Source organism: Sphingomonas sp. TREG-RG-20F-R18-01 (assembly GCF_022662475.1).
GTDB lineage: Bacteria > Pseudomonadota > Alphaproteobacteria > Sphingomonadales > Sphingomonadaceae > Sphingomonas.
On record NZ_JAKNQQ010000006.1, the window covers coordinates 1 to 227,533 of the forward strand.

Annotated in this window: 210 protein-coding genes, 5 tRNA genes and 1 other annotated feature (1 of these 216 cut by a window edge); of the genes, 88 read left to right on the forward strand and 127 right to left on the reverse strand. The window is 66.0% G+C overall.

Features of this window, described 5'->3' with window-relative positions:
* Nucleotides 1–30 precede the first annotated feature (30 nt).
* The 8 genes from L8K25_RS15705 to L8K25_RS15740 all read right to left on the reverse strand — a co-directional run bounded on the left by L8K25_RS15705 (nt 31) and on the right by L8K25_RS15740 (nt 7,685).
* The gene (locus tag L8K25_RS15705) at nt 31–669 is read right to left on the reverse strand and encodes a phosphoribosylanthranilate isomerase (protein WP_242139931.1); all 639 of its coding nucleotides are present in this window, start codon (nt 667–669) and stop codon (nt 31–33) included.
* Between the two features lie 93 nt (nt 670–762).
* Complete coding sequence (gene pyrF, locus L8K25_RS15710; RefSeq protein ID WP_242139932.1) at nt 763–1,437, reverse strand: orotidine-5'-phosphate decarboxylase; 675 nt, start codon at nt 1,435–1,437, stop codon at nt 763–765.
* The gene (locus L8K25_RS15715) at nt 1,434–1,784 is read right to left on the reverse strand and encodes a hypothetical protein (protein ID WP_242139933.1); all 351 of its coding nucleotides are present in this window, start codon (nt 1,782–1,784) and stop codon (nt 1,434–1,436) included. The genes pyrF and L8K25_RS15715 overlap by 4 nt, the downstream gene beginning before the upstream one ends.
* A gap of 39 nt (nt 1,785–1,823) precedes the next feature.
* Nucleotides 1,824–4,127 carry a patatin-like protein gene (locus L8K25_RS15720; protein WP_242139934.1) on the reverse strand — a complete coding sequence of 768 codons (2,304 nt, stop codon included), beginning with the start codon at nt 4,125–4,127 and terminating at the stop codon, nt 1,824–1,826.
* Nucleotides 4,124–4,813, reverse strand: coding sequence for an endonuclease/exonuclease/phosphatase family protein (locus L8K25_RS15725; RefSeq protein WP_242139935.1), 690 nt, complete (start codon nt 4,811–4,813; stop codon nt 4,124–4,126). Before L8K25_RS15725 ends, L8K25_RS15720 begins: the two co-directional genes overlap by 4 nt.
* 557 nt (nt 4,814–5,370) lie before the next feature.
* Nucleotides 5,371–5,446, reverse strand: a tRNA-Thr gene (locus L8K25_RS15730).
* 34 nt (nt 5,447–5,480) lie between these two features.
* The gene (locus L8K25_RS15735) at nt 5,481–6,341 is read right to left on the reverse strand and encodes a hypothetical protein (RefSeq protein WP_242139936.1); all 861 of its coding nucleotides are present in this window, start codon (nt 6,339–6,341) and stop codon (nt 5,481–5,483) included.
* Between the two features lie 30 nt (nt 6,342–6,371).
* Complete coding sequence (locus L8K25_RS15740) at nt 6,372–7,685, reverse strand: replication-associated recombination protein A (RefSeq protein WP_242139937.1); 1,314 nt, start codon at nt 7,683–7,685, stop codon at nt 6,372–6,374.
* Nucleotides 7,686–7,860: 175 nt separating this feature from the next.
* Between L8K25_RS15740 and L8K25_RS15745 the strand changes: the two genes are divergently transcribed.
* Together L8K25_RS15745 and L8K25_RS15750 are read left to right on the forward strand one after the other, a co-directional pair.
* The gene (locus L8K25_RS15745; RefSeq protein ID WP_242140174.1) at nt 7,861–8,385 is read left to right on the forward strand and encodes a PadR family transcriptional regulator; all 525 of its coding nucleotides are present in this window, start codon (nt 7,861–7,863) and stop codon (nt 8,383–8,385) included.
* A complete protein-coding gene (locus tag L8K25_RS15750; protein WP_242139938.1) occupies nt 8,385–8,699 on the forward strand; it encodes a DUF2218 domain-containing protein in 315 nt (104 codons plus the stop codon). Before L8K25_RS15745 ends, L8K25_RS15750 begins: the two co-directional genes overlap by 1 nt.
* Before the next feature lie 75 nt (nt 8,700–8,774).
* On the opposite strand, the gene L8K25_RS15755 is transcribed toward L8K25_RS15750, so the two are convergent.
* The 11 genes from L8K25_RS15755 to L8K25_RS15805 form a co-directional block, all read right to left on the reverse strand.
* Nucleotides 8,775–9,602 (reverse strand): CoA ester lyase, encoded by an 828-nt coding sequence (locus tag L8K25_RS15755; RefSeq protein WP_242139939.1) that lies wholly within the window; start codon nt 9,600–9,602, stop codon nt 8,775–8,777.
* Nucleotides 9,603–9,615: 13 nt separating this feature from the next.
* Nucleotides 9,616–10,359 (reverse strand): GntR family transcriptional regulator, encoded by a 744-nt coding sequence (locus tag L8K25_RS15760; RefSeq protein WP_242139940.1) that lies wholly within the window; start codon nt 10,357–10,359, stop codon nt 9,616–9,618.
* Between the two features lie 90 nt (nt 10,360–10,449).
* Nucleotides 10,450–11,670 (reverse strand): CoA transferase, encoded by a 1,221-nt coding sequence (locus tag L8K25_RS15765; protein WP_242139941.1) that lies wholly within the window; start codon nt 11,668–11,670, stop codon nt 10,450–10,452.
* Complete coding sequence (locus L8K25_RS15770; RefSeq protein WP_242139942.1) at nt 11,667–12,845, reverse strand: acyl-CoA dehydrogenase family protein; 1,179 nt, start codon at nt 12,843–12,845, stop codon at nt 11,667–11,669. The genes L8K25_RS15765 and L8K25_RS15770 overlap by 4 nt, the downstream gene beginning before the upstream one ends.
* A 19-nt stretch (nt 12,846–12,864) precedes the next feature.
* Entirely contained in the window at nt 12,865–14,241 is a 1,377-nt protein-coding gene (locus tag L8K25_RS15775) for an MmgE/PrpD family protein (RefSeq protein WP_242139943.1), read from the reverse strand.
* Nucleotides 14,238–15,614 carry an MFS transporter gene (locus L8K25_RS15780; RefSeq protein ID WP_242139944.1) on the reverse strand — a complete coding sequence of 459 codons (1,377 nt, stop codon included), beginning with the start codon at nt 15,612–15,614 and terminating at the stop codon, nt 14,238–14,240. The genes L8K25_RS15775 and L8K25_RS15780 overlap by 4 nt, the downstream gene beginning before the upstream one ends.
* A 101-nt stretch (nt 15,615–15,715) precedes the next feature.
* Complete coding sequence (locus tag L8K25_RS15785; protein ID WP_242139945.1) at nt 15,716–16,225, reverse strand: MaoC family dehydratase; 510 nt, start codon at nt 16,223–16,225, stop codon at nt 15,716–15,718.
* Nucleotides 16,226–16,303: 78 nt separating this feature from the next.
* Nucleotides 16,304–17,827, reverse strand: coding sequence for a porin (locus L8K25_RS15790; protein WP_242139946.1), 1,524 nt, complete (start codon nt 17,825–17,827; stop codon nt 16,304–16,306).
* A gap of 143 nt (nt 17,828–17,970) precedes the next feature.
* The gene (locus L8K25_RS15795; protein ID WP_242139947.1) at nt 17,971–18,885 is read right to left on the reverse strand and encodes an acyl-CoA thioesterase II; all 915 of its coding nucleotides are present in this window, start codon (nt 18,883–18,885) and stop codon (nt 17,971–17,973) included.
* Between the two features lie 47 nt (nt 18,886–18,932).
* Entirely contained in the window at nt 18,933–20,069 is a 1,137-nt protein-coding gene (locus L8K25_RS15800) for an FUSC family protein (RefSeq protein ID WP_242139948.1), read from the reverse strand.
* Between the two features lie 59 nt (nt 20,070–20,128).
* Nucleotides 20,129–20,202: transfer RNA gene (locus tag L8K25_RS15805), tRNA-Gly, on the reverse strand.
* Between the two features lie 488 nt (nt 20,203–20,690).
* On the opposite strand from L8K25_RS15805, the gene L8K25_RS15810 reads away from it, so the two are divergent.
* Nucleotides 20,691–21,341, forward strand: coding sequence for a hypothetical protein (locus L8K25_RS15810; RefSeq protein ID WP_242139949.1), 651 nt, complete (start codon nt 20,691–20,693; stop codon nt 21,339–21,341).
* Here L8K25_RS15810 and L8K25_RS15815 read toward each other — a convergent pair.
* From L8K25_RS15815 to L8K25_RS15830, 4 genes are all read right to left on the reverse strand, one after another.
* On the reverse strand, nt 21,312–21,512 hold the full coding sequence (locus L8K25_RS15815) for a hypothetical protein (RefSeq protein WP_242139950.1): 201 nt from the start codon (nt 21,510–21,512) through the stop codon (nt 21,312–21,314). The genes L8K25_RS15810 and L8K25_RS15815 overlap by 30 nt on opposite strands.
* Nucleotides 21,513–21,525: 13 nt before the next feature.
* Nucleotides 21,526–24,579: a glycosyl hydrolase family 28-related protein gene (locus L8K25_RS15820; protein ID WP_242139951.1), complete on the reverse strand. Its 3,054-nt coding sequence runs from the start codon at nt 24,577–24,579 to the stop codon at nt 21,526–21,528.
* Nucleotides 24,580–24,664: 85 nt separating this feature from the next.
* Nucleotides 24,665–27,694, reverse strand: coding sequence for a TonB-dependent receptor (locus L8K25_RS15825; protein ID WP_242139952.1), 3,030 nt, complete (start codon nt 27,692–27,694; stop codon nt 24,665–24,667).
* 49 nt (nt 27,695–27,743) lie between these two features.
* Complete coding sequence (locus L8K25_RS15830) at nt 27,744–30,785, reverse strand: glycosyl hydrolase family 28-related protein (RefSeq protein ID WP_242140175.1); 3,042 nt, start codon at nt 30,783–30,785, stop codon at nt 27,744–27,746.
* Nucleotides 30,786–31,038: 253 nt separating this feature from the next.
* Here L8K25_RS15830 and L8K25_RS15835 point away from each other — a divergent pair, with 253 nt between their 5' ends.
* Nucleotides 31,039–31,581, forward strand: a complete 543-nt coding sequence (locus L8K25_RS15835; protein ID WP_242140176.1) for a gluconokinase — start codon at nt 31,039–31,041, stop codon at nt 31,579–31,581.
* A 25-nt stretch (nt 31,582–31,606) separates the two neighbouring features.
* Here the strand turns inward: L8K25_RS15835 and L8K25_RS15840 are convergent, their stop codons facing one another.
* Entirely contained in the window at nt 31,607–32,284 is a 678-nt protein-coding gene (locus tag L8K25_RS15840; protein ID WP_242139953.1) for an FCD domain-containing protein, read from the reverse strand.
* 298 nt (nt 32,285–32,582) lie between these two features.
* Between L8K25_RS15840 and L8K25_RS15845 the strand changes: the two genes are divergently transcribed.
* The 4 genes from L8K25_RS15845 (at nt 32,583) to L8K25_RS15860 (ending at nt 37,786) form a co-directional block, all read left to right on the forward strand.
* Nucleotides 32,583–32,861 (forward strand): LuxR C-terminal-related transcriptional regulator, encoded by a 279-nt coding sequence (locus tag L8K25_RS15845; protein ID WP_242140177.1) that lies wholly within the window; start codon nt 32,583–32,585, stop codon nt 32,859–32,861.
* A gap of 49 nt (nt 32,862–32,910) precedes the next feature.
* Complete coding sequence (locus L8K25_RS15850) at nt 32,911–34,005, forward strand: Gfo/Idh/MocA family oxidoreductase (RefSeq protein ID WP_242139954.1); 1,095 nt, start codon at nt 32,911–32,913, stop codon at nt 34,003–34,005.
* A gap of 39 nt (nt 34,006–34,044) precedes the next feature.
* Entirely contained in the window at nt 34,045–35,292 is a 1,248-nt protein-coding gene (locus tag L8K25_RS15855) for a CoA transferase (protein WP_242139955.1), read from the forward strand.
* Nucleotides 35,293–35,392: 100 nt separating this feature from the next.
* On the forward strand, nt 35,393–37,786 hold the full coding sequence (locus tag L8K25_RS15860; protein ID WP_242139956.1) for a TonB-dependent receptor: 2,394 nt from the start codon (nt 35,393–35,395) through the stop codon (nt 37,784–37,786).
* A gap of 187 nt (nt 37,787–37,973) precedes the next feature.
* On the opposite strand, the gene L8K25_RS15865 is transcribed toward L8K25_RS15860, so the two are convergent.
* From L8K25_RS15865 to L8K25_RS15880, 4 genes are all read right to left on the reverse strand, one after another.
* The gene (locus tag L8K25_RS15865; protein WP_242139957.1) at nt 37,974–39,665 is read right to left on the reverse strand and encodes a helicase HerA-like domain-containing protein; all 1,692 of its coding nucleotides are present in this window, start codon (nt 39,663–39,665) and stop codon (nt 37,974–37,976) included.
* A 239-nt stretch (nt 39,666–39,904) separates the two neighbouring features.
* A complete protein-coding gene (locus L8K25_RS15870) occupies nt 39,905–41,440 on the reverse strand; it encodes a Do family serine endopeptidase (RefSeq protein ID WP_242139958.1) in 1,536 nt (511 codons plus the stop codon).
* A gap of 110 nt (nt 41,441–41,550) precedes the next feature.
* Entirely contained in the window at nt 41,551–42,366 is an 816-nt protein-coding gene (locus L8K25_RS15875) for a protease modulator HflC (protein ID WP_242140178.1), read from the reverse strand.
* Nucleotides 42,367–42,404: 38 nt separating this feature from the next.
* Complete coding sequence (locus L8K25_RS15880; protein ID WP_242139959.1) at nt 42,405–43,562, reverse strand: protease modulator HflK; 1,158 nt, start codon at nt 43,560–43,562, stop codon at nt 42,405–42,407.
* A gap of 98 nt (nt 43,563–43,660) precedes the next feature.
* On the opposite strand from L8K25_RS15880, the gene L8K25_RS15885 reads away from it, so the two are divergent.
* Genes L8K25_RS15885 through L8K25_RS15895 form a run of 3 tightly spaced genes read left to right on the forward strand, consistent with a single transcriptional unit; the run spans nt 43,661 to nt 45,603 of the window.
* Nucleotides 43,661–44,596 carry an Mrp/NBP35 family ATP-binding protein gene (locus L8K25_RS15885; RefSeq protein WP_242139960.1) on the forward strand — a complete coding sequence of 312 codons (936 nt, stop codon included), beginning with the start codon at nt 43,661–43,663 and terminating at the stop codon, nt 44,594–44,596.
* A complete protein-coding gene (locus L8K25_RS15890; protein ID WP_242140179.1) occupies nt 44,593–45,021 on the forward strand; it encodes a CoA-binding protein in 429 nt (142 codons plus the stop codon). The genes L8K25_RS15885 and L8K25_RS15890 overlap by 4 nt, the downstream gene beginning before the upstream one ends.
* Before the next feature lie 33 nt (nt 45,022–45,054).
* Nucleotides 45,055–45,603: a hypothetical protein gene (locus L8K25_RS15895; protein ID WP_242139961.1), complete on the forward strand. Its 549-nt coding sequence runs from the start codon at nt 45,055–45,057 to the stop codon at nt 45,601–45,603.
* A 115-nt stretch (nt 45,604–45,718) separates the two neighbouring features.
* On the opposite strand, the gene L8K25_RS15900 is transcribed toward L8K25_RS15895, so the two are convergent.
* The 3 genes from L8K25_RS15900 to L8K25_RS15910 all read right to left on the reverse strand — a co-directional run bounded on the left by L8K25_RS15900 (nt 45,719) and on the right by L8K25_RS15910 (nt 48,659).
* Nucleotides 45,719–47,005 (reverse strand): homoserine dehydrogenase, encoded by a 1,287-nt coding sequence (locus tag L8K25_RS15900; RefSeq protein WP_242139962.1) that lies wholly within the window; start codon nt 47,003–47,005, stop codon nt 45,719–45,721.
* 140 nt (nt 47,006–47,145) lie between these two features.
* Nucleotides 47,146–48,099 (reverse strand): 2-oxoglutarate and iron-dependent oxygenase domain-containing protein, encoded by a 954-nt coding sequence (locus tag L8K25_RS15905; RefSeq protein WP_242139963.1) that lies wholly within the window; start codon nt 48,097–48,099, stop codon nt 47,146–47,148.
* Nucleotides 48,100–48,239: 140 nt separating this feature from the next.
* A complete protein-coding gene (locus L8K25_RS15910; RefSeq protein ID WP_242139964.1) occupies nt 48,240–48,659 on the reverse strand; it encodes a DUF3597 domain-containing protein in 420 nt (139 codons plus the stop codon).
* 135 nt (nt 48,660–48,794) lie between these two features.
* On the opposite strand from L8K25_RS15910, the gene L8K25_RS15915 reads away from it, so the two are divergent.
* The 3 genes from L8K25_RS15915 (at nt 48,795) to L8K25_RS15925 (ending at nt 51,335) form a co-directional block, all read left to right on the forward strand.
* Entirely contained in the window at nt 48,795–50,027 is a 1,233-nt protein-coding gene (locus tag L8K25_RS15915) for a multidrug effflux MFS transporter (protein ID WP_242139965.1), read from the forward strand.
* A gap of 96 nt (nt 50,028–50,123) precedes the next feature.
* Nucleotides 50,124–50,477 (forward strand): DNA primase, encoded by a 354-nt coding sequence (locus tag L8K25_RS15920; protein WP_242139966.1) that lies wholly within the window; start codon nt 50,124–50,126, stop codon nt 50,475–50,477.
* Nucleotides 50,478–50,618: 141 nt separating this feature from the next.
* Nucleotides 50,619–51,335, forward strand: a complete 717-nt coding sequence (locus L8K25_RS15925) for a hypothetical protein (protein ID WP_242139967.1) — start codon at nt 50,619–50,621, stop codon at nt 51,333–51,335.
* Nucleotides 51,336–51,356: 21 nt separating this feature from the next.
* Here the strand turns inward: L8K25_RS15925 and L8K25_RS15930 are convergent, their stop codons facing one another.
* The gene (locus L8K25_RS15930) at nt 51,357–51,563 is read right to left on the reverse strand and encodes a hypothetical protein (RefSeq protein ID WP_242139968.1); all 207 of its coding nucleotides are present in this window, start codon (nt 51,561–51,563) and stop codon (nt 51,357–51,359) included.
* Nucleotides 51,564–51,621: 58 nt separating this feature from the next.
* A complete protein-coding gene (locus L8K25_RS15935) occupies nt 51,622–51,798 on the reverse strand; it encodes a hypothetical protein (RefSeq protein WP_242139969.1) in 177 nt (58 codons plus the stop codon).
* Nucleotides 51,799–51,868: 70 nt separating this feature from the next.
* Here L8K25_RS15935 and L8K25_RS15940 point away from each other — a divergent pair, with 70 nt between their 5' ends.
* Nucleotides 51,869–52,576, forward strand: a complete 708-nt coding sequence (locus L8K25_RS15940; RefSeq protein WP_242139970.1) for a Crp/Fnr family transcriptional regulator — start codon at nt 51,869–51,871, stop codon at nt 52,574–52,576.
* 21 nt (nt 52,577–52,597) lie between these two features.
* Here L8K25_RS15940 and L8K25_RS15945 read toward each other — a convergent pair whose 3' ends face one another.
* A complete protein-coding gene (locus L8K25_RS15945) occupies nt 52,598–53,269 on the reverse strand; it encodes an alpha/beta hydrolase (RefSeq protein WP_242139971.1) in 672 nt (223 codons plus the stop codon).
* Between the two features lie 293 nt (nt 53,270–53,562).
* Between L8K25_RS15945 and L8K25_RS15950 the strand changes: the two genes are divergently transcribed.
* From L8K25_RS15950 to proC, 5 genes are all read left to right on the forward strand, one after another.
* On the forward strand, nt 53,563–54,321 hold the full coding sequence (locus tag L8K25_RS15950; protein WP_242139972.1) for a TlyA family RNA methyltransferase: 759 nt from the start codon (nt 53,563–53,565) through the stop codon (nt 54,319–54,321).
* A gap of 64 nt (nt 54,322–54,385) precedes the next feature.
* On the forward strand, nt 54,386–54,967 hold the full coding sequence (locus L8K25_RS15955; protein WP_242139973.1) for a TspO/MBR family protein: 582 nt from the start codon (nt 54,386–54,388) through the stop codon (nt 54,965–54,967).
* A gap of 20 nt (nt 54,968–54,987) precedes the next feature.
* Entirely contained in the window at nt 54,988–55,290 is a 303-nt protein-coding gene (locus L8K25_RS15960; RefSeq protein WP_242139974.1) for an accessory factor UbiK family protein, read from the forward strand.
* A gap of 108 nt (nt 55,291–55,398) precedes the next feature.
* Nucleotides 55,399–55,899 (forward strand): YbjN domain-containing protein, encoded by a 501-nt coding sequence (locus L8K25_RS15965; RefSeq protein WP_242140180.1) that lies wholly within the window; start codon nt 55,399–55,401, stop codon nt 55,897–55,899.
* A gap of 34 nt (nt 55,900–55,933) precedes the next feature.
* On the forward strand, nt 55,934–56,713 hold the full coding sequence (gene proC, locus L8K25_RS15970) for a pyrroline-5-carboxylate reductase (protein WP_277923686.1): 780 nt from the start codon (nt 55,934–55,936) through the stop codon (nt 56,711–56,713).
* A gap of 73 nt (nt 56,714–56,786) precedes the next feature.
* On the opposite strand, the gene L8K25_RS15975 is transcribed toward proC, so the two are convergent.
* Nucleotides 56,787–57,275, reverse strand: coding sequence for a MarR family transcriptional regulator (locus L8K25_RS15975; protein ID WP_242139976.1), 489 nt, complete (start codon nt 57,273–57,275; stop codon nt 56,787–56,789).
* Between the two features lie 72 nt (nt 57,276–57,347).
* Here L8K25_RS15975 and L8K25_RS15980 point away from each other — a divergent pair, with 72 nt between their 5' ends.
* Complete coding sequence (locus L8K25_RS15980) at nt 57,348–58,499, forward strand: branched-chain amino acid aminotransferase (protein WP_242139977.1); 1,152 nt, start codon at nt 57,348–57,350, stop codon at nt 58,497–58,499.
* A 64-nt stretch (nt 58,500–58,563) separates the two neighbouring features.
* Nucleotides 58,564–58,638 (forward strand) — tRNA-Gln (locus L8K25_RS15985).
* Between the two features lie 56 nt (nt 58,639–58,694).
* Here L8K25_RS15985 and L8K25_RS15990 read toward each other — a convergent pair.
* The 3 genes from L8K25_RS15990 to L8K25_RS16000 are packed head-to-tail and all read right to left on the reverse strand — an operon-like array spanning nt 58,695 to nt 61,961.
* Nucleotides 58,695–60,188: a tryptophan halogenase family protein gene (locus L8K25_RS15990; RefSeq protein ID WP_242139978.1), complete on the reverse strand. Its 1,494-nt coding sequence runs from the start codon at nt 60,186–60,188 to the stop codon at nt 58,695–58,697.
* Nucleotides 60,185–61,240: a cupin-like domain-containing protein gene (locus L8K25_RS15995; RefSeq protein WP_242139979.1), complete on the reverse strand. Its 1,056-nt coding sequence runs from the start codon at nt 61,238–61,240 to the stop codon at nt 60,185–60,187. Before L8K25_RS15995 ends, L8K25_RS15990 begins: the two co-directional genes overlap by 4 nt.
* Nucleotides 61,227–61,961: a SapC family protein gene (locus L8K25_RS16000; protein WP_242139980.1), complete on the reverse strand. Its 735-nt coding sequence runs from the start codon at nt 61,959–61,961 to the stop codon at nt 61,227–61,229. The genes L8K25_RS15995 and L8K25_RS16000 overlap by 14 nt, the downstream gene beginning before the upstream one ends.
* Nucleotides 61,962–62,219: 258 nt before the next feature.
* Here L8K25_RS16000 and L8K25_RS16005 point away from each other — a divergent pair, with 258 nt between their 5' ends.
* Entirely contained in the window at nt 62,220–63,419 is a 1,200-nt protein-coding gene (locus L8K25_RS16005) for an MFS transporter (RefSeq protein WP_242139981.1), read from the forward strand.
* Nucleotides 63,420–63,458: 39 nt separating this feature from the next.
* On the opposite strand, the gene L8K25_RS16010 is transcribed toward L8K25_RS16005, so the two are convergent.
* From L8K25_RS16010 to otsB, 4 genes are read right to left on the reverse strand one after another with little or no spacing between them, the layout of a single operon-like run.
* Nucleotides 63,459–64,772 (reverse strand): cation:proton antiporter, encoded by a 1,314-nt coding sequence (locus L8K25_RS16010; RefSeq protein ID WP_242139982.1) that lies wholly within the window; start codon nt 64,770–64,772, stop codon nt 63,459–63,461.
* 49 nt (nt 64,773–64,821) lie between these two features.
* Nucleotides 64,822–66,219, reverse strand: a complete 1,398-nt coding sequence (gene otsA, locus L8K25_RS16015; protein WP_242139983.1) for an alpha,alpha-trehalose-phosphate synthase (UDP-forming) — start codon at nt 66,217–66,219, stop codon at nt 64,822–64,824.
* The gene (locus L8K25_RS16020; protein ID WP_242139984.1) at nt 66,216–67,997 is read right to left on the reverse strand and encodes a glycoside hydrolase family 15 protein; all 1,782 of its coding nucleotides are present in this window, start codon (nt 67,995–67,997) and stop codon (nt 66,216–66,218) included. Before L8K25_RS16020 ends, otsA begins: the two co-directional genes overlap by 4 nt.
* Entirely contained in the window at nt 67,994–68,746 is a 753-nt protein-coding gene (gene otsB, locus L8K25_RS16025) for a trehalose-phosphatase (protein WP_242139985.1), read from the reverse strand. The genes L8K25_RS16020 and otsB overlap by 4 nt, the downstream gene beginning before the upstream one ends.
* A 345-nt stretch (nt 68,747–69,091) precedes the next feature.
* Between otsB and L8K25_RS16030 the strand changes: the two genes are divergently transcribed.
* Nucleotides 69,092–69,979: a hypothetical protein gene (locus L8K25_RS16030; protein ID WP_242139986.1), complete on the forward strand. Its 888-nt coding sequence runs from the start codon at nt 69,092–69,094 to the stop codon at nt 69,977–69,979.
* Between the two features lie 175 nt (nt 69,980–70,154).
* On the opposite strand, the gene L8K25_RS16035 is transcribed toward L8K25_RS16030, so the two are convergent.
* Both L8K25_RS16035 and L8K25_RS16040 read right to left on the reverse strand, forming a co-directional pair.
* Complete coding sequence (locus L8K25_RS16035; protein WP_242139987.1) at nt 70,155–71,333, reverse strand: zinc-dependent alcohol dehydrogenase; 1,179 nt, start codon at nt 71,331–71,333, stop codon at nt 70,155–70,157.
* 179 nt (nt 71,334–71,512) lie between these two features.
* Complete coding sequence (locus L8K25_RS16040; protein WP_242140181.1) at nt 71,513–72,712, reverse strand: multidrug effflux MFS transporter; 1,200 nt, start codon at nt 72,710–72,712, stop codon at nt 71,513–71,515.
* 837 nt (nt 72,713–73,549) lie between these two features.
* Between L8K25_RS16040 and L8K25_RS16045 the strand changes: the two genes are divergently transcribed.
* Entirely contained in the window at nt 73,550–74,962 is a 1,413-nt protein-coding gene (locus L8K25_RS16045) for an amino acid permease (protein WP_242139988.1), read from the forward strand.
* A 27-nt stretch (nt 74,963–74,989) separates the two neighbouring features.
* Nucleotides 74,990–75,940 carry a cation diffusion facilitator family transporter gene (locus L8K25_RS16050; protein WP_242139989.1) on the forward strand — a complete coding sequence of 317 codons (951 nt, stop codon included), beginning with the start codon at nt 74,990–74,992 and terminating at the stop codon, nt 75,938–75,940.
* Nucleotides 75,941–75,994: 54 nt separating this feature from the next.
* Here the strand turns inward: L8K25_RS16050 and L8K25_RS16055 are convergent, their stop codons facing one another.
* The 3 genes from L8K25_RS16055 to L8K25_RS16065 all read right to left on the reverse strand — a co-directional run bounded on the left by L8K25_RS16055 (nt 75,995) and on the right by L8K25_RS16065 (nt 78,728).
* A complete protein-coding gene (locus L8K25_RS16055; RefSeq protein WP_242139990.1) occupies nt 75,995–76,645 on the reverse strand; it encodes a DUF4893 domain-containing protein in 651 nt (216 codons plus the stop codon).
* A gap of 108 nt (nt 76,646–76,753) precedes the next feature.
* Entirely contained in the window at nt 76,754–77,539 is a 786-nt protein-coding gene (locus L8K25_RS16060; protein ID WP_242139991.1) for a 3-hydroxybutyrate dehydrogenase, read from the reverse strand.
* A 28-nt stretch (nt 77,540–77,567) separates the two neighbouring features.
* Entirely contained in the window at nt 77,568–78,728 is a 1,161-nt protein-coding gene (locus tag L8K25_RS16065) for a patatin-like phospholipase family protein (RefSeq protein ID WP_242139992.1), read from the reverse strand.
* A gap of 162 nt (nt 78,729–78,890) precedes the next feature.
* Between L8K25_RS16065 and L8K25_RS16070 the strand changes: the two genes are divergently transcribed.
* Nucleotides 78,891–79,817: a neutral zinc metallopeptidase gene (locus tag L8K25_RS16070; protein WP_242139993.1), complete on the forward strand. Its 927-nt coding sequence runs from the start codon at nt 78,891–78,893 to the stop codon at nt 79,815–79,817.
* A 149-nt stretch (nt 79,818–79,966) separates the two neighbouring features.
* Here the strand turns inward: L8K25_RS16070 and L8K25_RS16075 are convergent, their stop codons facing one another.
* Both L8K25_RS16075 and L8K25_RS16080 read right to left on the reverse strand, forming a co-directional pair.
* Nucleotides 79,967–80,956, reverse strand: coding sequence for an NADP-dependent oxidoreductase (locus L8K25_RS16075; protein ID WP_242139994.1), 990 nt, complete (start codon nt 80,954–80,956; stop codon nt 79,967–79,969).
* Nucleotides 80,957–81,093: 137 nt separating this feature from the next.
* On the reverse strand, nt 81,094–82,203 hold the full coding sequence (locus L8K25_RS16080; protein WP_242139995.1) for a DUF2171 domain-containing protein: 1,110 nt from the start codon (nt 82,201–82,203) through the stop codon (nt 81,094–81,096).
* A 245-nt stretch (nt 82,204–82,448) separates the two neighbouring features.
* Between L8K25_RS16080 and L8K25_RS16085 the strand changes: the two genes are divergently transcribed.
* The 3 genes from L8K25_RS16085 (at nt 82,449) to L8K25_RS16095 (ending at nt 84,204) form a co-directional block, all read left to right on the forward strand.
* Nucleotides 82,449–82,524: transfer RNA gene (locus L8K25_RS16085), tRNA-Ala, on the forward strand.
* 79 nt (nt 82,525–82,603) lie between these two features.
* Nucleotides 82,604–83,452 (forward strand): oxygenase MpaB family protein, encoded by an 849-nt coding sequence (locus tag L8K25_RS16090; RefSeq protein WP_242140182.1) that lies wholly within the window; start codon nt 82,604–82,606, stop codon nt 83,450–83,452.
* Complete coding sequence (locus L8K25_RS16095; RefSeq protein WP_242139996.1) at nt 83,449–84,204, forward strand: NUDIX domain-containing protein; 756 nt, start codon at nt 83,449–83,451, stop codon at nt 84,202–84,204. The genes L8K25_RS16090 and L8K25_RS16095 overlap by 4 nt, the downstream gene beginning before the upstream one ends.
* Nucleotides 84,205–84,208: 4 nt before the next feature.
* On the opposite strand, the gene L8K25_RS16100 is transcribed toward L8K25_RS16095, so the two are convergent.
* The 4 genes from L8K25_RS16100 to L8K25_RS16115 all read right to left on the reverse strand — a co-directional run bounded on the left by L8K25_RS16100 (nt 84,209) and on the right by L8K25_RS16115 (nt 86,932).
* Entirely contained in the window at nt 84,209–84,760 is a 552-nt protein-coding gene (locus L8K25_RS16100) for a hypothetical protein (RefSeq protein WP_242139997.1), read from the reverse strand.
* A 204-nt stretch (nt 84,761–84,964) separates the two neighbouring features.
* Complete coding sequence (locus tag L8K25_RS16105; RefSeq protein WP_242139998.1) at nt 84,965–85,276, reverse strand: hypothetical protein; 312 nt, start codon at nt 85,274–85,276, stop codon at nt 84,965–84,967.
* Between the two features lie 56 nt (nt 85,277–85,332).
* Complete coding sequence (locus tag L8K25_RS16110; RefSeq protein WP_242139999.1) at nt 85,333–86,112, reverse strand: transglutaminase family protein; 780 nt, start codon at nt 86,110–86,112, stop codon at nt 85,333–85,335.
* A gap of 85 nt (nt 86,113–86,197) precedes the next feature.
* Nucleotides 86,198–86,932 carry a Bax inhibitor-1/YccA family protein gene (locus tag L8K25_RS16115; protein WP_242140000.1) on the reverse strand — a complete coding sequence of 245 codons (735 nt, stop codon included), beginning with the start codon at nt 86,930–86,932 and terminating at the stop codon, nt 86,198–86,200.
* 388 nt (nt 86,933–87,320) lie between these two features.
* Between L8K25_RS16115 and L8K25_RS16120 the strand changes: the two genes are divergently transcribed.
* From L8K25_RS16120 to L8K25_RS16130, 3 genes are all read left to right on the forward strand, one after another.
* A complete protein-coding gene (locus tag L8K25_RS16120) occupies nt 87,321–87,482 on the forward strand; it encodes a hypothetical protein (RefSeq protein WP_242140001.1) in 162 nt (53 codons plus the stop codon).
* 179 nt (nt 87,483–87,661) lie between these two features.
* Nucleotides 87,662–89,236 (forward strand): MFS transporter, encoded by a 1,575-nt coding sequence (locus L8K25_RS16125; protein WP_242140002.1) that lies wholly within the window; start codon nt 87,662–87,664, stop codon nt 89,234–89,236.
* Between the two features lie 132 nt (nt 89,237–89,368).
* Nucleotides 89,369–89,740 carry a PilZ domain-containing protein gene (locus tag L8K25_RS16130; RefSeq protein WP_242140003.1) on the forward strand — a complete coding sequence of 124 codons (372 nt, stop codon included), beginning with the start codon at nt 89,369–89,371 and terminating at the stop codon, nt 89,738–89,740.
* A gap of 10 nt (nt 89,741–89,750) precedes the next feature.
* Here the strand turns inward: L8K25_RS16130 and L8K25_RS16135 are convergent, their stop codons facing one another.
* The 3 genes from L8K25_RS16135 to L8K25_RS16145 all read right to left on the reverse strand — a co-directional run bounded on the left by L8K25_RS16135 (nt 89,751) and on the right by L8K25_RS16145 (nt 92,453).
* Complete coding sequence (locus tag L8K25_RS16135) at nt 89,751–90,287, reverse strand: superoxide dismutase family protein (RefSeq protein WP_242140004.1); 537 nt, start codon at nt 90,285–90,287, stop codon at nt 89,751–89,753.
* A 143-nt stretch (nt 90,288–90,430) separates the two neighbouring features.
* Nucleotides 90,431–91,441, reverse strand: coding sequence for a ferritin-like domain-containing protein (locus L8K25_RS16140; RefSeq protein WP_242140005.1), 1,011 nt, complete (start codon nt 91,439–91,441; stop codon nt 90,431–90,433).
* 40 nt (nt 91,442–91,481) lie between these two features.
* Nucleotides 91,482–92,453: a ferritin-like domain-containing protein gene (locus L8K25_RS16145; protein ID WP_242140006.1), complete on the reverse strand. Its 972-nt coding sequence runs from the start codon at nt 92,451–92,453 to the stop codon at nt 91,482–91,484.
* A gap of 421 nt (nt 92,454–92,874) precedes the next feature.
* Here L8K25_RS16145 and acnA point away from each other — a divergent pair, with 421 nt between their 5' ends.
* Together acnA and L8K25_RS16155 are read left to right on the forward strand one after the other, a co-directional pair.
* The gene (gene acnA / locus L8K25_RS16150; RefSeq protein WP_242140007.1) at nt 92,875–95,547 is read left to right on the forward strand and encodes an aconitate hydratase AcnA; all 2,673 of its coding nucleotides are present in this window, start codon (nt 92,875–92,877) and stop codon (nt 95,545–95,547) included.
* Nucleotides 95,548–95,980: 433 nt separating this feature from the next.
* A complete protein-coding gene (locus L8K25_RS16155; protein ID WP_242140008.1) occupies nt 95,981–97,369 on the forward strand; it encodes a short-chain fatty acyl-CoA regulator family protein in 1,389 nt (462 codons plus the stop codon).
* Between the two features lie 167 nt (nt 97,370–97,536).
* Here L8K25_RS16155 and L8K25_RS16160 read toward each other — a convergent pair whose 3' ends face one another.
* Complete coding sequence (locus tag L8K25_RS16160) at nt 97,537–98,442, reverse strand: SDR family oxidoreductase (protein ID WP_242140009.1); 906 nt, start codon at nt 98,440–98,442, stop codon at nt 97,537–97,539.
* Nucleotides 98,443–98,538: 96 nt separating this feature from the next.
* Between L8K25_RS16160 and L8K25_RS16165 the strand changes: the two genes are divergently transcribed.
* The 3 genes from L8K25_RS16165 to L8K25_RS16175 all read left to right on the forward strand — a co-directional run bounded on the left by L8K25_RS16165 (nt 98,539) and on the right by L8K25_RS16175 (nt 102,288).
* Nucleotides 98,539–99,384: a helix-turn-helix transcriptional regulator gene (locus tag L8K25_RS16165; protein ID WP_242140010.1), complete on the forward strand. Its 846-nt coding sequence runs from the start codon at nt 98,539–98,541 to the stop codon at nt 99,382–99,384.
* Between the two features lie 320 nt (nt 99,385–99,704).
* Nucleotides 99,705–101,300: an isocitrate lyase gene (locus tag L8K25_RS16170; protein ID WP_242140011.1), complete on the forward strand. Its 1,596-nt coding sequence runs from the start codon at nt 99,705–99,707 to the stop codon at nt 101,298–101,300.
* A 169-nt stretch (nt 101,301–101,469) separates the two neighbouring features.
* Entirely contained in the window at nt 101,470–102,288 is an 819-nt protein-coding gene (locus tag L8K25_RS16175; RefSeq protein ID WP_242140012.1) for an EF-hand domain-containing protein, read from the forward strand.
* A 6-nt stretch (nt 102,289–102,294) separates the two neighbouring features.
* On the opposite strand, the gene L8K25_RS16180 is transcribed toward L8K25_RS16175, so the two are convergent.
* From L8K25_RS16180 to L8K25_RS16190, 3 genes are read right to left on the reverse strand one after another with little or no spacing between them, the layout of a single operon-like run.
* Nucleotides 102,295–103,245, reverse strand: a complete 951-nt coding sequence (locus L8K25_RS16180) for an aldo/keto reductase (protein WP_242140013.1) — start codon at nt 103,243–103,245, stop codon at nt 102,295–102,297.
* Nucleotides 103,242–103,451, reverse strand: a complete 210-nt coding sequence (locus L8K25_RS16185) for a hypothetical protein (protein ID WP_242140014.1) — start codon at nt 103,449–103,451, stop codon at nt 103,242–103,244. The genes L8K25_RS16180 and L8K25_RS16185 overlap by 4 nt, the downstream gene beginning before the upstream one ends.
* Nucleotides 103,451–103,819, reverse strand: a complete 369-nt coding sequence (locus L8K25_RS16190) for a hypothetical protein (protein ID WP_242140015.1) — start codon at nt 103,817–103,819, stop codon at nt 103,451–103,453. Before L8K25_RS16190 ends, L8K25_RS16185 begins: the two co-directional genes overlap by 1 nt.
* A gap of 172 nt (nt 103,820–103,991) precedes the next feature.
* On the opposite strand from L8K25_RS16190, the gene L8K25_RS16195 reads away from it, so the two are divergent.
* The 5 genes from L8K25_RS16195 (at nt 103,992) to L8K25_RS16215 (ending at nt 111,042) form a co-directional block, all read left to right on the forward strand.
* Nucleotides 103,992–104,960, forward strand: a complete 969-nt coding sequence (locus L8K25_RS16195) for a metalloregulator ArsR/SmtB family transcription factor (protein ID WP_242140016.1) — start codon at nt 103,992–103,994, stop codon at nt 104,958–104,960.
* Nucleotides 104,957–105,895, forward strand: coding sequence for a methylenetetrahydrofolate reductase [NAD(P)H] (gene metF, locus L8K25_RS16200; protein ID WP_242140017.1), 939 nt, complete (start codon nt 104,957–104,959; stop codon nt 105,893–105,895). The genes L8K25_RS16195 and metF overlap by 4 nt, the downstream gene beginning before the upstream one ends.
* 134 nt (nt 105,896–106,029) lie before the next feature.
* On the forward strand, nt 106,030–107,076 hold the full coding sequence (locus L8K25_RS16205; RefSeq protein ID WP_242140018.1) for a homocysteine S-methyltransferase family protein: 1,047 nt from the start codon (nt 106,030–106,032) through the stop codon (nt 107,074–107,076).
* A 142-nt stretch (nt 107,077–107,218) separates the two neighbouring features.
* Entirely contained in the window at nt 107,219–109,936 is a 2,718-nt protein-coding gene (metH, locus tag L8K25_RS16210; protein WP_242140019.1) for a methionine synthase, read from the forward strand.
* Nucleotides 109,937–110,097: 161 nt separating this feature from the next.
* Nucleotides 110,098–111,042 (forward strand): right-handed parallel beta-helix repeat-containing protein, encoded by a 945-nt coding sequence (locus L8K25_RS16215; RefSeq protein WP_242140020.1) that lies wholly within the window; start codon nt 110,098–110,100, stop codon nt 111,040–111,042.
* A 43-nt stretch (nt 111,043–111,085) separates the two neighbouring features.
* On the opposite strand, the gene L8K25_RS16220 is transcribed toward L8K25_RS16215, so the two are convergent.
* The gene (locus tag L8K25_RS16220) at nt 111,086–112,711 is read right to left on the reverse strand and encodes an alkaline phosphatase family protein (protein ID WP_242140183.1); all 1,626 of its coding nucleotides are present in this window, start codon (nt 112,709–112,711) and stop codon (nt 111,086–111,088) included.
* A 97-nt stretch (nt 112,712–112,808) separates the two neighbouring features.
* Between L8K25_RS16220 and L8K25_RS16225 the strand changes: the two genes are divergently transcribed.
* From L8K25_RS16225 to L8K25_RS16245, 5 genes are all read left to right on the forward strand, one after another.
* Nucleotides 112,809–114,884: a thioredoxin family protein gene (locus L8K25_RS16225; RefSeq protein ID WP_242140021.1), complete on the forward strand. Its 2,076-nt coding sequence runs from the start codon at nt 112,809–112,811 to the stop codon at nt 114,882–114,884.
* On the forward strand, nt 114,881–115,732 hold the full coding sequence (gene bla / locus L8K25_RS16230; protein WP_242140022.1) for a subclass B3 metallo-beta-lactamase: 852 nt from the start codon (nt 114,881–114,883) through the stop codon (nt 115,730–115,732). Before L8K25_RS16225 ends, bla begins: the two co-directional genes overlap by 4 nt.
* A gap of 81 nt (nt 115,733–115,813) precedes the next feature.
* Nucleotides 115,814–117,316 (forward strand): circularly permuted type 2 ATP-grasp protein, encoded by a 1,503-nt coding sequence (locus tag L8K25_RS16235; RefSeq protein WP_242140184.1) that lies wholly within the window; start codon nt 115,814–115,816, stop codon nt 117,314–117,316.
* Nucleotides 117,316–118,251, forward strand: coding sequence for an alpha-E domain-containing protein (locus tag L8K25_RS16240; RefSeq protein WP_242140023.1), 936 nt, complete (start codon nt 117,316–117,318; stop codon nt 118,249–118,251). Before L8K25_RS16235 ends, L8K25_RS16240 begins: the two co-directional genes overlap by 1 nt.
* Nucleotides 118,251–119,060 carry a transglutaminase family protein gene (locus L8K25_RS16245; protein ID WP_242140024.1) on the forward strand — a complete coding sequence of 270 codons (810 nt, stop codon included), beginning with the start codon at nt 118,251–118,253 and terminating at the stop codon, nt 119,058–119,060. Before L8K25_RS16240 ends, L8K25_RS16245 begins: the two co-directional genes overlap by 1 nt.
* Nucleotides 119,061–119,103: 43 nt before the next feature.
* Here L8K25_RS16245 and L8K25_RS16250 read toward each other — a convergent pair whose 3' ends face one another.
* Nucleotides 119,104–119,907, reverse strand: a complete 804-nt coding sequence (locus L8K25_RS16250) for an arginyltransferase (RefSeq protein ID WP_242140025.1) — start codon at nt 119,905–119,907, stop codon at nt 119,104–119,106.
* A 176-nt stretch (nt 119,908–120,083) separates the two neighbouring features.
* On the reverse strand, nt 120,084–121,331 hold the full coding sequence (locus L8K25_RS16255) for a threonine ammonia-lyase (RefSeq protein WP_242140185.1): 1,248 nt from the start codon (nt 121,329–121,331) through the stop codon (nt 120,084–120,086).
* 150 nt (nt 121,332–121,481) lie between these two features.
* Between L8K25_RS16255 and L8K25_RS16260 the strand changes: the two genes are divergently transcribed.
* Nucleotides 121,482–123,158 carry an amidohydrolase gene (locus L8K25_RS16260; RefSeq protein ID WP_242140026.1) on the forward strand — a complete coding sequence of 559 codons (1,677 nt, stop codon included), beginning with the start codon at nt 121,482–121,484 and terminating at the stop codon, nt 123,156–123,158.
* Between the two features lie 131 nt (nt 123,159–123,289).
* Here L8K25_RS16260 and L8K25_RS16265 read toward each other — a convergent pair whose 3' ends face one another.
* From L8K25_RS16265 to L8K25_RS16280, 4 genes are all read right to left on the reverse strand, one after another.
* Nucleotides 123,290–123,964, reverse strand: coding sequence for a hypothetical protein (locus tag L8K25_RS16265; RefSeq protein ID WP_242140027.1), 675 nt, complete (start codon nt 123,962–123,964; stop codon nt 123,290–123,292).
* On the reverse strand, nt 123,964–126,135 hold the full coding sequence (locus tag L8K25_RS16270) for an alkaline phosphatase family protein (RefSeq protein WP_242140028.1): 2,172 nt from the start codon (nt 126,133–126,135) through the stop codon (nt 123,964–123,966). The genes L8K25_RS16265 and L8K25_RS16270 overlap by 1 nt, the downstream gene beginning before the upstream one ends.
* A 241-nt stretch (nt 126,136–126,376) precedes the next feature.
* Nucleotides 126,377–127,081, reverse strand: a complete 705-nt coding sequence (locus L8K25_RS16275; RefSeq protein ID WP_010163146.1) for a response regulator transcription factor — start codon at nt 127,079–127,081, stop codon at nt 126,377–126,379.
* Between the two features lie 157 nt (nt 127,082–127,238).
* Nucleotides 127,239–128,141 (reverse strand): LysR family transcriptional regulator, encoded by a 903-nt coding sequence (locus L8K25_RS16280; protein ID WP_242140029.1) that lies wholly within the window; start codon nt 128,139–128,141, stop codon nt 127,239–127,241.
* Between the two features lie 135 nt (nt 128,142–128,276).
* On the opposite strand from L8K25_RS16280, the gene L8K25_RS16285 reads away from it, so the two are divergent.
* Nucleotides 128,277–128,975 carry a pirin family protein gene (locus L8K25_RS16285; RefSeq protein WP_242140030.1) on the forward strand — a complete coding sequence of 233 codons (699 nt, stop codon included), beginning with the start codon at nt 128,277–128,279 and terminating at the stop codon, nt 128,973–128,975.
* Nucleotides 128,976–129,013: 38 nt separating this feature from the next.
* The gene (gene wrbA, locus L8K25_RS16290) at nt 129,014–129,616 is read left to right on the forward strand and encodes an NAD(P)H:quinone oxidoreductase (RefSeq protein ID WP_242140031.1); all 603 of its coding nucleotides are present in this window, start codon (nt 129,014–129,016) and stop codon (nt 129,614–129,616) included.
* Nucleotides 129,617–129,677: 61 nt separating this feature from the next.
* Here wrbA and moaC read toward each other — a convergent pair whose 3' ends face one another.
* Genes moaC through L8K25_RS16310 form a run of 4 tightly spaced genes read right to left on the reverse strand, consistent with a single transcriptional unit; the run spans nt 129,678 to nt 132,506 of the window.
* A complete protein-coding gene (gene moaC / locus L8K25_RS16295; RefSeq protein WP_242140032.1) occupies nt 129,678–130,151 on the reverse strand; it encodes a cyclic pyranopterin monophosphate synthase MoaC in 474 nt (157 codons plus the stop codon).
* Nucleotides 130,148–130,933: an indole-3-glycerol phosphate synthase TrpC gene (trpC, locus tag L8K25_RS16300; RefSeq protein WP_242140033.1), complete on the reverse strand. Its 786-nt coding sequence runs from the start codon at nt 130,931–130,933 to the stop codon at nt 130,148–130,150. The genes moaC and trpC overlap by 4 nt, the downstream gene beginning before the upstream one ends.
* The gene (gene trpD / locus L8K25_RS16305) at nt 130,930–131,925 is read right to left on the reverse strand and encodes an anthranilate phosphoribosyltransferase (protein WP_242140034.1); all 996 of its coding nucleotides are present in this window, start codon (nt 131,923–131,925) and stop codon (nt 130,930–130,932) included. Before trpD ends, trpC begins: the two co-directional genes overlap by 4 nt.
* Nucleotides 131,922–132,506 (reverse strand): aminodeoxychorismate/anthranilate synthase component II, encoded by a 585-nt coding sequence (locus L8K25_RS16310; protein WP_242140035.1) that lies wholly within the window; start codon nt 132,504–132,506, stop codon nt 131,922–131,924. Before L8K25_RS16310 ends, trpD begins: the two co-directional genes overlap by 4 nt.
* A gap of 124 nt (nt 132,507–132,630) precedes the next feature.
* Between L8K25_RS16310 and L8K25_RS16315 the strand changes: the two genes are divergently transcribed.
* Complete coding sequence (locus tag L8K25_RS16315) at nt 132,631–133,065, forward strand: hypothetical protein (protein WP_242140186.1); 435 nt, start codon at nt 132,631–132,633, stop codon at nt 133,063–133,065.
* A 60-nt stretch (nt 133,066–133,125) separates the two neighbouring features.
* On the opposite strand, the gene trpE is transcribed toward L8K25_RS16315, so the two are convergent.
* Together trpE and L8K25_RS16325 are read right to left on the reverse strand one after the other, a co-directional pair.
* A complete protein-coding gene (gene trpE, locus L8K25_RS16320) occupies nt 133,126–134,697 on the reverse strand; it encodes an anthranilate synthase component I (RefSeq protein ID WP_242140036.1) in 1,572 nt (523 codons plus the stop codon).
* Nucleotides 134,633–136,582 (reverse strand): peptidylprolyl isomerase, encoded by a 1,950-nt coding sequence (locus L8K25_RS16325; protein ID WP_242140037.1) that lies wholly within the window; start codon nt 136,580–136,582, stop codon nt 134,633–134,635. Before L8K25_RS16325 ends, trpE begins: the two co-directional genes overlap by 65 nt.
* 136 nt (nt 136,583–136,718) lie before the next feature.
* Here L8K25_RS16325 and tpiA point away from each other — a divergent pair, with 136 nt between their 5' ends.
* Both tpiA and L8K25_RS16335 read left to right on the forward strand, forming a co-directional pair.
* The gene (gene tpiA / locus L8K25_RS16330) at nt 136,719–137,456 is read left to right on the forward strand and encodes a triose-phosphate isomerase (RefSeq protein ID WP_242140038.1); all 738 of its coding nucleotides are present in this window, start codon (nt 136,719–136,721) and stop codon (nt 137,454–137,456) included.
* A gap of 15 nt (nt 137,457–137,471) precedes the next feature.
* Nucleotides 137,472–138,113 (forward strand): GNAT family N-acetyltransferase, encoded by a 642-nt coding sequence (locus L8K25_RS16335; protein ID WP_242140039.1) that lies wholly within the window; start codon nt 137,472–137,474, stop codon nt 138,111–138,113.
* A gap of 9 nt (nt 138,114–138,122) precedes the next feature.
* Here the strand turns inward: L8K25_RS16335 and L8K25_RS16340 are convergent, their stop codons facing one another.
* The 4 genes from L8K25_RS16340 to rimO are packed head-to-tail and all read right to left on the reverse strand — an operon-like array spanning nt 138,123 to nt 142,705.
* Nucleotides 138,123–138,515 (reverse strand): hypothetical protein, encoded by a 393-nt coding sequence (locus tag L8K25_RS16340; RefSeq protein ID WP_242140040.1) that lies wholly within the window; start codon nt 138,513–138,515, stop codon nt 138,123–138,125.
* A complete protein-coding gene (locus L8K25_RS16345) occupies nt 138,512–139,900 on the reverse strand; it encodes a leucyl aminopeptidase family protein (RefSeq protein ID WP_242140041.1) in 1,389 nt (462 codons plus the stop codon). Before L8K25_RS16345 ends, L8K25_RS16340 begins: the two co-directional genes overlap by 4 nt.
* Complete coding sequence (locus L8K25_RS16350) at nt 139,897–141,402, reverse strand: serine hydrolase domain-containing protein (protein WP_242140042.1); 1,506 nt, start codon at nt 141,400–141,402, stop codon at nt 139,897–139,899. Before L8K25_RS16350 ends, L8K25_RS16345 begins: the two co-directional genes overlap by 4 nt.
* Nucleotides 141,374–142,705: a 30S ribosomal protein S12 methylthiotransferase RimO gene (rimO, locus tag L8K25_RS16355; protein ID WP_242140043.1), complete on the reverse strand. Its 1,332-nt coding sequence runs from the start codon at nt 142,703–142,705 to the stop codon at nt 141,374–141,376. The genes L8K25_RS16350 and rimO overlap by 29 nt, the downstream gene beginning before the upstream one ends.
* 97 nt (nt 142,706–142,802) lie before the next feature.
* Between rimO and L8K25_RS16360 the strand changes: the two genes are divergently transcribed.
* The 4 genes from L8K25_RS16360 (at nt 142,803) to L8K25_RS16375 (ending at nt 145,342) form a co-directional block, all read left to right on the forward strand.
* The gene (locus L8K25_RS16360) at nt 142,803–143,099 is read left to right on the forward strand and encodes a GIY-YIG nuclease family protein (RefSeq protein WP_242140187.1); all 297 of its coding nucleotides are present in this window, start codon (nt 142,803–142,805) and stop codon (nt 143,097–143,099) included.
* Nucleotides 143,100–143,146: 47 nt separating this feature from the next.
* A complete protein-coding gene (locus L8K25_RS16365) occupies nt 143,147–143,671 on the forward strand; it encodes a DOMON-like domain-containing protein (RefSeq protein ID WP_242140044.1) in 525 nt (174 codons plus the stop codon).
* Between the two features lie 145 nt (nt 143,672–143,816).
* On the forward strand, nt 143,817–145,013 hold the full coding sequence (locus L8K25_RS16370; RefSeq protein WP_242140045.1) for a DUF1343 domain-containing protein: 1,197 nt from the start codon (nt 143,817–143,819) through the stop codon (nt 145,011–145,013).
* A gap of 170 nt (nt 145,014–145,183) precedes the next feature.
* Nucleotides 145,184–145,342 carry a hypothetical protein gene (locus tag L8K25_RS16375; RefSeq protein ID WP_242140046.1) on the forward strand — a complete coding sequence of 53 codons (159 nt, stop codon included), beginning with the start codon at nt 145,184–145,186 and terminating at the stop codon, nt 145,340–145,342.
* Between the two features lie 33 nt (nt 145,343–145,375).
* Here the strand turns inward: L8K25_RS16375 and L8K25_RS16380 are convergent, their stop codons facing one another.
* The 11 genes from L8K25_RS16380 to L8K25_RS16430 all read right to left on the reverse strand — a co-directional run bounded on the left by L8K25_RS16380 (nt 145,376) and on the right by L8K25_RS16430 (nt 157,589).
* Nucleotides 145,376–146,554 (reverse strand): VWA domain-containing protein, encoded by a 1,179-nt coding sequence (locus tag L8K25_RS16380; RefSeq protein ID WP_242140047.1) that lies wholly within the window; start codon nt 146,552–146,554, stop codon nt 145,376–145,378.
* An 8-nt stretch (nt 146,555–146,562) separates the two neighbouring features.
* Nucleotides 146,563–147,948 carry a hypothetical protein gene (locus tag L8K25_RS16385; protein WP_242140048.1) on the reverse strand — a complete coding sequence of 462 codons (1,386 nt, stop codon included), beginning with the start codon at nt 147,946–147,948 and terminating at the stop codon, nt 146,563–146,565.
* A gap of 59 nt (nt 147,949–148,007) precedes the next feature.
* Complete coding sequence (locus L8K25_RS16390) at nt 148,008–148,559, reverse strand: CHAP domain-containing protein (protein ID WP_242140188.1); 552 nt, start codon at nt 148,557–148,559, stop codon at nt 148,008–148,010.
* A 121-nt stretch (nt 148,560–148,680) separates the two neighbouring features.
* Nucleotides 148,681–149,535 carry a MoxR family ATPase gene (locus tag L8K25_RS16395; RefSeq protein WP_242140049.1) on the reverse strand — a complete coding sequence of 285 codons (855 nt, stop codon included), beginning with the start codon at nt 149,533–149,535 and terminating at the stop codon, nt 148,681–148,683.
* A gap of 69 nt (nt 149,536–149,604) precedes the next feature.
* Nucleotides 149,605–150,270 carry a hypothetical protein gene (locus L8K25_RS16400; RefSeq protein ID WP_242140050.1) on the reverse strand — a complete coding sequence of 222 codons (666 nt, stop codon included), beginning with the start codon at nt 150,268–150,270 and terminating at the stop codon, nt 149,605–149,607.
* Nucleotides 150,271–150,542: 272 nt separating this feature from the next.
* Complete coding sequence (locus L8K25_RS16405; protein ID WP_242140051.1) at nt 150,543–151,445, reverse strand: PAS domain-containing protein; 903 nt, start codon at nt 151,443–151,445, stop codon at nt 150,543–150,545.
* Between the two features lie 269 nt (nt 151,446–151,714).
* The gene (locus L8K25_RS16410; RefSeq protein ID WP_242140052.1) at nt 151,715–152,725 is read right to left on the reverse strand and encodes a glycosyltransferase; all 1,011 of its coding nucleotides are present in this window, start codon (nt 152,723–152,725) and stop codon (nt 151,715–151,717) included.
* Nucleotides 152,715–154,742, reverse strand: a complete 2,028-nt coding sequence (gene rpoD / locus L8K25_RS16415; protein WP_242140053.1) for an RNA polymerase sigma factor RpoD — start codon at nt 154,740–154,742, stop codon at nt 152,715–152,717. The genes L8K25_RS16410 and rpoD overlap by 11 nt, the downstream gene beginning before the upstream one ends.
* Nucleotides 154,742–156,625 carry a DNA primase gene (dnaG, locus tag L8K25_RS16420; protein ID WP_242140054.1) on the reverse strand — a complete coding sequence of 628 codons (1,884 nt, stop codon included), beginning with the start codon at nt 156,623–156,625 and terminating at the stop codon, nt 154,742–154,744. Before dnaG ends, rpoD begins: the two co-directional genes overlap by 1 nt.
* Nucleotides 156,622–157,065, reverse strand: coding sequence for a DUF559 domain-containing protein (locus L8K25_RS16425; protein WP_242140055.1), 444 nt, complete (start codon nt 157,063–157,065; stop codon nt 156,622–156,624). Before L8K25_RS16425 ends, dnaG begins: the two co-directional genes overlap by 4 nt.
* Before the next feature lie 56 nt (nt 157,066–157,121).
* Nucleotides 157,122–157,589, reverse strand: a complete 468-nt coding sequence (locus L8K25_RS16430) for a GatB/YqeY domain-containing protein (RefSeq protein WP_242140056.1) — start codon at nt 157,587–157,589, stop codon at nt 157,122–157,124.
* Between the two features lie 118 nt (nt 157,590–157,707).
* Here L8K25_RS16430 and carA point away from each other — a divergent pair, with 118 nt between their 5' ends.
* The 4 genes from carA (at nt 157,708) to greA (ending at nt 163,283) form a co-directional block, all read left to right on the forward strand.
* Nucleotides 157,708–158,991, forward strand: a complete 1,284-nt coding sequence (carA, locus tag L8K25_RS16435) for a glutamine-hydrolyzing carbamoyl-phosphate synthase small subunit (RefSeq protein WP_242140189.1) — start codon at nt 157,708–157,710, stop codon at nt 158,989–158,991.
* Nucleotides 158,991–159,389: a ribonuclease E inhibitor RraB gene (locus tag L8K25_RS16440; protein WP_242140190.1), complete on the forward strand. Its 399-nt coding sequence runs from the start codon at nt 158,991–158,993 to the stop codon at nt 159,387–159,389. Before carA ends, L8K25_RS16440 begins: the two co-directional genes overlap by 1 nt.
* A complete protein-coding gene (carB, locus tag L8K25_RS16445) occupies nt 159,389–162,721 on the forward strand; it encodes a carbamoyl-phosphate synthase large subunit (protein ID WP_242140057.1) in 3,333 nt (1,110 codons plus the stop codon). The genes L8K25_RS16440 and carB overlap by 1 nt, the downstream gene beginning before the upstream one ends.
* A gap of 85 nt (nt 162,722–162,806) precedes the next feature.
* Nucleotides 162,807–163,283, forward strand: a complete 477-nt coding sequence (gene greA / locus L8K25_RS16450) for a transcription elongation factor GreA (RefSeq protein ID WP_010163958.1) — start codon at nt 162,807–162,809, stop codon at nt 163,281–163,283.
* Nucleotides 163,284–163,405: 122 nt separating this feature from the next.
* Here greA and L8K25_RS16455 read toward each other — a convergent pair whose 3' ends face one another.
* The 5 genes from L8K25_RS16455 to L8K25_RS16475 form a co-directional block, all read right to left on the reverse strand.
* Complete coding sequence (locus tag L8K25_RS16455) at nt 163,406–163,639, reverse strand: DUF4170 domain-containing protein (protein ID WP_242140058.1); 234 nt, start codon at nt 163,637–163,639, stop codon at nt 163,406–163,408.
* 79 nt (nt 163,640–163,718) lie between these two features.
* A complete protein-coding gene (locus L8K25_RS16460; RefSeq protein ID WP_242140059.1) occupies nt 163,719–164,318 on the reverse strand; it encodes a hypothetical protein in 600 nt (199 codons plus the stop codon).
* 28 nt (nt 164,319–164,346) lie between these two features.
* Entirely contained in the window at nt 164,347–164,643 is a 297-nt protein-coding gene (locus L8K25_RS16465) for a DUF3618 domain-containing protein (RefSeq protein WP_242140060.1), read from the reverse strand.
* Nucleotides 164,640–165,008 carry a phage holin family protein gene (locus L8K25_RS16470; protein WP_242140061.1) on the reverse strand — a complete coding sequence of 123 codons (369 nt, stop codon included), beginning with the start codon at nt 165,006–165,008 and terminating at the stop codon, nt 164,640–164,642. The genes L8K25_RS16465 and L8K25_RS16470 overlap by 4 nt, the downstream gene beginning before the upstream one ends.
* Nucleotides 165,009–165,030: 22 nt before the next feature.
* Nucleotides 165,031–165,543 (reverse strand): hypothetical protein, encoded by a 513-nt coding sequence (locus L8K25_RS16475; RefSeq protein WP_242140062.1) that lies wholly within the window; start codon nt 165,541–165,543, stop codon nt 165,031–165,033.
* Nucleotides 165,544–165,689: 146 nt separating this feature from the next.
* On the opposite strand from L8K25_RS16475, the gene eno reads away from it, so the two are divergent.
* Complete coding sequence (gene eno / locus L8K25_RS16480) at nt 165,690–166,967, forward strand: phosphopyruvate hydratase (RefSeq protein WP_242140063.1); 1,278 nt, start codon at nt 165,690–165,692, stop codon at nt 166,965–166,967.
* 81 nt (nt 166,968–167,048) lie between these two features.
* Nucleotides 167,049–167,336: a septum formation initiator family protein gene (locus L8K25_RS16485; protein ID WP_242140191.1), complete on the forward strand. Its 288-nt coding sequence runs from the start codon at nt 167,049–167,051 to the stop codon at nt 167,334–167,336.
* Nucleotides 167,337–167,683: 347 nt separating this feature from the next.
* Here L8K25_RS16485 and L8K25_RS16490 read toward each other — a convergent pair whose 3' ends face one another.
* Nucleotides 167,684–168,505 (reverse strand): alpha/beta hydrolase, encoded by an 822-nt coding sequence (locus tag L8K25_RS16490; protein WP_242140064.1) that lies wholly within the window; start codon nt 168,503–168,505, stop codon nt 167,684–167,686.
* Between the two features lie 150 nt (nt 168,506–168,655).
* Here L8K25_RS16490 and L8K25_RS16495 point away from each other — a divergent pair, with 150 nt between their 5' ends.
* Complete coding sequence (locus L8K25_RS16495) at nt 168,656–170,392, forward strand: DUF885 domain-containing protein (protein ID WP_242140065.1); 1,737 nt, start codon at nt 168,656–168,658, stop codon at nt 170,390–170,392.
* Nucleotides 170,393–170,456: 64 nt separating this feature from the next.
* On the opposite strand, the gene L8K25_RS16500 is transcribed toward L8K25_RS16495, so the two are convergent.
* The 3 genes from L8K25_RS16500 to L8K25_RS16510 all read right to left on the reverse strand — a co-directional run bounded on the left by L8K25_RS16500 (nt 170,457) and on the right by L8K25_RS16510 (nt 173,314).
* Nucleotides 170,457–171,080 (reverse strand): PEPxxWA-CTERM sorting domain-containing protein, encoded by a 624-nt coding sequence (locus tag L8K25_RS16500; RefSeq protein WP_242140066.1) that lies wholly within the window; start codon nt 171,078–171,080, stop codon nt 170,457–170,459.
* A 292-nt stretch (nt 171,081–171,372) separates the two neighbouring features.
* Nucleotides 171,373–172,767 carry an MFS transporter gene (locus L8K25_RS16505; protein WP_242140067.1) on the reverse strand — a complete coding sequence of 465 codons (1,395 nt, stop codon included), beginning with the start codon at nt 172,765–172,767 and terminating at the stop codon, nt 171,373–171,375.
* Between the two features lie 55 nt (nt 172,768–172,822).
* Nucleotides 172,823–173,314 carry a pyridoxamine 5'-phosphate oxidase family protein gene (locus tag L8K25_RS16510; RefSeq protein ID WP_242140068.1) on the reverse strand — a complete coding sequence of 164 codons (492 nt, stop codon included), beginning with the start codon at nt 173,312–173,314 and terminating at the stop codon, nt 172,823–172,825.
* 200 nt (nt 173,315–173,514) lie between these two features.
* Between L8K25_RS16510 and L8K25_RS16515 the strand changes: the two genes are divergently transcribed.
* Nucleotides 173,515–173,826: a hypothetical protein gene (locus L8K25_RS16515; protein ID WP_242140069.1), complete on the forward strand. Its 312-nt coding sequence runs from the start codon at nt 173,515–173,517 to the stop codon at nt 173,824–173,826.
* On the opposite strand, the gene L8K25_RS16520 is transcribed toward L8K25_RS16515, so the two are convergent.
* The 5 genes from L8K25_RS16520 to L8K25_RS16540 form a co-directional block, all read right to left on the reverse strand.
* Entirely contained in the window at nt 173,823–174,722 is a 900-nt protein-coding gene (locus L8K25_RS16520) for a phosphatase PAP2 family protein (RefSeq protein ID WP_242140070.1), read from the reverse strand. The two genes, L8K25_RS16515 and L8K25_RS16520, sit on opposite strands and share 4 nt — an antisense overlap.
* 254 nt (nt 174,723–174,976) lie before the next feature.
* Nucleotides 174,977–175,243 carry a hypothetical protein gene (locus L8K25_RS16525; protein ID WP_242140071.1) on the reverse strand — a complete coding sequence of 89 codons (267 nt, stop codon included), beginning with the start codon at nt 175,241–175,243 and terminating at the stop codon, nt 174,977–174,979.
* 127 nt (nt 175,244–175,370) lie between these two features.
* The gene (locus L8K25_RS16530; protein WP_242140072.1) at nt 175,371–175,721 is read right to left on the reverse strand and encodes a DUF3147 family protein; all 351 of its coding nucleotides are present in this window, start codon (nt 175,719–175,721) and stop codon (nt 175,371–175,373) included.
* Nucleotides 175,722–175,830: 109 nt separating this feature from the next.
* The gene (locus L8K25_RS16535; RefSeq protein WP_242140073.1) at nt 175,831–178,158 is read right to left on the reverse strand and encodes a UvrD-helicase domain-containing protein; all 2,328 of its coding nucleotides are present in this window, start codon (nt 178,156–178,158) and stop codon (nt 175,831–175,833) included.
* A gap of 60 nt (nt 178,159–178,218) precedes the next feature.
* Nucleotides 178,219–179,478 (reverse strand): glycosyltransferase, encoded by a 1,260-nt coding sequence (locus L8K25_RS16540; protein ID WP_242140074.1) that lies wholly within the window; start codon nt 179,476–179,478, stop codon nt 178,219–178,221.
* Nucleotides 179,479–179,754: 276 nt separating this feature from the next.
* Between L8K25_RS16540 and L8K25_RS16545 the strand changes: the two genes are divergently transcribed.
* Nucleotides 179,755–181,392 carry an inorganic phosphate transporter gene (locus L8K25_RS16545; protein ID WP_242140075.1) on the forward strand — a complete coding sequence of 546 codons (1,638 nt, stop codon included), beginning with the start codon at nt 179,755–179,757 and terminating at the stop codon, nt 181,390–181,392.
* Between the two features lie 278 nt (nt 181,393–181,670).
* Here the strand turns inward: L8K25_RS16545 and rsmD are convergent, their stop codons facing one another.
* Both rsmD and L8K25_RS16555 read right to left on the reverse strand, forming a co-directional pair.
* Entirely contained in the window at nt 181,671–182,207 is a 537-nt protein-coding gene (rsmD, locus tag L8K25_RS16550; protein WP_242140076.1) for a 16S rRNA (guanine(966)-N(2))-methyltransferase RsmD, read from the reverse strand.
* On the reverse strand, nt 182,207–183,481 hold the full coding sequence (locus L8K25_RS16555; RefSeq protein ID WP_242140077.1) for a pseudouridine synthase: 1,275 nt from the start codon (nt 183,479–183,481) through the stop codon (nt 182,207–182,209). The genes rsmD and L8K25_RS16555 overlap by 1 nt, the downstream gene beginning before the upstream one ends.
* Nucleotides 183,482–183,627: 146 nt before the next feature.
* Here L8K25_RS16555 and L8K25_RS16560 point away from each other — a divergent pair, with 146 nt between their 5' ends.
* Nucleotides 183,628–184,059, forward strand: a complete 432-nt coding sequence (locus L8K25_RS16560) for a response regulator (protein ID WP_242140078.1) — start codon at nt 183,628–183,630, stop codon at nt 184,057–184,059.
* 83 nt (nt 184,060–184,142) lie between these two features.
* Nucleotides 184,143–185,846 (forward strand): MFS transporter, encoded by a 1,704-nt coding sequence (locus tag L8K25_RS16565; RefSeq protein ID WP_242140079.1) that lies wholly within the window; start codon nt 184,143–184,145, stop codon nt 185,844–185,846.
* Here L8K25_RS16565 and L8K25_RS16570 read toward each other — a convergent pair.
* The 7 genes from L8K25_RS16570 to L8K25_RS16600 form a co-directional block, all read right to left on the reverse strand.
* Nucleotides 185,839–186,282 carry a DUF6628 family protein gene (locus tag L8K25_RS16570; RefSeq protein WP_242140080.1) on the reverse strand — a complete coding sequence of 148 codons (444 nt, stop codon included), beginning with the start codon at nt 186,280–186,282 and terminating at the stop codon, nt 185,839–185,841. The genes L8K25_RS16565 and L8K25_RS16570 overlap by 8 nt on opposite strands.
* A 70-nt stretch (nt 186,283–186,352) precedes the next feature.
* Entirely contained in the window at nt 186,353–187,687 is a 1,335-nt protein-coding gene (locus L8K25_RS16575; RefSeq protein WP_242140081.1) for a folylpolyglutamate synthase/dihydrofolate synthase family protein, read from the reverse strand.
* Between the two features lie 144 nt (nt 187,688–187,831).
* A complete protein-coding gene (accD, locus tag L8K25_RS16580) occupies nt 187,832–188,692 on the reverse strand; it encodes an acetyl-CoA carboxylase, carboxyltransferase subunit beta (protein ID WP_242140082.1) in 861 nt (286 codons plus the stop codon).
* The gene (gene trpA, locus L8K25_RS16585; protein ID WP_242140083.1) at nt 188,689–189,492 is read right to left on the reverse strand and encodes a tryptophan synthase subunit alpha; all 804 of its coding nucleotides are present in this window, start codon (nt 189,490–189,492) and stop codon (nt 188,689–188,691) included. The genes accD and trpA overlap by 4 nt, the downstream gene beginning before the upstream one ends.
* Nucleotides 189,489–189,698 carry a hypothetical protein gene (locus tag L8K25_RS16590; RefSeq protein WP_242140084.1) on the reverse strand — a complete coding sequence of 70 codons (210 nt, stop codon included), beginning with the start codon at nt 189,696–189,698 and terminating at the stop codon, nt 189,489–189,491. Before L8K25_RS16590 ends, trpA begins: the two co-directional genes overlap by 4 nt.
* Nucleotides 189,695–190,951 (reverse strand): tryptophan synthase subunit beta, encoded by a 1,257-nt coding sequence (gene trpB / locus L8K25_RS16595; protein WP_242140085.1) that lies wholly within the window; start codon nt 190,949–190,951, stop codon nt 189,695–189,697. Before trpB ends, L8K25_RS16590 begins: the two co-directional genes overlap by 4 nt.
* Before the next feature lie 276 nt (nt 190,952–191,227).
* On the reverse strand, nt 191,228–191,740 hold the full coding sequence (locus L8K25_RS16600; RefSeq protein WP_242140086.1) for a hypothetical protein: 513 nt from the start codon (nt 191,738–191,740) through the stop codon (nt 191,228–191,230).
* Nucleotides 191,741–191,861: 121 nt separating this feature from the next.
* Between L8K25_RS16600 and L8K25_RS16605 the strand changes: the two genes are divergently transcribed.
* A tRNA-Arg gene (locus tag L8K25_RS16605) sits at nt 191,862–191,938 on the forward strand.
* Between the two features lie 120 nt (nt 191,939–192,058).
* Here the strand turns inward: L8K25_RS16605 and L8K25_RS16610 are convergent.
* The 3 genes from L8K25_RS16610 to cysD are packed head-to-tail and all read right to left on the reverse strand — an operon-like array spanning nt 192,059 to nt 195,671.
* The gene (locus L8K25_RS16610) at nt 192,059–192,820 is read right to left on the reverse strand and encodes a 3'(2'),5'-bisphosphate nucleotidase CysQ (RefSeq protein WP_242140087.1); all 762 of its coding nucleotides are present in this window, start codon (nt 192,818–192,820) and stop codon (nt 192,059–192,061) included.
* Nucleotides 192,817–194,769 carry a sulfate adenylyltransferase subunit CysN gene (gene cysN, locus L8K25_RS16615; RefSeq protein ID WP_242140088.1) on the reverse strand — a complete coding sequence of 651 codons (1,953 nt, stop codon included), beginning with the start codon at nt 194,767–194,769 and terminating at the stop codon, nt 192,817–192,819. The genes L8K25_RS16610 and cysN overlap by 4 nt, the downstream gene beginning before the upstream one ends.
* Nucleotides 194,769–195,671, reverse strand: coding sequence for a sulfate adenylyltransferase subunit CysD (cysD, locus tag L8K25_RS16620; RefSeq protein WP_242140089.1), 903 nt, complete (start codon nt 195,669–195,671; stop codon nt 194,769–194,771). The genes cysN and cysD overlap by 1 nt, the downstream gene beginning before the upstream one ends.
* A gap of 216 nt (nt 195,672–195,887) precedes the next feature.
* Here cysD and L8K25_RS16625 point away from each other — a divergent pair, with 216 nt between their 5' ends.
* Nucleotides 195,888–196,832, forward strand: a complete 945-nt coding sequence (locus tag L8K25_RS16625) for a beta-1,6-N-acetylglucosaminyltransferase (protein WP_242140090.1) — start codon at nt 195,888–195,890, stop codon at nt 196,830–196,832.
* Here the strand turns inward: L8K25_RS16625 and L8K25_RS16630 are convergent.
* The 6 genes from L8K25_RS16630 to L8K25_RS16655 all read right to left on the reverse strand — a co-directional run bounded on the left by L8K25_RS16630 (nt 196,829) and on the right by L8K25_RS16655 (nt 202,186).
* Entirely contained in the window at nt 196,829–197,044 is a 216-nt protein-coding gene (locus tag L8K25_RS16630) for a hypothetical protein (RefSeq protein ID WP_242140192.1), read from the reverse strand. The genes L8K25_RS16625 and L8K25_RS16630 overlap by 4 nt on opposite strands.
* Nucleotides 197,045–197,154: 110 nt before the next feature.
* Nucleotides 197,155–198,423 carry an N-succinylarginine dihydrolase gene (locus L8K25_RS16635; protein ID WP_242140091.1) on the reverse strand — a complete coding sequence of 423 codons (1,269 nt, stop codon included), beginning with the start codon at nt 198,421–198,423 and terminating at the stop codon, nt 197,155–197,157.
* Complete coding sequence (locus L8K25_RS16640; RefSeq protein ID WP_242140092.1) at nt 198,423–199,439, reverse strand: arginine N-succinyltransferase; 1,017 nt, start codon at nt 199,437–199,439, stop codon at nt 198,423–198,425. Before L8K25_RS16640 ends, L8K25_RS16635 begins: the two co-directional genes overlap by 1 nt.
* Nucleotides 199,436–200,644, reverse strand: a complete 1,209-nt coding sequence (locus tag L8K25_RS16645) for a hydrolase (protein ID WP_242140093.1) — start codon at nt 200,642–200,644, stop codon at nt 199,436–199,438. The genes L8K25_RS16640 and L8K25_RS16645 overlap by 4 nt, the downstream gene beginning before the upstream one ends.
* Nucleotides 200,645–200,708: 64 nt before the next feature.
* Entirely contained in the window at nt 200,709–201,188 is a 480-nt protein-coding gene (locus L8K25_RS16650; RefSeq protein WP_242140094.1) for an RNA pyrophosphohydrolase, read from the reverse strand.
* Nucleotides 201,185–202,186 carry an alpha/beta hydrolase gene (locus L8K25_RS16655; protein WP_242140095.1) on the reverse strand — a complete coding sequence of 334 codons (1,002 nt, stop codon included), beginning with the start codon at nt 202,184–202,186 and terminating at the stop codon, nt 201,185–201,187. Before L8K25_RS16655 ends, L8K25_RS16650 begins: the two co-directional genes overlap by 4 nt.
* Nucleotides 202,187–202,234: 48 nt before the next feature.
* On the opposite strand from L8K25_RS16655, the gene L8K25_RS16660 reads away from it, so the two are divergent.
* The 6 genes from L8K25_RS16660 to L8K25_RS16685 all read left to right on the forward strand — a co-directional run bounded on the left by L8K25_RS16660 (nt 202,235) and on the right by L8K25_RS16685 (nt 209,317).
* Nucleotides 202,235–203,137 carry a histone deacetylase gene (locus tag L8K25_RS16660; RefSeq protein WP_242140096.1) on the forward strand — a complete coding sequence of 301 codons (903 nt, stop codon included), beginning with the start codon at nt 202,235–202,237 and terminating at the stop codon, nt 203,135–203,137.
* A gap of 102 nt (nt 203,138–203,239) precedes the next feature.
* The gene (locus tag L8K25_RS16665) at nt 203,240–205,171 is read left to right on the forward strand and encodes a 2-oxoacid:acceptor oxidoreductase subunit alpha (RefSeq protein WP_242140097.1); all 1,932 of its coding nucleotides are present in this window, start codon (nt 203,240–203,242) and stop codon (nt 205,169–205,171) included.
* Nucleotides 205,168–206,202, forward strand: a complete 1,035-nt coding sequence (locus tag L8K25_RS16670) for a 2-oxoacid:ferredoxin oxidoreductase subunit beta (protein WP_242140098.1) — start codon at nt 205,168–205,170, stop codon at nt 206,200–206,202. Before L8K25_RS16665 ends, L8K25_RS16670 begins: the two co-directional genes overlap by 4 nt.
* A 44-nt stretch (nt 206,203–206,246) precedes the next feature.
* On the forward strand, nt 206,247–206,645 hold the full coding sequence (locus L8K25_RS16675) for a GxxExxY protein (RefSeq protein WP_242140099.1): 399 nt from the start codon (nt 206,247–206,249) through the stop codon (nt 206,643–206,645).
* A gap of 61 nt (nt 206,646–206,706) precedes the next feature.
* Nucleotides 206,707–208,083, forward strand: coding sequence for a deoxyribodipyrimidine photo-lyase (locus L8K25_RS16680; RefSeq protein ID WP_242140100.1), 1,377 nt, complete (start codon nt 206,707–206,709; stop codon nt 208,081–208,083).
* Nucleotides 208,084–208,123: 40 nt separating this feature from the next.
* The gene (locus L8K25_RS16685; RefSeq protein WP_242140101.1) at nt 208,124–209,317 is read left to right on the forward strand and encodes a cyclopropane-fatty-acyl-phospholipid synthase family protein; all 1,194 of its coding nucleotides are present in this window, start codon (nt 208,124–208,126) and stop codon (nt 209,315–209,317) included.
* A gap of 104 nt (nt 209,318–209,421) precedes the next feature.
* On the opposite strand, the gene L8K25_RS16690 is transcribed toward L8K25_RS16685, so the two are convergent.
* From L8K25_RS16690 to purF, 3 genes are all read right to left on the reverse strand, one after another.
* Nucleotides 209,422–210,903, reverse strand: coding sequence for a SulP family inorganic anion transporter (locus tag L8K25_RS16690; protein ID WP_242140102.1), 1,482 nt, complete (start codon nt 210,901–210,903; stop codon nt 209,422–209,424).
* 69 nt (nt 210,904–210,972) lie between these two features.
* Nucleotides 210,973–211,028, reverse strand: a sequence feature (sul1 is cis-regulatory element that is thought to sense ions involved in sulfur or methionine metabolism; They are found in Alphaproteobacteria).
* A gap of 104 nt (nt 211,029–211,132) precedes the next feature.
* On the reverse strand, nt 211,133–211,870 hold the full coding sequence (locus L8K25_RS16695) for an SDR family NAD(P)-dependent oxidoreductase (RefSeq protein WP_242140103.1): 738 nt from the start codon (nt 211,868–211,870) through the stop codon (nt 211,133–211,135).
* A 12-nt stretch (nt 211,871–211,882) separates the two neighbouring features.
* Nucleotides 211,883–213,367: an amidophosphoribosyltransferase gene (gene purF / locus L8K25_RS16700; protein WP_242140104.1), complete on the reverse strand. Its 1,485-nt coding sequence runs from the start codon at nt 213,365–213,367 to the stop codon at nt 211,883–211,885.
* A 155-nt stretch (nt 213,368–213,522) separates the two neighbouring features.
* On the opposite strand from purF, the gene L8K25_RS16705 reads away from it, so the two are divergent.
* From L8K25_RS16705 to L8K25_RS16725, 5 genes are all read left to right on the forward strand, one after another.
* Nucleotides 213,523–213,774 (forward strand): Rho termination factor N-terminal domain-containing protein, encoded by a 252-nt coding sequence (locus L8K25_RS16705; RefSeq protein WP_242140105.1) that lies wholly within the window; start codon nt 213,523–213,525, stop codon nt 213,772–213,774.
* 124 nt (nt 213,775–213,898) lie between these two features.
* Complete coding sequence (gene hisI, locus L8K25_RS16710) at nt 213,899–214,261, forward strand: phosphoribosyl-AMP cyclohydrolase (RefSeq protein ID WP_242140106.1); 363 nt, start codon at nt 213,899–213,901, stop codon at nt 214,259–214,261.
* The gene (locus tag L8K25_RS16715) at nt 214,258–214,782 is read left to right on the forward strand and encodes a hypothetical protein (RefSeq protein ID WP_242140107.1); all 525 of its coding nucleotides are present in this window, start codon (nt 214,258–214,260) and stop codon (nt 214,780–214,782) included. Before hisI ends, L8K25_RS16715 begins: the two co-directional genes overlap by 4 nt.
* A 32-nt stretch (nt 214,783–214,814) precedes the next feature.
* On the forward strand, nt 214,815–215,234 hold the full coding sequence (locus L8K25_RS16720; RefSeq protein ID WP_242140108.1) for a MerR family DNA-binding transcriptional regulator: 420 nt from the start codon (nt 214,815–214,817) through the stop codon (nt 215,232–215,234).
* A 10-nt stretch (nt 215,235–215,244) separates the two neighbouring features.
* The gene (locus tag L8K25_RS16725) at nt 215,245–217,047 is read left to right on the forward strand and encodes an acyl-CoA dehydrogenase C-terminal domain-containing protein (RefSeq protein WP_242140109.1); all 1,803 of its coding nucleotides are present in this window, start codon (nt 215,245–215,247) and stop codon (nt 217,045–217,047) included.
* A gap of 305 nt (nt 217,048–217,352) precedes the next feature.
* On the opposite strand, the gene L8K25_RS16730 is transcribed toward L8K25_RS16725, so the two are convergent.
* Nucleotides 217,353–217,844 carry a hypothetical protein gene (locus L8K25_RS16730; protein ID WP_242140110.1) on the reverse strand — a complete coding sequence of 164 codons (492 nt, stop codon included), beginning with the start codon at nt 217,842–217,844 and terminating at the stop codon, nt 217,353–217,355.
* A gap of 109 nt (nt 217,845–217,953) precedes the next feature.
* On the opposite strand from L8K25_RS16730, the gene L8K25_RS16735 reads away from it, so the two are divergent.
* From L8K25_RS16735 to der, 6 genes are all read left to right on the forward strand, one after another.
* Nucleotides 217,954–218,304 (forward strand): ArsC family reductase, encoded by a 351-nt coding sequence (locus L8K25_RS16735; protein WP_242140111.1) that lies wholly within the window; start codon nt 217,954–217,956, stop codon nt 218,302–218,304.
* A gap of 17 nt (nt 218,305–218,321) precedes the next feature.
* Nucleotides 218,322–218,603, forward strand: a complete 282-nt coding sequence (locus L8K25_RS16740; RefSeq protein WP_010163901.1) for a DUF427 domain-containing protein — start codon at nt 218,322–218,324, stop codon at nt 218,601–218,603.
* A gap of 45 nt (nt 218,604–218,648) precedes the next feature.
* Complete coding sequence (panB, locus tag L8K25_RS16745) at nt 218,649–219,512, forward strand: 3-methyl-2-oxobutanoate hydroxymethyltransferase (protein ID WP_242140112.1); 864 nt, start codon at nt 218,649–218,651, stop codon at nt 219,510–219,512.
* Nucleotides 219,513–219,621: 109 nt separating this feature from the next.
* Nucleotides 219,622–220,320: a tetratricopeptide repeat protein gene (locus tag L8K25_RS16750; RefSeq protein ID WP_242140113.1), complete on the forward strand. Its 699-nt coding sequence runs from the start codon at nt 219,622–219,624 to the stop codon at nt 220,318–220,320.
* On the forward strand, nt 220,317–221,669 hold the full coding sequence (locus L8K25_RS16755) for a PQQ-binding-like beta-propeller repeat protein (RefSeq protein ID WP_242140114.1): 1,353 nt from the start codon (nt 220,317–220,319) through the stop codon (nt 221,667–221,669). The genes L8K25_RS16750 and L8K25_RS16755 overlap by 4 nt, the downstream gene beginning before the upstream one ends.
* A 50-nt stretch (nt 221,670–221,719) precedes the next feature.
* Nucleotides 221,720–223,117: a ribosome biogenesis GTPase Der gene (gene der / locus L8K25_RS16760; protein WP_242140115.1), complete on the forward strand. Its 1,398-nt coding sequence runs from the start codon at nt 221,720–221,722 to the stop codon at nt 223,115–223,117.
* A 162-nt stretch (nt 223,118–223,279) separates the two neighbouring features.
* Here der and L8K25_RS16765 read toward each other — a convergent pair whose 3' ends face one another.
* The 3 genes in view from L8K25_RS16765 to L8K25_RS16775 are tightly spaced (at most 24 nt apart) and all read right to left on the reverse strand, a layout consistent with a single transcriptional unit that may run on beyond the window.
* Nucleotides 223,280–224,515: an FAD-dependent oxidoreductase gene (locus L8K25_RS16765; RefSeq protein WP_242140116.1), complete on the reverse strand. Its 1,236-nt coding sequence runs from the start codon at nt 224,513–224,515 to the stop codon at nt 223,280–223,282.
* A 24-nt stretch (nt 224,516–224,539) separates the two neighbouring features.
* Nucleotides 224,540–226,765, reverse strand: coding sequence for an aldehyde oxidoreductase molybdenum-binding subunit PaoC (paoC, locus tag L8K25_RS16770; RefSeq protein WP_242140117.1), 2,226 nt, complete (start codon nt 226,763–226,765; stop codon nt 224,540–224,542).
* On the reverse strand, nt 226,762–227,533 hold the 3' portion of the coding sequence (locus L8K25_RS16775) for a xanthine dehydrogenase family protein subunit M (RefSeq protein ID WP_242140118.1). Its footprint extends 179 nt past the window's final position; 772 of the gene's 951 nt are visible here — the last part of the coding sequence; its start codon lies beyond the right edge, outside the window — the gene reads right to left on this strand; its stop codon occupies nt 226,762–226,764. Before L8K25_RS16775 ends, paoC begins: the two co-directional genes overlap by 4 nt.

Below are 227,533 nucleotides of genomic sequence, written 5' to 3' on the forward strand. Positions count from 1 at the left end.
TACCGCGCCGCGCATCACGCGGCGCCGGTTTCAGCACATCGCCACGGCGCCGAGGAAGGCACCGATCTTGGCCGGATCCTTGATGCCCGGTGCGCTCTCCAGGCCCGACGAGACGTCTACCAGGGTCGCCCCGGTGCCACGCACCGCCTCGCCTACGTTGACGGCGTCGAGCCCGCCCGACAGCGCCCACGGGAGCGCGTGGCGGAAGCCGTGCAGAAGGGTCCAGTCGAACCGAACCCCCATGCCTCCCGGCAACGCGGCACCCGGCGGCGTCTTTGCGTCGAACAGGATGCGGTCGGCGATGCCCTGGTAGGGCAGCGCGCCCTCGAGATCGGCCCGGGTCCGCACCGCCACCGCCGCCCACAGCTCCAGTCCGGTCCGCGCCTTGATCGCGGCGGCGCGCTCGGGCGACGTCTGATGGAGTTGCAGCACCGCAAGCTTGCCGGCCTCGATCGCCGAATCGAGCGTTGGATCATCGGGGTTCACGAACACGCCGACGCGCGCGACGCGCTGCGGCACCCGCGCCGCAAGTTGGGCCGCGCGGTCGCGGCCGACGTGACGCGGGGAGGGCGGGAAGAACACCAACCCGACGTGGCTCGCACCGCCAGCGATGGCGGCATCGAGCGTTTCGGGCGTGGAAAGCCCGCAGATCTTGGCAGAAACAGGCATGCAACCGTCCTTGCGGCTCGTCGACATAGGCGCAAGCGATATCACGCAAGGCTTAACCATCGAAAAACGCGCATCGCCGCACCGGGGGGGCGTTCAGAGCGTCGCTTCGATCTCGCGCGCGGCCATGTCAGGGTTCTCGGCCTGGGTGATCGGGCGCCCCACGACGAGGATCGATGCGCCGGCGTCCAGCGCGGCGCGGGGCGTGACGACGCGCTTCTGGTCGCCCACCGGCCCGTCTTGCGGTCGGACTCCGGGGACGACGAAAAAGCCCTTCGGCCACAGCGCATGCGCCGCCCCGACTTCCGCGCCCGAACAGACGACGCCATCGATCCCGGCTTCCCGCGCGAGGTCGGTCAGTCGCAGGACCTGATCATGCGGACTGCTGGGCACGCCGATCGAGGCGAGATCGCTGGTATCGAGGCTGGTCAGCGTCGTCACCGCGACCACCTTTGTCCCGGTCGGCGCCGCGGCTTTGGCATCCTCGAGCATGGCACGGCCACCGGCGGCATGAACCGTCAGGATCGCGGGATCGAGCCCGTGCAGCGCCATGATCGCCTTGGCCACCGTGTTGGGAATGTCGTGCAGCTTGAGGTCGAGGAAGATCGGCAGGCCATGTTCGGCCATGCTGCGCACCCCGGGCTGACCGTTGGCGAGGAAAAATTCGAGGCCGAGCTTGATCCCGCCGACATGATGGCGGACGCGCCTGGCCATCGCATGTGCCTTCGCCAGATCCGGGGTGTCGAGCGCGACATACAGGCGATTGGTCACAGCACTACTCCGCTGTCGGACGCTGAGGGGGTAAGGTCGGACGACGCCCGCGGTGCGCCCGGCGCCATCGTGGCTGGCGGCAGCGGCGGCGCCATGGCGGTCCGCATGTCCGCCAGCGTACGCTCGGCGTTCGCCAGCCGGGCGCGGAGCCGCCAGCGCAGCGTCGAATGCCAGGCGAGGGTCGGCAGCAATCCGGCAAGAAAGGTCACGAGCAGCAGGACCGGCAGATTGACCAGCGCTTCCATGCCGCCCCACAGGCGGATCGCGACACTCGTCCAATTGGCCACGGTAAACACCGCCGCAATGAAGGCGAGCAGGCACCAGAAGAGGATTTTGAGGAATTGCATGGGCGCAAGGCTACTCAAAACCGCGCCGCTTGACCAGACTCAGCCGATTTCGCGGCGCAGCGTCTCAAACAGGCCGGGGATCGTCGTCAGCCGGTCGGCTTCCTCGTCGAGGATGGCCAGAAAAGCGGCGCGTTTGATCGCGGCATTGCGCCCCGGTTTCAGCCGCTGGTCGGGGTCGAGCGTCGACAGCAGGATGTCGATCATCCGCTCGGCGCCGTGCAGCCTGCCCCAGAGATAGTCGTTTTCGCGATAGGCACGGCTGAAGAACGCGCCGAAGCTGTTGAACTGGATGCCCTTCAGCGTCGCCTCCGCCCCGCCGGACCGGATCGACGTCGCGTCGTCGGGGGCGATGCGGTCGACCTTGATCGGGTCGAACTCATCGAGACCCTCGCCCTGCAGCAGCGGCAGCGTCGCGACGTCAAAATACGGGAACCCCAGATACGTCAGCAGGATCGTGCGCTTCACGTCGCGCGACAGGCCGGCGAACGCCGCCGCCAGGCGCGCTTCGGTCGCCGTGTCCAGCGCCTGCAACCCCATTACGCCGCCCAGCTTGTCGAGCAGCGGGCGCGCATCGCTGCGCAACAGCCGCACGTCCCGCCGCAACGTAGCGTAACGGTCGGTCCGCTTGCATTCGAGGTATGCCGACAGGCTGGCGTAGACCGCTTCTCGGATCGCACCGAGTTCGGTCTCGGGGTGCGCGCCCTCGAGCTCGGTGATCCGCCGCGCCAGCAGCCGCAGGCGTCGCAAGCGGAAGCCCAGATCGAAGGTGCGCAGGAACGTGATCGTCCGCTGGCCGGCGCCGCCGGCAAAGCCGGGCCTCAGTTCGTCGAATCCCTGAAGCGCAACGGCTTCGTCGATGAGACGGCGGACTCGGTCCGCGCGTTGCTGACCCGTCTCCCCGCCGGCGCCGTCGAGCAGGGCGGCGATGGTTTCCACCACCCCGGTAATCTTGAGATGCCCGTACGCGGCATAGGCATAGCCCGAAGCCTTTGCCGCCGCGGTCTGCGCGCGTTGGCGCCATGCCGCCAGCCGCACCGGCGTCGGCGAATCGAGGAACAACGTATAGCCGAAGAGCGCCTCGACCTGTTTCTCCACTTCGGGCCGGATACCGGCGATGATCGAACGCATCCGCTCGATCCGACGCGAGCGGTCGGCGATCTCGTCGAGATTGTCCCGGATCGGTTGCTGGCGCGGCAATTCCGACATCGCCCCGATGATCGTCTGAAAGAAGCCGGGGGTTTTGGTGCCGGACGCCGCGAACCCGAAACTGCCGCGGGGGTGCGGATCGATATAGACGAAGCGCCGATCGACCTGGCGCTGGGCAGGGCGTTCGCGCAACGCCTCGATCGCCGGACCGAACGGCGCATTGTTGAGGACGGATCCATCGATCAGCACGGCGGACTCGGCGGCATTCGCGGCATATTGGCGCGGCAGGATGCGCTTCAGGAATGCCTCCCGTCCGGGCCAGTGGACTTCGCGCCGTTCGAGGACCCGGTCGAGCTCGCCCACCATGAAGGGTGGAAAGGCCCCGGGGAAACACGATGTCGCGCGCGCGGCAAATGCGAGTTCGGCGGGATCGGCGAGGGTCTCGCAATCGGTGCCGTGATCCGTGAACGGCACGATGACGCGGTGTTCGGTTTCCAGCACTTCGGGCGGCGAATGCAGCGTCAGCCGTTCGGGATGTCCGCGAAAGTCGGTTACGGTCACGAACAGGTCGAGCGGTTGTCCGGGCGGGAGCAGGCGCGGCGTACGCGGCGCCGCCGTCATGGCGGTGAGTGCATCGAGGATCAGCCCGGTAAAGCGTTCCCCGCCGAAGGGCGGCTCGAACCACCGGGAGCGGATGAAGTGCGACAGCTTCGCGCGGACCTCGTCCCGCGCGCCGCTTTCGACCGTGGCTTCGACACCGTCCGTACTGCGTGCCGCGACCCATGCGAGCGGCAACGCCCAGGCCTTGGAGAAGCGGGTTGCCGGAGCCTGTTTCTCGTCGACCAGCGCTTCTATGTCCGCCGAGTCGAGCCAGAGTTGCGTCAGGGGTTCCAGGCTTTGCCCCGTGCTGATCGCCTGACCGAGAAACACGCCGTTGATGCCGCCCGCGCTCGCGCCGGCAATGATGTCGATCAGCACGCGAAGCCGTGTTCCGGTCACCGCTTCGATCTCGGCCAGCAAGGCGAGGTAGATTTCGGCGCTGCCGGATCGCGGTTCGGCGGCGGCCGGGCTGGCATGGAACGCCTGGCTTGCGCGCGCCAGGCGCCAGATCTCCTTGGTGATCCCATGCATATAGACCGCAAGGCTGATCCCGCCGTAGCACACGAGCGCGAGACGAAGCTCCTTGTCGCGCGTCATAACGGTTCGATCAGCGCCCAGATCGGCAGGTGGTCGGATGCCTTGCGCGCAAGTGCGCTGTTGTGGACACCGCAGTCGCGCACGCGAAAACCCCGGGTCATGATTCGGTCGAGCCGCCCGATCGCGCGGCGTGCGTGAAAGCTCGGGCCGGTCGGTGCGATCGCGAATTCGCGGCGGAAGTCATGCAGGCATCCGCCGTTCGGGGTCCATTCGTTCAGATCGCCCATCATCACGGTCGGCATCGGCGGCGCGCAATCGTCGGCATGCGTCAGGATCGCGCGCGCCTGCCGGCGTCGCCACAAGCCCGAAAGATCGAGGTGCATGCCGAACACGCGAATCGGGGTCGCGTCGATCGACACATCCACCCGGATCGCGCCACGGGGTTCAAGCGCCGGGATATGGAGCGCGGCGCTGCCGAGGACTTCACTCCCCTTGCGCGTGAGCAAGGCATTGCCGTGCCACCCCATGCTCGCCCGATCGTGCAACTGGACGGCACGCCAGGGCGAATGATCCTCCAGCAGGCGGTGCGGGATCACTGCCGCCTTCGTGCCATACCGCAGGTCTGCTTCCTGCAACGCGATGACATCGCCATCGATCTCGCACAGCACGTCGAGAATACGCCGCGGGTCGCGACGGCGATCCAGACCGATTCCCTTGTGCATGTTGTAGCTGACAACCTTGATCACGCGACCGCCTATCGGGCGGATCGGCGGATCATGCAATCATGTGCGTGGTTTGCGGCGGCGATCTTTCTGCCGATGCCCGCAGCCGATCATCCGCGCGAACCGTCCTGCGCTCGGCGGTTACGGTCATCGAAGTCCCGTCATCCTGATGACTATACGGTTATTTTCGTCCATCGTCTGTGCGCAGCGATCCGGCGGGCTTGATCGTCGCCAGGACAGAATCGACCGTGAAGATGGGACGAAACGTCAAGGAACGGTTATCCAGCATATCGACGTGGATACTTTAAATAGTGTAAGATCGTCCCGGGCAGGGGTGAGGGTCACTATGTATTTCGTGCAACGGATCAAATGTCTGTTCGGATATCATTATCGCAACGGCCACAGGGTGCGGTGGAACGACGGCAAGCGGTATACCGTCTGCAAGGGCTGTGGTCGTCGCATGGTACGCGAAGAGGATGGCTGGCATCTGACAGGCGGCGTCGAGACGGCATCCTGATCAAACGCGTTCCGCAGTACCACGAGCTGATGCGGGACGCGGTGCGCGGCGTCATGCAAGGAAATGGTGCCGGTTGCAGGAATCGAACCCGCGACCTTCGGTTTACAAAACCGCTGCTCTACCAGCTGAGCTAAACCGGCGTGGAGGATCACACCCTCGCGCGCATTCCATGCGTCAAGTGACGCCGAAGGTCCAGCCCTCGGTACGCGCGATCTGATCGGTCATGGCCGCCGGATGCCAGAAATCGTCGCGTCGCGCGTGGGTGCGCAGCCAGGCGGCGGTCAGGATCGCGTCGGTGGCGTGGTCGGTATAGCGGTCCAGCGGCGTATGCGGGGCGCTGCCGACCTGCGCCAGCGCCACGTCCAGCGCCGCGCCGTCGCGGAGCTTGCTCAGCCCCTTGCGCAGGCCGGCTGCGCGCGCGGCGATCGTGGTGTAGATTTCGACGACGCAGGCCCCGTCGCGTGGCGGCGCATCGATCGGCCAGACCGGAATGGCGGGATCGAGATGATGCAGCAGGCGCATGCCCGCGAAGCTTGCCTTGGCGACCTGCGCCGCGCCGATCGCGTCATAGACGGTCGATGGCTTGCCCCCACCGTTCGCGTTGAAATGCGCTTCGCAGCGACGGTAGTGCATGAAGCGCACCTTTGCCCCATCGGCCGCGCCAAGATAGAAATGCTGCCCGCGTCGTGCCTCCAGAAACGATGCCGCGCCGAGGTCGGGATCGGCGCTGTTCCGATCGACATAGGCCCAGAGCGCGCGCGGGTCGGTCGCCGCGGTTTCCCCCGGCAGATAGGCGCCGCGTTCGACGAACGGCGCCGCAAAGCTGAAATCGAACCCGACGAGCAACGGCTCGCGCGCCTGTGCGTGCAACCAGTGCAGAATATCGGTTCGCGACCATACGCCGCGCGGCGGGTCGACCAGCACGGGGGCCGCATCGCCCGTCGCACAGACCGCGAGCGCAATGCCGGGATGGCGCGCGCCTTTGGCGCCGGACCAGTCGATCGCGGCAAATCGGGTGAAATGGGTCGGGGTCACGTGGACGCAGAACGCTCGAACGCAGGTCGCTCAGGCATCGCCTGCCTTCAGGCTCGCCCACCAGGCCATGCGCTCGGCGATCCGTTTTTCCATCCCGCGCTCGGTCGGCTTGTAGAACGTTTGCGGCTCCATCCCGGTCGGCCAGTAGTTCGAGCCCGAAAACCCTTCCGCCGTATCGTGATCATACGCATAGCCCTTGCCATAGCCGATGTCCTTCATCAGCTTGGTCGGGGCATTCAGGATGTTCTCCGGCGGCATCAGCGAACCGGTTTCGCGGGCCGACGTCCACGCAGCCTTCTGCGCCTTGTAGGCCGCGTTCGATTTGGGGGCGGTCGCGAGATAGATACAGGCCTGTGCGATCGCGAGCTCGCCCTCGGGCGACCCCAGGAAGTCATACGCGTCCTTCGCGGCCAGGCATTGGGTCAGCGCCCCCGGATCGGCGAGGCCGATGTCCTCGACCGCCATGCGGATCATCCGACGGAGCAGATACAGCGGCTCTTCTCCGGCGGTGAGCATGCGCGCCAGATAATAAAGCGCGGCTTGCGGGTCGGATCCGCGCACGGCTTTGTGCAGGGCGGAAATGAGGTTGTAATGCCCCTCGCGATCCTTGTCGTACACCGCCACGCGCCGCTGCAGAAAGGCGGACAGGCCGGCCGGATCGAGCGCGGCAGGAAGGTTCACGGCGAACAGCGTTTCCGACTGGTTCAGCAGGAAGCGGCCGTCGCCATCCGCGCTCGCGATCATCGCGTCGCGCGCTTCGCGTGTCAGCGGCAGGGGGCGTCCCTCGGCCTGCTCCGCGCGATCGAGCAAGTGCCCGAGCGCGGCATGGTCCAGGCGGTGGAGGATCAGCACCTGCGCCCGGCTGAGGACGGCGGCGTTGAGTTCGAACGACGGGTTTTCCGTCGTTGCCCCGACGAGCGTGACCGTACCGTCCTCGACATACGGCAGGAAGCCATCCTGCTGCGCACGATTGAACCGATGGATCTCGTCGACGAACAGCAATGTCCGCTTGCCGATCCGGGCATGGTCGCGCGCCTCGGCGAACGCCTTCTTCAGGTCCGCCACGCCCGAAAAAACCGCAGAGATTGCCATGAAGCGCAAACCAACGGCATCCGCCAGCAAGCGCGCGATCGTCGTCTTGCCGGTGCCGGGCGGGCCCCACAGGATCATCGAAGACAGCCGGCCCGCCGCGACCATCCGGCCGATCGCGCCCTCGGGACCAGTGATGTGGTCCTGCCCGACGACTTCGGCGAGCGTGGTCGGGCGTAGCCGATCTGCCAGCGGGGCGGAGGCTGCGACGGGCTCCGGGGCAGGGGGATCGAACGCGGCAAAAAGGTCGGCCATCGCCTGAAGATAGGAGTGTTCCCGAAATTTGCACGTGCGGCCTTGCAGTCGCGCCTAAAAGATATATCTTAGTGGCATCTCAGATAGGAAAAACGATATGACTGGATTTGAACAGCACGGTGGCCATGGATGCCACCACCGGCATGGCGGTGGCCGCGGTGCAGCCATGGCGACGATGCGCGGGGGGCCTCGCGGTTTTGGCGGACGCGATCATCCCGAGGGGCGGGGCGGGCCGCGGGGACGTCGCATGTTCGACGGCGGCGAATTGCGCCTGGTCCTGCTCAAGCTGATCGCGGATGAGCCTCGCCATGGCTACGATCTGATCCGTAGCATCGAGGAATTGACCGGCGGAGCCTATGCGCCCAGCCCGGGGGTGGTCTATCCGACGTTGACCCTGCTCGATGACATGGACCTGATCGCCGCACGCCAGGCGGAGGGCGCCAAGAAGCTGTACGCGGTGACCGACACCGGCGCGCAGCATCTTGCCGAAAACGCCGAACTGGTCGCGGCGCTGATGGCGCGGCTGGCCGAAGTCGGGGCCGAGCGGGCGCGCACCGACAGCGCATCGGTGCGCCGCGCGATGGGCAATTTACGTGAAGTGCTGCTGCACAAATTGCGCAGCGAGGACGTGGCGATCGAGACGGTCCATCAGGTCGTCGCGCTGATCGATGACGCTGCGCAAAAGATCGAGCGACTGTGATGGCGTTGTCCGCCATCGCGCAGGTCCCGACCGCGCATGCCGCCAGATATCTGCAACAGACATGCAAGCATTGGGCGCATCATCTGTCGGTCGCCTTTACCGCGGACCATGGCACCGTGGCCGTTCCCAAGGACGCGCGAGGTGCGTCGTTCCCCGGGGATGCAACCGTGACGTTCGACGCGACGGCCGACCTGCTGACGATCCGGATCGACGCAACCGCGCCCGATCAGCTCGACGGTCTGAAGGATGCGGTCGTGCGCCACGTCGACCGGTTCGCCTTCCGCGAGGGTCCGCTCGCGTACGCGTGGCGGTAATTGCCCCGAGCGCAGGACCCGACACCCCGCAGGCGCTCGGGTGGTGGCCGTCGATGCGACCGGACTGAACCAGGGTCAGTCGACCGTGGCGTAGCGCCGGTGCATCGCGACCAGGCGTTTCGCGCGATCCACCACCGGCTTGTCGATCAGCTTGCCATCGACCGCCACCGCGCCGAACGCGCCGTCGATCGCGGCGATCACGCGCTGCGCCCAGGCGACGTCCGCGTCGGACGGGAGGAACGCGGCATTGACCACCGCGACCTGCCGCGGATGGACGCACAGCTTGCCGCCAAAGCCGAACCGGCGGGCGTGGTCGGTATCGCGGGCGAGCGCCGCGTCGTCCGACAGGTCGGTCGAAACGCCATCGACGGGCGCGTCGAGCCCGGCGGCGCGCGAGTGCAGGACCATCTGCGTACGGATCGCGTCGAGTTCGGCGGCATCGCCGTCGATCCCGGCATCGGCCTGGAAATCCACCGTACCGAACGACAGGCGCACCAGGCCCGGCGCGGTCACCAACTGCGCCAGGTTGAGCACGCCCGCGACCGTCTCGACCAGTGCATGCAGCGGCTTGCCCCGCGCGGCCGCCTGCAGCGCGGACAAGTCGCCGGCGCGTTCGGTCTTGGGCAGCATCAGCCCGGCGACACCGGACAAGCCAGCAAGCGCGCGGACATCCTCGGCGTGCCACTCGGTATCCAGGCTGTTGACCCGGACCACGAAGCGTGGATCGCTTAGCCCGGCGAGCGCATCGTGGATCACTTCGCGCGCCGCGGCCTTGCGTTCGGGCAGCACCGCGTCCTCGAGGTCGATCACCACCAGATCGGCACCGCTCGCCCGGGCCTTGTCAAAGCGTTCGGGGCGATCGCCGGGAACGAACAGGATGCTGCGGGCGGGGGCGGTGATCATGGCGTCGGGTCTTTCAAGGACCGGGATTTTGCTCCCGGCGGAAGGTCTGGGAATAACTGTAGCGATCGGCCGGGTGCGTATTGATCGCCATCTCGACGACTTCGCCGCGGCCGTTGAGGTAGCTGCGCGTCAGCCGCAGGCCGGCGGAGGAGGTCTTGGCCTCCAGCAACCGGGCAACCGCGGCGGCGATCGGCACGGCCTCGATCTGCTGGCGGACCTCGGCGATCTGTTCGCCGAACTGTTCCTCGATCCGCTTGAAGATCGGCACGTCGCCCACCTCATTGGCAAGCTTCAGGCTGCGGAAGGCGGGGTGGATGTAGACGTCCGAATAGGAAATCGGCCGACTGCCGTCCGCCCGCCGCAAGGCGCGCAGGTGCAGCCAAGTCTGTCCCGCGGTCGCGCCCAGCTGCACGGCGAGCGCGCCGGCAATGTCGACCGTCCGCCGTTCGAGGATCGTGAGCGTCGTCTCCTGCGTATATTGCTGCAGGTCCGACAGCCCTTCCATGACCTGGCGATAGCCAGTGGGGCGCGGCAGGCCGAGCACGCGCGTGCCGACCCCCGCCTGGCGGCTGACCATGCCCTGCTGGACCAGCCGCTTGATCGCCTCGCGCACGGTAAAGCGGCTCGCGCCGAACTGGTCGCACAGTTCGAATTCGGTCGGCATCAGCGCGCCGACCGGATAATGCCCCTCCTCGATCTCGCTGATCAGCGTCTGCGCGAGTTGCAGATAGCGCGGTTGCTGGCGGATTGGCGGCATGGACGGTCCATTGCGGATAAGAGGCTTTGCCCGATGATACGGACAATGCCCCGCACCGCAAGGGACGGTAGCGCGCGGTAACCATCCCGGTCAGCGGATGACCGCGCGATCCCGCAGGTCCGCGACTTCGGCCGCGGCATAGCCGAGCTTCGCAAGAATGTCGTCGGTATCCTGGCCAAGGGTCGGTGCCGCAACCGTTGGATGCGTGGCGCCGCCCGCGCGGATCGACGAGGCGATGCCGGGGAGGGGGCCATGTTCGGGATGCTGGAAATCGAGAATCCGGTCGGCTTCGGCCAGATACGGGTTGTCGAGCGCCTGCGCGACGTCGAGCACCGGCGCGGCGGGGACACGCCCGGCGAACCGTTCCATCCACGCCGCGGTTGTTCGCGTCGCCAGCACCGCGTCGAGATCGGCATTGAACGCGGGCCGGTTGGCAAGCCGGTCGGCGAAGGTCGCGTAGCGCGGATCCTCCGCCCATTCGGGCCGCTCGATCAGCACGGTCAGCGTCTGCCAGAACTTCTCCTTGTTGCACATGACGAAGATCCAGCCATCCGCCGTCGTGTAGAGCTGGCTCGGGGTCAACGACGGATGGCTCGAGCGAGCGGTGCGCTCCACTTTCACGCCGCCGTTGAGATACCATTCGGCGACATAGTTGAGGTTGCCGAGCGCGACGTCGAACAGGCTGACGTCCAGATCGCGCCCGACCCCGCTCGCGCGCGCCGAGACGACGCCCGCGAGGATGGCGAGCGCGGCGGTGGTGCCGGTCATGAAGTCGACGATCGACAGCCCGAAGCGCGACGGCGGCGTGCCCGGTTCGCCGGTGAGCGACAGATAGCCTGCCTCCGCCTGCATCAGGTAATCATAGCCCGGCCACGCCGCGCGGCTGCCGGTGCGCCCGTACGCCGACAGATGGACGCAGGCGATCGCCGGGTTCGCCTTGGACAAAGCGGCATAATCGAGCCCGAGCTTGACCGGCAGGTCGCCGCGCAGATTGTTGAATACTACGTCGGATTCCGCGACGAGCTTTTCGAGCACCGCGCGTCCCTCGAGGCTCTTGAGGTCGAGCCCGAGGCTGCGCTTGTTGCGGTTGAGCGATTCGTAGAAGTGGCTGTCGCCGGGCCCGAAGAAATAGGGCCCGACGTGGCGACCGATATCGCCGCCATCCTTGTGGTTCTCGATCTTGATGACCTCGGCGCCCAGGTCGGCGAGCTGCTGCGTGCCGAACGGACCCGCCCCATATTGCTCGACCGCGACGATCCGCAGGCCAGCAAGCGGCTGGTTGCCGGACATGGTGGAAGCGGGCTGGGTCATACCGGGTTCCGTGCGATGATCTGCTTGGCGATGATGATCCGCTGCATCTCGTTGGTGCCCTCGCCGATGGTGAGCAGCGGCGCGTCGCGGTACAGCCGTTCGACGTTATATTCGGTCGAATAGCCGTAACCGCCGAAGATCCGCATCGCTTCGATCGCGTTTTCCAGGCCTGCTTCGGTGGCATAATATTTCGCCATCCCCGCTTCCATGTCGCAGCGCTGGCCAAGGTCATAGGCGCGCGCGGCGCTCTCGGTGAGCAGGCGCGCGGCATAGACGCGGGTCGTCATCTCGCCGAGCTTGAGCTGGATCGCCTGATGCTCGCAGATCGGCTTGCCGAAGGTCTTGCGGGTCTGCGAATAGGCGACCGCCTCGTCGAGCGCCGCCTGCGCGATGCCGACCCCGCGCGCGGCGACGTTGATCCGCCCGAGTTCGAGCCCGCCGAGCACCTGCTTGAGCCCGACGCCCTCGACTCCGCCGATCAGGCGGCTGACCGGGACACGATAGTCGTCGAAGGTCAGTGCGTTGCTGTCGAGGCCCTTGTACCCGAGCTTCCCGAGCTTCTTGGACACGATGAAGCCGGGGCCTTTCTCCGCGATCAGCAGGCTCATACCCTTGTGGCGCGGCTCGGCGGTCGGATCGGTCTTGACCAGCAGCAGGATGGTGTTGCCCGATCCCGAATTGGTGATCCACATCTTGGACCCGTTGACGACATAGTCGTCGCCGTCGCGGACCGCGGTGGTCCGGATCGCCTGGAGGTCGGTGCCCGCATCGGGCTCGGTCAGGCCGATCCCACCGCGGAGTTCGCCAGTTGCGAATTTGGGGAGGTAATAGTCCTTCTGCTCGGTCGTGCCGCAGCGCTGGACGGTCATCGCCATGATCATGTGGCTGTTGATGATTCCAGCGACCGACATCCACACGGTCGAGATCCGCTCGATGATCCGCGCGTAGATCAGCGTCGATACGCCGAACCCGCCGTATTCCGGTGCGATCATCAGGCCGAACAGGCCCATTTCCTTCATCGTATCGACGATCTTCTGCGGATATTCGTCGTCATGTTCGAGCTGGTGCACGAACGGCTTCACGTCGGTAACAAGGAATTTCTCGATCGAATCGAGAATCATCGCTTCCTCTTCGGTCATTGCGCCGGGGGCGGCGAGCGGGGTTTCCATGTTCATCGGACAGGCTCCTTGAAGGTCAGGGACGGTGGGCGAGCACGTCGGCCAGCGTGCGTGCAGGATTTTGGTCGATCGCGAGGATCGCGGCGCGGATCGCCTCGGCGCGTGGTGCGTCGATCGTGCGGGTGGCGTTTTCCACGAACTTGCGGCTGATATCGGCGTTGCTCAGCGGCCGGTCGGCAGCGCCACGATTGACCCCCTCGCGCCGCCGCAGCGTCCGGCCGTCGCGGGTTTGCACGATCACCTCGCCGGTAAAGTGCGTGGGGTAATCGGTGTCGGGGTCGATCGCATAGGCGACCCGCCCGGCGAGATCGCGCACGGCGGGATCGCGCAACGCGGCCGGATCGAGCGCGTCTAGCGTGAAGCTGCCGGTGAGCAGCGCGGTCGCCACCGTATAGGGGATGGAGAATTGCGCATCGTACCCGGTCGCAGGCGTGCGCTTGGGGGCGGCGGGTTCGCATACGATCGGGATCACGGCTTCGGGCACGAGGACCGTGACCTCCGCGATGTCCGCGCCGCGCAGTCCGTGTTCCTGGCGTAGCCAGATCGCGGCATCGATCGCGGCGTGGGTCATGTGGCAGGCGGGCAGCGGCTTGACCGCGACATTGTCGATTTCCCACACGTCGCCCAACCCGGCGGTTGCGCGCGCGATGTGCTCCGGGGCGGCATCGCGCAGATACAGCGCGTACAACCCGAAGCGCCCTTCATAGGCCGCGGTCGGCCCGACATAGCCGTGCCTCGCGAGCGTCGCCGCGGTGATCGCCGAACTCGCCGCCCAGCCAGGGTGAAGCCGCTTGGTCCAGGCCCCGTCCTCGAGGAACTCGAGGCTGCCGCCGGCCATCGACAGGACGATGCCTTGCGCCATCGCGCTCTGGGACGGATCAAGCCCGAGCAGCCGCGCCGCCGCGACGGTCGATCCGAACGCGCCGATCAGCCCGGTCGGGTGAAAGCCGAATCCGTGGAACGCGCCGCCCGATACGCTCGCCACGCGGGTCGAGACCTCCATCGCCGCGATATAGGCAAGCAGCAGATCCGCGCCCGAGGCGTCGGCGCGGTCCGCGGCGACCAGCGCGGTGGGGAAGGCGCTGACGGTCGCGTGGATGATCCCGCCGGCGTGGGTGTCGTCGTAATCCAGCCCGTGCATCAGGATGCCGTTGAGCATCGCCGCATCGCGCGGCGCGAGCGCGCGGCCGTGGCCCAGCACCGGGGCAGTGCCTTGCCCCAGTTCCTCGGCAGCGGCGAAGGCGCGGTTCGCCCAGGGCGCGCCGATTGCGGCGATCCCGGTGCCGACCGCGTCGAGGATCAGGTGGCGCGCGCGCTCCAGCACGGTCGATGGCACCCGGTCGATCGTCAGTTCGTTGGCGAAGGCCGCGTAGGTGGCGGAGAGCAAGGTCATGCGGTTGCACCCCCGGCGGCGGCGAGTTCATCCGCCGACACCTCGTCGAGCGACTGCCCGGTCGTCTCGACCCGCAGCAGGCCGACCGCGATGATCATGGCGACCAGCACCACGCCGACCATCCCGAGCACGCCGTGCAACCCGAAGTTGGCGAACAGGAAGACGGTCGCATAGGGCGTGACCATCGAGGCGGCGCGCCCGCACATCCCGGCGAACCCGGTGCCGCGCAACCGGTAGGCGGTCGGGAACAGCTCGGGGATATAGGCGAACAGCGCGAGCGTCACGAGCGTGTAGATGCTCGACACCAGCAGGAAGCCGGTAAGCGGGACCATCACGTCCCCCTGGGCATTGGGGTAGAGGAAGCCGAACAGCATGATCGCGACCGCCGTCAGGATCAGCGAAAGGCGGCGCGAAATGCGGTCGGCGATGCCGATCGCGATAACCGCGCCGAACACGCTGCCGAACGACATCAGCGTGGTATACCAGAGCGACGTGACGATCCCGGTGCCATGGCTGACCAGGAAGGTCGGGAGCCATGCGACGAAGCCGTAAACCGACACGTTGACCGCAATCGCGGCAAGCGTCGCGGCGATGACGCGGTTGCGCAGCTTGGGGCCGAACAGGGCCTTCAACGGGGCGTGAACCATTGCGATCGCACGCGCGGGCGCCGGCGCGGGGAGCGGGCCTTTTTGCGCGGAGACTTCGCGCTCGATCGCGGTCAGTGTCGCCTCGGCCTCCTCGAACCGGCCGACCGATTCGAGCCAGCGCGGCGATTCCGGCATCTTCTTGCGCATGATCCAGACGATCAGCGCGGCAGCGCCCGCGATCGCGAACATATAGCGCCAGCCGAGGGTCGGGATGACGATGTAGCCGATCGACGTCGCGACCAGCAGCCCCGAATTGACCACCATGCCCATGATCGAGACCCAGCGGCCACGAAACGCCGGGGGGATGAACTCGCCGAGCGTTCCCGCCGCGACGACGAGTTCCGCGCCGAGCCCGATCCCCATGACGAAGCGGCAGACGATGAGGAAGGTCATGGTGGGCGAGAAGATCGCCGCGACCGACGCGAGCCCGAACAGCGCGAGGTTGAACTGATAGGACGCGCGCCGGCCGAAGCGATCGCCGATGTAGCCGGCCATGCCGGCGCCGATCATCATGCCGAGGAAGGTCATCGACATGAACACCGCACTCTGCGCGAGCGTCGAGAACCCCTCCGCCTTGAGCGCGGCGATCACGCCGCCCGCCAGATAGACGTCGAACGCATCCAGGAACGCACCCGCGCTGATCAGCGCGAGGATCCGCCAGTGGAACCGCGATATCGGAAGGCGGTCGAGCCGGGATCCGGCGTTGACGGCAAGGTGATCGGCCATTCTCGGCTACCTCTCGTGATGAAACCGGCGGGGCCTTCTTGATCGAAGATCTGTTGCCGTCGTTCAGGGGGCCGAGCGCAGGAGGCGCGTCGGCCATCGGGTCAGATGTCGTCGGGCGCGTGTCCACGCTCGTAGACGAGCGAATTGCGCGTGAATTCCATGATCTGCGCCCCATCCTGGTTGAAGGCGCGGGTCCGCGTGGTGACAATCCCCTGCGTCGGGCGCGACTTGGAATCGCGGATCGCAAGCACCTCGGTCTCCGCGGTCAGCGTATCGCCGCCGAACACCGGGTGCGTCAGCTTGATATCGGTCCAGCCGAGGTTGGCCGGGGATTTGCCGCTGACGTCGTTGACCGTCATGCCGAGCACGATCGCAAGCGTCAGCCCGCTGTTGACCAGCAGCCGCCCGAACTCGCTCTTCGCGGCATATTGCGCGTCGCAGTGCATCGGATGCGCGTTCATCGTCATGAGCGAGAACTGGATATTGTCGGCGTCGGTGATCGTGCGGCCGGGGCGATGCTCGTAGATGTCGCCGACGGCGAAATCCTCGACATAGCGGCCGTAGCTGGCGCGGTAGCGATGGTCGCCGACCTTGATGGCAGAAAGGCTCAACGGGACTCTCCTTTGAACGTTTGTACGGACATTATCGAAGTTGCGGTTTGGTGGCAACCTCCGCTTTGTAACAGAATGTTAGAAGGCCACCTCGGCGCGGGCTGCGAGCGTGTCGCCGGTGTCGCGACCCTGGAAGCTGCCGGTCCGGTTGTCGGTACGGTAATGGATATAGTCCGCCATGAAGCGGAAGTTGTTGGTGAGATACCAGTTGAGGCCGACCGTCCCGGCCCAGCCCGTCCCGCCGAGCGGCAGGCCGGATGCGTCCATGTCCTCATAGCGCGCGACCAGTTCGAACGCGCCGATCCCGCCGTCGAGGATCGAATGCTTCACATGCGGCGAAAGGTACGTCCCGCTGCGCGAGGAGTAGGTCGGCTTCTCGCCCGTGATCCACCAGCCGCCGTTGACCGACAGGGCCTTTACCTTGGCGTGGGCGAAGGTCGCGCCCGGTCCGCCGCGGACGGTGCGCTGACCGTATTCGCTGAACGCATAGATCTTGCCGAGCGTGCCGCCGAATTCCAGCCCGAACGCGGTCGACCCGGTCGCGCCGGTCAGCGGGGCGGATTCGACGCGGATGCTGTTGTTGATCGCCCCCGACATGTTCTGGACGACCGTGGTCGCCGGCGAGGTGCCCGGAATATTCTCGTCATACACCCACCCGCCGACGTGGACGACCGCGTTTTTGGTCAGGATCGGGTTCCAGTGCGCGCGCGTCAGGAACATGCGATTGTCGCCGCGCGTGAAATCGCTGTCGATCGCATCGCCGTGCACCGCGGCGCTGACGTGCCAATTCTCCCCGCCCGCGCGCGCCGCCACGCCGAGCAGGTAGACGCGCCCGCCCTGGGTGGCGAGCGCCGTCGTATTGATGTTCGTCGTGATGAACGGGTTGGCGGTTGCCGCCGTGCCGATGTCCATGCCGCGATCGGTGATCAGGTTGCCGAAGCGGATGTCCGCGTCCGTCTTGCCGAACTTGGTGCGATAGCCGACGAACGTCTGCACGACCTCGACCGCATTGCGTCGGAAGTCCGCTTCGAACTGGTAGAACAGGTTCTTGCCGATCGTCCCCACGCCGCCGAAGCGGAACTGCCGCAACGTCGATACGGTGATGTTGCGCGGGTCGTACGCCGATCCGGTGCTGGACGAGATGTCCGCCAGAATGCGGCCGCGCGGCTTGAACGAGAACATCCCGTCGCGGCTGCTCAGCACCGGGGCGCCGCGGGTCCAGTCGACCGCGAGATCCGCCGGCAATGGCGGGGCGGGCAAGTCCGTGGTCTTCAGCTGACTGACCGCAACGGGCGCGACCTTGGCGCCGGGGTCCGGGGGTGTCGCTGCCAGACTTTGCGGCGGCACGGCGGCGACCGCGGGCGGCGGGGCGGCCGTGGCGATGGCGGTCTGCGCCTTCCTGCGAGCCGTGGCGATCAACGCATCAGCGCGTTCGCGCGAGACCAGCTTGTTGGCGACCATCTCGTCGATCAGCGCGAGCATCGTCTGGTACGACGTGTCCGTGTCGAGGGGAGACGCCGCGGGTTTGGCGGACTGCGCGAAGGCGGTCGATGGAAACAGGGTGAGCGACGCGCACAGCATCGCGGCGTACGAATGACGCATTCTGACATCCTCTTGGCAGCGGAAGGGCCCGTCTGGCGCGGCTTCGCTCTTCCATCCGGACTCATGTCCGGTTGGCTCTCCTTATTGTCCGTACAAATTAGAAGTCAATCAAATTCACAACCTCGATCAAGCGCTTCGCGTTCTCAGGGGAGGTGGGGGACGGTCGTTCGCGGGCCAAGATCGGGGCGCATCCGGATCAATCCCTCCTGGGCGACGTGCGCGATCAGCCGGCCGTCGCGGCTGTGGATCATGCCGCGCGCGATCCCGCGGCCATGGCCGCTCCACGGGCTGTGGCTGCTGTACAGGAGCCAGTCCGCCAGCGGGGGATCGTCATGGAACCACACGGCATGGTCGAGGCTCGCGACCTGCATGCTATGGTCGAACATGTTGATCCCGTGCGGGATCAGCGACGCACTCAACAGCGCATAATCGGACAGATAGGCCAGAATCCCGCGCCCGACGGCGGGGTCTTGCGGACCGGCGCCGCGCAACCGGATCCAGACATGCGAGACGGCGGAGGCCGGGGCGCGCTGCAGGAAGGCGGGCGTGGCACAGGGGCGGATCTCGAACGCGCTCGGTCGGCGCAGGAAGGCGATTGCCGCCGCCGGAAAATGGTCGGCATAGTCGTCCGCGAGAACGTCCAGCGGCAACAGGTTCTCGGGTGGCGGCACGACCGGCATCGCCGTCGTATGCGTCAGCCCGGGCTCGGGCCGCTGGAACGATGCCGCCAGCGTCAGCAACGCGAGCCCATTCTGCAGCGCCGTCACGCGGCGATTGGCGAAGCTCTTTCCGTCGAAATCGCGCTCGACCTGGAAAATGATCGGCAGGGTCTCGTCGCCCGCCCGCAGGAAATACGCGTGCATGCTGTGGACGCGCGTCGTCGGATCGGTCGTGCGTTGCGCCGCCATCAGCGCCTGCGCGACGACCTGCCCGCCAAAGACACGTCCGGTCGTGCCGGGCTTGCGCGGACCGCGATAGAGGTTGGTGTCGAGCCGTTCGAGATCGAGCAACGCGAGGACGGTCGCGGCGAGATCGGCGGGGGGCGGGGTGTCGGTCATCGCCCGGCGCTAGGGCCGGCGCGCGACAGGTCAAGGTGTTTGCGGTCTCACGCGACGTTGGCGGCAAGGACCTTCGAGGGTACGATTTCGTCGGCACGCGCCGCCAGGTCGAGCAGGTCGCGATGAAGCCGCCCGGCGGCAAAGGCGAGGCCGAAGACCCGCCCCGACGCCTCAAAATCGAGCGTGGTCGCAGCGGCGCTGCCCCGGAACGCATCGAGCGCCAGCCCGAACCCGCGATACGATGCGGTAGCCTCGCCGCGGTCGACCGTGGTGCCGGCGGTCAACGCCACCGCACAATTGACGGCAAGGAGCGCGTGCGCTTCGAGCATCGCGCCCGCCGGGGTCGCCAGCGCAGCCATTGCGGCACTAGGCAGCGGTTCGTCGAGCGCGCGCCCGATCAGCACGAGGTCGTTGCGGACGCGCCACAGCGTCCGGGGGACCGCGGCGGGGATGCGGTGGTCGGCAAGCCGCGACGCACGTTCGCGATCGGCGTCCTTCATCGCCAGTTCGACGTTCCCCAGCGCGAGGCGGAGCGCGGCGTGATCCGGGGAGGACGGCAACGCCTCTCCCGCCGTGAGTGCTCGCGCCTGTTCCCGCAGCATGCGCGCGACGTGCCCGAGCACCGCGACCGTCCGCGCGATGACCAGACCGTGCGACCGCGCCGGGAAGACGAGCATCGACGCCAGCACGCCGATGATCCCGCCGATCCCGATCTCGATGACCCGGTCGCGCACGAAATCCTGGACGGATGCCCCGGGCGGCGCGCTGAGCAGCATGATCGCCGCGGTCACCGGCGCGATCCGCAACCGCGGGCGGATGGCCGCGACAAACGCCGCGATGCCGGTCACCGTCACGAGAACCAGCCCGACCTCGATCGTCGCGGTCCGTTGCAACGCCGCCCCCAGCCCGCCCAAGAGCGCGCCGATCAGCGTCCCGAGCAACCGGTCCGTCGCCGCGCCGAGCGTTCCGCCGATCGACCCCTGCATGACGATAAGCACGGTAAAGACCGACCAATAGCCCTCGTGCAGACCGAGCGCCTTGTACGCCGCGAACGCCGCACTCGTCCCGACCATGATCCGCGCAATCTGGCGCAGGTTCGCGGCGTTGGCGGTGAGCGCTTTGCGAATGGGGGCCACGATCGTCAGGCTATGGTCCGCGAAAAAAGGCAGCGGTTCCGCCGCCACGGCCGCGCTGCGTCTGGAGCGCGCCGGCTGCGGTTCACCGTGCAGCGGATCTGATCGGCTGGAGCGGGTGAAGGGAATCGAACCCTCGTCGTAAGCTTGGGAAGCTTCTGCTCTACCATTGAGCTACACCCGCAATGCGGCGTATTTCCGTGGTTTTTCGCCCGTTGTCAATTGTCATTCAGACGTTCCGACAGTCTGAATTCAGACTTCGAAAATAATTTCCGCCGCGGCCGGACGATTTGCGCTGTCCTACAAGCGCGGTTTTGCGCTGATCGGGGGGATGCGAAACGGACGCCCCTTGATCGGACCGGTAGAAACGATCGGCGAGATGCATGATCGCGGATGGCAGCTGACCGACGAATGCGCTGATCACTGGGACATCGTGGACCGAGCAGCAAATTAGAAAGAATAGCTAGCCTGAAAACCAGTATCTGTATCGGCCCGCCTAACGGGCAAGAAAGGAAGGCGGTATTGGTTCTTTGTGCGTGACTCGCTGTTGTCCTTCCGCATAGCCTGCTAGGGCTTTGGAAGGGTCGTCAGGGCATATCGCAATGCCGCCTTGCGCCGGGCTACACTCTCCGCTTCGGAGAGGGTATCGATTTCTCTAGTTCGGCATTAGGCATGAATCTATTAGCTCTTGAGAAAGCCAAAAGGCGCTACCGCGTCGCGAAATCGAGCTCGGAAGCGCTCGAATCGACAACTACCTATGAAAACTTCGCCGATCATTGGTACATCTTTCTTCACGCTGCGAAAGGCATATACACCACATTAGAGCAGGTATCAAAGTCATCAGCCCAAGCTAAGCAGTGGTTTGGAAATAAGAATAAAAATCGTAAACATGACCCGTTGTTGCGATACGTCACAGAAGCAAGAAATGACGATGAGCACGGGATTGAAGAAAGTACGGAGGTCACTCCGAGTTACCTGTATTTAGGTGTAGCTGAACCAGAGGCGAGCTCAATCATGCGGGATCAGTTTGGCAATACCTTCGTCAACAACGTTGGCGCAGCATACTACTTTGAAGGCGGTCATCCAGGTATTGCTAACTTGCCACAACTAACTTCGATGGATGGGAAGACAGTATTAAACGTATTTACACCATCTAAGATTGTTTTGAAGACAGTGCATGATCGTTCCGGGCAAGCATTCCATCCACCTAAAGTTCACCTTGGAAAATATCTGAAAGACGGAGGTCCGGTCGAGGTCGCGACATTGCTGATCAGATATCTCGACCGCTTAATTTCAGAAGCTGCGGACTTTTGTAGGCAATAGCGCGGCAGGCTTCCGGCGATCCTTGGCATCCGCCGAGCGCGCCGAGAATATCGCGACCGCCCTCGCCGCCATCGCCGTGTTGTTAGGCATGTATGTCGCGATGATACTCTGCGTTGTATTCAGCTCGTGGCCGGTCAGCGCGGCGATCATCTGGTCGGCGATCCCGTCCATCACCTGCGGCACGTCAGTCGGCAATCGCCACGCGATAGACAGCATGATGGGTCAGCACGAACAGCGTCTTGCCCCCGCCGCCGATCAACAGTTGCAGTGGACGGGCCGGAATATCGATCCGTCCAAGCGGAGTGCCGTCCTGGCCGTAGACGAAGACCTGGCCGTTCGCGACATAGACGCGGCCGTGCGCATCCGTCGTGACGCTTTCTCCGCCGCGGTCGGCGAAGGGGGTGAGGTCGACGACCGCGCCGTGCGCGCCGAGGCGGCCGCGATAGGTCCGGTTTTCCGATCCGTTGGTGACCCATACCGGCTCGCCCGGCCGAGCAGTGACGAACCCGTAGCTGTCCAGCGAGTCCGAAAAGCGCCAGCCGCGGAAGGTCGCCGGCCCTTGCTGGAACGTGCGGTATGCGGGAAGCGCGAGGCTGCCGTCGGGCGAGACATAGGCCTGCGCCTTGGGGAGCGCCATGTCGCGCCGGTACATGTCGGCAAGCGTCGGATAGGTGTAGCGTTCGAGGTCGAGTTGATCCTTAAATTCACCATTGGTCCAGGTGCTTACCGGCAGGACCGTGGCGGCGGTCTCATGGTCGGCGGCGGGAGTCGGGGCGATGGTGGTGATTGATCCGTTCCGCGCATCCGGCGTCAGGCTGTAGACCGTGCCGTTGCGTCCCGCGGACGACAGGACGAGCAGGTCGCCGGAACGCGCTACCGCCAGGTTGACCGCGTCCAGGGGCGCGTCGCTGACGATCGAGAGACCTTGCTCCGGTGCCCAGTGATAGATGCGTTGCGCCGCATGATCGACGAAATAGAGCGATCCGTCGGGACCGATCGCCCCGCCGGCGGCGGCGTAGAAACCGTCCGCGATCCGCTCTACCCTGGTGTTTGCGTAAGGTCCTGTTTCGGCAGCCGGAACCGCACGACCGGCGACGTCGAGCACGGCGAATTCGCGTTCGCGTACCTGGAGGCCGCTGGCCATGTCCTGGATCGCATTTTCGTAGGGAAATTTGCTGGCCCGCAAATAGGTTGCGCAGCCCTGCTCGTCACAAGTGCCAAGCCCGCTCTCGGCGTTGACGTGGACGTTGCGAAAGCGGACCGTGTTGGTCCCGTACAATCGCACCGCCGCCGGCGCGGGCTTGATTGAGCGGGTGACGCGATAGGCGTGATAATTGGCGATGAGGATGGCGCGCGAATCGTGGATCTCGAACGAGGTCGCGTCCTGGCTTTCGCCTGCTTCCTCCTCGGTCTGCGGCGCGAGGAATTCCCAATTGGCGACATGGTCGAGCACGAACTCGCTGCGGACGTGATGCTCGCTCGACATCTGGTAGACATGGCCGGGGGTGTCGGTGTCCGATACCAGCATGCCGGCCGAGGCATAGGTGTCCGGGGTCCACAGATTGGCGAAGGTCCCGCCACCGCCGCGCGTGACCCACAGGCTCGGATATTGGGCGTCCCAGCGTTTGGCGGGATCCGCGTCGCCCGTGTGGTTGGCATTATACGGATCGAAGCGCGTGCCGTCCGCCAGATCCGTCCCATGCCCACCCTGGAACTTGACGTCCTCGACGAGCGACCCGGCCCCCGCCATCCACAGCAGTGCGGTCGCGCGCGGGTTGATCCCGCCGGTGAACAGGCCGAGCCCGGACACGATCGTATCGCCTCCGCTGGCGCTTTCGATCAGGGCCTTGGGGCTTCCCACACCCTGGAATGCGGGTGTCCCGTCGGGGAGAATGATCTGGGTCAGGCTCGGGTGCAGCGCGACCAGCACCGTGTCGGGCTTGAGCCGCAGCGTATCGGTGACGACGTAGCGCCCGGCCGGAAAATAGACCGTCCGATGCGTATCGATCGCGCGCTGGATGGCTGCGGTATCGTCGGTCTTGTTGTCGCCTGCGGCGCCGAGGGTGCGGACGTTGGACCAGCGGGCGGTCGGCGGCAGCGGGCGGATCGCGGGCGGGGACGGTGCGGGAAGCCGCGCGATCGGCGCTGCGGTCATGACGGTCTGGTAGGTGCCGGTCGTGCCCAAGGCGGGGAGCGTGAGGCCGTAGGTGAACGCCGCGACCCGATAGCTGGCGCCCGAACCAGCGACCTGCCGGCCACTGTCGCGGAAGCGCGCGAAGACCGGAGTCGCACGGGCAACCGCATTTTCGAACCCGATCTGGGTAAAGACGGTGCTTTCGTTGCTGATGGTAACGCCCGCCGTGGCAATGCGATCGAAGCGGACATCCTTGCCCCACAGCCAGTCGCCATAGCCGCGGTCGATGTCGATCGCGACCGGCATGTCGCGAAACGCGACGTTGACGAGCGTCAGGTTGGCCTCGTGCTCGCGGATCCCCGCTTCGCGCTGGCCCTCGAAAGTCGAGTCGAGCAGCGTGAACTGCCAGGCGGGGGAGGGTTTCTCGGTCAGGATGCCATAGCGTCCGCCGTGGAAATGCAGGTCTTCCGCCTGGTTGGCGACCTGGTAGAGGCCGGCAAGACCCGAGCCGATGGCGAAGTCGATATGCGCGAGATAGGCGTGCTGGGCGGCGTGGAAGCGGATCGCCGTCGCGGCGGGGTTGCCTTTGCCGATCACGAAATCGACGTTCGACAGGGCGGGGTAGAAGGTGCCGGGATTGGCATCCGCGATATCGGGATTGAACGGGACGCTTCCGGGCGGGGGGAAGGGGGTGCGATACGCCGCCGCCGTGTCGACCGCGCCGGGTTTCGCTCCGGCGAAGATCACCATGGTGGCGAGGCTCTTCTGAAACCCCGGGGTCGCATCGCCCAGCACGATCACCGGGCGCGTCTTGCCGACCCCGAACACGCGCACGCCTGGCCAGAGGAAGATCGTCCGGCTGATGCGATACCGGCCCGACGGCACGAACACGATTCCGCCCCCGCCTTTTGCGGCGGCCGCGTCGATCGCGCGCTGCAGCGCAACGCTGTCGTCCGCCCGACCGTCGCGCGCGCCTTCGACCGTGACGGCACGCGGGTCTTGCGGTGCGGTCTGGTAGACGGAGGTCGAGGCGCATGCCGGCAGCGCCATCGCGCTCAGCGAGGCGAGCAGCATCGTGCGGAACGGGAGCGACCAGCCGGACATGGCATATCCTCAAACACAACGTCCCGACCGACGGCCGGGACAAAAAAGCGCCGCGACCACCGGCCGCGGCGAGGGGATGGCGGACCTAGAAGTTGTAGCGCGCCCCGACGCGGAACAAGCGACCAAGCGTATCATACAAGCCCTGGTTGATGTCGACGCCGGTGTTGGTCTGCGGAGAAGGGGTCGGGTCGCGGTCGAGCAGGTTGTCGACCTTGAAATAGACGTTCAGCTTCTTGGTGAGATTGAACGACCCGCCGACGTCCAGGTAGAAGGCGCCTGGCATCGTGTTGTTGTCGATCGTCGGGTGCACCGTGTTCTCCAGCGCGGTCCGCCCGGTCGGGCAGGTGCCGGCGCTGCACACGACATATTCGTTGCTGTAGACGCCGTCGCTGATCCAGCGTTGCTGGATGTTGAAGCTGAACCGATCGGTGGTCCAGCTTTCGGTCGCGAGCACTTTCCACGACGGCGTGTTGCCCGCATTCACCCCGGCGCCTTGCGTCGGGATCGTGCCCGGTACGCCCGGATCGGTGATGAAATTCTTCACATTGGTGGCAAGCCCGCGCAGCACCAGCCGCCCGGGAATCCCAGCCTTCTCCAGCGACGTCTGGTAGCTGGCCTCGATGTCGAATCCATCCGTGAAGATCGATGCGAGGTTGAAGGCCTGCAGGTTGACAAAGGGCGTCCCCGATGCCGGCGCGAGATTGAACGCGCTGCACAGCGAGGTAATCCCGGTGAAGCAGAGATTGACCTCCTGTTGCGCGTTGAGCGTCGAGATCACGCCGTTGATCTTGATCCGGTAGTAATCGAACGAGGCGCTGAACCCGGGCAGCAACGACGTGCGCGTCAGCACGATCCCGGCCGTGGTGTTGCGCGCGATTTCAGGCTTGAGCGCGGTATTGCCGATCGCATTCTGCAGCACGGTCAGCGCGGTGCCGTTGAACGGATTGGTAAAGTTGGGAAGCGTGGTGGTGATTGGCGCGGCGAACAACTCCGACAGGTTGGGCGCACGCACGTCGCGCGAGGTAACCGCGCGGAGGCGGATCCCGTCGATCGGCGTGTCCCACGTCCCGCCGATCTTCCAGGTATAGACCGTGCCCGACGTGCTGTAATTGGTCACGCGGCCCGCCGCGTTGAGGTTGGCCTTGCCCAGTTTGTCGGAGTTGATGAAGGGCAGGTTCACTTCGAGGAACCCTTCCGCGACGTGATAGCTGCCGCGGCCGTTGTGGTAATTGCCCGCATACCAGTTGGCGCCGTTGGTCGAAAGCAACGGATCGGCGGGGTAGGCGGCGGTGTACGGGCTCTCGTCCGACACGCCATTCCCGTAGGGATCGCCGACGACGTGGTAGAATTCGTTGCGATATTCCGCGCCGGCCGCGACCGAGACCGGGCCCGCCCACAGCGTCAGCGGCGAACCGTTGAAGCTGAAGTTGAACGCGTCCTGCGTCTGGCGGGTATGCTGGGTCGGGCCGTTGCCGGGCTCGATATAGGCAAGAGCGGCGGCGCTGGGCGCGGAGCCACCAATGATGTTGATCGGAACGCAGCCATTCGCCCGGGCGACCGCGTTGGCGCAGACGATCTGGCCGTTCAGCGAGATTGCCTGGATCGCGGCATTGTAGCGCGGGGTCAGCGTGATGTTCTGGACATGGATGTCGGTGATGTTCTCGCCATGCTCGTAGGAGACGTCATAGCTCCAGTCGGTTCCGAATACCGGCACCTTGCCTGTCGCGCCGCCGACGAAGCGATATTGCTTGCGGGTCGGGTAGACCGAGATGTTCTTGGGCAACTCGCCGTTGCTCGTCCCGAACTGGAACTGCGTGATTCCCGCGGTCGTGCAGGCGGCCTGGATCGAGGCGGGGACATAGGGGTTCGAGCATTGCAGCGTCAGCCCGGACTTGGTCGCACCCGGGTTGGGCTGGTTCATCGTATCGACCTGCGCGACGTTGACGGTCGCGTAGATCTCGTTCGTGTCGTTGATGTCGAAGCCGATCCGGCCGTAGCCGTTGTAGCGATCGAGCCGTGACTGCAGCGTCGTACCGATCCCGACGTTCCCCGACAGGTCGCCGCCGAGGCAGAAGCCGCCGGCCGAGAAACAGCCCGAAACGTTGCCTGCCGCATTCTTGGCGGGGACTCCGCCCGATCCATATTGGAACTGGAACGGGTTGCCGTTGACGTCGAACGCGGTGCCCTGCAGCGGGCCGGCGCTGATCAGGCCGTATTTGGTATATTGATACGCCTGCGCATGGTCGCGCACGAGATATTGCGGCGATCCGTCGTTGGTGACGTTGCGGTTGACGAACGTGCTCGTGCGATACCAGCTCCGGCCATTCGGCGCAGCCTCGCCGAAGCCGCCGGCGGGAACGCCGTCTTCATGGTCATATTCGCCGCTGAGCTGGACATGCAGCCGGTCGTTGAAGAAATTCTTGCCGATCGCGGCCTGGAACAGGCCCTGCTTGTTGTCGCCATAGGTCGTGATGCCGCCCTGGACGTTCGCCTTGAACCCGACGAAGCGCTTATCGGTGATGAAGTTGACGACGCCGCCGACCGCATCCGAGCCGTAGGAGGCGGACCCGCCGCCGGTCACCACGTCGACCCGCTTGATGAGCAATTGCGGGAACAGGCTGATGTCCGGCACGCCGGTCACGTTCGCCCCGACCACGCGCTGTCCGTCGAGCAGCGTCAGCGTGCGGATCGTGCCGAGCCCGCGCAGCGAGAAGGAGCTGAGGCCCTGCTGCCCGCTCGACGTGCTGTTGGTGCCGGTGGTGACGCCGCTCGACCCCTGCAGCGAAGGCAATTGCGCGATCGTGGTGAAGACGTTGGGCTCGGCATTGCGCGCGATGTCCGCCGCGCCGATCACGGTCGTCGGGGTCGGCGCGGTGAACCCGCTGGCGGTGATGCGCGAGCCGGTGACGACGATGTCGTCATTGGCCTTCGCGGCGGGCGCGTCGCTCGGAAGCGGCGCCGGCGCGGCGGTGGACTGGTCGGGCGCTGTCGTCGGCGCGGTCTGTGCGACCGCCGGGACCGCGAGCGCGACCGCCATCAGCGATGCCAGGCTGGCGCCGAGCAGGGCGACGCGGCGTCGCCCAGCGGGAAGAGTGTCCGATGCATTGATGTTCATGATAATCCCCACCCTGTTGTTCTTGTTGTTTGATCGTCGTCGTGAAACGTCATCCCGGCCCCAGCTGCGCGGCGTAGAGCGCGTGATGCGTCAGGATGAACAAGGTCCGGCCATCGGGGCCGCCAAGGATCAGCTGAAGCGGCCGGTCCGGGACATCGATCTGTCCGATCGGGGTGCCGTCGGGCGCGTGGACGAAGACTTGCCCGTTGGCGATGAACACGCGTCCCTGGCGATCGACCGCGACGCTTTCACCGCCGCGTTCGGCAAACAGCTTCAGGTCGGTGAGCGTGCCGCCCGTACCGACAACCCCGCTGAGCGTACGCCCCTCGGATCCATTGCTGACGAAGACGCGCGATCCGATCTTGCCGCGGACGAAACCATGCGCGTCGAGCGTATCCGAAAAGCGCCAGCCAACATGGTCGGGCGCACCCTGTTGCCACACCCGGAACGCCGGCAGGACGAGGCTGCCGTCGGGCGAGACATATTCGAGCGGCTTGGGCGTGCCTGCATCGTGCGCGAACATTTCGCCCAGCGTGGTGAAATGATCCGTCTTCGCATCATATTGATCGCGAAATTCGCCGTTGTTCCACCAGTTGACCGGAAGCAGCGTATCCGCCCCCGGGTGCGCGCCGGCCGGCGTCGGCGGGATGACCCGAATGTCCGTGTGGGGTGCCGCCGGATCGAACGAATAGACGCTTGCCTCGGCGCCGAGCGAGGACAGGACGAGGAGTTTGCCCGACGCATCGATCGCGAGGTTGACCGGGTCGAGCGCCGCATCACGAACCGTCTCCAGCCCGGCGGTTTCGGTCCAGCGATGAATCCGCTGGAACCGATGTTCGACGAAATACAGGGCGCCCTTGGCATCGACCGTCGCGCCCGAAATCGAGAAGAACCCGTCCTCCAGCTTGCGAACCGGGCCGATCCCGGGAATGCCCGGGGTCGCTTCGATAGCCGAAGCGGGTGTTGCGGGCAGGTCGAGCCGGGCGAATTCGCGTTCGCGCAAAACACCGTGACGGGTCTTGTCGACGATCGCATTCTCGAACGGGAATTTGCTGGCGCGAACGTAGGTGCCGCAGCCCGCCGCCTCACAGCTCGCGAACGCGCTTTCGGCGTTGATATGGACGTTGCGGAAGCGGATGTCGCTGCTGTTGGTCAGCTGGACCGCATGTGCCGCGGGATGGAACGTCCGCGTGACGCGGTAGCTGTGATAATTGGCGAACAACAGGTTGCGCGAGTTGCGAATGTCGAGCGACATGCCATCCATGCCCTCGCCGACTTCCTGTTCGGTCTGCGGGGCAAGGAACTCCCAGTTCGCGACGCCGTCCAGCACGATCTCGTTGCGGACATGATGTTCAGCCGACAGCTCGTACACGTGGCCGGGCGTCCTGGTATCGGAGACGTAGAACCCCGCCTGCGCGAACGTATTCGGCGTCCAAACATCGGCGAACGTGCCGCCTCCGCCATCGGTGACCCAGATGCTCGGATATTGCGCGTCCCAGCGATTGTCGGCGACCGGATCGCCGCTCCGCGCGGTCTTCGCGCCGAGCGGGAGACCGTCCGCGGTCGGCGACCCGCCACCGCCCATGATCTTGACGTCGTCGAGCAGCGAGTCCGCGCCGGATCGCCACAGCAGCGCCGACGCACGCGGGTTGATGCGGCCGGTAAACAGCCCGATTCCCGAAACGATGTTCCGCCCCCCGCGCGGAGTTTCGAGCAGCGGCACCACGCCACCGACTCCGGCGTGCGCAGGATTGCCGTCCGGCAGCACCAGCTGCGTCAGTGCCGGGTGAAGGCCGAGCAACACGGTGTCGGGGCGGAGCTTGAGCGTCGCGGTGACCCGGTAGAAGCCGATCGGGAGGTAGACCACCCGGCGCGTACCGATCGCGCGTTGCAGCGCGGCGGTATCGTCGGTCTTGCCGTCGCCGACGACCCCGAGCGTGTGCACGTCGGTCCAGTCCTTTACCGCCGGCAAGGCCCGGATCGCGGGAGCGCCCGGCGCGGGGAGCGTGCGCAGCGGCGTGATCTGCGCGTCGGTCGAGATTGTCCCCATCGTGCCGAGCCCTGGGACCGCGACGCCGTGGCTGAACGCAGTGACACGATAGCTTCGTCCCGGGCCGGCGACGACCTTGCCGCTTTCCCGGAATCGCGCGAACACGGGTGTGTCGGTCGCGACTGCATTGTCGAAGCCGATCTGGGTGAACACGCTGTTTTCGCGGCTGATCACGACGCCCGCATGCGACACGCGCTCGAACCGCACGTTCTTGCCCCAGAGCGAGTCGCTATAGCCAGGATCGATCTCGATCCCGACCGGCGTGTCGCGGATCGCGACGTTGACCAGCGTCAGGTCGACCTCATGCTCGCGGATCGCCGCGTCGCGCTGTCCGTCGAAGCTCGAGTCGATCAGCGTGAACTGCCAGGCGGGCGAGGTCTTTTCGGTGACGATACCGTATCGGCCGCCGTGGAAATGCACGTCTTCCATGACGTTGCCTGCCTGGTAGACGCCAGCGAACCCCGATCCGAGCCGGAAGTCCATGTGGCTGAGAAAGGCATGTTGCGCGACGTGGAAGCGCACTGCGGTCGCCGCCGGATTGCCCGCGCCGATCGCCACGTCGACATTGCTCATCGCCGAATAGAAGGTCGCCGAATTGGCGTCGCGGACGTCGTCGCGCGGGGGAACGACCGTCGGAACCGGAACCGGCACCCGGCCGACATTATACTGGTCGCCGCCGGTGAAGATCACCATCGTTCCCACGCCGCTCTGGAACCCGGGCGTCGCATCCGCCAGGACGAGCACCGGGCGGGTCGGGCCGACCCCCAAGACGCGGACGCCGGGCGGGACGAGAATGCTCCGCGTGAGGCGATAGCGGCCCGAGGGAAGGAACACGATCCCCGCACCCTGGCCATCGGCGCGGCGGGAGGCGTCGATCGCCTGCTGGATCGCGGCGGTCGCGTCGCTGCGGCCATCGGCGCCGCCCTTTACGGTAATCGCCCGGGGATCGCCCGGTTGCGCGGCGAGCGTCGAGCGGGCGAGGGCGGTGTGCGGCGACGCGGCGAATGCGACGCCGGGCAGCAGGATTGCCGCCGTCGTCACCAGCCAGCGCGCGGTTTGTTTCGTCACGTCGACGCTCTCCTCGGCCAGCGCCTGTACGACTGGTCAAGGGCGGGATAGTCTGAGTAATCGGCCATGCCATCCGCGACCATGGTCGTAGTTCCCAAGCGCGACGGAGCTGCGCTAGAGCGTGCTGCGACATGGCCCGGGCCGTCGCACGTGTTCCGTGCGAAGGTACCGTCCGGTACGGGGACACAGTGTGCAGCGGCCATATAGCAACAGCGCAATCGCGCCGATGGCGGTGGTCATCATGGGCGTCAGCGGGAGCGGCAAGTCGACCCTCGGGACGGTCCTGGCGCAGGCGCTGGGTGCACCGTTCGTGGAGGGCGACTCGTTCCACGATGCCGCCGCGGTCGCGAAGATGCGCAGCGGGCATCCGCTCGACGACGCGGATCGCTGGCCGTGGCTGGATCGGCTCGGCGCGGCCGTCGGGGCCGCGGTGCGGGCCGAAGGGGTTGCGGTGGTGGCCTGTTCCGCGCTGCGGCGGATCTATCGCGACAGGCTGATCGCCGCGATCGGGCAGCCGACCCGCTTCGTCCTGCTGGATGACACGCCCGCGCAACTGCACCAGCGGATGGCGGCGCGCGCCGGGCATTACATGCCGCCGAGCCTGCTCGACAGCCAGCTCGCCACGCTGGAGCGGCCGGCCGCGGACGAAGCGGCCATGACGCTCGATGCAAGCGCGTCGCCGGAGGCCCTGTGCGCCGCGGCGACGGCATGGCTGACCGCAGAGGCGGCAGGCCTGCGCACCCAGACGGCCGCGGCGCGGAGCAGCTAGCGGTCGGAGCGCAAACCCGATCGCTTCAGGGCATCAGCCGTTTCCGGCCTTCCGCCAGATGCCAGCGCATCGTCAGCGCGGCGCCGTCCGGATCCTGCACGCGGATCGCATCGACGATCATCTCATGTTCGCGCAGCATCGCGCCGATCACTTCGGGCGGACGCGAGCGCGAGATGTCGACACCCGCCCGCATGATCCGGTCGACGTCGGCAAACAAGGCTTCGAACGCCAGCAGGAAGGCGGGGTTCGCGGTGGCCAGCATGATCCGGCGGTGGAATTCCATATCCTCGTCATGCGCGGGCGCGCTCGACAGCAACGCCGTGCGAAGCCGCTGCAGCCCGTCGTCGATATGCGCCATTTCCTCGGCGGATCGTCGCGCCGCAGCCAGTCGGGCGGCCTCCGCCTCGAGCACAAACCGCACTTCATAAGTACCGAGCGTCGCCGACATATGGTCCATCGGCATGAAGGCGATCAACTGGTCGGAGGGTCGGCTCTTGACGAACGACCCCGCACCCCGTCGCGCTTCGGTGATCCCGTCGGACGCGAGCCGCACCAGCGCTTCGCGGACGATCGTCCGCGACATGCCGAACATCTCGGCCAGGCGCGCTTCGGACGGCAGACGATCGCCCACCGACAGGGCGTCGGCATTGATGATCTCGACGATGCCGGCATAGGCCCGGTCGGCCAGACGCCCCTCGCTCATCGTTCGCTCTCCTCCCGCGGCTGCGGTTACGCAGGTCTAGCCGGTCCACCGCATGATCATCAACGACGATGCGAGGGGACGGGCAGGGCCGTCAAGCTGTTGGACAACATTGCGTGAAATTAGCAACAAAGGCCATAAATGCAGCATTGCGACATAGTCAGGGGTTGAATCTGTCCAACCAATTTGCCTAGGATGCTGCAACGAGGACTCGACCACGGGTCCCGCGCAATCGGCCGGAACGGGCTGAACGCCGCGTGCATCGCACCGCGGATCGACAGGGAGAGGTTCTGTGAAGGCAATGCGACACGCGGTCTCGAAGACCCAGGCCGTACCGGGCCAGGCTGCCGGGGGGGCACCGCCACCGTTCGCGCTGCTGACTCCGACCCAGCGCAAGGTGCTGGACGGGGTCTATTCCGGCCGTCTCAACAAGCAGATCGCCTTCGACCTCGGCATCGCCGAAGCCACCGTCAAGGCGCACATGACCGCGCTGATGCGCAAGCTGCAGGTTCGCAATCGTACGCAACTCGCCATCACTGCCCGGTCGTTGGGTTGGAACGGTCGGACGCTGGCGCATTGACGGTCGGCGACGTTGATCGACGAAACGTCGGGATATGAAAGGAATGGCGATGGACTTCGCACGACGCGATGTGCTGCTGGGTTCGGCGGCGCTCTTGCTGGCACCGGGCGGCACGGCCGGGGCGGCGTCTGCCCGGCCGCTGGGCTATGCGATCGTCGGGCTTGGCGGCTACGGCCTCGGCGTGATCATCCCGCAATTCGCCCATTGCACGCATAGCAAGCTCGTGGCGGTGGTGAGCGGGGATCGCTCCAAGGCGGAGCGGGTCGCGGCTGAGCACGGGCTCGGGTCCGGCGCAATCTATTCCTATGCCGATTTCGACCGGATCCGCGACAACCCCGCGATCGACATCGTCTATGTGTGTCTGCCCAATGCGATGCATGCCGAATTCACCATCCGCGCCGCGCGCGCCGGCAAGCACGTGCTGTGCGAGAAGCCGATGGCGGTGTCGGTCGCCGAGTGCGAGGCGATGATCGCGGCCTGTCGGGCCGCGGATCGCAAGCTGATGATCGGCTACCGCTGTCATTTCGAGGCCTATAACCTGGAGGCCATGCGGCTCGCGCGTAGCGGTGCAGCGGGCAAGGTCCGCTACGTCCGCAGCGAGCATGGCTTCATCCAGCGCGATCCCGCCAAATGGCGGTTGCGGCGGGCGATGTCGGGCGGCGGATCGTTGATGGACATGGGGATCTATAGCCTGCAGGCGGCGCGCTACATGACCGGTGAGGAGCCGGTCGCCGTGACGGCACGGGAATCGACCGACCGCAGCGACCCGCGCTTTCGGGAAGTCGAGGATATCCTCGACTGGACGCTCGAATTCCCGTCGGGGGCAATTGCCAGTTGCCAGTCGATGTACAGCGCAAACCAGAACCATGTGCTGCTGATGGGGGATCGCGGACGGATCGAGCTGGAACCCGCGACGCGCTACGACGGCAACCACATGTGGGTCGGCGCGGACGGTCGCGAGACGGCGGTCACGCCGCCACCCGGGCCGCGCTCCACGCAGTTTGCCGGACAGCTCGACCATATGTCGGAATGCGCGGCGACCGGTCGCCAGCCGATCGTCTCCGGCGAAGAGGGGCTCCGCGACATGCGGATCGTCGCGGCGATCTATCGTTCGGCGCGCGAGGGGCGCACGATCCGCCTGTAAGCGCTCGCGCAAGCGCTTTTTTCGTGGCAGCACGTGGCGATGTCCTGCGTTCCGCCAACCGCCGCTTCATCCGCCCGTGCACTCGAGGGGGTCAAGGTTCTCGACCTTTCGCGGGTTCTCGCAGGGCCTTGGGCGACGCAGATGCTGGGCGATCTGGGAGCGGACGTCCTCAAGATCGAACAGCCCGGGCAGGGCGACGATACGCGCCGCTGGGGCGGCCCTGCGCTCGACGATGGATCAGGCGATTCCGCTTATTTCCTGTGCGCCAACCGCAACAAACGGTCGCTCGCGATCGATCTGGCGCGGCCCGAGGGTGCGGCGCTAATCCGTCGGCTGGCGCAGCAGAGCGACATTCTCGTCGAGAACTTCCGCGTGGGCGGGCTGTCGAAATACGGGCTCGATCATGCCGCGCTGTCCGCGCTCAACCCCCGGTTGATCTATTGTTCGATCACCGGCTTCGGCCAGACGGGGCCCCATGCCGACAAGGGCGGGTATGACTTCCTGATCCAGGCGATGGGCGGGTTGATGAGCATCACCGGACTGCCCGATGGCATTCCCGGCGGCGGGCCGATGAAGGTCGGCGTGCCGATCGTCGATCTCTTCACCGGCACCTATGCGACGGTCGCGATCCTCGCCGCGTTGCGCCACCGGGATGCCACGGGTCAGGGCCAGCATATCGACTGCGCGCTGCTCGACGCCCAGCTCAGTATGCTGTCCAACCAGGCGTCGCGCTATCTCAACGGCGGGGCGGTGCCGGGGCGGCTGGGGAACGACCATCCCGATATCGTTCCGTATCGCGACTATGTCTGTTCCGACGGCGGGATCGTCGTGGCGCTCGGCAACGACCGCCAGTTTGGCGATTTCGTACGGGTTCTGGGGCTGACGCCGCTGGCAGCGGAGCCGCGCTTTGCCACCGTCGTGCAGCGCAGCGCCAACCGCGCCGCGCTGCACGCGCTGATCGCGCCCGTCGTGGCGCAGTGGCGCGTCGACGATCTGGTCGCGGCGATGGAAGCGGCCAAGCTGCCCGCCGGCAAGGTCCAGAGCGTGCCAGAGATTTTCGAGGATGCGCATGTCGCGGAACGGGCGACCGTCCAGACGCTGCGGCGCGATGACGGGACGCCGTTGCGCGTCGTCGGCTTTCCCGCGAAACTCTCGGCGACCCCGGCCCGCTACGACCGCGCGCCGCCGCGGGCGGGGGCGGATACGCGCGCAGCCTTGTCCGAGGCGCTTGGGCTGACCCAGGACGATCTCGACCGGCTCGTCGCGGACGGGATCATCCCGGCCTGACCCTCGCCAAAAGTGTCTTCTGCTTGTCACGGAGTTGACGCCGCAGCGACGCACAACGCGCTTAATCGCTCCCTTGTTGCAGTGCGGCAGGGGGGTTCACATGATGTATCGGTCGGTTTCGCGGGGTGCCTTGGCGGTCGGTTTGTTGCTCGGTGCACCGACGCTGGCGGTCGCCGCTACCCCGGAAACCCCGGTTGTGGCCGTCCCCGCCGATCCGGTCGCGGGGACTGATGCCGATCCCGCCGAAACCGGTCAGATCGTTGTCACCGGCCGCCGCAGCACGCGCTCGGTCACGCAACTCGACGGCGTCGAGATGCAGAAGATCCTGCCCGGCATCAATCCGCTGAAGGCGATCCAGACGCTGCCAGGCGTCACCTTCCTGACCGCCGATCCGTGGGGAAACAACGAGCAGAACATCTCGCTGTTCATCCACGGCTTCAACCAGCAGCAGCTCGGCTACACGCTTGACGGCATTCCGCTGGGTGACCAGAACTACGGCAATTACAACGGCTTGTCGCCACAACGTGCGATCATTTCGGAGAATGTCGGCCGCGTCACGCTGGCCAGCGGGGCGGGTGATCTCGGCACCGCGTCGACCAGCAACCTCGGCGGGACGATCGACACTTTCTCGAGCGACCCCAAGCCCGTGCGCGGCGCGACGATCGCGCAGACGGTCGGCAGCTACGATTCCTACCGGACGTTCGTACGGGTCGACAGCGGCGACCTCGGTGGCGGGAACGCCTTCTATGTCTCGGGCGTGCGGCAGGATGCGCGCGCGTGGGACTTCAACGGCAAGCAGGGCGGCTATCAGGCCAACGGCAAGTTCGTCCATGACGGCGGGTCGGTCAAGCTGACCGGCTATTTCGCATATTCGGACAAGACCGAGCCCAATGAGGACGCCACCGTCGTCAACATCTCGAAGGGCGAGACGCCGGGCAGCGTGCCCTATACGCGCCCGTTCCTGTACCCCAACTTCAAGAGTGCGGTCGCCTATCTGACCTCCCCGCAATATACCGCGGCTAAGGACAATTACCGCAATTACTACAGCGATGCGCAGCGGACCGACTATCTCGGCTATTTGGCGATGACCGCCCGGCTGAGCGACGCGGTGACTTATGACGCCAAGCTCTATTATCATCACAATGACGGCGTCGGCGTGGTGGCGGGGCCGATCACCGTGGCGGGCCTGCCGCAGCTTTTCTCGGTCTATTATCCGGGACGGAACCTGGCGAGCGTGTTCGGCGGATCGGGGTTCGCGACGCGGACGACCGAATATCGCATCGATCGCGGCGGGATCGTCCAGACGATGAAGCTGTCGCTCGGCAACCACGACATCGAGTTCGGCGGCTGGTTCGAGCATCAGAGTTCGTCGGCTTTCCGTCGCTGGTATGCGCTCGACGTCAACAATCCCTCGACGCCGTACCAACGTCCGCGCGACACGCTCACGCCGTTGATCACGCAATATTACAGCGAAGTCCGCGTCGACGAACTGCAAAGCCATATCCAGGATGCGTGGCACGTGCTGCCGACGGTGACGGTGCTCGCCGGGTTCAAGTCGACCTATCAGTTCGCGACGCAGCGCGTGAAGGTGCAGCCGCTGCCAGGGTCGTTCGCGGGCTCGATCGCGCTGCCCAACGGCGCGCTGGAGACGACCAAGGTGTTCCTGCCGCAGGTCGGCGCGGTGTGGGACGTGACTCCGGGCGACCAGCTGTTCGCCAATGCGCAGAAGAACATCCGCCAGTTCCAGACCAGCGCGGCGGCGGGGCTGTCGCCGTTCGCGCTCGGCAGCCAGGGCGCGTTCGACCTGTTTTCGGCAACCGTCCAGCCGGAGACGAGCTGGACTTATGAGGGCGGCTTGCGGTCGCACCACCGGCTCGGCGGCATCTTCTCGATCGAGGGGCAGCTGAGCGTCTATCACGTCGATTTCTCGAACCGCCTGCTCGGCATCTCGCCCAACCCGATCGTCAATGCGATCACAAGTGGCGCGGCGATCCTGCAGAATGTCGGCGGCGTGAAGACCAACGGGGTCGACTTCGCCTTCACGCTTCACGCCGGGCCGCGCGTTTCCTTGTACAATGCGCTGTCGTACAACACGTCGAAGTACAAGGCGGACTATGTCAGCGGCACCGCGACCGTGCCGACCCGCGACAAGAACGTGCCGGGGTCGCCCGACTGGCTCAACAAGACCGTGCTTTCGGTCGGGCGCGGGATCTTCGACGCGCAGCTGATCGGCGATTACATCGGGCGGCGGTATGCGACCTATACCAACGACCTGTCGGTCGCGGGCTATTTCACGCTGGCGGGGCAGGTCGGCGCGACGATCCCGCTCGACCAGCGAATGCTGGCGAAGGCGCTCCACGTCAGCGTCAACGTGACCAACATCACCGATCGCAAGGCGGCGTCGTCGCTGAGCATCGGGTCGGCGACCAATACGTACAGCGTGTTCCCGCTCGCACCGCGACAGGTGTTCGGAACGGTGAGCGTGAGCTTCTAAGGGGAGGGTCCGCTAGCCCGCCGTCACCCCGGCGCAGGCCGGGGCCGCCCTGTTGAGAGCGCGACCTGCGGTACGGTACTTCATCGCACGCTATGCCCGGGTACCCGTACGACCCCGGCCTGCGCCGGGGTGACGGAAGGGGGGGGCGGTCCCGCCCTCGCAGCAATGATGAGCCGTAAGGGTAGCCTCAGCGCCCCTTGAACAACCCGCCGAGCACTCCGCGGACCAGCCCCCCGACGATCCCGCCCGCCGCGCTGCGCGACGATCCGAACACCGCCTTCGACACTTCGTTGGCGACCTGCCGCCCGATCGCCGACGATGCCGACCGCGCGGCGGAGGTGGCGACCCGGTTCCACGGCGAATTCGCCGCCGCGCGCGCCGCCGCCGCTTCCTGTTGTGCCCGCAGCTTCGCTTGACGGTCGGCTTCGCGCTGCTCGGCGACGCGCTGCTTCTCGGCGACGCGCGCGGCGACTGCATCGGCCTTGGCCTGCGCGGCGGCGGCCTTGTCCGCGGTCGATCTCGCGGCCGCTTCGGCGGCGGCGGCGGCGGCTTCCTGCGCCTTGCCCGACAGGATCTCCTCGGCGGAGACGCGGTCGACCAGCGTGTCGTATTTCGTCCCGATCGGATCGGTCTGGATCAGCACCCCGCGCTCGACCTGCGTGACCGGGCCAACCCGCGACCCCGGCGGCGCGATCAGCGTGCGCTCGACCGGGGAGGGGGAACCATCGGGGAGCAACAGCGACACCAGCGCCTCGCCGACCTTGAGCTCGGTGATCGCGGTCTCGACATCGACCCCGGGGTTGGCACGGAACGTCGTCGCCGCCGCGCGCACCGCCGCCTGGTCGCGCGGGGTGAAGGCGCGCAGCGCATGTTGCACGCGGTTGCCGAGCTGCCCGGCGACCGTATCGGGAATGTCGATCGGGTTCTGCGTGATGAAATAGATGCCGACGCCCTTCGAGCGGATCAGCCGCACGACCTGCTCGATCTTCTCGAGCAACGCCTTGGGGGCGGCGTCGAACAACAGATGCGCCTCGTCGAAGAAGAAGCACAGCACCGGCTTGTCGGGGTCGCCCACCTCGGGGAGATGTTCGAACAGCTCGCTCATCAGCCACAATAGGAAGGTGGCGTACAGCTTGGGGCTTGCCATCAGCTTGTCCGCCGCGAGGACGTTGACGATCCCGCGGCCCTTGTCGTCGAGCCCGATGAAATCGTCCATGTCGAGCGCGGGCTCGCCGAAGAAATGCTCACCCCCCTGCGAACGCAGCTGGAGCAATGCGCGCTGGATCGTCCCGACCGACTGTTTGGAAATGTTGCCATAGGTGGTCGACAGTTCGTCCGCGCGCCCCGCGCAATCGACCAGCATCGCCTGCAGGTCGTCGAGGTCGAGCAGCAGGAGTCCTTCCTTGTCGGCGACGTGGAAGGCGATCGTCAGCACGCCCTCCTGCACTTCGTTGAGGTCCATCAGCCGTGACAGCAGCAACGGCCCCATCTCGCTGACGGTGGTGCGGATAGGATGGCCCTCTTCACCGAGCAGGTCCCAGAATTGCACCGGCGTGTCGACATAGATCCAGGCGCCGTCGCCGATCTCTGCGGCGCGCGCGGCGAAGGCGGCGTGGGTCTTGGCGGTGGGAGAGCCCGCCATCGCGAGGCCGGACAAGTCGCCCTTCACGTCCGCGACGAAGCAGGGAACGCCCGCCTTCGACAAGCCCTCGATCAGACCCTGGACCGTCACGGTCTTGCCGGTACCGGTCGCGCCTGCGATCAGGCCGTGGCGGTTGGCGCGCTTGAGGTCGAGGCGTTGCGGGCTCGCGCCATTCAGGCCGGCACCGATGAAGATGCCGCCGGGGGCAGGGGTGGCGGCGCTGTTGGTTTCGGTCATGGAACTTCCCGCATAGGCTGCGGCGCAATCAGCCCGAAATGACTGACCCGTCCCGTTCGCGCTGAGCGAAGTCGAAGCGCCTGCGTAACGCGAGGGCTTCGACTTCGCTCAGCCTGAACGGACGGGCGGGACAACGCGGGACGTCTTGCGCCAGGCCCGCGATCCTATCGCCGGAAGCCATGATTGCGGAAGCAAAAAACAGACCCCCGCTCCGATATCGGAGCGGGGGCTGGCAGGACTTACTTTTTCAGCTTGATGCCGATGAAGAAGGCAGGCTGACGCCCGCGCACGACATACAGCGCGACCAGCGACCGGCCGGACGCCTTTGCCTGGCCGACGACGGCGGCGAGGGCGGCCGGGGTCGTGGTCGGCGTGCCGTTGGCGGAGATGATCACGTCGCCGCGCTTGAGACCCTTGGAGGCCGCATCGCTCGCCGGATCGACCACGCCGATGACGACACCCTGCACCGACGAATCGATGCTGAAGGTCCGCGCGATCGGCGGGGTCAGCGTCTGGACCGTCACGCCGAGCGCGTTCGGGACCGTCTTGCCGACCGACGGCGTATCGTCGTCGTCGCTCATGTCGTCGTTGTTGGCACCGCTCGCCTGTGCCTGGAGCGCTTCCTCCGACGGCCGCGTGCCGATCACCGTTGCGATCGTCATCGGGCGACCCTGGCGCACGATGTCGATCGGCACGCGCGTGCCCGGCGTGATGTTGGCAACGAGATAGCTGAGCGACTGGTCGGGGTTCACCTGCTGGCCGTTGACGCGGAGCACCACGTCGCCGACCTTCAACCCGGCCTTCTCGGCAGGCTGGCCCGGCTCGATCTGGCGGAGCAGCTCACCCTGGTTCTTCTGCAGGCCGAACGAATTAGCGAGATCGTCGTCGATCGGCTGCGGGCCGACGCCGAGATAGCCGCGCGCGATCGTCGTGCCCTTCATCAGCTTTTCGATGACCGGCTTGGCGTCGTCTGCGGGGATGGCGAAGCCGATCCCGATGTTGCCACCCGACTGCCCCGCGAAGATCTGCGAGTTGATGCCGATGACGTTGCCCGAAAGGTCGAACATCGGGCCGCCCGAATTGCCCTGGTTGATCGCCGCGTCGGTCTGGATGAAGCGGTCATACGCGCCGCCACCAGTCACGCGGTGCAGCGACGAGACGATCCCCGCGGTGACGGTGCCGCCGAGGCCGAACGGGTTGCCGATCGCGACGACCCAGTCGCCGACGCGCGCCGCGTTCGAATTACCGAACTTGACGAACGGCAGCGCCTTCGCGTCGATCTTGAGCAAGGCGAGATCCGAGGTCGGATCGCGGCCGATCAGCTTGGCGACATATTCCTTGCGGTCGGTGAGCGTCACCGTGATCGAATCGACGGTCGCACCCTTGGCGCCCGCCGCGACGACGTGGTTGTTGGTCACGACATAGCCGTCGGGCGAAATGATGAAGCCCGAGCCGAGCGACGTCGCCTGACGCGTGACGGGGGCTGCGCCACCGCCCTGGCTCTGGTTGAACAGGCCTTCGAACGGCGTCCCGGCAAACGGGTTGGGCTGCTGGGCCTGGGTGATGTGCTGGCTGGTCGAAATGTTGACGACGGCGGGCTGGAGCTTGGCGACCAGGTCGGCGAAGCTCATCGGCGCACCGGCCTTGGGGGCCGTCGCGGCCATTGCGGCGGGTTCGTTCTGCGCGGTCTGCGCGCCGCTCATCGTGGGGAGTGCGATGGCGGTAGCGGTGCCGCTCAGCAACAGGGCGGCGGTGATGGCGTAGGCGTAGCGCACTAGTGATCTTCCTCTCGTCTACCGTGAACGGCAACGCGTGTAGTCATACGAGGCGTTGCTGAACGGCGTTTGAATATGAACCGTTCATCAGGCGTATTGGATGCAATCCATCACTTCTTGCCTTCGAATTGTCGCAGATAGGCATTGTCGCCCGAAAGAACCATCGAGGTCTCGCCCTTTGCCTCGGGTCCGAACGTCGTCCGGTACGACTGCATCGCGCGATAGAAATCGTAGAACTCGGGATCCTTGTTGAACGCCTCGGCGTAAATCTGCGCGGCCTTGGCGTCGGCCTGCGCGCTGATGATCTGCGCGTCCTGCTGCCCCTTCGCCTGGATCGTCAGGCGCTCCTGCTGGCGCGCGGTCTTCATGCGATCGAACGCGCTCTGCAGCGGCGTGCCCGCCGGCAGGTCGGTGCGCTTGATCCGCACGTCGATGATCTGGACGCCATATTGGCTGGCGAGCTTTTGCAAGCCCGCCCGGATGTTGTCCATCACCTGGCCGCGTTCGGGGCTGAGCAGCGAAGCCGACGGCCGCTTGCCCAGCTCGTTGCGCAGCGCCGAGCTCAACAGCGGCTGGAGCTGATCGATCACGCGCTGTTCGGTCACCGAGGTGCTGCCGGTCGACGTCACCGCCTGGAGCGGATCGACGATGCGAAAACGCGCATAGGCATCGACTTCGAGCCGAAGCTGGTCGGTCGAAAGCACCGGCTGCTTGTCGAGCTCGACGTCGAGGACGCGCTTGTCGACCCAGATCAGCCGGTCGACGAACGGGATCCGCGCGGCGAGGCCCGCGCCGGTGCTGCCGAACACTTCGTTCGGCTTCCACCGGTTGATCGTGCGGTACGGCTGTTCGAACCGCAGGATCACGGCCTGGCTCGTCTCGGGCACGATGGTCAGCGAACTGGCCAGCAGGATCAGGCCCACCATGGCGGCCGCGCCGAGCGTTACGGGGTTACGGGCGAGATTCACTGGGCTGCTCCCGGAGCGGGCGTTGTTTGCGGGGCGAGGGCGGCAGGCGCGATCGCTTCGGGAAGTTTCTTGCCGTGCGACAGGGGCAGATACGGCACGACCCCCGGCGCTTCGACGACGGTCTTGTCGCTGCGCGCCAGCACCTGCTCCATGGTCTCGTAATAAAGACGACGGCGGGTCACTTCGGGGGCGAGGCGATACTGCGCGTAAAGCACGTCGAACGAGGTCGCATCCGCCTGCGCGCGAGCGAGCGTCTGCTGCGCATAGCCACGGGCCCTGTTGATGTTGCCCTGTGCTTCCTGCTGGGCAGCCGACACCGCCTTGAAATCATCGATCACCTGGGCCGGCGGCGAGGCATTCTTGATCGCGACGCCCTGGATGCGAATGCCCGAATTGTAGCGGTCGAGAATGGACTGCATCAGCTGCTCGGCCCGGACTTCCATCGCGTCGCGGCCTCCCCCGAGCGCTTGCTCGAGCGTCACGGTCGCGACGACCGCGCGCATCGCGCTTTCGGCGGTCGCCCGCAGCGTCGACTTCTGGTCCTTGATCTGGAACGCGAAGTCCTGCGGGTTGCTGATGATCCAGCGCACCGAATAATCGAGATCGACGACGTTCTGGTCGCGCGTCAGCATCAGGTTCGCGCCCGACCCTTCCTCGGGGAAGGTGTCGGTGCTGATCTGGCTGACGTCCACCTTGGCAACGGATGACAACGGCGCCGGGAGCGTCAGGCGGATGCCCGGCTCGAGCGTACCGGCGTACCGGCCGAGGAACGTGACGACGCCGCGCTGCTGCGGCCCGATCGAATGGATCGCGGTGAACGCCAGCCACAGCGCCACGATGATGCCGACGCCGATGACCCACAATTGCGCGGGCGAGGGAGTGCCGGGAATGCGCGGACGCCCCCCGAAGCCGCCGCCACCGCCGCCGCCACCCGAAGTACGCGCGCGCTTCAGGAATTCGTCAAGTGCACTCGGCCCGGGCTGTTTGCCGCGCGGCGTGCCGCTGGGCGGTTGCGCCCAGGGATTGCGCGGGCCACCCCCGCCGGGCGTGGCGCCCTTGCCGTCGTCGTCGGAACCGCCTGAACCGCCCCAAGGGCCCTTGTTGTCGGCGGTAAGGATGGAGAGGCGGCGGAACCAGCCCGAAAGGATCGTCATGAAGCCTTTATAGGGCGCACTCCTTACGAAAAACAGTGGCAAGCGCACCACAGGCGCCTATCTGCACCCGGATGACCGATCCAGTTTCCCTAGACGCCATGCTAGCCCCCGTCGCGGGTACGCGTGCCACCGGCCGTATCGAGGGGGATCGCGCCAGTATCGTGGTCGACGTCACCGGCCTCGACGAGGCCGAGCGCGATTCGCTTGATGCCGCGGTCCGCGCCTTTGCGGGCGGGTTGCCGGGCGTCGCCACCGTGCGGGTCGCGCTGACCAGTCAGCGCAACCAGCGTCTTTCGATCGCCGTGGCAAGCGGCAAGGGCGGAGTCGGCAAGTCGACGGTGTCGGCGAACCTCGCCATCGGGCTCGCGACGCGCGGGCGGCGGGTCGGGCTGGTCGATGCCGATATCTACGGCCCGTCGCAACCCAAGCTCATGGGGGTCGAGGATGCCAAGCCGACCGCGCGTAACAAAGTGTTGCAGCCGGTCGAGACGCCGTTCGGCGTGCCGCTGTTGTCGATGGGAATGCTCGTCGCGGCCGATCAGGCGATCGCGTGGCGCGGGCCGATGGCGGCGGGCGCGTTGCAGCAGATGCTCGATGCGAACTGGGGCGACGCCGACACGCTGGTGCTCGACCTTCCGCCGGGGACGGGCGACGTCCAGCTGACGATGATCCAGAAATATCGGCCGCAGGGTGCGGTGATCGTCTCCACCCCGCAGGACCTGGCGTTGATCGACGCCAAGCGCGCGATCGACCTGTTCGTCAAGGCGGGGGTGCCGATCATCGGACTGGTCGAAAACATGGCGGGATATGTCTGTCCGTCGTGCGGGGAAGTGTCCGATCCGTTCGGCAGCGGCGGCGCCGAAGCCGCGGCGGCGACCCTGGGCATCCCGTTCCTCGGTCGCATTCCGCTCGACATGGCGGTGCGGATCTCGTCCGATGCCGGGCGGCCGTCGCTCGCTGGCGACGGACCCGAAGCGGGCGCGTTCGGCGCGGTGGCGGACAAGGTTGCCGCCTGGATCGGAGCGCAAGGCTGATGCTGACGCAGGATGCCGAAATCGCGACGCTGCTGCGCGAGACGCGGACGATCGCGTTGGTCGGTGCGTCGGACCGGGCGGACCGGCCGTCGCACCGGGTGATGCGGAGCCTGCAAGCGCATGGCTACCGCGTCATCCCGGTCAATCCGCAGCTGGCGGGGACAGAAATCAACGGCATGCCCGTCGTGGCCGCGCTGGCCGATATCGCGGGAGCGATCGATCTGGTCGATGTGTTCCGCAATTCGGCGGCGGCGGGACCGGTGGTCGATGCGGCGATCGCGGTCGGCGCGAAGGCCGTGTGGCTGCAACTCGGGGTGATCAATCCCGAAGCGGCGGCGCGCGCGGAAGCGGCGGGCCTGCAGGTGGTGATGGACCGCTGCCCGGCGATCGACATTCCGCGGTTGCGGATCGCACCGGTCGCCTGAAATTCGCCATGATCGCATAGCAGCTTGCGTTCCATGCTGTTGCTGATCCTCGCCGCGCAGGTCGCGACATCCGCCCCGGTCGCGCCCTTGTCGGCGCCGTCGTCCGCGCCGTCGAAGCCCGCGTGGTCGATCCTCGAGCCGGTCGGGACCGAACCGTGCAAGCCGCATGACGGCGCCACGGCCAAGCCCGACGATATCATCGTCTGCGGCAACCCGCTGCCGTCGCAGGCGCTGCCCTATCCGAACGAGGTGGTGCTCGATCGCCCGAAACCGTCCAACCCGTACATGACCGGGGCGGGGGCGCTGGCGGTGGAGGACAGCGCGCCCTGCGCAACGATGCAGCACGGCTGTGGCGGCGGTGTCCAGTTCTTCACCGGCGGGACACAGGTCGTACGGCTGGTACAGAAGCTCGTGTCGCCGGGCAGCTGTTGCGAGGACCCGGGCGAGGCGACCGATCCGATGCGGCTCGGCAAGGATATTGCGCACGGGATCGGTGGTGTGTTTCGCAAGAAGCCGGACAAGTCGGGCCGCGTGCCGATTGCGCTCGAGGATGAGCCGCGGCCGTCGGTGATATTGCCTTGAGCCCCTCCCCTTCAGGGGAGGGGTTTGGGGTGGGGCAGTGCCTCGCAGAGAGCGAAGGTCTGCTGGACTCCCCCACCCCAACCCCTCCCCTGAAGGGGAGGGGCTTTAGAAGAACTCACCCCAGGATATGCATCCACAGCGGCTGTCCGACGAGGCTTTGCGACCCGCGCAACCGCTCGAGTGCCTGAGCGACCGCGCGCTCCGGGCCTTCGTGCGTCACGATTGCCACCAGCACCGAGCCGTCCGCCATTGCGCCCCGCTGCATCAGGCTTTCGATCGAAACGCCGGCGTCGCGCATCGCCGCCGCGATCTCCGCCAGCACGCCGACGCGGTCGGCGACGGTGAAGCGGACATAGGCACGGCCACGGCGATCGCCGGTGTCCGATGATGCCTGCGGCGTGAGCGCGTCGGCCGGCATGGCAAAGGCCGGGCCGAATTCACCGCGGGCGATATCGATCAGGTCCGCCACGACCGCACTCGCGGTCGGCCCGTCACCGGCACCCGCCCCCTGGAACAGCAGTCGTCCGACGAAATTGCCCTCGGCGACCACGGCATTGGTCGCGCCGGTCACATGCGCCAGCGGATGGCTGATGGGCACGAGATGCGGGTGAACGCGCTGGAACAGCCCCGCTTCCCCCGATTCGGCGACGCCGAGCAGGCGGACGCGATAGCCCAGCGCCGCGGCCTCGGCGATGTCGGCGGCGAGCACGTGGCGGATGCCGCTGGCCGCGACATCGGCAAAGGCCGGGCGGGTGCCGAAGGCGAGGCTGGCGAGCAGCGACAGTTTATGCGCGGCATCGACCCCGTCGATGTCGAAGCTCGGGTCCGCCTCCGCGAAACCGAGCGCCTGCGCTTCGGCAAGGACTTCGGCGAAGTCGCGGCCTTCGGCTTCCATCTTGGACAGGATGAAATTGCACGTGCCATTCAGGATGCCATAGACCCGCTCGATCTCATTGGCGGCCGCTCCCTCGCGCAGTCCCTTGATGACCGGAACCCCACCGGCGACGGCCGCCTCGAACTTGAGCGCCACGCCAGCCTGTTCCGCCGCGCGGGCGAGTTCCAGACCGTGATGCGCCAGCATCGCCTTGTTCGCGGTGACGAAGCTCTTGCCCGCGCCGAGCGTCGCACGGGCTAGCGTCAGGGCAGGCCCGTCGGCGCCGCCGACCAGCTCGACGACCACGTCCGCGCCAGAATGCGCGAGCGCGGTGGTGTCATCGACCCACTGGAACCGTGCGATATCGACCCCGCGGTCCTTCGACCGGTCGCGTGCGGACACAGCGACGATCTCGATCGGCCGTCCGGCGCGGCGCGCGATCAACGCACCGTTGGTGTCGAGCAGTCGGATCACACCTGCGCCAACCGTGCCGAGCCCGGCGAGCGCAATGCGAAGTGGTTCGGTCATCGTCCAGGTCCCCCGTCACCCCGGCGTCGTGCCGGGGTCCACCGCGCAGCGCGTCCGCTGATGACGAAGCGCGCTGTCCGCGGCATCGCGCTAGCGGAGGAGGGGACCCCGGAACAAGTGCGTGAGCGCGGTCACGGGCGCTATTTCTTGATGAGACCGATTTCGACGAGCCGCTCGTGCAGATAATCGTGCGCGGTGATCGGCGTCGGGTATCGATCGGGGTTTTCCGCCGTGATCGTCGCCGGCAGCGTCTCGATCAGGAAATCGGGGGCGGGATGCAGGAAGAACGGCATCGAGTAGCGCGAATGCCCGCGCCGCTCCGCCGGCGGATTGACGACGCGGTGCGTGGTCGACGGCAGCAGGTGGTTGGTGAGCCGCTGGAGCATGTCGCCGACGTTGACGACCATCGCACCCTCGGGCGGCTTGATCGCAAGCCAGTTGCCGTCCTTGTCGAGCAGCTCGAGCCCGGCTTCCTCTGCCCCCAGCAGCAAGGTGATCAGGTTGATGTCTTCATGCGCCCCGGCCCGGACCCCCGGTGCGTCGGCGGGGATCGGCGGATAGTGCAGCAGGCGCAGCACCGAATTGCCGTCCCGCACGGCCGTGTCGAACCAGTCGGGCGCCAGCCCGAGATGGCGCGCGATCGCCGACAGCAGCCGGTCGCCGGCGGTGTCGAACGCGGCGAAGAGGTCGATGAAGGTCTCGCGGAATCCGGCGGGCTGATCCGGCCAGACGTTCGGGCTCATCTGGGCCTCGAAACGGTGCCCCTTCGCCAGTTCGCGACCGACATGCCAGAATTCCTTGAGGTCGACGTGGCTCGCGCCCTTGGCGATCTCGGTCTTGAACGGGGTGTAGCCGCGCGCGCCACCGCCGCCGGGGGCGAAATAGGCGCGCTTGGTTTCCTCGGGCAGGGCAAAGAATGCCTCGGTCATCGCCCAGGCACGCGCGATCAGATCGGCGGGAACGCCGTGATCGGCGACGACCGCAAAGCCGAACCGTTCGAACGAACCACCGAGCGCGGCGGCAAAGGCGGCAGGATCCTTGGCTTCATCGGCAAGCGAGAGCGCGGGAACCTGCGCGGCGGGGGAATCAGACATGGGCACCGTCCATCACACGAGAGTTGCCGCGCTCTATCGCGAAATGCCGCTCCGGAACAATCGTGGTCATCCGGCCGGCTTCGCGCCGGTCTGGCGCCGCCATGCCCGTTCGGGAATGGCGGCGCGCACGATCGCTGCGCTCAGTGCGTCAGCTCGGCCGGAACCGTGCCACCCGACTGGGCGAGCTTTGCCATCACCTGCTTCTGCAGCCAGACGTTCATCGTCGCGCTGTCATTGGTGTCGCCAGTGAAGCCCAGCTCCTTGGCGAGTTCCAGCCGGTTGGCATGGCTCGAGTCGAGATCGAGCACCTTCATCAGGTCGACGATCGACGTGCGCCAGTTGAGGTCCTGGCCCTTTGCTGCGGCCTTTTGCGTCAGGATGGCTTCGACGTCGACCGGTGCGGCCGGGGCTGCCGGTGCCTGGGGCGGTGCTGCCGGCGTGGGATTGCCCGGATCGGACGGCGTGTTCATTTGCGGCATCGACGGCGACGACGGTGCCGCCTCGACCGGAGCGGCCTTGTGACCCCAGATGGCGTCCTTGATCTTGCTGAAGATACTCATCGTCCTGCTCCTCCATTGGTGCTGCAGGCGGAATGCCTTGGATGGGTGTCCGTTCCGCGAAAATCGGTTGCCGCTACGGCGGAACGGCGTTTTGCAGGGGTGACCTGCGCGTGCGGCTGGGGCATGGCTTGGGCGATGTCCGATCGTGTACTTCCTGTCGAACGGGTCGAGGGCCCGCCGATCCGTCTGGTCGAGTTCGTACCGCTGGTCGCCGCGCTCATGGCACTGGGCGCGCTGGGGATCGATTCGATGCTCCCAGCCCTGCCGGACATTGCCCGCCGCCTCGGGGTCGATGCGATCCTCGATGGGCCATTGATCCTGACCGTGTTCGTCGTCGGCCTTGGCGTGGGGCAGCTCATCCACGGGCCGCTCACCGATCGTTTCGGGCGACGTCCGGTGCTGATCGCGGGCCTCGTATGCTATGCGCTCGGAAACTTGCTGGCGGGCGTCGCGAGCAGCTTCGTGTTGCTGCTGATCGTCCGATTCATCACCGGCCTCGCGATCGCGTCGAGCCGCGTCGTCACGATCGCCCTGATCCGCGACTGTTTTTCCGGCCGCGCCATGGCGCAGGTAACCAGCCTGGCGTTCATGGTGTTCATGGCGGTGCCGATCGTCGCCCCGAGTTTCGGACAGGCGGTCCTGTTGATCGGATCGTGGCGACTGATTTTCGAGGTGATCGCGGGCGCGGCGCTGGCGTGCCTGATCTGGTTCGCCGCGCGCATGCCGGAAACCCTGCCGGTCGACCGGCATGTGCCGCTGTCCATCCTGACGCTGGCCCGGGGCTGGCGCCAGACCCTGTCGGATCGCTTCTCGCTCGGCTATACCGCCGCCGCGATGATCGCGCAGGGGGCGATCTTCGGCTATCTCAGTTCGATCCAGCCGATCATGGAGCATGTCTTCCACCGGCCCGCGCTGCTGGGCGGAGTGTTCGCGGCATCGGCCGGGACGATGGCGGTGGCGAACCTGCTCAACTCGCGGATCGTGATGCGGATCGGGATGCGGCGCATCTCGCAGACCGCACTGGTGGTGATGATCCTGTCGTCCGGCGCCGGCCTGCTGGTCGGGCGGGCGGGCGATGAATCGCTGCTGCTGTTCGTGGTGTTGCAGGCGATCACCATGGCGTGCTTCGGCCTCGCCACCTCCAACATGTCGGCGATGGCGATGGAGAACATGGGGGCGATCGCGGGCACGGCGTCGAGCGTCCAGGGCTTCTTCGGCATCACGTTCGGCGGCCTGATCGGTTGGGCGATCGGACGGAGCTTCGACGGGACGACGGTCCCGCTGCACGCCGGCTTCTTCATCGCAGGGGTGATCGGGCTGATGCTCGCGGCAATCGTGGAACGCGGACGGCTGTTTCGGCCGACCTGACCGATTTGCTCGTCCGATGCGGAACCGATCCAATTCTGCTAGGTTCGCTTCCGTAACCGCCACCTGCATCGGGCCGGGGCGAACGGGAGACGCGACATGAGCATTGGTGGCCATCAGGTGCCCGGCGAAGGCCCGGGCGACGACGGTTTCGACGAAGAGGGCTATGACGAAAGCCAGCGCGCCGAAATCCTCGAAGTCACGCGCGACGGCCCGACCGACGGCACGATCCTGACGGATCTCAACCCCGACATCGTTTCCGAAAACGACGACGACGACGAGAACGAGGACGACCTCTCGATGGAGGACGACGATCTCGCCGGGGAAGACGATGACGCGGACGAGGATGAAGACGACCTCGACGAGGACGACGTTCAGGACGAGCTGGACGACGGCAGTGTCGACGACGACGACGCGCTCAAGGATCGCGACGACGCCGCATTGCGTCCGTGATGGTCCGCGGTGGATCGGCCGTGCCGGTCCGCCGCAGGCATGGTCCGCCAGGATCCCGCACAGGTCGCGCGCGGAACGGGTTTACCGGTTCGTCGTTATGCCAACCCGCCGATCTCCAACCCCTAGCGTGCGAGCCATGCCATGTCGTCCAGACTGCTGATCTCCGTCTCTATCCTCGTCCTGTCGGGATGTGCACGCAGCGAACCGGTCGATAACAGCACCGTCAACATCAACGCCGCCGCGATCGCCGCGCAGGGGACGGTGGACGCCTATGGCGACAATATGTTCGAGGCGGAAGACAAGGGTTCGGCAGCGAATGCCACAGTGTCCGACACGGATCCTTCAGCAGCGGAGCCGGGGAACACCATGCTCGAACCGCTCGATCCGCCCGCGCCCGGGACGGCCGGCGGCCTGCCGAACGACCGCACGCCCCAGTCGGAAGCCCGTTTCACGCCCGATAGCGCGCAAGGCGCCGCAAACGTGCTGCAAACCTATTATGCGCTCCTGAGCGCGCGCCGGTTTGCCGATGCCCGCGCGCTGTGGCAGCCGAGCGCGCCGGGTGCCGGTCGCGATGTCGCGGAATTTACCAAGACGTTCGACCGGTTCAGTGAATATCACGCAAACATCGGGGCGCCGGGTCGGATCGATGCCGGCGCGGGCCAGCGCGACGTGACGGTTCCGGTGCAGGTCTATGGGCGGCTGAGCGCCGACTGCTCACCGTCCTACGCGATCGGAAGCGCGGTGTTGCACCGTGTCGCTGCGGTGGACGGAGCCAGCAAGGACCAGCGTGCGTGGCGAATCGCCAGCATCACGCTTCAGCCGGTGACGCGCCCAGTGACGAATGCCGTGCCGCATTGACGCGCGGGTCCGAGCCGTCGTTCATTCATTCTGCAGCGCGTTGGCAAGCGTCGCCAAATCCTGCGGCGAGACGGCGCTGCCGGTGGCGTCGGTGATGCTGGCGACGGGCTTGGCTTGGCCGGCGTGATGAGCGGGGGCGAAGCCAACCGTGTCCACCGCGGTCCACAGGATGCCCGCCGCCCAGAACAGCGCGGACCAGCGGCTGACGAAGATTTTGCGGAACGGCACGGACCGACGATGTCACCGCCGGGTTAAGCATCTGCGCCGCTACACGGTTAACGGCGCGTTATCCGCAGGATTTACCGGTCTGCTCGGCTTGTTTCGCCGCCTGTTCGATATGTTTCGCCGAACGCTTGGCGGCGTTGGGCGTAAAGGACTCGGCCATGCCGTCTGGACCGTCCAGCAGGACTTCGCCCTCTTCGGCTACGGCCTCGATCGGTTTGTCGTGCGGATTCTTGGCCAAGGTCGCGTCTCCCTCTGGACAAAACGCGGTGCCCACGGCCATGTTCCGCGCGAGGGGTTCCATAACCGGCATGTATATTGATCTGTTTCTGAAGACGCATCGCACGCCCGTGCTGGATGCGGACGAGGTCGCGGCGCTCGATGCGAGCGTCGCTCGCTGCACGACGTTCTCGGCACGACAGATCTTCATCCGCCAGCACATGCCGCTGACTCAGTGCACGCTTCTCCTCGAAGGCTTTGTCGAACGGTTCAAGGACACGCCCGAAGGCCGCCGGCAAATCCTCGCGATTCATGTCCCGGGCGATTTCGTCGACCTGCACAGTTACCCGCTCAAGCGGCTCGAGCATTCGGTGGCCGCGCTGACCGATATCCGCGTCGCGCTGTTCCCGCATCCCGCGATCCACGCCTTGACCGAAAAGTCGGCGACCATCACCGAGCTGTTGTGGAAATCGACGATGATCGATGCGGCGATCAACCGGGAATGGATCGTCTCGGTGGGCGCGCGTGGCGCCGCGATCCGCTTGGCGCATTTGTTCTGCGAGATGTTCGTGCGGCTGGAACGGGCGGGCATGGCCTCGGGCGACAGTTTCGCGCTGCCGCTGACCCAGGTGGATCTCGCCGACGCGACCGGACTGACCGCCGTCCACGCCAATCGCATGCTGCGGCAATTGCGCGAGGACGGGCTGGTCACCTTCCGCCAGGGAGTCGCCACGATCCTCGACTGGCCAAAGCTGCGGGCCTTTGCCGAGTTCGATCCGACCTACCTGTTCCTCGACTGACCCGGCACGGCGCGCGCCGCCTCAGCGCGGCAGGTAATGGGCCTGCGCCGCGTCGGTCGCATTCACCGCCAGGATCGAGCGCGCCTCGCTTTGCGGCAGCGGGCGTCCCTGGCGGTCGGCGGCGGCGCCGATCACGCGATCGAGCAATTCCTGCCCTTCCTGCCACCAGCCGATCCCGCTTGCGGCATTGAGATGCCCCTGCGCGCCGGCATCGACGAAATGGCTTCCCCATCCGACTGCGAGGCTGTGGGCGCGGTCGATCGTGATCCACGGGTCGTCGCGGCTCGCAACGACGATCGAGGGGAAGGGCAGCGGTGCCGCCGGCGTCGGCCCGAACGTCGCAAGTTCCGCGCGCACATCGGCGCGGTCGACATCGGCCGGCGCCACCAGCAGGGCGCCCGCGACCGGCCAGCCATAGGGCTGGCGGGTCATTTCCGCCCACCAAGCGACCGCAAGGCAGCCGAGACTATGGGCCGCAAGGACCACCGGAGCCTTGGCGTCGCGGATCGCCTGGTCGAGCTTCGTCACCCAGGCGTTGCGATGCGGCGTGTGCCACATGCCAAGCTCCACCCTGACGGTGTCGGGACGTGCCGACTCCCATAGCGTCTGCCAGTGCGACGGACCCGAGCCGCCGAGGCCAGGGACGGTAAGGATGGTCGGTTGCACGGGTTCGTAACTCGAGAAGCTACCCATCGATGCTCTCCCACTTGGAATGGAGACGTGACCGCCCGTGCTCTAGGGGGACGCCGTGCGGCCACGCCTCCCGGTTCCCAAAGCTATTCCTATTAAACTAGTAGGCAATAGTGCTGCGGCGAAAGGAAGGACGGATGCGCCGGTCCGAAAAGCCGCTCTCGGCGCCCCGCGCATTTGCGTCGACTGGCCGTCGGAGCGCCCGCGCGGGGGCGCGCGACTCGCCGCGCTTGGGCTGGCGCGCGAAGCTTGTTAGGGGGGAGCTATGCGCAGTCCTGTCTTCCAGCCGTATTCCCATGCCCAAAACCAGGGCTGACCAATTGCTGGTCGATCGCGGGCTGGTCGAGAGCCGGACGCGCGCGCAGGCGCTGATCATGGCGGGGCTGGTCTTCGCCGGCGATCGCAAGGTCGAAAAGCCGGGGCAGGCGGTGGCCGACGACGTCCTGCTCGACGTGCGCGGGCGCGACCACCCCTGGGTTTCGCGCGGCGGGATCAAGCTGGCGCACGGGCTCGATGCGACCGGTTGGGATGTCACGGGCACGGTGGCGATCGACGTGGGCTCGTCGACCGGCGGGTTTACCGACGTCTTGCTCCAGCGCGGCGCCACGCGGGTCTATGCAGTGGACAGCGGCACCAACCAGCTCGCCTGGAAGATCCGCCAGGACCCCCGCGTGGTGGTCCATGAACAGACCAGTGCGCGCATCCTGACGCCGGCGCATATCCCGGAGCCGATCGACCTGATCGTCTGCGACGCCAGCTTCATCGGCCTGGCCAAAGTGCTCGAAGTGCCGCTGCGGTTCGGCCGGGCGGGCGCACGGCTGCTGGCCTTGATCAAGCCGCAGTTCGAGGCGGGGCGGGGCGAGGTCGGGAAGGGCGGCGTCGTCCGCGATGCCGCCGTGCATGCCAGGGTCTGCGACGAGGTTGCGGCCTGGCTGGTCGGGCAGGGGTGGCGCATCGTGACGCTGGTCGAAAGTCCGATCACCGGTCCCGAAGGCAATGTCGAGTTCCTGATCGGGGCAGTTCAGGATGCAACCCCGGCTGACGCGCAAAATTAGCGCGCCACCCTTTGCGCGGCATCTTCTATAGCGGCGCGGGGATCCGATAACGCGAGGCAAGGGAATGCGCGACATGGCGACCAACGGAACGGGCAGTATCGCCTCGCGCGGGCAATTGCGGGCCGGCTTCCTGCGCTGGCTCGGCGTGACCGTGCCCCTGATGCTGTTGCTCGGCTTCGGGGTCGCGCAGTTCGTCCCCGCCGGAAAGGACAATGTCTGGTACAGCGCGCTGACCAAGCCAGCGCTGAACCCGCCGGATTGGGCTTTTCCGGTTGCCTGGTCACTGCTGTACGTGCTGCTCGGGGTCGTCCTGGCGATGGTCCTCAACGCCCGCGGCGCGCGGTTGCGCACCCCCGCGCTGATCGTGTTCTTCCTGCAGCTTGCCGTGAACCTGTCCTGGTCCCCGTTGTTTTTCGGGCTGCATCAGGTCGTCGTCGCGCTGGTCGTGATCGGACTGATGGTCGGGTTGACGATGCTCATGTCGATCCTGTTCTCGCAGGTGCGCGGGCTGGCAGCCGTGCTATTGCTGCCCTATCTTGCCTGGCTGCTGTTCGCCGCGTATCTCAACTACGAGATTCTGGCGCTCAACCCGGGGGTGGAAAGCCTTGCGCCCGGTGCGAAGACCACCCAAATCAGCCCCAGATAAGTTCGATTGGATTCCCGCGCATGCAAGCCGACAACAAGATCTTCGATGATTTCGCCAAGCTCATCAACGGCGCTGCCGGGACCCTTGCGGGGGTCGGACGCGAAGCCGAGGCCGGCGCGCGTGCGCGGGCCCGCGAGTGGATCGGCGGCCTCGATTTCGTCTCGCGCGACGAGTTCGAAGTGGTGAAGGCAATGGCCGTCGCCGCACGCGAGGAAGCCGATGCGCTGCGTGCGCGGATCGATGCGATGGAAGGCAAGGCATCCGCGTCGTCCGCCAGCAGCAGCAGCAGCAGCTTTACCTCGCCCCCCGAAACCGGAGTCTGACCTCATTTTATCCACAGCTAATTCGACGCGTCTTGTCACCTGCCGCTTGTGTCGTCGCGCCGAAGCGGCCACGCTTTGTTGCGTAACGCGGACGGGAGGCTCCGAATGATGTTGGATGAAGCCGATTTCGACCGCGAGGACGCCGCGCCGATCGACATGCTCGAGAGCTATTTCGCGGCGCATGGCTGGGATTACGAGCGGCAGGACGACGAGGTCATCGCCAAGGTCAAGGGCAGCTGGGCGCAATATGAATTGCGCGCGCTGTGGCGGGACGAGGATGGCGTCATTCAGTTTCTCGCCTTCCCGGACATCAAGGTCGCCGACGACAAGCGCGCCGCGATGTACGAGGCGATCGGGCTGATCAACGAGCAGCTCTGGGTCGGGCATTTCGAATTATGGTCGTCCAGCGGGATCCTGCTGTATCGGCACGCCGCGATGATCGACGGCGACGGTGGGACGTTGTCGCTCGGGTCGGCCGAACTGATGGTCGAAAGCGCGATCGACGAGTGCGAGCGTTTCTATCCGGTGTTCCAGTTCATCCTGTGGGGCGGCAAGACTCCCAAGGAAGCGCTGGCCGCCGCCATGACCGAAACCCAGGGCGAAGCCTGAGACCGTGTTTGCAGCATGGCCAGGCCGTGTCTGGATGGTCGGATGCGGTAATATGGGTGGCGCGATGCTGCGCCGCTGGATCGCCAGTGGCGTGCTTGACGCCGCGGCGGTCGACGTCGTCAATCGCACCGACCGCGACCTGCCGGACGGCGTCCGGCAAGCACGCGATCTTCCGTTGGGGCCGTTGCCCGATCTGATCGTGCTGGCGATGAAGCCGCAGCAGATCGACGAGATCGCCGCACGCTTTGCCGGGCGGCTGGCCGGGGTGCCGGTGCTCGTGTCGATCCTTGCCGGGGTCGAGGAAGATGCACTGGCAGCACGCTTTGGCGCGGCTGCGATCGTTCGGGCGATGCCCAATCTTCCGGTCGGGATCGGCAAGGGCGTGGTCGCGCTCGACAGCGCCAGCGCGGATGCCGCCGCGCGCGCCACGATCGAAGGTCTGATGGCACCGCTCGGTCTGGTCGAGTGGGTCGCGCCGGCGCAGTTCGACGCGGTGACGGCGCTGGCCGGGAGCGGGCCGGCCTTCCTCTACCGCTTCATCGATTCGCTTGCGGGCGCAGGGGTGGCGCAGGGGTTGGCGCCCGATCAGGCGCAGCGCCTCGCGCTGGCGACGGTCGAAGGGGCGGGGTTGCTCGCGGCGGCGGCGGACGTCGCGCCCGGTGTCCTGGCGGATCAGGTAGCAAGTCCGGGCGGATCGACGCGCAAGGGCCTCGACGTGCTCGATGCGGGCGGCGCGCTGGATGCGTTGCTGCGGGAGACTATTGCGGCGGCGACGGGACGAAATGCCGAGATGGCGGCCGCTGCGCGCGGGTAAGGCGCGGGATCGCGTGCCTTGAGGGAGACTGTCGATCCGGAGCGTAGCAATCCTGCCATCCCCCGATCGCGCGTTACTCTTGCGGCCCGGAAAGCCGCGCCAGATCCGCCTCGCCGATCATTCCCTCGAGCACCGACCAGAAACCGCTGACCGCATTCTGCCCGGCCCGCGCATAAGCGCGCGACCAATGCTGGCGGACCATTTCGAACAGCTCCTGTTCGAGTGCGATCCCCGCCGTCGAGAGTCGCAGCAGGCGCTGGCGCCGGTCCCGCTCGCCGACCCGCGTCTCCACCAGATCGCGGTCGACCAGCTCGTTCAGCACCCGCCCGAGCGACTGCTTGGTGATGCCAAGCAGGCTCAGCAGCGCGCTGACCGTCAGATCCGGATGACGGGCGATGAAGTACATGGCGCGATGGTGCGCGCGACCAAGCCCCATCTCGCTCAGTCGACTTTCGGTCGAGCGCGCGAGTGTGCTCTGGGCGAAGTACAGCAATTCCATGCCGCGACGAATTTCGGGTTCGCGGAGAAAGAGCGGTGAAGCAGAGGCGATTGCGGTTGCCATTGTTGACCGCGTTTGACGCGTCCCGTACACCCCTTCAACCCCCAAATTGTCGCAATATGTCGCAAGGATATCATGCCGAACACCGTTACGCTCGCCAGCGGTCATCCTGCCGATCCCGCATCGACCGCCGCGCCCGGCTCCGTGCCGGTCTTCGCCTTCGAGCCCAACGCCGCGCCGCTCGCCGCGAACGAGCGTGCCGCGCAACTGGTCAACCCCGGGTTCGGCAAGGTCTTTACCGATCACATGGTCACGATCCGCTATAGCGAGCAGCAGGGCTGGCACGATGCCAAGATCGTCGCGCGCGCACCCTTCACGATGGATAGCGCGTCGGCGGTGCTCCATTATGCGCAGGAAATCTTCGAGGGGATAAAGGCCTATCGCCTCCCCGACGGCGGCGCCGCGCTGTTCCGCCCCACTGCCAACGCCGCGCGCTTCCGCAAGTCGGCCGAGCGGATGGCGATGGTCCCGCTCCCCGAGGATCTGTTCGTCGAGTCGGTCCGCGCGATCGTCCGGCAGGAGGCCGACTGGATTCCGGACATCGACGGCGGTGCGCTGTATCTGCGCCCGTTCATGATCGCGAGCGAAGTGTTCCTCGGGGTGAAGCCCTCGACCGAATATCTCTACGCGGTCATCGCCTCGTCGGTCGGTGCGTATTTCAAGGGCGGTGCGCCCGCGGTCACGCTGTGGGTGTCGCAGGACTATACCCGCGCCGCGCCCGGCGGGACAGGCGCGGCCAAGTGCGGCGGCAATTATGCCGCCAGCCTGATCGCGCAGGCCGAGGCGACGCGGCAGGGGTGCGACCAGGTGCTGTTCCTCGACGCGGTCGAGCGCCGCTGGATCGAGGAGCTGGGCGGCATGAACATCTTCTTCGTGTTCGACGACGGCACGATCCAGACCCCGCCGCTGACCGGCACGATCCTGCCCGGCATCACGCGGGAATCCCTGATCACGCTGGGACGGGACATGGGCCTGACGGTGCGCGAGGAACCCTATGCGATCGACCAGTGCCGCGCCGATGCGGCGAGTGGCCGGCTGCGCGAGGCGTTCGCCTGCGGGACCGCTGCGGTGGTCACGCCGATCGGCACGATGAAGCTCGTCGACGGCGCGTTCGACATCGGCGACGGCGGCGCGGGCGAGACGACGCTGCGGCTTCGCCAGGCGTTGATCGACCTGCAACGCGGTGTCGCGCCCGATCCGCACGGTTGGCTCGAGCGGGTAATCTAGCCTTTCCCGCATTTTTTCGGTTTGCATCGGGGCACGCGCAGCTTAAAGGCCTGCGCTCCCGGATTGGGGCGTCGCCAAGTGGTAAGGCAGCGGCTTTTGATGCCGCCATTCGCAGGTTCGAACCCTGCCGCCCCAGCCATCCCGGATTAAACCGCGATGGCGCCCCACCCGGCACGCATCGAACCCATCCAAATCTCAGACTTTCGCGTACCGTTCGAGAAACGCCGCGTGCGGCGGTAGCCGGTCGACCGTTGCCGTGATCCCGCGCCGGAGGTCCGACAGGGCCCCCTGCAGCTGCGGTGTCGGCATGGTCGCTGGAAGGCGGTGGTGGCTGCGCGGGGTCACGCCCTGGCCGAGCATGACCTCGATCCAGCTATCGGTGCGGAACAGCTCGTCCTTGTCCTGATAGGCCATGGCGGACTCGCGGAACAGGGCGATACGGCTGGCCAGGCTATCGGGGATCGGCATCGTCTGGCGGGATTGCCAGAAGGGCGTGTCGTCGCGCTGAGTCAGGACGTAGTGCAGGATGATGAAGTCGCGGACCTGCTCCCACTCGCGGCGGGTGCGCTGGTTGAAGCGGTCCGCCAGCGCGGCGCTGTCATCGCCGAACGGAAAAGTCTGGATCAGCCAGGTGATCGCCACCATCACAAGATGGATGCTGGTCGATTCGAGCGGCTCGACGAAGCCGCTGGCGAGCCCGAGCGACAGGCAATTGCCGTTCCACACCTGGCGCCGCATCCCGCTGGTGAAGCGGATCTGACGCGGCTCGAACAGTGGCTTGCCGTCGATGCCCGCAAGCAACCGATCGCGCGCGGCGTCGTCCGACAGATGCGCCGAGGAATAGACCAGCCCGTTGCCCGTCCGATGCTGCAACGGGATCTTCCAGCGCCAGCCCTCGCCATGCGCGATCGCCCGCGTATAGGGGACGGGGCCATCCAGCGTTTCGCTCTGCACGGCAAAGGCGCGGTCCGTCGGCAGCCAGTGTGACCAGTCCTCGAACCCGGTCTTGAGCGTGTCCTCGATCAGCAGCGCCCTGAATCCGGTGCAATCGATGAAGAAATCCCCGTCGATCCGTGCGCCCGAGGCGAGCACGAGCGTGGTGATCGTCCCCCGCTCGCCGTCCCGCTCGACCTGCGCGATACGGCCCTCGATGCGCCGGACGCCGGACGGTTCGGCGATGCCGCGCAGGAAGCGCGCATAAGCGGTCGCGTCGAGGTGGTAGGCATAGGCCAGCGTCTGGTCGCGATCGAGCGCGAACCGCTTCGCCGCGGCGGCCTGCAGTTCGAGCGAATAGTCGCCATAGTCACCGCCGAACCCGCGCGCGCGCGCCTCCAGCCAGAAATGCTGGAAGTCCGCGACGAACGTCGATCGCCCCACCGACCCGAAGGCGTGGAAATAGCGGGCGTCGATCCGGTCCCAGTTTTCAAAGGAAATACCGAGCTTGAAGGTCGCGTTCGTCGCGCGGATGAATGCGTCTTCGTCGACGCCGATGAATTGGTGGAAGGTACGGATCGTCGGGATGGTGGATTCCCCCACGCCAACCGTCCCGATTTCATCGGATTCGACCAGGGTGACGTCGACCAGTCCGGCGAGTTGCCGGATCAGCGCCGTCGCGGCGAGCCAGCCGGCCGTCCCGCCGCCGGCGATGACGACGCGCTTGCGCGGACGAGGCGAGGAGGCGTCGGTCATCGATTGAGCTTCTGTGCGACCATCGCGCGCAAGCGCCGCGCGGTCATTGCGTCGAGCGGGGCGAGCGGGCCCTGCGCGATCGCCGGAAGATGCGCGGTCGCCGTTTCGGTCGGACCGAACAGATAATGATCAAACATCGCGCGCCATGCCTGTTTTTCGGAATCGGGCCGTGCGCGCAGGCTGAGGAGCCCGTGCAGCAACGTCGTCATCGGGGAATCGAGAAACGCGGGAACACTGTTCCACCAATAGTTCACCAGGATGTTGAACCCGTCCAGTGCCTCGACGTGGTGCCACCACAGGGCGGGGTAGACGAGCACGTCGCCTGGCTCGAGTTCTGCCACCTCGGCGGCGGCGAACGCATCGGCGAAACGGGGGTAGCGCGTCAGGTCGGGCGCGCGCAGATCGACCATGCTGACGACCTGTCCGGCGGGGGTCGGGTCGATCGGGCCGGGATAGAGGTTGCTGGTCTGGTCGGGCGGAAACAAGGTGAAGCGCCGTCGTCCAGCAACGCACACTGCCAGATTGTTCGACATGTCCCAGTGCGTCGCCGCGATCGTACGGTTGCCGATCCAGATGCTCGCCAGCGGCGGATGCTCGGCGAAGGTCCCGTCAGCCGGGACGATGTCATTCGCGGCCCGCAGGCCGGGCAGGAACATGTCCAGATCGGTCGAGCCGACGTAGAGCGAGGGCGCTTCCTCGGAGTCCGGCAGGGCAAGCAGACGGTCGAGCACGGCGCCCAGCGCGGCTCGTTCGCTGGTGAAGTTCATCGCCGTGCCGTCGGCGGTATAATGGAACCGACCGCGGATCGCGGGATCGCCGACATAGACCACCACCGGCCGCCCGCCGTCGACAGCGCGCAGCATCGTTGCCGCCGCCGTCGGCGATGCCAGGCCGGCGCGGACGAGCGGCCAGTCGCGGGCGGCCCCCTTCAGGATGACCGGTCGCCCCTCCGCGATCAGCGCGCTGACGGCGATCGCGTCGGCGGCAATCCCGGCGCGCGCTTCGGTGCGCCGGAGCGGGGCCGGGCCGGCCGACGGTTCAGCGCGCGCCATCGCGCGTCCGCTTGCGCTCGATCAGCGCGGAGATGTTGCCGAGCGACGTGATCGCCCAGACCGCGCAGCGCAGGAAATCGCCCGCATGAAGGGCGGCCAGCGCGGCGCCGTCCAGTCTGGCGAAGCGCTCGGCAGATACCACGAAGACCTCCGGGATGGAGTAGCGACGCCCGTCGCCCACGTCGACGTCGAGCGTCGCTTCGTCCAGCAGGTCCGCTGCGACAAAGGCGGCGATCATGTCCGGCAGGATCTGGTTGCCGGCAAAGACCGTCCGCAACACTCCGCCGACGTGGTCGAGATACGGTGCGTTGCCGCCATGGTCGAGGAACACCGGCTCGCCCCCGGTGCGGCTGACTCGCGGGTCGGCGAGATCGATGTGGATCATCGGGCCGCCGGGCTCACCGGGCGCCGGGAGGCCGATCGAGAACGGGCCGCGTTGCATCAGGGCGGGGATGAAACGCGCCTTCCATTCCGTGCCCTCGACAAACAGGTTTTCGCCCCGGTCGAGCCCGAGCAGCACCGTCGCGCGAAACGCGCCGGAGTCGCTGCGGCGGAACAGGATGGTATATTCGCGGGAAAGCGCATCGAATTCGGTCGGGAAGACGGTGATCTCGTTGACCTCGTCGCCCCAGGCCGTGCCGCGGTCGGTCAAGATGCGGACATCGTGATGATCGACGTTGTTGAGCAGGACGGGGGTACTGGAAGGGACGGTGCCGGCCATGTCGCTTGTGCGCTTTCGTGAAGGTCTGCTGCTTCTGACACGAAGCAAAGCCGCTTCATAGCGGGGTTGCTGCGCGTAACGACCGGGTCGCACCGGCTGACGCGACCTGCCGCTGCGGTTTTTCCGGATCGCGCTACCAACGCGGTCATTGCACCAGTGCACCGACCGGGTAGACAGGTTTCACCGATGCGCGATCCCGTTCCACGCCCTTGTGCAACCGCTGCCACAGCAGAACACGATCAGGCGCGCGCGCGCCGCATGTTCCGGCTGTCGATCGGGACCTATTTCATGGGTGGCTTCGTGGTGTCGCTGGTCAGCTTGCTGGTGCTGCGGCTCAAGTTGTTGATGGGACTGGACTACGCGCAATCGTCTTTGGTGCAATTTTCGTTTCATTCCAGCTATTTACTGTTCGCTTTGCCGATAACGGCGGTACTCGTCGGGATTGGCTACATGCGCGGCCTTGCCACGGGGCTGCTCGTCATGGCGTTGGGATGCATCGGTTTCACCGCTGCGGCGGCACTGCACAGCTATCCGGCGGTGCTGCTGGCGCTGCTCACCTTGGCGGGCGGAGTGACGTTCCTGCAGATCGCAGCGAGTGTCGTGGTTGCGGTGGTCGAGCCACAGCAGCGTGCGATCCCCCGGATGACGCTGTTGCAGGGCTTCAACTCGATCGGCACCGTTCTGGCGCCGCTGGTCGGGGCCTGGTTCTTCTTCGGCGATGCCGCGGTCGAATCCCGGGCGCATGCCTGGGGTATGCTCGAACTGCCGTTTCTCGCCGGCGCGGTGGTCCTGCTCGCGCTTGCGGTGGCTTTCTGGGCGCATCGCAACCTGCTGGCAGGCATGCCCCCGCCGCGACGGGTGAAGCTTGCGGAACTGCGCCTCGTGCTCGCGGATCCGAAACTGGTGGCGGGATCGTTGGCGATGTTCGCCTATGTCGGGGCCGAGGTGACGATCGGCGGGCTGCTCGCGAGTTACCTGGTATCCCCGCAGATCCTGTCCGTCGCGCCGGTCGTGGCGGGGCGGTTGGTCAGCCTGTACTGGGCGGGCGCGATGCTCGGGCGATTTGCCGGGGCGGCGGTCCTTACGCGCGTTGCGCCGCCGCGCCTGCTCGCGGTCGCCGCGGTCGCGGCGATGGTCCTCGTGCTCGTCGCGACCCGCGCGGAAGGGGTCGCGGGCGCCGCCGCGCTGATCGCGGTCGGGCTGTGCAATTCGATCATGTACCCTACGCTCTTCGCGCTGTCCTTGCCGGAGGATCAGAGCGTTGCGCCATATGCGTCGATGGCGTTGTGCATGACGGTGGTCGGAGGCGCGGTGGTCCCGCTGCTGACCGGGTGGCTGGCGGACCGGGTCGGGCTGGCACCCTCGCTCCTGCTGCCTGGCCTCTGCTACCTCGGGATCGCGATCTTCGCGCTTGCCTGCACCAGGCGCTGGGCCGACCCCGGGGCGGTGCCGACCTGACTGCGCCGGGCTGGGGAACGGGCCGAGGTCCGTCCGTGTTCAGCCCGATGCCGTGCGCGATGCTTGCTCTTCGCCGTCCGACGGACCGCGCCGGGCAGCGGCCCGCGCGGAACCCCGATTGCGGCGGCCGAGCCGCTTTTCGCGGCGCGCATCGGCATGGGCCATCAACGGCGTGGCGGTCATGCCATGCACCACGATCGAGAGCAGGATGGTCGCGCCGGCGATCGCCCATATCTGCGACCGTTCACTGAATTGCGCACGGTTGAAGGCATATTGCAGGTAGAATAACGTCCCGATGCCGCGGATCCCGAAAAACCCCATCAGCCGTTTCGACAGCCCGGGCGTATCGGTCCCCGCGAACGCCAGCAGGCTGGCGAGCGGGCGGATGACGAACACGATCGCCACGACGAGCAGGGCGCCCCACAGGTCGAGCGGTGCAAGCAACCCCCGTCCGACCGCCCAGCCGAACAGGACCATCACGACCGTCATCAGGACGCGCTCGATCTGACCCGAGAATTCCGACATGGCGGCGTGGAATTCATTGTCGGGACAGGTCGAGCGGATCGTCAGCGCGGCGATGAACACCGCCACGAAACCGTTGCCGTGCAGCACGACGGTCAAGGCATAAGCGCAGAACGTCACGCCGATCGCAACCAGCCCGTCGCCCGTGTCCGACAGCTTGGCGGCAGGCAGGCGGAACATGAGATAACCCGCGCCCGCGCCGAGTGCCCAGCCGATCGCGACGCCGAGCACCAGATCGAGCGCGACCTGTACCAGCGACCAGTGCAGCCAGTCGACGGTGCCACTCTGGAGGCTGATCGCCAGCAGGATGAAGGGGAAGGCAAGACCGTCGTTGAGACCCGCCTCCGACGTCAGGCCGAACCGGGTTTCGCCGTCCTCGCCCTGGGTTGGCGGGCCGGTCTGGACGTCGGCGGCAAGCACCGGGTCGGTCGGGGCGAGCGCCGCTGCCAGCAGCAGTGCCGCCCCGACACCGAGACCGCCGCTCCAATGCGCCGCGGCGAAGACGACGATCATGGTCACGGGCATCACGATCAGCAGCAGGCGCCACGTCGATCGCCAGCGCCGCCACCCGAACTTGCGGTCGAGCCGCAATCCCGCGCCCATCAGCGCGATCAGCACGATCCCCTCGTTGAGATGCTCCAGCGTCGAATCGTGCGTCAGCGCCGACTGGCTCGCGCGGAACCACGGTGTCAGCGACAGCAACAGGCCAAGGGCGATGCAGATGATCGGCAGCGACAGCGGCAGCCGCCGGAGCAACAGCGGCAGCCACGCCGCGAGCAGGATCAGCACACCGATCCCGAGCAGGATCATTTCATGAGGGAGTTGGAGCATCCCCCCTAACGACCGACGTCCCGCTTAGGCTCCTTGCCATCCCGTCCCGTCAGGCCGCGGCGGACGTCGCGGGCATTTCGGTTGCCATCAGCGCCGACAGGAACGTCTCCCGCCACCAGTTGATGTCCTGCTGCTCGATCGAATCCATGCACGCCCGCCACCGCCGGATCCGTTCGTCCTTGTCCATCCGCAGCGCCTTCAGGATCGCGTCGGACATCTCCTCGGCGCTGTACGGATTGACGAGCAGCGCCTCGCCCAGCTGTGCCGCTGCACCTGCGAAGCGCGAAAGGATCAGCACGCCGGGATCTTCCGGATCCTGCGCCGCGATATATTCCTTCGCGACCAGGTTCATCCCGTCGCGCAGCGGCGTGACGAGACCGATCTTCGATGCGCGATAGATCCCCGCCAGCGTATCGCGGCCATAGCCCTGGTTGACGTAGCGGATCGGCACCCAGTCGACGTCGGCATAGGCCCCGTTGATCCGGCCCGACAGGCTTTCCAGCGTGTTGCGGATCCGCTGGTAACTTCCGACCGCGCCACGCGAGGGCGGCGCGATCTGCAGCAGGAAGACTTCCTTGCGCTCTTCCGGATGCTCGACGAGGAAGCGTTCGTAGCCGAGGAAGCGCTCCTCCAGCCCCTTGGAATAATCGAGCCGGTCGACCCCGACGATCATGTCGCGCCCGTCCGCGCTGTCCCGCATCCGGCGATAGGTCAGCCGCGCCACGACGCTGCGCGCAAGATCGGCGAACTCGGGCGCGTCGATGCCGATCGGGCAGGCGAGCACGCGGACGCTGCGGTCCCCGAGCGTGACGACACCATCCTCGACCGTCGCGCCCATTTCGAGTCGCGCGAAGTCCATGAAACTCTCGAGCCATTCCTCGGTGTGGAAGCCGATCACGTCATAGGCGAACATCCGCCGGACGAGTTCCTGCGCCTCGGGCAGGATCGACAACAGCCGACGCGGCGGCCACGGAATGTGCAGGAAGAATCCGATCCGGTTCTTGCACCCGCGCTTGCGCAGCTCGTCGCCGAGCGGGAACATGTGGTAATCCTGGATCCACACGACGTCCTCGGCCTCGATCAGCGGCTGGACGGTCTCGGCGAAGCGCTCGTTGACGCGCTGGTATCCGCCCGCGAAGTCGCGCTCATATTCGGCCAGGTCGACCCGGTAGTGGAACAGCGGCCACAGCGTGCGATTGGCATAGCCGTTGTAATATTCGTCGATGTCCTGCTCTTCCAGGTCGATCGTCGCGGTGGTGACGCCGTCGTTGCGATGGAAGTTGATGTCGCCGGTGAAATGGTCGGTCTGTTCGCCCGACCAGCCGAACCACACGCCGCGATACTGGCGCAGCGCCGACTGCAGCGCGACCGCGAGGCCGCCCTGTGCACCGGACTCCGACCCCTTGGGGGCGGAGACGCGGTTCGAGATGATCACCAGACGAGTCATCGGATCGAGCTCCACGGTTTGCTCAGCAGGGCGGCGCAGTTGATCATGCCGACCAGCGAATAGGTTTGGGGGTAATTGCCCCACAGTTCGCCCGTCTCGGGCTCGATATCCTCGGACAGCAGGCCGGCGGCGGTGCGCCGCGCGAGCATCTCCTCGAACAAGGCGCGTGCATCCTCGCTCCGGCCGGTGAAGTGCAGCGCCTCGATCAGCCAGAAGGTGCAGACGTTGAAGGCCGTCTCGGGCAACCCGAAGTCATCCTCGATCGCATAGCGCAGCATGAACGAGCCGCGCCGCAATCCCTCTTCGGCGGCCTTCAGCGTATCGATGAAGCGCGGATCCGAGGGTTCGAGGAAACGCAGGTCCAGCAACTGCAACAGGCTCGCGTCGAGGTCGTCGCCGGAGAAGGTCGCGGACATTCGCCGTGTCTCCGGGCGCCACGCCGCGGTCTCGATCCGCTGCCGGATCGTGTCGGCGCGCTCCTGCCACAGCGCGTTGCGATCGGTCAGACCGAGCACGTGCGCGGCATTGGCAAGGCGGTCGCACGCCGCCCAGCACATCGCCGACGAATAGGTATGGACGCTCTGGCGCGTGCGCAGCTCCCACAGGCCCGCATCGGGCTGGTCGTAATTCGCCCAGGCGCGTTCGCCGACATGCTCGAGCGATTCGAAATCCTCGAGCCCGGCGAGCCGGAACAGCCGGGTGTCGAAAAACGCATGGACGCTGCACAACACGATCTGGCCGTAGGCGTCGTGCTGAATCTGCTCATACGCCTGGTTGCCGACGCGGACCGGACCCATCCCGCGATAGCCGGGGAGGTCGGGCGCTTCGCGCTCCTCGAGCTTCGCCTCGCCGAGCACGCCGTACAGCGGCTGGATGTGGCCGCCCGCCGCGGCATCGACGATGTTGCGGAGATAACCGAGATACCCCTCGAGCACGTCGAGTGCGCCGAGCCGGTTGAGCGCCTGCACGGTGTAATAGGCATCGCGCACCCAGCAGTAGCGATAATCCCAGTTGCGCTGCGATCCGGCATGTTCGGGGATCGAGGTCGTCATCGCGGCGACGATCGCGCCGGTTTCCTCATGCTGGCACAGCTTGAGCGTGATCGCCGAGCGGATCACGACGTCCTGCCATTCCAGCGGGATCGCAAGGCCGCGGACCCATTCCTGCCAGTGCGCGGTCGTCTTCGCCAGCATCGCGTCGAGCGTCTCGGCAAGGTCGCCCGCAAAGCTCTCGTCCGGTCCGAGGAAGAAGTGCAGCGGGCGTTCGACGCGGAACGGCAGTTCGTTCTGGATCATCCCGACCGGTGCGGTCGTGCTGAGCCGCATCGCCATCGTCTCGAGCAGGAAGCGGATATGGTTCGACCCGCCGATCTTCTCGTTGCAGGTGCCACCCCAGCCGCAGGTCGGGCGCAGCGCGACCCGCACGCGAGGGCTGCCCGCGACGGGGCGCACGATCCGCGCGAACGACACCGGGCGATAGCTTCGGCCGCTGCTGACGAAGCGCGGGCAGAAATCGATCACCTCGATCGCGTTGCCGGTCGCATCGGTATGCCGCGTGACGAGGATCGGGGTGTTGCGGATGTACTGCTGTTCGACCGAGACACTGTCCTCGATCTCGATGGCCCAATAGCCGCGTTCGGGCGCCTCGCCGCCGAGCAGCGACGAGAAGAGCGGATCGCCGTCGATCCGCGGGACGCAACCCCAGACGAACTTGCCGGCGCGATCGACGAGGGCGCTGACCTGGCAATTGCCGATCGGCCAGAGATCGAGCGAGCTCATGCCGCCACCCCGCACGCGGCTTCGAGCCAGTCGAGCGTCGCCGCGACATCGGGGAGGCGGTACGTCGCGCTGCTCGGGCGGGGGGCGCCAATCAGGATGCCAGCGCCGCCGAGGTCCTTGGCCGCTGCCATTGCAGGCTCGTCGGTATCGTCGTCGCCGAGGAACACCGGCGTGAACCCAGCCATTTGCGGCGTGGCCATCAGCCGCCGCAGCGCCGAGCCCTTGTCACCGCCGCCGACGCGGAGCTCGACCATCATCTTGCCGGTCTGGAGATGGAGTGCGCTTTCGTCCGCGAGGGTGCGGGCGAGCGCGTGCGCTTGCGGTTCCATCGCGGGGCAGGCGCGATAATGCAGCGCCGCGCCAAAGGGTTTCTCCTCGACCAGCAGGCCGGGTGTCGCTTGAGCAAAGTCTTTCATGATGGTCAGGATACGATCGAGGGCGGGTGGTCGTTCCGGCAGCGTTCGCATTCCGTCGTGCGCCTGCACCTCCAGACCGTGACTTCCCGCGATCGTCAGCGGCAGCGGGCCGAACAGACCGAGAATGCTGTCGACCGAGCGCCCGCTGATGATCGCGACGCGGTTGTCGAGGGTCGTGCGGAGCCGGTCGAGCAGGCTGGCGAGCCGCGCGTCGACGCTGACCAGTTCGGGGCGTGCGGCGAGCTCGACGAGCGTGCCGTCAAAATCGAGGAACAGCGCCGCGCCACGCAACAGCGTGACGGGCGGGAGCGAATCCGGGGAGGGGGTCGTCATGCGCGCCCGATAGCAAGGCGGGGGGGCTGGCGTCACCCGAAACTGGCGGGGTCGGTTCGGTGGGGGGGCTTCTGCGAACCCTACACTAGCGTCACCCTGAACTCGTTTCAGGGTCCACCGCGGACCAAGTCCGGTCTGTGCCTGCTGCATTGTGGATGCTGAAACAAGTTCAGCATGACGGCGGTTGCGATAGGCTTGGGCTAGGTGGTGAGCCCATGAACGCGGGCGACCGCTCTCGCCCAAACTCGAATGGACCTCAGGGGCGTATTCGCAGCCGCTTATACCGAACCATTAATGACAGCTCGAGCGCTTTCGGGTTGGTAATTCCTCAGCTACAGTGTGGGGATGACGGATATCCCTCGACCCCGTGCCTATTACAGCGCACGGAAAAACGGTCCCCAGGAAGCCAGGTTTGACCTGGATGACATGCGAGAAATCTTGTTCAGCGCTTATGCCTATCTTGAAGGTGCCGGCTATTTTGTGGATGCCTTCGGTTACGACTGCGTGGACGAGGGCTATGTACCTGGCTTTGTAGGCGGCAATATCGACGTATTTGTCCGTATGACGCTGTTAAAAAAGGATCTTTGGCCGCTCCGCGAAAAATACCAGTCCTACTCGGAGGACGATTGTTTCACGATGATCGAGTTTCTCTACGATCACGTTAGCAAGCCTGGATCCAAGAACTTCCACGATTGGAATAATTGCGGTTATCACTACAGCGAATTTGACCGCGATCTTGGGCGTAAGGAGTTCAGAAGCAGGTTTCTCGTGCCACTCGAACGGTATGGTGAAGGGTGGGAGTTGACGGAAGCCGGGGAGGTAATGAGCCTGCCCCCAAGTGGCATGACGACCCTACTGACGGCGCGTCCGCCTACGAACGATAAGACAGTTTTGGACCGGATGATGGATGCAACGAGCCGGTTTCGCCGACACGGTAGCACGATCAAGGAGCGCGAAGTGGCGGTGCGAGACTTGGCAGATGTTCTTGAGTGGATCAAGCCGCACATCAATATGGCATTGATGAACAAGGACAGTAGTGACCTGTATAACATCGCTAACCAGTTTGGCATCCGCCATCTCAATCAGAACCAAAAGCTAGAGTATGATAAGGCAGTGTGGCTCAGTTGGATTTTCTACCACTATTTGAACACCATCAACGCTTGTCTGCATATAATGAAGCGCCAAGGAGGTAACGCTTCGCCCGGGATCGCTGCAACGAAATCTCGGGAGTAAGCGCTGGCGCATTTCACCCGGCTCAGGTTCAAATCAAACCTCGCAGATCATGCCACACACGAAAAGACCTCATTTGAACGTCGGCTCTCCACCCGAAGCAAAGCATTTGCATTCACAACCCTACGGCCCACAACCCTCAGCGGGATGACGGCACCGCCGCCACCCCGGCCTCGCCTCACCCGTGCGGGCGCATCACCACCTTGATGACGCCGTCTTCCTTGTCGCGGAACTTCTGGTACATTTCCGGCGCATCCTCGAGCGAGGCGGGGTGCGTCACGACGAAGCTCGGGTCGATGTCCCCCGCTTCGATCCGCGCGAGCAGCGGCTTGGTGTACGCCTGGACGTGGGTCTGGCCGGCCTTGATCGTCAGCCCCTTGTTCATCAGCGCGCCGAGCGGAACCTTGTCGCCCATGCCGACATAGACGCCCGGGATCGACACCGTGCCGCCCATCCGGCAGCTCATGATCGCCTCGCGCAGAACGTGGATGCGATCGGTCGCGAGGCCGACCGTGGCCTTGGCCTTGTCGAGCACCGCATCCACCGAACCGTGGCCCGAAGCTTCGGCGCCGACCGCGTCGATGCAGCTGTCGGGGCCGCGGCCCTTGGTGCGATATTGCAGCTCGTCATAGACGTTCTCGACTTCGCTGAAATCGATCGTCTCCGCGCCGCCGGCTTCCGCCATCCGCAGCCGCTCGGGGACTTCGTCGATCGCGATGACGCGGCCTGCGCCGAGCATCAGCGCCGAACGGATCGCGAACTGGCCGACCGGGCCGCAACCCCAGATCGCGACGGTGTCGCCGGGTTCGATCTGCGCGTTTTCGGCGGCCATATAGCCGGTCGGGAAGATGTCCGAGAGGAACAGCGCCTGTTCGTCGGTGACGCTGTCGGGCACCTTGATCGGGCCGAAATCGGCCATCGGCACGCGGAGATATTCCGCCTGGCCGCCGCAATAGCCGCCGAGCATGTGGCTGAAGCCGAACAGGCCGGCGGGCGAATGGCCCATCGCCTTGATCGCCATCTCGGCATTGGGGTTGGTGGTGCAGCAGGCCGAGAACAGCCCCTTGCGGCAGAACCAGCAATCGCCGCAGCTGATCGTGAACGGCACGACGACGCGGTCGCCGATCTTGAGGTTGGTGACTTCCGAGCCGAGCGCGACGACTTCGCCCATATTCTCGTGGCCGAGGATGTCGCCCGATTCCATCGTCGGCTGATAGCCGTCGAGCAGGTGAAGGTCGGATCCGCAGATCGCGCAGGCGGTGACCTTGATGATCGCATCGCGTGGATGCTTGATTTCGGGGTCGGCCACGGTGTCGACGCGGACGTCGCCTTTCCCATGCCAGCATAATGCGCGCATCGTATGTCTCCGTCAGGCTTCGGATCTGCCCCGGGGGTAGGGCAGTGGATCCTGTCGCGGTAACGAGCGATGCTGGAAAAGGTCCCGGTCCTCAGCCAAAAGACAATAAGTAAATGTACCGGGATACCCGGTGTTGTCTGCCGGACTAAACCTTGGTTAAGATTGTCCGGCCAACGCGGTTAGTCATTCTGCATTCTTGGCTGGAACAGTGCGCCGCCCTCGACCACCCAGATGATTCCCAGCACCGCGACCCCGATCGCGAGGTAGCCGATCGCCAGCGGGAAAGTCGTACCGTTGTACGATTGCCCGATCGCCGTGCCGACCAGGACCGCGCCGACGCTGGTGATGAAGCCCTGCACCGATGACGCCGTCCCCGCGATATGCCCGACCGGCTCCATCGCCATCGCGCCGAAGTTGGAGCCGCACAGCCCGATGCAGGTCATGCTCAGCGCCTGGAAGACCATGTAGGTGATGAGCGATTCACGCCCGACGCCGATCACCGCGAGGTGGATGAGCGACAGCCCGATCAGCCCGAACACGGCGACCTGCGAGATCAGCCGCGTCCCCAGCCGCTCGACCAGCCGGCTGTTGGCGAAGGAGGCGCACCCCATCGAAAACGCGCAGACCGCGAACAGGATCGTGAAGCGTTCGCCCGCATGGAATTCATCGACGAAGATCTGCTGTGCCGACGCCACGAACGCGATGATCCCGCCGAACGTCAGCGACGCGGCGAGCGCATAGCCCGCCGAATAGCGATTGGTCAGCGTCAATCGGTAGGAGCTCGACAGCGTCGCGATCGAGATCGGCACCCGCCGCGCGACCGGCAGCGATTCGCGCAGCCGTGCGAGCGTCCATGCCAGCACGAACGCCGCGAAGCCGGCGAGCGCGTAGAAGATGAAGCGCCACGGCCCCATCGTTAGCAGCACCTGCCCGAGGCTCGGCGCAAGGATCGGCACGAGGAAGAAGATCATCTGCGCGACCGACAGCGTCCGCGCCATCGTCCGCCCCGAGAAATTGTCGCGCACGATCGCGACCGCGAGCACCCGTGTCGCCGCCGACATCAGCCCTTGCAGGATGCGCGCACCGAGCAGCGCACCGAACGTGCCCGAGCTCGCCGCGAAGATGCTGGCGGCGACGAAGCCGATCAGCGTGATGATGAGGATGGGCTTGCGGCCATAGCGATCGGTCAGCGGCCCGTAGGCGAGCTGGCCGGTGCCGAACCCGAGCATATACGCGGTGATGATCCACTGCCGGTGGTTGGCGGTGGCGATCGACAGGTCCCGCCCGATATCGGCAAGCGCGGGGAGCATCAGGTCGACGCCGAGCGCGTTGACCGCCATCAGCGCGGCAACGAACGCCACGAATTCATGACGATGCATCGCGGGGAGGGGGGAGGTGGATCGCGTGGACATGGCGTCCGCTTAATGCGGCGGGAAGGGATAGGCCATCGTTGATGCTGGCGAAGCAAGGGCGGGGTGCGCGAGCGCGGTTCTTTCGCGTCGGACGCGTCCTGTTCGCTCGCGCCGGTTCGGGTCAGGCTGCTCAACCGTCCCTCCATGCCCTCCTCCCTTACGCTTCCCCGGCGCAGGCCGGGGCCCAGTCGCGCAGGTCGACGTCATCGAGCGCTGCCCTCACCATGCGCGGCCCACGACTGGGCCCCGGCCTCCGCCGGGGAAGGGCAGAGGGGGATGTCGTGCGGGAGGGCTGCGCGTGGGAGGTTCTTTTGCTTCGGGCGCGTCCTGTTCGATCGGGCCGGATTGGGTCACGCTGCTCGCCCCCCCCGATGCCCTCCTCCCTTACGCTTCCCCGGCGCAGGCCGGGGCCCAGTCGCGCAGGTCGACGTCGTCGAGCGCTGCCCCCGCCATGCGCGGCCCACGATTGGGTCCCGGCTTTCGCAAGACCTCTGCGAACATCGCTCGATCCCGCATTTGTCACCCCGGCGAAGGCCGGGGCCGTGTGGTTATCCGGGCGCGGCGGGACGGCTGGGTGCGGTATCACCGGTTTTGCCCCCTTGTATGGCGGCCCCGGCCTGCGCCGGGGTGACGGGCAGAGGCAACGGTACGACGTTCGCAGAGGGCTCGCCTTCGCCGGGGAAGTGGGGGAGGAAAAGCGCGTCGAGCAAGGACGGATGTACTCGTCCCACCGGCAGGGCTTTCCTCCCGCCACACTCCCACGGTAAGGCGCTCCATCAACGATAGAACACTCCCGGGGGAAGCATGGCCAGTCTGTTGCGCCGCAAGATCATCAAGACCGGCGCCGACCAGCCCGCCGACCAGCAACTCGCGCGCACCTTGTCCTGGCCGCACCTGATCGCGCTCGGCGTCGGGGCGATCGTGGGAACGGGCATCCTGACGCTGATCGGCGTCGCCTCGGATCGCGCAGGCCCGGCGGTGTTGCTGAGCTTCGCGGTCGCGGGCGCGATCTGCGCGTGTGCGGCGCTCTGCTATGCCGAAATGGCGACGATGATCCCCGCCTCGGGCAGCGCCTATACCTACAGCTATGCGGTGCTCGGCGAGATCATCGCCTGGGTGGTCGGGTGGAGCCTGATCCTCGAATATTCGCTGGTCGTCTCGGCTGTCGCGGTCGGCTGGTCGAGCTATGCCGTGCGCTTCCTCGCGGGCGTCGGGATCGTTCTCCCTCAAGTCCTGACGCATGGCCCGAGCGTCGGTGGGGCGTTCGGGATCAATGTCCCCGCGGTCTTCATCATCGCGGTCGTCGCGGGGCTGTTGACGCTCGGCACGCGCGAGAGCGCGCGGATCAACAGCGCGCTCGTCATCCTCAAGATCGTCACGCTGACGCTGTTCGTGATCGTCGCGTTGCCACACTTCGATTCCGCCAATCTCCATCCGTTCGCGCCCTATGGTTATGGCAGCGTCGCGGGGGCGGACGGCGTGAAATACGGGATGATGGGTGCCGCCGCGATCATCTTCTTCGCCTTCTATGGCTTCGACGCGATCTCGACCGCGGCCGAGGAGACCAAGAACCCCGAGCGCGACCTCGCGATCGGGATCGTCGGGTCGATGGTGGTGTGCACGATCATCTACATCGTCGTTGCGCTCGCGGCGGTCGGCGCGGTCCATTACAGCGTCTTCGGCAAGAGCGCCGAGCCGCTCGCGCTGATCCTCGTCCAGCTCAAGCAACCCGGCATCGCGACGATTATCGCCGCGGCCGCGGCGATTGCGCTGCCGACGGTGATTCTCGGCTTTCTCTACGGGCAGAGCCGGATCTTCCTGGTCATGGCGCGCGACGGTTTCCTGCCCCCCGCGCTTGCCCGGGTCTCCACGCGCGGAACCCCCGCGCGCGTGACGCTGATGACCGCGCTGTTCGTCAGTGTCATCGCGGCGCTGATGCCGATCGACGTGATCGCCAGCCTCGCCAACGCCGGCACGCTCTGCGCGTTCGTCGCGGTGGCGGCGTGCGTGCTCGTGCTGCGGCGGCGCGATCCCGCCGCGCGTCGCCCGTTCCGCATGCCGCTCGCCTTCGTCATCGCCCCGCTCGCGATCCTTGGCTGCGCATATCTTTTTACCAGCCTGCAGGTCGTAACCCAGCTTTCGTTCGTTGCGTGGAACGCGGTCGGCCTGCTGGTGTACTTCGCCTATGGCCGCGCCCGCGCGACGATCGCCGCCTGAACCGCGCGCGGAAGAGGGAATTCGACGATGTCCGCAGCCAAAGAAGGTGAATCCAATCTGGTGATCTTCGCCGCCCTGGCGGCAAATCTCGGTATCGCGGTCGCGAAGTTCGTCGCGGCGGCGATCACCGGTTCGTCTTCGATGCTGACCGAGGGGTTCCACTCGGTCGTCGACAGCTTCAACCAGTTGCTGTTGCTCTACGGCCAGCATCGCGGGAAGCGGCCGCCGGACGTCGCCTATCCGTTCGGCTATGGCCGCGAACTGTATTTCTGGAGCTTCGTCGTCGCGATCCTGATCTTCGGGGTGGGCGCTGGCGTGTCGGTCTACGAGGGGTGGGTCCATCTCGAGGAACCCGAGCCGCTGCGTGACCCGCTGGTCAACTACATCGTCCTCGGCGTCGCCTTCGCGCTGGAGGGAACGTCGTGGGTGCTCGCGGTGCGCGGTTTCGCCGCGGACAATCGCGGGCGGGGCTGGTGGCAGGCGGTGCGGCGGTCGAAGGACCCGGCGGGCTTTATCGTGTTGTTCGAGGATTCGGCGGCGCTGGCTGGCCTGATCGTCGCGGGCGCGGGTGTCTGGCTGAGCCACGCGCTGAACGATCCCCGGATCGACGGCATCGCCTCGATCGTGATCGGGCTGATCCTGGGCGTGGTCGCCGCGTTGCTCGCTCGGGAGGCTAAGGGGTTGCTGATCGGCGAGGGCGCCGACCCGGCGATCGTGGCGCGGGTCCGCGCGATCGTCGACGGCCGACCGGAAATCACCGCCGTCAACCACGTCCGCACGATCCATACCGCGCCGCAGAGCATCTTCGTCGCGATCAGTGCGGACTTCGTCGATACGCTGTCGATGGGCGAGGCCGAGACGCTGATCGAGCGGATCGAGACCGAGCTGAAACAGGCCGAGCCGATGTTGTCGTCGATCTACATCCGGCCGGAAAAGCGCGAGGATGCGGCGGTGCTGCCGGGGGCGCCGACGGCCTGAGGCGAATGCGTACGTCGTCGCCGCGGCAAACCGGTGGACCGCAGGCTCGCGGCGTCAGCCCGCCGGCACGATCTCCACGACGTCCAGCAGCGATTCAAAGCGTGGCGACGGCAGCACCAGCCGCCAGCGCCGCGGGCCGATCCGCTCGACGTACCCGGCAAGATCGCGATTCCCGTCCTTGCCGTAGGGCAACGCGCGATGTTCGTCACCGATCACCATCGTGCCCAGGAACACGGTACGCGCGGAGGAATCCTCATACAGCGTGCCGACCGGACGTTGGCCACCCCCGATCTTGTACATTCGGACGACGCCGCCCGTCGCATCTACCCCGCAATCGACCACCGGATAGGCCGTTAACGCGCGCATGGCGGTGCCGTTGGCGCCCAGCTTGGTCACGCGGCAGCGATAGGCGCCCGACGGCGGAACGGGGTCGGGCAGCGCGCGATCCGGATCGAACAGCGCGGGATCCGCGTCGAGCTGCGCCATCAGCCCCGCCCCGCGCACCTGCGCCAGCGCATCGATCCAGGCGCCCCGCCACGATCGCAATCGCGCCCGGTCGGCCGGCGTCGCCACCTGTCGCCAGTCGCCTTGACGATCGGCCGCTGCGGAAAGGCCGGGGGCGGCCACCGCCTTCGCACCGCGGCCGCCGCAGGCGGTCAGGATCGCGCACAGGACAAACCCCGACAGGCGGGCAGGGCCGTTCACGGGCATGGGCTCATAGCAGGGCATTCCTTCGGCGGGGTGTTTCGCAACCAACCACGCAATTCCAGCAAAGCCAAGGACTTCCGTGCCCCATCCTGGGGTGTTGCCGGATCAGGCGGCGGTCCATCCGCCATCGACCGACAGGTTCGCGCCGGTGATCGCCTTGGCCTCGTCGCGGCACAGGAACAGCGCGAGCGCGGCGACCTGCTCGACGGTGACGAATGCCTTGGTGGGTTGGGCGGCGAGCAGCACGTCGTTCAGCACCTGGTCGCGCGTCATCCCGCGCGCCTTCATGGTGTCGGGGATCTGCGCCTCGACCAGCGGGGTCCAGACATAGCCCGGCGAGATGCAATTGACGGTGATGCCGTCGTTCGCGGTTTCCAGTGCGATCGTCTTGGTCAGTCCGGCGAGCCCGTGCTTGGCCATCACGTACGCGGACTTGTTGGGGCTGGCGACGAGCGAGTGCGCCGATGCGGTCGAGATGATCCGGCCCCATCGGGCCGCCTTCATGTACGGCACCGCCGCCTGCATCATGTACCAGGCGGAATTGAGGTTGATCTGGATGATCGCCTCGAACTTGTCGGCGGGGAAATCCTCGATCGGGGCGACATGCTGGATGCCCGCGTTGTTGACGATGATGTCCGGGCCGCCGAGCTGGTCGTGGCAGCGCTTGACCATGGCCGCGATCTGCTCGGGCTTGGTCATGTCGGCGGCGTCGTACAGCGCCTTGCCGCCGCTGGCCGCTTCCAGCTTGGCGCGCTCGGTCTCGATTGCAGCCGCATCGCCGAAGCCGTTGATGACGACATTCGCGCCCTCCGCCGCAAACGCCTGCGCATAGGCAAGCCCGATGCCCGAGGTCGATCCGGTGACGATGGCGGTTTTGCCCTTGAGGAACATGCGGAGTCTCCGTTGCGGCGGGGGATGGTCAGATCGTGCGCGGTGGGTTCGGTTGCGTCAGGTCGAAGGTCGCGCTCTTTCCGGTCTCGATATTCTGCGCGATCAGCTGGGCGTTCGCCATGGTCTCTTCCACTGCCGCCAGACCCGCGCTCCAATGCTCGCGCATCGTGCGGGCGGAAAACTCGAAATCGCGGCTGCCGCCCTCCCAGGCATTGGCGCGGTGGATCAGATGGACCAGATTGACCGGATCCTCATGCGACCGCGCCGTCAGGGCGACGACATCGGGGTCGTCCTGCAGGTCTGCGGGCAGCTTCGCCAGCACCCGCCGCGCCAGCTCGCGATCCTTGCGGACGCGCATCATCTGGTCCGACACCTGGCGCGTGCGGCTGGAAAAGCGGATTTCCTTCTCGCGCGCCATGACGCCCATGATGGTGCGCGGATGTTCCGATGCCGCCGGGAACAGATCGATCTGGAACGCCAGCAACGCGCCTTGCTGATGATCGAGCACGTGCGTCAGCGGGGTGTTCGACACCAGGCCGCCGTCCCACCACCACCGGCCGTCGATCTCGATCGGGGGGAGGCCGGGCGGCAGCGCGCCCGAAGCCATGATATGGCGGGCGTCGATGCGTGTTTCGGTGGTGTCGAAATAGGCGAAATTGCCATTCTCCACATCGACCGCGCCGACCGAAAGCCGGACCGGACCGGCATTGAGCAAATCCCAGTCGATCAGTCCGTCCAGCGTCGCCTTCAGCGCATGGCTGTCATAGAAACTCAGTGCCTCCGGCGTCCCCGGGATCGCCAGCGTCGGGGGGATCAGCCGCGGCGTGAAGAAGCCGGGAACACCCCCGGTCAACACCGTGCCGGCGGACCATTCGTGCAGGAATTCACGGACTCGATCGTTGGGAAAGATCGGGAAGCTGGGCAACGCGCTGGTGACCGTATCCCAGAAGGCGGTCAGCTTCTCGACGCGCCGCTCCGGCGGGTTCCCGGCAAAGATCGCGGCGTTGACCGCACCGATCGAAATGCCGGACACCCAATCGATCTCGATCCCGCTCGAGGCCAATCCCTCGATCACGCCGGCCTGGTAACTGCCCAGCGCGCCGCCGCCCTGCAGAACCAGGGCGACACAATCGGGTAGCGGCAGGCTCTTGGCCCGGCGTTTCGGCTTGATCGATTCTGTATCTGCCATGGCCACGACATGCGCGTGTTGCAGTGCAGGATCAACGCCCGTCTTCACGGAATAGGCGCTCCGCCCGAGGACAAAAACGGCGCCGTGGCATGCACCCTTGCAACAAGCCGGCCTGCCGCGCATTCATGCCGCAACGGCAACGAATCTCGGAAAACATCCGCCATGCGTCTCGACGACTTCGATCCCAACATCAATGTCGAGGACCAGCGCGGGCAGGGCGGTGGCAGCGGCTTCGGCGGTTTCGGCGGCGGGGGCGGCGGCGGTCTGCTGTTCGGCCTGCTCCCGCTGGTGTTCAGCCGGTTCGGGTGCGGCGGCGTGGCGGTATTGCTGGCGGTGCTGCTGTTCTTCGGCGGCGGGCTCGGCATGCTCGGCGGGGGCGGCGGCGGTCAGGTGGGGGCACCGACCCAGCAGGCCGGGAGCGCGCGCGCGGGCACCGACGCAAAGTCGAGCTGCACGCTGAATGCCGAGAGCAAGGTCGCGTGCAACGCCTTCAGCTCGGCCGACAAGACGTGGGCCGCCATCTTCCAGCGCGAGGGCAAGACGTTCCAGCAGCCCAAGCTCGTATTCTACGGCGGTGACGGCCGTTCGGGCTGCGGCGCGGCACAGAGTGCGATGGGGCCGTTCTACTGCCCGCGCGATCAGGGCGTGTATCTCGACACGAGCTTCTTCGGGGAACTGGCCAATCGTTTCGGCGCCAAGGGCGACTTCGCGCAGGACTATGTGATCGCCCATGAATTCGGCCATCACATCCAGAACCTGCTCGGCACGTCGGACAAGGTCTCCAGCATCCAGCGCAGCGGCAACGAGGTCGAGGGCAACAAGGCTTCGGTCAAGCTGGAACTGCAGGCGGATTGCTACGCCGGGGTATGGGCTGCCCAGAACCGTGACCGGCTCGATCCGGGCGATCTGGAGGAGGGCATGACGGCGGCGAAGGCGATCGGCGACGACACGCTTCAGCAGCAATCGCAGGGTCGGGTCGTTCCCGACAGTTTCACCCACGGCACGTCGGCGCAGCGCATGAAGTGGCTGCGGACCGGGATGGAAAGCGGTGATCCCAACGCCTGCGACACGTTCTCCGGCGCGATCTGAGCGCTGACCGCAACCCAGCCCGGGGCTCCGGGCTGGGGAGGTAGTGCCCCTTTCGTCAATCAATGGGCGCATACGCGCTTTGGGAGGCCGGGGGGTAAGCCCCGGATTTGGCGGAGGCCCCGGATCTGGTCCGGGGCCTGCCCCCCTTCTTACAGCCGAACCAGCATCTTCCCCGTGTTGCCCCCGGTGAACAGGCCGAGAAACGCATCCGGCGTGGCGTCCAGGCCATCATGGACGGTATCCTGGCTGGTAAGCGCGCCGCTCTTCACCATCGCCGCCATGTCCGCGTAAAAGTCCGCAGCACGCGCGAAATACGGCGTGACCAGGAACCCCTGCATCCGGATCCGCGCACCGATCAACCGCATCAGATAGCGCAATTGCGTCGGAGCCCCGCTGTTGTACGCGTCGATCATGCCGCAGATCGCGAAACGCGCCTGATCGCGGGCATGCGCGAGCGCCGCGTCGAGATGATCGCCGCCGACATTGTCGAAATACACGTCGATCCCGTCCGGGGCGGCGGCGCCCAGCGCCTTCACCAGGGGCACGTCCCCCTTGTAGTCGATCACGTGATCCGCACCCAGGGATTTGACCCAGGCACATTTGTCGGCACCCCCGGCCGATCCGATGACCGTCATCCCCTTGGCCTTGGCGACCTGCACCACGGTCGAACCGACGGCACCCGCGGCGGCGGAGACGAACACCGTCTCGCCCGGCTTGGCCGACGCCACGTCCAGCAATCCCCAATAGGCCGTCATGCCGGGCATGCCGAGCATGCCGAGGAACTGTTGGTCGGGCACGCCGACGTCGGGCAGCTTCTGGACCTGGTTTGCCGGCAGGATCGCTTCATCGCGCCAGCCCAGCATGTGCTGGACCTTGTCGCCGACCTTGATGGCGTCGGAACGGCTCTCAACGACCTCGCCGAGCGCGCCACCCTGCATCGGCTCGCCGAGCGCGAACGGCGCGACATAGGACTTCGTGTCGTTCATCCGTCCGCGCATGTACGGGTCGACCGATAGCCAGCGGTTCGCGACCCGCACTTCGCCGTCGTTCAAGGCGCGCGAGCCGGTCTCGACCAAGGCGAAATCGGCGTGCTGCGGCATGCCGGTCGGGCGGCTTTTCAAGGTCCAGGAACGGGGCATCGGCGCTTTCTCCATCAGGTGTTTCGAAGTCGAGGTATGCGCGGCGGGGAGTGATAGCAACGAAAAAACCCCTCCTCCGCCGAAGCGGAGGAGGGGCTCTCGTCACGATCGAAATTTCCTTTGCGAACGCAACGCGTTCAGTAGGTCGCGCCGAAGCTCCGATTGAGCGTCCGCGGACCGTCGGCCGAGTCGGACCCCTTGGCGTCCGTAGTCTTGGCGTCGGTGGTCTTGGCGTCGTCGTCGCCGAAGAACGCCTGATTCCGTTCCTCGTCGCGCCAGTGCGCCTTGGCGTCCTCGGCCGTCTTGGAGATCGTCACCTTGTCCGCGACGCTCTGCAGCCAGCTCGACGGGATCGAATGATGGCGACCACCGGCGTCGGCGTCATTCTTGGTCAACAGGATCCGGTCGCCGCGAACCTTGTCGACCGTGCCGACGTGCGCGCCGTCCGAGCCGAGCACTTCCATATGCTCGGTGACTTGCGCCAGCGACGCACGCTGCGTCTGGCGGTTGGTGCGCCATGAACCGAACTCGGACTCGAACTTCGTGCGGTTCTCCCGGCGATATTCGTCATAGTCCCGATCGAGCGCCTCGATCTGCGTCCGGCGCCAGCTGCCGTAGTGATCATCGCTGCCCGACCGCTCCGTGCCGGACCGCTCGGTGCCATAGCGCTGATCGTCATACCGCGCGTCCATGTCGCGACGGCGCGTCGCCTCATCATCGCCGAACCAAGACCGGACCTCGTCTCCCGCCCGGTCGAAGAATCCGCGGTCGTCGTAATCATAGCCCTGGGGCTGGCGGCCATAGCCCGGCTGGCCCTGGCCCTGCGAACCGTGGCGCTGCTGGTCCTGCGGTTTCCCATAGGCACGATTGGAGTCACGATTGCCGTACATGTCGGGTCGACCGTAATCTTCCCGCCCCTGGGCGCGCCCCTGGAACCGGTCGCCATGGCCGCCGTCGCCATAGGCGCCGCCACCGTAGGAACGGTTGCCGTAGCCGCCGCGGGACTCATAGCGATCACTGCCGCCCTGATCCTGGTAACCGCCACGGTCGCGGTTCTGGCCGCCGCCATACCCGGAAGAGGTCGACCGCGAGTCGCTGTCCGACCCGTAATTCTGCTGGCGATCCGCGCCGCGCGGGTCCCGCCCGTACCGATCGCGATCGCCATAAGGGCTCTGCCCATAGTCCTGATACTGGTCACGGATGTCATGTCGGTCGTCGTTCGACCGGGGATAGCGTTCATAGGCCATGATAGCGTCCTCCTGAGACAAGGGTGCCAAATGGCGCGTCGTTCGGCGCGTCGCATTGGCAGCTGTCAAAACTCGGGAAAAAGCGGCTCGGTTCCGTGATCTAACGCACATTCGAGGCGCATCGTCGACACCGCTGGCGGATGCGGGCGACGCGGCAGGCGGGTTGGTGAAGGCGGCCCATTGCCAGCGGCGAAAAGCAGCGTTAAGGCGGCAGTCCCGCCGAATGACCGGCCGGGGCGTGGTGCGGGGCTGTAGCTCAGATGGGAGAGCGCTGCAATCGCACTGCAGAGGCCAGCGGTTCGATTCCGCTCAGCTCCACCACGCCAAGCCCGTCGCCACGCGCATCCTTTCACGGCGCGGAGCCTAGTCGCTTCCGTATCGTTGATGCACAATGCCACCGATGTCTCCCGCCGACCGCCTGTCCCGCCCGCTGAAAGGCATGATCGTCGGTCAGGTGCGGGCGTTGTTCAACGATCAGGCGCGGGGCGAACGACCCGTCCAGCGGCGTGATGACGCCCTGTTTCCTCCAGATTCTGTTGCCTGGCGCGTGCATGGGGACGTGACCTCGATGCTGGTCGGGGGTATCGCGGCGCTGCTGTTGCAGATGTTGCACCCATCGGTACTCGCCGGCGTGTGGGATCACTCGGGGTTTCGGGACGACATGCAGGGCCGGCTGCGCCGCACCGCGCGGTTCATTGCGGTGACGACTTATGGCGCACCCGATGATGCCCGCGCGTTGCTCGCCAAGGTGCGCCGCATTCATGACCATATCGGCGGCACCCTGCCGGACGGAACGTCCTACCGTGCCAGCGATCCCGCGCTGCTCGCCTGGGTCCATGTCAGCGAGGTGCTGAGCTTTCTGGATGGCTGGATCCGTTACGGCGAACCGGGCATGAGCCGTGCCGACCAGGATCGCTATGTCGCCGAAATGGCGCGCATCGCCGAGCCGCTCGGGGTAGAAGCGATCCCTCGGACGCGGGGGGAGGCCGAGGCCCTGCAGGCCGCGATGCGGCCGCAACTGAAGGTCGATGCGCGAACGCGCGACGTCGCGACGGTCCTGTTGCAGCAGCCGGCGCCCTCGCTGGCCGCACGCCCGTTCCAGACGATCACGATGCAGGCGGCGATCGACCTGTTGCCGGGCTGGGCGCGGACGATGCACGGACTGGAGCGACCCGGACTTGGCGTGCCGCTGCTGCGTGCGGGGACGTTCGGGGTCGCCAGCACGCTGCGGTGGGCGTTCCGGGGATGACGACGCCGCCCCCGTCGCCGATCCCTGCCGCGACGCTGGTGCTGTTTCGCAGCGGCGGTGGCACCCCCGAACTGTTGTTCGTCGAACGGTCGAGGACGATGGCGTTCGCCGGCGGTGCGCTGGTGTTTCCCGGCGGGCGGGTCGATCCCGGCGACCACGCGCTGGCGGCAAGGTTCGACGGCGACCCCGACGAGTGCGCCGCGCGCATTGCCGCGATCCGCGAGACACTCGAAGAGGTTGGGCTGGCGATCGGCCTCCAGGCGATCGATGCCGATCGTCTGGCAGGGCTGCGAGCGGCCTTGCATGGCGGGGTGGGTTTCGGGGACGCGCTCGTTGCCGCGCAGGCCGTGCTGGCGATCGACGGGCTGGTGCCGTTCGCGCGATGGTGCCCGTCGCATGCTCCCGCCCGCATTTTCGACACGCGGTTCTTTCTCGCCGAAGTTCCCGCCGACGCGCCCGACCCGGTGGTCGACGATACCGAGAATGTCCGCGTCTTCTGGGCGACCGCGCAAACCGTGCTCGACCTTGCCGATTCCGGGGCCGCCAAGATCATCTTCCCGACCCGTCGCAACCTCGAGCGGCTCGCCCAATTCGACAGCTTTCGGGCCGCCGTGGCGGACACGGCCGATCGCCCGATGCGAACGGTCACGCCATGGGTCGAGGATCGCGACGGCATGCCGCATCTCTGTATCCCGACCGATCTCGGCTATCCCGTGACCGCCGAACCGATGGAGGATGCGGTCCGCGGATAGCCGCTCAGTTGGGCAGCGCGGTCGCTTCGACCTTCTCGACCCAATGGGGGAAGAAGCCTGGCTGGCGATTGGACCATCCCGACGCGGTCGCCGCGGCTTCGCTGATCGATTGCAGCAACGTGCGCCGCAGGTCGGGGTGGAGATGCGGCAAGGCGGCGGCCGAGCAGAAGGCGGCGGGCAACCACGGCCTGACTTCCGCGCCGACCAGTCGCTCGTACAGGAAGCGATAGGCCGCGAATGTCGTAAGCCGTCCCTGGCCCAGGTCGAAGGCAGACACGGTCAACAGGGGCGCAAGAAACGGTTCCAGCGACTCCAGCCCGCCGCCATCGGGCATCGTGGCGCGGATATCGGGCAGGCGTGCGTACAGCCGCGCCTGGGCGCGAATGCTTGCCGCTTCGATCACATCGCGGGACCAGCGCAGCATGGCGTCCTCGCGGTCGAGGCCGATGTCGAGCGAGCGGCGGATATAGCGCTGGGTTGCCGCTGCAAACCCCGCGAATTCCTTCATCTCCGCCAGGGTCATCGTGCCGTTGGCCGCTTTCATCCGGGAACCCATGTGCCACTCCGCTGCTAAGGGTGCAGTCGGACGACCATGCGCTTACCGGATTACCCCGTGGTTAACGCCGATCGCTTTCTGCGCCAACAAGCGACCATAGATTGTGTTGCGACGCAACATGCATTGCGATCAAGCGTTCAAAACCTTCGAAAATATCCGTCGGCGTTGCGCCCGCGCAACGGAAGTTGCGCGGGCGGTGGAGGGTTAACGCTTGTCCGTCGCCAGCTTCGCTTCCGCTTCGGGATCGTAGCCGGAGGACTTCGGGGGCTCGCTATTCTCGCCTGGACGCGTCGAGGCGGGCGGATCCGACGCATCCATCGACTCGTCCAACGCATTGTCCAGCGCCGCGTCGGGGCTGGTGGGGTTGCGCTCGAGGCGCTGTGCGATGGACTGGTCCTGACCGGCATCCTGCTTGGGATGCTGAATGTGGCCCGTTGCATCGTCCTCGGGATCGCCAGGAGCGACCGAAAGGCTGTCCAACGCCTTTTCGTCGATCAGCTTGGGGTCATCGTTCATCGTAGCTCTCCTGATCGTTAGGGCCATAGAACGACCCGACCCGCAAGCCTGTTCCGTCAGGGTAGCCGCGTCACCGATACGCGCTGGGCGACGAAGGTCGCGCGACCGAAGACGGTCATGAACGCAATGTCGGTCGCATCGCGGCCTACCGCGACGCGCACGAGGTCCGAACAGCTTGCCATGCGGGTGGCGTCGACCAGATGCCACCGGTCCCCCAGCCACACTTCCGCGACCGCATGGAAGTCGGGCGGATCCACGCCGGGGGCATAGGCCGAAACGCAACGCGCCGGGATGCCGCCCGCGCGGGCGAGTGCTACGAGCAGGTGTGCATAGTCGCGACACACGCCGTGCCGCTCCGCGAAGGTCATCATCGCGGTGGTGGTGCCGTTCGAAGTGCCGCATTCGTAGCGCAGATGCCCCGCCACCCATTCGACCAGCGCGGCGGCGAGCGGGCCGCCCTGCAACCCGCCGAACTGCTGCTCGACAAACCCCTCCAGCCGATCCGATTCACAATAGCGGCTGGGCAGCAGATACGGGATCGTCTCGGGCGGCATGGCGCGCGGCGGGGTGGGCCCGAGCGTCCTGAAATCCACGGCCGGCCGATCGATCCGGACGATCGCGCGATAGTCCGCGCGAAACGCTCCTTCGCCGCGCGCCCAGCAGCGTTGGCCGATGCCGTCCTCACCGGGAACCGCGCGCAACGGTTCGGGCGAGTGGACGCGCAGGTCCTGCAATTCGAGGTGCTGGTCGGGCTGTTTTGCCGCCTCGATCAGCAACAGCACATCTGCGGCCCCGTCGATGGTATAGTCGAGCATGGCCTCGATCGCGATGCGCATGGTGGTCCTCTGCCTGTGACGAAGAAAAAGGGCCCGATGGATCGTGCCATCGAGCCCTCCCGGATGCTGTGGATCCGTACCGCGTTTAGTTGCGGTTGCCGAACAGGCGCAGGATGAACAGGAACATGTTGATGAAGTCGAGGTACAGGCTCAGCGCCGACATGATCGTCACGCGCTGCTCATATTGCGTACCGGCGACCTGCGCATACAACGCCTTGGTGCGCTGCGTGTCGTAGGCCGTCAGGCCGGCGAACAGCAGGACTCCGACGAAGCTGATCACCAGCGCCAGCGGGCCCGAATGGAGGAACACGTTGAGCAGGCTCGCCACGATCAAGCCGATCAGCCCCATCATCAGGAACGTACCGAAGGCCGACAGATCCCGCTTGGTCGTGTACCCGTAGAGGCTGAGACCACCAAAGGCCGCAGCCGTCGCGAAGAACGCCTGGGCGATGGCGACCGGGCTATAGACCAGGAAGATCGTCGAGAGCGAAAGCCCCATCGCGACCGAGAAGCCCCAGAACATCGCCTGCAGCGTGCTGTTCGACATGCTGTTCTGGCCGAAGCTCATCCCGAAGACGAAGCCGAGCGGCGCGAGCGTGATGACCCACTTGAGAATGCCGGGGCCGCCGAACACCGTTGCAGCCGCGCCGCTGGCCACGAAGCCCAGCGCGACGATGCCGGTCAGCAGAACCGCCGACGTCATGTAGTTGTAAACAGACAGCATGTACCGCCGCAGGCCGGCGTCATACGCCTCCGAGCGGGTGGTCCCAGCCGTCTGGAACGCGGAAGCGTTCGGACGGGGATCAGACCAGTTTGCCATTACCAAAAGCTCCTTGCAGCCGGCCGTGTGCCGGTTACGCTGAATATCGGCGCACTGCGTCCGCATTTCAAGCGAATCCGGGGGCAACGGGGCGGTCAGCAACACTGTCTCACAATAGGCCGTACGGCGTGCCGCCTGCGCGTGCGCGCGGACGACATCGCACTCGACCATAATCTTGCGATGAAATCGCTAAGCGAAAGATATGGGACCCACGGTGATCGATCACGGTGCGACGAACATATTCTCTGTCACAACACCGTCATGATCTGCCGGCTCTGATGACAAAATGAAGTCAAGTTGATGACGATGCATAATGTCTAACTAGTGATTAGGAAGTTATACATGATTCATGTTAGGACGCGCCAAACCGGGCGATAGGAATGCTTGAATGCTGTTGGCAGTCTTCGTGATCCTGGTGATCGGTCTGGGCATCGGCCTGTGCAGCTTCCTGCTGAAGCGGAACAAGCGTTCGCGGCGGCGGCGGACGCATTATGTCACTATTGCCGTAAGAGACTCCGACCGGGCGACCGACCACGAGAACGATCTGTAAAGATCTTGCCGATCGCGCGGATCTCCGGCGGGACGCATCCCGCTATGCAACGCCCGGCGACCGTACTGCGCCACCGCGGCGGCAGCACCGCGGCGGACGTTCATTTAAAATCGCTTTCGTAATCTCGGTATGCTCTGCTAGTCCTGGCGCAAGAACAGAAAAGACCGAGAGGATCGAGCATGACGACCACCGGTGCGGCCACGGCCGATGCGTCCGAAACTGTGCGCGTATCGCGGTACGCCTGGCTGGTGTTGGGGATCCTCTTCCTCGTTTACGTCCTGAATTTCGTCGATCGGCAGATCATCTCGATCCTTGCCGAGGACATTAAGCGCGATCTGCATTTGAAAGATGAGGATCTCGGCTTTCTCTACGGTACGGCGTTCGGCGTGTTCTATTCGCTGTTTGGCATTCCGCTCGGGCGGCTTGCCGATACGTGGCATCGAGTCCGGCTGATGACGGTCGGCCTGGCGTTATGGTCTGCGATGACCGCGGCTTCGGGGTTGGCGCAGAGCGGCGGCGGGCTGGCCGGGGCGCGGATCGGCGTAGGCGTAGGCGAAGCCACCGCAAGCCCCTCGGCTTACTCGCTGATCTCGGACTATTTCCCCAAACGTCTGCGCGCCACGGCGCTCGCGATCTATTCGTCGGGGCTGTACGTCGGGGGCGGGCTATCGCTCGGGATTGGCGGACTGATCGTCCAGCGATGGAATCACGCCTATCCGAGCGGCGGACCCTTCGGGCTCCATGGCTGGCAGGCCGCCTTCATGCTGGTCGGCGTGCCGGGCCTGATCCTCGCGCTGGTCGTCGCAACCCTGCGGGAACCGATCCGCGGGGCAGTCGAGGGACTGCCGCAGCCCGAACGGCATCCCGCACCGTTCAACGCGTTCCTTGCCGAACTGTTGACGATCCTGCCGCCGTTCACGCTGATCGGTGCTGCGCGTGGCGGGCTGCAGACGTTTCTGATCAACATCCTGGCACTGGGGATCGTGGTCGCCGGCGTGCTGGGGTTGCACGCGATCGGGGAACCCTGGCCGCAATGGATCGCGATCGGGATCGGCGTCTACGCCGTCTTCTCCTGGGCGGCAGCGTTGAAGCGCCGGGACCCGCCGACCTATCGCTTGATCGTCGGCAATCCGGCATTCCTGTGCATCGTCGTGGCCTATGGGCTCAACGCCTTCATATCCTACGCCATCAGTTTCTGGGCGGCACCGTTCGTGCTCCGGACGCTCGGCGAGACGCCAGCCGTCGCGGGCCTGTTCGTCGGCTCGACCGGGGCGCTCGCCGGGTTTCTCGGCGTGATGCTCGGCGGGCTCGCCGCCGATCGGTTGCGCAGGGGCAATCCCGCGGGCCGGGTGCTCGTCGTGCTGTTCGGCGCGACGGTGCCGATCCCCTTTGTCATCCTGGCTTTCACCGCGACGACCACACTGGTCTTCTATCCGTGTTTCTTCATCGCCAGCATCTGCGCCAGCACCGCGCTCGGCGCGGCGGGGGCGACGATGCAGGACCTCGTGCTGCCCCGGATGCGCGGGACCGCGACGGGGACGTTCTTTATCGGAACGACGTTGCTCGGACTGGCGATGGGGCCCTATCTCGCCGGGCGCATCTCGACGGTGTCGGGCAGTCTGTCGATCGGGGTGCTGTCGCTGCTGTGCGCCGCGCCGATCACGATTGCGGCGGGGATTGCGGCCTATCGCCTGGTCCCCCGCGCCGAGGCCCAGCGCGAGGCCTGGGCGCGCGCCGCCGGCGAAACGATCTGATCCTTAGGGATGACCGGGCGGCCATTTCATCCCAAGAGATGAGGGGGGCGCCGTTCGGGGCGGGTCTGTGCAAACCCTTCGGAAAGCCTTTCGGACATTACTCTCGCGGCGGACCAACTGCGGAGAGTATCCATGTTTTCGGCTGAGATCGTCACGCTTCCCGGGCATGCGGGCACCGTCCGGAGCACGCGCAAGGCCGATCGCTCCGACGTTACCATGCCCGGCAGGGTAGGGGATCTGGGCGCGCGCAGCCTTTGCCGCATTTCCGACCTGTCGACGCCCGGCGCGCGTCTGAAGACCTTTCAGCCGCTCGTGCCGCACAGCGTCATCATGCTCCGGTTGCCCAGCCAGCCGCCCCGGCGGGCACGGATCGTATGGGCGGACGATTTCACCGCCGGCTGCGCGTTCGAGCGACCGATCGACCAGGCGTTGCTCGACGCGCTGGTCGCGATCTATGGCTTTACCCCCGCGCTTCCCGAGATCGGGATGTTCCGGCTCCCCTGACCCGACCGGATCAGCTTGCGCCGAAGACCCCGCAGGCGATGCGACCGCCGCTGTTGCCCGAGGGATCGGTCATCAGGTCGTCCGGGTTTGCATGGACCACCAATGCCGAGCCGTCCGCGTCGAGCAACCCGGCCATCGTCGCGCCGGGCAGAACGATGCCGATCGTGCCACGCCCGTTCGAGCCGACGATCAGGTTGGGCAGGTCCCCTTCATGCGGACCCTGCGGGTTCATCGACCCGTGTTTTGCCGACGTCGGGTTCCAATGGCCGCCGGCCGTCGCGAAATCCGGGGCGTCGCAATGGCCCACGGTGTGGACGTGCGCGCCGTGCGTGCCCGGTGGCATGTTGCGGACGTCGAGCGTGAGGCGAAGTCCGCCGCCGACCTCGGTGGCCGTTGCGCGACCGACATCGGCGCCGTCGGGCGTGCGCAGCATCGCGACCGCATGGGCCCCGTTCGCCATCGGCGTACCGGTCTTCAGCTCGTTCCTGTCGCATGCGGCCAGACTGAGCGTGGCCAAGGTCGCTGCCGCGAGGATCCGTACGCGCATCGGGAATCTCCTGCTTTGTGTCGGTGCCGGGGTGCGCCTTAACGCAGCGCGCGACAAGCATACCCCGGCGTGGTCCTCAAAACACGGCCAAAAAAAAGGGCCGCGCGACTTACGCCGCGCGGCCCCGTACAGATGGCGTCGGTTTAGTTGGCGTTGCTCGTCTTGATGAAGCCGTTGACGCCGTTCGGGAAGAAGCCGCCGCCGACGGTCGCCGACTTGGTGAGGTAGACGATGTTGAGGACGTTCGCTGCGGACCGGCTGTATGCGATGCCACTGGCATCGGTCGGGACGATATTCGAAATCGTCGAATCCGCGCCGGCAATGCCCTGATCGTCGTCGGTCGTGCCATCGAGGCTGTCGCGCGCGTCGCTGATCAGGCGGACCGTGTCGAACAGCGACCCCGTTCCAGTGCCGCCGGCAAGGCCCTTGGCATACAACACCGTGCGCACCAGCCCGGCGTGATAGGCTTCCGCCGCGAGGATACCCGCTGCTGCGTCCAGATATGTCTTGCTGGTCAGCAACGGTGCCGCGCCCTTATAGGCGCTGACGCCGACGTCCTCGAAGATGAACGCGCCGAGCAGGAAGTTGTTGTCATTGGCATAGGGGTCGAACGTCCCCGTTGCCGACACGACGCCGGCCGCGCGCGCCGCGGCCGTAAACGCGCCCGTTGCGCTGCCGTCGATATTGATGGCGGGCATTGCAACGGCCGCCGATCCCAGCGCGGTTCGCAGGAACGCGACGTGTGCGATCTCGTCGGATGCGATTTCCCGCGCATATTGCGCAACCACCGGATCGGTAAAGGTCACCTGCTTGCCGCCGGTGACCGCGCCCTGCGTTCCCACGCCCGACAGCTGCGAGGCCGGAAGACCGGTTCCGTAGACGGCGTAGGAGTAGAATTGCGCCTCGAGATATTCGAGGTTGAGCGCGAAGTTCAGGATGTCCGCGTCGGTCGCCGCAGTGGTGCCCGTCGGGGTCGGGGTGGGAGTCGGGGTAGGGGTGGGCGTCGTATTGTTGTTGCTGCCGCACGCCGCCAGCAGCGACAGGCCGCCTGCCGCAATCGAGGCCTGGCCGGCCGCGCGAAGGAAGCTGCGACGTTCGTCCCGGCGGCGATCGCTCGCCTCCAGAACCTGTGTGAGCATGTCTTGATCGTTCATGTCGAATTCTCCCTGAAGGGATCGAGAGGCATTGACGCGCTTAGGCGGTCACTGTGCTCGTCTTGATGGTGCCATTGACGCCGGCGGGGAAAAATCCGCCCATGCCGACACCGGCGTTCGTCGTGTTCAGGTACACGATGTTGAGGACCTGACCCGTCGTCCGGCTGAAGGCGAGGCCATTGCCGTCGAGCGGTACGATGTTGGACGCGAGCGCGCCGTTGATCGTGGTTGGCGAAATGCCCTGGTCGTCGTCCGACGACCCGTCGAGCGAATCGCGGGCGTTGGATATCGAATCTGCCGACGTGCGCAGCGTTGGGGCCTGCACGCCACGCGCATAAAGCGAGGTCCGCACGAGACCGGCGTGATAGGCCTCGACCGCCAGAATACCGGCAGCTGCCTCGAGGTAGGTCTTGTTGGTGATCAGCGTTGCGGCACCCTTATATGCCGTCACCCCGACGTCCTCGAAGATGAACGCGCCGAGCAGGAAGCTGTTGTCGTCGGCATAGGGGTTGAAATTGGCGGACAGGCCGGCTGCAACGGCGGCCGTGCTGAACGCGCCGCCGGGGCCGCCCGCAATGTTGATGGCGGGTTGTGCCACGGCCGATGTCATCAGCTGGCTGCGGAGGAACGTCACGTGCGCGACTTCGTCCTGCGCGATTTCCTTGGCATAGGCGATGACCAACGGATCGGACAGATTGGCCTTCTGACCGCCGGTGACCGCGCCCTGCGTTCCCGTGCCGGTCAGCAGGTTTGCCGCAAGGCCGGTTCCGTTGACTGCGTAATTGTAGAATTGCGCTTCGAGATATTCGAGGTTGAGCGCGAAGTTGAGGACGTCTGCGTCAGTCGGTGCGGTCTGCGCATCGGCGCGTTGGCCGATGGCAAGCGCGCTCATACCGGCACCCGCGATCGCGGCGGCACCGAATGCATTCTTGAAGAACTCACGGCGTTCGTTGCGGCGTTCTACGCGCCGGTCGAATGCTTCGATGAGTTGCTGATTAACGTCGTCGGTCATCGAACTAGACCTCCCTGTGGATGGTAAAGCGCCAACTCGCCCGCCTAGAGTATGTTCCATGTCATTGATAAACAATAATAAAACGTACTTATGGCAGGCGCACGGCGGGTCGGTTCGCGACCGACGGCCGCGACTTTTACCGCTGTGGCACAGCTACGCGCGGCGTTTCCGCAGGGATGCAGTCCGTCACAATAATTCGTACCGATCACATTCGGTTTCATGAAATGTCGTGAACGGGCCCTCATCAATTACGCTTGTTCGTGCCCGAAGCGCGATTGGCAGACGTGCCCTTTCCCCGGCGATGCCCCCTTGCTAAGGGCTCCCTCGACTCTTGCATTCGCACAGTCGGTCGCGCCCGCGCGGAGCCCCCCGGTTCCGCCTCCCCGCCGCGGCCCGACGCAAAGGGAAGGACCCGCTGCACATGACCGCCATTGGCCAGGACACACTCGGCACGCGCACCACGCTCGACGTTGGTGGCACCTCGTACGACTATTTCAGCCTCGCCACCGCCGCCGAGAAGCTGGGCGACATCAGCCGCCTGCCGTTCTCGATGAAGGTGCTGCTCGAGAACCTTCTCCGTTTCGAGGATGGCGTCACCGTCACCACCGAGGATCTCCAGGCGATCATCGACTGGCAGCAGGAGCGCAAGTCGGACCGCGAAGTCCAGTATCGCCCCGCGCGCGTGCTGATGCAGGATTTCACGGGCGTCCCCTGCGTCGTCGATCTCGCGGCGATGCGTGACGCGATCACCAAGCTCGGCGGCGATGCGGTCAAGATCAACCCGCTCGTGCCCGTCCACCTCGTGATCGATCACTCGGTGATGGTCGACGAATTCGGCACGCCGCAGGCGTTCGAGGATAACGTCGAGCTCGAATACAGCCGCAACAACGAGCGGTACGAGTTCCTCAAGTGGGGCTCGAAGGCGCTCGACAATTTCAAGGTCGTCCCCCCCGGCACCGGCATCTGCCATCAGGTCAACCTCGAGAACATCGCGCAGGCGGTGTGGTCCTCGACCGCGCCCGACGGCAAGACGATCGCATACCCCGACACCTGCGTCGGCACCGACAGCCACACGACGATGGTCAACGGCCTCGGCGTACTCGGCTGGGGCGTCGGCGGGATCGAGGCCGAGGCCGCGATGCTCGGCCAGCCGGTCTCGATGCTGATCCCCGAAGTCGTCGGGTTCAAGCTCACCGGCGAGCTCGCCGAGGGCATCACCGCGACCGATCTCGTGCTCACCGTCACCCAGATGCTGCGCGCGCGCGGCGTCGTCGGCCGGTTCGTCGAGTTCTACGGCCCGGGCCTCGACGCGCTGAGCCTCGCGGATCGCGCGACGATCGCCAACATGGCACCCGAATATGGCGCGACCTGCGGCTTCTTCCCGGTCGACGACGCCACGCTCGATTACATGCGCCTGACCGGCCGCACCGAGGAGCAGATTGCGCTGACCGAGGCCTATGCCAAGGCGCAGGGCATGTGGCGTCTGGCGGATGCGCCCGATCCCGTCTTCACCGATACGCTGTCGCTCGACATGGCGAATGTCGTGCCGTCGCTTGCCGGCCCGAAGCGCCCGCAGGACAAGGTCATCCTCACCGAGGTCGACGACACGTTCAACGCCGATCTCGCCAAGGTCTATCACCACTCGACCGCCAAGCGCGTCCCGGTCGAAGGCCGTGACCATGACATTGGCGACGGCGACGTCGTGATCGCGGCGATCACGAGCTGCACCAACACCTCCAACCCGTCGGTGCTGGTCGCCGCGGGTCTGGTCGCGCGCAAGGCGAACGCGTTGGGCCTCAAGCCCAAGCCGTGGGTCAAGACCTCGCTCGCGCCTGGCTCGCAGGTCGTCACCGACTATCTCGACAAGGCAGGGCTGACGACCGATCTTAACGCGGTCGGCTTCAACCTCGTCGGCTATGGCTGCACCACCTGCATCGGCAACTCGGGCCCGCTCGCGCCCGCGATCTCCGCGGCGATCAACGGCAACGACATCGTCGCCGCCTCGGTCCTGTCGGGCAACCGCAACTTCGAGGGCCGCGTGTCGCCCGACGTGCGCGCGAACTTCCTCGCGTCGCCGCCGCTGGTCGTCGCCTATGCGCTCAAGGGCACGGTGACCGAGGACTTCACCACCACCCCGATCGGCCAGGCGACCGACGGCCATGACGTCTATCTCAAGGACATCTGGCCGACCAACGCCGAAGTCCGCGAAGTGATGGACGCGAACATCGATCGCGGCATGTTCCAGTCGCGCTATGCCAGCGTGTTCAAGGGCGATGCCAAGTGGCAGGCGATCGAGATCGAAGGGTCGGACACCTATGCGTGGCCCGCCAGCTCGACCTACATCGCCAACCCGCCGTATTTCGAGGGCATGTCGATGACGCCTGCGCCGGTGCAGGACATCATCGAGGCGCGTCCGCTCGCGATCCTCGGGGATTCGATCACGACCGACCACATTTCGCCGGCCGGCTCGATCAAGGCGGACAGCCCGGCAGGTGCGTGGCTGATGGAGCGGCAGGTTTCGCGCGCCGACTTCAATTCTTATGGCGCGCGGCGCGGCAACGACAATGTCATGGTCCGCGGCACCTTCGCCAACATCCGCATCAAGAACGAGATGGTCCCCGGGGTCGAAGGCGGCATGTCCTCGTACAAGGGCGAGACGATGCCGATCTACGACGCGGCGATGCGCTTCAAGGCGGATGGCGTTCCGATGATCGTCATCGCGGGCAAGGAATATGGCACCGGCTCGTCGCGTGACTGGGCCGCGAAGGGCACCAACCTGCTCGGCGTCCGCGTCGTCATCACCGAGAGCTTCGAGCGGATCCACCGTTCGAACCTCGTCGGCATGGGCGTGCTGCCGCTGCAGTTCGCGGAAGGCGTCGATCGCAAGACGCTGGGCCTCGACGGGTCGGAGAGCTTCACGATCATGAAGGTCTCCGAAATCCGCCCGCGTCAGGATGTCGAAGTCACGCTGACCCGCGCCGACGGCACGGTCGAGACGTTCATGACGCGCTGCCGGATCGATACCGTTAACGAGCTTGAGTATTTCCTCAACGGCGGCATCCTGCAGTACGTGCTGCGCAAGCTGGCGGCGTAAGCGGGGCGGGCGGGCTTCGGCCCGCCGGTTCTGCGGAATTGAAGAAGGGGCGGGGGAAACCTGCCCCTTTTTTTGCGTGTGCCAGGTAAGACCGTTCTCAACGCGACCGCTACCCCGGCGAAGGCCGGGGCCCAGCAGTGGGCCATCGATCCTCCCGCGCTGCGTTAGCTTCCTCGACCTTCGCTCCTGGGCCCCGGCCTTCGCCGGGGTGGCGTCAAACGAGGTCTGGCGTGGCACCCCCCAGAAACGGGAAATGCCCGCCACGCTTGCGCGTGGCGGGCATCCTTTCCTCCCCAGGAAACTTTCTTGAGCCGTCCCTAGAGCTTAACATCCGAAGGCGCACCGCAGGATCGGCGATCCGCACGGTCATCTTGTAACGTTCGTCGGTCAAGTGTACGTCGGGTTGTAAAGTCTTGACTTACAGGAGCGTGCCATGGCCGATCGCAAGCTGTTTGCAGGGCATGCCGTCCGCAGATTGCGACGCAGCGCCGGCCTGACCCAAGCCGCCATGGCCGAGGTGCTCACGATCTCGCCGAGCTATCTCAACCTGGTCGAGAAGAACCAGCGGCCCTTGTCGGCAACCTTGCTTGTCAAGCTTGCCGAGACGTTCGATTTCGATCCCCGCGCGCTGGCGGCCGGGGAGCCGGGCGGCGGGGAGGCGGCGCTGCGGCGCCGGCTGGCGGATCCGATGTTCGCCGATCTGGAAATCGACCGCAACGAAATCGAGGAATGGCTCGCGGGGGCCCCTGGCGGCGCGGAGGCGTTCGCACGCGCGTTCGACCGGATCGGCGTCGGCGGGGGCGGCGAGGAGTCCGCCGCGCTCGACCCGATGGGGGAAGTGCGGCGCGAAATCGAACGGTGGCGCGGGCATTTCGCCGATCTCGATGCCGCCGCCGAGGCGCTGGCGGACGAACTGCGCATGGGGGCAGGCGACCTGTACGGCGCGATTGCCGAGCGGCTCCGGATCAAGCATCAGCTGACGATCCGCGTCCTGCCGGTCGATGTCATGCCCGACCTGCTCCGCCGTACCGACCTGCACGCCCGGCAAGTGCAGCTGTCGGAAACGCTCGACCCTGCCAGCCGGACCTTCGCGGTCGCGGTCCAGCTTGCGCAGATCGAGGCGCGCGATGAAATCGACGCGCTCGCCAAGGGCGCGGGCTTTGCAGATCGCGCGGCAGAGCGACTGTACCGGCGGCATCTCGCCAATTATTGTGCCGCCGCACTGATGATGCCCTACGCCCGCTTCCTGCGCGCGTGCGAGGCGACCGGCTATGACATCGAGCTGCTTCAGCGGCGGTTCGGCGCGGGGTTCGAACAGGTCGCGCACCGGTTCACCGCGCTGCAACGCGTCGGCGCGCGCGGATTGCCGTTCTTCCTGGTCCGGATCGACCGGGCGGGGCAGGCGTCGAAGCGCTTTTCGGGTGCGAGCGGCTCGCCACTGGCGGAAGCCGAGGCACGGTGTCCCTTGTGGCGGTTGCATGGGGCGTTCGATCGGCCGGGGACGCTGGCGGTCCAGCTGGTGGCCTTGGAGGATGGCTCCCGCTGGCTGACGATCGCGCGGACGGTCACGCCGCAGGGGCGGCGCTACGGCGCGGTACCGGCGGAGTTCGTCGTCGGGATCGGGGTCGCCGCGGCGCATGCAGGTTCGCTGGCGGTCGCGCGCGGGGTCGACCTGACCGGCGAAGCGACCCCGATCGGGTTGGGCTGCCGCGCCTGCGGACGCGGGCAATGCCCGCAGCGATCGCTCCCGCCCGCAGGCCGCGCGCTGATCGTCAACGAACGCGAGCGCGGGGTCAGCGGGTTCGCCTTCGGCGGCGACTGACGCGGCAAGCGGCCGCGCGTTGCATCCCGCTTTGGCCGAAAACGCGGCGAAGCGGTGCCTTTGCATAGTCTTGCGAATGCAGGGGCAAGATACCGGTAGAAAGCGAACCCGCCTGTATCCAACCCCCGCGCATTGGCCGGCGGGCTCCAGCGGCCACGTGTTCGGCGTTACGCGGGAACCTCGATCGGCGCATACACCATCGCCTCGAGATCGGTGATCAACCCGGGACCGGTCGGTTCCCAGCCCAGTTGCGCGCGCGTCCAGTCGCTGGACGCCGGCATGTCGAGCGCCGCGAACATCGCAAACCATCCGAAATGCCCCGGCGCCTCTTCCGGGGAAAGGGACACTGTCGGGAGACCCAGGCCCGCGGCGACGACCTCGGCGATCGCGCGGGCGGAGATACCCTGCTCGGCGACCGCATGATAGCGCGCGCCCATCGTGCCTTGATCCAGAACGAGCGCGTAGAGCTTCGCCACGTCGAGGACATGCGCGGCCGGCCACCGGTTGGCCCCGTCGCCGACATACGCCACCACCCCCTTGTCCCGTGCGATGTCGATGTACGGCGAAATCAATCCCTGCCTGACGGTATCGTGGACCTGCGGCAGCCGCATCACGCGGACATCGACACCCGCTTCGAGCAGCGCATTGCCGGTCTGCTCCGACACGATCCGCGGGTTGGGATGTTCGGGATTGAACAGCGCTTCGATGGCCAGGCGTCCGGGACCGGCGTCCCCGATCCCCGTCCCGGAGGTGATGATCAGCGGCCGCGCCGAACCACGGAGCGCTTCTCCCAACGCGCCGATCGCATGGCGATCCTTCTCGCAATTCTGGACGAAGTTGCTGAACGTGTGATCGAACGCGGTGTGGATCACCGCATCTGCCTGCTCCGCGCCCGCGCGCAGGCTAGCGGGATCCTCCAGCGTGCCATGATGGGGCGTGGCACCGGCTTCGATCAGTCGGTCGGCCCCGGCGTCGGACCGGGTCAGTCCCAGCACCTGATGCCCGGCCGCCAGGAGTTCGGGAACGATCCGCGCCCCGATGAAGCCGGTCGCACCTGTCAGAAATACGCGCATCGATTGTCTCCGTGTTGTCCGGGGACGGACTTCGCGCTACTCGGGATCCTGTAAAAGTAGTGATCGTATCATGGTATAATCTGCAACAGGATCGAGATGTCGATGGAGACGGATAATCCGCTCGGAACGTTCCTGCGCGATCGCCGGTCGCGCATGGACCCGGTGGCGTTCGGGTTCGGCGGTGGACGTCGGCGCACGCCCGGCCTGCGCCGGGAGGAGGTTGCGCAACGCGCCAACATCTCGCCGACCTGGTACACCTGGCTCGAGCAGGGCAGAGGCGGCGCGCCGTCTGCGGACGTCTTGAACCGCCTCGCGGCCGGACTGATGCTGACCGAGCCGGAACGCGAGCACCTTTTCATCCTCGGGCTCGGGCGCCCGCCGGAGGCGACGTACAAGACCTCGGGCGAAGTGACGCCGCGGTTGCAACGGGTGCTGGACGCAATGCCGTTCAGCCCTGCCATCATCAAGACAGCGACCTGGGACGTCGTCGCCTGGAACGCGGCGGCGGCAATGGTGTTGACCGACTATGGCAAGTTGCCGCGCGAGCAGCGCAATATCCTGCGGTTGATGTTCACCAACCCCGGCATGAAGGCGGCGCAGGAGGACTGGCGCAGCGTTGCGCGGTATGTCGTCGGATCGTTCCGCGCGGATGCCGCCCGCGCCGGCGCGGGGGCGGAAATCGCGACGCTGGTCGAAGAACTGTCCCGGCTCAGTCCGGAGTTCGAGTCGCTCTGGCGCGATAACTATGTGGCCGGTCATGCGGACGGACTGAAGCGGCTTCACCATCCCGAGCACGGCTTGCTCGAGCTCGAATTCTCGGCGCTCGCGGTGGATGGGCGGCCCGAGCTGGGGGTCATCATTTATAATCCCGCGACGCCGGAGACGGCCGGCCGCATCCAGTCGCTGATGATGCGTCGGGCTGATCCGTCTCCCGCGGATTGAACGGGAAGCCACGTTTAACGGCGACACTGGGGTGCTGCGGGCCATGTCCTACAGGGCGAGCATCTGGTATCCCGGTCCGATCCGACGGAAACGGGCGCGGCAGGGCGATTTCCAGAGGCAGGGCGGTGCGCGGCCGGAAACGCGTTTCGCCTAACTTTCCCCTAACTTTCCGCCTGCCAGTAGAATGTGAATAACTTCACAATTTTACATGTCGAATGGCTTGAGGTTGACCGAGTAACCTCGGCAATGGCCGAATATGCGCATCAATTCCTGTAAAGATCGGTATTTTGGCGAAATCGCTACACCAGTGGGGCATTCGCATGACGTATCAATCCAGCATCGCGCACGCAGACTCGTTGATCCGTGGGCAGCACGGCACCTGGGACGGAATTTCGGCAGAGTCCGTCGCGCGGATGAAGCTTCAGAATCGCTTCCAGACCGGTCTCGACATAGCCCGGTACACGGCGGGGATCATGCGGCGCGACATGGCGGCCTATGATGCGGATCCAGCCAAGTACACCCAGTCACTCGGCTGCTGGCACGGGTTCATCGGGCAGCAGAAGATGATCAGCGTCAAGAAGCACTTCGGCTCGACCGAGCGGCGCTACCTCTATCTATCGGGCTGGATGGTCGCGGCCTTGCGCAGCGAGTTCGGCCCGCTGCCGGACCAGTCGATGCACGAGAAGACCAGCGTCCCCGCGCTGATCGAGGAACTTTACACCTTCCTCCGACAGGCCGATGCCCGCGAGCTCGGGATGATGTTCCGCGAGATCGACGCCGCGCGTGCGTCGGGCAATGCGATCGAGGAACAGCGCCTGCTCAACGCGGTCGAGAATTACCAGACGCATGTCGTTCCGATCATTGCCGATATCGATGCGGGCTTCGGCAATGCCGAGGCGACCTATCTGCTCGCGAAGAAGATGATCGAGGCCGGCGCCTGCGCGCTTCAGATCGAGAATCAGGTCAGTGACGAGAAGCAGTGCGGCCATCAGGACGGCAAGGTCACCGTCCCGCACGAGGACTTCCTCGCGAAGGTCCGCGCATGCCGCTACGCCTTCCTCGAGCTGGGCGTCGACGACGGAATCATCGTCACGCGCACCGACTCGCTCGGGGCTGGCCTCACCAAGCAGATCGCGGTGTCGAAGGAGCCGGGCGACCTCGGCGACCAGTATAACAGCTTCCTCGACTGCGAGGAGATCGACCCCGCCACCGCCCGCAACGGCGACGTCATCCTCAACCGCGACGGCAAGTTGCTGCGGCCCAAGCGGCTGCCCTCCAACCTGTTCCAGTTCCGCGCCGGGTCGGGCGAGGATCGCTGCGTGCTCGACTGCATCACCTCGCTCCAGCACGGCGCGGACCTGTTGTGGATCGAGACCGAGAAGCCGCACATCGAACAGATCGCGGGCATGGTCGACCGGATCAGGGAGGTCATCCCCAACGCCAAGCTGGTCTACAACAACTCGCCATCGTTCAACTGGACGCTCAACTTCCGCCAGCAGGTGTTCGACGCGTGGAGCAAGGACGGGCGCGACGTCTTGGCGTACGACCGGGCGAAGCTGATGTCGGTCGATTACGACGGCACCGAGCTGGCGAACGAGGCGGACGAGCGGATCCGGACCTTCCAGCGCGATGCCGCGGCGCGGGCGGGGATCTTCCATCATCTCATCACGCTGCCGACCTATCATACGGCGGCGCTGTCGACCGACAATCTCGCCAAGGCGTATTTCGGCGAGGCGGGGATGCTCGGCTATGTTAAGGGCGTCCAGCGTAAGGAGATCCGCGAGGGGATCGCCTGTGTGAAGCACCAGAACATGTCGGGCAGCGACATCGGCGACGACCACAAAGAGTATTTCGCGGGCGAGGCGGCGCTCAAGGCGGGCGGCGCGCACAACACGATGAACCAGTTCGCGGCCTGACCGCGGAAGGCTACGAGCTGCAGCGCCCGGGACGGTTGTCCCGGGCGTTCGCGGGCAGGCTGGTCGCAACACCAGACCATTTCGGCGCATCGCTTCTGGCCCGGGCTTGCCGCGATCCGAAAACACGCGCTGGCGAAACGCTTCTGCCTGCCTGCTGCGTGGTGAACCGATGCGCGTCCTGACCTTGGCCCTGATCCTCGCTGGACTATCGCTCGGCCGGGAGGCCGGGCATGCGCAGGACCGGCCCACCGGAGCGCCGCTGGCTGGAGCTGGCGTCGATGCCGACCGACCCCACGTCGGGCGCCAGATGGGGCGGCTGTTCATCAGTCCGATGGGGGAGCCGTTCCGCGCACCCGCAGGAGGCAGGAACCCGATCGATGTCTGGTTCGACCAGGCCGACACCAACCATGACGGTGCGCTGACGGATGCCGAATTCGATGCCGATGCCGCACGGTTCTTCGCCATCCTGGATCGCGGTCATGACGGGGAGATCGATCCCGACGACATCGAAGTGTATGAGGACAGGATCGTTCCCGAAGTCCGGGTTGGCGGCGGCGGCGGCGGCGGGCGTGCCGCCGGATCGCACGGTCGGGGCGGCGGCGGGGGACGGCGTGGTGGTGGCGGCGGTGGCTTTGGCGGCGGGGGGCGTCGTAGTGGCGGCGACAATCGTGGCAGCGAGGGCGGCGATAGTGCGGCGCCGAGCCAGCCGGCCTATGACTCCGTACGGCAAGGCGCGGCGCGTTACGGCTTCTTCGACTATCCCGAGCCGATTACCGTGGCCGATACAGATTTCAATCGCGGCATCTCGCCCAAGGAATTCGAGGCAGCGGCGGACAGTCGGTTCGCGGTGCTGGACAAGAATGGCGACGGACGGGTCACGCGCGCCGAACTGCCCCGGTTCGATCCCCCCGCCGCCGCGCTCGCTCCGCCAAGCCGGCGACCGATGGTTCGTCCGCATCGCGACGAGGATCGCGACACGGACGGTTGATCCGGGTCAGGAGCCGGCGTCGGTAAGCCGGTCCAGTTGCCCGACGCTGAGGGTCAGGGCCATCGCGCCGAGCAGGTCCTCGACCTGTGCGACACTGGTCGCACTGGCGATCGGCGCGGTGACGGCCGGCTGTTCCTTGAGCCATGCCAGTGCGATCTGTGCGAGGCTCGATCCCGTTTCCTCCGCAACCGTATCCATCGCAGCCAGCACGGCTGGTCCGGTCCCGTCCAGAAAAGCCTGCATCCGACCGCCGCGCACGCTCTTGCCGAAATCGTCCGCGCTGCGATATTTGCCGGTCAGGAACCCGGAAGCGAGGCCGTAATAGGGCACCGCACCGATGTTGTTCTCGACGCAATAGGATTGCAGCTCGCCTTCGAACTTGCTGCGGCTGACGAGGTTATATTCGGGCTGGAGCACGTGAAAATGCGGCAGCCCGTGCGCCCGCGCGGCATCGTTGGCGGACTTGAGGCGCTTGGCATGGAAGTTCGACGCACCGAGCGCGCGGACCTTGCCAGCGTCGACCAGCTTGCCGAACGCAGCAAGCACCTCTTCCTGCGGGACGGACTCGTCGTCCTGATGCGCGAAATACAGATCGATCGTCTCGATCCCGAGCCGTTGCAACGATGCCTCGCAGGCCGCGGCGATCCGCGCTGGCGCCAGCTTCTCGCCACCCTCGCCGGGGAGCATCCCGACCTTGGTCGCGATCTGGACCTTGTCGCGCTTGCCGCTCTGCTTCAGCCATGCGCCGATCACGCTCTCGGATTCGCCGCCTTTATGCCCGGGCACCCAGGCGGAATAGGCGTCGGCCGTGTCGATCATCGTCCCGCCGCCCGCGACGAAGGCGTCGAGCACCGCAAAGCTGGTGTCCCGGTCGGCGGTCCAGCCGAACACGTTGCCGCCCAGCACGAGCGGTGCGATGCGGAGGTCGGTGGCGCCGAGGCGGCGTAGGTCGGTCATTGGCTCTGTGCTCCGGAATCGTTGTCTTCGCCGCCCTCGTCATCGGGGACGATCTCGGCGGCGTTCATGTCTTCGCTGTTCGCATCGCGCGAGACAGCAGCGGCGTTTGAGGCCGCATCTTCGCCGGATGGCGTACCGGGGACGGACGATCCGCCGCCCGAGCACGCCGTCACCAGCAGCGCGGCCAGGACGATGGCCGCGCGCATCAGTTCTCGAGCTCGTTGCCAATGTCCTTTGCTGCCGCCCCGGCGCGATGCTTGGCGCGGTCCGCCTTTTCGCCGACCCGGTCGGCGGCATCGTCCGCCTTTTCCCCGAACCGGTCGGCGGCGCGGTCAGCCTTGTCGCCGAGGTTGGCGGTCTTGTTGCTCAGCGTGTCGCCAAATTTGTCCATCCGATCGGCCGCCGCGCCCAGCGCCGCATCGGTGTCGTCCCGCGCCTTGCGCGCGGTCTGGTTGACGTCGCCCGCGATCGAGTTCGCCGCTTCGGACGTGTCGTTCTGCGCCTTTTCGCTGCAGGCGGACATGCCGAACGCCGCAAGGGCAAGCATTGGGACGAGGGCGAGTTTGTAGGTCATGAAAGGCTCCCGTGGGGTTCGAGGGGAAGGTATCTACGCGCATAAACCCGCGCAACCGCGCAAAGGTCCGTATTGCGGCGGCGGAGCAAGCCGGGGGTTCGGAAGACAAATGTCCCCAGACCCGCGCACGTCGTTGACCCCATATAAAGATATCTTTATATGTCTGCCGGACATGACCATCGCCCTCGACATATTCCGCGCCCTGGCGGACGCGACGCGGCTGCGGATCGTAGCGTTGCTACGGACCATGGAGCTATCGGTCGGCGAGCTTGCGCAGGTGCTCGGGCAAAGCCAACCGCGGGTGTCGCGACACGTCAAGATCCTGTGCGACGCGGGCCTGGCCGAACGGCGCAAGGAAGGCAGCTGGGTGTTCGTCGCGCTGGGGGCTGGAGCGACCGTCGGACCGGTGGTGGCGGCGCTCGACCATTGGGCGACGCTGTCGCCCGACCATTGGGCGGTGGCGGATGCGGCGCGGCTCGCGGCGGTGCGGGCGGATCGCGCGGCATCGGCGGCGAGCTGGTTCGAGGCGAATGCCGGGCAATGGGATGCGATCCGATCGCTGCACATTGCCGAGAGCGAGGTCGAGGCGGCCATCTCAGCGGTCCTCGGCGATACGGCGATTGGCCAGTTGATCGATATCGGTACCGGCACCGGCCGGATGCTCGAACTGTTCGCCGGGCGCGCGCAGCAGGCGCTCGGGATCGATCGTTCGTCCGAAATGCTGCGACTGGCGCGCGCCAAATTGTCCGAGCGCGGGCTGACCAATACCGAGCTGCGTCAGGCCGATCTCTACGCGCTGCCGCTTGCCGATGGCGCGGCGGACGTCGCGATCGTCCACCACGTGCTCCACTTCGCGCAACAGCCAGGCGCGGCGATCGCCGAGGCGGCGCGGGTGCTGACGACGGGTGGCCGCCTGCTGATCGCCGATTTCGCCGCGCATGACCGCGAGGAACTGCGCGCGCAGGACGGGCATACGCGGCTCGGCTTCGCGGACGAGCAGATGGCGACGTGGTTCGCGGCGGCTGGGTTGATCCTCGAGCGGACCGAGACGCTGATGGGGGGCGAACTGACGGTCAAATTGTGGCTCGCGCGCAAACGCGACGCGACGCGTTCCGGAATACGAGAGGCGATGGCGGCATGACGATTTCGGTAAACCAGCTCGAGGAGGCGCGGCGCGCGCTCGAAGCGCCTTTGTTCGCGGATCTCGCGGGCGATGCGGCGGTGTCGTTCGAATTCTTCCCGCCCAAGACCGAGAAGATGGAAGAGGCGCTCTGGGAGACGGTGCGCACGCTCGAACCCTTCGCGCCCGAGTTCGTCTCGGTGACGTACGGCGCTGGCGGGACGACGCGTGACCGGACGCACGCGACCGTGGCGCGGATCCAGCGCGAGACGACGATCCCCGCGGCGGCACATCTGACCTGCGTCGAGGCATCGCGCGGCGAGATCGACGAGATCGCGCAGGCATATTGGGCGGCGGGGGTGCGGCATATCGTGGCACTTCGCGGCGATGCGCCGGGGGCGGACGGGTTCGCGCCACACCCCGACGGCTATACCAATGCGGCGGATCTGGTGGTGGGGCTCAAGCGGCTCCATCCCTTCGAGATTTCGGTTGCGGCCTATCCCGAATGCCATCCGGACTCGAAGGGCCACAGCGACGACCTCGACAATCTCAAGCGCAAGCTCGATGCGGGCGCGACGCGCGGGATCACGCAATTCTTCTTCGAACCCGAGACCTTCTTCCGGTTCCGCGATCGTGCGGCTGCGGCGGGGATCGATGCGCCGATGGTGCCGGGGATCATGCCGGTCACCAATTTCCAGAGCATCGTCAAGATGTCGGCGCTGTGCGGCACCGAGGTTCCCGCGTGGATGGGGCGGTTGTTCGAGGGGCTCGACGATCATGCGGGCGCGCGCGGGCTGATCGCGGCGACGCTGGCGGCGGAGTTGTGCCGCAAGCTGTATGCGGGGGATGTGCGGGACTTTCATTTTTATACGCTCAACCGTGCCGAGCTGAGCTTCGCGATCTGCCATTTGCTGGGGCTGCGGGCGAAGACCGTGGCGAAAGCGGCGGCGGCGTGAATCGTTAAAGCCCTTCCCCTTCAGGGGAGGGGTTGGGGTGGGGCCGAACAGCAGGGGCGCGCTCTCTGCGAGGCACAGCCCGACCCCCAACCCCTCCCCTGAAGGGGAGGGGCTTTAGATAGTGGACCTGTAGTATGACGATCCGTGAAACATTCCTTGCCGAGGCCGCCAAGCGCATCCTCATCACCGACGGCGCGTTCGGGACCGAGATACAGAACTGGAAGCTGTCCGAGGCTGACTATGCCGGTGGCCTTGGCCTCGCCAGGGACCAGAAGGGCAACAACGACATCCTCGCGCTGACCAAGCGCGAAGTGCCCGAGGCGATCCACCGCGCCTATTTCGAGGCTGGCGCGGACATTGCCGAGACCAACACCTTTTCGGCCAATCGCATCAGTCAGGCCGATTACGCCGCCGAGCATCTGGTGCGCGAAATCAACGTCGAGAGCGCCAGGCTCGCGCGGTCGATCGCGGACGAATATCAGGCGAAGGACGGCCGCCCGCGCTTTGTCGCGGGCGCGATCGGGCCGACCAACAAGACGCTGTCGCTCAGCCCCGACGTCAACGATCCGGGCTTCCGCGAGATCGACTTCGATTATCTGAAGGGCGTGTACCGCGAGCAGACCGACGCGCTGATCGAGGGCGGGGCGGATTTCATCCTGGTCGAGACGGTGTTCGACACGCTGAATGCCAAGGCCGCGATCATGGCGGCGCTCGAGGCGGGCGAGGCGCTTGGGCGTGACGTGCCGATCATGCTGTCGATGACGCTGACCGATCTGTCGGGGCGGAATTTGTCGGGGCATACGGTCGAGGCGTTCTGGCACGCGGTGCGCCACGCCAGGCCGGTGACGATCGGGCTCAATTGCTCGTTCGGCGCGGAGCAGTTGCGGCCGCATGTTCGGACGCTTTCCGATATCTGCGACACGCTGATCATGGTCTATCCCAATGCCGGGCTGCCCAACGAGCTTGGCGAATATGACGAAATGCCGCACACCACCGCCGGCCTTGTCGGCGAATGGGCGCAGGCGGGGCAAGTCAACGTGCTCGGCGGCTGCTGCGGATCGACGCCGGCGCACATCAAGGCGATTGCGGACGGGGTGCGCGGGCTGACGCCGCGCGCGCTGCCGGTGCCGCCGGTGGTGACGCGGCTCGCCGGGCTCGAGCCGATGACGATGGCGGCGTGAATTCTCCCTCTCCCCGCTTGCGGGGAGAGGGCAAGCGAGCGAAGCGAAGCGGGGGAGAGGGGCAGTATCGGGCAACAGCGCTTGATACTGCCCCTCTCCCCGACCCTCTCCCCGCAAGCGGGGAGAGGGAGAAGGAAACGTAATGACGACCACCAATTCCTCGACCAATTTCGTCAACATCGGTGAGCGCACCAACGTCACCGGTTCGGCGCGCTTCAAGAAGCTCATCATGGCGGGCGATTATCCCGCCGCGGTCGAGGTCGCGCGGCAGCAGGTCGAGAGCGGTGCGCAAGTGCTCGACGTCAACATGGACGAGGGCCTGCTCGACGCCGAATATGCGATGGTCACCTTCCTCAAGCTGATCGCCGCCGAGCCCGACATCGCGCGCATCCCGTTCATGGTCGACAGCTCGAAATGGTCGGTGATCGAGGCGGGGCTCAAGTGCGTCAGCGGCAAGCCGATCGTCAATTCGATCAGCATGAAGGAAGGCGAGGAGCAGTTCCTGACGCAGGCCAAAAAGGTCATGCAGTATGGCGCAGCGGTCGTCGTGATGGCGTTCGACACCGTCGGGCAGGCCGACACGCGCGCACGCAAGCTCGAGATCTGTGGCCGCGCCTATGATCTGCTGATGGGGATCGGCTTTCCGCCTGAGGACATCATCTTCGATCCCAACATCTTCGCGGTCGCGACGGGGATCGAGGAGCATAACAACTATGCGGTCGACTTCATCGAGGCGTGCCGCGACATCAAGGCGCGCTGCCCGCACGCGCATATCTCGGGCGGCCTGTCGAACCTGTCGTTCAGCTTCCGCGGCAACGAGCCGGTGCGCCGCGCGATGCACTCGGTGTTCCTCTATTATGCGATTCCCGCGGGGCTCGACATGGCGATCGTCAATGCGGGGCAGCTCGACATCTACGACCAGATCGACCCGAAGCTGCGGCAGGCGTGCGAGGACGTCATCCTCAACACCGACGACGGCGCGACCGAGCGGCTGATCGCGCTCGCCGAGAGTTTCAAGGGTACCGATGCGGTCGCCGAGAAGGCGGCGGCGGAATGGCGCGGGCTGCCGGTCAACAAGCGGCTCGAATATGCGCTCGTCAAGGGCATCGACATGCATGTCGTCGAGGACACCGAGGAAGCGCGCCAGGCGATCTTCGACAAGGGCGGGCGCCCGATCGAAGTGATCGAGGGGCCGCTGATGGACGGGATGAACGTCGTCGGCGACCTTTTCGGATCGGGCAAGATGTTCCTGCCGCAGGTGGTGAAATCGGCGCGCGTGATGAAGAAGGCGGTGGCGCATCTGCTCCCCTTCATCGAGGCGGCGAAGGAGCCCGGCGCACGCGGCAAGGGCAAGATCATCATGGCGACCGTCAAGGGCGACGTGCATGACATCGGCAAGAACATCGTCGGCGTGGTGCTCCAGTGCAACGGCTTCGACGTGGTCGACATGGGGGTGATGGTCCCGTGGTCGGATATTCTGAAGGCCGCGAACGAGAATGACGCGGACATGATCGGCCTGTCGGGGCTGATCACGCCGTCGCTCGACGAGATGGTGACGGTTGCGGAGGAAATGCAGCGGGCGGGGATGACGATGCCGTTGCTGATCGGGGGCGCGACGACGTCGAAGGTCCACACCGCGTTGCGCATTGCGCCGGCGTATCAGGGGCCGGTGGTGCATGTGCTCGACGCGAGCCGTGCGGTTGGCGTTGCGTCGACCTTGGTGAGTGACACGATCCGTGACGAGTTCGTGCAGAAGACGTCGGATGAATATGAAGCGGTGCGCGTGGCGCGCGCGAACAAGGGGCAGAGCGAGCTCGTCCCGATCGAGGTCGCGCGGGCGAACGGGTTCGTGGCCGATATGGCGTTGAAGCCCGCCGCGCCTTTGCAGCCGGGCGTGCATGTGTTCGACGACTGGGATCTGGCGGATCTGCGCGAGCTGATCGACTGGACGCCGTTCTTCCGCGCGTGGGAGCTGGCGGGGAATTATCCGGCGATCCTGGATGACGAGATCGTTGGGGAAAGCGCGCGTAATCTGTTCGAGGATGCGCAGAAGATGCTCGATCAGATCATTGCGGAGAAGTGGCTGACGGCGAAGGGTGTGGCTGGGCTGTGGCCGTGCCGTAGGGAAGGGGATGATGTCGTTATTTCTCTTAAGCCCCTCCCCTTCAGGGGAGGGGTTGGGGGTGGGGCCGTGCCTGCTTCCGAAGGCCAGATTGCTGAACTGCCCCACCCCAACCCCTCCCCCGAGGGGGGGGGGCTAGAGGAAGTTAGAATGCCATTCCTGCGCCAGCAGATCGCGAAGCGCGAGGGGCGCGCGAACATGTGCCTGACCGACTTCATCGACCCCGCAGGCGACTGGATCGGCGGGTTCGCAGTCACTACCGGCCACGGCATCGACGCGCATCTCAATCGGTTCAAGGCGGATAACGACGATTATTCGGACATCCTGCTGAAAGCGCTCGCCGACCGTCTCGCAGAGGCGTTCGCCGAGCGGCTCCACCAGCATGTCCGCACGACGCTGTGGGGCTATGCCGAGGGCGAGCAACTCACCAACGATGCGCTGATCCGCGAGCAATATCGCGGCATCCGCCCCGCGCCGGGCTATCCCGCATGCCCGGACCACAGCGAGAAGCCGATGTTGTTCGAGCTGCTCGATGCGACCAACGCCACGGGCATCACGCTGACCGACAGCTTCGCGATGCTGCCGACCGCGGCGGTTTCGGGCTTCTACTTCGGGCACCCGCAGGCGGAGTATTTCGGCGTGGCGCGGGTAGGGCCCGACCAGTTGCATGACTATGCGACGCGGCGCGGGGTGGATCTGGCGACCGCGACGCGCTGGCTGCGGCCGAATCTGGACTAGCGCTGGAGGGCTGCCGCGGCGACGCTTCGCGTGGGGGCGTGGCATCGTGTTCATCCGAAGGAGCAGCGCCTGTCCCAGCGCGAGACGTGGCGCGATCAACCGGCTTGCGGTGGCGTGCCAGTGCGGCAAGCCGGACGCGTCGTTCGTGATGGAGTCCCCTGATGCGCCGTTTCGCCCCGCTGCTGGTCCTGACGCTTGCCGCGCTCGCTGCCATGCCCGCCGTCGCCGCGCCCAGGGCCGCACCGTTTACGATCGTGGAAACCGGGCAGGGTTTCGACACGATCGATGCCGCGGTGCAATCGGTGCGGATGGGCACGGCGACGATCCTGATCGCGCCGGGTGTCTATCATCAATGCACGGTGCAGGCCGGCGGCGTCGTCACCTTCAAGGCGGCGACGCCAGGTAGCGTGATCTTCGAGGGCACGACCTGCGAGGGCAAGGCGGCGTTCGTGCTGCGCGGGCAGGGATCGGTCGTCGACGGGATCGTGTTCCGCAAGATGCGCGTCGCGGATGGCAATGGCGCGGGGATCCGTACCGAGATCGGCGATCTGACGGTGCGCAACGCGACGTTTCTCGACAGCCAGGAGGGGATCCTCGGCGGGCATCCGTCGCGCCAGACGATCGTGATCGACCATTCGAGCTTCGCGGGGCTTGGGCAATGCGACCAGTCGACCGACTGCGCGCACGCGATCTACCTTGCCAACCAGGGCAGCGTCACGATCACCCGGTCGCGCTTCGAACGCGGCACCGGCGGGCATTACGTCAAGTTGCGCGTCCCGCACGTGACGATCACCGACGACAGCTTCGACGACACGCAGGGCACCAGGACCAACTACATGATCGACCTGCCGGAGGGCGCAACCGGGCTGATCGCGGGCAACACCTTCGTCCAAGGTCGCAACAAGGAGAATTGGACCGGCTTCGTCGTGGTGGGCGCCGAGGCCAGGACCTATCCGTCGGCCGGCCTGCGGGTCGAGGCAAACGACGCGCGGCTGGCGCCGGGGGAGACACGCAGCCCTGCTTTCGTGGCGGACTATAGCCGCGCCAGGCTGGTCATGGCGGCCAACCGGCTCGGTCCTGGCGTGCGCGCGTTCGAGACGCGCTGACGGCGCGGGACCACCGCCAGCGCCGCCCTTCCGGCATGCGCCGCTAGCGGCAGGGTGCGCCCGCACGGGCGAGATCGAGGCACTTGCCGTCGACCTTGGGCGCGACTAGCGTCAGCCCGATCTGGCGGGCCAGCGTCGGCGCGATGTCGACCGTCTCGATGCTGCCGGGATGCTCGAACCCGGTCATCCCCTTGCGCCAGAACAGGATCGGTACGCGGCGGTCATAGTCGTACGGGCTGCCGTGCGTCGCGACATAGCCCTTGGTCGGATCGGGAATCGGCGTCACGCGGGGCTTGAGGAAGACGATCAGCTCGCCCGAACGCCCGACCTTGTACGACGCCCGGGCACGCTGGATCATCGACCATTTCTCCGGCGGTCCCTTGGGCGCAGGCGTGGCCACGATCTGCGCGGCGGTGAACACTTCGGCGACCTGCGGGTTCGCCTTGTAATAGGCGACCGCTGCGTCCTGCACCGCGCGCCGCTGCGCGAGCGTGATGTCGCGCGCGAGATAGACGTCGCCATTGGGGATGTCGCCGAACAGCACCGGCTTGGCGATCCCGAGCTTCGCCGCGATCTCCCTGCCCACGATCAACGGCGCGAGCGCGATCTTGGCGCGCTGGGCATCGGGCAGCCCGGCGTCGATTTCGCGTTCGGGAATGTCGTTGCCGCCGTGGTCGGCGGTCAGCACCAGCTCATAATCGACTCCGGTCCGGTCGAGCACGTCGAAGAACGAGCCGAGCGTCGCATCGAGCTGCTGGAGCTGGATGCACATTTCGGCGCCTTCGGTGCCGTAGGTATGGCCGATGTAATCGGTCGCGGAGGCACCGACGTCGATGATGTCGGTCGTATCGCCCTGGCCGAGCTTCATGTCCTGGACCAGCCCGGCAGCCAGCGCGACGACCGCGCCGTCGAAGGCGGGGGAGGCGCGGAAGGCGCTGGCATTGCCAGCATCGCGCGCGAAATGTCCTGCGCCGACGGTCTTGCCCGCGCCGAGCGGGATCGCGCGGTCGTGTGGCTTGCAGATCTCTGGAACGTCGAGCGCCGCCTGCGGGGCGGCGATCCGTGCCGCGATCGCGGCATTGGCGCGGGCGACGACGGGTGGCGTGGCGCGACCGGCGTAGCTGACCATTGCCTTGCCGTTCCACCACCAGAGCTCGTCGACGGTATGGCCGCCCATCATCACCGCGGCGCGATCCTTGCCCGCAACCGACACGACCCGCACCCTGGGGTTGGCGGCCTTCATCCGCTCGCCCAGCGTGGGCACAAGCAGATGCTTGTCGGACACGGTGTAGTTGCCGTCATGCGTGGTGCCGGGGATGGTTTCGTCCTCCGCGCAATACACCGTCTTGTCGGCGCGCGCGACCGAGAGGTCGATCCAGTTGTTCGCGATGATACCGGTGTGCTCGGGCCGAAAGCCGGTCAGGATGGTCGAGTGACCCGGGCAGGTTTCGGTCGCGGCGTGGCTCTGATACCCGCTCGGGAAGACCGCGCCCTTCTGCAGACGCGCGAGGCCGCCGGTAAACGATCCGCGATATTCACCGAACAGGTCTGCCGAGAACTGATCGACCGAGATCACGACGATCAGCTTGGGCGGAGTTGCGGCGGCACCCCGTGCCGGCGCATTCTGCGCGGCGAGCGGTGCGCCCGCCAGGGACAGAGCGATCGCCAGGATGGACGCGGTTCGTTTCACGACGGATTCTCCGAATTGGACGGCGGGCAGACTTCGCCGCTATGGCCCGAGGGTTCGGGCTCGACAAGGACGTGCGATGCGCTGGTTTCACGACGTTGTGGTTACGCTATTCGCGCTGTTGCTCGTGGGAAGCGCGGCGCAGGCTCAGGCGGCGACGCTGGATCCCGCGGGCGCGGGCACGCATCTGAAGATCACGCTGGTCGCCGAGAGCGATCGGCCGATGGCGGGCACGAGCGTGACCCTCGCGCTGGCAAGTGTCCCGGCGCCGGGATGGCACGGCTATTGGCAGAATCCCGGCGATGCGGGCTTCCCGGCAAAGCTCGACTGGACACTGCCCAAGGGAGCGAGCGCGACCGAGCCTGCCTATCCCGTTCCGGGAACCCTGATCGTCGCGGACCTGATGAACTACGTGTTCGAGCGTCCCTATGCGCCGTTGGTCACGCTGAAGATCCCGGCCGGGCTGGCGGTCGGAACGCCGCTGCCGGTGCGGTTGAAGACCAATTACCTCGTCTGCTCGGCTGAAGTCTGCGTTCCCGAATCGGCGGATTTGTCGATCGACCTGGTCGTCGGCGACGGTACGATCACGCCGCAGGCCCGCGCACGGTTCGACGCGTGGCGGCGTGCGGTGCCGAAACCGCTCGACGCACGCGCGACCTATCAGACCGGGAACGGCCGGATCCGCATCGCAGTGCCGTATCCGGCGGGCGCGGCGCTGACGAAGGCCTATTTCTACCCGATCACCACCGGGATGATCGATTATGCCGCGGCGCAGACGGTGACCCAGGACGGCGACCGGATCCTGATCGAAACCAATGCGGCGACAACGCCGGCGGCTGCCGGCACCGCATTACAGGGCGTCCTGCAGATCGGGGCGCGGCAAGGGCTCGTCGTCACCGCCGCGGCGGGTACGGTGGCCGCATCGCACACGGCGCCGGCGTCGGGGCAATCGCTCGGCGGCGCGAGCGTCGCGACCGCGACGCTCCTTGCCTTTGCCGGGGCGGTGCTCGGTGGATTGATTCTGAACATCATGCCCTGCGTCTTCCCGATCCTCAGCCTGAAGGCGCTCAGCCTGGCGCGGGGCCATCTCGACGAACGCGCCGCGCGGCACGAGGCGCTGGCCTATGCCGCGGGCGTGATCGCGGTCTGCGTCGCCCTCGGTGGGGTGATCCTGGCGTTGCGTGCCGGGGGGACGGCGGTCGGCTGGGCGTTCCAGTTGCAGGATCCGCAGGCGATCGTCGTGCTGTTGCTGCTGACCGTCGCGCTCGCGCTCAACCTCAGCGGGCTGTTCGAAATCCCGACACCCGCCTTCGTCAACCGCAGCGGGGGCGCGGGCGGGGCATTCGCGACCGGCGCGCTCGCGGCGTTCATTGCAACGCCCTGCACCGGGCCATTCATGGGGGCGGCACTGGGGGCGGCCCTGGTGCTGCCGTGGGCGGCGGCGCTGGCGGTATTCGCCGGACTGGGGATCGGGCTGGCGCTGCCATTCCTAGCGCTTGGGTTCATACCTGCATTGCGGCGGCGGCTGCCGAAGCCGGGGCTGTGGATGGAGACGTTCCGGCGGATCCTGGCAATCCCGATGTGGCTGACCGCCATCGCGCTGGCCTGGGTGCTCGGGCATGAGGCGGGGGTCAATGGCATGGCGATCGGTCTGGTCGTGGCTTTCGGGATGGCGGTGCTGCTGTGGATCGCGGGCGCGCGGCAGGCGAGGGGCCTTGCGATCGGCGTGGTGCTCAGCGCGCTACTACTGGCGACCGTCGTGGCCGGGGCGTGGCTGATCGCTGGGCAGCACCCGGATGCCATCGGCGCACCCGCACTCGCGCCCGGCGGGGCGGAACCGTTTAGCGAGGCACGGCTGGCCGCGTTGCAAAAGGAAGGACGGCCGGTCTTCGTTTATTTCACCGCCGACTGGTGCCTGACCTGCAAGGTCAACGAGAAGATCGCGATCGAGACCGATGCTACCCGCAAGGCATTTGCCGATCACAAGGTCGCGGTCCTGATCGGAGACTGGACCAACGGCGATCCGATGATGGGGCGTTTCATCGAGGCGCATAATCGCGCAGGCGTTCCGCTGTACCTCTATTATGCCCCGGGCGTCGCCGAGCCACGCGTCTTGCCGCAAGTGCTGACCTCTGCGATGCTGGTCGGATTATGAAACCCTGGATCCTCGCAGCGCTTTGCGCGCCGATGCTGCTGTTGACGACCGCCGCAATCGACGCGCCGCCGTCCTGGTCGCAACCGATCAAGCCGTTCAAGGTGGCGGGGCCGATTTGGTACGTCGGTACGCGCGGGCTGGCGGTCTATGCGATCGTTGCGCGGGAAGGGACGATCCTCGTCAGCGGCCCGATGGCGAAGGAGGCGGGGCAGGTCGAACGCAACCTGGTCGCGATCGGCGTTCAGCCGCGACAGGTAAAATGGATTCTCAACTCGCACGCGCATTTCGACCATGCCGCCGCCTTCGCCGAATTGCGGCGATGGAGCGGGGCAAGGGTGGTGTCGTCCGCCGGGGATACGACCGCGCTCCGGCGCGGACGGCATGAGGCCGACAACGACAACGGCTTTACCCGTTTCCCCTCGGTTGCGGTCGATCGGGTCGTCGGCGACGGCGAACAGGTTCGCGTCGGCCGGATCGCGATCACCGCGGTGTTGACGCCGGGCCATACCCCCGGCTGCACCACCTGGTCGCTCCCCATCGTGGACGGCGGGCGGTCGCTGCAGGTCGTGTTCCCGTGCAGCATCACGGTCGCGGGCAATCATCTCGTCAACAACCGGGCCTATCCGGGGATCGATAGCGACTATCGCCACAGTTTCGATCGATTGGCCGCGTTGCATGCCGACATCGTCCTGCCGATGCATCCCGAGATCGCGGACGTTCTGGAACGTGCAGCCCGGCGGGATGACGGGGATGCGCAGGCGTTCGTAGACCCGACGATCCTCCCCGGTATCGTCGCGGCGGCCCGGACGGACTATGCCGCTGCATTGGATACGCGACGCAAGCGCTGATCCACGCGCGAAATCCGCTTGTGCGCCGCAACAATCCATCGCAGCATGGAACCCGCACGCAGTTGGGGGCTTTATCGTTCGATGGGGATAGGGCAGGCGTTCGACGAAATCATGGGAAATGGCGGGAGCACGATCCCGCGGTCCGAACTCGCCGCGCTTGGCGAGTGGATCGAGACCACGCCCTCCAACGAATTGCGCCGACGTCAGCAATCTGCCGAGGCCACGTTCCGCCAGCTCGGCATCACGTTCGCGGTCTATGGCGACAGCGATGCCAGCGAGCGCATCATCCCGTTCGACATCGTTCCCCGGATTTTCCTTGCCGACGAATGGACTCGGCTCTCCGAGGGGCTGGTACAGCGGGTCGAGGCGATCAATGCGTTCCTGCACGACATCTACGGTGAACGTCGGATCCTGGCAGAAGGCGTGCTGCCGGCGGATCTGATCTTCGGCAATCCGCAATTCCGCCCCGAGATTGCGGGCATCCGGCCGCCGCACGACATCTGGGCGCATATCTGCGGGATCGATCTGGTGCGGACCGGGCCGGACGACTTCTATGTACTCGAGGACAATGCGCGCACGCCGTCAGGGGTCAGCTACATGCTGGAGAACCGGGAGGCGATGCTGCGGCTGTGTCCGGAACTGTTCCGGTCGTTCCGCGTGGCGGCGGTCGATTCCTATCCGGACAAGCTGCTCGAGACGATGAAGTCGGTCGCGCCGAGCGGCGTCGCTGCCCCGGTGTGTGTCGTGCTGACGCCGGGACATTACAACTCGGCTTATTACGAGCACAGCTTCCTCGCCGATTCGATGGGCGTCGAACTGGTCGAGGCGGCCGACCTGGTGGTCGACGACGACGTCGTGTGGATGCGGACGATCGCGGGACTGGTGAAGGTCGATGTGATCTACCGGCGGATCGACGACGACTATCTCGACCCGCTGGTCTTCCGGCCGGATTCGATGCTGGGTGTGCCCGGGCTCATTGCCGCCTATGCCGCGGGCAACGTCGCCTTGCTCAACGCGCCCGGCAACGGGATCGCCGATGACAAGGCGATCTATTCGTACATGCCAGAAATCGTACGCTTCTATTCCGGCGGCGAGCCGAAGCTGCGCAATGTCGAGACGTGGCGCTGCCGGGAGCCGCAGTCGCTGAAATATGTACTCGAAAATCTGGAACACGTCGTCGTGAAGCTGGTCGACGGGTCGGGCGGCTACGGCATGCTGGTCGGTCCGACCGCGACCAAGGCCGAGATCGAGACGTTCCGCGCCGCGCTGATCGCCGAACCGCATCGCTATATCGCGCAGCCGACGCTGGCGCTGTCGACCGTGCCGACCTTGGCGGATGCGGGACTGGCGCCGCGTCACGTCGACTTCCGACCGTTCGTGCTGACTGGCTCGAAGGGCGTGCAGGTCGTTCCCGGTGGCCTGACCCGGGTGGCGCTCAAGGAAGGATCGCTCGTCGTCAATTCGTCGCAGGGCGGCGGGACCAAGGATAGCTTCGTACTGATGGACAATGGCGCGGGGGCGCAGGCGCAGGTGTCGGATGCGCTCGGCCAGGCGCAGGTCCAGACCCTCGGGCAGCCGCTCTGATGCTCAGTCGGACCGCATCCTCCCTGTATTGGCTCGGCCGTTATGTCGAGCGCGCCGATTTCATCGCACGACTGGTGGAGGCGACGGTGCGGCTCGACGTGCTGTCGCCGCGTCCCGCGGGCGAGGCGGCCTGGGCGTCCGCGTTGGCGGTGACGGAGACCGACACCGCGTTCGCTGCCTCTGGGCAGGCGATCACGAAGAGCAACGTCGCGCGGTTCATGACGCTCGATTCGAGCCACCCGGGTTCGATCGTGCGGGCGCTCGATATGGCGCGCAACAATGCCCGGGCGGTGCGCACCGCGCTGACGCGGGAGGCTTGGACCGCGATCAACGGCGCCTGGCTGATCTTCGACCGCCGCGCGAGCGCCGGAAGCGCGATGGCGACGCTCAATCTGGTCGAGGCGGTCAAGGCGGAGACACGCGGGTTCGAGGGGGCGATCCACCGGATGCTGCGCAACCAGACGACCTGGTTCATCCGCCTGGGGCAGGCGATCGAACGCGCCGACAACACCGCGCGGCTGCTCGACGTGAAATATCACATCCTCCTGCCCGAGGGCGAGCGGGTGGGCGGGGTCGTCGACCGCGATCAATGGACGACGATCCTCCAGACCGTGTCCGCCGTGACGGCGTATCGCTGGCTCTATTCGGAGGGGCTGAGGCCCTCCAACGTGATCGACCTGCTGATCGCACGCGCGGAACTTCCGCGCAGCCTTGCGGCCTCGGTCGAAGAAGCGGTCGACATCCTGAACCTGCTGGCCAAGCGGACCGGGCTGCACGGCGAGGCGGACCGCATGGCGCGCGCGCGCCAGGCGCGGATCGCGCGGACCAAGTCCGGCGAAGTGATCGCCGGCGGCCTGCATCAGTATTTGCAGGGCTTCATCGCCGAGAACGACCGTCTGCACCTGGCGGTCGGTCGGCAGTTCAAGTTCAGCTGATGCGGTTATCGGTCGATCATCGCACGACGTATCGCTTTACCGCGCCGCAGGCCCGTCTCACGCAGATGCTCCGGCTGATCCCGGAGGATACGCATGACCAGTCGGTCGCGGGGTGGAACCTGCATGTCGATTGCGATGCGCGGATGCGGCATGGCCGCGATGGGTTCGGCAATCGTATCACCATGCTGTATGTCGCCGGGCCGATCTCGGACATCGAGATCGCGGTCTCGGGTGAAGTGCTGACGCATCGGTCGAACGGCATCGTCCATGGCGCGCACGAAGCGCTGCCGCCCGCCGTATTCCTCCGCACGACGCCGCTGACTCTGGCCGATGCGGAGATCGCCGCCTTCGCCGCCGGTATCACCGAGACTGACCCGGTGGCACGGCTGCATGCGCTCAACATCGCGATCAAGCGTCGGTTCGCGCTGGATCATGGCCGGCCGATCGCAGGTCGCACCGCGACCGAAGCGTTCGCCGAGGGGGCGGTGAGTTCGCGGGATCTCGCCCAGGTGTTCCTCGCGGCCGCGCGCACGCTGGGCGTGGCGGCGCGCTACGTGTCCGGGTATAGCCCGGTATGCCAGGCCAAGGCGGATGGACGTCCCGCGCCGCATGGATGGGTCGAGGCATATGTCGATCGCCTGGGCTGGGTCGCGTTCGATCCCTCGACCGGGTTGAGCGCCGACGAAGCCTATGTCCGCGTGGCGGTGGCGCTCGACTCAGCCGGTGCCGCACCGGTGGCGGGATCGCGGCTGGGCGAGGGCGTGGAAACGCTCGACGTGGATCTGCACGTCGGCGGAAACGGGCAGTAGCGCCGGCTGCCCGGTTCGGGCAGCGATGCGCCGGGCAAGCCCGTTACCGGGTCCCCGCCAACTGGTCCGTCATCACCGCATATTTCTCCGCCGGCGGTGCGAACTCGGCATCTTCGTCGACCAGCAGGCTCCAGCCCTTGGGTCCTAGCGCCTCGATCGGCCGGTAGCGGATCTTATACTGCATCCGCGGCGAGCCTTTGACCCAATAGCCGAGATAGACATACGGCAGCCCGACCGCGCGTGCCCGCAGGATATGATCGAGAATGATGAGATTCCCCAGCCCCGACCGGGCGGCATCGTCGGTCTCGAAAAACGAATAGATCATCGACAGACCATCCGCCTGCTGGTCGGTGAGACAAGCGCCGACCAGCCTGCCGCGCTCGCCGTTCTTGGCAGGTTCGCGATATTCGACGATGAAACTGTTGACCGGCGAATGCTCGACCATGTCGGCATAATCGCCTTCATCCATTTCGGCCATGCCGCCGCCCGGGTGTCGCGAGCCGAGATACCGGCTTAGCAGCTGGAATTGCTCGTCGGTCGCCCAGGGACGGCAGGCGGTGACTTCCAGGTCGCTGTTGCGCCGCAATTGCTTGCGCTGCGTGGCGTTAGCCTCGAAATCCGCGGTGACGACGCGCACCGATACGCACGCCGTGCAGCCGGCACAGCTGGGGCGATAGGCAACCGACTGGCTGCGACGAAACCCGATCCGCCCGAGCGCGTCGTTCAGATCGCTCGCCTGCTCACCACGCAGCTCGGTGAAGACCTTCCGCTCCTGGCGACCCGGCAGATACGGGCAAGGGGCAGGGCTGGTGACGAAGAAGCGCGGAAAGCGAAAAGGCGCAGTCACCGGATAGTGTCCTCTGCAGCGGGAAGGTGCGGTCCGCAATTCCAGCCATGCATGGCGTTATGAAAGGTCCTCGGCCCGATGGAAAGTACGTTTCATGAAAATGCGATTTCACCGGGCCGCTCGAATGCCAATCAGTCTAGCGATCAATTGCTGACGATCTGGTTAACAAACCATGTTCAGGCAAGTTCAACCGGCGTTACCGTATAACCTGCCACCTGCAGCGCATCGGTCAACCGATCGAGATGCGCACGGTCGCGGGTTTCGCACTCGACGTCGAGGAACAGACCCTTGGCCGGCAGCTTGGTGAAAATCCGCTGGTGGGACAGTTCCAGAATGTTGACGCGTTGGGCATCGAAGATCCGGGCGACGTTGAACAGCGCCCCGGGTTGATCCTGCAACCGGATCCGCAGGCGCGCGAGCCGTCCCGAGCGGGCGAGATCGCGCAACAGGACGTTCGCCAGCAATCGCGTATCGATATTGCCGCCGCACAGCACGACGCCGACGGTCCGCCCCGCGAACCGTCCCGGATGTTGCAGCAAGGCGGCTAGCCCGGCCGCTCCGGCACCTTCCACCACGGTCTTCTCGATCTGCAACAACAGGCTGACCGCCTGTTCGAGGCTGCGCTCGCTGACCAGGACGATGTCGTCGACCAGCGCTTCGACCATGTGCGACGTCAGCGCGCCGGGTTCCTTGACCGCGATCCCCTCGGCGAGCGTGTCGCCCGCGCACGGCATGGTGGTGCCGTTGATGCGGTTGTACATCGACGGGAACAGCTCCGCCTCGACCCCGACTACCTCGATCCGGTGGCCGCCCGGCCTGCGTGAAGCGGCTTCCGCCACGACCGCCATGCCCGAGATCAGGCCACCCCCACCGATCGGCGTCAGGAAGGTGTCGATCTGCGGAACGTCCTGCAGCATCTCCAGTGCAGTCGTGCCCTGGCCCGCAATGACACGGGCGTCGTCAAACGGATGGACGAAGGTCAGCCCGCATTCGGCCTCCAGTTCGCGCGCATGGGCATAGGCTGCGTCGAACGTGTCGCCGTGCAGGACGACGGTCGCGCCATGGCCCTCGGTCTGCGTGATCTTCACGATCGGGGTGTTCGTGGGCATGACGATGGTCGCCGGGATGCCGAGGCGGTTGGCGTGATAGGCAAGGCCCTGGGCATGGTTGCCGGCCGAGGCAGCGATCACCCCAGCGGTCTCGGGCGGCAGTTGCAACAGCGTATTGAGCGCGCCGCGCTCCTTATAGGCCGCGGTGAACTGCAGGTTCTCGAACTTGAGGTAGACGGTCGCGCCGGTCAGCTCGGACAGGGTGCGGCTGATGAAGCATGGCGTGCGAACGATCTGGTCCGAAATGCGCATGTGCGCGGCTTCGACGTCGGCGAGGGTGACGGGGAGGGTTTCGGACTTCGCTTGCGTTGCCATCATTCACTTCCGTTCGCCCCCGAGCCTGGGAGGGCAGCCTTGCTTTCCCACGTCGTTGGGCGACGGTGCGTCGACAGGCTCGGCACAGAAGGGAGCGCCCGTCGCCTAGACTATCTGGCGCGATGAAGGAACACGCCTTATCGCAAGCCCATGGTCAGCCCTTTCCCGCTTCGTTCTGCAGCCGCGCTGCTTTCCGCCACGGCGTTCCTCGCGGCACTCGTCCCGTCCCTCGCCAGGGCCGACGCCCTGATCGACAATGTCAACGGGATCAGCATGGACAAGGACGGCAAGGTGATCCGCTTTACGGGCTTGGTCATGTCGCCCGATGGCAAGGTGGTGAAGCTTCTGGCGGAAAACGAGAAGCGTCCGGTAAAGCTCGATTGGCGCGCGGATGAGCACGGCAAGGTGCTGCTGCCGGGGTTCATCGATGCGCATGGCCATGTGATGAAACTCGGGTTCCGCGCGCTCGAACTCGACCTGTCCGCGGCGACGTCGCTCGAGGATGCGAAGGCCCGTATCGCCGCTTATGCCGCCGCCAACCCCGACCGCAAATGGATCGTCGGCGGCGGGTGGAACCAGGAAGCGTGGAAGCTCGGACGATTCCCGACCGCTGCCGATCTCGACGCCGTGGTGAGCGATCGGCCGGTCTGGCTGCAGCGGGCGGACGGGCATGCCGGCTGGGCGAACAGCGCGGCGATGAAGGCGGCCGGTATCACCAGCAGGACGCTTGCCCCGGCGGGCGGCCGGATCGAGAAGACGGGTGCGCAACCCAACGGCGTGTTCGTCGATTCCGCGCGCGATCTGGTGGAGAAGGCCGCCCCGCAGCCGCTGCCCAAGGAGCGCGACTTCGCGTTCCTGAAGGCGCAGGAAATCCTGCTCAGCCATGGCATCACCGGCACCAGCGACATGGGCAGCACGATGGACGACTGGCTCAGCTATCGCCGCGCGGGCGATGTCGGCGCCTTGCGCATCCGCATCATGAGCTATGCCTTCGGGATCGAAACCGCCATCAAGATCGGAGGATCTGGCCCGACGCCGTGGCTGTATGCCGACAAGCTGCGAATGGGCGGGGTGAAGCTGTATGCCGATGGCGCGCTCGGCTCGCGCGGCGCGTGGCTCAAGGCGCCGTATAGCGACGCACCCGGGCAGTCGGGGGCGGGGTTCATGTCCGACGACGTGATCCGCAACCTGATGAGCCGCGCCGCGGTCGATCATTATCAGGTCGCGGTCCATGCGATCGGGGACCGCGCCAATGCCGAGGTACTAGGCGCGATCGACGATATGGTAGGCACCTATACCGGCGACCGGCGCTGGCGGATCGAGCACGCGCAGGTCGTCGATCCCGCCGACCTGCCGCGCTTCGGCAAGAATGGTATCATCGCCTCGATGCAGCCGACCCACGCGACCAGTGACCGCACGATGGCGGAAGCACGGCTTGGGCCGGCCCGGCTGGCAGGCGCCTATGCGTGGAATTCGATGTTGCGCAACGGCGCGACGCTGGCGTTCGGTTCGGACTATCCGGTCGAGGCACCCGATGCTTTTGCGGGATGGGCTACCGCTTTTACCCGGCAGGGTGCGGACGGCCAGCCTTATGGTGGCTGGCGCCCGGAGGAACGCGTGACTCGTGAACAGGCATGGTGGGCGTTCACGGGCGCTGCGGCCTATGCCGGGTTCGCCGAGGAGAAGTTCGGACGGCTCGGTGTGGGTCAGCGTGCGGACTTCATCATCGTCGACCGCGATCCGTTGCTCGCGAGCCCGAGCGACTTGCGCGCGACCAAGGTGGAGCAGACCTGGGTCGGCGGCGAGAAGGTGTTCGTGCGACCGTAGCGAACGGGCTCGTCGCTATCGCACGAGTTTCGTCGTAGTTCGCCCGTTCCCGGAAGAGGCAGGACGGACGCCTGCCAACATCGTCGAAACCCGCAATCGTCGAGCACGCCCAAGTCGCCTGCGCCCGTGCGTCAGTCCGCTTCGATATCGCGGTTGGCGTCGTTCTTGATGAAGCCGCGATCGTCCGCGACGAAGGTCGCCGCCGGTATCGCGCCCTGATCAATCGCGGTGACTCGCCATACCGGTGGGCCGCTTGCCGGTGCGATCAGCAGCGGCAGCTTGGCCCGGTCGTCCCAGCAGATATGCGTCGTGCGATTGCCCTCGGCCAGCGCGTACCAGCGGCAGGGCCGCGCGATCCGCGGCATGCCCGCGGGGCCCGTTGTCTCCAGCGTCAGACGATACGCGCCCTTTGGATGGCGCAGCCCGTGCCCGAGATCGTACCAGTCGGTGAAGGATCCGATCCGGTACAAATTGGTCCGGTCGATCGTGGTGCTGATCCGGCGTTTCAGGTCGAGCACCTTGAGCGTGTAGCCGACCTCGCCCGCCTTGCGGCTGGCGTAGGTCGCGAGCGCCTGATCGGTCACGCGCTTGATCCGGCGATCATGATCGCGCCACACGTCGAGATGGTGAACCGCCCCGTTGGCAGCATAGAGGACGCGATAGTGCAGGAAGCCCGGCTCGCCCGCTGCGCCGAACACGCGATCAAAGACGAGCCCGCGCGGGGCCTGCGCCGCCTGCCCCGGCGTGGTCGCCAGGGCAAGTAGGGGAAGCGCGATGGAAGCCAGCTTCGGTACGGAAATGCGCATTACTGGCGCGTTGCCTTGGCGTAGTCGAAGTAGCGATAGGTCTTGCCGTCGATCGTCAGATCCTTGACCTGCAACGAGATCGTATAGGTGCCCAGCGGCAACGACGTGTCCTTGGTCGTGCCGGTCGGGTCGAGCGGCGTTTCGAACTGGAGCCCGGTCGCCGGTGCGGTCGGGGCGATCGACGACGCCGCGATGGTCGGCGTCGAGGCGCTTGCAGGCGTCACCAGCGCTTCGTTGATGATGCGGCCATCGGCCTGCGGCATGGCGAGCCGCAGCAGATAGGCCACCGTCGGCGCGACGTCGACGTTGCCGGTCGGCGTCGTGACGGTGGCGCCCTTGCGGAACGACGGGCCCGCCGCGATCAGCGTGTTGTGGACGTCGATCGGGCTGAAGCTGCCGTGCATGCCACGCTGGCCACCGGTGCTTTCGAACTCGATGCCGAACTTGCCCTGAATGGTCGCCTGATCGTCCCAATTGAACGAGACCACGACGTCGGGTTGACCGTTGCCGCTGCGGGTCGCGTTCTCGAGGTTGACCTGGCTCATCTGGAGGGTGCCCGGGATCGCCCCGTAGCGGCTGTCGACGAACACTGCGCCATATTCCTCGCGCTGTTGCAGGAAGGTGACGAGGTTGCGGATCGTCGTCAGGTCGTGGCTGGGGACGTAGAAGTAATCCGATCCGCCATTGGCCGCGACGACGATGCCGTTCGTAGGCAGGCTGCCGGGGGCAGGGACGCGGAAGCTGCCGGTTGCGCTGATCGCCTGGTATTTGGTCGAGCTGGTGGCGCCGCACATCGTCGTGCTGGTGTCGACCCGTACGGGTACGGTCGGCGTGCCGGTCGCCGAAATGCCGTACATCGCGCTGACCGAGCAGCCGCTGCCATCATAGGCCTTGAACCCGCGATAGGTCAGCAAGTCGGCCGAGCGGACATCGCCGGAGAAGGAATATCCGGAGGAATTGAGCCCGCCCAAGCTCGCAGCGCTGGTCCCGCTGGTCGCGCCGTTGACGGTCGGGCCATTCGGAGCGGTCCCCGAGGGATTGATCGCGCGCAGGGGATACAGGTTGAGCGGGCCAGAGACGCTGGAATGCGCATGGTCCGATACGACGACGATGTTCGTCGTCGTGTCGAGGCCCTGCGCCTTAAGCGCGGCCATCAGCTCGCCCAGTCGCGCATCCTGCGACCGCAGGCCGGCGCGCGCATTGGCGCTGCCCGGGCCATAACCGTGCTCGACGTTGTCCGGGGTGCGGAACCAAATCAGCGACAGCATCGGCTTCTTCTGGGGCAGGATGTACGACGTGAAGACGTTGAGCATGTATTTGTTCGCCGCGTCCTCGGGCGCGCCCTGGCTCGTGTCGGTCGAATCGCGCGACGGTACCGTGATCGCCCCGTTGGGATCATAAGCGGTCGTATCGAACGTGACGTATCCGGCCCGCGCGGTCGGCGTGCCGTTCGTGCCTGCCAGCGTGACCGCGTCCGTGCCCGAATAATTGTTCACGACGTTGGTCGGCAGCGCGATGTTGGCGGCCTGCAATTCCGTGACGAGGCTCCGTGGCTGCACCGTGTTCTCGTCGAGGAACACGCCGCCCTTGCCGAGATCCTGAATATACGCGGCGCCCGACTTGCCGATCGCGGCGGTGGCCAGGCCGCCGGCCTGTGCCGTCGCGAACAGGCTCTTCACGAGTAGCAGCTGGCCGCCGTAATAATCGTTGAGCGTGGTGAGGACCTGATAATCCTCGGTGAAGACCGGATCGGTATAGCTCTGCGTCGAACCCGACGCGGTCTTGCCCGCCGGAATCGTGTTCCCCGCGCCCTGCGGCGGCGTCCAGAAGGTGTTGCCGTAGAAGCCCGAGGTCTTCGGGAAGGAACCGGTCGCGAACGACGACCCGTTCATCATCGTGAAGGTCGGGTAGGTCGAATGGTTGTCCTGGAAGTTCACGCCGCTCTGTTGCAGCGCGAGCAGGTTGGGCGTGTCGGTCGCATTGACGTCATCCGGGCGTAGGCCATCCCAGACCATTACGATCGTGCGGACCGCGGCGACGGCGGGGGTCGGTGTGGGGGTCGGCGTCGGGGTCGGGGTGGGCGTGGGGGTCGTGGTGGATCCGCCGCCGCTGCAACCCGCCAGGATGAGACTGGTCGCACATAGTGCCGCCAACGCCGAATGCTTTTTCATGATAGAAGCCCCACAAGTGAACCAGCCACACGGCATCGGCGGCAGGCGATAGGTGCAGTTAAGCGGCAAACATGACTACTGCGTGACTTATGGTAAAGAATTTGTCACGCAAATAGTTGGTTCGGTGTCATTTTTTGAAGGGCATGCCGATCACGCGCGCGACCGGCAAGACAAGCCAAGGCGCGCGACACGGGGTGTCACGCTGCTGTACCTTGGCTGTCAGGATCTGGCCCCGCCGCGACTAGGCGACTTCGGCGGATTCCAGCATTTCGTCGGGCTCGCGCAGCACATAGCCACGACCCCAGACGGTCTCGATGTAATTCTCGCCTTCGCAGGCCATGCTCAGCTTCTTGCGCAGCTTGCAGATGAACACGTCGATGATCTTCAGTTCGGGCTCGTCCATCCCGCCATACAGGTGGTTGAGGAACATTTCCTTGGTCAGGGTCGTGCCCTTGCGCAAGCTGAGCAGCTCGAGCATCGCATATTCCTTGCCCGTCAGGTGAACGCGCGAGCCATCGACCTCCACCGTCTTGGCGTCGAGGTTGACCGCGAGCTTGCCGGTGCGGATGACCGACTGGCTGTGCCCCTTGGAGCGACGGACGACCGCGTGAATGCGCGCGGTCAGTTCCTCGCGGTGGAACGGCTTGGTCACGTAATCGTCCGCGCCGAAGCCGAACGAGCGGACCTTCGAGTCCATTTCGTTGATGCCCGAAAGGATCAGCACCGGGGTTTGGACACGCGCGACGCGAAGCCGCTTGAGTACGTCGTAACCGTGCATGTCGGGCAAATTGAGGTCGAGCAGGATGATGTCGTAATCATACAGTTTGCCGAGATCGAGGCCTTCCTCGCCAAGGTCAGTCGTATAGACGTTGAAGCCTTCGGCCGTCAGCATCAGCTCGATCGCTTTTGCGGTCGTCGGCTCGTCTTCGATCAGCAGCACACGCATCTTGCTGTTCCCCGTTTCAAGGCGTCGGTACCTCCCGTGGCCCGACCGACCTTCGCAGTAACTATTAACCTCAACAGTGATGAAGGCAAAAGGTTAATTTGCGATTAAGCCGCGGTAATCCGCGAGTCGTCTAGGAGCTGGCCCCGAGTCGCGCGGATCAGCCCTGAACGCAGATCGATTTCAGGCGGTCGGTCAGGAAGGAAATCAGCCCCTCGACCCGTGCGGGGCGTAGCGTGCCGGGCGGTGTCATCAGGTGCAGCGCACCCGTATGCGGCGCCCAGTCCGCGAGAATGATTTCGATCCGCCCGGCCGCCAGGTCTTCCGCGACGATGAATTCCGGGAGCATTGCGATGCCCAGCCCACGCCGGAGTGCCGGCAGCATCGCCTCGCCGCTGTTGGTGGCGAGCGGGCCGTTCAGGCGTACCGACACTTCGGTCCCGTCGGGTCCGACGAAGCGCCATGGCGAGGTGACGTTGGTATAGGCGAAACAGCGATGCTCGCCGAGCTGTCCGGGATGGAGCGGGCGCCCGTGTGCGGCGAGATAGGCCGGCGCGGCGACGACATGCATCCGCATGTCCGCGAGTTTGCGGGACCGGAGCGAACTGTCGGGAAGCGTCGCGATGCGCAACGCGATGTCGAAGCCTTCGGCAACGATGTCGACGCGCGCGTCCGACAGATGCAGGTCGATCTCGATCCCCGGGTTGAGCACCAGGAAATCCGCGATCACCGGGGCGATCGCGAGCAGTCCAAGCGACATCGGCGCAGCGACCCGGACCAGTCCGGTCGGGGCGCTCGCCGCGTCCAGTGCGGCTTCCTCCGCGGCGGTCGCCTCGGCGAGGATCCGCGCGGCGTGCTCCGCCAGGGCCTTGCCGTTTTCGGTCAGCGTCAGGCGTCGCGAGGTCCGATGGAACAGCGACTGGCCGAGATGCGCCTCGAGCCGGGTCACCGCCTTCGAAACGGTCGCCTTCGAGACACCGATCGCATCGGCGGCGCCGCTGAACGAACGGTATTCGACCACGCTGGCAAAGATTGCCCAGGCTTCGAGGTCGGGAAGACGCATGCAGCAAGCTCCAATCGATACGGCCGCGTAACCCTTACCGACGGAAACGATCGGTTTCCAGTGTTTCCATTTACGATGCGATGAGAGGGCTTATCTTGCTCATAACGGAATGCATCATTCCCTTGGAGACATAGCATGATCGAGAAGAGGTCCTTCGAGAGCCTGGGTCACGCCAATCATGGCTGGCTGAACGCGCGCCATCATTTCTCTTTCGCCAACTATTACGAGCCCGCCCGGATGGGCTGGGGCGCGATTCGCGTGTGGAATGACGACGAGATCGCCGCCAACAGTGGGTTCCCGCCGCATCCCCATCGCGACATGGAAATCATTACCTACGTCCGCAAAGGTGCCATCACCCACAAGGATTCGCTCGGGAACGAGGGGCGCACCGGCGCAGGCGACGTGCAGGTGATGAGTGCCGGCACCGGCGTGCGTCATGCCGAGTATAATCTAGAATCCGAGCAGACCACGATCTTCCAGATCTGGATCGAGCCCAGCCGCACCGGCGGATCCCCGTCCTGGGGCGCCAAGCCCTTCCCGAAGGACGACCGCTCGGGCCAGTTCGTCACCTTGGCCAGCGGCTTCGCCGAGGACACCGGTGCGCTGCCGATCCGCGCCGAGGCGCGGGTGCTTGCCGCCATGGTTCGCGCCGGCGAGACGATCACGCACGAGGTTCTGCCCGGCCGACACGCCTATCTGGTTCCCGCGACGGGATTGATCGAGATCGATGGCCAGACGTTCAAGGCGCGTGACGGCGCGGCCATGGATGGCGGCCAGACCGTGACGATCACCGCGATCGAGGATGCAGAACTGGTCCTCGTCGACTCCGAATAAAGTTCATCGCCGTTCCACCCCAGCATAAGGACGTTCCCATGGCCAAGGTTCTCGTACTCTATTACTCGTCATACGGTCACATCGAGCAGATGGCGGATGCCGTCGCGGAAGGCGCGCGTTCGGCCGGTGCCGAGGTCGATATCCGCCGTGTCGCGGAAACTGCACCGCAAGAGGTCGTCGCCGCTGCGCATTTCAAGACCGATACCGCACATCCCCTGATCGAGGGGCCCGACGCGCTTGCTGATTATGATGCGATCATCGTCGGTGCGCCGACCCGTTATGGCCGGATGCCCGCGCAGATGGCGGCGTTCTGGGATACGACAGGCGCTCTCTGGTTCGGTGGCAAGCTGATCGGCAAGGTCGGCGGCGCGTTCACCTCGACCGCCAGCCAGCACGGCGGGCAGGAGACGACCCTGTTCTCGATCATCACCAATCTGCTGCATCACGGCATGACGATCGTCGGGCTCGACTATGGCTTCAAGGGCCAGATGGGGGTCGAGAAGGTTCTCGGCGGCACGCCTTATGGTGCGACGACGATCGCCGATGGCGACGGCAGCCGTCAACCCGCTGCCGAGGAACTCGACGGCGCGCGCTATCAGGGCAAGCGGATCGCCGAGACGGCAACGAAGCTGTTCGGCTGAGCGAAAGCCCGGCTTAGGGCAGAAGCCGGGGCGGGGGGCAGCATGGCTGTCCCCCATTTCGTCATTCGGGGCGGGCCCAGTCGCCGGACTTGCCGCCGATCTTGGTCAGCAACTGGACGTCGCGAATGGTCATTGCCTTGTCGATCGCCTTCGCCATGTCGTAGATCGTCAGCAGCGCGACGGTGACCGCGGTCAGCGCCTCCATCTCCACGCCGGTCTTGCCGTCGGTCGCGGCCGTCGCCCTGGCCATGACGCCGGCATCGTCGACGGCAAGCTCGATCGCCACGCGGGTCAGCGGCAGGGGATGGCAGAGTGGAATCAGATCGCTGGTCTTCTTTGCGCCCATGATGCCGGCGACGCGGGCAACCGCCAGGACGTCGCCCTTGATCGCGGCCCCGTCGCGGATCGCGCGTACCGCTTCGGGGGCCATGTCGATCCGTCCCTGGGCAACCGCCTCGCGCCGTGTCGGAACCTTGCCGCCGACATCGACCATATGCGCCGCACCGGCGGCATCCAGATGCGTCAGCCCGCTCATCCGATCAGTGCCCGCGTCGCAGCCTCGACGTCGACCTGGCGCATCAGCGCCTCGCCGATCAGGAAACAGCGAATATCGTGCTCGGCCATCGCATCCAGATCGGCGCGCGTCGTCAATCCGCTTTCGGCGACGAACGTGCAGTTCCTGGGGGCCTTGGACACCAGCTCGTAGGTTCGCGCGAAGTCGACCGTAAAGGTCCGCAGATCGCGGTTATTGACGCCGATCAGCCGCGACTTGAGCTTCATCGCGCGCTCCATTTCGTCGGGGGTATGGACCTCGACCAGCACGTCCATCCCGCATTCGAGCGCGCTCGCCTCGATCTCGGCAAGCAGGCCGTCGTCGAGCGCCGCCATGATCAGCAGGATCGCATCGGCGCCAAGCCCGCGTGATTCGGGAACCTGCCAAGGATCGACCATGAAATCCTTGCGCAGAACCGGCAGGTCGCACGCGGCGCGTGCCGCGATCAGATACGCATCCGACCCCTGAAACCAGGCTTCGTCGGTCAGCACCGAGAGACAGGCGGCCCCCCCGGCAGCATAGGCCGCGGCATGTGCGGGAGGATCGAAGTCTTCGCGGATCAGGCCCTTGGACGGGCTGGCCTTCTTGATCTCGGCAATCAGCGCGAGCCCGGTCTTCGCCTTGGTGTCGAGCGCGGCGCGAAACCCGCGCGGCTTGCTCTGCGCGGCCATGCGCGCGTCGAGTTCGGACATCGGGATCGTCGCCTTGCGCGCGGCAACGTCGGCGCGCTTGGTCTCGAGGATGCGGTTGAGGATATCGGTCATGAATAAGCGATCCAGCGATCGAGCAGGGCATTGGCGGCGCGCGTGTCGAGCGCTTCCGCGGCGAGGGCAACGCCTTCGGCGAGGGTCCGGGCCGTCCCGGCGACGATCAGCGCAGCGGCCGCGTTGATCAGCACCGCGTCGCGATACGCGCCGGTCTCGCCGGTCAACAGACGCCGTAGCGCGGCGGCGTTATAGGCAGGGTCGCCGCCGACGATCGCGGTGATCGGATGGCGCGGAAGGCCTGCGTCTTCCGGCGCGATGCGATCGGGCAGCGAAGCCTGGCCGACGCTGACTGCCAGGGTCGGGCCGGCGCAGGAGACTTCGTCCAGTCCTTCCTCCCCCGAGACCACCAGCGCAGCCTCGGTCCCGAGCTGTTCCAGCGCGGCGGCATAGGTCGCGGCATAGTCGGGCCGTGCGATTCCGATCAGCTGCCGCGTGACACCGGCCGGATTGGCCAGCGGGCCCATCAGGTTGAAGATCGTACGCCGACCGATCCGCTGCCGGATCGGCGTGATGCGCTTCATCGCCGGGTGGTGGTTCGCCGCGAACAGGAAGGCGATGCCGATGTCCTGCAGGCTCGCCTCGGCGCTCGCACCGGCGCGCTCCATGTCGAGGCCAAGCGCCTCGAGCGTATCCGCCGCGCCCGCCTTGGACGACGCCGCGCGATTGCCGTGCTTGGCGACGGGAACGCCCGTGCTGGCGACCACGATCGCTACGGCGGTCGAGACATTGAGCGTGTGGTGCCCGTCTCCGCCCGTCCCGCATACGTCGATCGCACCCTCGGGCGCAGCGATTGGGATCAGGCGGTTGCGCAAGGCGCGGGCAGCTTCGGCGATTTCGATGCTCGTCTCGCCGCGCTCGGTCAGGCCGATCAGGAAGGCGGCGATCGCCGCTTCCGGAACATGGCCGTCGAGCAGATCGGCGAAGGCCTGCGCTGCCGTCTCCCGGCTGAGCGGGGTCGACGGATCGGGCAGCAACGCGAGCGTGCTCATGCGACCGCCTTGGCAGCGATGCCGGCGTCGGCGAGGAAGTTGGCGAGCATGGCGTGGCCATGTTCGGTCGCGATGCTTTCGGGATGGAACTGCACCCCGTGAATCGGCAGGCTATGGTGCCGCACGCCCATGACTGACCCATCGTCGGCGTGTGCGTTGGCGACCAGCGTGTCGGGCAAGTCCTTGACGATCAGCGAGTGATAGCGGGTTGCGATGAATGGCGAGGGGAGCCCGGCAAATACCCCGCTGCCGTCGTGCGTGACCGGTGAGGTCTTGCCGTGCATCAGTCCGCCGCGCACGACCGTGCCGCCGAAATGCTGGCCGATCGCCTGATGGCCGAGGCAGACGCCGAGCAGCGGCCGCGCGGTTTCCGCGCAGGCGGCGACCAGATCGAGCGATATGCCCGCCTCATCGGGGGTCTTGGGACCGGGCGAGATCAGGAACCCTTGTGCGTTGCTCGCCATGGCGTCGGCGGCGGTCAATGCGTCGTTGCGGACGACCTTCACCTCGGCCCCCAGCTCCATCAGATAATGGACAAGGTTCCACGTAAAGCTGTCGTAATTGTCGATGACGAGGATCATCTCGCGCCGCTACCGTGTTTGGACATCTATCACAACGGGTACGCGGCTAAGGGGTGGAAAGACGCGGTTCAGGGTGGATCAACCTTGCGCGGCACACGTTGGTACGGCCTCAGGAGAATTAATGATGTTGCGCACTTTCGCCTTGCTCGGCTTGCTGGCCGCCGTGCCCGCCGCCGCGGTTGCCCAGTCGACTCCTGCCGGTGCGCAACAGGCCGAGTCGGGCAAACCGCCGCAGCGGATCCGCTCGATCACGCTGACCGGCAACCAGGCCTGCCCGAAGTCGTCCGATCCGGATGCGGAGATCGTAGTCTGCGCGCGCGTCGGCGAGCCCTACCGCATTCCCAAGGAACTGCGCGACGACAAGCCGATCCCGGCGCAGAACCAGAGCTGGGTGAACCGCACCGCGGTGGCGGACGACGCGGGTCGCCGCGCGGGGGGCTTGCCGGATACGTGCTCGCCGGTAGGCTCGGGCGGACAGACGGGCTGCGCGAAGATGCGGGCCGAGCAATATGCGGCCGAGAAGGCCGAGGCGAAGCGGCAGGAACGCCTCATTCCGTAACACGGGCTCCGGTCCGTCACCCCGGCAATACCGGGATGACGGACCGATTGCCGTGCGCGCTTATTGTCCGAAACCAGCCGCGTTCGCGCGCGCAAGCGCCTCGCGCGCAGCCGCCAGCAACGCCCCGGCCTTGGCCTCGCACTCGCGCTGTTCATAGGTGGCCTCGCTGTCGGCGACGATGCCCGCGCCGGCTTGTACGTGCATCATCCCGTCCTTCACCACCGCGGTTCGCAGCACTATGCACGAGTCCATCGACCCGTCGGGCGAGAAATAACCGACCCCGCCGGCGTAAGGACCGCGCACCGCATCTTCCAGTTCGGCGATGATCTCGCAGGCCCGCACTTTCGGCGCGCCGGAGACCGTGCCCGCCGGAAACCCGGCGAACAGCGCGTCCAGCGCATCCTTGCCAGGGGCAAGACGTCCGATGACGTTCGACACGATGTGCATCACGTGGCTGTAGAACTCGGTCGTGTAACTCGCCGTCACCGTGACGCTGCCCGCCTCCGCCACGCGGCCGACGTCGTTCCGTCCGAGATCGAGCAGCATCAGATGCTCGGCGCGCTCCTTGGGATCGGCGAGCAGGCTGGTACGGTTCGCTTCGTCCTCGGCGGCGGTCTTGCCGCGCGGGCGGGTGCCGGCGATCGGGCGGATCGTGACTTCGCCGTCGCGGACGCGGACCAGGATCTCGGGCGAGGAGCCGGTCAACGCGAAGCCCGGCAGATCGAGGTGATACAGGAAGGGCGAGGGATTGATCCGCCGCAGCGCGCGGTACAGCTCGAACGGCGGCAAGGGAAACGGCGCGGTGAACCGCTGCGCCAGCACGACCTGAAAGATGTCGCCCGCGACGATATAGTCCTTTGCGCGAGCCACCATCTCGGCATAGCGACCCGGCGCGAGCGTCGAGGTGAGGGCGATGGCATCGCTCGCATCGGTGCGGACCGGGGCGGGTAACGGCGCCGTCGCCAGTCGCGCGGCCGTCGCATCGATCCGATCGATCGCGGCGGCGACGATCGCGTCGGGATCCCGCGCGGGATCCGGCCAGACCGGGGACACGAGGAACAATGCGTCGGCGAGCCGATCGAAGATCAGGATCACCGTTGGCCGAACGAAGATCATGTCGGGCAACCCGAGCGCATCCTTAGCCGGGCGCGGCAACCGTTCGACCAGTCCGATCGTCTCATAGCCGAAATAGCCGACCAGGCAGGCGAGCGCGCGGGGCAGATCCGTGGGTACGTCCATCCGGCAGGATTCGACCAGGCCTCGCAGGGCGTCCAGCGTCGCATCGGGGCAAGGCGCGAACGCTGCGCGATCGGTCAGCCATGCGGCGTTGATCTCGGCTTGCGCGCCGTGCGCGCGGAACACCAGATCCGGCGCCAGCCCGATCAGGCTGTGCCGCCCGCGTGTCTCGCCGCCTTCGACCGATTCGAGCAGGAAGTCGCCCCGCCCGGGCTCTATCAGCTTGAGCGCGGCAGCGACGGGCGTTTCGGTGTCGGCGATCTGGCGTTGCCACAGCAACGCCGGACGCCCCGCCGCGAGCGCGGCTCGCGCCGCGGCGGCGCCCGCGCGATCAGGGCTGGCTGGCACTGGTGATGCCCAGCAGCTCGGCCTTGAGCGACGCGATCGCCTTCGCATTGCGCGACGTCCCGATCGCATTCTGCACGGCCTTGCCGAATTGCGTCACATATTCGCGGCCGACGACGTTGCCGATGTCGCTCTGCGTGCCCGTGATGACCTTGGCATTGCCTTGCGCATTGCCCGGCGTGATGCTGTCGAGGTGCACGATCACCCAGCCCGACTTGTCGGGGGCTTCGAGCAGCTTGGTGCTCTTCGCGGCCATGGCGAACATCAGCGCGAGCGGCGGGGGGACGCGCTGCGGGTTGCCGATGAGCGCGGCGCGCGGACCGGTCACGGGCTGGAGCGGCGGCAGCTTGAGCCCGGTCGCCGCGAGCGCTTGGGACAGGGGCGTGCCCGCATTGGCCGCCGCGACCACCTTGGCGGCGACGTCATGCGCGGCGCGCTCGGCCCGACTGAGCTGGAAATCGCGCACAACGGTCTCGCGGATCTGGGCCAGCGGGCGCGGCGCGGCGGGGATGACCTTCTCGAGCGTGACCAGCGCGAAGCTGCCATCCGGGCCAAGCGGCACCGTCTGCGGCTGGTCGCCCGGCGACGCGGCGAAAGCCGCGGCGAGGATCGGGGTGAGCGCCGGATCGGGCTTGACGGTCGGGGTGTCGACATTCTGTCCGGTCGCGGTGAGCGGTTGGGTGCTCTGCGCGGTCAGCTGGTTCTTGGCGACGATCCCGTCGAAACTCGTCTTGCCCAGCGCATCGTCGAACGCGTTGCGCTTCTCGGTAAGCAGCGCGGTGGTCCGCTGCGGCGCCAGCGCCGCCTTCAGTTCGGGGGTCGCTTCGGCGAGCGACTTGGCCGCCTGCGTCCGAACGGTCGTGATCTTGGCGACGACGAAGCCGAGCGGCGCGCGCAGAGGACCGACGACGTCGCCCGCCTTCGCGGCGAAGACGGCATTGGCAATTTCGGGCGAAGACTGCCCGGCGAACGCGGCCTTTTGGGTGTCCTTGATCGTCGCCGGTTCCAGGCCAGCGGCGCGGGCCGCCTGCTCGATCGACGTCCCGCCGCGAACCTTCGCGACCAGCGCGTTCGCCGCGGCCTGGTCGCCGACGACGACCTGGACGATCGTGCGCAGTTCGGCGGCAGCGAACTTCTGCGCCTGGGCGCGATATGCAGCGGCGATGTCCGCATCGCTCGGCGTGGCCTGGCCGGCGACGGACGCCGGGGTTACCGTCGCGTAACGGATGATGCGCCGCTCGGGCAGGCGATACTTGCCCAGGGTACGCGCATAGAAGGTGGTCAGTTCCGCATCGGTCGGCGCGGGGCCGGCGGCCAGCGTCGCCGCGGGAATGAAGCCGATCTGGCCGCTGCGCTTTTCGAGCAGGAGATTGGCATAGGGCACCGCGAGGCCGGCAGGCACCTGCTTCGCCTGGATCGGCGAGAGCAGCAGTTGGCGGGTGAGGATCTGATCGGTCGTCTGCAGGCGCACGTCGGCGTCGGTCATCCCGATCTGGCGCAGCACTTGCTCATACTTTTCCTGGCTGAACTTGCCGTCGAGGCCGGCGAGCCCGGGCTGGCTGGCGATCAACCCGTCGACCGCGCGCTTGCTCACGACCATCCCCTGGGCCTGGGCATATTGCCGGAAGGCGGTCGAATCGATCAGTCGCTCGAGCGTGGCCTCGAACCCGCCGCCCGCGACGAACTGCTGGGTATCGAGCGTCGGCTGCTGCTGCCGGTAACTGTCGACGTCGCGCGCGACCGCTGCGCGCAGTTCGCTGATCGTGATCGTCTTGCTGCCGACCTTGACCGCGACGTCGGCGGCATTGACCGTGCTCCCCGCCGACTGACCCGAATGGTCCGACAGCACGAAGGCGAGTCCGAGCAAGGCAACGAAGCCGAGCGCAACCGCGCCGCCGAGCGGGTGGCGGATCATTCGACGGAAAAAACTGAGCATGGTCGGGGTCGGCCGATCTGTCGTGGTAAGGGACGAAGAGGGGTTGCTTTACGGGCAGGGCGGGGCGGCATCAAGCTTGTGCAGTGCGCATGCGGCGCTATCGCTGTGCCAAAGCGTAAAAAGGAGTGATGCTCAGATGGCGCGACGCAAGCTGGTGGCGGGTAATTGGAAGATGAACGGCAGCCATGCGGCGCTGGCCGAACTGGTCGCGATCGCGGCGGCGGCGGAAGCGGCGCCCGGGATCGACGTTTCGGTCGCCATGCCCGCCACGTTGATCGCCCCCGCGGTCGCGCGGGTTCCGGGGTTCGCGTTCGGCGGGCAGGACGTCCATGCGGCGGAAAGCGGGGCGCATACCGGGTGCCTGTCGGCAGCGATGCTGGTCGAGGCCGGCGCGCGCTTCACGATTGTCGGTCATAGCGAACGGCGCACCGACCAGGGCGAGACGAGCCAGGACGCCTGGGCCAAGGCGAGTGCGGCGCATCGGCATGGGCTCGGTGTAATCCTGTGTGTCGGGGAAACGGATGCCGAGCGCGACGCGGGGCGGGCGGCGCGGGTCGTCCAGGCCCAGATCGAGAAATCGGTACCGGACCTTGCCAACGGCGACTGGCTGACGATTGCCTATGAGCCGCGCTGGGCGATCGGAACCGGACGGACCCCGACGCTCGACGAGATCGGCGAAGTGCATGCGATTACCCGCGCCAAGCTGCGCACGCTGGTCGGCGATGCGGCAGACGGTATCCGGATCCTGTACGGCGGCTCGGTAACGGGAGCGAACGCTGCGTCGATCCTCGAGACCGAGGATGTCGACGGCGCGCTGGTCGGCGGCGCCAGCCTGACCGCGGCGAAGTTCGTACCCATCATCGAAGCGGCCTAGGGACCGGGCCGCGGCATGGGACTGGCGCTCACCCCGCAGATGCTCGAGGATTGGGCAACGGCGCGCTCGATCGCGCGCCAGCTCCCGCTGCCGGTACAGGACCGGGGTGGCCTGCGCGTCGACACGGGAAGCGCCGCCGAACGGTGTCGGTATGTGTTCCTGGAGGCCGACCGGGCGTTCGAGGCGGCGGCGCTGGCGATCACGGCGCCGTACGTGTTCCTCAAGGCCTGCACGGCGCCCGTCGAGGTTCTCGCCATCGTGCCGCCACGCTGGACACTCCAGTCGGTTGCCTGGGTCATGCTCCAGGATCCGCCATGCGACGATCCCGCACCCCGGCTTCCGGCCGGTTACATGCTCGGCGTAACGATGGCGGACGGGGTCGCATCGGCAACCGTCGTTGATTCCGCGGGGACGCTGGCGGCGCGGGGCTATGGCTGCGCGTCGGGCGGCGTCTATTGTTACGACCGGATCAGGACCGAGGCAGCCCATGCCCGGCGGGGGCTGGGGCGCGCCATCATGCATGCGCTGGGCCGGGCGCAGCCGGACCCCGGCGCGTGCCGGATGCTGACCGCGACCGACGATGGGCGGGCCTTGTACGAGACGCTCGGGTGGCGGGTCGTTGCGCCCTATACGACCATCGGGATCCCGGGGGACTGACCGCCTCGCTCAGGCGGGGGGCGGCACCAGCCCGATCGCCTTCATCACGACAGCCTGCGCAATCATCGTGACCAGCCAGAACAGGGCGTCGCGGGTGATCCGCCCGGCGCGCGCTCCGCGATAACTCTGCGTGATTGCGACCACCGGCAGGACGAAGCCTGCCCAGATCACCACCGCGCTTCCCACCGCCATGATCCACGGCGCAGCCTTGGGCGGCGCGAGGATCAGCGCGCCCGCCAGGATCGACGCGAACCAGAACAGCCCGAGCGCCGCGATGACGAGCGTCGGTATCGTCAACGCCACAGCGCCTTTGTCGAACGTCGCACGATAGGCCGCGCCCAGCAGCATCCCGATCGCGGGTGCGACGAGGATCGGCGCAAAGTTGATCAGGATGTAGATCATCCCGGGAACCGCGCCTTGAGCATTGCCCAGGCGGCGCGCAGTCCAAGCGCCTCACCGCCCTTGGGACGACCGGGCTTGCTGGCGGGGCGCCAGGCGAACGTATCGAAATGGGCCCATGGCGTTCCCGCCGGCACGAACCGCCGCAGGAACAGCGCGGCCGTCACCGATCCTGCAAAACCGCCGTCCGGAGCGTTGACCATGTCGGCGATGTCTGAGGCCAGCATCTCGTCATAGCCATCCCACAAGGGGAGCCGCCACAGCGGGTCGCCGGTCGCGATTCCCGCCGCCAGCAAGGCTTCGGCGAGTGTGTCGTCATTGGCGAAGGTGGCGGGCAGATCCGGGCCCAGCGCCACGCGCGCTGCGCCGGTCAGCGTCGCGAAATCGAGGATCAGCGAAGGCGATTCCTCGCTGGCGCGCGTGATCGCGTCGGCGAGGACCAGCCGTCCCTCGGCATCGGTGTTGGTGTTCTCGACCGTCACGCCCTTGCGGGTGGCGAGCACGTCGCCCGGCCGGAAGGCGTTGCCGGCAATGCTGTTCTCGACCGCCGGGATCAGCAGGTGGAGCCGGACCGGCAGGCGCGTCGCCATGATCAGTTCGGCGAGCGCCAGCGCATGCGCCGCGCCGCCCATGTCCTTTTTCATCAGGCGCATGCCCGACGAAGGCTTGATGTCGAGCCCGCCCGAATCGAAGCACACGCCCTTTCCGATGACGGCGATGCGCGGGTGCGCCGGACTGCCCCATTCCAGCTCGATCAGGCGCGGCTCGCGGCCTTTCGCGGCGGCCTGGCCGACCGCATGGATCATCGGAAAGCCCTTTGCCAGCTGGTCGCCCTTGGTGACCGTCAACAACGCCTGGTGCGCCCTGGCGAGGGTCGCGGCCTCCGCCTCCAGGTCTGCCGGTCCCATGTCGGCAGCGGCGGTGTTGACGAGGTCGCGCACCTTGGCGACGGCGCGGGCGATGCGGATCGTTTCGTCGATCCGCGCGGGGTCTCCGGTCAGCAGGACGCGCGGCCCGACGGGCGATGGGTCCTTGCGGTAGCGATCGAAGCTATGCTGGGCGAGGCACCAGCCCAGCATCGCGGCCCCCGGTTCGCCATCGGCGAGACGGTAGCTGCCCGCGGGCAGCTGCGCGCCGAGCGAGGCGATCCGCCACGGCGAAAGATGGCTTTCGTTGCACACGAGCAGCATCGCCCAGTCCTCGACGCCGTCGCCAGGCAACACCGCGCGGTTGCCCGGCTTGCCGGTCAAACCGTGCGCGGCGACCGCGGTGCGGGTTCGCGGTGGCTGTGCGGAAAGCCAGCTATCCCATTGATCGGGATGGACAACATGGATCGTCCGCGCGGTCTGGCCGCGATCGGGTTGGAGGCAGGTGGTGAAATCGATCATGGCTGGGTGGGGGTCACGAGCAATTGCTCGAGCTTTCCGTTGGGGCCGGGTTCGGCGTAGGTGCTGACCGACAAAACCGTGCCGGGATAGGTGACGCGGTACGAGCGATTGACGAAACCGCCGCGCAACCGCGGCTTGCCGGTCTGGACGAAGGCGGTCGGGGTGCCGAGTGGCGCGAGGCTGGTGCGATAGTCGCTCAGCGTCGTTGCGGTGAAGTAGAAATTCGCGTCGTCCGTCAACAGGTTACGGTCGAGTGTTCCAACGCCGCGAAGCTGGGCGAACACGGTCTTCACGCGCGCGAGCGTCGCGGTATCTGCCGGATCGGACGCTGCGGGGCTGAGCACGATTCCGGCGAGCTTCTGCGCGATCGTCTGAAAGGCGTCGCTCGACCAGCTGTTGATGAGCACCACGATTGCGGCCTTTTGATCCGGATAGACGACGTTTTCCGACAGGAATCCGACCGCTTCCCCGCTATGTTCGACGAAACGACGCCCGTTTGCGCTGCCCGTGAAGACGCCCAGGCCGTAGCCGTTGCTGGTCCCGTCGGCGAGCTTGACCGGCGTCTCCTGCGTCGCCCAATCCTCGGGCGCGAGCACCGCTCGATCCAACCGTGCCACGTCCCACGTCGCGAGCGCCCGCGCGCTCATTGCGAGTTCGCCCGCCGCATAGAGCCACCCGCGCGCCGGGGGCTGGACCGGACGGACCGGGCCGAGCGCGGCGCGGCCATAGCCTTGCGGAAAGCCCGGGCCGACTGCGAGATCCTGATCGTAGACGGTGACGCCGAGCGGCTTGAAGATTCGCGCCTTGATGAAATCGAGCAGCTTCTGCCCCGACACCTTCTCGACGATCATCCCTGCGACGACATAGCCGGTGTTGGAATATTGCCACTGCGTGCCGGGCTTGAAATCGAGTGGCTTCTTCGCCCAGCGATCGACGATCTGCTGTGGCGCGACCGGGGTCGCCATCGCCTTGAAGCTGTAGTCCTGCGGCCAGTAATCCTGCAGCCCGGCGGTGTGGCTGAGCAACTGGCGGATGGTGATCGTGTCGCCGTCGGTGATGCCGGGGACGTATTTCGAGACATGATCGTCGAGGCTCAGCTTGCCCTCGCGTTGTAGCAGCAGGATCGCGGCGGCGGTGAACTGTTTCGATACGGACGCGATCTGATAGGGCGCGTCGTCGCGCGTCGCGCCGGTCTCGGCCTGTTTGCCATACGCCTTGGTGTAGACGATCTTCCCCCCGCGCACGATCGCGACCGAGGCCGAAGGCACACCTGACTTGGCGAGCGCGTCGGTGACGGTCTTGTCGACCTGCGCGGTTTCCGCCGACGTCAGCGATTGCGCCAGGGCCGGGGCGGAGACGGACAGCAAGCCTGCCGCCAGACAATATCGGGAGAGCTTCACGAAGGCACGGTCCTCGAGCGATGGAACGACGATATGCCACCGTCCCGCCGCTGAAGGGAAGGGGACGCTGCCCTCAAACGGTCGGGACGCCGTAAAGATCATGCTCGTCGGCATCTTCGATCGAAACCGCGACGATATCGCCCACAGACAGATGCCCTGCGTCACGCAGAAACACCTCACCGTCGATCTCGGGCGCATCCGCCTTGGAGCGTCCGGTCGCGCCGCCGTCTTCATCCACCGCGTCGATGATGACGTCGAGCGTGCGGCCGACCTTGGCCTGGAGCTTGTCCGCCGAAATCCGCGCGGTGAGTTCCATCAGGCGGGCGTAGCGTTCTTCCTTGATTTCCTCGGGCACGTGGTTGGGCAGGTCGTTCGCCGCCGCGCCCTCGACCGGCTCGAACCGGAACGCGCCGACGCGGTCGAGCTGCGCTTCTTCCAGCCAGTCCATCAGATAGGCGAAATCGTCCTCGGTCTCGCCGGGGAAGCCGACGACAAAGGTCGAACGGATCGCGATGTCGGGCGCGATGGTGCGCCAGGTCTTGATCCGCTCGAGCACCTTGGTTTCGTTCGCCGGGCGCTTCATCAGCTTGAGCACGTTGCGGCTGGCATGTTGGAACGGGATGTCGAGATAGGGGAGGATCAGCCCCTCGGCCATCAGCGGGATGACCTGATCGACATGCGGATACGGGTAGACATAATGAAGCCGCACCCAAGCGCCGAGCTTGCCGAGCTCGCGCGACAGGTCGGTCATGTGCGCGCGGACTTCCTGCCCGTGCCACATCCGCGGCTGATGGCGGATGTCGACGCCGTAGGCCGACGTGTCCTGGCTGATCACGAGCAGTTCGCGCGTGCCCGCCTCGATCAATTTCTCGGCTTCGCGCAGGATTGCGTCTGGCCGACGGCTGACGAGGTCGCCGCGCAGGCTGGGGATGATGCAGAAGGCGCAGCGGTGGTTGCAGCCCTCGGAGATCTTGAGATAGCTGTAATGCCGCGGGGTGAGCTTGAGCCCGCTTTCGGGGACGAGATTGAGGAACGCGCTCGGCGGCATCGGTGCGGCGTGGTGGACCGCGCCGACGACTTCCTCATATTGATGCGCGCCGGTGACCGCGAGGATGCCGGGGAATTTGGCGCGGATCATCTCCGCTTCCTTGCCCATGCAGCCGGTAACGATGACGCGACCGTTCTCCGCGATCGCCTCGCCGATGGCCTCGAGCGATTCCTCCTTGGCGGAATCGAGGAAGCCGCAGGTGTTGACCAGCACTACGTCCGCACCCGCATAATCGGGGGACATGGCATAGCCATCGGAGCGCAGCTTGGTCAGGATCCGCTCGCTATCGACCAGATTCTTGGGACAGCCGAGCGAGACCATGCCGATCTTCGGCGGGGAGGGGAGTGTTGTTGCCATGGGAACGGCGGCATGTAGCGATCTTGGTGCGAATTTGCCAGTCTTCCCCTACACCCTTCCCCGGCGAAGGCCGGGGCCCAGTCGAGGAGCGATCGTGATGGACGGGCAAGCCTATGTCTACATCATGGCGAGCCAGCGGAACGGCACGCTTTATATCGGATCGACCAACGCTCTGGCGCGCCGGGCCTGGGAGCATCGTGAGGGCGTCATCCCCGGCTTCACGAAGGAATATGGGTGCAAGCTGCTCGTCTGGTACGAGGTTCATGCCGTGGTGGAATCAGCGCGGTTGCGGGAGTATCAAATGAAGTCGTGGAAACGGGCGTGGAAAATCCGCGAGATCGAAGGGTTCAACCCGGATTGGGAAGATCTGTACGACCGGATCGCGCAGCCATGACGGACACCGCTACTGGGCCCCGGCCTTCGCCGGGGAAGGAATATAGGTTGGTCGCGCATCCTGACAGGCCGCCCAGTGCGGTGCGATCGGTCAGCGTGGAAGTCCTTTGGGACGGCGACGAACTACTTCTGACGTTTAACGTCGAGGGCTTGGAGCACGTCGCGCTTCCCGACTGGGCTGCTCCCTCGCGCGCGGACGGCTTGTGGCAGACCACCTGCTGCGAGCTCTTCCTCGCGCCTCCCGGGTCGGACGCCTATTTCGAGTTCAACTATTCCCCGTCGTCGCAATGGGCGGCGTATCGGTTCGACTCCTACCGGGCGAGCGGTTGCGACCTTCAACTGTCGGTAGCGCCGCAAATCGATCGCGGCGACCCCGCGTCCGCGTATCTAATCGAGGTCGATCAGGACTTGTCCGACCTGCCGCCGGGCCCGCTCCAGATGAGCCTCACCGCGGTGATCGAGGAAACCGACGGCACCAAATCCTATTGGGCGCTCGCCCATGCCCCCGGGCCGCCCGATTTCCACAACCGCGCGACGTTTATCGCAACACTGCCAGCGCCAGCGCACCCTTGACCTGCTTTGCTTCCCCGGCGAAGGCCGGGGCCCAGTCGAGGAACGGTCGCAAGGCGCGCGTTGCGCTGAAGTGCCGCAGCCTCTGTGATTGGGCCCCAGCCTTCGCCGGGGAAGCAAAACCAAGATGGTGCGGGGACCAGAACCCATGAACTTCGGTATCGATCGCCTCCTCGCCGACCCGGCGCTGCGCAAGCCGCTCGAGGGCAAGCGCGTTGCACTGCTCGCGCACCCCGCCTCGGTCACCGCCGACCTGACGCATTCGGTCGATGCGCTGATCGCGGTCGGGCTGAACGTCACCGCGATGTTCGGCCCGCAGCATGGCGTTCGCGGCGACCTGCAGGACAATATGATGGAGTCGCCCGACTTCACCGATCCGACCTACGGAATGCCGGTCTTCAGCCTGTACGGCGAGGTGCGGCGGCCGACCGGCCAGTCGATGAGTACGTTCGACGTACTGCTGGTCGACCTGCAGGACCTCGGCACCCGGATCTACACTTTCATCACGACGCTGCGCTACGTCCTCGAAGCGGCGGCGGAACATGGCAAGACGGTGTGGGTGCTTGACCGGCCCAATCCGGTCGGCCGCCCGGTCGAGGGCCTGACGCTGCTGCCGGGCTGGGAGAGTTTCGTGGGCGCGGGGCCAATGCCGATGCGCCACGGCCTGACGATGGGCGAACTGGGCCACTGGTTCAACGACCTGCTCAAGCTGGACGTCGACTATCATGTCGTGACGATGGACGGGTGGGACCCCGATGCCGCGCCCGGGTTCGGCTGGCCGGTCGAGCGGACGTGGGTCAACCCCAGTCCCAACGCTCCCAACGTGATGATGGCGCGCGCTTATCCGGGTACGGTAATGCTCGAGGGGACCGCGCTGTCGGAAGGACGCGGGACGACACGCCCGCTCGAACTGTTCGGTGCGCCCGACATTACGGCGCGCGGGGTGATCGCGGAAATGCGCCGGCGCGCGCCGGACTGGCTGGAGGGATGTCGCCTGCGCGAGATCTGGTTCGAGCCGACCTTCCACAAGCACGTCCACCAGCTGTGCAGCGGCGTGCAGATCCATGCCGAAGGCCCAAGTTACGGTCACGCCGCGTTCAAGCCGTGGCGGTTGCAGGCACTCGCCTTCAAGGCGATCCGCGCGCTCTATCCGGACTATCCCTTGTGGCGCGATTTTCCGTATGAATATGCCTTCGGCAAACTGCCCATCGACGTGATCAACGGTGGTCCGGGGCTGCGCGAATGGGTCGATGACGCGGACTCGGAGCCTGGTGATCTCGATGCAATCGCCATAAAGGACGAAGCCGCCTGGGCTGAACTGCGTCTACGCTTTTTGTTGTATTGACCCAACACCGAAAGAATCTGTCCAATACTGTTCCGTTGGTCGCAATTGCGTAACGACTCGCGGATAAGCTCTTTGTGAACGGTGGTGCGATCCAGCAGCTTCGGTCATGAACAATTCAGGTGATTCGCGGCGGCTGGGGGGTTGTCGGATCGCATCGGAGGGTGGGACACGTGGAATCGGACCGTCTGTTTTACATGCGCCGGGTTACGGCGGAACGACTGGCAGCAGCCCGCGCGGTGACGGCGGAAGCGCGCGAGCGTCGAATGGTGCTGGTGCAGTCCTATCTCGACAAGTTGCAGGCGCTTTCGCCCGACCTGACCGTCGCCTGACCTGACCGTCGCCTGACCTGACCGTCGCCTGACCTAGCGTTTGCGGGTCAGCTCCCGCATCGCTTCGTCCAGCCCGGCGAGCGTCAGCGGATACATGCGATCACTCATCAGCTCGCGCAGGATTCGCACGCTCTGCGAATAGCCCCATTGCTGTTCCGGGATCGGATTGAGCCATACGGCAGCGGGGTAGGTGGTCGTCAGCCGGTGCATCCAGACCGCGCCTGACTCGTCGTTGAAATGCTCGACCGATCCGCCGGGATGGCTGATTTCATAAGGGCTCATCGACGCGTCGCCGACGAAGACCAGTTTGTAATCGTGCCCGAACTTGTGGAGCACATCCCACATCGGCGTGCGCTCCGAAAAGCGGCGCGTATTGTCCTTCCAAACGCCTTCATACGGGCAATTGTGGAAGTAGAAGAATTCGAGGTTCTTGAACTCGGTCGTCGCCGCCGAGAACAGCTCCTCGCACAGCTTGACCCATGGATCCATCGAGCCCCCGACGTCGAGGAACAGCAGCAGCTTGACCGCATTGCGGCGTTCGGCACGCATGACCACGTCGAGCCAGCCCTGTCGTGCGGTCCCGTGGATGGTCGCATCGATGTCCAACTCATCCGCTGCGCCCTCGCGCGCGAACTTGCGCAGGCGGCGGAGCGCGACCTTGATGTTGCGGGTGCCGAGCTCGCGCGTATTGTCGAGGTTGCGGAACTCGCGCTGGTCCCACACCTTCAGCGCGCGTTGGTGTACGCCTTCGCCACCGATGCGGACGCCTTCGGGATTGTAGCCGCTATTGCCATAAGGCGACGTGCCGCCGGTCCCGATCCACTTGTTGCCGCCCTGATGGCGCTCCTGCTGCTCGTCGAGCCGCTTCTTCAGCGTTTCCATGATCTCGTCCCAGGAACCGAGCGATTTGATCGCTTCCATCTCTTCGGGGCTGAGAAACTTCTCCGCGACGGCGCGCAGCCAGTCTTCGGGGATGTCGGCGCTGGTCTGGCCGAACGTGGTCGCGATTCCCTTGAAGACCTTGGAAAAGACCTGGTCGAACCGGTCCAGCAAGCCTTCGTCCTTCACGTAGACGGCACGCGAGAGATAATAAAAGTCCTCGGGGGTGCGCGCGATGACCTCGGCGTCCAGTGCCTCCAGCAGGAGCAGATGCTCCTTCAGGCTGGCGGGAATGCCTGCGGCGCGGAGCTCGTCGAGGAAGTTGAGGAACATGCCCTATGCTAGGACCGGCGCTGATACAGTGTCCAGTGGGTTCCGGACAGGCCGTGTGCGTAGGCACCGGCAATCGCGTCGAATGTGGCACCACAGCGTTGCGGTCCAACGGGCATTTCCTCCCCCTTGAAGCGATCGACGAACAGGAATTGCGCCGGCCTGCACGCGCCTTGCACGATGTCGACCGGATACCGCAGATGTGCCGCCGCGAATTCGAGCATGGCGAGACCGGTCGCGCGATCCAGCAGCACGGTGGCGCCGGCCGGGCTACGCGTCCGCATCGCGATGACCGCAGGATCGGGGTCGCCGCGCTGGTTATGGATCAGATCGGCATCCTGCCACAGCCCCCCCGCCAGGACCCCGGCGAGCAGCGTTCCCGAAAGCCAGCGGCGCGATCCGCCGCGTGCGATCCCGGTGGCGGTGGTTTCGGCGATGAGCAGCAACAGGGCGATGGCCGCCAGCATATAATAGCGCGGGTGACCGGTGTTCCCGACATGCAGGATTGCGAGCGACATCGGAAAGGCGACGATCGCCAGCGCGTAGAAGGGGATGTTTCGTACCCCGGCATATCGGGAAAGGAGGACGAGGATCAGCACGGGCGGGATCAGCCAGACCGAAACCACCGGCCAGCCGACGGTATAGCCCAGCATTTCGATGGTGCCGTGCAGGAACAGCAAGATCCCGAACGGCATGTAGCTGCCGATCTGGAAACCGGTCGGACTGGCCCAGGCCGCGCCCGCCACCATCCCGATCACGGCCAGTAGCGCGACCATCGGCGCAGCGAAGAGATGGACCGTCCGTCGCGCGGCGGCGAGCGGATCGGTACGGCGCAGAAGCGTCAGATAGACCCAGCCGATCAGCGCGGCGCAGCCAAAGGCCATGGTCAGCTGCGACAGCGTCCCCAGCAGGAAACACAGCACCAATCGCAAGCGGATGCCGTCGTCGAACCCGGACGTCAGCCAGCGATCGACCAGCAAGATCGCGGTGAGCAGGGCGAGCGTCATCCCGGCGTAACCGCGTGCCTCCGATCCCATCGTCACCATCATCGGCGAAACCGCGAAGAGGGTCGCCGCGATCAGCGCCATGTGCCGGTCGCGCTGCCGGAAGATTTCCGCGGTGACGGCAATACCGATGGTGCCGGTCACGATCGACAGCGCGCGCTGCAGGACCGGCGCGGCCGTGGACCCGACGCATTGCAGCCAGAGCGAATTCAGGTGGTGATTGTTGTCATGGTTGATGTTGAGGAAAACGCCGAGCGGGGTATGCGCCTGCCGCGCCAGTTCGGCGGACCAGGCCTCGTCCAGCCACAGGCCGCCCTGCGCCGCCGCAATCCGCAGGCCAAGGCCGAGCAGCACGATCGCACAGACAAGGTAGGAATAGCGCCGATCAACCACGTGAAGTCCCCGTTCGGAACGGGTCTTAGCGACGATGGTTTACCCGATCGTTAAGCATCTCAATGCACGTAGGAATCGATCAACGCGCCGACATAGTCCGGGCTGCGACCGGTCAGTTCCGTCGCGGTTCGCGCCTTGGCGCCGTGCGCCGCGGGCGTGCCGTAGATGAACCCGTAGGTCGGAAAGACCGATCCGCCGAGGCCGGCACTGTCCCGGAACCAGACCTTGACCTCGCTCCAGTCATTGTCGGGCGACACGTCGGTCAGCGTGACGTCCTGCTCGGCATGGCCGCGTTCGCCGTTCATGCGCGACCAATTGGCATGGGTCACCATTGCCACGCGGGAGTCGACGACCCGGCTGATGACGGCAACGTGGCCGAGCGGCAGGCGGCTGGTCCGCGCAAAGACCAGCACCGCACCAGGTTTGGGGAATTCGCCGCGGCGATACCGACCTTCGGCCTGCCCCCACCAGGTCCATGCATCGCCGAACAGCTGGATGCCCGAAGCGGCGCGGGCGAACGGAACGCATTGCCCGACATAGTCGAGCAGCGACGACGCGACCGCCGGTGCCGTCACGAGGAGCGCACTCAACGCCATGATCGTCCATCGCATTTCGCGCATTTCGTATCCCGTCGGACACAGCCCGATGGCCGACCTAGCGTCAAATGGTTAACAAGTCGTTACCAAATCACGCGACGACGGCCTGCGCCACCAGCCGGCGGGCGGACCGACGTCAGCCCTTGTTCTGCTGTCGCTTCGCCATGAAGGCGAGCCGTTCGAACAGCATCACGTCCTGTTCGTTCTTGAGCAAGGCACCGTGGAGCGGCGGGATCGCCTTGGTCGGGTCGCGGTTCTGCAGCACGTCGAGCGGCATGTCCTCGTGCAGCAGCAACTTGAGCCAATCGAGCAATTCACTCGTGCTCGGCTTCTTCTTCAGGCCCGGAACGTCCCGGACATCGTAGAAGATGTCCATTGCGCGGTTGACCAGAATCTTCTGGATGCCGGGGAAGTGGACGTCGACGATCGCCTGCATCGTGTCGCGATCAGGAAACTTGATGTAGTGGAAGAAGCAGCGGCGCAGGAAGGCGTCGGGCAGTTCCTTCTCGTTGTTCGACGTGATGATGACGATCGGGCGCTCGACCGCGCGCACGGTCTCACGGGTTTCATAGACGTGAAATTCCATCCGATCGAGTTCCTGCAACAGATCGTTGGGAAATTCGATGTCGGCCTTGTCGATCTCGTCAATCAGCAGCACCGGTGGCTTGGGTCGGGTAAACGCTTCCCACAATTTGCCGCGGCGGATGTAATTGCCGACGTCGTGGACGCGTTCGTCACCCAGTTGACCGTCGCGCAACCGGGCGACCGCGTCATATTCGTACAGGCCCTGCTGGGCCTTGGTGGTGGACTTGATGTTCCACTCGATCAACTCGGCGTCGAGCGCCTTGGCGATCTCATAGGCGAGCACGGTCTTGCCGGTGCCGGGTTCGCCCTTGACCAACAGCGGACGGCGGAGCGTGACGGCGGCGTTGACCGCGACTTTCAGATCGTTGGTGGCGACATAGCCTTGTGTGCCTTCGAAACGCTTCATCGCGGCAACCTCGTTCTTTTGAATTCCGGGTACGGCGATAGAGGGAAAGCGCAGGGGAGCGCAAGCGCGCTAGTGGTGGTTGCGCGCGATCGCCCGGGCCTCGAGCAGGTCGAGCAGGCCGCGGTGCTGAGCGAACGCCTGTTGCGCGCCGAACCGCATGGCGCGCAGGATTGCCGGCGTGGCACCGGCGGCGGCGGCGATACGGACGATCGCGACTTCGTCCGGAAGCGCCGGGTCGGGCGTGTCCACGCTGAAGCGATCGGCGGCGGCGTCGAGGATGGCGCGGAATGCCTGCCAGTCGATCAGTAGCGCGACAGCCGCGCCCGTTGCGCAACCCGTTCGTTCGGAGCTCGCGAGCATGTCGAAGGCGTGACGCATCGCCGCGAAGGCAGCATCGCTTTCGGCTTGCCCGGCCGTCGAGGGGAGGGGGCCGACCGCGGCGGTGAGGGCGGCGATATAGGCGCGCTCTCGCGCAAAACCGCCGGCGGCCGGCGCCAACCAGCGTTGGTCCAGGTCGGGGACTGCACGGTAGCCGGCCTTTTCGAACAGGTCGGCATGCCGGCCATGGACTGCGCACAGCGCATGGACGGCATCGGCCAGATCGCGCCCGGGTGCTGCCGGATGGGTCAGTTGCGCAACCCACGGGTGGCGCGCACATCCGTCGCTTGCGGCAAGCGTTGCGATCGAGCTTGCACCGTCTCCTGCGCGCTGCATGTCTGTCGCCACGATTGCCATGATTTTTATACTGTCCTCTGATCCGTTGGGCCGACTTTGGGCCTGCACCCGCGAATTGGTCGTTCAAAGACTACACTGATGGGCGTAAAGAGTTGGTTTAGAAAAGCTTCGGCGCGGCAACTAGGACTTTGATCGCTGGTCTGCCAGCGTCGCATCGCGAACCTGCGGCAGGATCAACTTCTTTCGGTCACTGCTACAAATCGTCTTTAAACAACAGCATGCCTAGTATTCCACATAGTTTCCCCCCGTTCGTCGATCGATGAGCCGACGATTTATCGCGCCCGGACGAGCGCCGCGACGTTTTGAACGAGACCGCCCTGCCAGATCGGTGCCAGTCCAACGGAGATCGCCAGCGTCTCTCCCCGTTTCCGGACCAGTTCCGCGTCGAACGTTTCGAGATGACGGCCGGTCAGCGCCCGGGCGATGGCAGTATCCATCACGTTCGCCCGCGGGGTCGCGATCATTCCGGACAGTTGCGTCCCGATCAATTGGTCGCGCGGACGACCAAGCAGCGCGATGGCGGCCTCGGTGGGATCCTGTAGAAGACCATGACGGTCGATGATCAGCAAAGCGACATTGCGGACCGCCACCATCGCATCACTTGCCGCTGCCGCCGTGGCCGCAAGTCGCGCATGCTCCTGCGCCGCGGTCTCGTCGGCGCCGACCAGCGCGACTCCGTCTCCGGCCGGGAGAAGCGTGCACGCCAGCATCCGCGCGGCCCGCGTACCGGAAGCCAGCGAGAAGCGCGATTCGCTACCGGTCGCGATCACGCGCCGGATCGCGTCGTCGAACTGTTTGTCCGGTACGGACGCGGCAATCGCAGTGATCGGCTGCCCGACACCCGCCCTGGCCCCGAAATGGAGCCGCGCCGTTCGGCTGGAGCCGAGAATGCGTCCCGCTCCGTTGGCGAGCAGCACGATGTCGCTGACCGCATCGAACACCGGCGCCCAGTCGACGGCGGGCGCTTCCCGCTCCTTGCCAGGTACGCAGAGCGCCTCCAGCGTTTCGATCGCCAGCAGAACGAGCTTGGGGCGTCCATGTTGGAGGACATAGACTGGATTGCGAGCGGCGCGCGCCTGCCACAGACCAAAATGCCGCACCAAATTGCAGCAAGTTACGACATTGTCGGCAAGCGGGGTTAGTGACGGAATGGACGGGTCACGCGGGATCGTCATGCACGTCTGATCGCGCAAACCTGCGATTCAAGCCATGCGATGCCGCCAAAACGGATGCATTTCCGGCAGGAGCGGGGAGCGGGTCACGACTGTCGTCCGACCACCGGGTAAGGTCGGGAACGACAGTATCTTGCGGCAGCGACGAGGGCGCTGCCGCAGGAATCCGGCGCCGACGGCATGGTCAGCCTGGGGCTGAGCGCAGGTACGGCAACACTCGAAAGCGTCGGGCTACTCTGCGCCGTCGCGATCCCGCACTTGCGCAGGCAGGATCACGCTACCGGGAGCAGCACCGCTGCCGTCCGGTCGGCAAAGCCGCTGTTCGTCAGGCGGGTGGTTGCCGTGCGGCGGCCGGCCTCGCCCATTTGATTGGCAAGCTCAGGCTGATCCGTCAATCGGCGGATCGCGGCCCGCATGGCGGTAGCGTCGCCCAGCGGCACGGCGATCCCCTCGACGCCGTCGGTAAGATAATCGGTGATCACATCCGCATCGGAAAAGATATGGGGCCGCCCCAGCGCCATTCCGGCAACGGCAGTGATATGCCCGGCCCCGCGCGATGAATCGTTCAGCGGGATGACGTTGGCGAGGGATCCGCGAATGATGCCGAGGCACTGATCGAACGGCAGCGACTCGTAGGCAATGATCTCTGCGTCGACGGACGGCAGCGGTTGCGTGCAACCTACGAACACGCCAGCGATGCCGGTACCGTCAAGCGCGCGGGCGACGGTGGCAAAATCACGATTGTTGCGACCGACCACCGCCACATAAGGGCGGTTCGGCAGCGCGCATTCCGGATCGGCTACGTCCGGAAGGTCGAAGCCCCACGGTACGACCGTAAAACGGCCAGCATCGAGCCGATGCAGGTGCAGGAATTGGCTCACTTCGGGCGTTGAGTGCACGATGAACAGATCGACCCGACCAAAGATCCGATTGATCACATGATCGAGCGGCGCAACGCCACTGCGAAAGGGCCGCCGGGAAAGGTTCATCCCGGCGATCGCCAATCTTCCGCGGGCACGACGGACAATGGCCGCAAACGCCATCGCGAAACCGATACTATAGTCACTGGCAGCGGTCAGTTCATATTGGGCAATGTCATGACATGCCCGAAACGCCCGCAATGCCTGAACCGGACTGCTGCCTGCCAACACATGGCGATGCGTAACCGCATATCCGCGTTCGATAAGCTTGTTACTGATGTGCCAAGGTCCGGCCCGCTCCCCCAGCGGGCCAATGGCAAGTAGAAGAGCCCGGGGTGCTGTTGCGACCGGTCTACTGATCAAGAAAGCTGCGCATTTTGCGACTCCGCGATGGATGCTTCAGCTTGCGTAGCGCTTTTGCTTCGATTTGGCGAATACGTTCGCGCGTAACCGAGAATTGCTGGCCGACCTCTTCGAGCGTGTGATCGGTGTTCATCCCGATCCCGAAGCGCATCCGCAGCACGCGCTCCTCGCGCGGGGTGAGCGATGCGAGCACGCGCGTGACGGTCTCCTTGAGGTTCGCCTGGATCGCGGCATCCACCGGGATGATCGCGTTCTTGTCCTCGATGAAATCGCCGAGGTGGCTATCCTCCTCGTCGCCGATCGGGGTTTCGAGGCTGATCGGCTCCTTGGCGATCTTCATCACCTTGCGGACCTTCTCGAGCGGCATCGACAGACGCTCGGCCATTTCCTCGGGCGTGGGCTCGCGGCCCTGCTCGTGGAGGAACTGGCGGCTGGTGCGGACCAGCTTGTTGATCGTCTCGATCATGTGGACCGGGATACGGATCGTCCGCGCCTGATCCGCGATCGAGCGCGTGATTGCCTGACGGATCCACCAGGTCGCATAGGTCGAGAACTTGTAGCCTCGGCGATATTCGAACTTGTCGACCGCCTTCATCAGACCGATGTTGCCTTCCTGGATGAGATCCAGGAACTGCAGACCGCGGTTGGTGTACTTCTTGGCGATCGAAATGACGAGCCGCAGGTTGGCCTCGACCATTTCCTTCTTGGCGATGCGCGCCTCGCGCTCGCCCTTCTGGACCATGTTGACGATGCGGCGGAATTCGCCGAGCGCCATGCCGGTCGCCTGGCTGATCTCGCTGATTTCGACGCGGATGCGATCGACCGCCTCGCCCTCGTTGGTGACGAACGCGGTCCACTTCTTGTCGAGCTTGGCGACGCTCGGCAGGAACTGCTCGTCGAGTTCATGCCCGATATAGCGGTCGAGGAAGTCCTTGCGCGGCACCTTGTGGCGCTCGGCAAGGCGCAGCATCTGGCCACCGAGCGCGGTGAGGCGACGGTTGAAGGCGTAGAGCTGGTCGACCAGATATTCGATCTTGGCGTTGTGGAACTGGACGCTCTCGACTTCGGCGGTCAGCTCCTCGCGGAGCTTGTGATACTTCTTCTCGTCGCCGGTCGACAGCTCGCCGCCGCCCGCCATCGCGTCAAGCCGCGCCTGCTGGATCTTGGAGAACTTCTTGTAGAGCGCGGTGATGTTGGCGAAACGCTCGAGCGCGATCGGCTTGAGCTGCTCTTCCATCTGCGCGAGGCTGAGGGTGTTGTCCTCTTCCTCGTCGTCCGAAGCGCGCGGGGCGCGGCGCTCGCCGTCCTCGTCCTCGTCGACCGACGGCTCCTCGGGCTCGGCTTCTTCCTTGAACGAGGGGCCAGCGTTCTTTTCCGAAATCTCGCCGTCGCCATCCTCGGCTTCGGCCATCGCTTCGGGCGCCGGGTCCTTCGACAGCATCGCGTCGAGATCCATGATCTCGCGCAGCTGCATCGTGCCTTCGTTGAGCGCGGTCGACCAGTCGATGATCGCGTTGAAGGTGATCGGCGATTCGCAAAGACCCAGGATCATCGTGTCGCGACCGGCTTCGATCCGCTTCGCGATGGCGATTTCGCCCTCACGGCTCAGGAGCTCGACCGCGCCCATCTCGCGCAGATACATGCGGACGGGGTCGTCGGTGCGGTCGACGATTTCCTTCTTCTTGACGTCGAGCGCCGGGCCAGCGTCTTCCGACGAGTCTACGGGTTCCGCATCATCGTCGTCCTCGGCCTTGGCCGGCTCGTCGCCGTCCTCGCCCTGCTCGTCATTTTCGACGATGTTGATGCCCATCTCGCTGAGCGCGGCGCTGATGTCCTCGATCTGGTCGGACGACATCTCGCCCTGCGGCAGCGCTTCGTTGAGCTGCTCATAGGTGATGTACCCGCGCTTTTTGGCGCGAGCGATGACCTTTTTGATCGAAGCATCGTTCAAATCGATCAGCGGTGCGTCGCTCGACTCGGTCGTATCCGCAACGTCCGCCATATCCGTCTTCGCCATCAACTGCCCTCGGTCATAAAGCTTCTTGCGTCTTCGTTCGACTGCACCAGATTTGCAAGCCGCGCGTCGAGCGTCTGTTTTTCCTTCACCAACGCCACCTGGCGGGCAAAGGCCTCATCCGAATAGTCCGACTGCATGGCAGCGGTCGCCTCAGCCAGCGCGGCGTCGACTTCGGGTCGCGCCACCAGGATCGCGATCGCCTCGTCGAGGTCCTCGCGCGCCCGGGCCGGCTCGGCATCCTTCTGCGTGAACGAACACGACAATCGGTCGGGTCGCAGCAGATCATGCGCGATACTGTCAAATCCGGATGAAGCCAATATGGTGAGCAACCGGTCACTATCAAGCACATGGTCTTCGACCGCGAGATCGACGACCGCCTCGAACAGCCGCCCGAGTGCGTCGTCGCCCAGTTTGAGGCTCCCGAGCACTTCCATATGGCGCGCAATTTCCGCTGGATGGCGGATCAGCCCGGCGAGCACCGCCTTGGCGAGGATCGGGTCGATCCCGCGCGTGCGTACCGATTTGACACCATCTCCGACGGGAAGATGCGGTGCCTTATACGGTTTGCCGGGCTTGCCGCGCTGGAACGGCTGAAACGGCGCGCGCGGTTCGAACGCCTTGCGCTGCGGGCGGAACGCCTCGTCGAAGCGGGTGCGGAACTCGGCCTGATATTCGTGCGCGACGTTGCTGTCGGCGATCGTCTTGGCGAGATCGGCGAGCCGCGCCTTGAGGCCGGCCTTCTGCTCGGGCGTGTCGAGCGGCTCGGCGGCGAGCTCGCTTTTCCACAGCCGGTCGACCAGCGGTTCGGTCTGCTGGAGCAACGCCTCGAACGCGCCCGGCCCCTTGGCGCGGACGAGATCGTCGGGATCCTGGCCCGCTGGCAGGGTGACGAAGGCGAGGCTCCGACCCGGCTGGAGCAGCGGCAGCGCGCGGTGTGCGGCGCGCAAAGCCGCCTTCTGCCCGGCGCTGTCGCCGTCGAAGCACAGGATCGGGACTTCGCACAGCCGCCACAGCCGCTCGAGCTGCGGCTCGGTCAGCGCGGTGCCGAGCGGCGCGACCGCCTCGCCGAACCCCGCCTGCGCGAGCGCGATCACGTCCATATACCCCTCGACCACCAACACGCGCCCCGTCTTGCGCGAGGCAGGCGCGGCGCGATCGAGATTGTAGAGCGTCCGCCCCTTGTCGAAGAGCGGGGTCTCGGGAGAATTCAGGTACTTGGGCTCGCCGTCGCCGATGATGCGGCCGCCGAACGCGATGGTGCGCCCGCGCGGATCGCGGATCGGGATCATCAGGCGACCACGGAAGCGATCGTACGGGACCTTGTCGTCGACCTTGATCAGCAGCCCGGCCTCGATCAGCAGCGGGTCGCCATAGTCCTTGAGCGCGGTCTTGAGCCCGCCGCGCGAATCGGGCGAGAAGCCCAGCCCGAAGGTGCGCGAGGTCTCGGGCTTGATCCCGCGCTTGGCGAGTACGCCGCGGGCGGTCGCGCCGGCGAGGCCGTCGAGCTGCTCGGTGAACCAGGTCGCGGCGTCGCTACAGGCTTCGTGGAGGCCCTTGGCGGCTTCCGCTTTCTCGGCCGCGCGCGGGTCCATCGCGGGGAGTTCCATGCCAGCGGTTTGCGCGAGTTCCTTGACCGCATCCATGAACGGCAGCCCGCGCTGCTCGGTCATCCAGCGGATCGCGTCGCCATGCGCCGAGCAACCGAAGCAATGGTAGAAGCCCTTGTCGTCGTTGACGTAGAACGAGGGCGTCTTCTCGTTGTGGAACGGGCAGCACGCGCGCCACTCGCGCCCCGCCTTCTGGAGCTTGGTGGTCTTGCCGATCAGGCCGGACAGCAGCGTGCGGCTGCGGAGTTCGTCGAGGAATTGGGGGGATAGGGTCATGCGTCCGCCGTTCCCGTATCGGGATCGATCGGCCCCGAATCCTCCCCTCCCGCCTGCGGGAGGGGGTAGGGGGTGGGCGCGCGCTCTCCGCGAAGCGCAGCGTCAGCAATCATTTCCAATACGCCCGTCATATGCGAAGTTAGATCGTTGTTCCAAAACCGGAGGACGCGATACCCGGCATGTTCGATCGCGCTGGTTCGCGCGGCATCGTACGCCACGGCATCGCCATGCTGGCTGCCGTCAAGTTCGACCGCCAATATATGCTCGCGACACGCAAAATCCACGATGTAGCCGGCGATCGGCATCTGCCGGGTGAATTTGAGACCGAACAGGCGACGGCCTTTCAGCTGTCGCCAGAGCAGTTGCTCGTGCAGCGTGGCTTCGTTGCGGAGCGCCTTCGCCGCCGCAGTCGGTCGGCCAAGTCTGAACCGCGCGCCCACCCCTCGGTCCCCTCCCGCAAGCGGGAGGGGAGGAAGAAGGGGCGCGCCCTCGTCCATTACGCCAGGGCAGCCTTCACCGCAGCGCTCGCCTTGCTCATGTCGATCTCGCTCGCATGGCGCGCCTTCAGCTCCGCCATCACGCGGCCCATGTCCTTCATGCCACTCGCCCCAAGCTCGGACTTGATCGCCTCGATCGCCGCCGCGGTTTGCGCTTCGTCGAGCTGCGTAGGCAGGAACTGCTCGATCACCGCGATCTCCGCGCTCTCCGCATCCGCCAGTTCCTGGCGTCCGCCCTTCACGTACATCTCGATCGACTCGCGGCGCTGCTTGATCATCTTCTGCAGCACTTCGACCACGAGGACATTGTCGTCGTCCGGTGCCTTGCCCTCTCGCGACTGCGGCGCGCGCGCCTCGATGTCGCGATTCTTGAGCGACGACTGCACCAGCCGGAGGGTCGCGGTGCCAGCCTTGTCGCCGCCCTTCATCGCGGTGATGAGTGCAGCCTTGATGTCGTCTCGAATCATGTGTCGTCCTTTTGCTGGGGCAGGAGGGTAGCGGGTTTATCCGATTGACGCACTGCCCATCCCCCTCTAGCTCCCGGCGCTTAGCGACATCGAAACGAAAAACGGAGTGCCCGCCGCAATGGCCGACGCCAATCCCATGACTGCGCCCGACGGAGCCACCGGCGTATTGGTGCTATCCACTGGCGAGATCGTATGGGGCAGGGGGTTCGGCGCGGAAGGTGCCGCCGTCGGCGAAGTCTGCTTCCACACCGCGATGACGGGCTATCAGGAAATCATGACCGACCCGAGCTTTGCGGGCCAGATGATCACCTTCACCTTCCCGCATATCGGCAACGTCGGCGCGAATGCCGACGACGTTGAGGCGAACGATCCGCACGCGCTTGGCATGATCGTGCGCGAGGACGTGACCGAACCGAGCAATTTCCGCAGTACCGAACGACTCGATGCGTGGATGGCGAAGCACGGGCGAATCGGCCTGGCGGGCGTCGATACGCGCGCGCTGACGCGCCGGATCCGTAGCGGCGGCGCGCCCAACGGCGTCATCGCGCATGCGGCCGACGGCGTGTTCGATGTGGCTGCGCTGCTCGAAATGGCGCGCGCGTGGCCGGGGCTTGAGGGCATGGACCTTGCGCTCGGGGTGAGCACCGAGATGCATTATGGCTGGGGTGCCGAAACCGCTGGCGGCACGTGGAAGCTCGGCAAAGGCTACGACACTTCTTCCCCCCTCCCCTTCAGGGGAGGGGCCGGGGGTGGGGCCGTGCAGCAAGCGGACCCCGCGATTGCACAGGACAGCCCCACCCCAAACCCCTCCCCTGAAGGGGAGGGGCTTAAGCGGCCGCATGTCGTCGCGATCGACTACGGCTCGAAGCGCAACATCTTCCGCAACCTCGTCGCCGCCGGCGCGGACGTCTCGGTCGTCCCCGCGCAGGCGAGCTTCGACGACATCATGGCGCTTTCCCCCGATGGCATCTTCCTGTCGAACGGCCCGGGCGACCCCGCCGCGACCGGCGAATACGCCGTGCCTGTGATCCAGCAGCTGCTAGACACCGGCAAGCCGCTGTTCGGCATCTGCCTCGGCCACCAGCTCCTCGCGCTCGCAGTCGGCGCGAGCACGACCAAGATGTTCCAGGGCCACCGCGGCGCCAACCACCCGGTCCAGCGCCTCAGCGACGGCGCGGTCGAGATCACCAGCATGAACCACGGCTTCGCGGTCGAACGCGCGACCCTCCCGCCGACCGCACGCGAGACCCACGTGTCGCTGTTCGACGGCTCCAACGCCGGCATCGAACTCACCGACCGCCCCGCGTTCAGCGTGCAATACCACCCCGAAGCGAGCCCCGGCCCGCAGGACAGCCTGTATCTGTTCGAGAAATTCGTCTCATCCCTGAAAGCACCGGCATGATGAACCTCCCAGAAGTCCCGCCCGCCCGGCTCGAAGAAGAATGGGCCGCCGACAAGGACGTGCTCGCGAGCCTCAAGGAAAGCGGCGACATCGCGCACCTCGTCCGTCCGGTCGACGTCAGCTTCCGCGGCGATGACGCAGCGCTCGACAAGCTCGAGGCGGATGCCGAGGAACTCGGCTTCGAAGTGATCGAGCGCGAAGAGGATGAGGAAGGCGAGATGTGCCTGTTCCTCGGCTGCGAGCAAGCCGCGGACGAAGCCTCGATCCGCGCGCTGACGCGCAAGTGCGTCCAAATCGAACTCGCGTACGGCGTCGAATATGACGGCTGGGGCTGCACGTCGGAAGACGGCACCGACGACGACGCGGACGACACCGAAGAAACCGGACAAGCACACTAATGCCAAAACGTACCGACATCTCCTCGATCCTCGTCGTCGGCGCGGGGCCGATCGTCATCGGGCAGGCGTGCGAGTTCGATTATTCGGGCACGCAGGCGATCAAGGCGCTCAAGGAAGATGGCTATCGCATCATCCTGGTGAACTCGAACCCCGCCACGATCATGACCGATCCCGAGCTGGCGGACGCGACCTATATCGAGCCGATCACGCCCGAGATCGTCGCGAAGATCATCGCAAAGGAGCGCCCCGACGCGATCCTGCCGACGATGGGCGGGCAGACCGCGCTCAACACCGCGCTGGCGCTGTTCAACGACGGTACGCTCGAGAAGTACGGCGTCGAGATGATCGGGGCGGATGCCGAGGCGATCGACAAGGCCGAGGACCGGATGAAGTTCCGTGACGCGATGACCAAGATCGGTCTCGAGAGCGCGCGCTCCGGCATCGCACATAGCCTCACCGAAGCGTTCGAAGTGCTTGAACGGACAGGACTTCCCTCGATCATCCGTCCGAGCTTCACGATGGGCGGCACCGGCGGCGGGATCGCGTACAATCGCGAGGAATTCGAGACGATCGTGCGCTCGGGGCTCGACGCCTCGCCGACGACCGAAGTGCTGATCGAGGAATCGCTGATCGGCTGGAAGGAATATGAGATGGAAGTCGTGCGCGACCGCGCCGACAATGCCATCATCATCTGCTCGATCGAGAATATCGATCCGATGGGCGTCCACACGGGCGACTCGATCACCGTCGCGCCCGCGCTGACGCTGACCGACAAGGAATATCAGATCATGCGCAACGCGAGCATCGCGTGCCTGCGTGAGATCGGCGTCGAGACGGGCGGGTCGAACGTGCAGTTCGCGGTCAACCCCAAGGACGGGCGCCTGATCGTGATCGAGATGAACCCCCGCGTGTCGCGCTCCTCGGCGCTCGCGTCGAAGGCGACCGGCTTCCCGATCGCCAAGTTCGCCGCCAAGCTCGCGGTCGGCTATACGCTCGACGAGATCATGAACGACATCACCGGCGCGACCCCGGCGTCGTTCGAGCCGACGATCGATTACGTCGTCACCAAGATCCCGCGTTTCGCGTTCGAGAAGTTCAAGGGCGCGGAAGCCGTTCTGTCGACCGCGATGAAGTCGGTCGGCGAAGTCATGGCGATCGGCCGCAACATCCATGAGAGCCTGCAGAAGGCACTCCGCGGGCTCGAAACCGGGCTGTCGGGGTTCAACATGATCGACCGCCTCGAAGGCGCCCCGCGCGCCGAGATCGAGGCCGCGCTCGCGATCGCGACGCCCGACCGGTTGCTCGTCGCAGCCCAGGCGCTGCGCGAGGGCTTCACCGTCGCCGAAGTCCATGCGCTGGCGAAATACGACCCGTGGTTCCTCGAACGGATCGCCGAGATCGTCGCGGCCGAGGAGCAGATCTGCGCCAACGGCCTGCCGATCGACGCCCCCGGTATGCGCCGTCTCAAGTCAATGGGATTCAGTGACAAGCGTCTCGCCTATCTCGCTCTGAAATCAGCGAATTTGCGCGGCAACGCCCGCGGGATTGCGCGCGGGTCGGGCCTGGTCCACGATGCGATCGTCGCGATGACCGGCGGCGTGACCGAGTCCGAAGTGCGCGCTTTGCGGCATCGTCTCGGTGTGCGCCCGGTGTTCAAGCGGATCGACACTTGCGCCGCGGAGTTCAACGCCAAGACGCCGTACATGTACTCGACCTACGAAGCGCCGAGCTTCGGCGAGCCTGAATGCGAGAGCCAGCCGACCGACCGGCGCAAGATCGTCATCCTCGGTGGCGGGCCGAACCGGATCGGGCAGGGGATCGAGTTCGATTATTGCTGCTGCCATGCGTGCTTCGCGCTCGCGGATGCGGGCTATGAAACGATCATGGTCAACTGCAACCCGGAGACGGTGTCGACCGACTACGACACATCCGACCGCCTGTATTTCGAGCCGCTGACCGCGGAGGACGTGCTCGAGATCCTCCACGTCGAGCAGCAGAACGGTACGCTCGTCGGCGTGATCGTCCAGTTCGGCGGGCAGACCCCGCTCAACCTCGCGCAGGCGCTCCAGGACGCGGGGATCCCGATCCTCGGCACCTCGCCCGACGCGATCGACCTGGCGGAGGACCGCGAACGGTTCGCCGCGTTGATCAACAAGCTCGGCTTGCTCCAGCCCGCCAACGGCATCGCACGCAGCCGCGACGAGGCGATCGCGGTCGCCGAGCGGATCGGCTACCCCGTGCTGATGCGCCCGAGCTACGTGCTCGGTGGGCGCGCGATGGAGATCGTCGACGGCCCGGCGCAGCTCGACAATTACATCGCGACCGCGGTGCAGGTGTCGGGCGATTCGCCGGTGCTGATCGACCAGTATCTGCGCGATGCGATCGAGGTCGATGTCGACGCCATCTCGGATGGTACCGACGTCGTCGTGGCGGGTGTGCTCCAGCATATCGAGGAAGCCGGGGTCCATTCGGGCGACAGCGCCTGCTCGATCCCACCGTACAGCCTGACGCCCGCGATCATCGAAGAGATCGAGAAGCAGACCGCCGCACTCGCCAAGGCGCTGTCGGTCGTCGGCCTCATGAACATCCAGTTCGCGGTCAAGGGCGGGCAGGTCTATCTCATCGAGGTCAACCCGCGCGCCAGCCGCACCGTGCCGTTCGTCGCCAAGGCGATCGGCGCGCCGATCGCCAAGATCGCCGCGCGCGTGATGGCGGGGGAGAAGCTCGCCAATCTGCCCGTGATCGATCGCAACATCGATTATTTCGCGGTCAAGGAAGCGGTGTTCCCGTTCAATCGCTTCCCCGGCGTCGATCCGGTGCTCTCGCCGGAAATGAAGAGCACGGGCGAAGTGATGGGGATCGACCCCGACTTCACGCTCGCCTTCGCGAAATCGCAGCTTGGCGCGGGGACGATCCTGCCCAAGGCGGGTGCGGTGTTCGTCAGCGTCAAGGATACCGACAAGCCGGTGATCCTGCCGGGCGTGCGCGCGCTGGCCGAGCATGGCTTCACGATCGTCGCGACCGGCGGCACCGCCGATTATCTGGCAGCGCAGGGCGTGGCCGTCGAGCGCGTCAACAAGGTCGCGCAGGGACGGCCGCATATCGTCGACCGGATCAAGAACGGCGAGATCGCGCTCATTTTCAACACGACCGAGGGTTGGCAGAGCCTCAAGGACTCGCAACCGATCCGCGCCTCCGCGCTGCAATTGAAGATCCCGTACTTCACGACCGCGCCCGCGAGCGTCGAGGCAGCACAGGCAATCGTCGCGCTCTCGACGCGCAGTCTTGAAGTGCGACCGTTACAATCCTATTATTCCTCTTCGCACCATTGATCCCGACATATTGAAACAGTGCGGGCGCGCCCTCCTCGGAGGGTTCGCTTGATAAGGGATTGTTCGAAGACAAAGGGTTTAAGGGATGGCTACCGTCGAAAAGATGCCGATGCTGCAGGAAGGCTATGAAACGCTGAATGCAGACCTGAAACGGCTGAAGGCGGAACGCCCGACGATCGTGGATGCGATCGAAGAGGCGCGCGCGCATGGCGACCTTTCGGAAAATGCCGAATATCACGCCGCCAAGGAGCGTCAGGGCCAGATCGAAGCGTCGATCAGCGATATCGAGGACAAACTTGCGCGCGCGCAGGTCATCGATCCGCTCGAGCTGTCGGGCGACAAGGTCGTGTTCGGCGCGACCGTCACGCTGATGGACGAGGACGACAAGCCCGTCACCTACCAGATCGTCGGGCAGACCGAGGCGAACGCCAAGGGCGGCCGCATCTCGTACAACTCGCCGCTCGGGCGTGCGCTGATCGGGCGGAAGCTCGATGACGAGGTCGAAGTGACCGTTCCGTCGGGTGATCGCTACTACGTCGTCTCGAAGATCGAGTTCATCTGAGCGATACGGACGCCTGTTCTCCTGCGGAAGCAGGAGTCCAGGGTAAAGCGCCCTAGCTTTCGACGCTTTGGTGCGCCTGCGTGCGCAGGACCACGCGAGCGTCGATCGGCAATGTCCGATCGTCAGACGGCAGTGCCCGGTGTGGTGAGCGCGGGTTCGAGCAGCCGGTGCAGATGCACCACGACGAACTTCATCTCCGCATCGTCGACCGTGCGCTGCGCAGCGGCGCGCCAGGCCTTCTCGGCGCTGGCATAGTCCGGAAACACGCCGACGATCTCGATCGCGGACGTATCCACGAAGTCCACGCCGCGCGGATCGCGGACGCGGCCACCGAAGACCAGGTGAAGCTTGCTCATGATAATAGGTTCCCGAAGACAGCAGGTTTCGCGCACCTCATAGGCACGCCGGGCCGCTTCGGGAACCTGTCTTGACGGATTATTCCGTATCGCCGCCGGTTTTGGGAGCGGTGGTCGGCGAGCCGGCCGATGCGGCAGGGCGGGTCGGCGCAGCGTTCCCCTGTTCCGCCGGAGCGGGCGAGACGCTGGCCGGCGCATTGCCGCCTGACAGCTTCGCAGTCAGCGCCGCCGTGCCTGCCGCGGTCAAGGCGTTGACCACGCCACCGAGCAGCTTGCCAACCTGATCCTTGGCCGAATTGCGCGAAAGGCCGAGCGACGCGAATTCAGACTGGGCGGTTTCCTTGGCGGCATCGATGGCGCCATGCGCCGTGTCGGTCAGGCGCTTGCCGACCGGCGCCAGCAGGCGTGCCTCGCTTTGCGTACGCGGCAGCAACGACCCCGCGAGCATCCCGGCCGCGATCCCGCCGACCAGCACGCCAAGCGGACTCGCCTCGATCATCGCAGCGGCGCGATGGCCGAAATCCTGTGCTGCATGGGATGTCGTTTCGGCCGCCTTGCCGGCGGTTTCGCGCGCGGTGTCGACGGCCTTGCCGACGTTTTCACGGGCGACGTCGATGGCGTCATGCGCCTTTTCGGAAAACGCAGCGCCTTGCGACTGAAGGGTTTCTTTTACGGTCACACTCTGTCTCCTGGAATTTGTCAGCGCGTCAGCGCTTGGGTTTGTCGCGTCCGCGGAACAGACGGGAGATCGTTCCACGCGCGAGGAACAGGCTGGTCAGTGCCACGCCGGCGACGGTTGCCCATGGCCGCTGTTCCGCCGTATCCATCGCGGTCTGCATGACCGCGGTCCCGCGCGTTTTAAGCGTCGCCACCACGTCCGAGGCGATCGTCTGCGGATTGGCCCGTTTCTGAATGACGCCGATCGTTTCGGACAGGTTGGCCCGCGCCGCTTCTGCGCGCGCCTGCGCCGCGACGACGCGTGCGGCGGCTGGAGTCTTGCTCATGCCCCCACCTCCGGAACGGCCGACATCCGCTTGAAATGGCCGATGCCCATCATGCCGAGCACGCCCGCTACCACCAGCAGCACGCCGACCACGATGACCGTTGCCCAGATCGGGCCGACCAGTGGCGTGAGGATCATCAACACTCCCACCACAAGCCCGATCAGCGCAAGCAGGCCGATGATCGCCGCGGCGACCAATAGTACCACGCCTGCCTTGGCCTCATCGACCTTGGCGAACAGCGTTGCCTTGCGAAGCTCGATTTCGGCGCGCGCCACCTCCTCGACGTCCGACATCGCACGCGACAATAAGGTCGCCACGCTGTCGTCCGCCGAGGCGGGCCCGGCATTCTTCAGGATTTCGCTCATCCGGGCCCCCGTCACGCCGCGATCAGGCCTTGGTGTCGCTGTCGGCGGCGAGACCCGACTGGATCAGGCGTACCAGCACGAACCCGAGCGCAGCGGCGGTGCCGATCGCGACGGCGGGGCTCTTCTGGACGAACCCGCGCGCATCTTCGATGAGATCGTCGAGCTGCTTCGCCTTGAGGCCTTCCGAGAAACCCTGGACCTTGTCGGCGGCGGTGCGCGCATACTGGCCGTATTGCGAGCCCAGCTTGTCGTCGACCGTACCGGCGGCGTCATTGATCATCTGAACGATCTCGTCGAGCGCGGTGCCGGCGCGGGCCTTGCCGTCCTCGGCATAGCTCTTGGCGCGATCGACCACTTCCTTGCCGAGCTTGTCGGTGCCGTCCTTGAACAGCTGAGCCGCGCCGCTCGTCAGCTTCTGCGCTTCGTCGCGGGCAGACGACGCCGCTTCCTTGGCCGCACCGGCGGCTGCATTGATCTTTTCGTTGGCGTCTGCCTGCGCATTTGCGCCCGTCTCGGAACCTGGGGTCGTGGCCATGATAGTGCCCTCCAATTGTTACTTGCCGACAATAAGCGGTCCGGGCCGCGCCTAGTTCCATCGGTCGCGCACGAATTGCGGCGACACCGGTTAGGCGATAGAGGCACCCGCGACGCCATTCCCGAAATTGGTAGAAGGATCGTTCCGTGACCGCAATCATCGACATTCATGCCCGTACGATCCTCGATAGCCGGGGCAACCCCACGGTCGAGGTCGACGTGATGCTGGAAGACGGCAGCTTCGGCCGCGCCGCGGTCCCCTCGGGCGCCTCGACCGGAAAGCACGAAGCGGTCGAAAAACGCGACGGCGACAAGAGCCGCTGGGCCGGCAAGGGCGTCGACCAGGCAGTCGAGGCGGTCAACCGCGAGATCGCCGATGCGGTGCTCGGGCTCGAAGCCGAGGACCAGCGCGATGTCGATCACACGATGATCGAGCTCGACGGGACCGACAACAAGAGCCGCCTGGGCGCGAACGCGATCCTCGGCGTGTCGCTCGCGGTCGCCAAGGCCGCTGCCGATGCGCGCAGCCTGCCGTTGTACCGCTATGTCGGCGGCGTCGCCGCGCATGTCCTGCCGGTGCCGATGATGAACATCATCAACGGCGGCGAACATGCCGACAACCCGATCGATTTCCAGGAATTCATGATCGTGCCGGTCGGCGCGTCGTCGATCCTCGAAGCGGTCCGCTGCGGGTCGGAGATCTTCCACACGCTCAAGAAGGGCCTGCACGACAAGGGCCTGGCGACGTCGGTCGGCGACGAGGGCGGCTTCGCGCCCAACATCGCGTCGAACGACGAGGCGATCGAATTCATCCTGCGCTCGATCGAAACGGCCGGGTACAAGCCGGGCGAGGACGTGATGCTCGCGCTCGATTGCGCGGCGACCGAATTCTATAAGAACGGCAAGTATGAAATCTCGGGCGAGGGCAAGAGCCTGAACAGCCACGAAATGGCCGAATATCTGGCGGATCTCGCGCGGCGCTACCCGATCTTCTCGATCGAAGATGGCATGGCCGAGGACGATTTCGAGGGCTGGAAGGCGCTTACCGATCTTTGCGGCGACACGGTCCAGCTGGTCGGCGACGATCTGTTCGTGACCAACCCGAAGCGGCTGGGGCAGGGGATCAAGGACGGTCTCGCCAACTCGCTGCTGGTCAAGGTCAACCAGATCGGCACGCTGACGGAGACGCTCGAGGCGGTGTCGATGGCGAACCGCGCGAATTATACCGCCGTGATGTCGCATCGCTCGGGCGAGACCGAGGATTCGACGATCGCCGATCTGGCGGTCGCGACCAATTGCGGGCAGATTAAGACGGGCAGCCTTGCGCGCTCCGACCGGCTCGCGAAGTACAACCAGCTGATCCGGATCGAAGAGGAGCTGGAGGGCGCCGCGGTCTATGCCGGACGGTCGATCCTGCGCGCGTAATTTTTCTCAAATAACAGCTTGATCCACGAGTCGCGATGCGCGAGAATCGCGCTCGTGATCAAGCACCGCTCCAACCACCGCATGCTTCTCCGCCGCGCGATCGCGCCGGCGGCGCTGATGATCGTCGGGCTGTTTTTTGGTGGTTATGCCGTGTTCGGGCCGAACGGTGTGCTGGCCTATGGCGACATCGAGCGACAGCTTGCGGTCAAGCAGCGTCAGCTGGCGTTGCTGGACCGCAATCGCGGCGAATTGAAGAACCGGGTCGCGTTGCTCGACCCGCGGCACGCGGATCCGGATCTGGCGGATGAACTCGCGCGCAAGGATCTTGGCGTGGTGCATCAGGATGAAGTGATCGTTCCGCTGAAGTAGCGGCCGCCGTTTGGGCCGGCTGAAATCTGTTCCGCTTGGGAGCGGGGTTGGTATGGGGCCGTGCAGCACGGCCGGCCGACTTCTCTGCGAGGCGTCCCCCACCCCCAACCCCTCCCCTGAAGGGGAGGGGCGAGAAATGGCGAAACTTCAGTGACCTCTACGACGTCGGCGCCTGCACGAGGCTGCGCGCGACTAAGCCCCTCCCCCTCGGGGGAGGGGTTGGGGTGGGGCCGTACAGCACGTCCGGCCTGAGTCTCTGCGAGGCGTCCCCCACCCCCGACCCCTCCCCCGAAGGGTAGGGGCGAGACAAAGCAGCAGCCTCGCGCGAGCCTGCGGAACGCAGCGATTTACCGCCCCAAGAACGTCAGCAGATCGTTCGTGAACCGGTCGCTCTCCGTGATCGTCAACCCATGCGGGGCGCCCTCATATTCCACCAGCTGGGCGGTCGCGATGCCCTCGGCCGCGCGGCGTCCGGTGGCGTCGATCGGCACCGTCTGGTCACTCGTCCCATGGACGATCAGCGTCGGTACGCGAAATGCGGCAAGATCCGGACGGAAGTCGGTATGTCCGAACGACTGTGCGCACGCGAGGATCGGCTTGAGGCCCGCCAGATTGGTCTGCGACCACGCCCACTCGACCGTCTCGTTGCTGACCGGCGACGAAATGAACCCGACGCCGAGGAACTGCTTCATGAAGGTCTGGAAGAAGCCGTAGCGGTCCTTCTGAATGCCTTCGCCGATGGCAGCGAGTTTGTCTTCGGGCACGCCGTGCGGGTTGTCGTCGGTCTGGAGCATGTACGGCACAACGGAGGCGATCAGGCCCGCAGCAACGACGCCCTTGCCGTCATGGCGGCTCATGTAGCGCGCGACTTCGCCGCCACCCATCGAGAAGCCGACCAGCGTGGCGTCGTTCGCGCCGGTCTGCTCCAGCACGTCTGCCAGATCGTCGGTCAGCGTGTCATAGTCATAACCGGTCCACGGCTGGCCCGACCGGCCGAACCCGCGGCGATCGTACGCGATCGCGCGGAACCCTGCGTCGGCGAGCGCCATCGCCTGCGCGTCCCAGCTGTCCGAATTGAGCGGCCAGCCATGGATCAGCACGACCGGGCGGCCGCTTCCCCAATCCTTGACGTACAGATCGGTACCGTCGCGAGTCTTGATATAGGGCATAGGAAAGCTCCTCGGCATTGAATTGCGTGGAAAGAACGATGCGCGCGACAGGCCGTTCCGTCCGGGGTGGCGCTTACCGCCGCAAGCTGCCAGCTTCCCGTCGCAAACGAATCCCGGCGAAACTCCGGGGCTGCGGACATAGGAGCGGGAATGCGGAAAATCTGGCTTACGGGAATTGCAGCACTGGCGATGGCGTCCTGTACGTCCAAGACCTCAACGCCTCAGCCGACCGCGTCAGCTCTGGCGGCCTTGCCGACCACCGACTGGAAAAGCTTCCGCGACACGTTCATCGAGGACTGGTTCAAGGTGTCCCCGGCGGACGCGGTGTATCAGGGGCGGCACGATTTTGACGGCGGGCTGGGTGACTGGTCACCGGCGGGGTTGAAGCGTCAGGGCGACTTCCTGCGGAACGCGATCGCCAAGGCCAAGACCTTCGACGCGGCGAAACTCGGCAAGCAGGACGCGTTCGAGCGCGACTATCTGGTGACGGTCGCCGCGGGCAAATTGTTCTGGCTGGAAGACGCCGACTTCCCGCATCGCAATCCGGCATGGTACGTCAACGCCGGGCTCGACCCGAACGTCTATATCGCCCGCAAATATGCCGACGCGCCGACCCGAATGCGCGCGATGGTGTCGTTCCTGCGCAAGATCCCGACCGCGGCGGCGCAGATCCGCGCCAACCTCAAGACGCCGATGCCGCTCAGCTACGTCAATTTCGGTGTCGCGGCGTTCAACGGGTTCGGCGATTATTATACGGGGGACGCCAAGAAGGCGTTTGCCGACGTGAAGAGCCCGGCGTTGCAGGAGGAGTTCGACAAGGCGGCAGTGGCGGCATCGAAGGCGATGCATGACCTCGGCGCGTGGCTGGAGGGCCAGCGGGGTTCGGCGACACAGGACTTTGCGCTGGGGGCGGACAAGTTCTCCCGCATGATCAAGGAGACGGAACGGGTCGACGTTCCGCTGGCGACGCTCGAGGCGGCGGGGCAAGCGGATATGAAGCGCAATCAGCTGGCGCTCGTCGCGGCATGCGCGCAGTTCGCGCCGGGCGCGAGCGTACCCGCGTGCATGGCGAAGATGAACGCCAACAAGCCCGCCAACAACGATCCCGTCGCCGAAGCGCGCAAGCAGATTCCCGAACTGCGCGCGTTCGTGCTCAAGAGCGACGTCGTCACCATCCCCGATCAGGAACAGGCGCTGGTCGAGGAAAGCCCGCCGTACAATCGGCAGAACTCCGCGTACATCGATCCGCCCGGGCCGTTCGAGAAGGGCATCCCCTCGGTCTATTACATCTCGCCGCCCGACCCGTCGTGGAGCAAGGTGGAGCAGGCGGGGTTCATCCCGGGCAAGAGCGACCTGTTGTTCACCTCGGTGCATGAAGTGATGCCCGGGCATTTCCTCCAGTTCCGTCACGCCAACGCCTCGCCATCGCTGTTCGGGCGGCTGTTCGTCGGCTACGCCTTTGCCGAGGGCTGGGCGCATTATGCCGAGGAAATGATGTGGGAGGCCGGGCTCCATGCCGGCGACCCGGAAACGCATATCGGACAACTGTCCAACGCGTTGCTCCGCGATTGTCGGTATCTGTCGGCGATCGGGCTGCATGCCCATGGCATGACGCAGGAACAGTCGCGCAAGATGTTCGTCGAGCAATGCTATCAGGACGAGGGCAATGCGAAGCAGCAGTCGGCGCGCGGGACCTATGACCCGGCGTATCTCAACTATACGATGGGCAAGCTGATGATCCGCAAGCTGCGCACCGACTGGACCGCCACGCATGGCGGGCGGGCCGGGTGGAAGGCGTTCCACGACCAATTCCTGAGCTTCGGCGGCCCACCGATCCCGCTCGTCCGCAAGGCGATGCTGGGCGGGGACGGCAAGGCGGTGTTCTGACGCGCTGCGCATGACAAAGCCGCCGGCCTTTCGGTCGGCGGCTTCGTCGGGATCCTGACAGGGTTCAGGCGTAAGCGACCTTGGCGTTGGCGCGGTTGCGCAGGGCGAAGCCCATCATGCCGAAGCCCGCGATCATCATCGCCCAGCTGGCGGGCTCTGGCACGGCGGACAGGGAGACGCTGTCGATATAGCCGCCGCGCGAGTCGCTGGTGCCGAGCGCCGCGAAGGTGAGCGTCGTCGGCGCGCTGACGTTGAACGCGAACGTCTGGCGCCGCCAGTCGGTCTGCTCGTCGCCATTGCCGCCGATCGAAGCAAAGGACTGCACTCCGTTGAGCAGCACCGCAATGCCGTTCGAGCTTGCGGGAACACCCGGCCGGTCCGAATACCAATAGCGCAGGATGTAGCTACCCGCATCGATCAGACGGCTCATCGAGCTGTTGGCCGAAGTGTCGAGCTCGACGAGATTGGCGCCGGAAAAGGCCTTACCCGCCACGTTATTATATTGGACCTCGATCCCGTGCGCACCGCCGGTCCAGCCTTCGTAGCTGGACAGGGTGGTAAAGCCGGGGCCGGTGCCGAAGCTCATGCTGTCGAAATTGGTGGTGAAGGTCGTCACGGCGAACGCCGGGGCTGCACATGCGAGGGTCGCCGAAGCGGCCAAGGCAGCGATCATTTTCAAACTACGCATCGTTTTCCTTTCCCTGTTTACTCGGAATGGAAAATCACTCTTTAGTACACTGTACTGACTCTTTACTCCGAGCCTGCAACACTCAGCATGATCCGTGCCAGATCAGACTATCAGTCGCTTAGACAATGCGCCGCCGGTCGAATGTAAGCGAGAGTGACAGGTTAAAAATACCTTGTTGCGCGATCACAGCTGTAGTGAAAATGCGAAGATGTTTATTAACCATAGTGTTTAACCGTGACAGTAACTCTGTACTCGACTTCCAGGCGGCGTTCACTCTTCCCGACGCGCAGCGTCAACGGACCGGACTGGCGGGCTGCAAATCAGCGGACTCTTCGGTTTTGGGCATGCGTATCGACGGACGCAGCCGCGCCAGGCTGCACAGGCCCGCAACGAACGCGAGTCCGGCCGCGACCAGCGGTGGGGTCGCCCCGCCGCCCAGACCGAGCGCGAGGAGCGCCGCCACCAATGTGGCACCGGTCGTCTGTCCGAGCAGACGCGTCGTGGATACCAGGCCACCGGCGGCGGCGGCGCGTTCGCGGGGCGCGCTGCCGATGATGAGGCGCGCGTTCGGCGGAAGGAACGTCCCGAACCCAGCGCCGCACAAGGCCATGCGCCAGACCACATCGAAATGGCTTGGGTGGGGCGGCATGTAGGCGATCAGGACCAGCGCCACGATCGAGATCGCCATTCCGATCCCTCCCAGCACGCCGGCCGGAATACGGCTGGACAGCCATCCCGATAGCGGCGCGACGACGATGTTGGTCAGCGGCCATGGGGCCATCAGCAACCCCATCTCGGTCGGGGTGAAACCAAATTCGCTTTGCAGGCGAAACGGCATCGAGATGATCAGCGTCATCGAGGCGATGAACGCGGTGTACGCGCCAATCACCGAAAGGCGCAGCACCGGGCGCCCCAGCAGGTCGATCGGCAGGATGGGATCGCGCTCGCCACGCTCGCGACGGACGAACAGCACGCCGGTAACCACCCCGGTAAGGACGATCGCCGCGGAAACGACGGGGCTGTCCCCATGGACCGCACTTTCCAGTCCGCCAATGATCAGTCCGAACATTGCGGCACACATGACCGCGCCGACGACGTCGAACGGCGTATCGCGCGGCGGCGTGTCGGGGAGCGCACGCCCGAGCATCAGCGAGCCGATCGCAAACGGCACCGCACTCGCAAACACCCACGGCCATGGTGCCATCCCGAGGATGAGACCGCCCAGCGACGGCGCGAGCGCGGCACCAGCCGAAACGATCGCCGAATTGATGCCAAGACCGCTGCCTAGTTGCTTGGCGGGATAGGTCGATCGGATCAGTGCCGAGGAAACACTCAATGCCGCGGCGGCGCCGATCGCCTGCGCCGCCCGTACGATCAGCAAGAACGGCAGGCTTTTGGCAAAGAAGCACAGCAACGTGGCGATCGTGAAAACCAGCTGCCCGATCTGATACATGCGCTTGAGGCCGATCCGCTCGCCGAGCCCGGCGAACGGCAGCAACAACATCACCAGCATCAGCTGATAGATCGTCACCACGGAAACGACGGACGACCTATCGACCCCGAGATCGTGCGCGATCGTCGGCAAGGCGATATTGGCGACGCCGCCGTCGATGATGATGAGGGCCGTACCCAGGCAAAGCGCGGCAATCGCGGCATAGCGGCGGGGCAGGGGAAGGCCGTCGGTCATGCTTGGGTTCTGGTTTCCCGCCGGTTCGGTTCGTGCGTCGACGACAGGCGTGGCGTTAATCGAGCGAGACCTTGGCGACCTTGTCCTTATAGTCTTCCTTCGGGTCGATCCCCATCAGGATCTTGACGCCCGCAAGCATGCTGGATGCGTCGACCCAGATCTGCGCCCGTTCGGCGTCGAGCCGGATCAGTTGCAGCTTGGGATCGTCCTTGCCGCCCTCGAACCAGGCGGCAACGAAGCGGTTCCATAGCCGGTCGATCACGGCGCGATCGTTGTCGAGCGTCAGCGTCCCATGAACCGCTGCAAAGATGTCGTTTCCCTTCGATGCAAAGGTCGCAACCGCTCGAGCCCCGGCGGTGAGATCGGCCACCAGCTCGGTTTCCTTCGATCCGAAGAAGTAGATCGGGCCATGGTCCCCGTCGCCGTCCAGTTGCGCGGTCATCGGGCGAGTGTGCCCCTCGTCCACGCCGACGAGACCGAGCATCATTATCATGTCGGAACGCAGCGCCTTCCAGAATTTGCGTTCGATGTCTGCTGTGTCCGGCATGATAGTCTCCTTTGGCGGGGGAACGGGCGGGGGGCGTGGCGGTTCCGGGGCGGAGGGCGCGGGAACTCCAGGCAGATGATCTTGCAAACGCGGCACTGTAGCGCGGATCCCGATATGGAATTCGAACGTTACTTGCTGCACCGCACCATTTTTGGTACAACGCTGTCATGAAATATCCCGACGAACAGGGCGAAACGGCCATGCCCACCGGACCCGTGCCGACGGTCTTCGAGGCGATCGTGCGCAAGAAGTGCCTCGGCGCGACCTACAACAAGATGCAGATCGTGCTGGCTCCGCACATCATCTACACGCGCCACGGCGAGCTGTACGTCGATGGCGTCGTGCTGGAGCGCGACGGCAAGCCGCCGCGCGAGTTCAAGGTCGGCACGTTCAAGCTGATCGGCCTTGTCGATCTCGCGCTGGTCGACCGCAATTTCCAGGTCAGCGCATTGTTCGTCGCGGGCGACCCCAAATATGCCGATACCGCGCTGATGGCGGTCGAGCACGCCTAACGCGCGGCAACGGGCCTTGCCGGCGTTCCCAGCAACCGGCGCCGCACGACGGTGACGATCAGGATCGCAACGATGGCCACCGTCGCGCCCGCAATCATGTCCGCGAGATAATGCGTCCCTTCGACTGGCGTTGACAACAGCATTGCCAGATTGACGAGCAGGATCGGCTTGCGGATCCGCGCGAAGGGCCAGGCCGCCGCGATGAACAGGATGGCGCTGGCTGTGTGAAAGCTGGGAGCCTCGACCAGCCCGCGTAGCGCGCCCAGATCCACGTCGTGCAGGGCATGGCTGCGCAACAGCGGAATCAGCTGCGCCTCGTACAGTCCGCTTTCGGTCTGATAGGGCAGGGGGCCGTGCAGCAGCGTGGCGCACGGACCATAGGCCGGCCAGAACCGAAACAACACGAGCGCGATGATGGCAGCGACCCAGAAGCTGGCGATCAATCCCCGTCCAGCGGCGCGTTTGTCGGCCCAGGCGCAATACCCCAGGATGACCGCGGGGCTGATATAGATACTTTGGTAGGCGGCGGTTCCGAGAATCTGCAGCGCGCGATGGTCCGCGACCACCTGATACCAGGCGAGCCAGTCGAAATGCAGGGCCGCATCGATTTGCTGGAGAATCGGATCGATCGTTCCGGTCGTTTCAGCGGCGATCGGGTATGTCGCCACGGCACCCATCAGGGAAATCGCGGTGAACACGCCGAACGTTTCAGCGATGTCGCGGGTAACGCGCTGCGTCGCGCTCCGCGGTGCGCGCAGGACGTAGCGCAGGCTGGCGGCGAGCGTGAAGACGGCGGCAAAGACGAGCGTGCTCGGCGCCATGGGATCGATCGTGATCCCGGTGTCCATCAGCAGCGCGGCCAGGCACGTCACGCTGATCGCGAAGCCGATCACCATCCAGCGGCCCGGAATCAAGCCTGTGCGACACCGTCCCAGAGGAAACACCGGCGCTGGTGGCGCAAAGGGAAAAACGGTCGAGTTGAACAAGAAGCCGTGCCTGGAAAGGACGATGAACCCATCGTCGGAGGATTGGGCGAAAGTACCCGATCGCTACCTTCCATGACGTGAAGAGTTTATGACGTAAAGGTTACATCGCGCCTGCCGCGCCGAGCGGAGGAGAAGGGGCGCCGGAGCGCCCCTTCCGTATTGGCTCAGCGGCAGATCTGGATGCGGCGATGGTTGCGCCACTCGGTCCGGCAGTGCCGGCCGCGATCGTTCCAGCCACGGTTGCGCCCGTGATAGCCGCGGTCACCACCACGACGATCGCCCCGCCAGTCACGATGATCGCCACGACGGTCGTCGTAGCGTTGATGATGACGGTCACCGCGGTCGCCGCGATAGTCTTGCGCTGAGGCAGTCGTCGAAACACCGATGCCGGCGATCAAGCTCGCGGCAGCGAGAATGTGGGCGATCTTCATAATGTGTCCTTTCGGCTTGGACATCGGGCTTGATGTGCTTATGGGGATGAGTGCGGGTATGCTTGCTGAACGCATCCGACAGCGCGCATACACCTTCCCCAACGCAGGTCGGTACGCGATCGTTGCGTTACAGACCTATGCCCAGTCGCGGTGCTGCCGCGACCAGTGCAGTATATAGCAGGATCGTCAGCGCACAGCCGAGCCCGAGCGTCGGCCAGAAGCCAATGCCGTGCCGAAGCAGCACGGGCATCACAAGGAACATCGGCAGCGAGGGGAGGACATACCAGACGGTCGCGCCGATGTGCGCCGCCATATTTCCTTCGTCTGGCTTTTCGCCCCACAACCACATCATTCCCAGAACGGAAACGAGCGGAAGCGACGCGACCAGCGCGCCAAAGCCGGGATAGCGCTTGGCCAGCGTCGACGCGGCAGCGATCAGCATACCCGAGATCAGCGCTTTCAGGGCGAGAAACAGCATGCCGTGGTTTATGCGCCGGGGCGGATCGAGAAACCAGCGGGAAGGCGCTGCTTTCGGTCGGCGGGTCGGCCGGTGTTCGGGCCCCGGCGGTTGCTCACCTCGCGAACCGTCAGCCGCCCACCGTTACGAAGCTATCCATGACCCGCTTGCGCCCGGCGCTCTCGAAATCGATCTCGAGCTTGTTGCCCTCGATCTCCGCGATCAGGCCGTAGCCGAACTTCTGGTGGAACACGCGCATCCCCACCGCGACGTCGCTGCGGCCCTTGTTGCCCAGGCTGATCGCGGACGACCGCGACTCCTGCACGCGCGATGGCTCCCGCGAGAAGGTCCGGCTGGTGAAGTCGCCGCCGGGCTTCGCCCCGCTGCCGACCCCAGCCGCGCGCTGCCAGCCCGGGCCACGCCCGGTCCCGCGCGCGACGTCGGCGAACGGATCGGCGCGTTCGGACCAGTTGGCGCGCCACAGGCTCTCGCCGCCCGCCATGCTGCTCTCGGCCTCGATATGCTCGGGCGGCAGTTCGTTCACGAACCGGCTCGGGATGCTGCTGGTCCACTGGCCGTAGATGCGGCGGTTGGCGGCGTGGAGGATCGTCGCGCGGCGGCGTGCACGCGTGATCGCGACATACGCCAGGCGGCGTTCTTCCTCGAGGCTCGCGGTGCCGCCCTCGTCGAGCGATCGTTGCGACGGGAACAGCCCTTCCTCCCAGCCGACCAGGAAGACGGTATCATATTCGAGACCCTTGGCGGCATGGATCGTCATGATCGTGACCTTGGGGTCCTCGGCCGCCGCTTCATTGTCCATCACGAGGCTGACATGCTCGAGGAACGCGCCGAGCGTCTCATATTCCTCCATCGCGCGGACGAGTTCGGTCAAATTCTCGAGTCGCCCCGCCGCCTCGACCGACTTTTCCGCCTGAAGCATGCCGGTATAGCCGCTCTCGTCGAGGATGATCCGCGCGAGGTCGCCATGCGACAGTTCGGTCACCTGCGCGCGCCACCGTGCCATGTCGATCACGAGATTGCCAAGCGACTTGCGCGCCGCACCCGTCAGTTCGTCGGTATCGAGCAGGCGCGCGGCCGCGGTGACGAGCGGGATGCCCTGCGCGCGGGCGAGCTGGTGGACCTTGGACACCGCCTTGTCGCCAAGCCCGCGCTTGGGGACGTTGACGATCCGGTCGAACGCGAGATCGTCCGCCGGCTGCGCGACGACGCGGAGATAGGCGAGCGCATCGCGGATCTCCGCGCGTTCGTAGAAACGGAAGCCGCCGACGATCCGGTAGTTGATGCCGGTCGCGATGAAGCGGTCCTCGAACTCGCGCGTCTGGTGCTGCGCGCGGACGAGGATCGCGACCTCGTCGAGCGAGGTGCCCGCGCGCTGTGCCGATTCGATTTCCTCGCCGACGCGGCGCGCTTCCTCGGGCCCGTCCCAGACGCCGAGCACCTTGACCTTCTCGCCGACGTCGAGCTCGGTCCACAGCTGCTTGCCCAGCCGCCCGCTGTTGTTGGCGATCACGCCCGAGGCGGCGCCCAGAATATGCGGGGTCGAGCGGTAATTCTGCTCAAGCCGGATGATCTTCGCGCCCGGAAAGTCCTTTTCGAACTTCAGGATATTCTCGACCTGCGCGCCGCGCCACGAATAGATCGACTGGTCGTCGTCGCCGACGCAGGCGATGTTCTTGCGCTCCTGCGCGAGCAGCCGGAGCCAGAGATACTGGACGCTGTTGGTGTCCTGATACTCGTCGACCATGATGTACTTGAAACGGCGTTGATAGTCCGCGAGCACGTCGCGGTCGCGCTGCAGGATGACGAGCATGTGGAGCAGCAGGTCGCCGAAATCGCATGCGTTGAGCGCGATCAGCCTGGTCTGGTAGGCGGCGTACAGTTCCTGCCCGCGCCCGTTGGCGTAGAGCTCGCTTTCGCCCGCATCGATCTGGGCGGGTGTCAGGCCCTTGTTCTTCCACCCGTCGATCAATCCGGCGAGCTGGCGCGCGGGCCAGCGCTTGTCATCGAGATCGGCCGCCTGAATCAACTGCTTGAGCAGTCGCATCTGGTCATCGGTATCGAGGATCGTGAAATTGCTCTGCAATCCGACGAGCTCGGCATGGCGGCGCAGCATCTTGGCGCCGATCGCATGGAACGTGCCGAGCCACGGCATCCCCTCGACCACGTCGCCGACGAGGCGTCCCACTCGCTCGCGCATCTCGCGCGCGGCCTTGTTGGTGAAGGTGACGCTCAGGATCTCGCTTGGCCAGGCCTTCCGCGTGTTGAGCAGATGCGCGAGTCGCGCGGTCAACGCCGCGGTCTTGCCGGTCCCTGCGCCTGCAAGCACGAGCACGGGGCCTTCGGTGGTCAGCACCGCCTCGCGCTGCGGCGCATTCAGGCCGCGGAGATAGGGCGGTTCATGGGGCGCAAGCGCGTCTTGGGAAACAGGAAGACTCATCGGTGAACAGGTAGGGAACGCAAACGATCGGGGCAAGCGTACCTTGTCCGGTCGTGGCAATCACAGCGTAGCGGATGCGACGGCGGGTTGCGGATCGGTGCGGGGTGCAGGCGCGGGCGCAGCACGTAGCCCGGCAACGCGACGCATGAGGGCAAGATACCGGCCACCGGCGTGGTCGATCGTATAGAGCCGCGCGGCCCGGCGGCGTGCCTGTACCACTTCTGCCCCCTCGAGCGCGACGGCGGCACGCATCGCCGCGCCCAGTGCCGTCACGTCGCCGACGGGCACGACTTGTCCGAGCGCGCCGTGTTCCAGAAGATCGTCGATCGACACACAGCAGCGCGTCGAAACGATCGGCAGACCCGCGGCCAACGCCTCGATCAGGACGGCGGGCACACCTTCATAGTCCGACGAAAGAATCAGCGCGTCGGCCTGCGCGAGCCACGCGGCGAGCGGATCGACGTGACCGGGCATGTGGACCCGGCCGCCAAGCCCCAAAGCCGCCACCTGCGCCTCCAACCGCGCGCGCTGCTCGCCATCGCCGAGCAGGGTGAGCCGATCCGCCGGTCGCGCGATTCGCGCGAAGGCGTCCAGCAGCAACGCGAAGTTCTTCTGCGGAGCCAGGCGCCCCACCGCGAGGAAGTGATGCCCGTCGGCAGCCCGGCACGTCGCATCCCGCTGGGTCGCCAGGGAGGCAAGATCCGCCGTGCCCAGCGCAGGATCCTCGATCACGCTGATCCGGTCGTGCGGAACCCCGGTATAAAGCGCTATCTCGTCCTGCATCGCGGGCGCGAGCGCGACGAAGTGCGCGATCCAGCGGCCCTGCAGGCGAAGCCAAATGTGGTATAGCCCGCGGACCGGCGGCGTCATGTCGCGGCGGACGAGGCAATTGCTGATCTTCGCGACGATTGGCGGGCAGTCCCGACCGATCAGCAGCCGGGCCACGACAAGGACGGCGCTGTAGGTGTTGCCGGCGCAGAACAGCACGTCGGGTCGATCGTCCCGGACGTGGCGGCGCACGGCCAGCACGAGCGCGACGAAGCTCGCGATTCCCCGGGAGCGCGACGTCGGACCGGCGCATATCACGTCCGTCAGCGGAATCGGCGGTGCCACCCGATGGTCGGCCACGATGATTCTCGACTGCACCGAACTGCGGATCCAGGCCGCATGCAGCCGGGCTGCAATCCGCTCGACGCCGCCGGGAGCGAAACCGTACAGGACCGTCAGCACGCGCAGCGGTCTGGCATCGATGGTGTCCGCCGCGGGCGCGGATATCCAGGCCTCCGCGGTGTTGATCGCAGGATCGTTCGGCTTGAACATGGCATCCCCCGGCAACCCCATCGATCGCCGCGCGGAGCATAGGCCATGCCCAACGGCCGCGTAAATGGGAGAGCCCGTCGCGAACATTCCCGCAACAGGCCAGGCGGGCCTTGAGAAAGGAATGCAGATGCGGCACGTTCCGACCCGAAACCGGAGTAAGTCCACCGCAGCGATAGTGCTTCGGGGCTGGTCTTTGTCTTGCGACACCGCTATCGGCGCGAGACACCTGTATAACTGAAGCACCCGTAACCAACCGAGTGAAGGCCTTTCCAAGCCATGGCTACTACCTTGTCGGCGTCTCTCGAATCAGAGGCAGCGAGCGGCCCCCGGTTGGATCATCCATTGCATCCGGCCGGTCGCTGGGTGTTTCTCGCGGTGATGCTGGCCGGGCTGGCGTTCGCGGGTTTCAGTATCTTTACCGACACGCGGCAGGTCGGCGAGGGCCTTGCCCTCGGGACTTTCGCGTTCCTGGCGCTCGCACTTCTGATCGCGCTGGGGTTCGAGTTCGTCAACGGTTTCCATGACACGGCCAACGCCGTCGCGACCGTAATCTACACCCATTCGATGCCGGCCCCGCTCGCGGTCGTCTGGTCCGGGTTCTTCAACTTCCTCGGCGTGATGTTCTCGACCGGCGCGGTCGCCTATTCGATCATCACGCTGTTGCCGGTCGACCTGATTCTCCACGTCGGTAGCAGTGCCGGTTTCGCGATGATCTTCGCGTTATTGCTCGCGGCCGTGCTGTGGAACCTCGCCACCTGGTTCGTCGGCCTGCCCAATTCGTCGAGCCATGCGCTGATCGGGTCGATCCTCGGCGTCGGATTTGCCAATCAGCTGATGTCGTCGGGCGTGGGTGGTACCTCGGGCGTCGACTGGAGCCAGGCGACCAAGGTGCTCACCGGGTTGTGGATGGCGCCGCTCATCGGGTTCGGCGCGGCGTTCCTGCTGCTGATCGTGATGAAGTTCGTGCTCAAGAATCCGAAGCTCTACAAGGAGCCGGAGGGCAATGCCCCGCCGCCCAAGGGCATTCGGGCGCTGCTCATCTTCACCTGCACGGCGGTCAGCTTCGCGCACGGCGGGAACGACGGGCAGAAGGGCATGGGGCTGATCATGCTGATCCTGATCGGTTGTGCACCGACCGCTTATGCGCTCAACCGCACGATGCCGGAGAGCCAGACACCGGCGTTCGTTGCGAGCGCGAACGCTGCCGCCAACGCCTTCTCGGTTCATGCCAAGGGCGCGACCGTAGCGACGATGGACGAGTCGCGCGGGGTGCTCACCAAGGCGCTGCAGACCCGCAAGGCATCCAGCCCGCAGGTCTACGCCGCCGCGTCCGCGCTGTCGCGTGACCTGGGCCAGCGGATCGGCGCATTCGGATCGCTCAACAAGGTTTCGGCGGCAGCGACCCCCAATCTGCGCAACGACATGTATCTCGTGCTCGATACCACCCGGCTTGCGACCAAGGACAAGAAGGCGGCGGCTGCGACGTTCAGCGAGCCTGAGCTGAAGGCGATCACCGGCTATCAGACCAACCTGGAAAAGGGCACGCGCTACATCCCGACCTGGGTCAAGATCACGGTCGCGCTGGCGCTGGGTCTCGGCACGATGGTCGGCTGGCGGCGGATCGTGATTACAGTCGGCGAGAAGATCGGCAAGTCGCACCTGACGTACGGCATGGGCGCATCGGCCGAGCTGGTCGCGGCGGGAACGATCATGGCGGCGGAGGTTTACGGCCTGCCGGTGTCGACCACGCATATCCTGTCGTCGGGTGTGGCGGGCGCTTCGGTCGCCAATGGCGCCGGCCTGCAATCGCGCACCGTCATCAACATGGCGTTGGCATGGGTCCTGACGCTGCCGGTCGCGATGGCGCTGTCCGGCGCGCTGTATGTGCTGTTCCTGACGATCACCAAGATGTGATCGAGCGGGGCGGGGGCACTGGGCACCTGCCTCTCGCTTGCGGCGTTTTACGCGAAGTACTTCGGACGACGCGCCCCTGCGGAATGCACCGCACAACGATTATAGCCGTCACCCCGGCGCAGGCCGGGGCCGCCAGGTTAGTGGGCGCGACCCGCGATACACGCACTGCTCCGCCCATCGCGCCCGGGTACCGCACGGTCCCGGCCTCTGGGGGGTGACGGACGAGGGGTAGAGCGCGCTTCGAACACGTCCCGCTCAGCGAGCGATCTGTCCCAGCATCAGCCGCGCCGGAGCAACGTCAGCCGCGCCTTGCCGTGGATGCGGGTGACGTCCTCGACGAACCCGGCGACCTCGACCCGGTCGGGCTTGGCGGTCTCGATGCTGACCCACGTCGCCTCGCCGACCCAGCCGAGCCGGGCGAGCTTGTCGAGCGCGACGGCGCCGGCGTTGCTGTCATAGGGCGGGTCCATCAGGATCAGGTCGAGCGGTGCGACCGCATGGCCGAGCGCCATCACGGATTGCGCGCGCACGTCGGCCTTCGCCGACAGCTTCGCGATATTCGTCCGCAACGCGTCGAGCGCGGGCTTGTCCTGTTCGACGAAGATGCACGAGGCGGCACCGCGCGACAGGGCTTCCAGCCCGAGCGCGCCCGAGCCCGCGAACAGATCGGCGACCGTGAGGTCCTCGAAACTGCCGAGGCGGCTGGCAAGCATCGAGAACAACGCCTCACGCACGCGGTCTGCGGTGGGACGCGTCGCGTCTCCCTTGGGGGCGACGAGCGGGCGGCCGCGCCATTCTCCGGCAATGATGCGCATTATTTACGGGTCCGTGGTGGGCGTGGTTTGGCAGGGCGGGGGGCGGGGCGGTCGCCGGTCGGGCGCGCCGTACCCGGACCACTTGCGGAGGTCCGCGTTGAGGTCGGGCGGGCTGACGACTCACTGGCCGGTGCGGTGGCGCGCGGCGTCTTGGCACGGACGTTGCGTCCGAGCTCGGGGTTGAACACGCGCGCTGGACGACCGTCGGGTCCGCGCGCCGGGCTTGCCACGGCGGGTACGGCGGCCTTGGGCTTGGCGTCGTAGAAACGCTTCACCTTTGGCGCCTTGGCGACGACGATCCCCTGTCGGCGCGGCTCGGCAAAGGCGGCCTTGTCCGAATCGTTGGCAACGGCACGGGTGATCCGCACCGGTTGCGGTCGCGGGGCAGCGCGCGGCGTCCGTTGCGGGCGCGCGGCGGGCGGGGCGGCGGGTTCCGCCACGGTCCGCGCTTCGGGACGCGCCCCCTTGATCCGTTCGGGCTGGAGGATCCGCTTGGGATCCTTGCGGAACGCAGCGACGTCATGCGCGCGGACCTCGCCGATATCGCCCGGGGGAAGATCGTCGAGCAGGAACGGGCCGTAACGCGTGCGGATCAGGCGCGAGACCTTGAGGCCGAGGAATTCGAGCACGCGGCGGACTTCGCGGTTCTTGCCTTCGGTCAGGATCATCTCGATCCACACGTTCGCGCCGGTGCGGCGTTCGAGATTGGCGTTGATCGAGCCGTAGCGCACGCCCTCGATCTCGATCCCGTGGATCAGTTCCTCGAGCTGTTCCTGCGTGACCGGACCGTACGCCCGTGCGCGGTACGCCCGCTCCACGCCGGTCGAGGGCAGTTCGAGCTGGCGCTTGAGCTCGCCGTCGGTGGTGAGCAGCAGCAGCCCCTCGGTATTGAGATCGAGCCGTCCGACCGGAACGAGGCGGGGCAGGCCCGCGGGCAACCGGTCGTAGATCGTGGGGCGACCCGCAGGGTCGCGCTCGGTCACGAGCAGGCCGGATGGCTTGTGATAGAGAAACAGGCGCGCATCGGCGGGGGCCGCAACCGGATTGCCGTCGACCGTCACGCCGTCGAGCGACGCGAGGATCGTCGCGGGCGTATCGATCACCACGCCATGCCGCGCGACGCGGCCCTCGGCGATCATGCGTTCGACTTCGCGGCGCGAGGCGATCCCGGCACGCGCGAGCAGCTTAGCGATCCGCTGTTCGTCGTCGGCGCGCTCGCGCGGGGTTGAGGAGGCGCCGGGTACGGCAGTTTTGGGGGGACGGTATTTTGACACGTCGTACTGATAGCCAAATTCACGCGCGGGTGTTGAACAAAAAGATTTGCGTCCGATCTCGTAGCCGAGCGTTAAGCTACGGGTGCGTAACGAGGGCGGTACGCACATGCCAGTTTCGGCGCGTGACAGAAGGTGGGGCACCGAACATGCTGTTCGGACGGAAAAAGCGGCGAATTTGCAAGCTGCTGCTCGTCGAGGACGAGCCGTTGGTGGCGTTCGATACCGAACATTTTCTGCGCGACGCGGAATATGAGATCGTCGCGACGGTCGACCGGGTGGCCGACGCCATCGCGGTCATTGCGACCGGCGTCGAGATCGAACTGGTGCTGGTCGATATCAGCCTGGCCGATGGCAATGGCGTCGACGTCGCCCGCGCGGCCAAGGAAAAGGATATCGCGGTGTTGTTCGTGACTGGGCAATGTCCCGAGGGCGGGCGCGCGGTCGCCAACGGCTGTCTCGCGAAGCCCTACGCGCAGCGCGACCTGCTCGCCGCGATCGCCGCGATCGAGGCGGTGCTCGACGGCAAGACTCCGAAACGGATTCCCGGGGGATTCAGCCTGTTCGCCGCGGCGGGGTAAGCGCGCGGATCGATCTACCCGCTTCCGCTCCGCGCGTTTGGCGCTAGGGTCGACCCCGACGCGCGATCTTGCGGGAAGGGGACATGTTGGCCGATAGCGAAGCGCAGGCGGCGGTAGCGCCGCCGATCAAGCCCAAGGGCTGGAAACTGCTCAAGGTCGCGTTGCAGACGCGCAAGTCTTCGACGATGCTCGCCTTCGGCTTCTCGTCGGGGCTGCCGTATGCACTGCTGATCGGCACGCTCAACGCGTGGCTTGGCGAGGAAAAGATCAACCTCGCGACGATCGGCGTGCTGTCATGGATCGGGCTTGCCTATTCGTTCAAATTCCTGTGGTCGCCGCTGGTCGACCGGCTACAGCTGCCGCTGCTCGACCGGCTGGGACGCCGCAAGAGCTGGATCGTGCTGTGCCAGGGGGCGATGATCGCGGCGTTCCTGGGTCTCGCCGCGACCAATCCCGTCACCAACATCGGCACGTTCGCGATCTTCGCGCTGATCGCCGCGCTCGCCTCCGCGACACAGGACGTCGCGGTCGACGCGTGGCGGATCGACGTCGCCGACGCCGAGACGCCTGTCGAATTGCTCTCGGCAATCTACCAGTTCGGCTATCGCATCGCGAGCATCGTCGGCGGGGCGCTCGCACTGGTCCTGGCGGCGCGCATGTCGTGGCCGCTGGTGTTCGTGCTGATGGCGGCGCTGATCGGGCTGATGATCTTCGCGGCGCTGCGGGCGCCTGACACGGCACGCGGCGAGCAGGGGCGCCTCTATGCCGCGCTGGCCGAGCCCGGCGCGATCTCGCCGCGCGTGCGGGGGATCGCGCTCGCGATCGTCGCGCTTAGCTGGGTGTGGGCGATCGGGTCGATCGGGCGGTTCATGGTGCGGATGCTCGCGCCGCTCGCGCCCGGCGCCGTCCGGCCATCGACCGCGGACTTCACCCGCGCGACCGGGCCTTGGATCGTCGCGGCGACGGTGCTGGTGCCGCTGATCGTCTCGGCGACGATGAACTGGCTGCAGCGCAGCGACCGGCACGTCCTCCATGCGCCCGATCCGGTCCATAGCCCGCTGCGCACGGCCGCCAATCACCTGTATGTCGCGCTGGTCGCACCGCTCGCGGAATTGTGTGGCCGGTTGGGCTGGGGCGTGCTGGTCGTGATCGGGCTGATCCTCAGCTATGCGCTCTGTTACAACGTCTGGGCGTCGTTCGCCTTCCCCTTCTACCTCGACTTTCTGCATTATTCGAAGGACGAGGTGGCGTTCGCATCGAAGATCTTCGGCATCGTGATGACGATCGTCGGGATCAGTCTGGGCGGCTATCTGTTCGTGCGGATCGGCCGCATGCCGACGGTGCTGATCGGGGCGGTGCTGCCGATCTTCGGCAATTTCCTGTATGCCGATCTCGCCGAGGGTGGCGCGTCGATTGATGCCGTAGCGCACTTGCTCGCCTTCGATCGCTTCGCTGCGCTGCTCGGCTCCGACGCGCGGATGGTGCGGTTGCTGATGACGATTTCGGTCGAGAATATCTCGACCGGTATCGCCGGGGCGGCGTTCGTTGCCTATCTCTCGGGGATCGTGAGCAAGCGCTACACTGCCGTGCAATATGCGCTGCTGTCGTCGCTCACCTTTCTGATCGGCTCGCTCGGGCGCGGCATTGCGGGCGAGGCGATCGACAGGATCGGTTATGCCGCGGTGTTCCGCTACACGGCGGTCGTTGGGTTGGTCGCGGTGCTGTTCGTTGCAATCGAATGGGTCCGAACGGCGCGGATGGGGCGCGCGGAGCGGGCGCTCAACTGACGACGATCGGTCGCCCGGCGTCCGCGAACGCTTGCGCCGCAAGGGTCACGCTCGCAAGCACGCCATCCGGGTTGCGCACCCCGATCAAGTCGCCCAGCAGCAGCCGCGCGCTGCCCGGCGCGGTTTCGGCGCGCGCGACGATCGTGAGCAGAGCGTGCTCGGCATGAGTGGTGCGCCGGCAGCAGCAGGGTGCGATCGCGATCGGGCAGGTCGCCGCGCCCGCAAGATCCGCCATCATCGCGCGCAATAGCGTGAGCGGGCGACGGAACTGCGCACCGAATCCGTCCATCACTGCCTGCGCGGCGTGCGCGTCGTTCAGCCCGTGCGCGCCCATCCGCCGGAAGGCGAACAGCAGCAACCGGGCATTGGCGTCATCCGGCAACAGGTGCGGGAGCGTTGCCGCAAGGGCCGTGGCAGAAGGCTGATTCGAGGACATAAGCGGAGGCTCCGTAGGGTGCGGGCATCCTCGGTCAGTCGCTATTGCAAGTCAATCGCAATAATATCGTTCAATCTGGCAGTTCGCCGTTTGCCCGGAGCACTTCGCCCGCAAGGTAGAGCGAGCCCAGGACGAGCACGATCGGAGGCTCGGCCTGATCCGCGATTTCGGCGATGTCGCGCAGCGCACCCGCGACATCTGGCGCGGTATGGGTAGCAAGTCCAAGGGTATGCGCCGTCGCTGCGAGGGCGGCGGGGGTGTGGTGTTCGTGCGCCGCGATCGGCACCGCGTGGAGTGTCGTCGCGATCGCGGCGAACGGCGCGAGTAGTCCGGCCGGATCCTTGTTGGCGAGCATCCCGAACACGAGGTGGACCTCGCTCCGTCCGACGCCCGGGTTGGCGATGGCGCGCACCGTCGCCGCGATCGCGCCGGCGGCGGCGGGATTGTGCCCGCCGTCGAGCCACAACTGACTACCGGGCGGGAGCAGGTCGACGAGCGGCCCGGGATGCAGGCGCTGCATCCGCGCAGGCCAGCGCGTATCGCGGGCGGCGGCGGCATACGCCTCGGTCGGGATCGCCAGCGCCGTCTGGTGGCGGAGCATCGCGATGGCGAGCGCGAGATTGCCCGGCTGATGCGGGCCTGCCATTGCGGGCAGCGGGGTCTCGACCGTCCCGCCAGCGTCTTCGTACCGGAGCATCGCGGCATCGGTCTCCATGTGCCAGGCCGTGCCGAGCGGAAGGACATGCGCGCCCGCCTGCATCGCCACCGTGGCGACCCGCGCGGCGCTGTCGGGTTCATAGGCCATCGTGACGAGCGCGACGCCGGGCTTGGCGATCCCGGCCTTCTCGCCGGCGATGCCCACCGCCGTATCGCCGAGGAAGCTCTGGTGATCGATCCCGAGCTGCGCGATGCCGGTGATGAGCGGGCGCGCGATGACGTTGGTCGCATCGAGCCGTCCGCCGAGGCCGACCTCGATCACGCACGCATCCGCCGGTGTCCGCGCGAAGGCGAGGAATGCGGCGGCAGTGGTGACCTCGAAAAAGCTCGCACCGATATCGCCGCCCGCATCGAGCACTTCCTCGAGCAGCGCTGCGAGCAGGGCGTCGTCGATCAGCTGCCCGGCGATGCGGATCCGTTCGTTGAAGCGGACGAGATGCGGGCTGGTATAGGCGTGGACGGCGTATCCCGCCGCCTCGAGCGCGGTGCGCAGGAACGCGCAGGTCGATCCCTTGCCGTTGGTCCCCGCGACATGGAATACCGGGGGGAGGCGGTGCTGCGGGTTGCCCAGCCGGTCGAGCAGGAGCGTGATGCGCTCGAGCCCGAGGATGTCGGCACCGGGGGACAATGCCCACAGCCGGTCGAGCTGCGCCTGAACGGCGGTATTATCGGAGACGGCGTGGTCCATCTTTTCTTCTCCCTCTCCCCGCTTGCGGGGAGAGGGCCGGGGAGAGGGGCGGTCCAGCACGCCACCCCAACCGTACTGCCCCTCTCCCTCGCTTCGGCTTCGCCTCGCTTGCCCTCTCCCCGCAAGCGGGGAGAGGGAGATTGGTCACGCCACCGCCCGCTTGCTGCAGAGGTAATCGATCAAACTCGCCAGCGTCGCGCGCAGGTCGCGGCGGTGCTTGACCATATCGATCATCCCATGCTCGAGCAGATATTCCGCGCGCTGGAACCCGTCGGGCAGTTTCTCGCGGATCGTCTGTTCGATCACGCGCTGCCCGGCAAAGCCGATCAGCGCGCCCGGCTCGGCGATCTGCACGTCGCCGAGCATCGCATAGCTTGCGGTGACGCCGCCCGTGGTCGGATCGGTGAGCACGACGATATAGGGCAGCCCCGCATCGTGGAGCATCTGGATCGCCACCGTCGCGCGCGGCATCTGCATCAGCGAGAGAATGCCCTCCTGCATCCGCGCGCCGCCCGCTGCGGTGAAGATGATGTACGGGCAATTGTCCTCGATCGCGGTCTCGACCCCACGAACGAACGCCTCGCCCACGGCGAGACCCATCGACCCGCCCATGAACGCAAAGTCCTGCACCCCGATGACCGCGCGGCGCCCGTCGATCGTCCCGCGCGCGGTGATCAGCGCGTCGCCTTCGGAAGTCGCCGCGCGCGCCGCCTTGATCCGATCGGCATAGCGTTTGGTGTCGCGGAACTTGAGCGGATCGTCGGGGACCTTGGGCAGCGGTACGATCGTGTAAGAGCCTGCGTCGAAGACGTATTGGAAGCGCAGTAGCGGCCCGATCCGTTCATGATGATCGCAATGCGGACAGACGTAGAGATTGTCCTCGAGCTCCTTGACGAACACCATCTGCCCGCAGCCCTTGCACTTGTGCCAGAGCGTGTCGGGCGTCTCCTTCTTGATCGGGACGACGAGCGAGAGTGCGTTGCGGACGCTGGTGAGCCAGGTCATGCGGGGATTCCTTCGCGGGCGGCGTGGACGGCCGTCGACAGGGATTGGATATACGCGCGCACCGCGTCCGGCGCGGCGGCACCGTGTTGCGCGACCAACTCGACGATCGCCGAGCCGACGACGACGCCGTCCGCGACCTTGGCGATCGCTGCCGCCTGATCCGGCGTGCGGACGCCGAAACCGACCGCGATCGGCAAGTCGGTCGACGCCTTCAACCGCGCGACCGCGGATTCGATCGAGGCCTGGGCCGCCTGTTGCAGTCCGGTGATTCCGGCGACCGAAACGTAATAGACGAAGCCGCTCGCGCCATCGAGCACGGCGGGCAGGCGTGCCGCGTCGGTCGTCGGCGTGGCGAGGCGGATCGGGTCGATCCCGGCGGCGCGGAGCGCGGGGCCGAGTTCGGCATCTTCCTCGGGGGGAATGTCGACGCAGATGATGCCGTCGACGCCCGCATTCTGGGCGGCGGCGGCGAACCAGTCACCCCCGCGGATCGTCATCGGATTGGCATAGCCCATCAGCACCAGCGGCGTATCGGGATGCCGCGCACGGAATGCCTTGGCGATGCCGAGGATGTCCGCGGTACGCGTGCCCGCGAGCAAGCTGCGGATGTTCGCGGCCTGAATCGCGGGGCCATCCGCCATCGGGTCGGTGAACGGCATGCCGAGTTCGATCACGTCCGCGCCGCCTTCGACGATCGCATCGAGGATCGCGCCGGTGGCGGCGGGGGTGGGGTCGCCCGCGGTGACGAAAGCGACGAGCGCGGGGTGGCCCTTGGCGAAGGCGGCGGAAAGGCGGCTCATCTTCCCGACCTCCAGTTGCCGAAGAGGTTGCTCGCGGCACCCGCAATCGCGCCGATCTTACCAGAATCGAGCGCGCGCGGGACGTGCAGCGTCCAGCGTTGCAGATCGATCCCGAACGCGCTGACCTCGCGCACGATCAGTGCGACCACCGCGCCGACGACGGCAGCGGTGACGACATCGGAAATCCCGCCCCCGCGCGCGCTCATATCGCCACCCCGAGCGCCTCGGCGACGGTGAAGATGTCCTTGTCGCCACGCCCGCACAGATTGGCGAGGATGATCTGGTCCCGGTCCATTTCACGCGCGCGCTTGGCGACGGCGGCAATCGCATGGGATGGTTCGAGCGCGGGGATGATGCCCTCGGTCCGGCACAGCAACTGGAACGCATCGAGCGCCTCGGTATCGGTGATCGACGTATATTCGACGCGTCCGATCTCGTGGAGCCACGAATGCTCTGGCCCGATCCCCGGATAGTCGAGCCCTGCCGAGATCGAATGAGCCTCGGTGATCTGGCCGTCCTCGTCCTGCAACAGATAGGTCTTGTTGCCGTGAAGGATCCCCGGCGCACCACCCGCGAGCGACGCAGCGTGTTCCTTGTCGAGCCCACGCCCGGCCGCTTCGACGCCGAGCATCTCGACGCTGGCATCGTCGAGGAACGGATGGAACAGACCGATCGCATTCGACCCGCCACCGATCGCCGCGACCAGCAGGTCGGGGAGGCGATCGATCCGCGACAGCATCTGCGCGCGCGCCTCGGTGCCGATCACGCTCTGGAAGTCGCGGACCATCTCGGGATAGGGATGCGGGCCAGCGGCGGTGCCGATGATATAGAAGGTGTCGTGGACGTTCGCGACCCAGTCGCGCATCCCCTCGTTCATCGCATCCTTGAGCGAATGCGACCCGCTCGTCACCGGGCGCACTTCGGCGCCCAGCAGCTTCATGCGGAACACGTTGGGCGCCTGCCGCTCTATGTCCTTCGCACCCATGTAGATCACGCACGGCAGACCGAAGCGCGCGCAGACCGTCGCGGTGGCGACGCCGTGCTGGCCCGCGCCGGTCTCGGCGATGATCCGGGTCTTGCCCATCCGCATCGCGAGCAGGATCTGCCCGATGCAATTGTTGATCTTGTGCGCGCCGGTGTGATTGAGCTCGTCGCGCTTGAACCAGATCTGCGCGCCTTTCCCCTCGGGCGCGGATTCGCGGAGCGTCTCGGTCAGGCGTTCGGCGTAATAGAGCGGGCTCGGGCGGCCGACATAATGTTCGAGCAGATCGTCGAACTGCGCCTGGAACGCCGGGTCGGCCTTGGCCGCGCGATACGCCTGGTCGAGCTCGAGCACGAGCGGCATCAGCGTCTCTGCGACGTAGCGGCCGCCGAACTGGCCGAAATGCCCGTTGTCGTCGGGTTGCTGGCGCAGGCTGTTGGCCTGCCCGGCGGGCGGGGTGGTGAGGGAAACTGTCATCGGCTGTGCGTTTAGCAGGATGCGGGCGGGTTCCAAGGGGGTTTGCCATACCGGGCGTCGTCCCCGCTGATAGCACGAGAGACTCACGCGCAGCCGCGAGGCCGCCTGCGGTGATCCCGTCCCGGGTAGGTCGCTGGACCGCTGCCCTGAGGCGCCTCTTCTCTTCGTGGCTTTGCGTCTTTGGGTGATCAAGTCTTCATACGGACAGAAGATCTGGCACCAAGCCACAGAGGCACGAAGAGCGTTCGGGCCAGGAGCTACGGCGTTCAGGCCTCTTCAGGCCGGAGTCAGACGCGCCTGTATCGACTGGATCCGTGCCGCCTGCGCGTCGAGCGCAGCCTGCGCGGTCTGGCGCAGCGTGGCGATCGCCGGATATTCGGGCTTGCCACTCGCCGCGCGCGTCAGCGCGAGTTCGTCGATATCGGTGATCGTCGACGAGGTCGTTGCGCGCAAACCGTCGAGTTGCCCGAGCGCGGTCTGCGCCGCAATCCAGCGGTCGCTGCCGACCGCATCGCCATGTGCCGCCTTGGCCAGCCGATCCGCCGAGTCCGCCGCGACATCGAACGCCTTGCCAGCGGTATCGATCGCCTTCTGAAGGTCGACCAGGGTCGCATCGGTTGCCGGATCGGGTTCCACGATCGTCACCGGGGCGACGGGCTCGGCATCGCTGCGTGACTCGATCGGGCGCGGCAACAACGACGGGAAGGTGGCGGACCGGGGCGCCACGCAGCCGCCGGTCAAAAGCAGCAACACGGGGACAAGATGGCTGAGCGCTGAACGATGGGTCATTTGCGTTTGCTCTATGCCGATGGCCGGGCGGGCGCAACGTACGAAGGAAGGGACAAAGTTTGTCGAATTGCGGAAAAGCGCTTGCGCCCTCCGAAAGTGCCCGCTAACAGCGCCTCTCCACGCACCCATAGCTCAGCTGGATAGAGCATCAGACTACGAATCTGAGGGTCGGGCGTTCGAATCGCTCTGGGTGCACCATCTCTTTCCGCCGAACGGCGGGCATGGGCCGGGACAGCAATGTCCCGGCCTTTTTCGCGTCTGAGGAAGGGCGGGCAGGTCGCCAGCCGGCGTCGGGCGGCGCGCTCGATGCAGCCGCCGTCAGCTGGCCCGGGCAACTTCCGCAAGCACGCGCGCGGCATATTCCGGGCGGCAGATGAGCACGTCGGGCAGCAGCGGGTCGCGACAATTGTAGACCAATGCGCTTCCGTCGATGCGTGAGGTATGCAGGCCGGCCGCCCGGGCGACCGCTACCGGCGCGCAATTGTCCCATTCATATTGTCCGCCAGCGTGTAGGTAGATTTCGGCTCGGCCGTCGACCACCGCCATCGCCTTGGCGCCGGCGGACCCCATCGGGATCAGGTCCGCGTCCAGCGCGGCCGCAACCGCGTCGACCACCGGATGCGCGCGCGTGCGGCTGACGACCATCCTGGGGCGCGCCGGGACCGTGTCCCATCGCGGCGGCGTGTCATCGGATCCATAGATGCGCCGGGCGGCGGGGAGCGCTACGGCGCCGATCACCGGGACGCTGTCGATCGCCAGCCCGATATGGACCGCCCAGTCATCGCGGCGTTCGCGGAATTCGCGCGTTCCGTCGAGCGGATCGACGACCCACACGCGGCGTGCGGAACAGCGCAGCCCGTCGTCGGCCGATTCCTCCGACAGGACATAATCGTCCGGTCGTGCTCGCCGCAACAGATCGAGGATCAGCGCATTGGCTTCGCTGTCCCCGCGTGGGCCAAGATCTGCGTCGGCGCAAGCGCCGGCAACGCACAGATCGCGCAACAATGCCGCGGCGGCGAGCGCCACGCGACGCGCGACCTGCGCATCGGTTTGGTCGGGGTTCTGATCGGCAGGGTTCAAAGATCGGGACTCCACACGCCCATGATGTGCTGGACGATTCGCTCGGCGGCATCCTCGGGGCTCTCCCGGGTGGTGTCGATGCGAATGTCGGGGCGTTCCGGCGCTTCATACGGGCTGGAGATGCCGGTGAAATTCACGATCGTCCCGCTGCGGGCCTTGGCGTACAGCCCCTTCACGTCGCGCGCCTCGGCCGTGGCGAGCGGCGTGTCCACGAAGATCTCGACGAATTCGGCCGGCAGCATCGCCCGCACCATCTCGCGCTCGGCCCGGAACGGCGAGATGAACGCGGTCAGGACGATCAGCCCGGCGTCGGTCATCAGCTTCGCCACCTCGCCGATCCGTCGGATATTCTCCACCCGGTCGGCGTCGGTAAAGCCGAGATCCTTGTTGAGTCCGTGCCGAACGTTGTCACCGTCGAGCAGGAAGCTGTGCCGCCCGAGCGCGAACAGCTTCTTTTCGACCAGATTGGCGATCGTCGACTTGCCCGACCCCGACAGGCCGGTGAACCACAGCAGCCGTGGCACCTGCCCCTTTTGCTGGGCATGCGCCTGTCGCGTAATGTCGATCGCCTGCCAATGGACGTTCTGCGCCCGCCGCAAGGAGAAGCTCAGCAGCCCGGCAGCGACGGTTGCGTTGGTGGCGCGGTCGATCAGGATGAAGCCGCCGAGATCCGGCCCGTCGGCAAAGGGCTCGAACACCAGCGGGCGATCGGTATAGACCTCGGCTACCCCGATGTCGTTGAGGCCGAGCGTCTTGACCGACAATTCGGCCATGGTGTTCACGTCGATCGCGTGGCGCGGTTCCTGGATCGTCGCGCCCACGGTCTGCGTCCCGAGCTTCAACCAGTAACTGCGGCCCGGCAGGAGCGGGGTCTGCTCCATCCATACGATCGTCGCCTGGAACTGGTCTGCGACCTGCGGCGGCGCGTCGGCACTGGCGATGACGTCGCCGCGCGAGCAGTCGATCTCGTCTGCCAGGGTCAGCGTGACCGACTGGCCAGCGACCGCCTCCATCAGGTCGCCATGCATCGTGACGATTCGCGCGACGCTCGTCGTGCGACCCGACGGGAGGATCCGAACCGTATCGCCCGGGCGCACGCTGCCGCTCGCGATCAGGCCGGAAAAGCCGCGAAAGTCCAGACTTGGACGATTGACCCACTGGACGGGCAACCGAAAGTCGCGCGCCTGCGCCGCGTCCGCCCCGAGGTCGACCGTTTCGAGATGCTCGATCAACGTGGGGCCATCATACCACGGCATGCCGTCCGACGCGGCGACGATATTGTCGCCAGCAAGCCCCGAAATGGGGATCGCCGTGAAGTGCGCGATCCCGATCGAGTCGGCGAACGCGCGATACTCGGCGACGATGGTGTCGAACACGCCCCGGTCGTAGCCGACCAGGTCCATCTTGTTCACCGCGAGGACGACGTGGCGCAGCTTGAGCAGATGGACGAGGAAGCTGTGGCGGCGGGTCTGGGTCAGCACGCCCTTGCGCGCGTCGATCAGGATCACCGCCGCGTCCGCGGTCGAGGCGCCCGTCACCATGTTGCGGGTATATTGTTCGTGCCCCGGAGTGTCCGCGACGATGAACTTGCGCGAGCTGGTGGAAAAGAAGCGGTAGGCGACGTCGATCGTGATGCCCTGCTCGCGTTCCGCTGCCAGACCGTCGACCAGCAAGGCGAAATCGATGTTCTGGCCTTGCGTGCCGACACGCTTGCTGTCCGCCTCGAGTGCGGACAGCTGGTCGGCAAAGATCGCGCGCGTATCGTAGAGCAGGCGCCCGATCAGCGTGGACTTGCCATCATCGACCGAGCCGCAGGTGATGAAGCGCAGCAGGGATTTGTGCTGATGCTGGTCGAGATATGCGTCGATGTCCTCGGTGATCAAAGCGTCCGGACGATAGTCGCGGTCCGTGGCCGCGGGCGAAGAGACGGACGCGAGCGTGCTGGCCATCAGAAATATCCCTCCGCCTTCTTCTTTTCCATGCTGGCGCTCTGGTCATGGTCGATTGCGCGACCCTGGCGTTCGCTGGTGGTCGTCAGCAGCATTTCCTGAATGACTTCGGAAAGGCTGGTCGCCGTGCTCTCGACCGCGCCGGTCAGCGGATAACAGCCAAGCGTCCGGAACCGGATCGAACGCTCGACCGGAACTTCGCCGGGCGCGAGCCGAAAGCGGTCGTCGTCGACCATCAGCAGCATGCCGTCCCGCTCCACCGTCGGGCGTGGGGCCGCGAGATAGAGCGGGACGATCTCAATCTGTTCGGCAAGGATGTACTGCCAGATGTCGAGTTCGGTCCAGTTGGACAGCGGGAACACGCGCATGCTTTCCCCGCGTGCCTTGCGCGCATTGTAGAGCCGCCACACTTCGGGACGCTGCGCCTTGGGATCCCAGCGCTGATGCGCGTTGCGGAAGCTGAAGATCCGCTCCTTCGCGCGGCTCTTTTCCTCGTCGCGCCGCGCGCCCCCGAATGCGGCGTCATAGCCGCCTGCGGCGAGCGCCTGCTTCAGCCCTTCGGTCTTCCACAGGTCGGTGTGGCGGCTGCCATGGTCGAACGGGTTGATCCCCTGCGCGGCTGCGTCAGGATTCTTGTGGACGATCAATTCCATCCCCGCGTCCGCCGCAGCCCGGTCGCGCAGCTCGTACATCGCGCGGAATTTCCAGGTCGTGTCGACATGCAGCAGCGGGAAGGGGGGATTGCCCGGGAAAAACGCCTTCCGGGCAAGATGCAGCATCACCGCCGAATCCTTGCCGACCGAATAGAGCATCACCGGCCGTTCGGCTTCGGCGACGACCTCGCGCAGGATATGGATGCTCTCGGCTTCGAGGCGCTGCAGGTGGGTGAGCGAAACGGTCATGGTTCGTTGCAGATAGTGAAGAACCGCGCCGTGGCGATCAACTTCTATTGTTGCGGACGAAAGCTGCCCGTTCGGCGAATGGTTCGTCGCACGCCACGAACGCGCGGCCGCGATCCGCTTGCCGCGTTTGAGCCGGATCGATAGCGTCCTCGCGTCGAGTAACTAGTAGTGTAGCGTAACGTGTTCATACAAAGTGATAATTCCTTCGCGCCGCCGGTGACGCGGAACCACGCGGTCAGCATTGGCTTCGTTATCCTGTCGCATGGCGACGCTGCGCTGCTTCGCCGGCTCGTGGAACGACTCAACATTCTGTACGAAATGCCGCCGATCGCGTGCCATCACGATTTCTCGCAGGCGCCGCTCGACACGCGGGCGATCCCGGGGAACGTCCGGTTCGTCGAACCCGCGATCGCGACAGGATGGGGGAAGCTGTCGGTTGTTACCGCGGGCCTTGCGGCGCTGCGCCTGCTCGTGGAAACGGCCGACCCCGACTGGTTTGTCCTGCTGAGTGCCACCGATTATCCGGTGCGCGCGGCCGATCTGGTGCGCGCCGAATTGGCCTCGTCACCTTATGATGCCTATATCGACGTGCAATGCGTAAAGGGCCAGCCCGGCGGTGCCGCGACCTTTGCGTGCGAGCCCAACCCGAAACTTTCGCACTTTTCGCTGCCCAGCAACGTCGCGCTCAAATGGCAGTTCTATGTCGGCGCGCAGCTGTGGGTGCCGATGCCAAAGAACCGGCCCCGCTGGCGGATCGGGCGCGTAACCCTTCCGTTGCCCTTTGCCGGACCGAATCCGTTCGGGGCGGGGCTGTCGGCCTATTATGGGGATCACTGGTTCACCGCCAACAGGCGAGCGATGGCGGTATTGCTGGAAGATAGCAAACCGGCGGAGCAACTCCGCCAGCACCTGGTCCGGCGCGCCCAGGCCGACGAATGCTATTACCAGACGATCCTCGGCAATACGGCCGGGCTCAACATCTGCCGCGATAACAAACGCTATGCCGAGTGGAACGGGGGCGGTGCCCATCCGGTGGCCGTCGAGGTGGCGCACGTGCCCGCGATCCTCGCGTCCGGGGCGCATTTCGCCCGCAAGTTCGCGCTCCATTCCCCCGCAATCGAACAGATCGACGCCACGATGACCGTCGGGTCCGAGACCTAGCCGGCGTCGCGCTCGACGGAGTCCAGAATGCGTGCCCCGGCCATGAACACGGCCAGCGGACACACGGCGAACAGCAACCAGCCGCCGAAGCCGGGATATTGCTGCAGATAGTGCGCCCCCCGCTCGACCGCGCCGACCGCCAGCGCGTAGATGACGCCGAACGCCTCGAACTTGTTCTTGATGACGAACAGGCTGCTGAATTTTGTCCACATGGCCGTTGCAGGAGCAAGCTCTGCGCCAATCGCGGATTTGGTGAAGCTCGCGTTACGAGACATGGTTAATCGTAAGCCGTCCTGACACCCGAGCATGCCGAAGGCCCGGTTCAGGCGTCGTGCAATTCCGGTATTCCGAGCAGGTCGATCAGCGCTCGCCGTGCGGCATGGATGCTGTCGACAAGTGCCAGATCGGGTTTCGGACCGATGATCTGACCGGGATGGATCTGCTCCGGCCAGTGATCCGTGATGACCTCGGCGATGCGCTCGAGCTTGGCCGGATCGACGAGAAAGCGCGGGTCGATCGTGCGCGCATCGGCGACGACGCGGAGCCGGAGGCAGGCGGGTCCGCCGCCATTGGCCATCGACTGGCGCACGTCGACCGTTTCGATACGACGGATCGGTCCATTCCCGGCTCGCATCCGGTCGAGCCAGGCGGCGACCCGCCCGTTCTGAGCGGCTTCGACCGGGACGATCAACGTGGTGGCCCCGTCCGGCGGCGTCACCAGCTGCGCGTTGAACAGATAGGAGGCGACCGCGTCCGCCAGCGATACGGCATCAGCCGGCACCTCGACGATGTCTGCCCAAGGTGCAGCCTGGCGGATCGCCGCATGCGCGGCGTCGCGATCGGCGAACGCCTGTTCGTGGACGAAGAGGATGCGCTCGTTCGCGACTGCCACGACGTCATTGTGGAAGGCGCCGGCACCGATTGCCACGCTGGACTGTTCGATGAACAGCGTTCGCGCCGGATCGAGACCATGGGCGCGAGCGATTGCCGCGCTTGCTTCGCGCGACTGTCGCGCCGGAAATGCTCCCCCCGAACGGCCAAACACGAACAGTTCGATGCCAGCCTCGCCATGCGTGGGGGCAAGGCGCATGTGGTTCGCAGCGCCTTCGTCGCCGAACGGGGCAGGAATGGGCGCGTGATGCGCGAAATGCGCGGGATCGGCGAAAGCGATCGCCAACTGGCGTCGGGTTTCCCGGGCCTCGTGGCTGCGATGCGGCATGGTTACCAGATTGGCGGCGGTGATATGGCAGCGTCCATCCGTCGTATCGCTCGCCGGAGAGACGGTCGCGGCATTCGCAGCCCACATCGCCGACGCAGACATCGCCTGCGCGCGCAGCAACGGTGTGGCATGGGCATAATCGGTCGACAATGCGGCGAGCCAGCGCCGGTTCGGGCGGTCGTGCGGCAGCAGGATCCCCTGCGTCAGGCCGAGCGCGAGGTTGGCGCGCATCTTTGCCAGGCCTTCCAGAGCGGCACGGCGAGGGTAGGAAACCGTCCCCGCATTCTGCGTCGCGGCGAGATTGCCATGGCTCAACCCGGCGAAATTATGGCTTGGACCGACGATCCCGTCAAAGTTGATTTCGGTCGTCATCACGTCCTCGCGACATGGCAAATGGTGGCGTCCTCGACGACTTCCAGCGCGCGCGCCACACGGGGAGAGATGACGACTCCGCCAGAGCAGGGCCGCACATCCCCATAGACACAGCGGAAGTCGGCCAGTCGGCCGCTCGCAATCAGCGCCGGATCGCCCCCGTCGAAATCGGTCGCGATGACTCGCGACGTCTGGACATCGCGGATCGTGCGGACCGAGTCCGTCTTCGCGATCATGGTCGGGCCGCCATCGAAGATGTCGACGTAATTCTCATACGCAAATCCTTCGTTTTCCAGCATCCTCATCGCGGCGCGTCCCGACGGGTGCGGCAAGCCGATCACCGCGCGCGCGGTTTCGGGGAGCATGGCGGTGTAGATCGGATGCTTGGGGAACAGATCGGCGATGAACTGGTGGCCCTGCACCGCATTGAACTGGTCGGCGTCCTGGAAATTCATCCCGAAGAAGCGGCCCGCGAGCCCGTCCCAGAATGGCGAGCCGCCCGCTTCATCGATGATCCCGCGAAGTTCCGCCAGAACGCGGTCGGCAAAGCGCGCGCGATGCTTGGCGATGAACAGATAGCGGCTGCGCGCGAGCAACAGCCCCAGCCCACCAGCGCGTTCGCCCGGGTGGAGGAACAGCCCGCCGACTTCGCTGCTGCCTTCGAGGTCAGTCGTCAGGCCGAGCATGTCGGCACGGAAGGTGCGCCCCAATTCCTTGGAATGCTGCGTCAGCGTGCCGAGGCGATAGCTGTAGAAGGGGTAGCTTTGCCCGACATGCGTGAAGATCTGGCATGTGCCGCGGACTTCGCCGGTCTCGGTGTTCTCCAATACCAGCACGAACAGATCGTCTGCCTTGGTGTCGTCCTCGCGCGCGAAGGCGGCGGCGCTGCGCTCGAGCTTGGCGGTGAGCGCGGTCCGGTCCGGCGGCAGGTTGGTGAAGCCGCCGCCGGTGAGCTTGGCCATTTCGTACAGCGGCTTGAGATCGGCGTCGCGCGCGGCGCGGATACGGTAGGTCACAACTGGCCCTTTTCGGCGATACGCAAAATGGTGAGCGCGGACAAAGCCGCCCGCTCGGGGAGGGAGTCGACGATCAGATATTCGTCGGTCGAATGAATCGCGCCGCCGCGCGCGCCCATCGTGTCGACCACGGGCATGCCACAGGCGGCGATGGTATTGCCGTCGCACACCCCGCCGGTCGCGCGCCAGCCGATGTCGAGGCCAAGATCCGCGCCGCACGTCTTCACGAGCTCGAACAGCCGCGCCGCCCCCGCATCGATGGGCTTGGGCGGGCGGTTGAAGCTGCCGTGGAGCTTTATCGTGACGTCATGATGCGCCGCCACGGCAGCGATCGTCGCGTCGAGCAACGCTTGCGCGCGATCGATCGCGGCGTGGTCGGCGGGGCGGAAGTTGATGCGGAGCACGGCATGGTCGGGGACGACGTTGTTCGGCCCGCCGCCTTCGATCCGCGCCGGATTGACCGCGAGCCCGTCCCCGCGCGCGGCGTGGAGGCGGACCGCGAGATCGGCGGCGGCGACGATCGCGTTGCGCCCGTCCTCGGGGTTGCGCCCGGCATGTGCGCTGCGCCCGGTGACGACGATCGAGAAATTGCCCGTCCCCCCGCGTGCCCCCGCAAGCGTGCCGTCGGGGAGCGCGGGTTCGTAGGTGAGCGCGGCGATCTTGCCCTGCGCGATCCGGCGGATCAGCGCGGAGGAGGAGAAGGAGCCGGTTTCCTCGTCGGAATTGATGACGACGTCATAACCGATCCGCGCCGCGAGCGGGCTCGTTTCGACTGCGACCAGTGCGGCGAGCATCACCGCGAGACCGCCCTTCATGTCCGCGACCCCGGGGCCGTTGAGCGTCCCGTCGTCGCGCATCGTCAGCGTCTGGAACGCGTGGTCGACGGGGTAGACCGTGTCCATATGGCCGGTCAGGAGCAGCTGGACGGGCGCTTCCGGGCGAACGCTAACGTGCAAGTGCCGGCCGTGATCGAGGATCGCGACGCTTCCATCGGACCCTACACTCTCGGCTGTATCGCCCTCGATCAGTTCAACTTTTCCTGGAAGTGCACCGAATGCTGCAACCAGCAGATCCGCAACCCCAGCCAGTCCGCCAAGATTGCGCGTTCCCGAATTGACCGCCGACCATTGCTCGACCTGCCGCAGCATCGGCTGCGCGCGCGCGACCGCGATCGCCGCGCTTTCGTGTTCGTTCAAACCCCTCATCGAAACAGCCTAGCTTGGGTTTGCGATCGGCTCCAGTCCGTTGCGACGGAAACGATCTGCCACCTCAGCGGAGATGTTCTGCAAACACGGCAAGAACCTCGCGGTAGAGCGGCGCCTTGAACGGGACGATGATCTCGGGAAGGGTCGCGGGGTCGACCCATGCCCATTCCTTGAACTCCTCATGTTCGGTCGCAATGTCGATATCGCTGTCCAGGCCCTTGAAACGATACAGAAACCACCGCTGCCGCTGCCCGCGCCACTTGCCTTTCCAGACGCGCCCGACAAGGTCTTCGGGCAGATCGTAGAACAGCTCCTGCGGAGATACCGCGATCAGATCGACCTTGTCGGGCGTGATCCCGGTTTCCTCGCGCAACTCGCGCAAGGCAGCGGTTTCGGCGTCCTCGCCATCGTCGATCCCGCCCTGCGGCATCTGCCACGCCTCGACCTCGGTATCGATCCGCTGGCCGACGAAGACCTTCCCTTCGGCGTTCAGGATCATCAGCCCGGCACAGGGACGATACGGCAGCGTCGTCGGATCGGTCACGCCGCTGCCTGTGCCATCACGCGCTGCGCTTCGGCCTCGGCGATCAGCGCCTTGGCCGCAACGAGCGCCCCGGCGACGTCGCCCGCCGACGACGGGATCGCCTTGCGCAGCGTGACGAAGCCGTGGATGTTGCCGACGGCTTCGCGGAACACGACCGCGACGCCGGCTTCGGCCAGCGCGGCGGCATAAGCGCGACCCTGGTCGCGGATCGGATCGAGGCTTGCGGTCACGACCACGGCGGGCGGCATCCCGGCGAGGTCGCCCAGCAGTGGCGAGGCGCGGACATGCTCGGCTTCGGCCTGATAGGCCACGTTGAACCAGTCCATCGTCGCGCGCGTCAGCAGATAACCCTCGGCGAACTGGTCGTAGGACGGATAGGGTTTGGACGTATCGGTCGCAGGATAGAAGGGCAGGTGCGCGATCACCGGCACCGCGGCGGGTGTGTCCCGCAACGCGGCCGCCACGACGATCGCGAGGTTGCCCCCCGCGCTGTCGCCGCACGGCACCAGCGCAGTAACACCGCGCCCCAGTTCGGCCGGGCCGCTTGCCGCCCAGCGCGCCGCAGACTCGCAATCGTCGGGCGCGGCGGGCCAGGGCTGTTCGGGCGCGAGCCGGTAATCCACCGCGAGCACGGGAAGATCGAGCGCGCGCGAAATCTCGGCGCAGAAGCTCGCATGTGTGTCGAGGTCACCGATCACGAACCCGCCCCCGTGATAGAAGAGCACGAGCGGCCCGGGTACGCGATCCGCCTGCACGTCGAACAGCCGCGCCGGGATCGTGCCCGCCGCGCCGGGGATCGCAATGTCCTTGACCAGCCCGAGTTCGCCAACCGGCGGATCCGCAATGTCCTTCATCGCCGCATAGGCTGCCCGCGCGGCGGGGGGCTCCATCTCGTGCGTGCGGGGGCCGGGGAGGTTGTTGAGGAACGCAAGGAAGCCCGCGACGTCCGCGCGAACATAGGGGGTAGGGGTCTCGGGCGGGGTGCTGCTGTCGGCCATGCGGCGCTCTCCATTGGTCTCTGCCAGTCTCGCACCTACCTAGGCAGGATGATCCCGGTCGTCCATCACCCCGCCTATGTCGCTACGGGACAGGCAAACAATCCGAGCCAGCTCAGCAAGAACGCGGCGATCCGCAATCGCCTCGAGGCGGAAGGGGCAGGGGTCGCGTGGCATGTGCCCGACGCGATGCCGCTATATTGGCTCGAGACGGTGCACGACGCCGACTATGTCGCCGAAGTGCTCGGCGCGCGCGTGCCCCGCGAGAAGGAGCGGCGGATCGGCTTTGCGGTGACCGAGTCGGTCGCTGCGCGCGCGGCGGTGGTGCCGGGCGGCACGTGGCTTGCCGGAAAGATCGCGCTGAAGACGGGCTTCGCCGCCAATACCGCGGGGGGCAGTCACCACGCTTTGGCGGCGACGGGGGCCGGCTATTGCGTCTTCAACGATCTCGCGATCGCCGCGGTCCGGCTCGCGGAGGAGGATGGGCTGCGCGTGCTGGTGGTCGATTGCGACGTCCACCAGGGCGACGGCACCGCCGCACTCACCGCAGGCTATCCCCAGATCGCGACCTATTCGATCCACGCCGAGAAGAATTTCCCGGTCCGCAAGGCGCGGTCGACGCTCGACGTCGGTCTGCCCGATGCAACCGGCGACGCGGCCTATCTCGCCACGCTCGAGTCGACGCTGGTGCCAATGCTCGACGAGGTCCGCCCGCAGATCATCCTCTATCAGGCGGGGATCGACCCGCTCGCAAACGACCGGCTCGGTCGTCTTGCGCTAAGTGATGAGGGACTTGTCGCGCGCGAAAATCTCGTCGCGCGGCTTGCGATCGATCGGGGCATTCCACTGGCGAGTACGGTCGGTGGCGGCTATGGCGCGGACGTGGTCGCGCTGGCCGAACGGCATGTCCGCGCGATCCTCACGCTCGGCGCGGCCTTCGCCGCCGCTGGGTGACCGGAAAGCAGCGGTTGCACCGCCCCTTATTGAAACTACCTTGGCCCTGCGCCGTTCGAGGCATAAGGGCATGACAACGATTACCCGTAGGACAAGACGCTGATGGCGACCGCCGCGCACGAAGTTACCCCCCAAGAAGCCTCCGCCCACCCCACCGCAGAGTCCGTCGTCGTCCGGTTCGCCGGCGACTCGGGCGATGGTATGCAGTTGACCGGGGGGCAGTTCACGCTGTCGACCGCGCTGTCGGGCAATGATCTGGCGACCTTCCCCGATTTCCCCGCCGAAATCCGCGCGCCGCAAGGCACGTTGTTCGGTGTGTCCGCGTTCCAGATTAACTTCGGCTCGACCGCGATCGAGACTGCGGGCGACGCGCCCGACGTGCTGATCGCGATGAACCCGGCGGCGCTGAAGGTGAATGCGCCCGCGCTGAAGGCCGGTGGCCTGATCATCGCGGACGAAGGCGAGTTTGGCGAACGCAACCTCGCCAAGGCGAAATACGCCGCCAACCCGCTGACCGACGGCAGCCTCGCCAAGTGGCAGCTGCTGAGCTTCAACATCTCGCAACTGACGCTCGATGCGGTGAAGCCGTTCGGCCTTGGCAACAAGGAAGCGCTGCGTTGCAAGAACATGTGGACGCTGGGGCTCGCGCTCTGGATGTTCGATCGGGATCGCGCGCCGATCGTCGACTGGCTCAAGACCAAGTTCGCCAAGGCCCCCGTGCTCGCCGAGGCGAACATCGCCGCTCTGAACGCCGGCCACGCCTACGGCGAGACCGCCGAGCTGGCGGGCCCGATGAAGCAGCATCACATCGGCGTCGCCCCGACGGCTCCCGGTCTGTACCGCACCGTCACCGGGGCCGAGTCGATCTCGCTCGGGCTGGTCGCGGGCGTCCAGTTGGCGGACGTTCCAATGTTCTTCGGCGGCTATCCGATCACGCCCGCGTCGGCGATCCTCCACTTCCTGTCGCGCCTGAAGGAATATGGCGTCACCACCTTTCAGGCAGAGGACGAAATCGCCGCGATCGCGTCTGCGATCGGCGCGTCCTACGCCGGGCAGCTTGGCGTCACATCGTCGTCAGGCCCGGGCATCGCGCTCAAGGGCGAGGCGATGGGGCTTGCGATCATGACCGAGCTGCCGCTCGTCATCGTCAACTCGCAGCGCGGTGGCCCCTCGACCGGCCTGCCGACCAAGACCGAGCAGTCGGATCTGTATCAGGCGGTTTACGGCCGTAACGGCGATGCGCCGATGCCGGTCCTCGCCGCGCGCTCGCCGTCGGATTGCTTCGACGTCGCGATCGAGGCGGTGCGCATCGCGGTCCAGTACATGACCCCGGTGATGCTGCTGACCGACGGCTATATCGCCAATGCGGCCGAGCCGTGGCTCGTCCCCGACATGTCGACCTATGCGCCGTTCCCGGTCGAGTATCTGGAAGAAGTGCCCGAGGGTGGCTTCCTGCCCTATGCGCGCGACGAGAACCTTAAGCGTCCGTGGGTCAAGCCCGGCACGCCCGGCCTGCTCCACCGCATCGGCGGGATCGAGAAGGCGATCGGCACCGGCAACATCGATTACGGTGCCGAAAATCACCAGAAGATGACCGAGATCCGCCGCGACAAGGTCGCGAACATCGCGGTGCCCGACCAGACGGTCGAGCTCGGCGAGACCTCGGGCAAGCTCGCGATCGTCGGCTGGGGTTCGACCTTCGGGCCGATTCATCAGGCGGTCCGCCGTGCGCGCGCGAAGGGCCGTGACGTGGCACACATCCACATCCGCCACATCTGGCCGATGCCCGCAAATCTTGGTGCGTTGCTGAAGGGTTACGACACCATCCTCGTGCCGGAAATGAACACCGGGCAGCTCAAGACGGTGCTCCGCGACCAGTTCCTGGTCGACGCCAAGCCGCTCAACAAGGTGTCGGGTCAGCCATTCCTCATCTCCGAGATCGAGGACGCGATCGACGGTCATCTCCCCGCCGAGGGCGATTTCGTACCTTCCAGCGAAACCCAACTGCCCAGCCCGGAGGCTGTGAACCCATGAACGACATGACCCCCATCGTGAAGACGACGCCGAAGGACTGGGAAACCGATCAGGAAGTCCGCTGGTGCCCGGGCTGCGGCGACTATGCCGTGCTCAAGGCGGTCCAGCGCACGATGCCCGAAATCGGCGCGCGTCCGGAAAACACCGTGTTCGTCAGCGGCATCGGCTGCTCGTCGCGCTTTCCTTATTATATGGAGACCTACGGCTTCCACACGATCCACGGGCGTGCGCCTGCGGTCGCGACGGGCGTCAAGCTCGCCAACCCCGATCTCGACGTGTGGATCATCACCGGGGACGGCGACGCGCTGTCGATCGGCGGCAACCACACGATGCACCTCATCCGCCGCAATCTCGATTGCCAGGTTCTGCTCTTCAACAACGAGATCTACGGCCTGACCAAGGGGCAGTACTCCCCGACGTCGCGCGTCGGCACGCGCACGCCATCGACTCCGTTCGGTTCGGTCGACACCCCCGCCAACCCGTGCGCGTTTGCATTGGGCGCAGGCGGCCGGTTCATCGCGCGCGCGATCGACATCCACAAGAACCTCGTCGGCGTCCTGAAGGCAGCGCATGCGCACAAGGGCACCGGGTTCGTCGAGATCTTCCAGAACTGCATCGTCTATAACGACGACGTCTTCGCGCCCTTCACCGAGAAGAAGAACGCTGGTGCCAACCAGCTTTGGGTCGAGCACGGCAAGCCGTTGCTGTTCGAAGCCGGCACCAAGGGCCTGGCGATGGACATGGAGCGGCTGGTGCTCAAGGTCGTCGACGTAGTCGACGGCGACTGGGCGGCGGCTGGCGTGATCGTGCATGACCAGACCAACCGTGGCCTGGCGCACATGCTTGTCGAGATGCCTTTCGGGATGTTCCCAATGGCGCTCGGCGTGCTGTTCGACGATCCGCGTCCGACGTTCGAAAGCGCGGTCGTGACGCAGAATACGGAAGCGGCGAAGGGCAAGACGCCCGACCTGCAGAAGCTGCTCTCGCAGGGGCAGACGTGGCAGGTGGAGAAAGAACCACGAGTCGAGTAAGAGGATCTCGCACGAAGCCACAAAGGCACGAAGAAGGGTGATGGATGCGCGTTGCGCTGGAAGACATTGCCCGGATCTCGGTCGATTGTGGCTTCAAGCTGCATCAAGCGCTCGGGCCGGGACTTCTTGAGTCGGTGTATGAAGTCTGCCTCGCATCCAGCCTGATGGATCGGGGGTTGTCGGTGGAACGGCAGCGGCCGATCCCAATCCGGTTCAATGGGTTGCAATTCGAAGAGGGGTTCCGGGCAGACATTCTCGTCGAGGGAATGTTGCTGATCGAACTGAAATCTACGGAACGATATGCCGCCGTCCACGCTAAGCAGGTTCTAACCTATCTCAGGTTGATGGACCTGCCACTGGGACTGCTGATGAATTTCGGAGCACCGACAGTCAAGGACGGCGTGAGGCGGCTCATCAACGATTATGTAAGTCCGTATCCATGATCTCCTGCTTCGTGCCTTTGTGGCTTTGTGCGAGTCACCTTTCTTCCACGGTAGCGCCAAAGTGAGCGACGCCCCCGCACTCCTCTGGCTCCGCCGGGACCTCCGCCTCGCCGATCATCCCGCGCTGATCGCCGCGATCAACGAGGGACCAGTCATCCCCGTCTACATCCTCGACGACGACACCCCCGACAAATACCACATGGGCGGTGCGTCAAGATGGTGGCTCCACCACAGCCTCGACAGCCTCGATGCCGACCTGCGCGAGAAGGGCTCACGCCTGATCCTGCGCCGTGGCAAATGCGTCGATGTGCTGGCCGAACTCGCAAAGGAAACCGGCGCGACGCAGGTCCATTGCATCCGCCATTTCGAACCGTGGTGGCGCAAGGCCGAGGAAGCGGTCGCCGAGACGCTCGACCTCGTCTGCCGCGACGGCAATTACCTCGCGCCGCCAGGATCGATCACGACCGGCAGCGGCGGGCAGTACAAGATCTACACCCCGTTCTGGCGCGCGCTCAAGCAGCACATGCCGCCCCCCGCGCCGATCCACAAACCCACGAAAATCCCGTCGCCGAAGAAATGGCCCAAGAGCGACAAACTCGCCGACTGGACGTTGCTGCCGACCAAGCCCGACTGGTCGACCGGCTTCTCGAACGACTGGACCCCCGGCGAAGACGCCGCGCACGATCGCCTGAACGCGTTCAAGAAGCAGGCGAAGTACTATGACGACACGCGAAACTTCCCCTCGCAGGAGGGTAGCTCGCGCTTGTCCCCGCACCTCCATTTCGGCGAACTTTCGGCAGCGCAGGTGTGGCACGCGGTCGCCAATGTCGGCGGGTCGGTCGATGTCTTCCTGAGCGAGATCGGCTGGCGCGACTATGCGCAAAACGTCATCCTGCAATATCCGGAGTACGGCTCAAAGAACGCGCGCGAGAAGTATGACGCGATGCCGTGGCGCAGCGGCAAGGACGCCGACGCCGACCTCAAGGCATGGCAGAAGGGCCGCACGGGCTATCCGATCGTCGACGCCGGGATGCGCCAGCTCTGGAAAACCGGCTGGATGCACAACCGCGTCCGCATGATCACCGCGAGCTTCCTGATCAAGCACCTCCTGATCGACTGGCGCGAGGGCGAGCGGTGGTTCTGGGATTGCCTGGTCGATGGCGATTACGGATCCAACTCGGTCAACTGGCAGTGGACCGCGGGCACGGGAATCGATTCGAACATGTTCGTCCGGATCATGGCGCCGCTGACCCAGTCGCCCAAGTTCGACGCGGGGGCCTATATTCGTGAATGGGTGCCCGAGCTCGCCGACGTGAAGGGCGACGCAATCCACGACCCCGAGGAGGCCGGGTGCCGCCCGAAGGAGTATCCCGCCAAGATCATCGGCCACCGCGAGGCGCGCGAGCGTGCGTTGCAGGCGGTGAAACAGGTGCGCTGAGCGGCTTGGCAACCACGCCCCGGAATGCGAGGGGGGCGCGATGTTTGGGGTATTTGCAAAACCGTTCAATGCCGTGCTCGACCGGATCGATGCTGGTCTGGTCGAGGGGTCGCTCGCGGCAACCTTGCCGGGGGGGCGCAAGCGGCTGCTCGGCGGGAGGGCGCCCGGGCCGGCGGCGGTGGTCGATCTGGTCAGCTGGCGCGCACTGCTGCGGCTGGTGACGGGCGGCTCGGCGGGCTGGTATGTCGGCTGGGCCAAGGGGGAGTGGACCAGCCCCGATCCGACCGTGCTGTTCGAACTGTTCATGCGCAACCGCCTCAGTCTGGGCGGGACGGCGCGATCGGGCGGAATGATCCGCATGCTGCGCGGCTGGCGCAACGCCCTGCGCCGCAACTCGCGCGCGGGATCCCGGCGCAACATCCATTTCCACTACGATCTGGGTAACGACTTCTATAGCCTGTGGCTCGATCCGAGCATGATGTACTCGGCCGCACTGTTCGATGAAGCGGCGATGACGACCGAGAATCTGACGGCGGCACAGGCGCGAAAGAACGTTGCGATCCTCGACCGGCTGGAGCTGACGCCCGGGCAGACCGTGCTCGAGATCGGCTGCGGCTGGGGTGGCTTCGCCGAGGCGGCGGCGCGGCGCGGGGTGCGGGTCGATGCAATCACGCTGTCGAGCGAACAGGAACGCGCGGTCAATGACCGGATCGCGGATGCCGGGCTGTCGGGCGTCACCGTCTCGCGGACCGATTACCGCGATGTCACCGGCCAGTATGACGGGATCGTCAGCATCGAGATGGTCGAGGCGGTCGGACAGGACTATTGGGGCACGTATCTCGCCGCGATCGCGCGCGCGCTCAAACCCGGCGGGCGCGCGGCGATCCAGTATATCACGATCGATGACGCGATCTTCGAGGCCTATGCCGCGAACGTCGATTTCATCCAGCGGTTCGTGTTTCCGGGCGGGATGCTGCTGTCGGAAAGCCGCTTCCGCGCGCTCGCCAGGTCGCACGGACTCGCGTGGCAGGACAAGCGCAGCTTCGGCCTTCATTATGCCGAGACGCTGCGTCGCTGGCGGATCGCGTTCGATGCAGCGGTGCATGCTGGGCGTCTTCCGGCGAAGTTCGACAGCAAGTTCATAAACTTGTGGCGCTATTATCTGATGTACTGCGAGGGCGGGTTCCGCGGGCAGGGAATCGACGTCGCACAGGTCACGCTGGTCAAGGTCTGACGCCAAACCGGAAGCTGCGCGGAAACGCGAAACCCACGCTGCGCCGGGTTTCTCGGTCACGCTCGAAACGAACGGTCACGATCAACCCGGCCCATCGACCGCCATCAATGCGGCACTACCCCGAGCTCGAACCCGGTCTTGTCGTGCAAGGCATAGCGATCGACTAGATCGGCGCTCGCGCGATTGTAGCCGATGACCTCGACCACCGACCCGTCCCGGCGCAGCCGGGCGACGATCTTGTCGAGCGCGCCGACCCCCGAAATGTCCCAGAAATGCGCTGAGGTCATATCGATCGTGACCGGCGCGCCGTGCTCCGGCAGGAACGCCCTTGAGAAGCGGTCGACCGAGGCAAAGAAGATCTGCCCGCTGACCTGGTAGACCACGCCGCCGGCACCCGTCGTGCGCACCACGGAAACCATCCGCCCCACCTTGCCCGCGAAGAAGATCCCCGACAGCAGCACCCCGGCCAGCACGCCCTGCGCCAGATCATGCGTCGCGACGACGACCGCGACCGTCACCAGCATCACCGCCGAGGACGTCGGCGGGTGCCGGCCGAGGTTGAGGATCGAATTCCAGCTGAAGGTCCCGATCGAGACCATGATCATCACCGCGACCAGCGCGGGCATCGGGATCCGCCCGACCACCGGCCCCAGCACCGCGAGCAGGAACAGCAGGAACGCCCCCGCGACGAAGGTCGACAGCCGCTTGCGCCCGCCCGAGGTCACGTTGATCACCGATTGGCCGATCATCGCGCACCCGCCCATCCCGCCGACCAATGCGGCGACGATGTTAGCCCCGCCTTGGCCCGCGCATTCACGGCGCTTGTTGCTATCCGTGTCGGTCATGTCGTCGACGATCTGCGCGGTGAGCAGCGATTCGAGCAGCCCGACCGCCGCCATCGTCAACGAATAGGGCAGGATGATCCGCAGCGTCTCCCACGTCAGCGGAACCTGCGGCAGCGCGAACGACGGCAGCCCCGAGGGCAGGCGTCCCATGTCGCCGACGGTGCGCACCGGCAGGGCGAGCGCGATGCTGATCACCGCGAGCACGACGATCGCGACCAGCGGGGAGGGCAGCGCCTTGGTCAGGCGCGGCAGGAGATAGATGATCGCCAGACCGCCAGCGACCAGCGCGAAGCTATGCCAGGTCACGCCCGTCAGCTGCGGCAACTGCGCCATGAAAATGAGGATCGCCAAGGCGTTGACGAAACCAGTGATCACCGAGCGGGAAACGAACTGCATCACCAGGTCGAGCCGGAGCACCGCCGCGAGGATTTGGAACACCCCCATCAGGATGGTCGCGGCGAAAAGATAGGGGACGCCGTGATCACGCACCAGCGGCGTCACCACCACCGCGACCGCCGCGGTCGCCGCCGAGATCATCGCGGAACGGCCGCCGATGAAGGAGATGACGATCGCGATCGCGACCGAGGCGTAAAGCCCGACCTGCGGATCGACGCCCGAGATGATCGAGAAGCCGATCGCTTCGGGAATGAGCGCCAGCGCGACGACGATGCCGGCCAGCGTCTCGCGCCGCACGTCGGCGAACGAGGAGAACCATTGGGTTCTGAAAGATGAAAATGTCATGAGATACCAAACGCAGGCACATGGCACCGGACCGCTTGCAGGGTCGGTGACTTCGCTATCCATGTGTTCTGTTATCCAGCGGATCGGCGGCTGGAAGAGCCACCCGGATTTGCACCGGGTCCAGGCGAGTGTGGGTGCTCTAGCGCTGGGGTGGGGGAATGATCAAGTCCCGATCTTGTCCCGCCATGACGGCAAGGCCTGTGCAACGTCGCTCGGCCCCCACCTCCCGTCACCCGACCTGTTCGAAATGCCCCGTCGCGAAATCCTCCGCCAGCAGCGCCACGATCCGTTCCGCGACGACGCGCGGTTCCTTCACCGACTTGGGGTCCTCACCCGGATAGGCGCGGCGACGCATGTCGGTGCGGGTCGCGCCTGGGTCGAGGATCGCGGTGCGGATGTTGCTGATTCGCTCCATTTCGTCACCGTACGCCGAAACGATCGTCTCGAACGCCGCCTTGGACGCGCCGTACAGTCCCCAATAGGCGCGCGGCTTGCGCCCGACGCTCGAGCTAACGCCGATCACGCGCGCGCGGTCGGACTTGCGCAGCATCGGGTCGAACGCCGCAATCAACGCGGCCTGTGCACTGACGTTCAGCGTCAGCACCGCCGCCATTTCCTTGGGATCGATCGCGGGCACGGGTGCGAGCGTGCCGAGCATCGCCGCGTTGAGGACGAGAATGTCCAGCGTCAGCCAACGTTCTCCGATCGCCTGGCCGAGCCGCGCAATCGCATCGGCCTGGGTCAGATCGAGCGGCGCGATCGTCGCCGATCCCCCCGCATCGAAGATGGCGTTCTCGACCGCTTCCAGCGACGCCGCGGTGCGCGCGGTGAGGACGACATGCGCCCCGGCTGCGGCGAGCGCGATCGCCGTCGCGGCACCGATCCCCTTGCTCGCGCCAGTAACGAGCGCGATCCGCCCGGCAAACGGACGGTCGGCAGCGGGCTGTTCGACAGCGGTATCGGTCATCGTCGGCAGTCCTTAGCTGACGCGTTCGGCCAGCAGCGCGAACTGGTCGACCGACGAGACATCATCCTGGTCGGTCAGCGTCGTCGGATAGTCGCCGGTGAAGCAGGCATCGCAATGGCTTGGCCGGATCGCGTTGCGCTGCGGCTCGCCGAGCGCCTTGTACAGGCCGTCGATCGAGACGAACGCGAGGCTGTCGGCCTTGATATACGCCGCCATCTCCTCGAGATTCTTCGTCGCGGCGAGCAGCTTGGCACGCTCGGGCGTGTCGACGCCGTAAAAGCACGAATGCCGCGTCGGCGGGCTCGCGATCCGCATATGGACTTCGGCCGCGCCCGCTTCGCGCATCATCTCGACGATCTTGAGGCTGGTCGTCCCGCGCACGATCGAATCATCGATCAGCACGATCTTCTTGCCCGCGATCAGCGCGCGATTGGCGTTGTGCTTCAACTTCACACCAAGGTGACGAACCTTGTCGCCCGGCTGGATGAAGGTGCGCCCGACATAATGCGAGCGGATAATCCCGAGTTCGAACGGGATGCCCGATTCCTGCGCATAGCCGAGCGCCGCCGGGGTGCCCGAATCGGGGACCGGGATGACGAGGTCCGCATCGACCGGGCTTTCGATCGCGAGCTGCGCGCCGATCGCCTTGCGGACGGTGTAGACGCTGCGGTCCTCCGAGATCGAATCGGGGCGCGAGAAATAGACGAATTCGAAGATGCACGGACGCGCCGACACGGGCGCGAACGGGCGATGCGAGGTGATCTCGCTGCCCTTGACCATCACCAGCTCGCCCGGATCGATCGAGCGGACGAAGGTCGCACCGACGACGTCGAGCGCGACCGTCTCGGAAGCGAAGATCACCGCGTCGCTGCCGTCCGACTGTTCGATCCGGCCCATCACGAGGGGGCGGATGCCGAGTGGATCGCGACACGCGATCATGCCCTCAGGCGTCATCACGATCAGCGAATAGGCGCCTTCGACGCGCTTCAACGCATCGATGAACTTGTCGACGACGGTGCGATAATTGGACGTCGCGACGAGATGGATGATCGTCTCGGTATCGCTGGTCGACTGGAAGATCGACCCGCGCCGGACGAGATCGCGGCGCAACCGCATCGCGTTCGAGATATTGCCGTTATGCGCGATCGCGAACCCGCCCGAGGCGAGGTCGGCGTAGAGCGGCTGGACGTTGCGCAAAGCGGTCTCGCCGGTGGTGGAGTAGCGCACATGGCCGCAGGCGACCGTGCCGCGCAGCGGGACCATGATCTCCTCGCGGTCGAAATTGCCAGCAACGTGGCCCATCGCGCGGTGGGTATGGAATTCGGCACCGTCGAAGCTGGTGATGCCAGCTGCTTCCTGCCCGCGATGCTGGAGCGCGTGGAGCCCCAGCGCGACCAGCCGGGCGGCGTCGGCCGCGCCGGAGATACCAAAGACACCGCATTCCTCATGCAGTTTGTCCCCGTTTTCGGGGGCTTCGAACGGATTGGTTGTGAGCATTGGCGCCCTTCGGGGGAGGGTAGAGCTTCGAGGCCGCATATAGGGACGGTGATCGGCTTTGTCGCGCTTTTGTAACATCCCCCGGAGCGATTGGTCGCATTGTTCGTTCCGGCGGCTTTCGGGGATCGAAAATTGTCGCGCATTGGGAGTTGAGCATGGCGAAGGATCACGGGCCGAGCATCAAGGACGACAAACTGTATGAAGATTTGCGGCGCGATGGGGCGTCGCCGGAGAAGGCAGCGCGAATCGCCAACGCCAAGGCGGCGGGGACGATCGATCATCACGGCGGGGGCAAGCTGGAGGATCGCACCAAGGACGATCTGATGGACGAAGCGCGAAGGATCGGGATCGCGGGACGGTCGACGATGACCAAGGACGAACTGGTCGAGGCGATCCGCAAGGGGTGACCAAATGCCGTCACCCCGGCGGAGGCCGGAGCCGCCACGTAACAGGCACCCGTCTGCCCCGAACGTGGCAGCCCCGGCCTGTGCCGGGGTGACGGGGCGCATCTCTCCCGCTACACCGCGCGCCATGGCAGACCCTCGCGAAACCGGCCTCGTGCTCGACCCGAAATATGATGCCGCCGGCCTCATCACCGCGGTGGCGACCGACCGCGCCACCGGCGAAGTCCTGATGCTCGCGCATATGAATGCCGCTGCGCTCAAGCTGACGGTGGAAACCGGCGATGCGCATTTCTGGTCGCGCAGCCGCGGCGCGCTGTGGCGCAAGGGCGAGACGTCGGGGCATGTCCTGCGCGTCCACGATATCCGGATCGACTGCGACCAGGACGCCGTCTGGCTGATCGTCGATCCCGCCGGACCGGCGTGCCATACCGGCGCGCGCAGTTGCTTCTATCGGCGCGTCGACCGCGATCGGCTGGTCCCGGTCGCATGAACCGCACGCCGCTGGCGGTGCTTCTGCTGCTGGCAGCATGCCAGCAAGGCGCGCCGCCGCCGACCCGGACGACCGCGACGCCGATCGGCCTGGAAGCCGCCGCAATCCAGGCGGGAATCATCCCCGATCCAGCCAGCACCGACATTACCGGCCTGTACGCGCGCGAAGGCGACCGGGTCTGCATCGTCCCCAGCGCGACTGCGTATCGGATCGGGGTGGCGGCCGATTATGACGACCGCGAACATTGCAGTGGCACCGGCACGGTCACGCGCGCTGGCGAGATCCTGCACGTCACGTTCGAGGGTGAGGGTGGCGGCCAAGCATGTGCGTTCGACGCGCGGTTTGAAGGCGATCGCCTCGTTTTCCCCGGGCGCCTGCCATCCGCCTGCCAGCGGATCTGCACCGGTCACGCGTCCGTCAGCGGTCTTATGCTCGACCGGTTGAGCGAATCGCTGTCCGAAGCATCCACGCTGCGCGACCTTCGCGGCAAACTGCTATGCCCGAGCGACGGACGGTCTTGACGTTCACGTAAAGGGCAACTATTTTGGCGGGCATGAGCACCGGTGCCGCCTATGCCGTGATCGATCGCCACCCGACGCGCGATCACTTTTCCATTTCCGACCTGTCGGCGGAATTCGACGTCACAGCGCGGGCGTTGCGCTTCTACGAGGATGAGGGCCTGATTGCGCCAGAGCGGCGTGGAACGACCCGCATCTATTCGCAGCGTGACCGTGCGCGGCTCGCGTGGATCTTGCGCGGCAAGCGCGTCGGCTTCTCGCTCGGCGAAATCCGCGAGATGATCGACCTGTACGACATTGGCGACGGCCGGAAGATCCAGCGCCAGACGACGATCGAGCGCTGCCGCGACCGGATCGCGCTGCTCACCGCGCAGAAACGCGACATCGATGCGGCGATCCACGAACTCGACGATTTTGTCACCCTGCTCGAAACCCACGACGGCCAGACCGCCTGAAGGACTCCCCATGCCCCAGTACACGCCCCCCGTCCGCGACACCCGCTTCATCCTCGATCACGTGATCGGCATGCAGAGCTACGCCAATCTCCCCGGCTTCCAGAACGCGACCCCAGACGTGGTCGATGCTGTGCTCGACGAGGGCGGCAAGTTCGTCGCCGAAGTGCTGTTCCCGCTCAACTATTCGGGCGATCAGGAAGGCTGCGTGCGGCATGACGACGGTTCGGTCACCACGCCCAAGGGCTTCAAGGAGGCCTATCAGGCGTTTGTCGAATCGGGCTGGGGAACGCTCAGCGCGCCCGAGGAATTCGGCGGGCAGGGGATGCCGCACGTCGTCTCGACCGCGTTTCAGGAATATATGATCTCCGCCAACATGGCGTTCGCCATGTACCCCGGCCTGTCGCACGGCGCGATCGCCGCGTTGCTGGTCAAGGGCTCGGACGAGCAGAAGGCCAAGTACGTCCCCAAGATGGTCAGCGGCGAATGGGGCGGGACGATGAACCTGACCGAGCCGCAGTGCGGCACCGACCTCGGCCTGATCCGCACCCGCGCTGAGCCGCAGGCCGACGGATCGTACAAGATCACCGGCACCAAGATCTTCATCTCGTCGGGCGAGCATGACCTGACCAGCAACATCATCCACCTCGTGCTGGCAAAGACGCCGGGCGCGCCGGAAAGCTCGAAGGGCATTTCGCTGTTCGTGGTGCCCAAGTTCATGGTCGGCGACGACGGGTCGATCGGCGAACGCAACGCGGTCACCTGCGGCTCGATCGAGCACAAGATGGGGATCCACGCCAATTCGACCTGCGTGATGAACTATGACGGCGCGACCGGCTGGCTCGTCGGCGAGGAAATGAAGGGCCTCGCGGCGATGTTCATCATGATGAACGCCGCGCGCCTCGGCGTCGGGTTGCAGGGCCTTGGCGTCGCCGAAGTCGCCTATCAGAATGCGGTGCAATATGCGCAGGACCGCCGCCAGGGCCGCTCGCTCACTGGCGCCAAGGAGCCGGGCGAGAAGGCGGACACGCTGTTCGTCCACCCCGACGTCCGCCGCATGCTGATGGAGTCGAAGGCGCTGACCGAAGGCCTTCGCGCCCTCTGCCTGTGGGGCGCGCTCCAGGCCGATCTCGAACATGCCGCGGTCAGCGACGAAGAGAAGCAGCTCGCGGGCGATCTGCTCGGGCTGCTGACGCCGGTGATCAAGGGCTATGGCACCGACAAGGGCTATGACATCGCGACCAACGCGCAGCAGGTGTACGGCGGCCACGGCTACATCGCCGAATGGGGCATGGAGCAATATGTCCGGGATGCGCGGATCGCGATGATCTACGAAGGCACCAACGGCGTGCAGGCGATGGATCTGGTCGGCCGCAAGCTCGCGCAGAACGGCGGACGTGCGGTGCAGGCGCTGTTCAAGGTGGTGGCCGAGGAAGTCGCCGCCGCCAAGGCCGATCCCGCGACCGCCGTGTTCGCGGGCGCGCTGGAAAAGGCGAATGGCGAGCTCCAGCAGGCGACTTTGTGGTTCATGCAGAACGGCATGCAGAACCCCGACAACGTCGGCGCGGGCGCGCACAGCTACATGCACCTGATGGGGATCGTCGCGGTCGGGCTGATGTGGCTGCGGATGGCGGTCGCCGCGACCAGGCTGAAGGCAGCGGGCGAGGGGGACGTGAAGTTCCTCGACGCCAAGTTGATGACGGCACGCTACTTCGCCGAGCGCGTGATGCCCGAGGCTGGCGCACTGCGCCGCAAGATTGAGGGCGGGTCCGAGGCGCTGATGGCGCTGTCGCCGGAGATGTTCGAGGCGGCTTGAGGGGTCGCGCTGACCTTAATCCTGCGTCACCGGGCTTGGCCCGGGGTCCACCGGGGTCCTGTCCGATCATGTGCGGAGTCACATCGCGATGGATCGCGGCCGTCACGGGTACGACGGTGGGGGGGCGGAATTACTTGCAACCCGTCCGTCATTCCCGCGCAGGCGGGAATCCATTAGCACCGTCCGTCCTGTACTGCGCTGTCAGCCAGTATGGATCCCCGCCTCCGCGGGGATGACGGAAGTGGAAGCGTGACCCCTCAAATGTCCGCTGCCGACGCCTCAGGCTGAACGGCGAAAATTGGTGGTTAGCTGCCATTTCGAGCAGGTGCCGGGCGGGGCAGTGTTCCAGTCTCGAACGACCGCTCCCAACCTTCCGCAGCGATCAGCCGCGCTTTTAGGAACGTGAACTCGACCTGTGAGATACGCTGGTCAGTGCTGCTGATGAAGTCCACCTTGACCGATTGCTTGCCGCAAGCATCGGCGGGCCCGTCAATGTAATCCCAACCAAGAAAACGGAACTGGTCAGCGTTCATGGTTTCGGCCATCGACCGAGCACCCGCCACGCCCGTTCCGAGCGGTCGTCCCACATCCCCAGCGCCGAGGGCGAAGCTGGCGGATTGATCGATCAATCCGTCTAGCAAGGCGTCTGCATTCGGGCCTCCTGCCGATGCCGCCGCTATAATCTTTTCAGCTCGACGGCCAAGTGCTTCATGCAAAGAACGGGCGGTGTTAATGTCGGCCAGATCGCAACCCAAAATGGGCGCGTTGATAGCGAGGAGCAGGATGGCAGCGATCATGGTTGAACGCTGCCCGACATTTCGAATGTCCGCTAGTGGGCGGAACCGGAACTGCTGCAATTTCGGGGGCGACCCGCTATCGAACGATCGCTCCAAAGAAAGGCCCCCAATGCCCGCAACCCTCTACGGCATCCCAGCCTGCGACACCGTAAAAAAAGCCCGCACCTGGCTAGACACCAACGGCATCGCCTACACCTTCCACAACTACAAGACCGCAGGCGTAGACCCCGCGCTCCTGCGCCAATGGATCGATCAGCTCGGCTGGGAAAGCGTCCTCAACCGCGCCGGCACGACCTTCCGTAAGCTCCCCGACGCCGACAAGACCGACCTCGACGCCGACAAGGCGCTCGCGATTATGCTCAGCAACCCCTCCGCCATCAAACGCCCGATCCTCGTCAAGGACGACGTGCTGCTGGCAGGCTTCAAGCCCGATACCTATGTTGAGGCCCTCAAGCCCTGACCCGAAGGACCAAGCCCATGCCGACCGCACGCTGGAACGGAACCGTGATCGCCCAGTCGGACGATACCGTGATCGTCGAGGGCAACCATTATTTCCCCGCCGACAGCATCGTCGCCGACCTGTTCGAACCGAGCGCGACGCACTCGCATTGCCCGTGGAAGGGCGACGCGAGCTACAAGACGCTCGTTGTCGACGGCAAGCGCAACGTCGACGCGGCCTGGTATTACCCCGACCCCAAGCCCAAGGCCGCCGAGATCAAGGATCGCTTCGCCTTCTGGAAGGGCGTGACGGTCGACTGACGCGCCCGACTGGCGCGGGGCCGCGCAAGCCGCTATCCCCGCGCCATGTCCACGACCTTCACGATCGACACCGCGACCAGCCGCGCCAATCCGACGCCCGCGCCGATGAAGCGCCTCACCGTCCCCGCGATCCGCGCGCGCAAGGGGAAGGGCGACCCGCTGGTGATGCTCACCGCTTATACCGTGCGCAATGCGCAATTGCTCGACCCGCATTGCGACATGCTGCTGGTCGGCGACAGCCTCGGGCAGGTGATCTACGGCCTTCCCTCGACCGTGCCGGTCACGCTCGAGATGATGGCGGCGCATGGCGCTGCGGTGGTGCGCGGCAGCTATCATGCGGTCGTGGTGATCGACATGCCGTTCGGCAGCTATGAGGCATCGCCCGAAAAGGCGTTCGAAAGCGCGGCATATCTGCTCAAGCAGACCGGCGCGGCGGCGGTGAAGCTGGAGGGCGGCACCGCGATGGCGCCGACCGTCCGTTTCCTCAGCGAACGCGGAATTCCAGTGATGGGACATGTCGGGCTCACCCCGCAGGCGGTCAACACGCTCGGCGGTTATGGCGCGCGCGGCCGGACCGCGGCCGAGGCCGAGAAGATCGTCGCGGATGGCTGCGCGATCGCCAAGGCGGGGGCGTTCGCGCTGGTGATCGAAGGCGTGGTCGAACCGATTGCGATCGAGCTGACCCGGATGGTCGATTGCCCGACGATCGGGATCGGCGCGTCGGCGCAGTGCGACGGTCAGGTACTGGTCGCCGAGGACATGCTTGGCCTGTTCGAGCGCACCGCGCGCTTCGTCAAGAAATACGATGATCTGGGTGGCCGCATTTCCGCCGCAGCCGCAACCTATGCGGCGGAGGTCCGTGCGCGCACCTTTCCGGGTGCCGAGCAGATTTACGCCCCCAAGGATTGAGTCCGCTCCGTTTCCCTATCGTACCATAGCGTAACGATTGCCCGCTTTTGTTTAGGCGGTCGCACGGCTAAGGTCCGCTCCTTCCCGCCCCATCCGATGGAGTTTCCCAGTGGCCGTGCCACCCAACACCGATGCTGCATTCCTCCGGGAAGTCGACGAGGAACTCCGCCGCGACCAGATGGCGACCGCCTGGCGCCGTTACGGCATTGCCGCGATCGTTGTCGTCGTGCTGATCGTGCTCGGCTTCGGTGGGTGGCAGATCTATCGCGCGCACCAGCAATCGGTCGCGGGCGACGAGGGCGAGGCGCTGAGCAAGGCTTATGAGGATATGGGCGCACGCCGGTCGGGCACGGACGCCGAACTGGCGACGCTCGCTGATTCCGGGGTAAAGGGCTATCGCGCGCTGGCGCTGATGAGCCAGGCCGATCTGCTGCTCCAGAAGAACGATCTGCGCGGCGCCGCTGCGAAATTTGCGGCGATCGCGAACGATGCATCGATCGGTCAGCCGTTCCGCGATCTCGCACTGGTCCGGCAGACCAGCGCCGAGTTCGACACGATCAAGCCCGACGTGGTTGTTTCCCGGCTGCGCGGATTGGCCGTGAAGGGCAACCCATGGTTCGGCAGCGCCGGCGAGATGGTTGCCGTTTCGTATTTGAAGATGGGGCGCCGCGATCTCGCGGGGACGTTGTACGGCCAGATCGCACGTGAACCCGACGTCGCAGAGACCGTCCGGCAACGCGCGGTTCAGATGGCCGGCGTATTGGGGGTTGATGCCGTGAACGAGCCGAAGGAACAGAAGTCGCAATGAAGATGACCAATCGAGTCTTGCTGGTTGCGGTCTCCGCCATCGCCTTGAGCAGCTGCGCGACGTTCAAGGGTAAGAAGAAGACCCCGGTGCTCGGCAATCGCATTGCGATCTTGCAGGGCGAGAATGACGTGATCGCCGACAAGACGATCGCCGAGGTCCAGGTCCTCGTGCCGCCGGCCGCGACCAACGACAGTTGGGCGCAGCCAGGTGGCTCCGCCTCCAAGTCGCTCGGCCAGTTGACGCTAGGCACGTCGCTCAATCGCGCCTGGAGCGTGACGATCGACGGCGGCACCAATCGCCAGCGGCTCGGTGCAGCACCGGTCATCGGCGGCGGTCGACTGTATGCGATCGACGTCAACGCGATGGTCCATGCCTATTCGGCCAGCACCGGCGCGCGCGCCTGGGACGCCAGCATCGCGACGACCGACAAGAAGGCTCGTAGCGCGCGCTTCGGCGGCGGCGTCAGTTTCGACGACGGCAAGGTGTTCGCGACCGACGGCCTCGGCGATGTGGTCGCGCTCGATGCGGCAAGCGGCAAGGAATTGTGGCGGGCCAAGCCAGGCGCACCGCTGCGTGGCGCGCCGTCGGTTGCCAATGGCCAGATCTACGTCCTGAGCCAGGATAACCAGCTGTACGTGTTGTCACAGGCCGATGGCACGGTCGTCTGGACCGCCTCGGGCTCGATCGAGACGCAGGGCGTGTTCGGCGTCGCGGCACCAGCGGTCAGCCAGGGCACGGTCGTCGCAGGCTTCTCCTCGGGCGAGCTCAACGCCTATCGCTACGAGAACGGTCGCACCTTGTGGCAGGACGCGCTGTCGCGCTCGTCGATCTCGACCTCGGTGTCGTCGCTCGCCGATATCGACGCGGACCCGGTCATTGACCGCGGGATCGTCTTCGCGGTCGGGCAGGGCGGCCGCATGGTCGCGCTCGAGATCGTCTCGGGCCAGCGCCTGTGGGAGCAGAACTTCGCCGGCATCTCGACCCCTTGGGTTGCCGGCGAATGGGTCTTCATCGTGACCGACGATGCGCGACTGGTCTGTCTTGCGCGGGCGACGGGCAAGGTCCGGTGGATCAGCCAGCTGCGCCATTTCGAGAGCGAGAAGGTCCAGAAGGACGGCACGATCAAGGACAAGAAGAAGGCCAACCCGATCACCTGGTACGGCCCGGTGCTCGCTGGCGGTCGTCTCGTGCTGACCAACTCGCTCGGGCAGATCGTTTCGGCCTCGGTCGAGAACGGCAAACTGGGCACGGTGATCGAATCGAAGGCACCATTCACGCTGCCGCCGGTCGTCGCCAATTCGACGCTGTATGTGCTTGACCAGAAGGGTCGTCTCGCGGCCTATAAGTAACCGCGACACGGCGGGGTGACGAAGACGTGCGCTTGCCCTAAGGGAGGCGCATGTCCAGTCTCCCTGTGGTCGCGATTATCGGCCGGCCGAACGTCGGCAAGTCGACGCTCTTCAATCGTCTCGTCGGAAAGAAACTCGCGCTCGTCGACGATCGCCCCGGCGTGACCCGCGATCGGCGCGAGGGGGCGGCGACGCTCGTCGGGCTCGATTTCCGCGTCATCGACACCGCCGGTTACGAGGACAAGGACGCCGCGTCCTTGCCCGGCCGGATGCGCGCGCAGACCGAGGCCGCGGTCGCACAGGCCGACGTCGCGCTGTTCCTGTTCGATTCGCGCGCGGGCATCGTGCCCCTCGACGAGGAGATCGCGCGCTGGCTGCGCGGATCGACCACCCCGGTCATCCTCGTCGCCAACAAGGCCGAGGGCAAGGCCGGGGCAGACGGCATTCTCGAGTCGCTCTCGCTCGGTTTCGGCGATCCGGTCGAACTGTCGGCGGAGCATGGCGAAGGGCTGGTCGAATTGTTCGACGCGCTGCTCCCCTTCATCGAACCCGAGAAGGACGCGGCTGGCGACGACATTCCCAACGCCGACGTCGACGAGGAATATGCCCCCGACGCGCCGCTCAAGCTGGCGATCATCGGGCGTCCGAACGCGGGCAAATCCACGCTGATCAACCGCATCCTCGGCGAAGACCGTCTGATTACCGGCCCCGAAGCGGGCATCACGCGCGATTCGATCGCGGTCGACTGGATCTGGCACGACCCCGAGCGCGAGCCCGGCGAGGATGCGCGCAAGGTCCGGCTGATCGACACCGCCGGCATGCGCAAGCGCGCCAACGTGCAGGACAAGCTCGAGAAGCTGTCGGTCGCCGATGCGCTCCACGCGATCGATTTTGCCGAAGTCGTCGTGCTGTTGCTGGATGCGACGCGCGGGCTCGAATCGCAGGATCTGCGCATTGCCGATGCCGCGCTTCAAGAAGGCCGCGCGCTGATCGTTGCGATCAACAAGTGGGATGTGGCGGAGAATGCCTCGAGCCTGTTCAACGGCATTCGTACTGCACTCGAGGATGGCCTCAGCCAGATCAAGGGCATGCCGGTGCTGACCGTATCGGCGGCGACCGGCAAGGGGCTCGATACTTTGCTCAAGGTCGCATTCGACACGCGCGACGCCTGGTCGCGCCGCGTCGGTACGGGCGAGCTCAACCGCTGGTTCGGACGCGCGGTCGAGGCCAACCCGCCGCCAGCCCCCGGGGGCAAGCGGATCAAGCTGCGCTATCTGACGCAGGCGAAGACTCGTCCGCCGGGCTTCGTCCTGTTCGGCACGCGGGTCGACCAGTTGCCGACGAGCTATCAGCGCTATCTGATCAACGGGATCCGGCGGGATCTCGGGTTCGGCGCGGTGCCGGTCCGGCTGACGCTCCGCGCGCCAAAGAACCCGTTCGACCGGTAGGGCACGCGCAACGGTTTAAAAAAATAAGGAGCGCTTCCCCGGCGAAGGCCGGGGCCCAGTAGAGGTGGCCGAGAGCATCGGGCGCGATGCTCTCCACCCTACGGCCCGCAACTGGCCCCCGGCCCTCGCCGGGGAAGGGCTTAGATCGTTCAAGTAAATACGCTACGCGCGCAAAGCAGCTGCCACCTCCCGCGCGGCGCGCACGCCACTGTCATGCGCCCCATGCGCGGTACTGAAGTCGACCGGATTGGTGGCTTCGCCCCCAAAGAAAATTCGGTCATCAAACGGCCGTGCCAACGTCTCCCGTGCAGCGGCGTGACCCGGCAGCGCGCAGCTATAGGCGCCTCCGATTCGCGGGTTGGCGCTCCACGCCGAGGCGATGATCGGCCGGAGCGACCGGCGCGCGTCGGTTCCGAACAGCGCGACGAGATCGTCGATCGCATCCGCAAACGCCGCATCTTTGCCCTCGGCTTCGGCCCGGCGCGCGCCTTCACCACCGAAAAAGCACTCGATGACCGGCCATCCGAGCGGCCGGATATAGCAAGACGCGCTTGATGCCTCGCCCGGCTTGCCGAGGACCTGTGTCTCCGCTTCGAACGGCGCGGGACCATCGATCGCGAGGAACAGCTTCTCGTTGCGGCCGAGCGGCAATTGCGCTGCCGCAGCGCGCCATGGCTCCAGCGCGTCGGGGAGGGCGATCGTGTTTCCGGCGAGGACCGCTGTCGATACGGTGAGGATGACGGCGCGGGCGGTAATGTCCCCCGCCGACGTCGTCAGACGAACCCCGTTCGCCTCGAGCAGTACGCTTTCTACCGGGGTCGATACATGGTGAGCGACGTCCGCGGGCATGCTCATGGCGATGAGCGCCCCATAGCCACCGGGCAGGCGCCAGTTGCAGTCGGTCGCGGCATTCTCATACGCCAGGCAATCGGCGACCGAGATCCGATCGGGTGTCACACCACTGATGAAGCCGGTCATCGCCGCAATATGCCCGTTCCAGGCGCACTCGGGCAGCAGCGAGTCGGACGCTCGGTCACTCGACGGCGGCGCGTCTTCCATCCGTTCCAGCCAATGCTCGAACGCCGTTCTCGCGGCACGCTGGTCGTGCGGCGAAAAGCCGAGGTTGCGAAACTGCTGGCCCCAGGCTGGCATCCGGCGATCGATCGCCACGCCTGACGCTTCCGCGACCGTTGTCCAGGCATTGCGGTCGGCAGAATGCAGCCAGCCACATCCAAGATCGAGCGCGACCCCCTGGTGCGGCACGCTCTGCGCCCGCCCGCCGAGGCGCGACCCCGCTTCGAGCAGGATCGTGCTTCGACCGGATCCCGAAAGCGTGCGGGCGGCGGCGATGCCCGCCGCACCGCCGCCGACGATCACCACGTCATATTGGCTGTCCAAGACCTGCGATCCTCCGGCGCGCGCTCAGGCGACCGGGGGCAGGCGGTCGAGCATCTTGTCGAGCGTCACCGGGTAATCGCGAATGCGGATTCCCGTCGCATTGTAGGCGGCATTGGCAATCGCCGCGCCGACGCCGCAGAGGCCGAGTTCGCCGACGCCCTTGGCTTTCATCGGCGAAGATGTCGGGTCGACCTCGTCAAGGAAGATGACCTCCTGGTGCGGAATGTCGGCATGAACCGGCACCTCGTAATTCGCCAGATCATGGTTGACGAAGAAGCCGAAGCGCTTGTCGACGGCGAGTTCCTCCATCAACGCGGCGCCAGCGCCCATCGTCATCGCACCGATCACCTGACTACGCGCAGACTTCGGGTTCAGAATTCGTCCGGCTGCGCAGACCGCCAGCATCCGCCGGATGCGGACCTCACCGGTATAGGCATGGACACCGACCTCCACGAAATGCCCGGCAAAGGTCGACTGCTGATATTGCTTGCCCAAGTCGCCATATTCGATGGCATCTTCCGCCGACAGACCTGCATCGCCCACGGCTTCGCTCAGCGATACGCTGCGATTGCCCGAGCGTACCTTGCCGTCCGCAAATTCCACGTCCGCCGAATTGAAGCCGAGCTTCTGCGCGATCTGCTCGCGCAGCTTGACGCAAGCCGCGTATACGCCCGCCGTCGAGTTGTTCGCACCCCACTGACCGCCCGATCCCGCCGAAACCGGCGAGTCCGAATCGCCCAGATCGACGCGCACGCGGTCCAGATCGACACCCATCATCTCCGCCGCAGTCTGGGCTAGGATGGTGTAGGTGCCGGTGCCGATGTCGGTCATGTCGGTGGTGACGGTAATCATCCCCTTGCGATCGATCCCGACCCGCGCCGCCGACTTCATCGTCATGTTGTTGCGGAAGCCCGCTGCGATGCCCATGCCGACCAGCCAATGCCCATCCCGCACCTGCGCGGGCTTGGCGGTGCGCTTGCTCCATCCGAATTGCTCCGCGCCGACCTGCATGCACTTGATCAACTGGCGCTGCGAGAAGCGGCGCTCGGGCTTTTCGGGATCGACCTGCGTGTCGTTGAGCGCACGAAACGCGATCGGATCCATGCCGAGCTTCTCGGCCATCTCGTCCATCGCGATCTCGAGCGCCATCAGGCCCGGTGCCTCGCCCGGCGCGCGCATCGCATTGCCCTCCGGCAAATCGAGCACCGCCAGACGCATCGACGTCAACCGGTTGGCGCCCGCATAGAGCAACTTGGTCTGCGACACCGCCGTCTCAGGGCCGCCGCCGGGCAGATCGCCCGAACCGCTCTCGTGCGCGATCGCGGTGATCTTGCCGCTGCGGTCGGTGCCGATGCGGATCCGTTGCGTCGTCGCCGGACGGTGAGTCGTGTTGTTGAACATCATTGGCCGCGCCAGCGCGACCTTGACCGGACGTCCCGCCGCGCGTGCACCGAGCGCCGCCATGATCGCGTCGGTCCGCACGAACAGCTTGCCGCCGAACCCGCCGCCGACGTAAGGCGAAATCAGGCGGACATTCTCCTTGGGGATGCCAAGCGTCTTGGCGACATCGCCCTTGCCCCAGTTGATCATCTGGTTCGAGGTCCACACCGTCAGCTTGTCGCCGTCCCAGCGTGCTAGCGAAGCGTGCGGCTCCATCATCGCATGGCTGTGGTCGGGCGTGGTGTAATGCGCGTCGAGCTTGACGCTGGCGCCGGCGAAGACGCTTTCGAACGTGCCGACGCGGTCTTCGCCCGAGCCCTTTTCCTGACCCTTCTCGCCCTTGCCCTTGCCGTGCAGGGGAGCGGTCTTGAGCGCGTCCGTGAGGTCGAACCGACCCTTGTCGCGCGTGTAATCGACGCGGACCAGCCCCGCCGCGGCGCGCGCCTGTTCGAACGTTTCGGCGACGACGATCGCGATCGCCTGGTGGTAGTGCTGGATCTCGGGCCCACCCAGCAGCATCGCCGTGTTGAAGTCGCCCTTTGTCAGCTTGCCCGCCTCGGCGGCCGTGACGATCGTGAGGACCCCAGGCGCTGCCTTGGCTTCGGCAAGATGCATCCCGCTGATCCGCCCTTTGGCGATCGCTGCGTGGACGATGTAGCCATACGCCGGGTTGGCGACGACATCATGCCGTTCATAGGCATAAGGCGCGGTTCCGGTCGTCTTGAACTTGCCGTCGATGCGGTCGTGCGGCTTGCCGACGACTTTCATCTGGTCGATCGGGTTCTGGCCCGCAGGCGTGGTGAACTTCATGCGCGTGTCTCCGCGATCACCGCCGCGAGCGTACGCTCGACCAGCGGAACCTTGAATGCGTTGTCCTTGGTGGGGCGAGCGCCGGCCAGCAGCGGTGTGGCGACGGCCTTGGCCCCGTTCGGCAGCTGGGCGTCCGCCGCTTCGATCCGCCAGGGACGGGGTGCGATGCCGCCGATCGCGACGCGACCGCTGCCGTCCTTCTGGACGACCGCCGCGACCGAAACGAGCGCGAACGCATAGGACGCGCGGTCGCGCACCTTCTGGTAGACGTGCGTGCCGCCGAGCGGCTTGGGTAGCGTGACCGCGGTGATCAGCTCGCCCCGCTCGAGCGTCGTCTCGATGTGCGGCGTGGTGCCCGGGAGCGCGTAGAAGTCGGCAATCGGAATCGTGCGGGCCTGGCCGGTCGGGTTGATCGTCTCGACCCTGGCATCGAGCAGCCGCATCGCGACCGCCATGTCGCCGGGATAGGTCGCGATGCAGGCATCGCTCGTCCCGATAACGCCCAGCTGGCGGCTGTACCCGCCGAGCGCCGCGCAACCCGAACCGGGCTTGCGCTTGTTGCAGGCCTGGTTGGGGTCGTAGAAATACGGGCAACGCGTCCGTTGCAGCAGATTGCCTGCCGTCGTCGCCTTGTTCCGCAACTGGCCCGACGCGCCCGCGACGATCGCCCGGCTGAGCACGCCATAATCGCGGCGCACGCGTGCATCCGCGGCGAGCGTCGTGTTCGACACGAACGCCCCAACCCGCAAGCCGCCGTCCTGGGTCGGC

Coding starts and splice junctions, on each gene's coding strand:
- L8K25_RS15705 (WP_242139931.1), bottom strand. CDS start 669: ATGCCTGTTTCTGCCAAGATCTGCGGGCTTTCCACGCCCGAAACGCTC.
- L8K25_RS15715 (WP_242139933.1), bottom strand. CDS start 1,784: ATGCAATTCCTCAAAATCCTCTTCTGGTGCCTGCTCGCCTTCATTGCG.
- L8K25_RS15720 (WP_242139934.1), bottom strand. CDS start 4,127: ATGACGCGCGACAAGGAGCTTCGTCTCGCGCTCGTGTGCTACGGCGGG.
- L8K25_RS15740 (WP_242139937.1), bottom strand. CDS start 7,685: ATGGCCGACCTTTTTGCCGCGTTCGATCCCCCTGCCCCGGAGCCCGTC.
- L8K25_RS15745 (WP_242140174.1), top strand. CDS start 7,861: ATGCGCGGGGGGCCTCGCGGTTTTGGCGGACGCGATCATCCCGAGGGG.
- L8K25_RS15750 (WP_242139938.1), top strand. CDS start 8,385: ATGGCGTTGTCCGCCATCGCGCAGGTCCCGACCGCGCATGCCGCCAGA.
- L8K25_RS15755 (WP_242139939.1), bottom strand. CDS start 9,602: ATGATCACCGCCCCCGCCCGCAGCATCCTGTTCGTTCCCGGCGATCGC.
- L8K25_RS15760 (WP_242139940.1), bottom strand. CDS start 10,359: ATGCCGCCAATCCGCCAGCAACCGCGCTATCTGCAACTCGCGCAGACG.
- L8K25_RS15765 (WP_242139941.1), bottom strand. CDS start 11,670: ATGACCCAGCCCGCTTCCACCATGTCCGGCAACCAGCCGCTTGCTGGC.
- L8K25_RS15770 (WP_242139942.1), bottom strand. CDS start 12,845: ATGAACATGGAAACCCCGCTCGCCGCCCCCGGCGCAATGACCGAAGAG.
- L8K25_RS15775 (WP_242139943.1), bottom strand. CDS start 14,241: ATGACCTTGCTCTCCGCCACCTACGCGGCCTTCGCCAACGAACTGACG.
- L8K25_RS15780 (WP_242139944.1), bottom strand. CDS start 15,614: ATGGCCGATCACCTTGCCGTCAACGCCGGATCCCGGCTCGACCGCCTT.
- L8K25_RS15790 (WP_242139946.1), bottom strand. CDS start 17,827: ATGCGTCATTCGTACGCCGCGATGCTGTGCGCGTCGCTCACCCTGTTT.
- L8K25_RS15795 (WP_242139947.1), bottom strand. CDS start 18,885: ATGACCGACACCCCGCCCCCCGCCGATCTCGCCGCGACCGTCCTCGCG.
- L8K25_RS15810 (WP_242139949.1), top strand. CDS start 20,691: ATGAATCTATTAGCTCTTGAGAAAGCCAAAAGGCGCTACCGCGTCGCG.
- L8K25_RS15815 (WP_242139950.1), bottom strand. CDS start 21,512: ATGGACGGGATCGCCGACCAGATGATCGCCGCGCTGACCGGCCACGAG.
- L8K25_RS15820 (WP_242139951.1), bottom strand. CDS start 24,579: ATGTCCGGCTGGTCGCTCCCGTTCCGCACGATGCTGCTCGCCTCGCTG.
- L8K25_RS15825 (WP_242139952.1), bottom strand. CDS start 27,694: ATGAACATCAATGCATCGGACACTCTTCCCGCTGGGCGACGCCGCGTC.
- L8K25_RS15835 (WP_242140176.1), top strand. CDS start 31,039: ATGGCGGTGGTCATCATGGGCGTCAGCGGGAGCGGCAAGTCGACCCTC.
- L8K25_RS15840 (WP_242139953.1), bottom strand. CDS start 32,284: ATGAGCGAGGGGCGTCTGGCCGACCGGGCCTATGCCGGCATCGTCGAG.
- L8K25_RS15845 (WP_242140177.1), top strand. CDS start 32,583: ATGCGACACGCGGTCTCGAAGACCCAGGCCGTACCGGGCCAGGCTGCC.
- L8K25_RS15850 (WP_242139954.1), top strand. CDS start 32,911: ATGGACTTCGCACGACGCGATGTGCTGCTGGGTTCGGCGGCGCTCTTG.
- L8K25_RS15855 (WP_242139955.1), top strand. CDS start 34,045: ATGTCCTGCGTTCCGCCAACCGCCGCTTCATCCGCCCGTGCACTCGAG.
- L8K25_RS15860 (WP_242139956.1), top strand. CDS start 35,393: ATGATGTATCGGTCGGTTTCGCGGGGTGCCTTGGCGGTCGGTTTGTTG.
- L8K25_RS15865 (WP_242139957.1), bottom strand. CDS start 39,665: ATGACCGAAACCAACAGCGCCGCCACCCCTGCCCCCGGCGGCATCTTC.
- L8K25_RS15875 (WP_242140178.1), bottom strand. CDS start 42,366: ATGGTGGGCCTGATCCTGCTGGCCAGTTCGCTGACCATCGTGCCCGAG.
- L8K25_RS15880 (WP_242139959.1), bottom strand. CDS start 43,562: ATGACGATCCTTTCGGGCTGGTTCCGCCGCCTCTCCATCCTTACCGCC.
- L8K25_RS15885 (WP_242139960.1), top strand. CDS start 43,661: ATGCTAGCCCCCGTCGCGGGTACGCGTGCCACCGGCCGTATCGAGGGG.
- L8K25_RS15895 (WP_242139961.1), top strand. CDS start 45,055: ATGCTGTTGCTGATCCTCGCCGCGCAGGTCGCGACATCCGCCCCGGTC.
- L8K25_RS15900 (WP_242139962.1), bottom strand. CDS start 47,005: ATGACCGAACCACTTCGCATTGCGCTCGCCGGGCTCGGCACGGTTGGC.
- L8K25_RS15905 (WP_242139963.1), bottom strand. CDS start 48,099: ATGTCTGATTCCCCCGCCGCGCAGGTTCCCGCGCTCTCGCTTGCCGAT.
- L8K25_RS15910 (WP_242139964.1), bottom strand. CDS start 48,659: ATGAGTATCTTCAGCAAGATCAAGGACGCCATCTGGGGTCACAAGGCC.
- L8K25_RS15915 (WP_242139965.1), top strand. CDS start 48,795: ATGTCCGATCGTGTACTTCCTGTCGAACGGGTCGAGGGCCCGCCGATC.
- L8K25_RS15920 (WP_242139966.1), top strand. CDS start 50,124: ATGAGCATTGGTGGCCATCAGGTGCCCGGCGAAGGCCCGGGCGACGAC.
- L8K25_RS15925 (WP_242139967.1), top strand. CDS start 50,619: ATGTCGTCCAGACTGCTGATCTCCGTCTCTATCCTCGTCCTGTCGGGA.
- L8K25_RS15940 (WP_242139970.1), top strand. CDS start 51,869: ATGTATATTGATCTGTTTCTGAAGACGCATCGCACGCCCGTGCTGGAT.
- L8K25_RS15945 (WP_242139971.1), bottom strand. CDS start 53,269: ATGGGTAGCTTCTCGAGTTACGAACCCGTGCAACCGACCATCCTTACC.
- L8K25_RS15950 (WP_242139972.1), top strand. CDS start 53,563: ATGCCCAAAACCAGGGCTGACCAATTGCTGGTCGATCGCGGGCTGGTC.
- L8K25_RS15955 (WP_242139973.1), top strand. CDS start 54,386: ATGCGCGACATGGCGACCAACGGAACGGGCAGTATCGCCTCGCGCGGG.
- L8K25_RS15960 (WP_242139974.1), top strand. CDS start 54,988: ATGCAAGCCGACAACAAGATCTTCGATGATTTCGCCAAGCTCATCAAC.
- L8K25_RS15965 (WP_242140180.1), top strand. CDS start 55,399: ATGTTGGATGAAGCCGATTTCGACCGCGAGGACGCCGCGCCGATCGAC.
- proC (WP_277923686.1), top strand. CDS start 55,934: ATGGTCGGATGCGGTAATATGGGTGGCGCGATGCTGCGCCGCTGGATC.
- L8K25_RS15975 (WP_242139976.1), bottom strand. CDS start 57,275: ATGGCAACCGCAATCGCCTCTGCTTCACCGCTCTTTCTCCGCGAACCC.
- L8K25_RS15980 (WP_242139977.1), top strand. CDS start 57,348: ATGCCGAACACCGTTACGCTCGCCAGCGGTCATCCTGCCGATCCCGCA.
- L8K25_RS15990 (WP_242139978.1), bottom strand. CDS start 60,188: ATGACCGACGCCTCCTCGCCTCGTCCGCGCAAGCGCGTCGTCATCGCC.
- L8K25_RS15995 (WP_242139979.1), bottom strand. CDS start 61,240: ATGGCGCGCGCTGAACCGTCGGCCGGCCCGGCCCCGCTCCGGCGCACC.
- L8K25_RS16000 (WP_242139980.1), bottom strand. CDS start 61,961: ATGGCCGGCACCGTCCCTTCCAGTACCCCCGTCCTGCTCAACAACGTC.
- L8K25_RS16005 (WP_242139981.1), top strand. CDS start 62,220: ATGTTCCGGCTGTCGATCGGGACCTATTTCATGGGTGGCTTCGTGGTG.
- L8K25_RS16010 (WP_242139982.1), bottom strand. CDS start 64,772: ATGCTCCAACTCCCTCATGAAATGATCCTGCTCGGGATCGGTGTGCTG.
- otsA (WP_242139983.1), bottom strand. CDS start 66,219: ATGACTCGTCTGGTGATCATCTCGAACCGCGTCTCCGCCCCCAAGGGG.
- L8K25_RS16020 (WP_242139984.1), bottom strand. CDS start 67,997: ATGAGCTCGCTCGATCTCTGGCCGATCGGCAATTGCCAGGTCAGCGCC.
- otsB (WP_242139985.1), bottom strand. CDS start 68,746: ATGACGACCCCCTCCCCGGATTCGCTCCCGCCCGTCACGCTGTTGCGT.
- L8K25_RS16030 (WP_242139986.1), top strand. CDS start 69,092: ATGACGGATATCCCTCGACCCCGTGCCTATTACAGCGCACGGAAAAAC.
- L8K25_RS16035 (WP_242139987.1), bottom strand. CDS start 71,333: ATGCGCGCATTATGCTGGCATGGGAAAGGCGACGTCCGCGTCGACACC.
- L8K25_RS16040 (WP_242140181.1), bottom strand. CDS start 72,712: ATGCATCGTCATGAATTCGTGGCGTTCGTTGCCGCGCTGATGGCGGTC.
- L8K25_RS16045 (WP_242139988.1), top strand. CDS start 73,550: ATGGCCAGTCTGTTGCGCCGCAAGATCATCAAGACCGGCGCCGACCAG.
- L8K25_RS16050 (WP_242139989.1), top strand. CDS start 74,990: ATGTCCGCAGCCAAAGAAGGTGAATCCAATCTGGTGATCTTCGCCGCC.
- L8K25_RS16060 (WP_242139991.1), bottom strand. CDS start 77,539: ATGTTCCTCAAGGGCAAAACCGCCATCGTCACCGGATCGACCTCGGGC.
- L8K25_RS16065 (WP_242139992.1), bottom strand. CDS start 78,728: ATGGCAGATACAGAATCGATCAAGCCGAAACGCCGGGCCAAGAGCCTG.
- L8K25_RS16070 (WP_242139993.1), top strand. CDS start 78,891: ATGCGTCTCGACGACTTCGATCCCAACATCAATGTCGAGGACCAGCGC.
- L8K25_RS16075 (WP_242139994.1), bottom strand. CDS start 80,956: ATGCCCCGTTCCTGGACCTTGAAAAGCCGCCCGACCGGCATGCCGCAG.
- L8K25_RS16080 (WP_242139995.1), bottom strand. CDS start 82,203: ATGGCCTATGAACGCTATCCCCGGTCGAACGACGACCGACATGACATC.
- L8K25_RS16090 (WP_242140182.1), top strand. CDS start 82,604: ATGTCTCCCGCCGACCGCCTGTCCCGCCCGCTGAAAGGCATGATCGTC.
- L8K25_RS16095 (WP_242139996.1), top strand. CDS start 83,449: ATGACGACGCCGCCCCCGTCGCCGATCCCTGCCGCGACGCTGGTGCTG.
- L8K25_RS16100 (WP_242139997.1), bottom strand. CDS start 84,760: ATGGGTTCCCGGATGAAAGCGGCCAACGGCACGATGACCCTGGCGGAG.
- L8K25_RS16105 (WP_242139998.1), bottom strand. CDS start 85,276: ATGAACGATGACCCCAAGCTGATCGACGAAAAGGCGTTGGACAGCCTT.
- L8K25_RS16110 (WP_242139999.1), bottom strand. CDS start 86,112: ATGCGCATCGCGATCGAGGCCATGCTCGACTATACCATCGACGGGGCC.
- L8K25_RS16115 (WP_242140000.1), bottom strand. CDS start 86,932: ATGGCAAACTGGTCTGATCCCCGTCCGAACGCTTCCGCGTTCCAGACG.
- L8K25_RS16120 (WP_242140001.1), top strand. CDS start 87,321: ATGCTGTTGGCAGTCTTCGTGATCCTGGTGATCGGTCTGGGCATCGGC.
- L8K25_RS16125 (WP_242140002.1), top strand. CDS start 87,662: ATGACGACCACCGGTGCGGCCACGGCCGATGCGTCCGAAACTGTGCGC.
- L8K25_RS16130 (WP_242140003.1), top strand. CDS start 89,369: ATGTTTTCGGCTGAGATCGTCACGCTTCCCGGGCATGCGGGCACCGTC.
- L8K25_RS16135 (WP_242140004.1), bottom strand. CDS start 90,287: ATGCGCGTACGGATCCTCGCGGCAGCGACCTTGGCCACGCTCAGTCTG.
- L8K25_RS16140 (WP_242140005.1), bottom strand. CDS start 91,441: ATGAACGATCAAGACATGCTCACACAGGTTCTGGAGGCGAGCGATCGC.
- L8K25_RS16145 (WP_242140006.1), bottom strand. CDS start 92,453: ATGACCGACGACGTTAATCAGCAACTCATCGAAGCATTCGACCGGCGC.
- acnA (WP_242140007.1), top strand. CDS start 92,875: ATGACCGCCATTGGCCAGGACACACTCGGCACGCGCACCACGCTCGAC.
- L8K25_RS16155 (WP_242140008.1), top strand. CDS start 95,981: ATGGCCGATCGCAAGCTGTTTGCAGGGCATGCCGTCCGCAGATTGCGA.
- L8K25_RS16160 (WP_242140009.1), bottom strand. CDS start 98,442: ATGCGCGTATTTCTGACAGGTGCGACCGGCTTCATCGGGGCGCGGATC.
- L8K25_RS16165 (WP_242140010.1), top strand. CDS start 98,539: ATGTCGATGGAGACGGATAATCCGCTCGGAACGTTCCTGCGCGATCGC.
- L8K25_RS16170 (WP_242140011.1), top strand. CDS start 99,705: ATGACGTATCAATCCAGCATCGCGCACGCAGACTCGTTGATCCGTGGG.
- L8K25_RS16175 (WP_242140012.1), top strand. CDS start 101,470: ATGCGCGTCCTGACCTTGGCCCTGATCCTCGCTGGACTATCGCTCGGC.
- L8K25_RS16180 (WP_242140013.1), bottom strand. CDS start 103,245: ATGACCGACCTACGCCGCCTCGGCGCCACCGACCTCCGCATCGCACCG.
- L8K25_RS16185 (WP_242140014.1), bottom strand. CDS start 103,451: ATGCGCGCGGCCATCGTCCTGGCCGCGCTGCTGGTGACGGCGTGCTCG.
- L8K25_RS16190 (WP_242140015.1), bottom strand. CDS start 103,819: ATGACCTACAAACTCGCCCTCGTCCCAATGCTTGCCCTTGCGGCGTTC.
- L8K25_RS16195 (WP_242140016.1), top strand. CDS start 103,992: ATGACCATCGCCCTCGACATATTCCGCGCCCTGGCGGACGCGACGCGG.
- metF (WP_242140017.1), top strand. CDS start 104,957: ATGACGATTTCGGTAAACCAGCTCGAGGAGGCGCGGCGCGCGCTCGAA.
- L8K25_RS16205 (WP_242140018.1), top strand. CDS start 106,030: ATGACGATCCGTGAAACATTCCTTGCCGAGGCCGCCAAGCGCATCCTC.
- metH (WP_242140019.1), top strand. CDS start 107,219: ATGACGACCACCAATTCCTCGACCAATTTCGTCAACATCGGTGAGCGC.
- L8K25_RS16215 (WP_242140020.1), top strand. CDS start 110,098: ATGCGCCGTTTCGCCCCGCTGCTGGTCCTGACGCTTGCCGCGCTCGCT.
- L8K25_RS16225 (WP_242140021.1), top strand. CDS start 112,809: ATGCGCTGGTTTCACGACGTTGTGGTTACGCTATTCGCGCTGTTGCTC.
- bla (WP_242140022.1), top strand. CDS start 114,881: ATGAAACCCTGGATCCTCGCAGCGCTTTGCGCGCCGATGCTGCTGTTG.
- L8K25_RS16235 (WP_242140184.1), top strand. CDS start 115,814: ATGGGGATAGGGCAGGCGTTCGACGAAATCATGGGAAATGGCGGGAGC.
- L8K25_RS16240 (WP_242140023.1), top strand. CDS start 117,316: ATGCTCAGTCGGACCGCATCCTCCCTGTATTGGCTCGGCCGTTATGTC.
- L8K25_RS16245 (WP_242140024.1), top strand. CDS start 118,251: ATGCGGTTATCGGTCGATCATCGCACGACGTATCGCTTTACCGCGCCG.
- L8K25_RS16255 (WP_242140185.1), bottom strand. CDS start 121,331: ATGGCAACGCAAGCGAAGTCCGAAACCCTCCCCGTCACCCTCGCCGAC.
- L8K25_RS16260 (WP_242140026.1), top strand. CDS start 121,482: ATGGTCAGCCCTTTCCCGCTTCGTTCTGCAGCCGCGCTGCTTTCCGCC.
- L8K25_RS16265 (WP_242140027.1), bottom strand. CDS start 123,964: ATGCGCATTTCCGTACCGAAGCTGGCTTCCATCGCGCTTCCCCTACTT.
- L8K25_RS16270 (WP_242140028.1), bottom strand. CDS start 126,135: ATGAAAAAGCATTCGGCGTTGGCGGCACTATGTGCGACCAGTCTCATC.
- L8K25_RS16275 (WP_010163146.1), bottom strand. CDS start 127,081: ATGCGTGTGCTGCTGATCGAAGACGAGCCGACGACCGCAAAAGCGATC.
- L8K25_RS16280 (WP_242140029.1), bottom strand. CDS start 128,141: ATGCGTCTTCCCGACCTCGAAGCCTGGGCAATCTTTGCCAGCGTGGTC.
- L8K25_RS16285 (WP_242140030.1), top strand. CDS start 128,277: ATGATCGAGAAGAGGTCCTTCGAGAGCCTGGGTCACGCCAATCATGGC.
- wrbA (WP_242140031.1), top strand. CDS start 129,014: ATGGCCAAGGTTCTCGTACTCTATTACTCGTCATACGGTCACATCGAG.
- moaC (WP_242140032.1), bottom strand. CDS start 130,151: ATGAGCGGGCTGACGCATCTGGATGCCGCCGGTGCGGCGCATATGGTC.
- trpC (WP_242140033.1), bottom strand. CDS start 130,933: ATGACCGATATCCTCAACCGCATCCTCGAGACCAAGCGCGCCGACGTT.
- trpD (WP_242140034.1), bottom strand. CDS start 131,925: ATGAGCACGCTCGCGTTGCTGCCCGATCCGTCGACCCCGCTCAGCCGG.
- L8K25_RS16310 (WP_242140035.1), bottom strand. CDS start 132,506: ATGATCCTCGTCATCGACAATTACGACAGCTTTACGTGGAACCTTGTC.
- L8K25_RS16315 (WP_242140186.1), top strand. CDS start 132,631: ATGTTGCGCACTTTCGCCTTGCTCGGCTTGCTGGCCGCCGTGCCCGCC.
- trpE (WP_242140036.1), bottom strand. CDS start 134,697: ATGCGAAGGCGATCGCGTCGCTCAAGGCCGAGCTGCTGGGCATCACCA.
- L8K25_RS16325 (WP_242140037.1), bottom strand. CDS start 136,582: ATGCTCAGTTTTTTCCGTCGAATGATCCGCCACCCGCTCGGCGGCGCG.
- tpiA (WP_242140038.1), top strand. CDS start 136,719: ATGGCGCGACGCAAGCTGGTGGCGGGTAATTGGAAGATGAACGGCAGC.
- L8K25_RS16335 (WP_242140039.1), top strand. CDS start 137,472: ATGGGACTGGCGCTCACCCCGCAGATGCTCGAGGATTGGGCAACGGCG.
- L8K25_RS16340 (WP_242140040.1), bottom strand. CDS start 138,515: ATGATCTACATCCTGATCAACTTTGCGCCGATCCTCGTCGCACCCGCG.
- L8K25_RS16345 (WP_242140041.1), bottom strand. CDS start 139,900: ATGATCGATTTCACCACCTGCCTCCAACCCGATCGCGGCCAGACCGCG.
- L8K25_RS16350 (WP_242140042.1), bottom strand. CDS start 141,402: ATGATCTTTACGGCGTCCCGACCGTTTGAGGGCAGCGTCCCCTTCCCT.
- rimO (WP_242140043.1), bottom strand. CDS start 142,705: ATGGCAACAACACTCCCCTCCCCGCCGAAGATCGGCATGGTCTCGCTC.
- L8K25_RS16360 (WP_242140187.1), top strand. CDS start 142,803: ATGGACGGGCAAGCCTATGTCTACATCATGGCGAGCCAGCGGAACGGC.
- L8K25_RS16370 (WP_242140045.1), top strand. CDS start 143,817: ATGAACTTCGGTATCGATCGCCTCCTCGCCGACCCGGCGCTGCGCAAG.
- L8K25_RS16380 (WP_242140047.1), bottom strand. CDS start 146,554: ATGTTCCTCAACTTCCTCGACGAGCTCCGCGCCGCAGGCATTCCCGCC.
- L8K25_RS16390 (WP_242140188.1), bottom strand. CDS start 148,559: ATGCGATGGACGATCATGGCGTTGAGTGCGCTCCTCGTGACGGCACCG.
- L8K25_RS16395 (WP_242140049.1), bottom strand. CDS start 149,535: ATGAAGCGTTTCGAAGGCACACAAGGCTATGTCGCCACCAACGATCTG.
- L8K25_RS16400 (WP_242140050.1), bottom strand. CDS start 150,270: ATGGCAATCGTGGCGACAGACATGCAGCGCGCAGGAGACGGTGCAAGC.
- L8K25_RS16405 (WP_242140051.1), bottom strand. CDS start 151,445: ATGACGATCCCGCGTGACCCGTCCATTCCGTCACTAACCCCGCTTGCC.
- rpoD (WP_242140053.1), bottom strand. CDS start 154,742: ATGGCGAAGACGGATATGGCGGACGTTGCGGATACGACCGAGTCGAGC.
- dnaG (WP_242140054.1), bottom strand. CDS start 156,625: ATGACCCTATCCCCCCAATTCCTCGACGAACTCCGCAGCCGCACGCTG.
- L8K25_RS16430 (WP_242140056.1), bottom strand. CDS start 157,589: ATGATTCGAGACGACATCAAGGCTGCACTCATCACCGCGATGAAGGGC.
- carA (WP_242140189.1), top strand. CDS start 157,708: ATGGCCGACGCCAATCCCATGACTGCGCCCGACGGAGCCACCGGCGTA.
- L8K25_RS16440 (WP_242140190.1), top strand. CDS start 158,991: ATGAACCTCCCAGAAGTCCCGCCCGCCCGGCTCGAAGAAGAATGGGCC.
- carB (WP_242140057.1), top strand. CDS start 159,389: ATGCCAAAACGTACCGACATCTCCTCGATCCTCGTCGTCGGCGCGGGG.
- greA (WP_010163958.1), top strand. CDS start 162,807: ATGGCTACCGTCGAAAAGATGCCGATGCTGCAGGAAGGCTATGAAACG.
- L8K25_RS16455 (WP_242140058.1), bottom strand. CDS start 163,639: ATGAGCAAGCTTCACCTGGTCTTCGGTGGCCGCGTCCGCGATCCGCGC.
- L8K25_RS16465 (WP_242140060.1), bottom strand. CDS start 164,643: ATGAGCAAGACTCCAGCCGCCGCACGCGTCGTCGCGGCGCAGGCGCGC.
- L8K25_RS16470 (WP_242140061.1), bottom strand. CDS start 165,008: ATGAGCGAAATCCTGAAGAATGCCGGGCCCGCCTCGGCGGACGACAGC.
- L8K25_RS16475 (WP_242140062.1), bottom strand. CDS start 165,543: ATGGCCACGACCCCAGGTTCCGAGACGGGCGCAAATGCGCAGGCAGAC.
- L8K25_RS16485 (WP_242140191.1), top strand. CDS start 167,049: ATGCTTCTCCGCCGCGCGATCGCGCCGGCGGCGCTGATGATCGTCGGG.
- L8K25_RS16490 (WP_242140064.1), bottom strand. CDS start 168,505: ATGCCCTATATCAAGACTCGCGACGGTACCGATCTGTACGTCAAGGAT.
- L8K25_RS16495 (WP_242140065.1), top strand. CDS start 168,656: ATGCGGAAAATCTGGCTTACGGGAATTGCAGCACTGGCGATGGCGTCC.
- L8K25_RS16500 (WP_242140066.1), bottom strand. CDS start 171,080: ATGCGTAGTTTGAAAATGATCGCTGCCTTGGCCGCTTCGGCGACCCTC.
- L8K25_RS16505 (WP_242140067.1), bottom strand. CDS start 172,767: ATGACCGACGGCCTTCCCCTGCCCCGCCGCTATGCCGCGATTGCCGCG.
- L8K25_RS16510 (WP_242140068.1), bottom strand. CDS start 173,314: ATGCCGGACACAGCAGACATCGAACGCAAATTCTGGAAGGCGCTGCGT.
- L8K25_RS16515 (WP_242140069.1), top strand. CDS start 173,515: ATGCCCACCGGACCCGTGCCGACGGTCTTCGAGGCGATCGTGCGCAAG.
- L8K25_RS16520 (WP_242140070.1), bottom strand. CDS start 174,722: ATGGTGATCGGCTTCGCGATCAGCGTGACGTGCCTGGCCGCGCTGCTG.
- L8K25_RS16525 (WP_242140071.1), bottom strand. CDS start 175,243: ATGAAGATCGCCCACATTCTCGCTGCCGCGAGCTTGATCGCCGGCATC.
- L8K25_RS16530 (WP_242140072.1), bottom strand. CDS start 175,721: ATGCTGTTTCTCGCCCTGAAAGCGCTGATCTCGGGTATGCTGATCGCT.
- L8K25_RS16535 (WP_242140073.1), bottom strand. CDS start 178,158: ATGAGTCTTCCTGTTTCCCAAGACGCGCTTGCGCCCCATGAACCGCCC.
- L8K25_RS16540 (WP_242140074.1), bottom strand. CDS start 179,478: ATGTTCAAGCCGAACGATCCTGCGATCAACACCGCGGAGGCCTGGATA.
- L8K25_RS16545 (WP_242140075.1), top strand. CDS start 179,755: ATGGCTACTACCTTGTCGGCGTCTCTCGAATCAGAGGCAGCGAGCGGC.
- rsmD (WP_242140076.1), bottom strand. CDS start 182,207: ATGCGCATCATTGCCGGAGAATGGCGCGGCCGCCCGCTCGTCGCCCCC.
- L8K25_RS16560 (WP_242140078.1), top strand. CDS start 183,628: ATGCTGTTCGGACGGAAAAAGCGGCGAATTTGCAAGCTGCTGCTCGTC.
- L8K25_RS16565 (WP_242140079.1), top strand. CDS start 184,143: ATGTTGGCCGATAGCGAAGCGCAGGCGGCGGTAGCGCCGCCGATCAAG.
- L8K25_RS16570 (WP_242140080.1), bottom strand. CDS start 186,282: ATGTCCTCGAATCAGCCTTCTGCCACGGCCCTTGCGGCAACGCTCCCG.
- L8K25_RS16575 (WP_242140081.1), bottom strand. CDS start 187,687: ATGGACCACGCCGTCTCCGATAATACCGCCGTTCAGGCGCAGCTCGAC.
- accD (WP_242140082.1), bottom strand. CDS start 188,692: ATGACCTGGCTCACCAGCGTCCGCAACGCACTCTCGCTCGTCGTCCCG.
- trpA (WP_242140083.1), bottom strand. CDS start 189,492: ATGAGCCGCCTTTCCGCCGCCTTCGCCAAGGGCCACCCCGCGCTCGTC.
- L8K25_RS16590 (WP_242140084.1), bottom strand. CDS start 189,698: ATGAGCGCGCGCGGGGGCGGGATTTCCGATGTCGTCACCGCTGCCGTC.
- trpB (WP_242140085.1), bottom strand. CDS start 190,951: ATGACAGTTTCCCTCACCACCCCGCCCGCCGGGCAGGCCAACAGCCTG.
- L8K25_RS16600 (WP_242140086.1), bottom strand. CDS start 191,740: ATGACCCATCGTTCAGCGCTCAGCCATCTTGTCCCCGTGTTGCTGCTT.
- cysN (WP_242140088.1), bottom strand. CDS start 194,769: ATGGCCAGCACGCTCGCGTCCGTCTCTTCGCCCGCGGCCACGGACCGC.
- cysD (WP_242140089.1), bottom strand. CDS start 195,671: ATGACCGTTTCGCTCACCCACCTGCAGCGCCTCGAAGCCGAGAGCATC.
- L8K25_RS16630 (WP_242140192.1), bottom strand. CDS start 197,044: ATGTGGACAAAATTCAGCAGCCTGTTCGTCATCAAGAACAAGTTCGAG.
- L8K25_RS16635 (WP_242140091.1), bottom strand. CDS start 198,423: ATGACGACCGAAATCAACTTTGACGGGATCGTCGGTCCAAGCCATAAT.
- L8K25_RS16645 (WP_242140093.1), bottom strand. CDS start 200,644: ATGAGGGGTTTGAACGAACACGAAAGCGCGGCGATCGCGGTCGCGCGC.
- L8K25_RS16655 (WP_242140095.1), bottom strand. CDS start 202,186: ATGGCCGACAGCAGCACCCCGCCCGAGACCCCTACCCCCTATGTTCGC.
- L8K25_RS16660 (WP_242140096.1), top strand. CDS start 202,235: ATGATCCCGGTCGTCCATCACCCCGCCTATGTCGCTACGGGACAGGCA.
- L8K25_RS16665 (WP_242140097.1), top strand. CDS start 203,240: ATGGCGACCGCCGCGCACGAAGTTACCCCCCAAGAAGCCTCCGCCCAC.
- L8K25_RS16670 (WP_242140098.1), top strand. CDS start 205,168: ATGAACGACATGACCCCCATCGTGAAGACGACGCCGAAGGACTGGGAA.
- L8K25_RS16675 (WP_242140099.1), top strand. CDS start 206,247: ATGCGCGTTGCGCTGGAAGACATTGCCCGGATCTCGGTCGATTGTGGC.
- L8K25_RS16685 (WP_242140101.1), top strand. CDS start 208,124: ATGTTTGGGGTATTTGCAAAACCGTTCAATGCCGTGCTCGACCGGATC.
- L8K25_RS16690 (WP_242140102.1), bottom strand. CDS start 210,903: ATGACATTTTCATCTTTCAGAACCCAATGGTTCTCCTCGTTCGCCGAC.
- L8K25_RS16695 (WP_242140103.1), bottom strand. CDS start 211,870: ATGACCGATACCGCTGTCGAACAGCCCGCTGCCGACCGTCCGTTTGCC.
- purF (WP_242140104.1), bottom strand. CDS start 213,367: ATGCTCACAACCAATCCGTTCGAAGCCCCCGAAAACGGGGACAAACTG.
- L8K25_RS16705 (WP_242140105.1), top strand. CDS start 213,523: ATGGCGAAGGATCACGGGCCGAGCATCAAGGACGACAAACTGTATGAA.
- hisI (WP_242140106.1), top strand. CDS start 213,899: ATGGCAGACCCTCGCGAAACCGGCCTCGTGCTCGACCCGAAATATGAT.
- L8K25_RS16715 (WP_242140107.1), top strand. CDS start 214,258: ATGAACCGCACGCCGCTGGCGGTGCTTCTGCTGCTGGCAGCATGCCAG.
- L8K25_RS16720 (WP_242140108.1), top strand. CDS start 214,815: ATGAGCACCGGTGCCGCCTATGCCGTGATCGATCGCCACCCGACGCGC.
- L8K25_RS16725 (WP_242140109.1), top strand. CDS start 215,245: ATGCCCCAGTACACGCCCCCCGTCCGCGACACCCGCTTCATCCTCGAT.
- L8K25_RS16730 (WP_242140110.1), bottom strand. CDS start 217,844: ATGATCGCTGCCATCCTGCTCCTCGCTATCAACGCGCCCATTTTGGGT.
- L8K25_RS16735 (WP_242140111.1), top strand. CDS start 217,954: ATGCCCGCAACCCTCTACGGCATCCCAGCCTGCGACACCGTAAAAAAA.
- L8K25_RS16740 (WP_010163901.1), top strand. CDS start 218,322: ATGCCGACCGCACGCTGGAACGGAACCGTGATCGCCCAGTCGGACGAT.
- panB (WP_242140112.1), top strand. CDS start 218,649: ATGTCCACGACCTTCACGATCGACACCGCGACCAGCCGCGCCAATCCG.
- L8K25_RS16755 (WP_242140114.1), top strand. CDS start 220,317: ATGAAGATGACCAATCGAGTCTTGCTGGTTGCGGTCTCCGCCATCGCC.
- der (WP_242140115.1), top strand. CDS start 221,720: ATGTCCAGTCTCCCTGTGGTCGCGATTATCGGCCGGCCGAACGTCGGC.
- paoC (WP_242140117.1), bottom strand. CDS start 226,765: ATGAAGTTCACCACGCCTGCGGGCCAGAACCCGATCGACCAGATGAAA.